Source organism: Pirellulales bacterium, assembly GCA_019636345.1.
In the GTDB taxonomy this organism is placed as follows: domain Bacteria; phylum Planctomycetota; class Planctomycetia; order Pirellulales; family Lacipirellulaceae.
This window is the reverse complement of sequence record JAHBXQ010000006.1, coordinates 57,672-288,357: the sequence shown is the minus strand read 5'-3', so window position 1 is coordinate 288,357 and position 230,686 is coordinate 57,672. Positions and strand designations below refer to the sequence as shown.

Below are 230,686 nucleotides of genomic sequence, written 5' to 3'. Positions count from 1 at the left end.
GGTTCCAATGAGTGCGCGGGCCAGAAAAGTGCTGCTGGCTCAATCGAGGTGCTCCCGATGGGCGTTTCCAAGGCCGGCCTTGGAAAACTCACGTTCCACGACTGACCAAATCTCGCCCCGGCGACTGCTGGCTTGCGTGAAGCGAGTGGTCAAGCGGCTGGGCCTGTCCGGCCACCTTCACACGTTTCGCCATGCCTTTATTTCGAACGCGGCGATCGCAGGGGTGGCGCCCGACGTTTTACGGAAGTGGGTCGGGCATGTCGATCAGGCGACGTTCGACCTTTACTTCCATCTTGCGAGCGACGCGTCGCAACGGGCGATGTCCCGTCTCGACGAGGCGAAAATGAGCCCGCTGTCGAAACGGAGTTCAACACATTTTCAACACACGGAGGTGACAGATGAAAACTAGCGCGTCACAAGCGGTTGTGGCTCAGGAAGTTACGACGCAGCCGTTAACGTCGAGCGGAGGGCACGGGACTCGAACCCGCAACCGGTAAACCGGCACCTGAATTCCAATCAGGCTGCTAGCCAATTCGCTTACCCTCCGAACGAGACTTGTTATTCTAGGTTTCGCCGGCCCCGGCACAAGGATGCTGGCTCGTTCGACGCCGGGCGTTTCGCGGGCGATCTCGCTTGTTCGCCATTTCCAATCGAGGCGCCGGGCCCCGGGATCGGTCATTGGCGCTGGGGGCGACCGTCAGCGGACTCGGTTGTTCGCTTGTGGCGGTACATGTCCCGGTCAGCCGCTTCCAGAAGTTCTTCGGCGGCCATCCCGATACGATCGGCGTATGCGACGCCGACACACGCGGACAGGCGATACGGCTTCCCGGCTACGAGAAGTTCGCGACGAGTCTCGGCGACCAGTCGATCGGCGATCTGGCGCGCCTGCTTGATGGAGTCGATATTCCGCAACAGGACGACAAATTCATCCCCTCCGAATCGCGTCACCAAGTCGTCGGACCGAAACAGCGATTGCCAGCGCTGCGCCAGCTCGCGAAGAACCTCGTCGCCGGCGAGATGACCGTCCCGGTCGTTGATCTGTTTGAACTCGTCGAGATCCAGAAACAACACCGCTAATCGAGGCGCAACGTCTGTGACAAGCGCAGCGTCGAGCGTCGAGGCAAGTTGACGCCGATCGGCGAGCCCGGTCAGCGGGTCCGTGGTCGCTGCGGCGACGGCTCCAACTTGTCCGACCAGCAGGAGAAGGCTTTTGACGTCGGCTGTGGTCAGGGGGACGACCTCGACGGCGACGACTTGCGGCGCTCCATCCGAGCCGTTGCTGGCGGGTTTTAGCGCCAGCTCGCAGCGAATCGGCGCCTGCTTGGCGATTGCGGCGGCGGCGGCGGCTTTCGTCGGGGGTGCGGCGACCACGATTTCGGCAATGTCTCGGGCATCGACGCGCGGGGTTCCGGCATCGACGCCCGGATGGTGCATGAGCCATCCCCAGGCCAAGGGCGTCACATTTTCGGCTGTCGCGAGGATCGCCAATGCGAACGGCGTGGGGACTGTCAGGTCTACGATTTCTCTGGTCTGCACTCAACACCTCTGTGACTGGCCCGACAAGCGGAGCGACCTGGCCTCGATTCTAACCAGCCAGATGGAATGTGAACGTAAAACCCTATTCAGACAAGGGTTAAGTACGAAAGAGGGCTTGACTGTTTTCACTTCACGGACCGCTCTTTCATGTCCCGAGTCTGGCCAAAGTCTGGCCATCAGTCGTCCTAATTCACAAGCCAAATCTCGCGGGCTCCGCCCGGTTCGCGATTCCATGAATTGCTGTGGAATCTGTTCGACACGTGATTTTGCGTCATTATAATCGACGACTGTGCATCCTTCCGCCAAGGGAGGTCGCACTCCCGCCCCCTGCCGTTTGGATGAGTGCACGGGACATCCAAATTGCCCCCGCCTGCGGCCTTCGCAAACCGCGAGCTCGCCGCCACCGTGTCGCTCCCGCGGCCGTCCGTAACCCGCGCCGTTGGTTCGTTTCGCGAATCGCAGGCTGTTGAGACCCTTGCCGCAGGTGCGCGTCGGAGGAGACTTCGCTGCACACCTGCTGATTTCGAGGAGACCGAGCCTTAGGAGACATCACCCGCCGCCGTCTGTCCGCTCCCCGCTCTCACGGTTTCGCTAGGCGAGACGTTAGAGGAGTGGCGATCGGAACGACGGCGCCTCGGCACGCGCCGCACATTGCCCAGCCGAGTTCGATTGACACCGCTGATTGCCAGGACACATGACGCAACAATCCGCTCCCCGCCCCTTTCACGCCTCGTTATTGCCTCGCCGCCGAGCTTCCCTGATGAGCCGTCGACGGCAAATACGCTTCGATTACTTCTTGTCGGACGCCGACTTTCGCTTTGCCGCCCAATGCGAACGGATGCGGGTCGACCGCAACGGGTCGATCCTCTCGCTACTGATTATTCGCCTGCCGCGCGATCGCGCCGCGGCTCCGGACATCGAGTTCTTGGGCCGCGTGCTCGAAGGTCGGCTGCGCATCACCGATACGCCGGGAATGCTGCGCAACGGCGACGTCGCGGTGCTGCTGCCTGACACCAACGCCGAAGGCGCCTGGAAGGTGGCTGAGGACGTGAGCGAGGTCTACCCTCCCGGCCCCGAGCGCCCGGAGTGCGAGGTCTTCAGTTATCCGGGCCGCCGGCGCCGGCGACACGCCGAGACGGAGGAAGACGCCGCCGTGGTGTCGGGTGAGGATGCCGAACTTGACCCGGGCGAGTTTTTCTTCGCACGGCCGATGCCGCTATGGAAGCGGTGCGTCGATGTGGCGGGGTCGCTTGCCGGTCTCGCCGTCGCCGCCCCAGTTGTTGGCGTCGCCGCCGCCGCCGTCAAGCTCACCTCGCCGGGGCCGGCGTTCTTTCTGCAGGAGCGCGAAGGTCTCGGCGGCAAACGATTCAAGATCTACAAGCTGCGCACAATGTCGGTCGACGCGGAGCATCGCAAACGTGAGCTTCGCGCCAGCAGCGAGCAGGACGGTCCCGCGTTCAAGATGCGACGCGATCCCCGTACGACTCGGTTCGGACGTTTCCTTCGTTGGTCGAGCATCGACGAATTGCCGCAACTGCTGAACGTGCTGCGCGGCGACATGTCGCTGGTGGGTCCACGACCGTTGCCGACCGACGAGTCTCAAGCTTGCCAGGGGTGGCAACGCCGTCGTCTCGACGTGACCCCCGGCATGACCTGCACGTGGCAGGTCACGGGCCGCGGCAAAGTTCGGTTCGACGATTGGGTCCGCATGGATCTCCGTTACGCCGACCGGCGGAGCCTGTGGCACGACCTGAAGTTGGTGCTTGCAACCGTGCCGTCGCTGATCGTGCAGCGCGGCATGCGGTGACTTGGCCCGAATAGACAACCGTATTGCCGTCGTCCTTCTGCCGATGGCTTCATTCCGTTTCGCTCAACCTCGACGCTTGCAACAGTCGCCGAACCTGATTCCTCACACCCCTCCTGCGATGCGGCGTCGTCTGCTGCTCATTGCGTATCGGTTCGACCCCGATTTCTCGATGGAATCGCGGCTCGCCTGGCGCCGCGCCGAGACCGCCGCGACGGAATTCGACGTCACGGTCCTGTGCGCGCTGTCCGGCGATCCCGCAGTGCTGCAGGTTCCTGCGGGTTGCGAAGTGTTGCAGGTTCCGCATGATCGGCGAGAGCAGGCGCTCGCCGCTCTGCCGACGGGGGGCCAATGGGCGAACGCGCGCTGGCAACGTCGTGCGTATGCCGTGGCGGCCGAGGCGGATCGCACGCGGCCGTTCGATCTCGTCCACCATGTGAGCTACTGCGGCTATCGACAGCCGAGCGAGTGTTGGCGATTGGGAAAACCGTACCTGTGGGGTCCGGTCGGGGGCGTTCACAATTTCCCCTGGCGATTTCTGACGGCGATTGAGCCCCTAGGGGCCGTCCGCGAGATCAGCCGCAATCTGCTCAACGCCCTGCAACTGAGACACTCGCGCCGTGTCAGCCGCGCGTCTTCCGCAGCGACGATGACCCTGGCGGCCAACCGTCAAGCGGCCAAAGAGCTGCGCCGCGCGGGACGTCCGATCGCGGGCGTGATGCTGGAAACGGGAATCGACGCAGTTCGACCGACGCCGCGCGTACCGCGCGATCCAGACAAACCGCTGCGCATCTTATGGGCTGGGCGAGCCTGCTCCTGGAAAGGACTGCCGCTGCTGTTGAGAGCGCTGGCCGCCGCGCGCACCGAGGCGTCCTTCACCCTGCGCGTCATGTCGGCCGGACCGCAGCTTGCTCAATGGCGTCGTCTGACGCAGCGACTTGGACTTGACGACTGCGTCGAGTGGGTCGGCTGGCCCGGCTACGAGGGGCGCCAACCCCATTACGACTGGGCCGACGTCTTCGCGTTCACCAGTCTTCGCGATACGTCCGGCACAGGATTGCTCGAGTCGCTTGCTGCAGGAGCGCCGATTATCGGGTTCGATCACCAGGGGGCCGCCGACGTGCTCGCCGAAGACTGTGCATTGCGAATCCCCGTCGCTACGCCTCGCAAGGCGGTGGCCAATTTTCGGGAGGGCGTGATCGCGTTGGCCCGAGACGCAGAGCGACTCGCCCGACTCAGCCGCGGGGCCCTCGAGCGAGCCCGCGACTTTCTCTGGTCCGACCAGGGAGCTCGGTTGCGAATGGCCTACGCCGCGTGTCTCGACGACGGAGCGAACTCCACGGCCGCACAACCGTTACATCCTCCGTATCCTGCGAAATTCCGAGCGACATCCTCCCCGGCCGCCAGCGCGGCAGGGTGAAATCCCCGGTGCGCATGATGACAATAGACGCTGTTGCAACATTCCGCCCGGCCAGCGCAACGCAAACGACGCGTTCGGCCGAAGCGTCCCCGAATCTCCGTGGTCATAGGTCCACGCGCCATGTCCGACTCGCCCCCCTCCGCTAGCCTCGCTTCGTTCGGTCTTCGCGAACTGGCGATGATCCTCTTCCGGCACAAGAAAAAGGTGCTGTCGTGCTCGCTGGGCATGCTTGCGCTGGGGACGTTAGTGCTGCTTTTTGCGCCGCGCAAGTATCGGTCCGAGGCGCAATTATTCCTGCAAGTCGGGCGTGAGAGCGTGCGACTCGACCCCACCGCAACGACCGGCGCCATGATCGGGTTGCAGCAAAGCGGCCGCGACTACGAGATCACCTCGGCGATCGAAGTGCTCAAGAGCCGCGAGATCCTAAAAAAGACCGTCGAGCGGCTCACCCCGGAGGTCGTCCTGGGCCAAGTCGGCGACGGCGCGGCTCCGCCGAATCAACTTGCCGAAGCGGTCTTGGCGCCCCTGCGGTTCGTCGTAGGCGCGGTCAAAGACCTTGATCCGATCAGCCCGACCGAGGACGCGATCATCACCCTGGAACGAAACTTGGCCGTCGACGCCGAGCATCAGTCCACGGTGATCGTGGTCGCCTACGACGCCGAATCCCCGAAACTCGCCCAGCAGGTGCTGGCCGAACTGATCGACGTCTACCGTGAAGAGCACCTGCGTCTGCATCGCACGACCGGCTCGAAGGACTTCTTCGCCGAGCAGCGGCGTCGCCTGCAGGCGACGGTCGACAGCGCCGTCGCCGCGATCCGCGACGCGAAGAACGAGATGGGGGTCGCTTCGATCGACTCCCGTCGCGGCACGCTCGAAAACCGGTTGGCGAGCATCCAGCTCAGCCGGGTCGAGGTCGACCAGCAGCTAATCTCCTCGCAGGCCGAGATCGATCGGCTTGAGGACCAGATCGCCTCAATGCCTGAGTGGCTGCCGGCCAGCAAGTCGGTGGGCCCGAATACGGGCGCCGATACGTTGCGGTCGCAGCTTTACACGCTGCAGGTGCAACTGATGAATCTCGAGGCGAAGTACAACGGCGACCACCCGCTTGTCCAGTCGACCCGCAGCCAAGTCGAGGAGGCGACCCGCCTCCTCAAGGACGAACGAGACGAGCGCGAGACGACGATCGACGCCGTGAACCCCAACCGGCGAGAGCTTGTGCTGAAACTCGCTCAAATCGAGAGCTCCAAGGCCGGCCTCGACGCCCGCAAACAGGAGATCCAGCTCCAATCGGCCCAAGTCATGGCCGAGTTGCAGCAGCTCAACGACTACGAACTGCGGCTTGATACGCTCGGTCGCGACAAACAGATTGCCGAGGCGAATCTGCTGCGATACGAGCAGAATTTCGAGCAAGCTCGGATCGACGAGGAACTGGACCGCCAACGAATCACCAACATCAACGTCGCCCAGGATCCCACCTTCGCGGAGAAGCCGGTGAGCCCCTCGAAACTCATCGTCGGCGGATTGTCGCTCATGTTGGCGAGCGTGGGAGCCCTCGCGTTAGGACTCGGGGCGGAGAAGATCGACACGCGAATCTGGTCTGACGAGCAGGTTGAAAAGACGCTCGGGCTGCCGCTGGTGGCTGTGGTTCCCGAAGGGCGAGCTTACGCCGGCATCCCCCGCAGAACCTGAAGCGTCCCGAGCCGATCCGTGACAAACCGAATTGCCTGAGCTACTTGTTCTGCCTCCTCCCGCGGCCATGCGGAGTCTTGCGATGAATCAACCTGACGTTCCCCGTTCAACCGACGCCGGCGTCGACGCCGCTGCGGCGATCCGTCATGTCGCCCAAGGCGATCCGACAGATCGCCCGACGGCAATTCGCCAGCGCCGCAGCAGCCCGGTTTACGACCACCTGCTGTGGCGGCTTCAGTCGGTGCTCGGCGACGACGCCGGGACAGCGTACGCGCTCGGTTTGGTCGGCTGCGAGGCCAAGACCGGCGTCACCACGATCGCCGCCAACTTGGCCCTCCGCGCCGCCGAGCAGAATTGGGGTTCGGTGCTGCTGGTGGAAACTGACTGGTACGCCCCGCGGCTGGCAAATCTCTGGCACGTGCCCGGTCAGCCGGGCGCTGCGCAACTTTTCGCCGGAGCCGCGCCGCTAGTCGAGTGCGTCCAACCGGGGCCGGTCGCCGGACTCCATGTCGTTCCCGCAGGGATCGTCTCGCATCGCGAGCAACCGTTGGTCGACTCCAACGCGGTTCGCGAGTTTATGGCAGAGGCCCGCGTCGACTACCGGCTGATCATCGTCGATCTCCCCTGTCCCGATCGTTTGCGGCAGGAACTGATCCTGGCGCGATTGCTCGATCAGGCATTACTGGTCGTTCGCGCCGAAACGACCCGCCAAGGCGAAGCCAAACGGGCCGTTCGTCAGTTGCAGCAGGACGGCGTCCCCCTGGCCGGAGCAATTTTGAATCGCCAGCGCAGCTACCTTCCCGCTTGGCTTCGCCGCCGGATGTAGGTGAGACCTTTGTCAGCACCTTAGAGCTAGGAAGTCTCCCCCCTGGAATTCGCCAGGAACCGCGTCATCGACTGACTAATCTCACTGCAAAATTCGAAGCCATCGCGTTCTTATGTCGAATCCCGCCTCGCACCGTCTCGACGTCGCCGCCAACTGGCCGGTGCGGTTCGTGATTGCGCTGGGGCTGGCGTTCGTCTTCACGCTGGTCGCCCACAGCTGGCGCGCCAGTTCGAGTCTCGTCGAGTACTCCGGCAAGGGCGCCCATGAGCGCGAGAATCGATTCGCCCAGCAGCAGGCCACGACCACCTCGAGCTCGGCCATTGGGTTCTTTTTGCTGGGGGGCATGGGGCTCGCCTTCGCCGCCGTTGCGCCGACTCTGCGATTGCGCTGGCTGCATCCCGTGGCGATCCTGTTCGTTGCGTATCTCGGTTGGTGTCTTGCCAGCGTCGCCTGGACCGATAGCAGGTTTCTTACCAGCCGCAAGCTGGCCATTCTGTTGCTGATCGTTACGGCCGCTTACGGCACGGCGACGAAGGCGTCGCTGCAAGATCTGCTGTGGGGGACCGCCCTCTACTTTTTGGGAACCATCATCGCGGGGGGGCTCGCCGAACTGTCACTGGGAACATTTCGGCCGTGGCGCAGCGACTACCGCTTCGCCGGGACGACCGATCCCAACGGGTTGGGGCTCGAATCCGCCGCGCTGACTCTCATCTCGGGATTTCTGCAGTTCCCGCGCCGCGACCGACCGCAGCTGCGCTACGGCCTGACGGCAATCGGGCTGGCCGCGCTGGCGCTGACCAAATCGCGCACCGCGCTCGCGGCGCTCGTCGTCGCGACGCTGGTGGGGTTGGTGCTCCGCGTCCGCGGGCAGCAACGATTCTTGGTCGTCTCGGGGCTGATCGCCGCCGGGTGCGTGGCCGGGTTGCTCGCCAGCTTCGTGTCGGTGGCTGCGATCAAGGAATCGGCCAACGTCGCCTCAATGGGCCGGCAGGAGCACGTCTCGTCTCTCACCGGCCGAACTCCGCTCTGGCGGGCCGTCATTCAAGAAGCCGAACGCAAACCCGTGAGCGGGCATGGTTACGGAGCGTTCTGGACCGACGCGCGGATCTACAAGTACTCTGAGATGTTCCGCTGGCAGATTCCTCATGCCCACAACACGTACATCGACCTCGTCTTGGCGACCGGCGTCGTTGGATTGGGACTGTACGTGCTGTGGGCGCTCGCGCTGGCGCTTGCCGGAGTCTGGCGATATCAAACGGTCGGATCTCCCGGCGATTTGCTCGTGACTTGTTTCGTCGTGTTCACCTTGGTTCATGGATGCGCCGAATCGAAAATCCCGTCGGCCGGGGCGACGACCTTTCTGCTGTTCGCGTTGGGGGCGGCGACGGCGCTGAAACCCGCGACGGGACCGTCCGTCGCCTTGTCCCTGCAATCGCCCCGGCCTCGTGCGCCTGATCTGTCCTGGCGACCGTCGCGCCGCTCGCCGGCTTGACGGCTTGACGACACCGCCGCGGTCTTCATCCTGACAGCCGTTCGCTCCGAATAACCAGCCGAACAATGAGCATCTCTGCCGAACCCGTGCCTGCCGACGTCCCTTGCGACCGCGACGTGCAGACAATCGCCGTGCTGTTGACCTGCTTCAACCGCCGCGAGACGACGCTGCGGTGTCTGCGCGCCTTGGCCGAGCAAGCCGTCCCCGCGGGGCATGAGCTGCGGATCTACCTGACCGACGACGGCAGCACCGATGGCACGGGCGACGCGGTGCGGAACGAGTTCCCCGCGGCGACCGTTTTGCAGGGAGACGGCAACTTGTACTGGTGCGGCGGCACGCGGTTGGCGTGGGACGCGGCTTGTCCGTCAGACTACTATCTCTGGCTCAATGACGACGTCGAACTTCAGCCCGGCGCCATTGAGACGCTCGTCCAGGTCCAACGCGATTCGGGCGATCCTCGCACGATCGTCGTCGGAGCCACGCGCGATCCCGACACGAAGGCGACCGTCACCGGCGGCATGCGGCGGCAAAGCTGGCACAATGTCCGCGTGATTTCCCCTGCCGGATTGCCGCAGATGTGCGACAGCATCAACGGCAACATCGTGCTCGTGCCCCACGCGGCCGACGAAATCATCGGCGGACTCGATCCGGCGTACACCCATTTCTTCGCCGACGGAGATTACGGCCTCCGCGCCCGAAAAGCGGGCCTGCCGGTGCTGCTCGCGCCGCAGCACCTGGGCGAGTGCAAGCTCAACCCGGTCGCGAACACCTCGTTCGACGCCAACCTCTCCTTCCGTCGCCGTTGGCAGAAGCTTTTAGGGCCCAAGGGGTATCGCCCGCCGCGGCAGTGGTGGGCGTTCGTCCGGGCCCACGCCCCCCGGCCGAAAGTCCTGTATTGGGCGACCCCCTACGCCTTGTTTCTGGTCGAAAGCCTGTTCGGCGGACGCGTTCGCCTGCGGCGGCACGTCCGGCGGCCGAACGACGCCTTCGTCCCCAAGAATTAGCGTATTCACCCCGCACATTCTCCTGAATCCTTGTTATAATGGTCAGCCTCCAAAGACCGCTGCAGCTCGTCCGCAATCGGCTTCAAGCTGAGGCTTGCAGCCGGCGGATTGCGCGCGATCGAGGAGACCGGCAATGAAAGTGTTGCTCTGTCATACCCGCTACTTGCAGCGGGGGGGCGAGGATTGCTCCTTCGAGGAGGAACGCGACTTGCTCCGCGCCGGCGGGCACGACGTGCTGGAGTACCTTCGCACCAACGAAGACATGCAAGCGATGGGTTCCCTGCGAGCAGCCACGACGACCGTTTGGAACCGCCGCGCGGCGCGCGACGTGGCCGCGCTCGTCCAGCGCGAGCGACCCGCCGTGGTCCACGTCACCAACTCGTTTCCGCTGTTGTCGCCGGCCGTCTGTCGAGTCGCACGGCGCCACGGCGCCGCCGTAGTGCAAGCGTTGCGAAACTACCGCCTGTTGTGCGCCGGGTCGTACCTTATGCGCGACGGACGCCCGTGCGAGGATTGCGTCGGCCGCGCGATCCCTTGGCCGGCCGTTCGTCACGGCTGCTATCGCGACAGCAAGGCGGCTACGGCCGCAGTCGCGGCGATGCAAGTCACTCACCGGCTGCTGGGAACCTGGCGTCGGCATGTCGACGCGTTTTTTACGCTCACCGAGTTCGCCCGCAGTCGATTCCTTGCCGCGGGTTTCCCCGCCGAGCGCGTCCATGTGAAATACAACTGCGTCTCGCCCGATCCTGGGCCAGGGCAGGGGGGCGCCGGCGTCGTGTTCGTCGGTCGGCTCTCGCCGGAGAAGGGAATTCGGACCATGCTCGCGGCATGGCGCCAGTTCGCGTCGCTGCCCGCGCTGACGGTCATCGGCGCCGGTCCGCTGGCCGGCGAGGTCGCCTCGGCCGCCGCTGAGGACCCTCGGATCGAGTGGCTCGGCGAACTCCCGTCCGCCGAGGTCCACCGTCGCATCGGCGCGGCCCGCGCGCTGCTAATCGCTTCCGAATGGTACGAAACCTTCGGCCGAACGATCGCCGAGGCGTTCGCTGCGGGGACGCCGGTCGTCGCCTCGGCGCTGGGCGCGATGCAAGAACTGGTCGCCGACCGCTCCATCGGCTGGCAGTTCGCCCCGGGCGCCGCGGTGGACCTAGCCCGCGCCGTCGCCCAGGCCGCCGACTGCCCCCCTGCCGAGTACGCCGCCATGCGGCTGGCCGCCCGACGGGAGTACGAGGCCAAGTACACCCCGCAACGCAACTATCGGCGACTGCTCGAGATCTACGACGTCGCCTCTCAGCGCCGAGCAGCACAATTCGCCGACGAGAAATCGTCCGCCGGCGTCGCGATTCCGCGGTCCCCTGTCCCAACCGCTTGTGGTTCCGTTTCAAAGCCGCACTTGGCGCGGTCGCCCCAGTGAGTTTCTTGGATACGCCTCTGTGATGAGCACTTCCAATCCGTCCTTGTCGTGGGAATCGAACGCCGCCGACATCGTGATTGAGCAGGCGGCCCCTTTGCGCGCCGCTCCGCCGCTCGAAATGGCCGACCTGTTCGGCGTCAAGGTCAGCCTCGCCGGCCCCGACGAGGTGGTCGGCGCCATCATGCATCTGGCCGAACGCCGCGCGAGCGCCATCGTCGACTTCATGGGAGTCCACGGCCTCACGACCGCTCAGAGCGACGCGCAGTTCCGCTCCGCGCTCAACCAGTTCGACATCGTCGCCTGCGACGGGCAGCCCGTCCGCTGGGCGCTCAACTGGTACTTCGGGGCGGGAATCAATCGCCGCGTGTACGGCCCCGATACGACTCTCCGTGTCTGCGAGGAAGCGGCTCGCCGCGGTTTGGGCGTCTACTTGTATGGCGGCAAGCCGGAAGTGCTCGCCGCGCTCGAACGCAATCTTGCGGCTCGCATTCCTGAACTCAACGTCGTCGGGGCCGAGTCTCCCCCGTTCCGGCCGCTTACCGACGAGGAGCATGCCGCCGTCGACTGCCGCGTCGCGGACAGCGGTGCGGCAATCGTGCTCATCGGCCTCGGCTGTCCCAAGCAGGAACTGTTCGCCGCCGCTCACCGGGACGGGATGCCGGCCGTGCAACTCTGCGTCGGCGCCGCGTTCGATTTTCACGCCGGCGTACTCAAGATGGCTCCCGCGTGGATGCAGCACGCCGGGCTCGAGTGGTTCTTCCGACTCTGTTGCGAGCCGCGCCGGTTGTGGAAGCGCTACCTCGTCGGCAACACGAAATTCATCGCCATGTGCCTCCGCCGCACGCTGTTGGGGGGGTAGCCGTTCAGGACCTCGCTCGACTGACTCCGTCTGCTTATCCGTTCTCGCGTTTATTTTTATCCGCCTCTCTTTGGCCATGTCCGACACGCTCGCCAACCCGGCCCTCGACTCGGTCGATCGACCGACGACTTCCCGTACGCCCGTGCTGGCGACGACGGGGCTGTCGGTGATCGTGCCGCTGTTCAACGAAGAGGAATGCGCGAGTTTGGTCGTCGAATCCCTGAGCCGTCTCGAACAGTCGCTCGCCGGGAAGCGGCAACTCGAGTTCCTGCTGGTCGACGACGGCAGCGCGGACGACACGGTTTCGCTCCTGGAGCAAGCGATCGGCGAGCGCTCCAACTTCGTCATCCTCCGCCACGTCCAGAACCGCGGCATTGCCGCCGCCATCTGCACCGGACTGGCCGCGGCCAGCTACGAAGTCGTCGCGTCAATCGATTGCGACGGCTCATACGACGTCGGCGAGTTGGAGGAGATGACGGAAATGCTCGTCCCGGGCGTCGATCTAGTGACTGCTTCCCCCTATCACCCGCAAGGCTCGGTGGACAACGTTCCCGAGTGGCGTCTGCGGCTGTCGCGGCTCGCTTCCAGGCTGTACGCCACGGCGATCGGACGTCCGCTGACATGCTATACCTGCTGTTTTCGGGTCTATCGCCGCAGCGCAGTCGTCAATTTGCCGCTGGCGAATCCTGGCTTCGTGGGCGTCGCTGAATTATTGTGTCGGTTGCTGCAGGAGGGCGGCTCGGTCGTCGAGCACCCGGCCCGCCTTCAGGCTCGCGTCGCCGGGCACTCGAAGATGCGCGTTGCTCGCGCCGCGCTGGGCCACTTGCGGCTGATCCGCCAACTCGCGTTTCGACGCTTCCTCCGCCGCGCTCCTCCCGCGATCGATTAGACTGCGAGACGATCCATTACGCGGTCGGACGCCTCCCGCAACCTGCCGCTCGACGCATCCGATCATTTGCATTTCCCATCTTCGACTTCGACAGAAAGATCCACTCGTGTCCGCCGAATCCGCACTTTCGCTTGATCGCCTGCAACTTCCCTCGGACCAGGACGCCACCGGCCGCGAGCTGGGCGACGACGAGATGCTCAATCTCGCCGCCGCAATCGAGTCCGGCACGCTCACCAGCACCAAGGGCGAATTCGTCAAGACGCTCGAACAACGGTTTGCCGAGCACCTGGGCGTGAACCACGTCTACGCGTGCTCGCACGGCACTGCTGCGCTTCACACGGCGATCGCCGCGGTCGACCCCGAACCGGGCGACGAGATTGTCACCACCTCGATCACCGACATGGGCGCGCTGACCCCGATCATTTATCAGGCCGCGATCCCGGTGTTCGCCGACGTCGATCCGCTCACCTACAACCTCACGGCCGAGTCGATCGAAGCGGTCCTCAGCCCGCGGACCAAGGCGATCATGGTGACCCATCTGTTCGGCAATCCCTGCCGGATGGGACCGATTATGGAGCTCGCTCGCAGTCGAGGCATCGCCGTCATCGAGGACTGCGCCCAAGCGTTCGGCGCCGAAATCCACGGCCAGAAGGTCGGCACGTTCGGCGACGTCGGGTGTTTCAGCCTGCAACAAGGCAAGCACATTACGACCGGCGAGGGGGGCCTCGTGGCGTCGAACAACCCGGATCTCGCCCGCAGAATGTACCTGTTCATCAACAAGGCCTGGGGCTACGGCGACAAGAATCCGGATCATTACTTCCTCGCCCTCAACTACCGCATGAACGAGTTGACCGGCGCCGTCGGCGCGGCCCAACTTGCCAAGCTCGACGACTTCGTCGCGCGCCGCACGCGCATGGCTGCGATGTTGACCGAGGGGTTGCAAGGACTGCCCGGAGTGTCGCCCCCGGCGGTCGACCCAGGCTTTACGCACACGTACTGGAAATACTGTCTCCACGTCGACGGCAGCCGGCTGGAAGGGGGGCTCGACGCGCTTGCCGGACGGCTCCGCGATCGTGGCGTGTTTTGCGCCCCGCGCTACATTCAGAAGCCCGCCTTCGAGTGCCAGGTGCTCCGCGATCAGCGCACGTTCGGCGACAGCCGCTTTCCCTTCACGCTGGCTCGGCCCGAAGCGGTCGATTACAGCCGCGAGCGGTTCCCCGGCACCTATGCCGCGCTCGCTTCGGTGTTGGTGCTGCCGCTGAACGAGCGCTACACCGACGAGCACGTTCGCCAAGTCGTCGAAGTCATTCGCACCGCGGTCACCGACATCGCCAAGGACTAACAACGCATGAGCAGCTCCTCACAAACAAAACGACCTCTGAGATTCGGCCTCGTCGGCGCCGGCGCCATCGCCCAGGCGTACGTCGAGGCGTTCAAACGCTCGGAACGCGCCGAACTGGCCGCGATCGCCGACTGCCGGCTCGCCGCGGCCGAGGCGCTGGCTGAAGCGGCCGAGTGCGCAGCGTTCGGCAACGTCGCGTCGATGCTGGCCGAGATGCAACTTGACGCGGCCCTGGTCTGCACCCCCCCCGCGACTCATCCCGAGGTGTGTGCAGAACTGGTCGACGCCGGCTTGCACGTGCTATGCGAGAAGCCGCTGGCGATCTCCGTCGCCGCGGCCGAGGAGATGATCGCCCGCGCCGACGAACGGGGCGTGTTGTTCACCATGGCCTCGAAGTTCCGCTACGTCCCCGACGTCGCCCAGGCCAAGTCGATCATCACCTCCGGCGTGCTTGGCGAGCTGGTGCTGTTTGAAAACGTCTTCACCGGTCGCGTCGACATGACGCACCGCTGGAACTCCGCGCCCGAAATCTCCGGCGGCGGAGTCCTGATCGACAACGGCACGCACTCGGTCGACGTCGCTCGGTTCTTCCTCGGCGAGATTGCCGAGGTCCAAGCGATGGAGGGTCGTCGCATTCAATCGCTCCCCGTCGAAGACACGGCCAAGATGTTTCTTCACAGCGAGGGAGGCGTGCTGGGAAGCATCGATCTCTCCTGGAGCGTCAGCAAGGAACTTCCCTACTACATCGCCGCCTACGGCAGCGCGGGGACGCTGCTCGTCGGATGGCGCGACTCGCGTTATCGCCGAAGCGGCGACGCCGAGTGGACGATTTTCGGCTCAGGGTACGACAAGCACGTCGCATTCACCAGGCAAGTCGACAACTTCGCCGGCGCAGTACGCGGCGAGGAACCGCTTCTGGTTGCGCCCGAGGACGCGCTTGCCTCGGTCCGCGTGATCGAAGCCGCCTACCGCTCGCTCGAGCGGGGCGTCTGGGAATCCGCTAATCCGCTCGCCTCGATGTAGCGTCTGCAATTCCTGTCCGGCGAGCGGCGGGGGGCGTTTCCCCGCTCGCCGGCGCCATCTCGTGTCGCTGCAGCAAGTCGTCAATCGATCATGCTTTCCCCTCCGCGCATCCATCCGACTGCGATTATCGAGCCCGACGTCGTCATCGGCCCTGGTTCGAGCGTGTGGGACAACGTCCACATTCGTCATGGCGCCCGCATCGGACAGCAGTGCGTCGTCGGCGAGAAGAGCTATGTCGCCTACGACGTGCTGATTGGCGACCGGGTGAAGATCAACGCCATGGTCTACATCTGCTTCGGCGTGACGATTGAGGACGGCGTTATGATCAGCGCCGGCACAGTGTTCACGAACGACACGTTTCCTCGGGCGACCACTCCGGATTTATTGTCGTTGCGCTCCTCCGATCCCGACGAGGAGACCCGCAGCACCCTGGTGGCCGCGGGAGCGACTATCGGCGCCGGGTGCACCGTCGGCAGCAATCTGCGGATCGGCCGATTCGCCATGGTCGGCATGGGGAGCGTCGTCACCCGCGACGTGCCCGACTTTCATTTGGTCGTCGGCAGCCCGGCCCGGTCGATCGGCGCCGTCTGTCGCTGCGGCCATCCTGTCGCGCGCTGGCTGAAGGGCGAAACGCCGACCATCGCCCGTTGCGCCTGCGAACGCTGCGGCTCCGGCTATTCCGTAAGCGACGGCCTCGTGCGCGAACTTGCCGCCGCGCCTGCCGAAAACGGCGTCGGCACGGGGGCCTCATGACCGCCGCGATCGATTCAACGCAGTCGTGGGGCGTCGTCGGCGGGGGCATGCTCGGGCTGACGCTCGCCCATCGACTGGCCAAGCGCGGCTGTCGAGTGACGCTGTTCGAGGCGGCCCCCGGTATCGGCGGCTTGGCCGCCGCATGGCAGGTGGGCGACCTCGCTTGGGACGTTCACTACCACGTCACGCTGCTATCCGACCTGCGGTTGCGAGCGCTGTTGGACGACCTGGGGCTCGCCGACGAGCTTCAGTGGGTCGAGACGAAGACCGGGTTCTATACCGACGGCCGGTTCTACTCGATGTCGAACTCATGGGAATTCCTCCGCTTCCCGCCGTTGGGGTTTCTCGACAAGATCCGGCTCGGCGCCACGATTATGACCGCCTCGCGCCGCCGCCAGTGGCGCCCGCTCGAGCAAGTCCGCGTCGCTGATTGGCTCCGAAAATGGTCCGGACGTCGCACCTTTGAGAAGATTTGGCAGCCGCTGCTGCTGGCGAAGCTCGGCCCGTCGTACGAGCGAACTTCGGCCGTGTTTATCTGGGCGACAATCGCTCGGATGTACGGCGCCCGGCAGGCGGGGCTCAAGAAGGAGATGTTCGGCTACGTCCGCGGCGGTTACGCCCGCGTACTGCAGCGGTTCGCCGAGCGACTGGCCGAATTGGGCGTCGATGTCCGCACCGACTCGCCCGTGACCGATGCTGCAGGCGACGATAGCGGCGTCTCGATCACGACGCCCGGCGGGACCGAACGGTTCGATCGCGTCGTGTTGACCACTCCCGCGCCGCACGTGCTGCGCGCCTGCCCGCAACTGTCGGGCGACGAGCGCCGCAAGCATCAAGGGATCGAATATCTCGGCGTGCTGTGCGCTTCGGTCGTTCTTAAGCGACCGCTCGCCGGCTACTACGTGACGAACATTACTGACCCCGGCTTTCCATTCACTGCGGTGATTGAGATGACCGCGCTCGTCGACCCGGCCGAACTGGCGGGGCGCCATTTGGCCTACCTCCCCCGTTACGCCGCGGCCGACGACGAGGCATGGGGCTGGTCGGACGAGGAAATTCAGACCCGCTTCCTCGCCGGGCTGCGCCGCATGTACCCCGATCTGACGGACGACGACGTGGTCGCGTTCCGCGTCTCTCGGGCGCCGCACGTCATGGCTTTGCCGACGCTCGGCTACTCGACCCGCTTGCCGCAGTTCGCCACGGGCGTGCCGCACGTGTACGCCGTCAACTCGTCGCACATCGTCAAGGGGACCCTCAACGTCAACGAAATCATCACTCTTGCCGATTCGGCGCTCGCAACAATCGAGATGCAAGGACAATTGCCCGCCGAGAACCCGAACGAACTCGCCTACGCACATTGATCGCAAGTCGGACGCTTTCTGCTGAGGCGCAGCGACTTGCCCCGGCGTCTGGCGAAACTGCTGAGCCCCTTTCACTCGTCGACTCTCTGCGCCTTCACATCGTCGATCCCGACCATGCCTAAGCCCCTCGCCAGCCTGTCGCTCGACCTCGACAATCGCTGGTCCTACATGAAAACCCACGGCGACGAGGGCTGGGAGTCTCATCCCAGCTACCTCGACGTCGTCGTGCCGCGCGTGCTTGAGATGCTGCGCGCGCGTGAGCTGTCGATCACCTTCTTCGTCGTGGGGCAGGACGCCGTGCTGCCGGAGAACCAGCCCGTGCTCCGCTCGATCGCCGCCGCCGGCCACGAACTCGGCAATCACTCGTTCCATCACGAGCCTTGGCTTCACCTGTACACGCCTGAACAAGTCGCCGAAGAACTCCGCTCCGCCGAGGAGGCGATCCTGTTGGCGACTGGCGAGCGGCCCGTCGGGTTCCGCGGGCCGGGCTTCAGCTTTTCCGACGACGTGTTGCGAACGCTCGTCGCTCGCGGTTACGTGTACGACGCCTCGACGTTTCCTACGTTTCTCGGACCGCTGGCGCGGCTCTACTACTTTCTTACGGCCCGGCTCTCGCACGACCAGCAGCAAGAGCGAAAGGAACTGTTCGGCAAATTCCGCGAAGGTTTTCGCCCCTTGCGGCCGTACCTATGGTCCGGCCCCGGCAAGGGCCTCGTCGAAATCCCCGTGACGACGATGCCGGTGCTCAAGCTGCCGATTCACGCCAGCTATATCCTGTATCTGGCTCGCTTCTCGCGATTGGCGGCGCGGGCTTACTTCTCGTTTGCGCTGGGATTGTGCCGCGCATTTCGCGTGCAGCCGTCGATCCTGCTCCACCCGCTCGATTTTCTCGGCCGCGACGACGGCGTCGGGCTCGAGTTCTTCCCCGCGATGGATCGCGACTCCGCCTGGAAGTGCGAGTTGATGGCGTGGATCATCGATCGTCTCGCCGCTCAGTACTCGATCGTCACGATGCGCGAGCATGCAGCCGCCGTGCTCGGGATGAAGCAACTTAAGGCTGCCGGCGAGTCGCGCCCCGATAGCGACGCCGCCTGCATCGTCGGCGTCCACGCCGACGACTGACCCAGCGATCGCTTTTCGTTTCTTGCTCTGCTCTGTTTTGCTTTGTTCTCCCTTGCCGTCGATCTATGCGTCGCTTGCTTCATAAATACGTTCCCGCGCACTTCCGCAATCCGGTCCGGCTGGCGGCGCGGCTGGCGGCAACACGCGACCCGGCGGCCTTGTTCGCCATGGGCGCCGCGGTCGCGGGAATGGTTGCGACTCCGCTCGATCTGGCGATGACCCCCTGGGAGCGACGGCAGTATGCCAAGGCGCCCGCGACCACCGGGCCGTTGTTGTTCATTTGCGGCGCCCCGCGCTCGGGAACGACGCTGGTCTACCAAACGCTCGTGAACGCCCTGCCGGTCGCCCCGTTCACAAACGTCGTGCAGATCTTCCCTCGCTCCCCGCTCGTGGCGACGAAGATGTTGCAACGCTGGGGGATGAAGCCGTCGGCCACGTACCGCAATTTCTACGGCCGAACTGCCGGATTGTCCGGGCTCAACGATGCCCTGCCGCTGTGGGACCGATTCCTCGGCGACGACCGCAGCCGCGATCCGGAACCGATCACCCCGCAGGTCGCCGCGCGGATGAGGCGGTTCTTTGCCGCGTGGAGTGTCGCGTTCGGGCTTCCCGTCGCGTCGAAATGCAACCGCGTCGTCGTCGCCGCCGCAGACCTCGCTCAGGCGTTGCCTGAAGCGATCTTCATCTGCCTCGAGCGCGAACCGCTGCCGCACGCTTTTTCGCTGCTCGAGGCGCGGCGGATGATCCACGGCGACGAACGCGTCCCGTACGGCCAAGCCCCCGAGCGGTCGTGGAACGCCGAGCATCCGGCCGCCAGCGTCGCCTGTCAGGTGCAATACTACCAGGAGCTCGTCCGCCGCCAACTTGCACTGGTCGGCCCCGAGCGGTTCTGGGTCCAGTCGTACGAGGAGTTCTGTCGGAATCCCGACGCGCTGGTGCGCCAGGCCGCTACGGCGCTGTTTCCCGCCGGGCGGGCGACCGACCTGCCGCCTGTTTTGCCGCACGAACCTCGCCGCGGCTCTCGCCCAAACTCCGCTCTTGCGGCTAGAATGGAGAGAGAACTGGCGGCCCTCGGCCTGCTCGACTCGCGCGGGGAGAGCATTTCCAAGCAATCCCATGCGTGCGCGTAGCGGGACGCCGATTCCCATTCGTTCCTGCCTCCCCCCGCCCGCGGTTTGCCATACAGCCGCTTGGCGTCCGGTAGCGTGACTACGCCGTCACTGCAGTGCCATGTCCGCTTTCTCCTCTGATTCGTCTCTAGGCTGCGACCAAGCCGAGAGACCGACGGGGTCGATTAAGTCCCCCGGCTTGGAAGCCTCTGAAATGCCGACCGGCCAAGTCGTCTGCCCGCTGTGTCATGCCGCGGGATCGGCCGTGCAGTGGGCCGAAGTGCACGGCCTTGCCGTCTGGGACTGCAAAGAGTGCAGCCATCGCTTCGCCGTCGCCCCTTGTCCTGCCGAACACGTAGCGGCGATTTACGACGACGCCTACTTCTTCGGCGGCGGTGCGGGGTACGCCGACTATTTGCAGAGCGCCGCCGTGCTGCGGAGGCGGGGCGCCTATTACGCCCGCTGCATGGCCCGCCACGCAAAGTCGGGGCGAATCCTCGACGTCGGCGCGGCTGCCGGCTACACGCTGCAGGCGTTCGTCGAGGCCGGCTGGACCGGCTTCGGCGTTGAACCAAACGCGACGATGGCCGCTCACGCTCGCCGCGAGTCGGGAGTTGAGTCTCTCTACGGCCGCTTGCAGGAGATCCCCGCCGGCGTCGAGTTCGACCTTGTCGCCATGCTGCAGATCGTAGCCCACTTCGCCGATTTGCAGGCGGAGATCCGCCGCGCCGCTGCAGCCGTCGCCCCGAGCGGGTTCCTTCTCGTCGAAACGTGGAATCACGCCAGTTTCCTCGCCCGCATGCAGGGACGTCACTGGCACGAATACAATCCCCCCAGCGTGCTGCATTGGTTCACTCCCGCGAGCCTCGATCGTCTGATGGATTCCGTCGACTTTGAGCCGATCGACGGCGGTCGCCCCCGCCGGCAAATCACCGGGGCGCATGCGAAGTCGCTGCTGGCTCACGTCGGCCGATCCTCGCTGCTGTTCCGCGGCGCTGCGCTGGGCTGCCGTGTCATTCCCGACGCATGGGCGATCCCGTATCCCAGTTGGGACCTGTTCTGGCGTCTCTATCGCCGCCGCCAGACGCAGCCGTACGCTTCGACTCCCGCCTTCGACCGCACAGCAGACAACGCCGGATGACCAGCGCCGACTCGCTCTCTGATTCTCGTCGCCGCGCAATCGCGATGGCGATCCTGGTCTTTGCGTTCGCGCTGCGAGCGTGGCGACTGCATGCCGTCGGCTTTACGGCCGACGAAGTCTCAGAACTCCAATCGGCCCGCAAGTCGATCGTTTCGATGCTGCTGGACGAGGACGACGACCTGTTTCCGCCGCTGTACCGTCCGACGGCCGCGATGTGGAACCGACTCTGGGGGACCGAATTGGCGACCCGGTGGCTCAACGTAGCGTACGGCGTCGCCGCGACCTGGTTCGTGTGGCTGGCAGCGGTCGAGCTCCTTGGCGACCGCCGCGCCGTCTGGCCTGCCTTATTGTTCGCGACCGCACCGTTTCACGTCCACTACTGTCGCGAAGGGCGAGCGTACGCGCTCTACGTACTCTTCGCGGCGATCGCCTTCTGGGCGGCGCTGGCCGTGTGGCGTCGGGGCGAGCCGCGGCACTGGATTGCCCTGACGGTCGCCTCCGCAGCGGCAGTATGGACCCACTACTTCGCGGGGCCGCTGGTGGTCGTCGTCTGGGCGTGGCTCGCGGTCGCAACGTTGCGGACCAGCGACTGGAAGCCGTTCGTCGCCGCGGCCGGGGTTCTCGCGATCCTCCTGGCGCCGACGCCGTTGGTGCTCCGCCGCGCGATGGCCGACCACCCCGACGAGCATCTCACCGCGTCATTCGACAAAGAAACGTACGCTTACGCCTACCTAGTTCAATCGACCGGCTACACGCTCGGCCCCTCGATGCTCGAACTGCGCTCGATTGACGCCCGCGAGGGGGCGCGCCAAATGCTCCCTTGGGCGATCGTGATCGGCCTGGCCTGGGCGGTGCTCGTCGCCAGCGGCGTGACGCTGCTCGCCGGCGAGGCGAGCCTCTGGCTGTTGCTGACGACCTTCTTCGTGCTCGTGCCCCTCCTCGGATTCGGGGGAAACCTCGTCGGAGTCGGCTTCTTCTACCGCTACGCCGCGTGGTTGCCGATTCCCTACGCCCTGCTGCTCGGCGCGGGCGCCTCACGCAACCCGCGTCCGTGGATCGTCGCCTGCGCCACGGCGACATTGCTGTTGGTGCACGGAGTCGCGTACTACAACCGGCTGTTTGACGCTCGGTACGCCGAAGAAGACTTCCGCGCCGTCGCCGCACGACTGGACGAACTCGCGTTCCCCGATGATCCGGTGATCGTCGCCTCTCCCTACATGGCAGCGGCGCTGAACTACTACAGGCCGGCCGACCGCGCCGCGGCGAGCTTCCCCATCTTCTCGCAGGCCGCCGAAAGGCGCGAGCGCGACGTCGCCGCATTTCTGGCCGGAGTTCAACCGGGCCAGCGCTACTGGATCGTCTCGCAATGGTTGCCTCGAACCGACGTCCGGCGGGAGACGCGCGACGCGACGCTCCGAGACCTCGGCGCCCGCTTTCGGGCCGAGCTCAATCAAACGGAAATCTACGTGGCGACGAGGGAGTGAGCCGAGGCCTGATGACGATGCGGCCGGCAGATGAGAAAGCGACTCAATCGCCTGTCACGACTTCTCCTCGTCGCAGCCGGCCGCAACGCGCTCGTCAGGCGAGCCGGTGCAATCTGGCGACGGATTCGTGCATCCCTCGCACATCGGCCGGCCGTGCTCGTCGCGCAGATTGGCCATTCCTCCGCAGCTCCCTTTGATGCGACGATCGCTCAAAATGACGCCGATCGCCATCCCCGTCAGAGCCAGGATGAACACGCCCACGGTGATAAGAATTGTAAGCCACATGGCGCCCCTCAAGGGTTGATGTCGGCGGATTCGCGATTCGCCGCCTGCACGGGACCGCCGAGCAGGCGCTCGTACGCCGCGGTTGCGCGGCGAAGGGGCGGTCCTTCCTCGCGGCGCGTCTGGAACAACGCCGCCACGTCGTGCTCGTCGCACCAATCGTACGCGCGCGCGTCGCCCAAGACCACCAGCGCCGTAGCCAGTCCGTCGGCTTCCATGCAGGTCGGCGCGAGAACCGTCACGCTGATCCCGCGGAACGGCAGCGCTTCGCCGGTACGCGGATCGATGATGTGAGCGACCTGTCTTCCGTCGGCTTGCCGGTAATTCCGGTAATCCCCGGAGGTGGCCATCGCGACGTCGTGCATCGGAACCGTCTCGGCGAGAGCGCGACGATCGACTTCGGGACTCTCGACGCCAATTCGCCACGGTCCGCCGCTCGGCCGTTCGCCGGCGGCACGGACTTCGCCTCCGATCTCGACCATCACGTGTTCAAATCCCAACTCGCCAAGTCGGCCTGCGACGGCGTCGACGCCGTACCCCTTGGCAATCGAGGAAAGATCGATCTCGACCCCCGGGATCGACTTGCGGAGGCCCGGCGGTTCGCGGCGAACTTCGATCTTGTCGACCCCGACGACGCGCCGCACCCTCTTCAGATCCGCGACGGCCGGCGCCTGGGCGTCGCCGATGGAATCGTCCGTCCCTGCGCCGAAGCGCCACAGCCTCAGCACCGGTGCGATCGTAACGTCGAGCGCCCCTTCGGTCCGATCGTGAATCTCGATCGCCGCGGCGACCACCTCGGCCGTCGCCGCGGAGACCGGGAACCACTCGCCGGGCCCCGCGCGGTTGAAGCGGCTCAACTCCGACTCGGGGTCGTAGGTCGACATTTGTCGATTGACCTCGGCCAGCACGAGATCCGCCTCGGCTTGCACCTGGTCGCAGTCGGCAAGCAGCGGAGGGTCGGCCGACCAGCACTTCACGCTGTAGCTGGTGCCCATCGTGAGGCCGCCGAACTCGAGCACGACGCGCTGTGCGTCGGCGCCTTTCGCGGCCGGCGGCGCCTCGCACCCGACCGGCGTAGCGGCGCACAGCGCGAGCAGGACCCATCCGCTGCCGGCGACGCGTCGTCTTCGTAATGCTCTGCGTCGAGCTCGCACGGCGTCGCCTCCGCGGTCGTCAGCCGCCGAAATCGTCGTAGGCGATGTTATCCTTCTCGACGCCCAGATCGTCCAGCATTTTGAACACGGCCGCGTTCATCATCGGCGGGCCGCAGATGTAGTACTCGATGTCCTCGGGCGCGGGGTGCTTGGCAAGATAGTGATCGTGCAGCACTTGGTGGATGAAACCGACGTATCCGGTCCAGTTGTCCTCGGGCAGCGGTTCGGACAGGGCGATATTGAACTTGAAGTTGGGAAAGTCGCGTTCAATCTCGCGAAACTCCTCCTCATAGAACAACTCGCGTTTGCTGCGCCCGCCGTACCAATACGAGACCTTGCGATTCGTTTTGCGCTCCTTGAAGAGCTCGAAGATGTGGCTGCGGAGCGGTGCCATGCCGGCGCCGCCGCCGATGTACACCATTTCGGCGTCGGTCTCTTTGATGAAGAACTCGCCGTACGGTCCGGAAATCGTCACCTTGTCGCCGGGCTTGCGGCTGAAGATGTAGGACGACGCCTTGCCGGGGGGCGTCCCGTCGGGCGCCCGCGGCGGGGGGCTCGCGATCCGCACGTTGAGCATGATGATCCCCTTCTCGCCGGGGTAGTTCGCCATCGAATACGCCCGAACCACCGGCTGCTCGACCTTCGACACGTACCGCCAAACGTTGTACTTGTCCCAGTCGCCGTGAAAGCGGTCCTCGATGGCGAAGTCTTTGTACGCCACTTCGTGCGGGGGGATGTCGATCTGAATGTATCCCCCCGGCTTGAAGCCGACCTGCTCGCCCTCGGGCAACTTGAGCTTGAATTCCTTGATGAAGGTGGCGACGTTGTGATTCGAGATCACCTCGCATTCCCACTTCTTCGTCTCGAAGGCCTCTTCAGGGACTTCGATCTTCATGTCCTGCTTGACGGCCACTTGGCACGAGAGGCGGCACCCTTCGCGCTCCATCCGTTTGTTGATGTGGGATTTCTCCGTCGGCAGAATGTCCCCCCCGCCGGAGAAGACCTTCACCTTGCATTGGGCGCAGGTGCCGCCGCCGCCGCAAGCCGAGGAGACGAAGATCCCCGCGTCGGCCAGGGCCCCCAGCAGCTTTCCCCCCGCGGGGACCTTGATCGTCTTCTGCTCGTTGACTTCGATCGTCACGTCGCCGGCAGAGACGAGCTTGGACCGGGCGGCAAGGATCATCACCACCAGCGCCACGACGACGCCGGTGAACATGGCCACGGCCAACAAGACTTGCAGAAAGGCGGACATGAGAAATGCTCGCTGCTTCTTCTGTGTCAAAGCGACAAGCGCCAAGTGGGCTGCCGTATCTTTCAGCAGAGCGGGAACCGATCCCGACTCTGAAACGATGAACTGAGGTTTTGACGATCGTGAATTGCGAGCCGTTCGACGGCGTCAAGCCATTCGTCTCCCGCAGCGCCTTGGCGCTCGCGGCGCCCCGGGCGGTTCCGCTCTCAGGCTCACATGCCGCCGAACGACATGAAGGCAAGCGCCATAAGTCCCGAGATCATGAAGACGCTCCCCAGACCGCGAAGGCCCAGGGGAATGTCGCTGTATTTCAGTTTCTCGCGAATGCCCGCCATGCAGGCGATCGCCAACGCCCAGCCGACCCCGCCGCCGAATCCGTAAACGCAGCTCTCCGCGAACGTATAGTCGCGCTCTTGCATGAACAACGAACCGCCGAGGATCGCGCAGTTGACCGTAATCAGCGGCAGGAAGATGCCGAGCTCGTTGTACAGGCGCGGAAAGAACTTATCGAGCGTCATCTCCAATATCTGCACGATCGCGGCGATCGTGCCGATGAACGTGATCAACGACAGAAACGTCAGGTCGACCTTGGCGAATCCTGTGCCCGCCCAGGTCAACGCACCTGATTTCAGCAGGTAGTTGAGCAACAGATTATTGAGCGGGATCGTGATCGTCATCACGGCGATGACCGCCCCCCCCAGCCCGAGGGCCGTCTTCACCGACTTCGACACGCCGAGGAACGTGCACATGCCGAGGAAGAAGGCAAGCGCGAGATTCTCGACGAACACCGCCTTCATGAAGATTGTCAGGTAGTGTTGCATGGCGTTTAACCCTCCCGCTCGACTTGAGCCGGTTTCCAAGTCCGAATCGCCCAAATGATCAGCCCGATCAGAAAGAACGCGCTGGGGGGCAACAACAGCAGGCCGTTGGGAACGTACCAACCGCCGTCGGCCGCCTTGGGCAGCAGAGTGACTCCCCACAACGAGCCGCTGCCGAACAGTTCGCGAACCACCCCGACGATTAGCAGAATCAGGCTGTAGCCGAGCCCGTTGCCGATGCCGTCCCAGAAGCTCATGTTGGGAGGATTCTTCATGGCGTACCCCTCGGCCCGACCCATGACGATGCAATTGGTGATGATCAGTCCGACGAACACCGACAACTGCTTGCTGATGTTGAAGGCGTAGGCCTTGAGGATTTGGTCGACGACGATCACCAACGAAGCGATGACCGTCATCTGAACGATAATGCGAATGCTGCTGGGAATGAACTTGCGGATCGCGCTCACTGCCGCGCTCGACAGACCGGTGACCAGCGTCACCGACACCGCCATGACGAACGCCGTTTGCAACTGGCTCGTCACGGCCAGGGCCGAGCAGATGCCAAGCACTTGCAGAGCGATCGGGTTCTTGTCGAACACCGGCTCGACGAGGACGTCACGGGCCGATTGTTTAGCCATCGGAATTGCTCCCTGAACCCCCGGCAAGGCTTTGCAGATACGGTCCGAACCCTTGCGGCCCGAGCCAGTACTGAATCATGTTCGAGACGCCGCGCGAGGTGATCGTGGCGCCGGAGAGCCCGTCGACCTCGTGCTTGGCCGCGTCGCCCGTCGTGGCCGCGGCGCCTTTGGCGACCGCCAGTTTGACGTCGTCGCCGACGTAGATCGTCTTATCGACCCACAGGGCCTGCCACTTGGGGTTTTCGACCTCGCCCCCCAGGCCTGGGGTTTCGCCGTGCTTATAGAAGGTGATGCCGCTGACGGTCGTGCCGTCGGACTTCACTGCCAGAAAACCGTACACCGTCGACCACAGACCCTTGCCGTAGATCGGCAGCACGATCTGCTGCAACTGGCCCGCGTCGTTCTTCACTTTGTAGACCCAGGCGTACTTGGCCCGACGCTTGATCCCGGCCACGTCGTCCGCGGCGGGGATCGTCTCGCCGAGCTTGGAGTCGTTCGCCGCGGCGGCCGGGTCGAAGTCGTCGCCGACCCCGGCCTGCTCGGGCGTCGTCGCCTTGCCGGTCGTGAGATCGATCAACTCACGCTCGACTTGTCCCTCGAACGTCTCCTTGATCTTTGCGGCAGTCGCGTCCTTAGCCGACACCAAGTGCGCGGCCAAGAGGACGTTCTTCTGGCGATCAAGTTCGCTGTTCGCCTCCTGAATCGGGCGCAGCATGACCGCCGACCCGGCGACGAACACCGAACAAACGGCGCACAGCGCAGCCGCCATGAGAAGCGTGTATTGGGCGCTATCCCGCTGCATAGCGAGCCGTCCTCCGCTTGATGTTCGCTTGAATGACCGCGTAATCGATCAGCGGCGCCACGACGTTGCCCAGCAAAATGGCCAGCATGATTCCCTCGGGAAACGCGGGGTTGATCACGCGGATGAGCACGGTCATCACCCCCACCAGAATGCCGTACCACCATCGCCCCGCATCGGTCATCGCCGCCGAGACGGGGTCGGTCGCCATAAAGACCGTGCCGAAGGCGAACCCGCCGACGACGAGATGCCACCAGGGCGCCATGCACATCATCGGCGAGTCGCTGCCAGAACTGGCGAGCCACAAGGCCGCCGACATGCCGACGGCGCCAAGCACGCAGCCGGCCATGATTTTCCACGAGCCGACCCCCGTCGCGACCAGCACCACGGCGCCCAGCAGGCAGGCGAGCGTCGACGTCTCGCCCATGGATCCCTGGATGTAGCCGACGAAGCACTCCCACCAACTGTAGCCGGTGACGACGTCGACCCCCGCGCGAGCGGTCTCGATCGGCGCCGACGCCATCGCCCCCAGCGCGGTCGCCCCGCTGACGCCGTCGGCCGCGACCCACACGCCGTACCCGCTGTTCGGGGCGGGGTGATTGGTCCCCGACATGAAGCCCGGATAAGCGAAATACAGAAACGCCCGAGCCGTCAGCGCGGGATTGAGAAAGTTCTTCCCCGTGCCGCCGAAGATCTCCTTGCCGATCACCACGCCGAACGTGATTCCCAGGGCGACTTGCCAGAGCGGCGTCGTCGCCGGCAAAGTCAGCGGAAACAGCGCGCTGGTGACGAGAAACCCCTCGTTGATCTCATGCTTGCGAACCGTGGCGAACAACCCTTCCCAGGCTCCGCCGACGGCGATCGTCACGACGTAAATCGGCAGAAAGAACAGGGCGCCCAGCGCGAAATTGTCGACGAAGCTCGTCGCGTCGTGCCCCAGGCCCAGCGACTGCAGCGCCGATTCGCGCCAATCCTCGATCGGCTTGACGCTCCCGCCGGAATCGGCGATCGCGAGGTTCGCCTGATAACCGGTGTTGTGCATCGCCATGAAGAAGCACGGCCCCAGCGCCACGACCACCAGCGACATCATCCGCTTGAGATCCATCCCGTCGCGGACATGGGCCGTAGTCGAAGTCACCGACGGCGGCGTGTACAGAAACGTGTCGATCGCCTCGTACAGGGGGTACAGCGTCTGCAGCTTGCCGCCCGGAGCGAACGTCGGATGCAATTTATCGAGAACTTTGCGAAGCACGTGAGTTCCCTGGGAGGGGGGCGTCAATCCGCAAGGAGCGGAGCGCTGGTCTTCAAATTCAATAACCGAAGGACGAAGACAAAATTTGCCGCTTCTTCCTTGCGAGCTTCGTGTTTGTTGCAAAAGTCGGGGTGTTGGATCTCGTATCGATCTGCCTTGCCGCAACAGCGGCGAGTTATCCTTCAAGCTCAATGCGATTCAAATTGCGCCGCAGCATCGGTCCGAATTCGTGCTTGCCCGGGTCGACGAACGTGCAAAGGGCAAGATCCTCTTCGTCGAGTTCCAGCACGCCAAGTTGCTGAGCGGACTCCAAGTCGTCCGTGATCAGCGACTTGAGCAGCGGCGTGGCCACGATGTCCAGCGGCATCACCTGCTCGAACATCCCCAGCGGGATGATCGCCCGGGCGCTGCCGTTGGTGGTCGTCGTGAAGTTGAATTTGCGGCCCGCGCCGCCGGTCCAGGCTGACGAAAAAATCTTCCGTACGGAAAACTTCTCGGCCCCCGGGGCGAGCCAGCCGAGAAATTCACGCTGCGTCCCCTCCGCCAAGAGCGACACTTGGTTGTGGAACCGCCCCAGGTAGTCGATTGGCGGCTTGACGGTCCGCCCGCCGAAAACCGACCCCGAGATGGTCCGCATCGCTTGGTTCGCGCTCAGCGAAGCTTCGCCGGTCGTCAGGTCGGCGAGCGAAGCTCCCAGTTGCGTGCGGACCAGCCGCGGCTGCTTGGCCGCGGGGCCGGCGACGGAGACGATCCGCTCGTTGTTCAATCGCCCGGTGAGAAACAAATGCCCGATCGCGGCGACGTCCTGATACCCGACGTGCCACACGATGCGATTCCGGCTGGCCGGGGCCAGCAAGTGAATATGCGTGCCGGGGAGCCCCGCGGGGTGGGGACCGTCGAAGGCGTGATACGCCGCCGGCGTTTTCCCCTCGCCGGGAATCTCCGAACCCGCGCGACGGCATACATACGTCGTGCCGTCGGTCAGCGTCGACAGGACCTGCACTCCCGCGATGAAGTCGGCTTGCCGTTCGGCGAGCACGACCGCCGGATCGGCCGCAAGCGGGTGCGTGTCGATTGCCGTCACGAAGATTGCGTGCGGAATCGAATCGATCGCCGGAGTGCGGCTGAACGGTCGTGTACGCAGCGCAGTCCACAATCCGGACCGTACGAGTTGTTCGACGACCGCTCCGCGGTCGAGTTGCGACAGGTTGTGATCGCCGTACGCGGTGAACGATTCCGACGCTTCGCCGTCGACCTCGACGACGACCGACAGAAATCGTCGCTTTTCGGCCCGATTGACCTCGACCACCTTGCCGGCCGCGGGCGAGGTGAACAGGACGCCGGGAGTCTTCTTGTCCTCGAACAGCGTTTGTCCGAGTCGGACGGCGTCCCCCTCGGCGACGGTCATGGTCGGCTTCATGCCGTGGTAATCGGCCGCGACGACGCCGACGCGCCGGACGACAGGCCCGGCGGCAATCTTCTGCTCGGGGGCGCCGAGGATCGGGAGATCGAGCCCGCGGGAGATCTGAGTGACGCTCGTCATGGCGGCAAAGGTGGGAGTGGGGGGCGCGCCGGGAGAGGGCGGGGCGAACTCGCTAGCAACGATTCGCTCGGTCCGTGCCCGCAAATACCAGCGGCGTCTTGCGGCGACCGTCGCGAGAAGCGGCCCTCTCAAAACGGTGTTTGTGAATTTTTTCACAATCTTGACGGCATGTCAATAACACACTGTGAGCCAACAAGTTCGGCAGCCGCATCCGGCTCTTCGGCCCGTTGACCCCCGAGGGTGGCGCGGTAGACTCCCGATCTTGCGCCCGACAGCGAAGGCTCCTTCATCGGGCGATGGACTCCACGGTCGGACCCCAGGGCTGCCGCCCCCAGCGGCGATTGCTCCGATGAAAATTCACGAATATCAGGCAAAACAGCTCCTGCGCGACGCCGGGATCGCGGTCCCCAAGAGCATTGTCGCCAAAACTCCCGAGGAGGCCGCAACGGCTTTCAAGTCCTTGGGGGGGCCGATTGCGGTGGTCAAGGCCCAAATCCACGCCGGGGGGCGCGGCAAGGGGACGATCAAGACCAACCCCGCTCAACGGGGCGTGCAACTCGTGAAGTCGGCTGAGGAGACCGCCGAGGTCGCCCGCAATCTGCTTGGCGGGGAACTGGTCACCATCCAAACCGGTCCTGCGGGAAAGAAGGTCCAGCAGGTGCTCGTCGAGGCGGGCTGCGATATTGCTCGCGAACTGTACCTCGGAATCGTGGTCGATCGAGCCAGCGGCATGCCGGTGCTCATGGTCTCCAGCGAAGGGGGCGTGAACATCGAGGAAGTCGCCGCGAACACCCCGGAGCTGATCTTCAAGGAACCGTTTCACCCCGACGCCGGGCTGCAAGGCTATCAGGTCCGCAAACTCTGCTACCGCCTGGGGCTCACGGGAGACACGGTCCGAAGCGCCGAAAAATTCATGCGCGGGCTGTGCCGACTGTTCGTCAGCCTCGACGCCAGCCTCGCCGAGATCAACCCGCTGGTCGTCACCAAACAGGGCGACGTCATCGCGCTCGACGCGAAGATCACGTTCGACGACAACGCGATGTTCCGGCACGCTCCGCTCGCTGAATTGCGGGATCTCTCCGAAGAGGAACCGGCCGAAGTCCGCGCCGGCAACGCGGGGTTGAGCTTCGTGCAACTGGAAGGCAACATCGGCTGCTTGGTCAACGGCGCCGGCTTGGCGATGAGCACCATGGACCTCATCAAGCTCCACGGCGGCGAGCCGGCCAATTTTCTCGACGTCGGCGGCGGCGCCCAGGTCGATCAGGTCACCGAGGCGTTTCGCATCCTGCTGGCCGACAAGAACGTCAAGGCCGTGCTGGTCAACATCTTCGGCGGCATCATGCGGTGCACGACCATCGCCGGCGCCATCCTGGAAGCGTACAAGCAAGTCGGCTTCAACGTCCCCTTGGTCGTGCGACTGGAAGGGACCGAGGTCGAAGAAGGCCGCCGAATGCTGGCCGAAAGCGGCGTCGACATCATCGGCGCCGAGGGGCTGACCGACGCGGCGAAGAAGGTCGTCGCCGCAGCCGGGGCTGCGTAGTCGGCTTTATTTCACTACCGAGAACGCAGAGATCGCCGAGTCGCTCGGCGCCGCCTGGAATCGAATCCGTGTCATCCGTGCTCTCTGCGGTTAATCGATTGGATTGAATCTGATGGCCATCCTGATCAACAAGAACACCCGCGTCATCTGCCAGGGCATCACCGGCAAGGCGGGCGAGTTTCACTCCAAGAACTGCCTCGACTACGGCACCAAGATGGTCGCCGGGGTCACGCCGGGCAAAGGGGGGCAGACCTCCCTCGGGCTGCCGGTGTACGACACCGTCGTCGAGGCGGTCGAGAAGCACGGCGCCGAGGCGTCGATGATCTTCGTCCCCCCCGCGTTCACCGCAGACGCGATCTTGGAAGCGGCCGACGCGGGGATCAAGGTCATCGCCGCGATCACCGAAGGAGTCCCCGTCCTTGACATGGTGCGGGTGTACGATCGGATCAAGGACATGAACGTCCAACTCATTGGGCCGAATTGCCCGGGGCTCATCACGGCCGACGAATGCAAGATCGGCATCATGCCGGGTTACATCCACAAACGCGGCAAGGTGGGAGTGATGAGCCGCAGCGGCACGCTCACCTACGAGGCGGTGTGGCAGTTGACGACCCTGGGCTTGGGGCAAACGACTTGCGTCGGCCTTGGCGGGGACCCGATCGTGGGAACCTCGTTCATCGACTGCTTGACGATGTTCCAGGAGGACCCCGAGACCGAGGCCATCATCATGATGGGCGAGATCGGCGGCACGGCCGAGGAGGAGGCCGCCCGGTTCGCCAAGGAAAACGTCACCAAACCGGTCGCCGCGTTCATTGCCGGGCGGACGGCCCCGCCTGGGAAGCGCATGGGCCACGCCGGCGCGATCATCAGCGGCGGCAAGGGGACCGCGGACGAAAAAATCGCGGCCCTCGAAGACGCGCGGATCGAAGTCGCCCAAAGCCCCGCCGACATGGGCGAAGCGGTCGTTCGAGCGATCAAGCGCGGGCGATGACTCGCTCGTCGGGAATCGGCGATCGCAGCGACGACGCCGACGATTGCTGCGGCGCTGCGAACGCCGTCCTACGCCCGCTGCACGCGGCGACTGATGCCGACGTCGGTGCGATCGTTGACGATCTGCTCGTGCGGGTAGTAATACGCCGTGATTGCCACAGTGTCTCGCAACAGGTCGATCCGACCCAACTCGATCCGCGTCAGCTTCAAACCAGTGCGGTCCTGCAAGTCGGCCACGAGTTCGTCGTGCCGATCCGGGCGAATCAAATCGATTCGCTCGTAGAGGATCTCCTCCCCCAGTTCCTGCCTCAACAGCGGCAGCGATTCCAGCAGCGCGGGCATGGCCGTGAACATCGCGTTGACGAACAACAGCTCGGACCAGCTCACTTTGAGATTGGCCAGCGCGTTGATCACGGCGATGCCGATGATCGTGAACAGATACGACATTTCGCGCACCGGCATGGTGGTCGTCCGGTAGCGCAAGACCCCGAAGATCGCGAACAGCCCCATCGCCATGCCGAGCTGCAGCTCCAGCTTCTTCAGCGTGAAGCAGATGAAGAACACGACGACGCTGAGCATGTAGTACGTAAACAAGTAATCCTTGCTCAAGGATCGCTTGTAATACACGAACCGGACGAGGGCCGTCACGACGACCAAGTTGATGGCAAAGCGACCGACCATCTTGATCAGGTCGTCGTCGTAGAGCGGCACGTCGAAGATTTCCATCGGCACAGGGCTTTCAGCTTAAAACGGCGCGGAGCGCCAAGAGTTTTCTCTTGAATTGATTCTGCTTCAGGGTCGGGTCGAGCAACGCGCGGCCGATGCAGTATTTGCTGACGCGCATCGGGGTCACGCGCATCTCGCGCAGCCGTCGGCGAATGGCCGAGTTCCGCGAGTCGCGTTGCTGTTTGATCTCTGCAATCGCTGCGCCGGGAATCCCGACCCGGCGGTCGCCGGCGCTGAACTGCAACCGCAGATCGAGCGTCACCCGTTCCGTGAAGTCGGTCGCAACCAAGGTGATTCGCAGAAATCGCGTCCACATCGTCGGATCGAGCGGCGTCGCCGCCCGCACCGCCGCGGCCAGCGATGTCGACGCGTCGTCCAGCGCTTCCGTAATCTCGTGGAGTTCCGTCCGCTGTTTGACGGTGCGCCCCTTGTTCGTGCGTTCCTTCACTTCGAAGAACGTCGCGCCGGACGAATCGTACCGCCGGGAGCGATACTTGACGCGGGCTCCCTTGCCGTTGTGATGAGCCAAATAGCAGGCGTCGTCGGGCGTGTCGAAATACAGCGTCGAGTAGGGCGAACACCTCAATCCGGCGACTTCCAAAACGCGGTACGACTCGCGGAGGCCGTCGAGCAATTCAGGAAGCGAATCCTCGCGGAGCACGTACTTTGTATCGACCCGATTCATCAACGCCACGGCGTCGATCTCGGCCAACGAGACGGGGCAAAGCGAATCGAGCGAATGTTGAACGGCGTCAGGAGGAATCATATAAGAGATGCAACCAGCGCCGTAAAACCTTAGCGAGATCCGTAACCGTCGACGATCTCTCCCCCGTCGCGCGAGCAAAGCGATCGCAACAAGGACGCTTCTGTGTCATTCGTCAGAAAATGAACCGAAGCGTCCGCGGCTAAGGCGTTGGCGCCGCCGGAGTGTTCGGAGAACACCCGTTCGTCCTCCCACGCCGCGGGGGGGACTTCCTCGTTGACGCCCATTTTGACGTGACTGATGTTCCCCCCCGAGGCCCAGGCCCCGTTCAGGCTTTTCACTTCGCCTTGCTTGTTGACGTCGGCCCCGCGGCCGGTGCATTCGACGACCATTACCGTGTTCGACAAGCCGTCGGTGATTGAAGCCGGCGTGATCGCCGGCGGTTCGATCAACTCGTCCTCTTTCGGCAAGCCCTTCGTGCCGATCAAGACGCCGCGCTGAGGACCGTAAGGAGATCCCGTGGCAGGATTGTTCTTGTCCTTGTTCGGGCCCGAGACCCCCAGATAGTCGATGCAGCCGAAGCCTTCCCCCGGGTGTCCGTTCAAGCCGAACAACCGGCCGTCTTCGCCCCGATGTTCCTCCAGTTGCGTCGCACTCGGACACAGGAAAATCGGGATGACGGCGCCGGCGACGACGGCGTTGGCCGGGGAGGTGATCGGCTGCTTCAGGTCGAGCTGGCTGCGCAGCGCCTGCTGCTCAAGGTGCGGCAAGATCAAGACCGTCCAGGCGTAAGATTCCGTCGCCGGATTCGAGCGCGGTCCCGAGTATTTTTTGCCCGGCGGGTACTTGCGCGTGGCGCTCTGGTGGTTCAAGACGGACAGGCCGATCTGCCTCAGGTTGTTTTGACACTGAGAGCGGCGACTGGCTTCCCGCGCCGCCTGGACGGCCGGCAACAGCAGGGCGAGCAGCACGCCGACGATCGCGATCACGACCAAGAGTTCAACGAGCGTAAACGCCCGGTCCTGGGCGTCTGCGTCAAAACGGATCGTGCGGGGGGAACGAGACATTTCAGCTCGGAGGAGACAAGACGTCGCTCGCGTGTGCGTTGCAGCGAATCTTCATTATGTCTTCATACTTATCGCCGCAGCAACTGCGTTTGTTGCGGGTTTCAGGCAACATTCCGCGAAAATAGGCGGTAAATGCCGCAAAGCGGCCGTCCCTGGACAAGCCGACGAGCGGATTTGATCACGTTTGCCCCGATTCAGTATTCGCCGCCAGACCAACGCGGACGAAAAGCGAACGTGAATCGGGATTCCATTTCAGTTGCGTCCAAACGACGCAAATCCCGGACCGCTCAAATAACAGGGGCCGGGCGCCTGGAGCCTTCGAAGTACCATACCAGTCAAGTCCCCGGGGTTAGTCTCCCCAGCGGCAAAACAGAAGACGGATGGTCGCTCAGTGCCGGGAATGCGGAGTTCGGCGGCAGACTTGCGAAGACCGCACAGCAACCGCAGGGGGCCAAACTCCGTGACCATGTCGAGAGACAGGCGACATCGCTCGCCAGTCGTGCCTGAGCGTGACCTGCCTGAGCCCGCAGGGGGGCGTCTCGGAAGCGATTCTGCCTCACTTCTGCAGAATCAGGCGATTGTTGCGAGTGACGAGGAGACGGTAAGTCTCCTCGCCATGGCGAATGACGACGAGTCGGGCCTCGCCGAAGAGCTCCTCGCTGGTGATTTCCCGAGGTTCTGGGGCGGATTTTGTTTCCGCAGGAGTGTCGGCGGCAGACATGATCGCGTGTAGAGACGGGGTGAGGCGGCTGGGGGATCGCAACATCTCTTGAGTCAGAAAGTCTGAGTTTTTTTCACAAGCCGGGTTGCGAGAAATCGCAAGGCCGGTATCCTAGTGCTACTGAGACTCGCTATCAAGAGTCTTTGTCGCAAGCCAGCTCCTTTTCTTGGGAAAGCCAGCCAGCGTGAAAGTCGCCGTTGCGGACGTACCGCGACGGGGCGCTGGTTTTCCCTGTCTTTACGAGGAGCTGTGCTCATGTTCGGGATTAAGAAGTTGGCGTTGGCCAGCCGCACGCTTGGCTGGCCATGCGCCCTGGCGGGTTTATCCGCAGTGATGGGAGTCGTGGCGACGGGCGCCGGCGAAGCTGCGGCGATCACGACGTCGCAAGGTCAAACCTGGGACTACGTCCCCGACGCGTGGACCCGCGGCAACGATGCCGACACGTCGTACTTTGGCTGGGACGTGCTCGACGCCAATGGACCCACGCTCGGCTTCGGCCGCGTGTTGGACGATTCGACGCCTGACTTGGGGGGCGGCACGACCGCGGTTGGAACCCGGTGGTTCCAGGGAACGGACGGCATCGCCAACCCTGCTCCGACCGCCTATGGCCATCGGAGCGGCAGCGCGAACTACTACTCCGGCCTCGGCGACGCGGACCTCGCCGACGATCGGATCGTCGCCACGGCGCCGGCGAGCGGGACAGGAGGATTCACCACTGTGGTCCTGCAAGCGATCGCCGGGGCGCCCGGCGGCAACGGGCCGCAGGCGCTGGCGGGGATGAGCTTCGAAATGGAAACCCCTGGGTGGACTCTTGCGAAATCGCTGTACGGCGTGCTCGACACCGGCACCGGCGTGTACTGGATCGAGTGGAGCGCCCCGGGGGCGAATTTGCCGTTCTCGATTCACATGACCTCGGATTCGGCCCATCGCGCGATCGACGCGCTGCAGGTCGACACGCGCTGGGACGCGTTGGCTCCGGCGCTCAACGCCCGAAGCGTGATTGGCGTTCCCGAACCGGCCGCCGGCATTCTCGCGCTCGGCGGGCTTGCCGGTCTGGCTGCGTCGCGTCGGTTCTTCCGCGGGGTTTGTTGAGCAAAGGAATCTTGCCATGCAGCGGATGCAAGCTGTCGGCGCGGCGGCGAGTCCCTCTCGCCGCCGCGCTTGGCCGATCCTGCTGATCGCGGCGATTGCCTGGAGCGGAGGGTCGCCGGCGCGATTGGCGCCGGCGACCGCCGCCACGGCCGCCTGGACCAGCCCGGCCTTGGATACGTGGAGTTACGTCAACTCCTTCGGCTCCGGAGGGCGCGCGACGTCGCCGACGTTCTCCGGAGGGTTCGCTATTGACGACGAAACGGGGCAGTTCTTGCCGCACGGCAGCTCGAGTCCCATTCGCTACGGAACGACGATCGTGGCGTTCAACACGTCCGAGCAAATCCCGCTCGGCTTGCCGGCGAATCGCTACGCGATTCAGTCGGCGACGTTGACCGTGTCGCTCGAACCAAGCGGCAACGGACCCCTGCTGTACACGGACCAACCGAAGTCCGCGGCTCAACTGTTGGCGGACGTCGCGCAGGGGACATTGACGACGGCATTGCCGTTCGAACTGTTCGGGGTCGGGTTCCGCAACGGCTACGCCGGGTTTGGTCTGAGCGCCGGGGGAGCGAGCCCTCCGCTGTTTCGCGAGTCGACTTCGCCGTACACGAGCGGCGCATACAACCTGTACCCCGTCGTGGGCGACGAGGAGCTGGCCGGGGCCTTTGTCGACGTCTCGAACAACGTCACCGGGGGTTTTAGCGCCACGGCGCCCGGAGGAACGACGCCGGCGTTTGAAGCGACGCCGTGGGCGATCGGCACGGCGCCGTTGGCGCCGGGTTCGGCAATTGCCGGGACCACGACGATCACCTTCGCTGTCGATCTGGAGCAGCCGGGCGTGTTGGGGTATATGCAGCAGGCGCTGTCGACCGGAGCGCTCGGCTTCGCGGTGTCGTCGCTCCATGCGACCGAGCAAGAGGGCGCCGGGGCGGCGTATCCGAACTGGTTCATGAAGGAATCGGTCGGCGTGTTGGGAGGGATCGCCCCGACGTTGTCGATCGAGTACGACGTCGGTGTGCCGTTGGCGGGCGATTTTGACGGCGACCAAAGCGTGACCGGCGGGGACTTTCTGCTCTGGCAGCGGCAGTTCGGAATGCCCGCGAATCCGGCAGGCTCCGGGGCCGACGGCGATGGCGACGGGACCGTCGACGGCGTCGATCTGGCGATCTGGAGCGGAGCGTACGGAATTCCGCTCGCCTCGGCGACCGTCGGGGCCGTGCCGGAGCCGAGCGCGGCGGCCCTGGCAAGCGTCGGCGCAGCCGCGCTGGCCGGGCTGTGGCGACGCGGACGACGACGAACGGCGCCGAGCGCGCGCCGCGCCCGGTGCGGGTTCACGTTGGTCGAGCTGCTGGTGTCGATCGCAATTATCGGCACGCTGGCGGCAATGCTGCTCCCCGCAGTGCAAGCGGCGCGCGAGGCGGCGCGGCGGAACTCGTGCAAGAACAACCTGCGGCAAATCGGACTGGCAGTGCAAAACTATCAGTCGGCGCGGGGGCATCTCCCTCCGCCTAAGTTAGGAACCTCGACCTACAACAACCTTGGCGGCACGCTGGTGACGTTGTTGCCGTTTCTGGAGCAGGGGGCGCTCTACGCCGCGTATGACGAGACCAAGTCGGTGACGGACGCCGACAATCTCAGGATTACGGGGGAATCGATCGGGGGATACTTGTGCCCGTCGATGGGATTGCCGCGCGACGTCCCCGACCGGGCGTGCGGCGAGCAATTGGCGCCCGGCAGTTACGTCATTTCCTCGCGGACCGACTACAAGAACCAGGGGGCGCTCGACGGCGCGTTCGACAACCCCGCTGCAGACGGCGCGTACCGGCTCGATTGGCGGCATTTCACCGACGGCGTGTCGAACACGCTGCTGGTGGGCGAGATCAACTACGGCCACGCCGATTACCTGTGGGCCGACTGCGACGGGAAGATCGAGTCGCGGTGGGGCGACGTCGCCTGGGCCGAGGGCTACTGGGCGTTGGCGTGGGGACACATGTCCGCCAGGGCGCCGCAGCTGTACAACAATTCGACGAACTGGGTTGCGCCCAACAGCCGGCTGGCGTTCCGCAGCGATCACCCCGGCGGGGTCCAGTTCGTGATGTGCGATGCGTCGGTTCAGTTCCTGGCCGACGGCGCGGACCCTGACGTGCGGGCGGCGCTGGTGACCCGTGCGGGGGAGGAAGTCGTCACGGCCTGGGATTGAGCGAGCGAAGCCGGGCGAACGCGTCGCCGTTCGGCGGAACGCACGCCGGCAATAAAGTTTCACGTTGTCACGAAAACCATTACGCGCATTCGCGTCACTCGCGAGCCGCATGGATCACGACACTTTCTGACTCGTTTTCTGGATTTGATCAAGCAAGGACTATCGATGCGTACTATGCAGAGCGGGATGATCGGCGCCGTGCTGTTGGCGTGGCTGGCGGGGGGACGGGCCCAAGCGCATTTCCCGTGGCTCGCCGCCGACGATGCGGGCCGAGCGCTGCTTTTTTTCTCCGAGCATCCGTCGGAGCGAGATTATCGCGTGCCGGATTGCCTCAAGGAGGCGACCGTCAGCGTGACCGCTGACGGCAGCGGACCGCAGGCCCTGGAATTGACGATCGTCGAGTCGGACGAGTTCACGGGCCGGCAATCGGCCGAGGGAAGGGCCGCCGCGGGCGTGCTGGCGTGCCCGGTGGCGTACGGCAATTACAACGGAATGCTGCTCACCTATCACGCGAAGGGGTGCCTGGGCAGCGACCCCGCCAAGTGGGCGTCCTGCTCGGAGTTGAAGCTCGACGCAACGCCGCAGATCGCCGCGGGCAAGCTGCTCGTCACGGCCGTCTGGGAAGGCAAGCCGCTCGCCGGCGCCAAGGCGACGCTGCTCCCGGCCAGCGGCGAGTCGACCTCCGCGACGACCGACGACCGCGGGATCGCTGAGTTCTCCGTCCCCGCGTCAGGGCTGACCGGCTGCATCGTCGAACGGCTCGACAAGAACGCCAAAGGCCGTGCGAACGACGCCCCCTACAGTACGGCGGTCGACTACGCGACCGTGTCGTTCGAGATTCCCGCCGGAGTGCAGCCGAACTTGAAGGTGACGCCGCTCCCCAACCCGGTGGCTAGCTTCGGCGGAGCCGTAAGCGGCGGCCGGCTGTACGTCTACAGCGGGCACACGGGCGAAGAGCACGCCCACTCGCGCGACAATCTGAGCGGCAAGTTCCTGCGGATCAAGTTGTCCTCGGACGGCGACTCGCCATGGGAAGACCTGCCGATGGGGACCCCGCTGCAAGGATTGCCGCTGGTGGCGCATCGGGGCAAGCTGTATCGGGTCGGCGGTCTCTCGTTCCGCAACGCGGCGGAGGAAGAGGAGGACATGCACTCGGTCGACGAGTTCGCCGCGTTCGACCCGCGAGCCAAAAGTTGGACCGAACTGCCGCCGCTCCCGGAGGCGCGTTCGTCGCACGACGCAGCGGTCGTGGGAGACACGCTGTACGTGGTCGGCGGGTGGACGCTGAGCGGCTCCTCGCCCGGCAATTGGCTGCCGACCGCCTGGGCGTACCATCTGACTCGCGCCGGCGCTGCTTGGGAGGCGCTCCCGAGCCCGCCGTTCAAGCGGCGCGCCCTCGCCGCGGCGGCGTGGGACGGAAAGCTGGCGGCGATCGGCGGCATGGACGACGCCGGCAAGGTCTCGCGACGGTGCGATCTGTTCGACCCGATCAGCGGCCAATGGACGCGGCTCCCCGACTTGCCCGGCAGCGGCATGGACGGCTTCGGCGTCTCGGCCTGGGCCATCGAGGACCAATTGTTCGCGTCAAGCGCCGACGGGGTGCTGTACTGCTTGTCCCCTGGCGCAAACGAGTGGGTAAAAGCCGGCGAATTGGAGACGCCGCGGTTTTTCCACCGGTTGTTGCCGACCGGCGACGGCGGGTTGCTGGCGGTCGCCGGGGCCTCGCCCGAGGAGGGGCACGTGGCGACGGTGGAAGCGATTCGGCCGTAGGACCTCTCGAGCCGAAAACCGCTGAACCGTCGCGGCACGCCGAGGAGCGCAGCCGAGGCTTGGATTCGCCGTCCGTATGGCAACGGATCCAAGCCTCGGTTTTCTTGCTCCGCGCCCCGTCCTGACGGAGAATCCGCGCTGCTCTGCGGTCCCTCCGTCAGGGCGAAATCGTGAGCGCCGCGGCGCGACCGCTTCGCGCATCGACGTTCCTCGGGGAAGATGGACGCCATGGAAAAAACCCTCGACGTCAAACTGGCCCGGCTTGCCGCGGATTCCTCCTGTCGCGACTTCATCCTGGCCGACGCCAAAGACGCCGATATGGGATTCGGGGCGTCGGGCCTGGGGCGCGCCCCGGGAAGCGATCGGCCCCGCACGCTCGACGAATTCCGCGCGTGCATTCGCGAAATCGCCGACCAACGGCTGGTCGACATCATGCTGATGAGCGTCAGCACCAGCGACCAGCTCACGGTCCGCGAGCAGTTGTTCGTCGACAGCCCCGTGACGCCCGCGGTGCGGGCGAACGACACGACCGACATCTGGCTGGCCGGGACGCCGGCGGCGTACGGCACGCAGCCCGCAATGCCGTTCCGCACGGCGAGCCTCCCCCATGCCATGTACGGGCGCGCCGATTACGACGGCGAGGACCCCGTATGCGGCGCCGACTTGGGGCTGTTCTCGATCACGCTCAACCACGACGCCCCGCGCGACGTCGCGATGCTCGAGGCGTACGCCGATTTCCGGGTCGAGGCCGAGGCGTACGGGTTCCGGCACTTTCTGGAGGTCTTTCCGCCCAACGCCTGCGACTCGTTGACGCCGGCGCAGATCCCCGCGTTCGTCAACGACAGCATCGCCCGGTTGCTGGCCGGGGTGGCGCGGAGCGAGCGACCCGCGTTTCTCAAGATCCCCTACTTCGGCCCGCGCGCGATGGAATCGCTCGCCTCGTACGACAGCTCGCTCGTGGTCGGAATCCTGGGGGGCTCGGCCGGGACGACGTTCGACGCCTTCCGCATGGTCGCCGAGGCGAAGCGATACGGCGCCCGGGCCGCGCTGTTCGGGCGAAAGATCAACAACGCCGAACATCAGCCGAGCTTCGTCCGGCTGTTGCGCGCGATCGCCGACGAGCAGGTGGAAGCCGCCGAGGGGGTCCGTGCCTATCATGGCGAATTGGCGAAGCTCGGCATCGCGTCGCGACGATCCTTGGCCGACGACCTGGCCGCCACGGAATCGACCGCCGCGTACGACGCGAAGTAGGCGGCGCCTCGCACGGGCCGCCGCTTAAAAACCGCGCGTTCGTCAACTGGTTTCCAGGTCCACGATCGGGTCGCAGCCGGTTTGCAGCTCGGCGATGCGGCGCTCCGCGGCGGCGATGGCCGCAGGGTCGCTGAGCAGGTCGAGCTTCAACTCGGCCTGCCACCGCTCGCCGGGATGCAGCGTGAGAACCCGCCCCGCCTTCTCCTCGACCGAGCGCGGGTTGGGAAAGCTGGTTCCCGGCTCGAGCCCCGTAACGTAGCCGTCCGCCTCGGCGACCGAATTTTTCCATTGCGTAAAGCACGGAAGCTGCCGCACGTTGTAGTCGAGCCGCACCGCATGCGAACCGGTCGAGCTCGTCAGCAGCACGAGCGTGTCCCCCGCGTCGTCTCCCTGCAGGGTGTCGTAGAACACCTGCTGCGCGTACCGCGGAGTGGGGGCTTCGTACGTGGCCCAGTTCCGAGCCGCCTCCCCGGCGGAGGCGCAACTGCCGGGCCGCACGCGCTTGACCGGCGCCGACAGTTGCGACCCTGCTCCCAACAGCGGCAGTCCGACGTTCACGTGATACATCATCTGCATCTTGGTCGGCGTTCCGCCGTAGTTCTCGACCTCGTCGCGCCAGGCGATCTCCGTCGCGTCGAACCGCAAGGTATACGTAACGCTCAATCTCAGCTTGTGGTGATGAAACCGCGTCTCCTCGACGATCCCCGTGACGGCGAGCGTCCCCGCCTCGGCGTCGACGGCAAGCTCGACTCGATGGGCCGGCCGGTTGGCGATCCGACCGTGGAGGCCGAAGCGCAGCTGGCCCTGCTCGTCGTGGTCGGGGGCGCCCAGGCTCTCCAACCCGCACCGGCACATGAGCTCGTCGAATCCGTCGAGCCAGCCCCAACCGCTCGTCTCGCTCAGCGGGACGAACGCCGGATGGACGGGCCCGCGCACGGGGGACTGCCAGCCGAGTTCGAACTCGTCGAACCAGGCTCGCCACAAGCCCATCCCGCGCGTCGGGACGATCACGACGCGCACCTGGCCCGTATCGACCTCGACGACGTCGACCCCCTGAGACAACCCCGCCTGCAGCCGGCGTTTCTCGACATGCCACCCCGGCGGCGTGCCGGGATAGTGCTCCGCCGAGACGCGAATCGTCTCGCGACAGGGGTGATCGTCCGCGATGAGAACCGTGTTGGGAAAAGACATAGGAGGTCGCTTGTCCGGAGTCGACGAGCAGGCAAACCGTCAGCACGAAAGCCGCGATCTGCTCGGCATTGTCGCGTCGGCACTCGTCATGCCGCAATGACCTTTCGCCAAGTACGACAAGTTACCGGTTCGTCGGGAACGCACAGGACGTTCCGCGGCGATCGTCGTCCACTCCTTGTCCCCCTCGACCGGAAATTCCGTTTCACGCTGAACCAGGACACAACCAAGATGCGCGCTCCAAGGCGCGCCGAGCCGGGGGCGCCGCAGGGGGCATTGGCTCCCAGGGCTTCGATCTGGACAAGTGCAGACGTTCGACGAGCGCCAATTCGACGACGGAAGATCGCCATTTTGCTCGCTCGGTCGGAGTATTGCGAGCAAAACTCGGCGGCGGCACGCGGCGAGCGCACGCCTAAGTCGCTGACATGTCGGCGGTTAGGGCCACGATCGGCAGCGCCGCCGGCGGGGTTTTGCACAAAGGACGCGTGTGTTTTTGCTCGACGGAACCGCCGCATAGCGCCAACCCAACAGCCTTCCCGATTCGCATCATGGGACGCGGCATTAGCGCAAAACGAAATGAGCCCCCCGGTGAAGCGCGATTAAGGCCTTGGCGGCGAGTCACCGGCGGCTAGCGCCGTCCGCTCATGGTCTGGGGATACCGCCTCGTAGCGGCTGAACCAATCCGGGCGTCCTGTTCGCGGGCCCGTCCAACCTGCATCCGTCACGCGCAGCCTACGACCCGAAAGCGATAGCGACCGGCCGTTGCGCGGAAGTTGGCGTAGTCGTCTTCGCGCTCCGCTTCGACGAGTCCCGGAGACGCGGCGGCGGGGAGGTCGCCCTCGAAGATCGTCGCCGCGCGAGACGCCGGAACGCTGATCGTCGCCGTCGTATTGGCAGGAACCACGGCCTCGAGCAGCAACTCGCCGGAGTCGGTCCGCTCCCACCGCACGGCAATCTCGCCATGCGGCCCGTCGTATCGGGCTGCGGCATGAGCGAGCCCGGCGCCGAGGTACGGCCGAATCACGAAATCCTTGAAAGCATTGACCGTCGGCGCCAGTTCGATTCCCGCGACATGCCGGTAGAGCCACTCGCCGACCGATCCCAGCGAGTAGTGATTGAACGAGTTCATCTGCGGGTTGAAGAACCCGTCCTCGGCGGTCCAACCGTTCCAGCGTTCCCAGATCGTCGTGGCGCCGTGCAAGACCGGGTAGAGCCACGACGGATACTCGCGGCTGAGCAGCAGCCGATACGCAACGTCGGCTCTGCCGGCAAGCGTGAGCCGGGGATTGAGTCGACCCACGCCGATGAACCCGGTGCTGAGCCGCCAGTCAAGCTGGGCAATGTTCTCCACCAAATGCTCGACCGCCCGCGGACGGACCTGCTCGGGCAGCAGGTCGAACTCCAGGGCAAGCAAATACGCGGTCTGCGTGTCGACCGTTAGCCGGCCATCGTCGCCGAGCCACTCGCGTCGGAATGCATCGCGAACGCGGCGGAACATTGCGTCGAACCGATCGGCCTCGGCGGGTTTGTCGAGCGCGCGGGCGAGTTGCGCCAATTTCGCCGCGTCGTCGGCCCAATACGCCGTGGCGAGCAACGTCTTCATCGGCGAATGGGTGCGGAAGGTCGTGTCGCTGGGGATGCAGAGCCAGTCGCCGTAGTTGTTTCCCAGCCGGCGGGAGCGAATTCCGTCGGGATTGGTGCATTCCAGCCATTCGATCCAGGCGACCATCGCCTTCCAATGCCGCTCGGCCAGGCGCAAGTCGTCGTAAACTCGCCACAGGGTCCAGGGGACGATCACCCCCGCGTCGGCCCACCCCGCCGCGCCAGCCAGACCGTCGAGGCCGACGAAATTCGCGCCTTCGGAGATTCGCGGGGCCACGTCGGGGAACACGCCGTCGGCGTCCTGGGAATCACAAACGTCCGTCATCCACTTGGTGAAGAACGCCGCCACGTCGGACTGGCAGGTCGCCGTGCGGAGGAACACCTGGGCGTCCCCCATCCAGCCGAGTCGCTCGTCGCGCTGCGGGCAGTCGGTGGGAACGCTGAGGAAGTTGCCGCGCTGGCCCCAGGCGATGTTTTCGGCGAGTCGATTCACAAGCCGGTCGGAACACTCGAAGCGGCCCGCCTCGGGCGTGGCCGACATGAGCACGCAGGCCGTCACCGCGTCGACCGGCAGCGGCTCGGGGAGACCCGTCGCCTCGACGTACTGGAACCCGTGAAAGGCGAACCGCGGACGCCAGACCTCCGGGGCGTCGGGCGTGCTGCCGCGCAGCACGTAGACGTCGGTCGCGGTCGCGCGGCGGAGATTCTCGGTGTAGAGCGTGCCATCGGGATTGAGCCGCTCGCCGTGGCGGAGTTGGACGCGGGTCCCCGGGGGACCGCTGACGCGCAGCTCGACGCAGCCGGCGATATTCTGCCCCAGGTCGTAGACGGCGACGCCGGGCGCCGGCTCGTCGAAGGACACGGGGGTCATCCGCTGAACCGTACGGACCGGCTCGCTGCGCTGGGCCGCAAGCAGCAGCGGCTCTCCTGCGAGTATCTGGGGGCGCAGCAAAACGGAGCCCCCAGACCTGGCTTCCAGAACGGTCACGGGGGGATCGCTGCACTCGCCCCCTGCGACCCAGGCCTTCGTCTCAGGCACTTCCTTAGGCATGAGATCATCATGAGGCGCTACATAGTGCGGGTTTTGCGTCGTGGGGGGCGCAACTTCGATCGCCGGCAGCCAGCGAGCATCGTCGAACCCCCGGCGATCCCAGCCCGGCTGCTCGCGCCGGGCGTCGTAGGTCTCGCCCAGCATGAAGTCGCCTGCCAGGATCGGCCCCGCGTCGCAGGTCCAAGTGCGATCGCTCGTCACGACGACCGTCTCGCCGGCGTCGGTCTCGATCTCCAGTTGCACGAGCAGACTGTTCTCAAGCGTTCCGTACTGGCCGCGGCGCTCCTGCCAGCCGATGAAGCCGCTCCACCAGCCGTCGCCGAGCATGGCGCCAAGGGCGTTCGGCCCGGGCTCGACGAGCGCGGCGACGTCGAACGTGCGGTAATGGAGCCGGCGGTGGTAGTCGGTCCATTCGGGGACGAACTCGTCGGCCGTGACGCGGCGGCCGTTGAGCGACAGGTCGACGAGCCCCCGAGCCGAGGCGTACAGGGCGGCCCGTTTCACGGGGCCGGGGACGCGGAACGACTTGCGGAACAAGGGGACCGTCCCCGGCTCGGTCGCGGTCGGCGATCTGGCGGCGGGGTCGCGGCGGACGACCTCGGGGTCGTGCGTAATCCAATGTGCCTGCCAATCGGCCGCGTGCAGGAGTCCCATCGACCACGAAGCGACGGGACTGACGAGCGTCGCGCCTGTTTCATCCTCGACCAGCACGCGCCACCAGCAGCGTTGCCGCGATAGCAGTGCGGGACCGGCGTACTCGACGTGGAGCGACTGATCCGACGCGACGCGACCGCTCGTCCAAACGTCGGGGCGGCCGGCGGCGAGGATCTCCGGCGCACTGGCGACTTGCACCTCGAACGCCGCCTGCCGGGCGCCGCGGCGATCGCTGCGCATGACCCAGGAAAACCGCGGACAGAGCTCGTCGATCCCGAGCGGGTCGACGAGATACTCGCAACGCAGGCGGTCGATTGTTGCGGAGCGGCTCATGGCATGGTCTCGGTCCGCAGTGGATTGGCGGTCAGGAGCCACAGTTGACGCGGACCGGGCCCAGGGCGAATTGACTGCAATCCGGCACAAAGAGTCGCACGAGAAATTCCGCTCAATCCGTCCCGAACGACGCGCCCTCGGGACCGCTTCTCGTTCGATGACTCCGCGATCTCCGCCTCGTGCCGTCTGGGCATTCTTGCGGCGATTCAGCGACTCACGGTGTCGGCGACGCCGGCGTGCTCGGCAGTCGAATGTAGCCCTGCGACGGCGGCTCGTCATCCCTCGAAAAGCGAACCGCAACGGCTGATGTTCGCAGAATCTGCCGCCGCGGGGGCGTCGCGTTGCTGGGGGGTTCCACGGGGCGTATTCTACAGGTTCGGTTCTCTCCAATCGGGCTTCCAGGTCAGCGAGACGACGACGTGAACAGGCGGGGTCGACAAGCGTTGCGAGCGGCGTCAGGGTTCGTCGCCCTCCTGGCAGGCCTCGGCGCTGCGGGGGCTGAATCCCTGGACGTGCCGAGCGTGGGGCGATACCGCGTGTTCGAGGCGGCCGTGACGAACCCCAAGCCGTACGCGAACAAGTTCGCCGACGTGCGGCTGACGTGCACCTACACGGCCCCGAGCGGCAGAGCGATCGATTTTTCGGGGTTCTTCGACGGCGACGGTTGCGGCGGCGGGGACGCGACGACCGGCGACGTCTGGAAGCTGCGTTTCCTGCCCGACGAACTCGGCGAGTGGAGCTACGAATATCGCTGGAGCGACGGTACGCAGGGCGGAGCGGGGCGATTTCGCTGCGTCGCCGACGGCGCCGGCAAGGGCGTGCTGCGTCCCTATGCGAAGAACCCCCGGTGGCTCGCGTACAACGGCGACGAACCGGTGCTCGTGAAATCGTACTACGAAACGGGGCACGGCTCGATCGCTCAGCCGTTTGACTGGGTCAGCGAGAACGTCTACCAACCGCTTCTCGACCGGGGGTACAACCACCTGCAAGTCAACTGGCTGCTGTCGCTCTGCTGCTTCGGCCAGTACTACGAAGACGGACCGCCGCCGGAGACGCTCGAACTGGCGCTGTACGACGAGGGAGAACCGACCTCGATGCGGCTGGAGGTGTGGCGGCTCATGGAGCGACGGCTCGGGTGGCTCAACGATCGCAACGTCGGCGTTCACATGTTCCTGGGCTTTCAGGGCGGCAAGAACGACGGCCCCGAGTGGGGCGCCATGAGCGAAAACGAAAAGGACCTGTTCGTCGAGTACGTCGTCGCCCGACTGGCGCCGTACGCGAACATCGCGGGATGGAACTTCGTGTGGGAGGACCCAGGCCATCGCGAGAGCCACGAACTGGGACTCGCGCGGCGGCTGGCCAAGTACGACGCGTTCGACCACCTGCGGACCTACCAGGACGAGCACCCTCGCGACAACGAATACCAACGGCCGGAGTACAACTTCGCGGCGATCGAGAACCACCGGATCGCCGCGCCGGAAAAGCCGATCGACCGCAACTATCACCAGACCGCCTGGACCCATCACATGGCGTGCCTCGTGGCCTACGTGCCGGGCAAGCCGGTGTACATGTCCGAGGGGAACGCCCTGTGGCGGCGATACTGGGCCGAACGAACCGGCGCCACGCAGGACGACCTGCGGCAAGCGGCTTGGGGATGCGTCACCGCGGGGGCGTCGTTCTGCTGGAACGGCCACGCCAAAGAGTACGGCATGACCGTGTTCGGCCCCGAGGGGATGCCGTTCCACGGCGACGACAACCCGTACGTTCTCGTCGCCAAGCAGATCGACGTCCTGTTCGAGGTGATGGAGCGCGAGGTCGTGTTCTATCGCATGGAACCGAGCGATCATTGGCTCGCAGAGCACGATCCCTACCGCACGTGGTGCCTGGCGGAGCCTGGGAAGCAGGCCCTGGCGTTCACAGCGCAGGGGGAGCCCTTCACGCTGCACGCCCTGCCGGGGACGTACGTTGCCAAGTGGCTCGACGCGAAAACAGGCGCGGCGACGCCTGCGGGCGAGGTCGAGTATGCGGCCGAAGACGTCCGCTTGACCGAGCCGGACGAACGCCGCAACGGGACGGGAGCGAAACGGTTCGCGCCGCCGGATCGCGAGACCGATTGGGTGTTGGTGCTGAAGCGGCGGAATTAGAGTCCCCGATTCGGCCGACGCCAATCTGACACGGTCTCTATTTACGACGAGGTGCAATCGAAATCTCCCGGGCAACTGAGATTGCCCCCGCTTACAACACGTCACGCTCGAGACTGCTATCGAAACGGAGTTGCGACAATGCAGACATGCCAGAAGTGCAAGAGCGACGTCCGAGACGGGGCCCGCATCTGCCGCGTCTGCGGGGCGATCGTCGACGATCCGATCGATTCGGCGCCGACTGCGGCAACTGAAATCGACTTCCCGACGCCGGAAGGGGACGCACTCGATCCTGCGGCTACGAAACTCGACCGCTGGGTTTGCGCTACGTGTCGCGAGGAAGTCGAGCCGTCGTTTGATCTCTGCTGGAACTGCGGCACACATCGTGACGGAACGCCGGATCCCGATTTCCGCCGTGTTGACGACATAGCGACCGACGGTCTCTCCGGAACGCAAAGAGGAGTCGACGTCGCCGGAGAATCAACACCAGACCCGGCTCTTTCGCCGTCGAAGTCGTGTCCCGACTGCCAGGGAGAACTCCGGACGATCCGCTTGATCGACCACAGCGGCCAGAATCATTCGCACCAAGAACTCACGTACGCTCAAGGAGATGCCGAGCGCGGTTGGTTCTTCGGACGCTTTGAAGAAGCGGGCAAGGTCGTCGCACTCATGTGCTGTTCTTGCGGTCGCATCCTCTTGTATGGTGAGCCACACTGACGATCGAAATGCAATTCCCCGTCTCGGCGGAGCCTCGTTATCCCTTGACCTACAGCAGCACCCGCCGGACCGCTTGTTGCCAGCCGGCGTAGAGGCGGTCGGCTTCCGCCGCGGGCAGTTGGGGACGATAGGTCGCGCCGCCTTGCGATTCAGCGGCGAGATCGGCCAGCGTGCGTCGTCCCAGGCCGATCCAACCGGCCTGCGCAGCGCCGCAGGCGGAGGATTCGGGGACGTCGGCGACCTGCAGGTCGACCCGCGTCACGTCGGCGACCAGTTGCATGAGAAAGGCGTTCCGCGTCGGGCCGCCGTCGACGGACAACACGCGCGGGGCGACGCCGCTTTCGGCACGCAAGGCGTCGAGCACGTCACGGAGTTGGTACGCAATCGACTCTAGCGCGGCGCGAACGACGTGAGCTTTGTTCGTGTGGCCCGACATGCCGACGATCGCGGCGCGGGCGTCGGGGCTCCAATGGGGAGCGCTTAGCCCGGCGAACGCGGGGACGAAGTACACGCCGCCGTTGTCGTCGACCGTCTGGGCGAGCCGTTCCGACTCGGCCGCATCGGCGATGAGCCCCAGTTGATCGCGGATCCAGGCAATCGTGGCGGCCGAGCAGTTGATCAGCCCTTCGTAGGCATAGGTCGGTCGAGCGTCGAGCACCCAGGCGAGTGCGAGCACGGCGCTGGCCGTCGCGGGACGCGGCTCGTGGCCGATGTTCAGCAGGACGCTGGTCCCCGTACCGAACGTGGCCTTGCCTTCGCCCGGCTGGAAGCGGCGCTGGGCGAAGAGCGAGGCTTGCGAATCGCCCATGACGCCGCAAATCGGCGCCGCTCGCGGCAGCGCTCCGCCAACGTCCGTGACGCCGAACATGGCGGCGCTTTCGCGAATCTCGGGGAGCGCCGCTTGCGGCACGCCGAACAGATCGCAGAGCTGTTGGTCCCAGGAGAGCCGGCGGACGTCGTACAACAGCGTGCGGCTGGCGTTCGTATGGTCGGTGGCGAAGACGGCGCCGCCGGTCAGGCGGTGGACGAGGTAGGCGTCGATCGTCCCCACGACCGCGTCCCCCGCATTGAGTCGCGAGGCGAGGTCGGGGCGCTCGCGCATCAAGTGCACGAGCTTGGCGGCGGGGAAGTAGGTGTCGAGTTTCAGCCCCGTGCGATCCTGTACAAACGGCTCATGCCCGGCCTCGGCCAGTTCCTGACAGATCGGCGCCCCGCGGCGGCACTGCCACACGATCGCGTTGTGAAGCGGCGCACCCGTAGCGCGATCGAACACAACGACCGTCTCGCGTTGGTTGGCGACGCACAACCCGGCCAACTCGGCCATCGCGTCGGGACGGCGATCGGCCAATTCCCGCACGACGGCCTGCACGTTCTGCCAAATCTCCTCCGCATCATGCTCGACCCGCCCCGGCTGCGGGTAGAGCTGCCGATGATCGCAAGACGCGCGGTCGACGACCCGCCCGTCGAGATCGACGAGCACCGCCTTGGTGGCCGAGGTGCTTTGATCGAGGGCGAGAAGCTTCATCGCAGGTTTCTTCAAGATAAGCAGGACGACCGGATTTGCAGACGATCGATCCTGCTGGCCTGTCACGCCGTAAGCGCACCATCGAGCAGTCGTGACGCCGTTTCGGCGAGACCTTCCATTGTGAGACCGTAATGGCGAAAGATGTCGGCCTGGGAGCCCGTGACGGTGTCTTCGTCGGGGATGCCGCGAATCGAAAGCTTCGAGTGCACGCCGGCCTGCATCAGGACCGCGGCAACCGCTTCGCCAAGACCGCCGTGCACTGAGTGTTCCTCGGCCGTAACGATGGCGCCGCACTCACGGCCCGCGGCGAGGACCGCATCGACGTCGAGCGGCTTCACGGCGTGCATGCTCACGACGCGGGCTTGCACGCCGTTCTCGGCGAGCTTGGCGGCGGCGAGCAGGCAGTGAATCACCGTCTCTCCCGTGGCGATGAACGCCATGTCGTTGCCGGGACGCAACACGCGCGCACGGCCCAGTTCGAATGCGCCCGTCACGGGCAAGTCGTACATCGCCGCTTTGCCGAACCGCAAGTAGACGGGCCGATCGCTCGCAGCGGCGGCGCGCACCGCTGCGCGGGCCTCGGCGTTGTCCGCCGGGGCGACGACCGAGATGTTGTGAATCGCTCGCAAAGCGGCGAAATCGTGAAGCGAATGGTGAGTGCTCCCCAGGGCGCCGTAGCTGACCCCCGCGCTGATCCCCACGACGGTCGCAGGGACGTTCGAGTAGCACACGTCGTTCTTGATCTGCTCAAGCGCTCGGATCGTCAAGAAGCAGGCAGGCGAGACGCCGAACGCCCGCTTGCCGCACGCGGCCAAGCCGGCAGTCACGCCCACAAGATTCTGCTCGGCGATCCCTACCTCGACGATCTGGCGGGGGAATCTCTGGCCGAACGGGCCGAGCTTCCCTGATCCGCGCGAGTCGCTGGTGACCACGACGACGTCGCGATCGGCGGCGGCGAGTTCTTCGAGCGTCGCGGCGAACTCCTCCAGATTCGCACGGCCTTTGCGGAGGCCGAGCTGCTGAATCAGCTCAGTCGCGGCGGGGGTGAACATCGACGGGGCGGGGGCGCTCATCGGGTTGCGGCCTCCAAAGCGGCCTCGGCCGAATCGAACTCGGCGAGCGCCGCAGCCAGTTCCTCCTCGCTGGGAACGCCGTGGTGCCACTTGAGGACCCGCTCCATGTAGCTCACCCCCCGGCCCTTGATCGTGTCGGCAATGACAAAGTGGGGCCGGTCCGCATCGGGCCCGACTCCGGCGGATTGAAACACGTCGGTCAGGGCGTCGAAATCGTGGCCGTCGACGACGCTCACCCGCCAGCCGAATGCACGAAACTTGTCGCCGACCGGCTCGCTGCCGCACACCTCGCGGGTCGGACCGGTGATCTGCAGCGTGTTGCGGTCGAGGATCGCCGTGAGATTGTCGAGCCGGTAATGTGCGGCGCACATCGCGGCCTCCCAATTGGAGCCCTCGGCCAACTCGCCGTCCCCCAACAAGGTGAAGACGCGGTAGGGGGCGTCGTCGAGCTTGCCGGCGATCGCCATCCCGACGCAGATCGGCAGGCCGTGCCCGAGTGCGCCGGTGTTCATCTCGATGCCAGGGATCTTGCGCGTGGGATGCCCGACGAACGGGGAGCGGTACTGGCACAGCGTCGCCAATTCCGCCTCGGGAAAGAATCCCCGGTCGGCAAGCACGGCGTAGAGCGCCTCGACCGAGTGCCCCTTGCTCTGCACGTAGCGGTCGCGAAGCGGATCGCCGGCGGTCGCCGGCGAAACGTTAAGCACGCGGTTGTAGAGGACGCTGAGGATATCGACGCACGAGAGGCTTCCCCCCGTGTGCCCGGCGCCGGCGCCGGCGATCGCCGTCAGGAGCGAACGCCGCAGGCGGATTGCCTTGCGCTGCATGTCGAGGGTGGAAAGCGGGGCGGACATGGGGAAAGGGCGGGCGAGGGGGCGAGAACGATTCGGATTCCAGCTTGACTCACGAATGCGAGTACGTCTCCCAGCCGAGGTAGTTGGAAAACGCCTCGGCCAGGGCGGCGGCGCTAGTCGAGCCGGTCATCACGACGTGGTGCTCGAACCCCTCGCGGCAAACGTAACGCAACAACCGCTGTAGGTCGGACACCTTGGCGACCGCACGGGTGCCGAACGTGTTGAGTTCGTCGGCGGTCAGTTCGCCCTGGCCGACGTAGGCGCGGATTCGTCCCTCGGCGTCGGCCGTAGTGACGCGGCCGTAAGTCAACGGGCCGGCGGGAGTGCGACCCTCGAGGGCGCCGTAGGTGTTCTCCACGCCGAGGGTGCTCCCCAAGATCGGGGCGTTGGCGATCTTGATGTCGGGGAGGAAGCTCTTCGCCCAGTTGCCGCAATGAAACAGCGTGCACTTGTCGGGATCGTCGCCGTAGTTGTTGTTCCAATCCACCAACGCGGCCGGAGACCCCGCAGCGAGTTGCATCGCGTACATCGTCAGCACGCCGGTGACGTCGACCTCGCAGGCGCTCGGCATGAACCGCTCGCTCATCATGCTCATCAGCGTGCAGACGTTGCAACCAAGGTTTTGCTGAACGCTGGTCCAACACTGGATCGCGGTCGCATCGAGCGCGTTGGCCTCCATCCAGCGACCGAGCACGACGCCCAGCTTGGCCATTTGCACGAGTTTTTCCGGCGGCACGCCGGGAGCGGGGGCGTAGCCGCGGATGTCGTCGAGCTTCGCCGCAACCGCCGGATCGTCGGCGACAAGCTTGTCGACCTGGGCGATGAACTCCGACAGATCAACCGTGGTGACGCTCACGCCGTGGCGTTCGAGGAGTTTCTCGCTGTAGCGGACGGTGTTGAAAGCCCCGGGCCGGGCGCCGACGGCTCCCAGCCGCACGCCGCGCACCCCATTGACGACCCGGCACACGCGCAGGAACTGATCGAGCTCGCGGCGAAAGTCGTCGGCAAGCGGCGCCACGACGTGCCGCTCGGTGAGCGTGAACTTGATTCCCGCCTGCACCAAGTTGTTGCAGACAGAGATCTTGCCGCAGAACCCGTCGCGACGACGCGAGACCCCGAGTTGGTTGAGATCGTCGGGGTACGCCTGCACCAGGACGGGGACGTCGAGCCCGGCGAGCTTCAGGACGTCGGCCACGCCTTTCTCGTCGCCGAAATTGGGGAGCACGACGAGTACCCCGTCGATGTCGTCCCGGCGGCGGCGGAACAGGTCGGCGCACCTGCGGGCGTCGGCGTGGGTCTCGATGCCGCCGAGCTTGGTCTCGTCGACGCCGACCCAGACGGGCGTGATCCCCGTCTCGCCGAAGAGCCGCTCAATGTCGGAGCGGGCCTCGGTGACAAGTTGATCGGGGAAGAAGTCGCGATTGCCGACGATGACGCCGAGCGTCGGAGGATGAGCAGTGCGTGAGGGCATGATGCGTTCGGGAAAGTGTCGTTGGACTTAATTACGATGTCATCGACCACGGCGACGCTGAGGGCGTGGAGTGCGCAGTTCCTGCTCCCTCCCCCGCCGTGGCGCCCCGTGGTTAGTCAGTTCCCGTGGGCGCCGGAACCGCGCCGCGCAGCGTAATTTTCAGCGTCACGGCATATTCCGACGGGGCAGGCAGGGGAATCTTTGCGGCGAGGCCCGCGGGAGTGTGCTCCCAGTCGACCGGGCCGTCGGCGCCCAGCAGTTCGACGTTCTCGATGTGCGGCGTTGCATCCTCTGCCGATCCGTCGCCGTATCCCGCCAGCGACGTCACCAACAGCTTGCCGTCGGCGGGCGCCGCCAGTGCGATCGCGTACAGCACGTTCCCCTTGGTCGTGAAGCGGACGTCGCGACTGGTAAAGGGGTCGCGCTTCGTGTCGGCAAACGAACCGGCGACCGCTTCGGTCGGGCCCTCGCCGAATCGCGTCCAGGGACGCGAACCATAGATCGCCTCCCCGTTGATCGCCAGCCAGGCGCCGATGTCGCGGAGCATTGCGGCTTCCTCCGCGGGGATCGTCCCGTCGGCCTGGGGGCCGATGTTCAGCAGCATCGTGCCGTTTTTGCTGACGACGTCGATCAGGTCGTCGACGATCTCGCCGGCCTGCTTGTACTCGTGGTTCGTCACGTAGCCCCACGACGACTTGGAGACCGACGTGCAGGTTTGCCAGAAGTCGGCGCGAATCGCCGGGGCGGAGCCCCGTTCGATGTCAAACACCCCCGTGCCGTCGGGAAAACTGCGCCCCTCCCAGTCCTTGAAGTTGATCGCCCCCGGTTGGCCCCACTCGGCACACCGGTTGTAGTAGTAGGCGCCGAACCGCTTCAAGTACGGTTGGAACACTGGCTGGCAGATCCACCAGTCGAAGTACATGACCTGGGGGCGGTACTTGTCGACGATCTCACAACTTCGCAGCAGCCAGTCGTCCAGGAACTGCTCGTCGGGGGGCTCGGACTGGTTTTCGGCGACCCGTTTGTTGACGGCCGGTCCGTAGAGGTCCGCGTTCGCCGGATCGAGAACGTCGGAATCGATCCGCAGGCCGGGATCGAAGTAGAACCAATGCTCGGCACGGTGGGACGAAGCGCCGACGACGAGCCCCTTCTCGCGCAAGGCGGCGGCCAGCTCGCCAAGAACGTCGCGGCCCGGACCGCGCTTCGCGGCCGACCAGTCGGTATAATCGCTGGCGTACATTGGGAAGCCGTCGTGATGCTCGGCCACGGGAACGACGTACTTGGCCCCCGCGGCGGCGAACAACTCGGCCCACGCGGACGGGTCGAACTTCTCCGCCTTGAACTGCGGGATGAAGTCCTTGTACCCGAACCGGGCGTGCGGGCCGTAGGTCTTCAGATGATGCGCGAATTCGGGCGTTCCCGACGTGTACATCGTGCGGGGATACCACTCGCTCCCGAACGCGGGGACGGCGTAGGGCCCCCAGTGGATGAAGATGCCGAACTTGGCGTCTTGATACCACGCGGGGGTTTGAAACTCGCGGAGCGAATCCCAGTCGGGACGATACGGTCCGCGGGCGACGACGTTGTCGATTTCTGCAAGTCGCGATTGGAGTTCCTCGACGGGAAGCGCCGGATCGACGGGCAGACGCGTCTGGGGAACTTGCTCGCTCCCGACGCGAATCAGATACGCCAGTTCCTTGCGAGTGACCTGACAGATCGTGCCGTGCGTATGTCCACGGGGAACCGAAACCTGCGAACTGACGTCCTCGAATGTGCGAAAGTCGCGCGTGCGGAGGGCGCCGTAGGACTTGTCGCCGTAGCTGTCATAGTAGATCAGCCAGTCGTCGCCGGTCCGGAGCACCGTCGGCCCCTCGGTGAGATGGGCCGTCAGCGGCGTCGAGCGGTCCTCCCACGGGCCAAGCGGATCGTCGGCGAACGCGACGCTGATGTTCCGCTCAGGTCGAGTGTTGTCCTTGAGAACGAGGACAAAGCGCTCGTCGTGGGCGACAATGACGCAGTCGATGACGCTGAACCCGGGGTCGAGATAGAGTTTCGTCGGAGCGAAGTCGACAAAGTCTTTGGTCGTCGTGCAGTACATCCGGTGGTTGTTCGTCGATTCCTCCTGACCGTCGGGGAACCGCCCTGGGATCGTCGACGCCCACAGAATGACGTACTGCTCGCGCTTGGCGTCGTAGAACAGCTCAGGCGCCCAGACGTTCACGGTGGTCGGCTCGTGCATCATCGCGGAGACGAACTTCTGCTCGCTCCAGTGAACGAGGTCGGCGCTCGACGAGTAGCCGAAGCCTTGGTCCTCCTTCCAGGCGGTCGTCCACACGAGGCGATACCGTCCGTCGGGGCCCCGCAGCAGACTCGGGTCGCGCATCAACCCGCTGCCGACCCTCGGCTTGAGGAACGTTCCCGGGACGTTCGCCCAGCGGTAGCCGTCGAAGCTGTAGGCGAACCGCAGGCCGTCTTCGCCGTTGCCGTGAAAGGTCGTGAAGAGATAGACGGGGTCGTCGTCCGCGGCGCGAGCGAGCGGTGCGCACGATCCTGCCGTCAGAGCGAGAATGCACAGGCTGCGAAGCTTATTCATGTCAAATCGGCGGCGGCGGTTCGGCGTTCGTATGCGGCGGTCAAGGGGCCCGCCAAGGACGTGAAAGGGCGCAAATCGCTCTCAGACCAGCCGAGTCGCTTGCGGCAACGTTCGACCAAAGGGAATCAGTATGCCGGGGATGCCATTGCGTGTCTCGGCCTTTCCGAGCGGATTGCGGCAACGGCGATTCGCCGTCATTCGCGGGCTCCATAAGGCTCGTGGTTGCGTTGCGCCTCGAAGATTCGAACGCGGCTCAACGTCCGGCCGCAAGTTCGTTGAGGTACTTCTCCAGATTGGTGTATCCGTCTTCCTCGGGATCGGCGTTGGCGTCTGAAAAATCGCCGTCCGGCGAACGGGGAACGAGCCCGCGGGCTAATTCCCAGGCGTCGGGCAGGCCGTCGCCGTCGGAGTCCCAGTCGGCCGGGCGACGAATCTCAGGATAGTCCTCCCAACCGCCGACGTCCTCCTGCGAGTCGGGAAGCCCCGGCAGCCCGCTCTTGCTTCCTTTGTACTTGGCCGTGCCGCGACGGACCTCGGCGACGACTCGTTTGTCATGGTCGTCGAGGCTCGGCCGATTGCAGCCAACATCGGCGAGGACGTCGGCATACGCCTTCTTAGCCGACGTCGTGGTCACGAACGACTCGAAAAACGGACGCTCGACGACGTACTCGCTCATCGGCTTGTTCGGCGACTCCTGCACGCCGGCGTAGCGCTGGTTGGCGCCGTATCGTCCTTCCATGACGTTCCCCAGCACAAAGTACTCCTGCGGTCCGAAGGGGAGTTGGTGTTCCGGTTTGAGAACGTGGAACACCCGCGACGCCGGCCCCGGCTTGTAGTAGTTGTTGACGAAGTTCACCTCTTTCGCGCCGCCGTCGGTGGTGCGATGGCTCCAGTTGTATACGACGTTGTTGCGAATATCGAGTCGCCCGGCGTGGACCCCGGCCTGATCGACCCCGCCGGCAAGGCTCCAATTGCGACCCGCGCAGTGGGCGAGCAGGTTGTGGTGAAAGCTGCCGACGTCGCCGCCGATGCTCGCCGCGTAACCATGCTGCGTTCCCGGCTTGTACTTGGCGTGCCCGGCGACATTGAGGGCCTCGGAGATCAGCGTTCGCTGCAGCGTAATGTTCTTCGCGCCGCGGGAACTGAACGCCTCGTCCTGACTCCAACTGATGGAACAGTGATCGATGATGGCATGATCGGCGCTGGCCATGCCCATGCCGTCGAGCGTGACCCCCGCGGTGTCGCCGGGGCGGACCCGTATATAGCGGACAATGCAGTCGCGAGCCCCCAACATTCCCAGATTGTAGTTCGAGATGCAGATCCCTTTGCCCGGGGCCGTCTGCCCGGCAATCGTGAGAAACGGATTGCGGATGACAAGCTTGTCGTTGAGGACGATCCGCCCGCTCACGTCGAACACGACCGTACGGGGTCCTTCGGCCTCGACCGCCGCGCGAAGGCTGCCGGGGCCGCTGTCGTCCAGGTTGGTGACGTGCACGACTCGCCCGCCGCGTCCCCCGACGGCGAACCGGCCGTACCCCTCCGCTCCTGGAAAGGCGAGTTGCCGGACGCGAAAACTCCACACGTCGCCGCGCACGACTTGGCCCTCGGCCTCGATCGCATCAACCCGCCAGCGGTAGTGGAGATGCGAGCTCGCGTTGCCGTTGAGCGGCAACAGGTGCGTCGCCTGAGCGGCGTCGAGTTCCGCGACCGCGACGGCGGAGGTCGAATCCTCCAGCAGGGCCTCGGCCTCTTCGGGCGTCTTCGCTGCGACGACCAGCAGCCGCTGCTTGGTCGCTTTGGGAGCCGGCTCCCAAACGAGCGCAACCGATCCGGCATCGCCGTCGGCGTGCCAATCTCGGTCGGCCGGACGTGGTCGACGGGCACGGAGTTCCGGGGCCGCGACGTCGATCTCAAGACCGTTGAGCACAACCGCGGCCGCGTCATCGGCGCCGGTCGACTCGATCCGCAACACGACCGGCTGGTCGTCGGCGACGTCGAACTCCAAGTGAGCGTGAGCGGCTCCCTCGTTGTCCGAAGCGCGAACCGAGGGAGTCACGACCAAGCTACCGGCCGGCTCTCGTTTGTCGAGCTGAACTCGAACGGGCGGCAGCGGCTCCTTGCCGAACGAGTTGTGGTAGGTTGTCGCCGAATGGCGCCCCGGAGCAAGCCCCGAGATTCTCACCAGCAGCGTCCGCGGCGACGGGCCGTCGACCGCAAGTACGCCGTCGGTCGCCATGTTGGCGCCGGTGACGAGCCCCGCCTTGAACCAATCGCCCTTGAGCGTACTCTCCGCTCCCGAGGCAAGCTCGACTCGTACGCCGCCAAACTCGCGCACGGCCGCGGGACCGTTGGGGACTTGCCACTCCTCCCAACCAGGGGCGGCATGGTCTCGTCGGCCAGTGGCCGGGCTGAAGTCAATCCGCACCTGCTCGGCCGCAGCGAGCGGGCAGAACAGGGCAGTCGCAAAGAGAGCGAGGAATTGCAGAGCGCCGCGCATGAAGTCTCTGGGGGTGAAAGGTCCAGCGTGCTCGCCGCGGCTGAACGACGACTCGGGACAAGCTGTCGACAATTCTGGTTGCTGCGTTCCGCGCAATGAGCGGAGCCGAGCGAATTGTCGGTTCAATGAGTTGAGGAGCGCTGCCTCGGCGAGGCCCGACAGACTGCGGCCTGCTTTATCGACTGTACGCGACCTCGTGAACTGCAAACAGCGAGCGTATTTTGCAAAAGACGGCCGCTTGCACGCAAGCGGCCCAAACGCGAAGGTGGTTGCAGGCGCCAGCCGCCCCGCCTGCGGCGTCGCGGCCGCTGCTTTTCCCGCATTCTGCGAGTCGATGGTCATGGATACTCGTTTTGTGAAGCCGTCTCGAGTGCAACGGTCTTGCAAGATTCAGCGGTCTGCAGTCGCGGCCATGACAACCTGGGCCCTCGTCGCAGGCGGCGAAAATCAGCGAGCGGCAGCATCCGACGCACCTCCGGCAAGTGCAGCCCCCAGCGGCGACGCAAGGCTGAAACCGCTGAAGACGCTCCGCGAGAGCTATTTCCCGTTCACCCCGCCGGCGACCCGCGCTGCCTGGGAAGTGCGCTCCCGCGAGGTCCGCACGCAGATCCTCGTCGCAGCCGGATTGTGGCCCGAGCCGGAACGTCCCAAACCCCGCGCAGTCGTCTATGGACGTGTCGATCGCGACGAGTATACGGTTGAGAAAGTCATTCTGGAGAGTTACCCGGGGCATTTCGTAACCGGCAATCTGTACCGCCCCAAGGCCCCTGCGCCTGCAGGAGAGAGACGTCCGGCAGTGCTTAGCCCCTACGGCCACTGGCCTGGCGGGCGGTTCGGCGACTTGGGCGCCGAGACGGTCGAAGCGCAAATCGCCATGGGGGCCGAGACGTTTCCGACCGGCGGGCGCCATCCCCTGCAAGCCCGCTGCGTGCAGTTGGCGCGCATGGGCTGCATCGCGTTCATCTACGACCTGGAAGGTTACGCCGACAGCCGGCAATTGCCCGAGAGCGTATCGCATCGACTCGCCTCTTCTCGCCCCGAATTCGAGGGGCCCGAGCATTGGGGATTCTTCAGCACGCAAGCTGAATTGCGGATGCAAAGCGTGTTCGGGGTGCAAGTTTATAACGGGCTCTGTGCGCTTGATTGGCTGGCGTCGCTGCCTGACGTTGACCCGGCGCGAATCGGGGTCACCGGCGGAAGCGGCGGCGCCACCCAGACGATGATGATCTGCGGAGTCGACGACCGCCCTGCCGCGGCCTTCGAGGCGGTCATGGTCTCGACCGCAATGCAGGGTGGCTGCCCGTGCGAGAACGCTTGTTGCCTGCGCGTCGACTCGGGCAATGTGGAGATCGCCGCCCTGATGGCGCCCAAACCGTTGGGGCTGGCCAGCGCGAACGATTGGACGGCCCAGTTCCACGAGTTGGGGTATCCCGAGTTGCAGCAGCTCTACCGGCTCGTCGGTGCGGCGGATCGAGTGAAGCTGGCCAAGCTGACGCAGTTTCCGCACAACTACAACGCCGTGACGCGGGAGGCGATGTACGAGTGGTTCAACGAGCACCTGCAGTTGGGTCTCGAAGGCCCGGTCGTCGAGCGGGATTACGTGCCGCTGAGCATTGCGGAGATGTCAGTGTGGGACGCATCGCACCCGGCGCCGCCGAGCGGGGACGAGCACGAGCGAGCCTTGGTGCGGGAGCTGACCGCCCGCGACGAGCGGCAGCTCGCCAAGCTGACGCCGACCGACGCGGCGTCGCTGGAGCAGTTCCGCGAAGTAATGCGCGCGGCGCTGCGTGTGCTCGTCGGGCCTCCGCCTGAGGCAGGGGACGCCGTGTTTGCATCAATGGCCCGGGAAACCGGTTCCGACGGGGAGACTCGCGAGCATGGGGTGGTGCGCGAGCGCCGACGCGGGGCGGTGCTGCCGGTGACGATCCTTCGGCCTTCGCAAGAGCCGACCGGATGGGTCCTGTGGACCGATCCCCGCGGCAAGGCCGGTTTGGCCGAGACAAGCGGCGACTTGCGGGGGGAAGTCCGGCGGCTGTTGGACGCGGGCTACGCAGTCGTCGGCGTCGACGTGCTGGGGCAGGGGGACTGCACGCTGGACGGTCGTCCGATTGACGCGAACCGCACGGTGGAAGGCGATCGCGATCTGGCCGCTTACACCTACGGCTACAATCGGACCCTCGTGTCCCAACGGGCCGCTGATCTGGTTTCAACGGCTCAGGCCCTCGCTTTGGCTTTTCCGACTGGCGACAAGCCGGCCCTTGTTGCGCCAGCGGACGCTGCGCCGTGGAGTGCGACCGCGATTGCCCTGGCGCCCTCGGCGTTCTCGCGAGCCGCGATCGACGTCGCCGGTTTCCGGTTCGCAAGCCTTGGCGATTGGCGCGACGGAGCCTTTCTGCCCGGGATCGTGAAGTACGGCGACTTGCCCGGTTTGCTCTCGCTGGCCGCTCCGCTGCCGATCGTCGTCAAAGGCGTTCGCGAGGGCGATCTTGAGTTGGCAAAAGCGGCCTATGCGGCGGCAAATGCGGAGGAGCAATTGCTGACGGTTGGCGACAGGCTTGAACTCTCGAAAGCTATGCTGGAGAGCGGCGCGCGCCAGTAGTCGTTTGACGTGCACAGCCCACTGACGAGGAGGTGCCAGAATCCGCCGCGTAGGCGCCGCTTGCGCTCGACGGAGGCCGCATCCCCAATTCGGAACAACTCCCCACGAGAATCGGCATGCCATTACGCTTGAGCGCATCCTTGACGCTCGTCCTGCTGGCGATCGGCGCCGTAGTTCGCGCCGACGAGGCGATCCCGACTCGCGACCAAACTGGCCCCGCGGCGATGCCTCGCGACGTGGCGCCGATCGTGGCGCCGTTTGAAATGCCGACGCCACGGCGGCCCAAGTTCCCGCCGCGAACCGTGTCGATCGTCGACTGCGGGGCAATCGCAGATCGCGGCAAGCTCGCGACCACGGCAATCCAACAGGCGATCGACCGGGTCGCGGCGGCGGGAGGGGGCACGGCGCTGGTCCCGGCCGGCCGGTGGCAGACCGGACGGATCGTGCTCCGCTCGCGCGTAAATTTGCATCTGGCCGCCGGGGCCGTGCTCGAATTCAGCGACAGGATCGAAGATTACCTCCCCCCGGTCTTCACGCGGTACGAGGGGATTGAGCTGATGAGCGCCGGCGGGCTGATCTACGCCCGCGGGGCCGAAGGGTGCGCCGTCACCGGCTCCGGCGAATTGCTGGGGCCCAAGTCAGGACCGCTCCGCGAAGCGCGCCCGGGGCTCTCCGACGAGCTGGTCGATCCGCAATCGCCGGTCGAAGATCGCGTGTTCGACGGCCGGCAGGGGCGGCATTACTTTCGCCCCTATTTCATCACGCTGGTGGAATGCCGCGACGTGCTCGTCGAGGGCGTCGCCCTCCGCCGCGGCCCGATGTGGAACATCGTTCCCATCGCCTGCGACGGCGTGCTGGTGCGCGGCGTCACGATCGACAGTCGCGGCGTGGTCAACGGCGACGGAATCGACGTCGAGTCGAGTCGCAACGTGCTCGTCGAGTACTGTTCGGTCGACACGGGGGACGACTGCTACGTCCTCAAAGCGGGCCGCAACGCCGACGGACTGCGGACCGCTCGTCCGGTCGAGAACGTCGTGTTCCGCCGCAACTACGCCGCGGGAGGCATCGGCGGTGTCACCTGCGGCAGCGAGACCGCGGGGGGGATCCGGCGCGTTCACGTTCACGATTGCGTGTTCGAAGGGGTCAAGCACGCGATCTATCTGAAAACGCGTCGCCCGCGCGGCGGCGGGGGCGAGCAGCTCTCCTTCGAGCGAATTCGCTTCACGACTCAGGACCACGCCGTGTTCTGCGACATGCTGGGAGCCCCGATGTTCGTGGGCGAATTGGCCGAACGCCTCCCTCCTCGCCCCCTGACGCCGTCGACGCCGTACTACCGCGACGTCACGATCCGCGGGCTCGCCGGTTCGTGCCAGGGCGAATTCGTGAAGGTGAAGGGAATCCCCGAGAGCCCGCTGACGCGGTTCACGGTGGAAGACGCGACCGTTGCGAGTCGGGGGTTGCTGAACCTCACGGACGTCCGGCAGTTTGCCATCCGCCGCTCGCGGATCGTCTCGCGCGACCCGACGATCACGTTGAACGCCGTTCGAGGATTTGCAGGCGAGGAGGTCGCCGTGGAAGCGACGGCACGACCGCGGCTGGTCAAAGACGAGGACGAGATAGCCGGCGCTGCTGAGATCGAATGGATAGGCAGTACCCCGCCGCTGGATGCTTGGCAGAGCGACTAACCCGACTGGAACACGCCCCGCCGCGATCACGTAGCCAATGAGGCGGAGAAGAGAAGCGAGCCTGCAAATCTCGGCGCTGGTCCGAGTATCGGCCGCAGCGCAAGCTTGGACCTTCAATCTCGACGCAGTAACTCCCGACCGCTCCACAAGATCTCTACTACGGCAAGTCGACAGTCTGTCCGTCATCGCGAATGGCAATGTTATTCCAGGTCACGGGGTCGATATCATATGCAAAGGCGTGAACCGACCCGTCGCACATGGCGCCGTTGATGGCCGAAGCGTGCGGTCCGCCCATAGCCATGACAACTTCCGTTCCCAATTGGTCGCGAATCGGCGGGCGGGACTCTGCCGGCCAACGGACGGTGTCTTGGTCGTACCCTTGCCAAGCGGAACTGTTGTCGCCGGGGTTGTCGTTCCCTTCCATCGAGAGATCACGCTCGGTGACATTGGAGTAGAAGCGTTGATCCATGCTCTTTTCGCCGAGCATCAACGTGTTCGAGGTCCCGTCGCTAACCTGCCGAATCTTGGCGCCTGTGCGAGACGTCACGATCCCGCGGAACAGATTGGCGATTTGCACGTCCGAGGGGGCTCTGCCCGAAGCCCAATCGCAGTTGGGAAAGCTTCCGAGACAATCGCTCAACGTTGTGAAGTTGGGAGCCGGTCCGCCTCCGATCGACAACGAGTTGTTGCCGCCGTTCGCCGCGTAATCCGTCTTTCCCTCCGTTGCCGGAATATCGGCATTGTGCGTCGTTTCTACTCCCTGCATGCCGACCGGCGCTCGCCGAGACGGGCAATAAAATGTTCCCACGACCGTAGCGCGCTGTTCAGCCAGCGCCGCTTTTTTCGCAGTGCCCGTGAGTCCTTTGCCGACGAATGTGACATTGCCCTGCTCGAGCATCGGAGCGACCTGGAACGTCCATCCCCCCGGCTGTCCCGGGCCGACGCCCCGGTCGGGGTCGCCCATCCATCGAAAACCCCAACCGCCCGACGGAAACGACTTGTGGGTGCTTTCGAAGTTCAGCATCGCCAGCGCGATCTGCCGCAGATTGTTCTTGCACTGGGCGTTGCGGGCTGCTTCACGCGCTGCTTGAATCGCAGGGAGCAACAGCGCGACCAAAACCCCGATGATGGCGATCACCACCAATAGTTCTACGAGCGTGAAGGCCCGGCGGCTCCGTGCACAACGAGTCTGCAGAATCGCATTCATCCGAGATGCCTCCTCGAATTCAAGTCGTTCGCGATGTCACGCGCGTCAAGCCGACTTCGGCAGCCGACGCGGGCGAGGATTCGCGAACACGAAAAGATTGAGTGAATACCTGATCGGGAAAAGCGTGGGCGTCGCCACCCGCAGCGGGAGCCGACGATGCCCGTCACTCCCTCCAATTTACGCCGAGAGTCATTTGCAACCCAGTGCCGGTTCTTGCAATAATTCACCTGTAGGCTGCAAAGTATCGCCGGCGACTTCTCGGACCCGTTGGGCCACAATGTGACCGCCGGGCACGACCCAATGCCGACTGCGGAGATTGGTTGGTCGCTGCTTGCCGTGGTCGAGCGTTTCCCCGCCTCTTCCCGCTCATCCTGCAATCGAATGAACAAATCTCGCGTGATCGCCCTGGCCTTTCCCCGCGGCGGGCACCTCGAAGTGCTGATCGAAGGGGTCCTGAGTTACGCCGGCGAGAAAGGGCGCGACTGGAGTTACGTCGCGGCCCTCGAGACGCCTGTCCTCTCGGTGGTCGACTTGGTCGACTGGCCGGGAGACGGCATCTTGTCGGCGATCAACACCAAGGAAGAGGCCGCCTGCGCCGCGGCGATGAAGACGCCGATCGTCAATGTCTCCAGCGCACTGCCCGTCTCTCCCGTGCCGGCCTGCATCATCGACAACGCCGCCATGGGGCGACTGGCAGGCGAGCACCTGATCGGGCGGGGATTTCGGTCGTTCGGTTACTACGGCGTGCGGGACGTCACGTACTCCGACGAGCGGCAACAGGGCTTCGAGCAGACGCTCGCCCAGGCGGGATATTCCTCCACGGCGTTCTTGGCGTATCCCACCTACCACCAGCGCGGCAACTGGCTGCAACAAAGCACCGCGCTGTCCGATTGGCTGCAGGGGCTCCCCAAGCCGGCGGGCGTGTTCGCCGTCTCGGACTATCGGGCGCGGTCGGCCCTGGAAGCCTGCCGAGAGTTGGGGCTCAAGGTTCCTGAGGACGTTGCAATCGTCGGCACGGGGAACGAGGACCTGGTCTGCTCGCACGTGCGGCCGACCCTCAGCAGCGTGGCCCGCAACAACCGGTTGCAAGGCTATCGGGCCGCGGAATTGCTTGACCTGTTGATGCGAGGTGAGCAGGTGGACACCATCCAGCCGCCGATTCCGCCGTTGGAGGTCGTCGAGCGCGAGTCGACGCAGACGTTCGCCGTGACGGACCCGAGATTGCGCTCGGCCATGCAGTTCCTGCACGACCACTTGCACGAGCCTTTGTTCACGATCGACGACGTCGCCCGGCATGCAACGGTCTCGCGGCGGTGGCTGGAATATGCGTTTCGCGAGGCGCTCGAGGAGACTCCGTACCAGTACCTGCGTCGGCAGCGGCTGGCCCGGGCTCGACGACTGCTCATGGACGAGCCGAACGAAAAGATCCACCGCATCGCTCGGATCAGCGGCTTCTCGTCGGCCAAGCAGTTGGCGATTCTGTTTCAGCAGGAGTTGGGGATGAGCCCCCGGGAATACCGCCGGAAGGTGTTGTCCTGACGCGGCATGTTCGAATGCGGAGTTCGACTGCCAACGGGAGTCGATACCGTGAGAATCGGCGAAATTTTTCTGCAAGGATTGGGAACGTCCTGGGCCGCTTGTTTGCTCGAGAGCGGAACCGGATCGAAGCCCCCGAACGGATGATCCCGATACGAAAGAGCCTAGTTCTCCGGGCGGATTTGGCACCTGGATCAGCCTGACCCGGCAGAGACCGGAAAGGCCCCTGCAATCATCCTGGCGATGTTTCGCTTTCCCGGACGATTATTGCAAAGAGGGCTCGTTTACGGATATTCGCCTGCGACTAGGATGAATCTGTCGGATGCAAGGGTTGCAGGCGTGCTTGCGGGCGCTTCGTCCGTTCGGGCGACCCAGCTTGTCAAATTCTCGTCACTAACGGGCCATGAATCGAGGCGCGTGGCCGGCGCCAACGATGGTTTCAGCCGGGCGCCAACGCGTCTGGACCTGGAACAGCTAGCCCCAGTGTCGGGGGATCTCGTCACGGCACAACGTCCTCGACAGGACAGTCCGCGGTCTGTCTTCACACCATTTGTTTGGGAGCTGTCTCATGAAGTTGCAACGACTGTCAATTCACCTCACCATCGCCGCGGCGATGGCCGGCTTGGGCGTCGCCCAGGCGAGCCAGATCGTCCGGCCGACGAACTTCGGCCTCGGGGCCGACGCGGAAATCCGGGAGGAAACCCCCACGGCAAATCGGGGGGCGAGCAACGAGTTGGCCAGCAACGTCCGGAATCTCGTGACCCCGCCGACGTTTGACTACACCGACCCGGCCGACCTGGGCGACCGCAATCGCATCATGTACTTGCAGTTCGACCTGAGCGGGATCACCGCCGCCGACGTCACCGACTCGGTCCTACGGTTGACGGTGCGGAACAATAATCAACTGACCATCGGCCGGATTCAGGATACCGACACCTTCGACCCCGACCTCGGCATGAACGGGCTCGTTTACTGGGGTATTCCGAACTCTTCGTTTGACGAATCAAAGATTGCCTACACGACCGCGTTCATTCCCGGCGTCATTGACGTCGTCGGCGCCCCGGGTCTGACCCCGGACGGAAACGTCGGAACTCGCGACTTCAATTCGTCCGCCGTGCCGCTAGGCGATCGCGACTTCCCCGCTTTGGGCACCCAAAACGGCTTGGCCGTCGGCTCTCCGATCGACTTCCGCAGCAGCGCCCTCGACGCGTTCTTGCTGGGCGAAATCCAGGCCGGCAACCCGGTCGCCGTGTTTGCCGTCCACGTTCGCAACGAGGCCAACGCGATCGCAACGGCAATGACCCCCGGTGATCCCGGCAACTGGGTCAACTTTAACTATCTGTTCAATCCCAAGGAAATGACGACCCTGAACACTAATCCGACGTATGACGCCGACACGACGGACCCGAACAACCCGACGGGAGGTCCGTTCTCGGGGGCCAGCAACGCCAACGGCGAGTTCTCGCCGCAACTGCGTCTGAACTTCCCGGTGCCCGAGCCGACCTCGATTGCGTTGTCGGTCCTGGCTGGGCTCGGTCTGCTGGCAGTTCGTCGCCGGTAAACTCGACGCTCAGAGCAATTCGAACGGGCGTGCCCGCGGACGGGTGGTTCGCGGGCACGCTTTGGTTATTCTCTTTGATGTTTCATCCTCACACGATTCAACCGGGGCCGGCGGCGTTCAGGACCGAACGTCGACCGGCGTGGGCTGCCGCTCATTCGCGAAGCAGCCGCGCCGTCGCCCCGATTCGTCCGTTCCCGATTGACCGAAACAGAGGTGGTTCGCGCCATGCGTAAAGCAGCAGGAGTCGCAGGCTGGTCGTCGTTCGCGATCGCATTGGGGGCATTGCTCCCGACGGCGTCGGCGCAACTTACGGAATTCACCTACAGCGGCGGAACGGGCGCCCAAGCGTGGCAGTCAGCCGCAAATTGGGGAGGCTCAGGATTCCCGAACGATCCGAACCATGTCGCCAATTTGTCAACGGCGCTGGGAGGCAGCCTGTCGATCGACGTCGGCTCGACCGGCAACGACGTGACCGTTGCGGGGATCAAAATCGGCGGCACGTCGGGCGCGGTGACGACCAACATCACGAGCAGCGGGGCGATGCTCCGGATTCAGAACGACTTCGTGCAGGCGCTCGCCAATGCCGACTTCAGCAACAACGGCATCGTCGACGGGGCCGATTTTCTGATCTGGCAGCGCAACCTCGGCGCCACGAATCAAGAGAATTCTTTCGGCGGCGACGCCGACCTTAACACGGTCGTCGAAGCAGCCGATCTGGTGATCTGGAAGGACAACTACGGGCTCAGCGCCAACGGCCTCAACAGCGGTCGCGGGCAGATTATTACGAGCAATGTCGCGGGGTCGATCAATCAAATCAGCGCCCCTGTTCGGCTTGTCAACGAACTGGTCGACGTCTTGGGGCAATCGAACCTAACCATCTCCGGGGCCATCTCTTTTCAGAACGTCAATCCGCAGACCAACGTCCTTGACTCGTCGATCAGCAACACTTCCGCCGGGATTACGACGACCCTGTCGGGCCCGATCAATCTCCGCAATCAGGACATGAACACGGCGGGACTGCTCGGCCTGAACACGTCTGGCGCCGCGACCGGAACCTTGATCGTGGACGGCGTCATGAGCGACGAGGGCGCCGGGAGCGGCATCCAGATCGGCATCCCCGGCAACGGGGTTCCGCTGCCGCTTAACACCGTGATTATCAACCAAGCGAACACTTTGTCCGGCAGCGTGCGATTCAGCCGATCCAACATCGTTTTGAACAATGGCGCTGCACTCGGCACAGGCACAATCCGGCAGGTCGGCCCGGCCAACCAATTCGGTTACAACCTCGTCGCCGGCGGCGGAGGTCTGAACGAGCAGGGACAGTTGGTCATTGCCAACAATATGGTCATCGCCCAGTTTCAGACGTTCAAGGGCGAGCACTCCGTCAAGATGACCGGTACGATCACCCAGACGAACAATCGCGGCATCGTCAATCTTATCGCTCCCGACAAGTCGCTTGAATTCTCCGGGACAGTGAATATTTGGGAGGACCCGTTTGACGCATTAGATCGTCGATTGGTGTTTGACGGGACAGGCACGACCGTCATCTCGGGAACGATTCAGGACGCCGATCCGAGTCTAGGAACGGGCGAGCCTCGCTCGATTGTCAAGACGGGGACCGGGACGCTACGATTCAACACGGCCGCTAACGGCGTGAATCATGGCGGAGCCATGGTTGTCAACATGGGTCAGGTCCACTACGCGACCAATGACTCGCTGAACGTCGGGGGCGGTCTCATCCGGTCCACTGGCGGCGCCGTCGGCGTCGACACCGGGGTGGCCAACAACTCGGCACTAAACGCCAAGATTGCCCCGACGAGTACGGGCGGCCTGATGTTGGCTCCGAGCGACGCCGCGGCAACGATCGACTTCACGACCACGCTCAATAACGCCGGCAAGATGACCGCCGCAGCGCCTGCCGCCGGAATGACCTTTACGGGCACGATCGTTCCGGCCAATTCGACGTACGGCTTGGGCGGCGGGACCGGCAAGCTGACGTTGCCGAACGCCCAGCTCAGCGGCAACAACGCCGTCGAGATTCGTAACGGCGGAACCGTCGAACTCTTGGGCGACAACACCTACACCGGGGCCACCCGGATCATGACGAAGTACGCCTCGACGAATCAGGATCGTGCCGCCGCGGACAACGCGGGCAACATCAGTTCGCTGTATTACAAGCAGGTCGCTCCGACGCTGGTGGTCGACGATCTGGCCAACGGCGGCGCGGCAAGCAGCATCGGCGCCGCCAGCAGCGATGCGGCCAACCTGTACATCCAGGGGGGGACGCTCAAATACGTCGGTACGGGCGACACGACGAATCGCCTATTTACGATCGGCACCGGGGGCGGAACGATCGATTCCTCCGGGACCGGGGCCGTCGTGTTCTCAAACACGGGTCTGGTCGGCGCCGCCGATGCGGCCAGCCGCTATGGGCTGTTGAACGATCTCCAGCAGAACCCGAACGTCATTTACGACGTCGCCGACACGACCGACATCATTATCGGCATGCCAGTAAGCGATCCGGGCCCGCCGACCAGCGCCGGCTTGACCACTGGCTGCGGTCCCGGCGGCACGAACTGCATCGTGGCCGGGACGACCGTTACCGGGATCGACGGGACCCAGGTGGGACTCAGCCAGAATACCGTCCTGGGGATCTACAAACCCGCCACGATCGTCTATGGCGCCGTCCCACGCACGTTCACGTTGTCTGGCACGAACACGGCCGACAACACGATCGCCTCGGCGATCGGCAACTCGGCGGCCGGCAGCGTCGTGACAGTCGAGAAGACCGGCTCGGGCAAGTGGGTCCTCTCTGGCGCCAACACCTACACCGGCCGGACGATCGTGCGGGAAGGGATCCTGAGCGTCACCAACCCGGTTCTCACGGATTCGTCGGTCGTGGAGCTTCTGACCGGCGGGGTGCTCAACCTCAACTTCGCCGGGACCGACATCGTCGGCGGCCTGATCATCAACGGCACGACGATGCAAACCGGCATCTGGGGGGCGCCCGGGTCGGGGGCGGCGTTCACCACGCCGCTGTTGTCGGGCACGGGTCTTTTGAACGTCGGCGGGATGGCCCTCGAAGCCATCGCCGCGGTGCCGGAGCCGGCTGCCTTGGGCCTCGCCGCCCTAGCGGTCTTGGGCCTCCTCCAATCGCGGCGGCGGCGTGCGAACGGCTGAGTTCGACACGTACGATTCCAACCTTGCGAAGCTCGCAGGTCGCTGGGCGACCTGCGAGCTTTTTTGTTGCGCGTTCCATGGGAGCGGTCGTATTCCAACTCAATATGCGCGCAAAGGCGCTACGGCGTAATGGAATCCTCGCGCATGTTCCAATCCTAACGCGAAGCGGGAACTGGTCGTGGCGCCCTTCGAAACGGGTGTCTGCTCACGCACAATCGCAGCACCGCACGAAAGCTCGACATGCGGTCATCGCGCGCCGCAAGCGCAGAGAGCTGACGGATGCCCTCCGCTCCTGCGCACCGTTAGACAAGCATTGAATTGGAGGACGACGCGAACCGCACGTGCAAGGGATGTTCGCGTTCAGTTCCCCGCCCAGTCGCTTGTGAACTCGTACGTCCCGGATTCGATCTCCACGATCAAGCGATCGCCGTCGGCCTTCCCGGCGGAAACTCCCTCGACATCGGCCAGCGGCCGGCCCCCTTCGCGGACGGAACCGGGATCGTCGGTCGGCAGGCGTACGATCGCCGTCGAATTGGCGGGAATCGCGACCCGCAGCGTGAACTTTCGTTCGGCATGCGTCCAACGAACGCAAATGCGACCGTGGGGACCATCGTACGCTCCCTCGGCCCAGGCGAGTTCGCCGACCGGTGCGGGGGCGACGATCGCCCGCTTGAATCCGGGCGCCGCGGGATCGGGACGGATCCCAAGCAGGTCGCCGTAGAACCACTCGGTGACGTGCCCCAACATGAAGTGGTTGTGCGACGAGTGATGGTTGGCGTCCCACGCCTCGGTGAGGCTGGTCGCCCCCTGCTTGAGTTGGTAGCCGTAGCCGGGCCGCTCGTCCTGGTTGACCATCCGGTCGACGAGGTCCGATCGTCCGCCGCGGGCGAGGGCCTGCAGCAAGTATCGGTGCCCCACGTCGCCGGCGGTTGGGGCGAAACCGTGCGATTCAAGATCCGCGACCAGGGCCGCCAGGACCCGTTCGCGGTCGGCGGGTTCCACGAGCCCCAGTTCCAGGGCCAATGCGTTGCTGCACTGCGAATTCGTGGCGTAAACTCCCTCCTCGCTGCGAAACGCGCGGAGCCACGCGGCGCGAATCGCGTCGGCCTGAGCGGCATAGCGAGCCGCATCGTCGGCTCGGCCCACGAGCTCGGCGATCCGGGTCATCAGCTGGGCGTCGTGAAAGTAGAACGCCGTCGCGGTAACCGACGGCGGAGTGAGCTGGGCGTGACCAGGGCGATCCGCGGGGCCGATGTCGTACCAGTCCCCTAGCCCCTCGCTCACGACGCCGTCCTCGGCGATTGAGTCGAGGTATCCCATGTATCGCTTCATCTGCGGGTAATAGTTCACGAGCAACGTCGGATCGCCGGTGAACAGGTACTGCTGCCAGGGGACGAGGATCACGGCCGAACCCCACTCTGCCGCGGCGCGGAACGTCCCCGGAAAAACCGTGTATTCGGGAGCGATGTTCGGCACCAGTCCGCTGGGAAGTTGCGAGTCGGCCATGTCCCGCATCCCCTTTGCGAAGATGTTCGCCACGTCGAATTCGTACCGGATCGAAGGTCCGTTGAGGTGGTACTGCTCGAGCCACCCCAGCTTTTCGCGGTGGGGACAGTCGGTGAGGACCGACACCATGTTCGATCGTTGGGCCCAGCGCACGAGCGTGCGAATGCGATTGAGCAACTCGCTGGAACAGGCAAACTCGCCCGTTGGGGCGGCAGTCGAGTGGACGACGACCCCCGCGCAGCGGTCGAGCCGAGGCCGTCGACCGCCCGGCGTCGCCGGCAATCGATCGACCTGCAGATACCGGCACCCCGCGTAAAAAAATTGCGGGAACCACGTCTCCGGTTCGTCGGATCGCTTCGTGTATTGCCAATATGCGGGGCCGCGGTTGCCTCCGCAGGTGCCTCGGTCGATGCGTCCCTCGGGGTCGAGCACCTCGGCGTGGGTCAACCGCACCGTGCTCCCCGCGGGACCCGACACCGTAATCCGCGGCATGAACGAGGCGTTCTGGCCGAGGTCGACGACCTCGGATTCTCCGACCGTGATCGTCGTGACGGGCGCGATCGTCTCGATGGCTCCCAGCGGCGGGGCGCTGGCCGACAGGCCGCGGAGGTCCTTCTGCCCGCGCACCAACTCGACCGCCTCGGTCCAATGGGCGTCGTCGAACCCGGGGGCGTTCCAGCCGGGCTCTTCCAGTCGGGCGTCGTAGTCCTCGCCGCCGTAGACGTCGTTGTAGGTCACTGGTCCGCGGGCGACGCGCCAGTCCGTGGCCGTGGCGACGACTTCGCGCAAACCGTCCTCGTACTCAAGCTCGATTTGCCCGAACGCCCGCAGCGGGCCGAAGCTCCCCTGGAACTTGCTGAACCGGTTGCGACGTTCCGAATGATACATCCCGTCGCCCAGGGCCATGCCGATGGCGTTGGCGCCGGGCTGCAGCAGGTTGGTCACGTCGTGGGTCTCGTAGAGACACGTGCGGTCGTATTTGGTCCAACCAGGGGAGAGCAGGTTGGCCGATCCCCGGCGGCCGTTGAGGAAGAACTCGAAATGCCCCAGCCCGGTCAGGTGGGCGGTCGCCCGCCGCAGCCCCGGGCGGACGAGAAACTCCTTCCGAACCAGCAGCGCCTCCGACGACCAGGGCGCCACGATCCATACGGCCCGCCAGTCGGCCGGGTCGACAATCCCCATGGTCCAGGCGGCGGGTTGGCTCCACGCGGACGCTTGGCCTCGGGCATCCCATGATTGGACCTTCCAGTGGACGCGTTGCGACGAGGAGAGTTCGGCGCCGGCGTAGCGGACGACCGTCGTCGCGTCAGACTCGACCCGTCCGGAATCCCACAGGTCGCCCCGCTCGGCGGCGAGCTGTTCCGGGGACGACGCAACGAGGACCCGATAGGCAGTTTGCCGCTGACCCCGTTCGTCGCTGGCAACCTGCCAGGAGAGCCGCGGCTGGGGGACGTCGACCCCGAGCGGGTCGGCGGAGTCTTCGCAGCGAAGCCGGGCGACCTCGTAAGCGGCGGCCGGAACGGCGGCGACTGCGAGCGACAGGGCGAGCCCCAAGCGGCAGACGCCGCTGAGCAGTGAGTGAGTCATGCGATTGCCTGAGAGTGAAGCTAGGGACCAACGGCCAAGGAGAGCGGCGCGATGCGGCTACGCCAAGATCTCACGAACGACCCGCGCCGGTTCCACCCCGGTGAGGCGTTGGGCGAGGCCCTGGTGCTTGACGCTCAATCGGGCGTGGTCGAAGCCGAGCAGATGGAGGATTGTCGCATGCAGGTCGCGGAGATGGACCGGATCGCGAGCGACGTTGAATCCCAGGTCGTCGGTTTCGCCGTGTACGGTCCCGGCCCGGACGCCGCCGCCGGCGAGCCACATGGTAAAGGCGTTGGGGTGATGGTCGCGGCCGTCGAACCCGCCCCCCTCGACCATGGGGGTGCGGCCGAACTCGCCCCCCCAAATCACCAGCGTGTCGTCCAGCAGCCCGCGCTGCTTGAGATCGGCCACGAGCGCGGCGCTCGCTCGATCGGTGTCGAGACAATTCTTCTGAATGTCCTTCACGAGGCTGCCGTGCTGGTCCCACGCCTCGTGAAAGATTTCGACGAAGCGGACCCCCTGCTCAACCATTCGTCGAGCCAACAGGCAGCAGTTGGCAAACGACCGCTCGCCCGGCTTGGCGCCGTACATCTCGAGCACGTGCTGCGGCTCCTGCGAAAGGTCCATCACCTCGGGGGCGCTGGCTTGCATCTCGAACGCCATCTCGTAGGAGCGGATGCGGGCGGCGATCTCCGGGTCGCCGAGCACGGCAAGCTGCCGCTCGTTGAGAGCGTTGATCGCGTCGATCGACTCGCGCTGGAGCCGTCGATCGACTCCTGGCGGGTTCGACAGATACAGCACGGGGTCCCCCACGGAGCGGAACTGGGCCCCTTGGTACACGGGAGGGAGAAAACCGCTGCCCCAGTTCGCGTTGCCGGCGCTGGGGCCCTTCTGGCCGGTGCTGAAAACGACGAATCCGGGCAGGTTGTCGCACTCCGACCCCAGTCCGTACAGGGCCCACGACCCGAGACTCGGCTTGCCGAACTGCATCGAGCCGGTGCTCATCAGCAATTGGGCCGGGGCGTGGTTGAAGGCGTCGGTCGTCATCGATTTGACGATGGTCGTCTCGTCGACGATCTTCGCGAACTCGGGAAGCAACTCGGAAACCTCGGTCCCGCTGGCGCCGTGTTTGGCGAATTGGAACCGCGGGCCCATGAGCTTCGAGTTGGGGTTAATGAACGCGGCACGATATCCCTTGAGCAGCTCCGCGGGAGGGAGCTCGCCATGATGCTTCGCCAGCAGCGGCTTGTAGTCGAACAATTCAAGCTGGCTGGGGGCGCCCGCCATGAACAGAAAGATGACCCGCTTGGCCCGCGGGGCGAACGGCGGCAGCTTCGGGGCGAGCGGATCGGCCGCGGCGACGGCGCCCTGGGCAGCCAGTCGGCTGAGCGCCACGGCCCCCAGACCGACGCCGCACTCGCGTAAGAACCAACGGCGCGAGACCTGTCGGGCGACGGAAGTTCTGTCGTGTTCGGGAGGCAAGTTCATGACGGCGACTCAGTTCTTCGAGATCGTTTCGTCGAGATTGAGCAGCACTCGGGCGAGTGCGAACCAAGCCGCGCGCTCCGCGGGGGGAACGGCGCCCGGGGAGTCGGATCCGACGATTGCCGCGGGGTCGGCGTCCCCTGACGCAAACCGCTGTCGCTGGCGATCCAGGAACTCGACCAGCACGGCCGATTCCTCGGCTCCGGGCGAGCGAGACGTGCAGCGGCGAAACGCCGCGTCGATTCGCCGCAGATCATCGCCCGGTACGGCCAGGGCGTGATCGGCCAGCGATTGCGCGCACTCGGCGAGCAGCGTCTCGTTGAGCAGCGTCAGGGCCTGCATCGGCGTGTTTGAACTGGACCGCCGCACGCAGGCCACGTTGCCGGCCGGGGCGTCGAAGTTCTCCAGCACGGGGAACGGCGCCGAGCGGAACCGGAACACATACAGGGCCCGGCGATAGCGGTCGGGCGCGGGGCTCTCGGCCCAGATCTTCGGTTCGTAACTGGCGGGGACCTCGAACAGGAACTGCGGGGCCGGCGGATGCACGGCAGGGCCGCCGCGCTGCGGGTTGAGCAACCCACTGGCCGCGAGCGCGAGATCTTGCACCCCTTCGGCCGGCAGACGGCCGCGCGGTCCGCGTGCGAGCAACCGGTTCTGCGGATCGCGGGCGAGCAGTTCCGGCGTCCCCCGCGACTCTTGTCGGTACGCGGCGGACGTCACAATCAACCGGTGAAGATGCTTCAAGCTCCAATGATGCTCCATGAACTCGACCGCCAGCCAATCGAGCAACTCAGGATGAGAAGGGGGCTCCCCCTGCAACCCGAAATCGTCGGACGTGGCGACCAGCCCTGTGCCGAAGTATCCCTGCCAGACGCGGTTGACGATCGCCCGGGCGGCGGTCGGCGAGTTGCGATCGACCAACCAGCGGGCGAGCGCCAGACGATCGGGGCGTTCCGACTCGAAGAGGTGGAGAAACGCCGGCGTGCCGGGCGGGGTCTCCTCGGCCGGAGCGAGGAAGTCGCCGCGGTCGAGCCGGCAGGTCCGGCGGGGCGTGGTCCGCTCCTCGACGACCAGTTGCGTAGCCCCCCGCGGATGCGCGGCCCAGAGAGCGTCGATCGCGGAATTGGTCGCCTGCCACTCGGGACGAGTGGTCCGCCACGCGGTGAACAACTCGGCGAGCTGCGCCGGCGTACGGCTGGCGGCAGGAGTCGCCAGCGCTTCGGCGACACGAGCGGGCGCCATGGCCGAGCCGTCGTACGAAGCGGCGGTCGCCGACAGGCGGAATCGGCCGAAAATGTCAGTCATCAGCGAGAAGAGCGATCGTCCGCCATGCAATTGAGCCAAGGTCACCGTAACCCGCGTCGGCTTGGCGCATGCCAGCGGCTTGTCGAGCACGAAGACCGCTTGTCGGGGGACGTTGCTCCGCCCGGGGCCGATGTCGATCGACCAAGCCGTGAGATCGTCCCCGTCGACGGCCAGCTTGACCGGTCCGACGAGGCGATCCGGTTTCTCGCCGTCTTCGTCCGTGCGGGGAAGCGTTGCTGGCGGCGGGTTGACGTCGGCGTACGCGGCGGCAAGCTTCAACTCGGTCTTCTGGTCCGGGGCGTCGACCGGGGCTGCGAAGACGCGAATCTCCGACAGATAGCACAACCCGCGGCGGCCCCGGCCCGGCCCCCCCAGCGGCAGGTTGGGATCGTTGAGCAGTTCGACGCGAATCGCCGAGATCGACGGCAACTCGACCACCGCCTCGAACGTCGACGTCACCTGCGGCGGGGCGTACCCCTGGGCGAGAATCGAGCCGTCCTCCTGCAGGTATTGCTTCTGCCCGCCGCTGCCGTCCAACTCGGGGCGGAGCACGGCCCACTCGGGCTGACTGGCGGCCAAATCGTCGGCCCATGCGGAGACCTGGGACTCCCACGCGGGAGCGGTCCGCTTCAACTCATCCTCGAGTACCGCCGTCTGGCGACGGATCTGTTCGATTTGCGCGAGTTCCGCCGGCGAGTACGTGGCCATTTCCGCTTCGTGGAAATGATTCAAAAACGCGAACAGCCGGTAGTACTCCGTGTGCGACAGCGGGTCGTACTTGTGCGAGTGGCACTGGGCGCACTGCAGCGTGAGCCCGAGGATTGACTTGCCGATCGCGTCCATCCGGTCGAACATCGCCTCCATGCGGAACTGCTCGGGGTCGATTCCTCCTTCCTTGTTGACCATCGAATTCCGCAAGAACCCCGTTGCCACGCGATCGGCCTGGGTCGCGTCGGGGAGCAGGTCCCCGGCGATCTGGCGAACGACGAACTCGTCGTAGGGCATGTCACGGTCCAGGGCGTCGACGACCCAGTCGCGGTACATCCACACGCTGCGCGGATGGTCCTTCTCGTAGCCGTCGGAGTCGGCATAGCGGGCCGCATCGAGCCAAGCCCGGGCCCAGTGTTCGGCATGGCGAGGAGAGACGAGCAACCGATCAACGAGCGCGCGGTACGCGTCGTCCTCCGCCCGGCGAGCAAAGTCGTCGATCTCCTCAAGCGTCGGCGGCAACCCGGTCAGGTCGAGGCTTACCCGGCGGAGCAGCGTCCCGGGCGTCGCAGGGGGCGAGGGGCGGAGCCCCTCCGCCTCGAGCCGCGCGAGCACGAAGGCGTCAATCGGATTCCGCACCCAATCGGTCTGCTTGACCTGGGGAAGCGCCGGCCGCTCGGGCGCCGTGAAGGCCCAGTGTTGCTCGTAGCGGCCTCCCTGACGCACCCACTCGACCAGGGTCGCCGTCTCGGCCAGGCTCAGCGACTTGTCCGAGTCGGCCGGGGGCATCCGCAAATCGGGGTCGCGGCTCGTGATCCGAGCAACGAGCTCGCTCGCATCCGGCTCCCCCGGCGTGACGACTGATTCGGCGGTCAAGGCGTCGTCAGGGGAGGCGTCCCACAGGTCGAGCCGCAGATCGGCCTCGCGGGTCGACGGATCGGGCCCGTGGCAGTGGAAGCAATTCTCGGCCAGGATCGGGCGGACTTGGTGCGAGAAGCTGATCGGCCGGTCCTCAGCGATGGCGGTTCGCACCGCCGTTCCCAGCATCGCCGCGATTGCCGCAACGGCGGTGATCGTCGGCAACCGTCCGATGCGTGATTGGTTTGCGAGGTTCATGCCACGACGCGCCCGACGCGGGGGCAGGACAAGAGGTGCAGGAGGGGGCGACGCCCAACCGTCCGGATCGGCTCAGCAGCGGCGGACAATCGGGGAGTTGCTGACCTTGATTCTAACCGATGAGTCCCGTGGAGACTGGGCTTGGAGCCGAAGCCGCCAGCGGAGTTCGTTGGATCAGTTGCTCTACGATCACGCCGACTGCCTTCGCTTCCTCGGCACTTGCCGGCGCGAGCGGCGGGGCCGTCGTTGGGCCGCACAAGCCGCGAGCAGCGAGGGCCGCCTTGGTGCGTGCGATGATCGCGGGGATCGTCACGGGGCCGACGCGGTAGATGGCGCCGAGCCGCTGGACCCGCTCCTCGGCCGCTGCGACCTGGGCCGCGTCGCCGCAGAAATGGGCGTCGTACAACTCGGTGAAGAACTCGGGGAACACGTTCGCCCCGCCGCTTACCCCGCCGTCGCCCCCAGCCCGCAGCGACTCGGCAAGCAGGTGCTCTGGCCCCACAAACAGCGGGAAATCGACCCTCCGCCGCGTGGCGATCCGGACCGCCTGGAAGTAGTCTCGGTCCCCCGAGCTGTCTTTGAGCCCGACGATCGCCGGCTCGTCGACGAGGCATTCGACCGTCTCGGGGGCGATCGACAATCCCGTCACCGCCGGCATGTTGTACAGCACCGTCGGCAGCGGTGCCGAGCGGGCGAGCGTTTGGAAGTAGCCGAGCAGCGCCGGTTGGTCCACGGGAAAGTAATACGGCGGGGCCGCCACGATCGCGTCGCAACCGGCGGCGGCCGCAGCCTCGGCCAGGGCGAGCGACTCGGCCAGCGACGGATCGGTGACCCCGACCAGCACGGGGATGCGGCGGTCGACGTGTTTTGCCGTCGCGTCGATCACCTGCCGGCGAAGCGCAACGCTGAGCGAGGGACCTTCGCCCGTCGTGCCGAGGATGAAGACCCCATGCACCCCGCCGCCGATGACATGCTCAATGAGCCGTGCCAAACCAGCTTCGTCCAACTCGCCCTGCGGCGTGAGCGGGGTCGCCAGCGGGGGGATAATGCCTCGCATGGGTTGGGCCATGTCGTGCGTCATATTGCAGCTAGAGCGGAGTGAGTGGTTGGCGCGGCCGCCGGTACAACCGGCGCCTCGGGGTCAGTTTTCGGCTGGCGGCGCGTCCGCGACCGGTTCGGCGGGCAGCGGTTTGGCGACGAGCAGCGCGGGGTCGACGACCGCGTGCTTGATCCGCGTCCGATGCCAGGTGTAGACGATGTGAACGTGCCCGTCGTTGGCCTGGATGATCGCCGGGTAGGAGAACTCCTGCCCCGGTTCGTCCTCAAGCACGAGCACCGACTCCCACGCCATCCCGTCGCGCGAGACGGCGAGGTTCAACGGCGTGCGGACCTTATAGACGCCGCTATGGTTGTAGACGAGCAAATGCCGGCCATCGGCCAGCGTGACTGCGTCGGTTCCCGCACTGGGGTTGGGGAGCGGCAAGGTGGTCAACTCGCCCCAAGTGCGGCCCTGGTCGCTCGACCAGACCTGAAAAATTCCGTGCGAGCGGGTCCGTCCCAGAGCCTGCAAGCGGCCATCGGCGTGGCGAAGAATGCTGGGTTGAATGGCGCCGATCGCTTTGCCATCGTTGACCGGGCCGGTCGAAGTCCAGGTCTGGCCGCCGTCGGTCGAGCGTTCGAAATGGACCCGCCAGCCTTGGTCCTCGCTGCTGGAAGGAGAGAGGATCGTGCCATCGGGCAGTTCGATCGGCTTGTTCTTGATTGGGCCGAGAATCCCCTCTGGCAGTCGTCGGGGCTCCGACCAACTGGCGCCGTGATCGGCGGAGGACATGACCATGCCCCACCAATTCTGCGGCGTCGGGCCAACCTTGTAATACAGCATCAGGGGGCCGCGAGTCGGCTGGAAGAGCACGGGGTTCCAGGTCGGGTAACGCTGCTTGTCGTCCGGAACGAGCCCGTTGGCAACTTCGACCGGCGTCGACCACCGCCGACCGTCGTGGCGGGAGACCCAGATTCCCACGTCGGGATGGCGTTCGTGCGTGCCGCCGAACCAAGCGGCGACCAGCCCCGCAGGGGTGTCGACGATCGTCGCGGCATGGCACGACGGAAATGGCGCCTCGTCGTAGATGAACTCGCTGCTAAGGAGCCCTGGCTGGGCGAGCAATTCGGCCTCGTCGGCCGTCGCGGCGACGGCTGTCGCGAACGTCGCGAGGGCAAGCAGCAGGACTCGCAGGACGGTGGGCATGTCGCAAATTCGCACGGGAGATTCCAGGGGGAGGAGACGGCTCCCAAGGCGAAATGCCGAGGCCGAACGCCAGGAAAAGGGCTCCCCTTTATCCTACCCGCGCCAGGAAGCGAGTGCAGGGCAGGGGGTTGCAGCCTACGCCCCGGATCCCGCAACTCATTGCAATCCGGGGGCTTGCCCCTAGAGGCCTGTGCGGCTCCCGGGGAGATTGAGGTTGGTTTGAACCACGGACGCCCCCAAGCGCTCATTCGGCGAGAATCGTCGCTTCGGCCTGGAGGAGCCCCGGAGCGGAGGCCCGCAGGCGGATCGTCCCCGGGGTCCCGTTCGCGCGCAGGATGACTTGGCCCCGCCCCTGGTAGACTTTGCGGGGATTCGCCAGATAGGACTCGGTCGTCGCAAGGTCCGCGCTGCCGACCGCCGCGATTGTCGCCGGGCCAGTGACGGCGAACTCGACCCTATGATCAGCATGGGGGCAGACCTCGCCCGCAGCGTCGACCACCTCGACCGTGACGAAGGCGATCGACTGTCGACGCGCGGGGACGGCGGGCGACTCGGCGACAAGTCGCACGGCCACGGGCTCTCCGGCGGCGGCAAGTTCGCACCGTTCGGTCTCGCGACCCCCTTCGAGGCCAACGACCGTCAGTCGGCCCGGCTCGTACGGGACTTCGACCACGGCGCGAAACTCGGTCTCTTCGCTCATGGATTGCTCGGCGACGAGCGAATCATTGAGCAGGACGAGGATAGTCTCGCAGCGGCTGAAGACTTCGACCTGGAGCGGCCGGCCCTCAAGCCCCGGCCAGGTCCAGTGGTCGGCAAGCATTGGCGGAGACCACAGCGTCGGTTGCCAGCGGCCTCCGTCAGGCTCCGGGACCTGAACGGCCGCGAACAACCGTTCCCCGCGGTTCCAGACAATGTTGCGGTAGTGCGAGTGGGGCCGACGGCGTCCGAGGAGGTCGAGATCGCCGCAATCCGCGCCGTGGCTGGGGAAGTGATTCCCCACCCAGTGCGGTCGCGCCTCCTCGCCGGGAGGAAAGACTCGCCCGATCCCCGCTTCGCCCAGGTAATCGACCGCACTCCATACAAAAGCGCCGAAGACGTAGTGATGTTGCTGGACAGCGTGCCAGTCGGCGAAGACGTCGCGAGGATAGGTTTCGGAGCCGTAGATCAGCCGGCCCGGAACGCGGCGGCGGTCTTCCTCGGCCCGGTGGAGCTCGTAGTTGTATCCCGTCGCGTCGACCAGGGCGAACAGCGGGTCGAGTTCGGCCCATTCTTGGTTCGGCCCCAATCCGTTGAGTCCGATTGTCGCCGGACGCGAGGGATCGATCTCGCGGACTCGTTGATCAAGCTCACGCGCGAGCTCCACGCCCCGCTGCTTGCCCCGTTCGTAGACCTCGTTGCCGATGCTCCACATGACGATCGACGGATGGCGCCGATCGCGGCGGACCATCCGTTCGATCTCGTCTGGGCCGCGCTCGGCGAACTGAGGGCCGTCGTCATGCTTGGTCTTCGAGGCTTCCCAGTGGTCGAACCCTTCTGCGACGACCAACATGCCTAGCCGGTCGCATGCGGCCAGAAACGCCGGGGCCTGCGGATTGTGAGAGGTGCGAATTGCATTGAACCCCGCGGCCTTGAGGAGCCGCACGCGGCGCTCCTCGGCCATGTTGAACGACGCAGCGCCGAGGGGGCCGTGGTCGTGGTGCAGATTTCCGCCGACGAGCTTGAGCGGCTGCCCGTTGAGGAGGAATCCGCGCTCGCTCGAAAGAGCCACGGTGCGAATGCCGACGTTGTCGCGAAGGTCGTCGACGAGCCGCCCGTCGACGTATGTCCGGACAACGGCGTCGTAGAGGTGCGGATGATCGAGAGACCACAGCTGCGGCGCGGGAACTCGCACCAACGTCGTGAAATCTGCGGCTTCCCCCGCGGCGACGGTGCTCGGTTCCGACTTCGCCGCCGCGTAACGGCCGGCAGGATCGACCAGCGCGAACTCGACGTGCACCATGGCGGACGCCGGCGACTCGTTCCGGATTTGCGCAGCACATTGGATTACTGCCGCATCGGGATCGGTCTTGAGAGTCGTCACGCTCCAAGAAGCAGGATCAGCGAACACGGGATTCCTCGCGGCAAGCCGGACGTGTCGATAGATCCCCGAGCCGGTGTACCACCGTGAGTTGGGGAGGTCGTCGTTCTCGACGCGGACCGCCAGGACGTTGTCGCCCTCGGGTTTAAGATGCGGCGTCAGGTCGAAGCGAAACGGCAGGTACCCATTCGTGTTATTTCCAAGCAGTCGCCCGTTGCACCACACCTCGGTGCGACGGTACGCGCCCTCGAACTCAACGGCGATCCGCTTCGACTTCCAACTGGCGGGAATGCGAAACGTGCGGCGATACCAACCGACGCCCCCCGGGAAGTATCCGCCATGCCCCTCGGCAGGGGCGGCGGCGAGGCGCTCCCCGCGGATGCTCCAATCATGGGGCAGGTCGATCGACGACCAGTCGGCAGCGTCGACGTCGGCGGCCGCCCAAGTTGCGTCGTCCCCCTGGCAGAAACGCCAACCAGCGTCAAGGAGCAACTGTTCGCCCGCACAAGCCGAGCAGGCCCAGAAGGCAGAGATTGCAAGGGCGGAGAGTGCCTTTGCAGGCATGGGGCAAAGCATGGTTCGTATCCTGGCATTGCTAGTCAGTCGCTCTGCCGACCAGCTATAACAGACAGTCGGGGCGGAGTCCAATGTTGGCCCATCGACGCGGCGACTTGCCGTTCCGACAGGCAATCCTACACAAGCTCCGCTGGCACATCACTTGTCTTGGCTCGGTCGGCTGTGCGAAATGTCGTTTGCCTGTCTCATGCGGCGCAGGATCGTAGTGTGGGGCGCCTGTGCGATCCTTGCGATCAACGGCGTCAGGGGTCTCCGCACTGCGCGAGCGAACGAGTTTCTCGCGGCATTCGAGAACCCTCCAGCCGAGGCCAAGCCATGGGCGTTTTGGTACTGGATGCACGGCTGCGTGTCGCGCGAGGGGATCGACGCGGACTTGCACGCGATGCAGCAGGCCGGGCTCGGCGGGGCGTACCTGATGCCGATCAAGGGCCCGCTGGCCGAATCCCCCTGGCCGACGCCGGTCGTGCAGCTGTCGCCTGAGTGGCGCGACTATGTTCGGCACGCTGTCTCAGGTGCAGAACGTCGCGGGCTGAAACTGGCCCTGCACGTGTGCGACGGGTTCGCCACAGCAGGGGGGCCGTGGATTACTCCTGAGCTGTCGATGCAGCAATTGACGTGGTCGGAAGCGATCGTCGGCGACGAAACCGAACGCTCCAGTGCCGGTCCGCTCGCCTTGGATCAACCGCCTGCAAAGGAAGGGCATTACCGCGACGTCGCGGTGCTGGCGTTTCCGGCGGGTCCAAGCGCCGGGATCACGTCGCGCACCGTGCGACCGAGCGTGACGACAAGTCGGGAAGACGTCGACGCGACATTTCTGGCAGGGAACGCCGACCGCTCGGAACAGCCCCGGTTGCGCCTCGAGGACCGCGGATGGGTGTTGTACGAATTCGCTGAGCCGTTCACCTGCCGTTCAATCACAATCACTCCCGATGGCGCCAACTCGCAGGCCCACCGGTTCGTCGTCGAGGCGAGTCCTGACGGCCGTTCGTTCGTCCCCGTGACGCAACTTGCCCCGCCGCGTCACGGTTGGCACAACGGCGACAAGACCGTCACGCACGCGATCCCCGCGACGGCCGCCAGGCGGTTTCGCTTCACCTGGAACAAGGTTGGGACCGAGCCAGGCGCCGAGGATCTCGACTCGGCCAAATGGTCGCCGGTGCTCAAGGTGCGCACCCTCGAACTCTCGGCGGAACCGCGAATCCACCAATGGGAAGGGAAGAACGGTTCGTCATGGAGCGTGAGTCCGTGGTCGACCGACAAACAGTGCCCGACCGACTTGGCGATTCAGCCGAAGGCGGTGCTTGATCTCACCGACAAGCTCGGCGCGGACGGCACGCTCGACTGGAATCCCCCCGCGGGGCGGTGGCGCGTGCTGCGGCTTGGCCACACCTCAACTGGCGCCCACAACGATACGGCCGGCGGGGGCAAGGGGCTCGAGTGCGACAAGCTCAACCCGGTCGCGGTTCGACTTCAGTTCGAACGATGGTTCGCGGAAGTGCTCAAGGACGTCGGCCCCGCGGCGAGTCGTACGCTGACCACGCTGCACGTCGACAGTTGGGAATGCGGCAGCCAGAACTGGACGCCGGGGATGTTGGAAGAGTTTCGCCGCCGCCGCGGATACGAGCCGCTGCCGTATCTGCCGACGCTTGCGGGGCGTCCCGTCGGCGACGCCAACTCCTCGGAGCAGTTTCTGCACGACTGGCGCGTGACGCTCAACGAACTGTTGCAGGAGCGATTCTTCGGCACGCTCGCCGAGTTAGCCGACAAACACCGCTGCCAGTTCTCGGCCGAGTGCGTGGCGCCGACGATGTCGGCCCGGGGAATGGAGCACTTTCGCGCCGTCGACGTGCCGATGGGCGAGTTCTGGCTGCGAAGCCCGACGCACGACAAGCCCAACGACATGCTGGATGCGATCTCGGCGGCGCACGTCTACGGCAAGCCGATCGTGCAGGCCGAGGCCTTCACTCAATTGCGGATGGAGTGGGACGAACACCCGGCGTTGCTTAAGCCGCTGGCCGATCGCCAGTTTGCGGCCGGAGCGAATCGGCTGGTGTTTCACGTGTTCGCGCACAATCCGTGGCTCGAGCGACGGCCAGGGATGACGCTCGACAACGTCGGACTGCTGTTCCAGCGCGGCCAAACGTGGTGGCCGGCAGTAGGGGGATGGATCGACTACGTCAGGCGGTGCCAGGGGGTGTTGCAATGCGGCGCCCCGGTCGTCGACGTGGCGGTATTCACGGGGGAGGAAATCCCCAGCCGGGCGGTACTCCCCGAACGACTCCCGTTCTTGCCGGGGTTGTCGGATCTGGGACGACAGCGAGCGGAGCAACTGCGGCGAATGAATCGCGACACGCCAGTGGCCGAGGGCCCGCCCGGGGTGCGACACGCGGCGAACATCGTCGATCCAGCCGCGTGGGTCGATCCGCTGAACGGGTTCGCCTTTGACTCGCTGGGGCCGGACGCCTTGCTGCAGTTGTGCCGCGTCGAGGGGGGGCGGATCGTGCTCCCCGGCGGGGCGAGCTATCGGTTGCTCGTCGTGCCAGGGCGGCATCCGCTGCAACCCGACGGAGCGCGGATGTCGCCGGCCGTCGCGGCCAAGTTGCTCGAGTTAATCCGCGGGGGGGGGACGGTGGTCCTGTGCGAGCGGCCGCTGCCGATGGCGAGAGTCGGGGCGTCCGACTCCGACATGCGACGAGCTTACGAGGCACGATTGGAGGAGCTTTGGCCGACTGAACTCCCCTCCCGCAACGCGAGAGGAGAGATTCGCCGGCTCGGGGACGGCGTGGTCGTTTGCGGGACGAAGGGCCTTAATCTTCGCGCGGAGTTGGGACTCGTCCCGGACGCCGAGTTCGATGGCCAGCCCGGCGAGCTTGCATGGACCCACCGCCGCACCGCGGACGCCGACGCGTACTTCATCGCGAACCAGGGCGCGCGCACGACGGGGGTGCGCGGAACCTTCCGCGTCGCGGCCGCGACGGCGGAACTGTGGGACCCGGCGACAGGCGCGCGGATCGCCTTTCCCGGACGGCGCGTGGAGCTCACCGACGATCTGCGGACGACGACGACGTTCCGCTTGGGGCCTCACGAAAGCCGCTTCCTCGTGTTCCCGCAAAAGCCGTCGAACTTGCCGCAACGGCAGAATCGCAGCTTGGCGAGGACGCTCGCCGGGCCGTGGCAAGTGCGATTCGATCCGTCGCTGGGGGGCCCTGTCGAAGCGGTCGAGTTCACGGAGTTGATCGATTGGACGACCCACGCCGACCCGGGAGTGAGGCATTACTCGGGCAACGCCGCATATTCGAAGTCGTTCCGCGCTGACGGGGAGGTCATTGGCTCGGGGCGAACGTGGATTGAACTGGGCCGGGTCGAGAACCTGGCGCGGGTGACGCTCAACGGCGCCGATTGCGGCGTCGCATGGAAGTCGCCCTTCCTTGTCGAGGCAACCGGGAAGCTGCGCGGCGGGGAGAACGAGCTTGTCGTCGAAGTCTACAATACCTGGGCCAACCGGCTCGTCGGCGACGCGAACGGGGTCGGCCCCGCGCGAGCGTGGATGACAGCTCGCCGGCCGGCCGCAGATGCCCGACTGCTGCCGGCGGGCCTGCTGGGGCCCGTCACCGTGTGGAGAGAAATCGAGGAGGAGTCTCGGAATGAATAGGTTCACCCCCGCGAGGTCGGCGCCCGTTCAACGATCTCGCCGATGGCTGTGTGCGGTTGCAATCGGAATGACGCTGACGATCGACTCCGCCCCGACCGCAGCCCGCGAGCCAGGACATGTCGACCCGCTTAACGCCGTGCCCGACGAGCATCGCGTTGACGCGGAAAGCATGCAAGCCGTGTACGAGGAAGCGAAGACGCCCTTCAAGGTCGGTATTGTGCTGCAACCGGGCGCGGGCCAGCTCATCGACTGCCCGAATGTTTTTCGCGGCACGGATGCCTGGTACATGGTCTACGTAGCGATCGCCGACAAGATCGGCTACCAGACCTTTCTCGCCAAGAGCGCCGACCTCGTAAGATGGGAGCCGCTCGGAACAATCTTGGAGTTCCGAACAGGAACTTGGGACGCGTGGCAAGCGGACGGCAGCATTGCGCTGGTGGACCATCGCTGGGAGGGGACCCATGCCCTGCAGCCGTTCGACGACAAGTACTGGCTGACGTACTTCGGCGGGAACAAGCAGGGGTACGAGCCGGACCCGTTGTCCCTTGGGGTCGCGTGGACGAACGCACCGCAGGAAGCAAAGCCCTGGCGACGATACGAAGGCAACCCGGTGCTCGGCCCCGGGGACGACGACGCGCGGCCGTTCGAACAGGCCACGCTCTACAAGAGCCACGTGGTGTGGGACAAGGACGAGTCGCTCGGGGCGCCGTTCGTCATGTTCTACAACGGCAAGCAACAAGGCGAGGGGATCGAGCGGATCGGCATGGCGGTTTCCGACGACATGCTCCGTTGGCGGAGATACGGCGACGGGCCTGTTGTCGACAACGGTCGCGGGATCTCCGGCGATCCGCAAATCGTACGAATCGGCGACCTGTGGGTCATGTTCTACTTCGGGCTGCAATGGGGTCCGGGGGCCTTTGATTCGTTCGCCGTGTCGCGGGACCTCGTCCACTGGACCCAGTGGGACGGCCCGGCGCTGATCCGGCCGACCGAACCGTGGGACAAGACGTTCGCCCACAAGCCGTGGGTGCTTAAGCACGACGGGATCGTGTACCACTTCTACTGCGCGGTGGGATCCGAAGGGCGGGCGATCGCGTTGGCGACGTCGCGGCCGCTTCGCGATTGAGTACGCACTTCCAGGGGGGCCACAGCCCGCGAATCACGCAAATGAAATCTCTTGGTTGACTTGCGCAGCATCTCGCAAAAGAGACCGCAGAGGATCGCGGACAACTCGCGACAGAGTTTCGGACGCAAGCAGGCTGCCTCCTCCGCAAGTCAAGTTCCGGCCTGTTCCCCAACTACAACTTGCAGCACATCTGCGTTCTTACGCGTTCATCTTCCGCTCCTACACGGTGCGACGCGGCATAGGTAAACTGGGGCAGGAACTGAAACCAGTTTGAGTTGCAGCGATTGAGCGGAAGCCAACTCGTCGGCGACGCTGAGACGCTTCCTCGCCGAGCCGCGGAAGGGCCAGGCAACACGTTTCGCGCTGATCCGCAAGATTCGCGGGCGATTTGTCTCTCACCACGTTGAAGCCATGAATCGATTGCTCAGAAACTGCTGCGCGGCGTTGTTCTTGCTCGAGATCGCGTGCAGCGGATCGACGGTCCGGGGAACAGATGCCGACGAGACGATCTGGTTTGCAGCCCCGGCGACGCATTTCACCGAGTCGACCCCGCTGGGGAACGGCCGACTGGGAGCGATGGTTTTCGGCGGGCCTGCCGAAGAACGGATCGTGCTCAGCGAAAGCGGCATGTGGTCGGGCTCTCCGCAGGAGGCCGATCGAGCCGACGCGGCCGAGGCGCTCCCCGAGATTCGGCGGCTGCTGTTCTCCGGCGACGTACTCGCAGCGGAGCGCCTCATCAATCGACGCTTCACCTGCGCCGGGGCCGGATCGGGGAGCGGACGAAGCGCAAATCTTCCCTACGGCAGCTTCCAGACGCTCGGCGTCCTGCGGCTCGAATTCTTGCACGAACAGGCCGACGATCCCCCGGCGGACTACCGTCGTGAGCTCGATCTCGGCGACGCGGTCGCGACTATCCGCTATCGGCAAGGCGGAGTCCTGCACGAGCGGACGGCGCTGGTCAGCGAACCCGACCAGGCGCTCGTCTACCGGTTGGTCGCCGATCGCCCCGGGGGCTTGTCGTTCGCCGCGACCCTCGAGCGCCCCGAGCGGGCGACGGTTCGCATGGAACCGGACGACGTGCTGCACATGTTCGGGCAACTCAATGACGGCCGAGACGGCGACGCGGGGGTCAAATACAGCGCGCAGGTGAGGATTCTGGTCGACGGCGACGAGGCGATCAGCCGTGACGGGACCTTCGAAGTGCATGATGCCACGGCAGCGACGATCCTGCTGACGGCCGCGACCGAGATCGACTCGTTCGCGGGCCGCAAGGACTCGGCGACGGCAGCGGCGCGAGCCGAGTTGGACTCCGCGGCAAAACGGCCGTTCGTCGAACTGCATCGCCGGCATGTGGCCGATTACCGCGCACATTACCAACGGGCCCGGTTGCGGCTCGCGCCGCCGCGCGGAGGCGTCGCCAGCGCAGCGTTGCCGACGCCCGAGCGGCTGGCCGCGGCTTGGCAGGGCGCCGAGGACCCTGGACTCGCCTCGTTGTACTTCAACTTTGGGCGATATCTGCTGATTAGCTCGTCGCGGCCCGGCGGATTCCCGGCAAACCTGCAGGGCATTTGGACCGAGACCTTGCAGACCCCGTGGAACGGCGACTGGCATCTCAATGTGAATGTGCAGATGAACTACTGGCCTGCCGAGCCGTGCAATTTGTCGGCGCTGCACGAGCCGCTGTTCGCGCTGATCGAGTCGCTGGTCGAACCGGGCGGCAAGACGGCGCGGGCGTACTACGACGCCGACGGGTGGTGCGCCCACGTGCTGGCCAACCCGTGGGGATTCGCCTCGCCGGGGGAGTCAGCCGGCTGGGGCGCCACGTCGACCGGCGGGGCGTGGCTCTGCCACCACCTGCGGCAGCACTACGAATTCACGCAGGATCGCGAGTTCCTGCGGCGGGCTTACCCGACGCTCCGCGGGGCGGCCGAGTTCGCTCTCGACACGCTGGTCGAGGACCCGCGGACCGGCAAACTCGTGACCGCCCCGTCAAATTCCCCCGAGAACAGCTACTTCGTCGGCAATGCGAAGGCCCACATCTGCGTCGGCTCGACCATGGACATGCAGGTCCTCCGGGCTCTGCTCAAGGCGACAGCCGACGCGGCGGAGATCCTGGAAAAGGACGAACCGTTCCGCGACCAGTGTCGGGCGGCGGTCGAGCGGTTGCTGCCGACGCGAATCGCCTCCGATGGTCGGATCATGGAGTGGAGCGAGGAGGTGCGCGAAGCCGAACCGCAACATCGACATGTGTCGCACCTGTGGGGGTTGTATCCTGGGGACGAGATCGACGTTCGGGCAACGCCGAAGCTGGCCGAGGCGGCGCGCAAGTCGCTCGACGGCCGGGGTGACGACGGCACCGGATGGAGTTTGGCGTACAAGATTGCCATGTGGGCCCGGCTGGGGGACGGCGAACGGGCTCACAAACTCCTGCGGCGACACTTCATGCCGATTTCGATCGGCGCGAATGACATCGCGCTCAAAGGAGGCTCATATCCGAACCTGTTCGACGCCCATCCGCCGTTTCAAATCGACGGCAACTTCGGCGGGACCGCGGCAATCGCCGAGATGCTGCTGCAGAGCCGGCTGAGCGGTCCCCCTGCGGCGCCGCGGGCGGAGATTGACCTGTTGCCCGCACTCCCCCCTGCCTGGCGGGCCGGGGAGTTCGCCAATTTCTGCGGCCGCGGGGGGATCGAGGTCTCGGCGACGTGGCGCGACGGCGCCCTGACTCAGGCCCGGCTGCGCTCAAACACCCGCCAGACCGTCCTCGTCCGCAACGGCCAGCGGCGGGTCGAGTTGAATCTCGCGCCGCGCGAGACCGTGACGATCGACGGCGAATTGCAGCTCGACGGTCAGGTGCGCGAGGCGCGAACTGGGGCGGGGTCATGATCGAAGCGGAGGGCGAGATTCCTCGGCGTATTGCCAGAGTCCTGGCGGGATGGATCTTCGCAGCGGCGATGGTTTGTACGCCGGTCGCCGCCGCCGATCCGCCCGATTGGGAGAACGAGCAAGTCCTCCACCGCAATCGCTTGCCGGCTCGGGCCACGTTCTTTCCGTTTGCGACCATCGAGCAGGCACAGCGCGGCCGGTGCGAGGAGTCTCCCTATTTTCGCTCGCTGAACGGCGAGTGGCGTTTCAGCTGGAGCCCTGCCCCGGCCTCGGCGCCGACGGATTTCTTCGCCAAGAGGTTTGACGACTCGCAATGGGACACGGTCCCCGTCCCCTCGAATTGGGAACTGCACGGCTACGGGACGCCGATTTACGTGAGCGCGGGCTATCCGTTTCGGATCGACCCGCCGCGAGTGACCAGCACGCCCCCCGAAGAGTATACGGCGTTCCGCGAGAGGAATCCGACGGGTTGCTACCGCCGCACGTTTACGGTCCCCGCTGCGTGGAGCGAGCGGCGGACGATCCTGCACTTCGCCGGGGTCGAGAGCGCGTTCTATGTGTGGGTAGGCGGCCGACTGGTCGGTTACAGCCAGGGAAGCCGCTGCCCCGCAGAATTCGACGTAACCGAGTTCGTCGAGCCTGGCGAAAACGAGCTTGCCGTTCAAGTGTTCCGGTGGTGCGACGGCAGCTACCTGGAAGATCAGGACATGTGGCGGCTGAGCGGAATCGCCCGCGACGTGGTCTGCTACAGCCCCGGACGGGTGCGGATCGCCGATTTCGCGGTGCGCACCGAGTTGGACGGCGCGTATCGCGATGCCGAGCTTGTCGTCGAGCCGGAGTTCGAGGCCGACGCAGAAATTGACCTAGCCGGCTGGCGGATTACCGCGCGACTCTTCGACGCCGCGGGGCGCGAGGCGCTCGCCGTGCCGCCGGCGGCCGACGTGGCGCCGATCCTCAACCGCGACTCCCAAGCAAGTCTTCTCGTCGACCGAACGCCTCAACGTGGGCTGCCGAGGTTCGGCTGGCTACGCGGGATCGTGTTGAATCCGCTCAAGTGGACGGCCGAGACCCCGAATCTCTATCGTCTGGTGCTGGCCCTCTCGAATCCCGCCGGCCAGGTCGTCGAGACGGTCGGCTGCGATGTCGGCTTCCGAAGGATTGAAATCCGCGGGAGCGAGATGCTGGTCAACGGGCGGCCGGTCAAACTCCGCGGCGTAAACCGGCATGAGCACGACCCCGAACAAGGCCACGCCCTTTCGGAAGCAAGGATGATCCAAGACGTGCGTCTCATGAAGCAGGCGAATGTCAACGCCGTGCGTACGGCCCACTATCCTCACCATCCTCGATGGTACGAACTGTGCGACGAATACGGCTTGTACGTCATGGACGAAGCCGACCTGGAAACGCATGGCCTGCGCGGCCGGCTGGCGAGCGATCCGCGATGGAGTGCAGCCTTCCTGGATCGCATCGTCCGGCTCGCCGAACGCGACAAGAACCATCCGTCGGTCGTCATGTGGTCGCTGGGAAACGAGTCGGGGTACGGCCCCAACTTCGCGGCCGCGGCGGGGTGGCTCAAGGCGTTCGACCCGACGCGGCCGATCCATTACGAGGGCGCCCAGGATCACCCCCGCGATCCGGCGACGGTCGACGTCAGGGGGCGATTCTATCCGCGGGTCGCCGGCAAATATCTCAACCCGCCGCGGTTGGGAGAAATGGCTGCCAGCGACTCGGCCCCTGCGACCGAACGTCCTGAGAACGCCCGCTGGGAGCGGCTGGTCGATCTGGCAACCAACCCGGCGGACGATCGCCCCGTCATTGCCAGCGAATACGCTCATGCCATGGGCAACGCTATGGGCAACCTTGGCGAGTATTGGACTGAGATCTACGCACATCCCCGATTGCTGGGAGGGTTCATCTGGGATTGGTGCGATCAGGGGCTGTTCAAAGACATCCCGAACGACGACGCCGGACGACGATTCACGGCGTACGGGGGCGACTTCGGCGATCGGCCAAACCTGCGGGCGTTCTGTCTCAACGGCATCATGCTGTCCGACCGAACGCTGACTCCGAAATACCGCGAAGTGCAGGCAGCGTATTCCCCAGTCGCGATCACGATCGATGCGAGCGATCCGCTGCGGCCAAGGGTGACGCTGACGAACCGGCATGCGCATCTCGACTTGTCGCAATACCAGCTGCGGACACTCTTGCGTCGGGACGGGGAAGACGTGGTCAGCGAGACCGTGACTGACTCCCCGACTATCCCGCCAGGGTCGACTGGGATCGTCTTGCCGACGTTGTCTCTCGACCGACGACGAATGCCGCTCCCCCGCGGAGAATACGCCATGGAGGTGCGGCTGGTCACGGCGAGCGAGTCGCCGTGGGCCGCTGACAACCATTGCATCGCGTCGGCGACGATCCCTGTGCAATTGCCCGAGGAGGTGTTGTCGCCTGCGAGACCTGTTGCTCCGGCGACGGCGCTGCCGAGGTTAGCGGTTGAAGAATCCGCAGACGCAATCGTTCTCCGCAGCGAACGCCTGCAGGCGAGATTCGAGCGCGTTTCGGCGGCCCTTGCGGAACTGACCCTCGACGGAGTGAAGGTTCTCGCCGAGTCCCGCCCCGGAGATCCTGCAGGGCCGGTTGTGCAGGCTTATCGCGCCCCTGTCGACAACGATCGCGGTTTCGGCGGCTGGTTGGCTGACAGTTGGCGAGAGGCCGGGCTGGACAAGCTCGCGCGCGCCGCTCAGTCGTGCCAAGCCGAGCGGATCGGACCCGGCGTTTGTCGCATCACTGTTCGCACCACGGCGCAAGCGTCCGCTGGCGAGTTCCGCGAGCGGGCCGTGTGGACGATCCGCAGCGACGGGCTTGTGCGGCTCCAGTGGAGCGTCGAACCGCATGGCGAACTGCCCCCGCTGCCGCGGATTGGCGTGCGCTTGCGGGCGCCGCGCGAGTTGAACGTCATCCGCTGGTTCGGCCACGGTCCCGACGAGACTTATCCCGACCGGCTGCTCGCCAATCCGCTGGGGATCTATTCGGGCAACGTGGCCGACCAAGTGCTTCCGTATCCACGGCCTCAGGAGTCAGGCAACAAAGAAAGAGTGCGCTGGATTGCGCTTTGCGACTCGGAGCGATCCGGCGGAGTGGTCGTCAAGAGCGAAGGAGCGCCGATCTCCGCGTCGGCGCTCCCCTGCTCGGCACAGGCCCTGGCGAGCGCGAATCATGACTTCGAACTCGATCGCAGCGGCGAGACGTATCTGTCGCTCGACGCTCGGATGTGCGGCCTGGGGAACAGCAGTTGCGGCCCCGGGGTGCTGGCCAAGTACGCCGTCCCGGTTCAACCATACGAACTTGACCTGAGTTTTCGTCCCCTGCCGCCAAGCGGCGACCCAGCCGAGGTCGCACGGCAGCCTGTCGTCTGGTAATGCACCATGCCGTTACGAGAATCGTTCGCCTCCGTCGATCGACGATTGTTTCTTCGTCGCACTTTGGGCGCTGTTGCCGCAGGGATCTTGACGTCGCAGACTGGCGCCTTGGCCGAGGCGGCCAAGCCTGGGGATGAGAAAGGCCGACGCCCCATTGGCGTGTGCGACTGGATGATCCTTAAACGCCAGAAACTGGGGGCGTTCGGCCGCGCGCAGGAAATTGGCGCCGACGGGATCGAGCTCGACATGGGCTCGCTCGGGGCGCGGGAGACGTTCGAGAACGCTCTGGCCGACCCCGACGTGCAGCGACAGTTTCTCGACGAGTCGCAGACGACCGGCGTGCAAATCTGCAGCGTCGCGATGTCGGGGTTCTACGCACAGTCGTTCGCCGAGCGGCCGACTTACCAGCGAATGGTCGGCGATTGTCTCGCCACGATGACGGCCCTGGGGGTCCGCATCGCATTCTTGCCGCTGGGGGTCCAGGGAGACTTGCAAAAGCGTCCCGAGTTGCGGCCCGTAATCGTCGAGCGGCTGCAGAAGGTCGGCGCCCGCGCCGCTGAGGCGGGGGTGATTGTGGGGATCGAAACGGCGTTAGACGCGGCGGAGGAACGCCGGCTGCTCGAGGAGATCGACTCGCCGACGATCCGCAGTTATTTCAACTTCGCAAACGCCCTGCAAGCGGGCCGCGACGTGTGCCAGGAACTTCGGACGCTCGGCCGCGAATACGTATGCCAGATCCACTGCACCGACGAGGACGGCGTGCTGTTGGAGCACAACCGGCGGCTCGACCTGCACGCCGTCAAGGCGACGCTCGACGAACTGCAATGGTACGGCTGGCTCGTCATGGAACGGTCGCGCGACGCGACGCGGACTCGCGACGTCGTCGGCAATTTCGGGGCGAACGCGCGCTATTTGAAGGCCGTGTTTGGGGAGGGGGGGACGGAATAGGGGCGGCCAGAAAACTGGGGGACGATCGGGCCTTGGGACAGGGGGATCATGTCTTAATCGGCTCGCGTGCGATCGTACTATCGCCCCATGCCCCATGCCCCATGGCCCAGCCGTTACCGCCAATCGGCAAGATCCGCCGACTCGCCGGGGGCGAGTTCGACGGAATGACTCAGGTCCTCGAACTCGACGAAGGCCGCGCCGCCGCGGGGGTTGCTCACGCGGACCGCGTCGAGTCGGGAGTCGCTCCATGAGAACTCCAGTTCAAATCCGCCGCGGGTCCGCAGGCCGCGGACGCTGCCGGTGCTCCAGGCGGCGGGAAGTGCCGGGAGGAGTTCGATCCGCGGGCGACCGTCGGTCGTCGTGCGATGCGACTGGACGAGCATCTCGCAGATGCCGCTGACGGCGCCGAAGTTGCCGTCGATTTGAAACGGCGGATGAGAGTCGAACAGGTTCGGATAGACGCCTCCTCCCGTGTACTCGACCAGGGGCGAGTCGGTCAGTTGCAGCAGATCGTGCAGCACGCGATGGGCGCGATCGCCGTCGCGGAAGCGGGCCCACAGGTTCACCTTCCACGCCCGCGACCAGCCTGTCCCGCCGTCGCCGCGGTGGTCGAGCGAGACCTGCGCCGCGCGGAACAACTCCGGCTCGTCAGGCGTGATCTCGTCGCCTGGGTAAACGCCCCACAGGTGCGACACGTGCCGGTGTTGGTTGCTCGGATTGTCGACGTCTTCCAGCCATTCCTGAAGTTGCCCATGACGGCCGATGCGATGGGGGGCGATCCGAGTTCGCAATTCGGCCAGCCGATCGCGAAATTCGCGATCAACTCCCAACTCGTCGGCAGCGGCGATCGTATTGGCGAACAAGCTGCGGATGATCTGGTGATCCATCGTCGGCCCCATCACCAATCCCCCCTGTTCGGGCGAGTTGCTCGGCCCGCTCACAAGGAACCGCTCCGGCTCGCGCGGGTCCTCGACGAGTTGGTCGGCGTGAAACTCCGCGGAGCCTTTCATTAGCGGGTAGGCGGTCGTTTGCAGAAACTCACGATCGCCGCCGTACAGCCACCGCTGCCACAGGTGCTCGCACAACCACGCCCCGCCGGTCGGCCAGATGCCGTGGTCCGAGGCGTTGATCGGCGCCGTGCCCCGCCACAGGTCGAAGTTGTGGTGGAGGACCCACCCTGGGGCGTCGTAGTAGACGCGGGCCGTTTGGGAGCCGGATCGAGCGATCTCGCCGAGGGCTGTGAACAACGGCTCGACGCACTCGGTGAGATGAGCCGGTTCAATCGGCCAGTAATTCATCTCGGCGTTGATGTTCGTGGTGTACTTGCTTCCCCACGGCGGGTTGAGTTGGTCGTTCCAAATTCCTTGCAGGTTCGCCGGCTGGCTGCCAGGGCGACTTGAAGCGAGCATCAAATACCGGCCGTATTGAAAGAACAGAGCGGCCAGCGAGGGATCGGGCACGTCGCGCGAGCGGACCAAGCGGCGATCGGTCGGCAAAGCCTCCGCCGGTTGCGAATCGGTCGACTTCGGCCCGAGCGAGATTGAAACCGTGCCGAACCGCGGCTGGTAGTCGGCCAAGTGCTCGGCGAGCGCCGCGGCGAACGTCGTGCCGCGAAGCGTGGCGATCCGCTGGTTCGCTTGGTCAAGGCGTGCATCGTCCAGTTCGTCGGGACTCTTGAAGTTGGTCGCCCCGGTCAGAGCGAGCGTGGCCCGCGTGGCGCCCGCGACGCGGAGGCCTCCCGGAGAAACTTCGACCGCGCCGTCGGTTTCCAGGACGCGCACCTGGGCTGCGAACCGCATGCGATCCTCCAGCCGCTCGGGGGAGCCCGGGGAACCGTCGCCGACGCGGCCGACGAGTTCCAAGCCGTTCTCTCCCGCGGGTCGACTCTCGGCAAGCTTGTGCGGGCTGGTTATGCGGAGAACGAACTCCAAACCCTGCGGGCGATCGCTCGTCAATTCGACGAAGATCGCCCCGGCGGGGAAACTTGACAGGACGCGACGGGTGCAACGTGAATCGCCCAAGCGGAACGAGGTCGTCGCCACCGCCGTTTTCAGGTCGAGACTACGGCGAAAGTCGGCGACCTCAGCGACGTCGGCTCCGGGAATCTCGATCCACAAATCGCCGCATGGCTGGTACGCCGATTGTCCCAGCGGGATCGACATGAACCGCTCGCCGGCGAGTTGCTCGGCTTCACGCTGCTGGCCGGCAAACAACAGCGCGCGGAGTTCGGGAAGCGCCTTGGCGGCGCCGGGGTGGGCGTAATCGTGCGGGCTCCCCTTCCAAAGGGTGTCGAGATTGAACTGCAGTCGATCGCGAATCGCCCCGCCGTAGACCATCGCCCCCAGCGATCCGTTGCCGACCGGCAGGGCCTCCGTCCACCGCTCGGCCGACGTTTCGTACCACAACTCCAGCGACGAAGCCCCTGCGGCGCGAACCGCTGCAGGACTTGCGAGGGCGGCAGCCAGTGCGAGGGACAATTGACAAAGAGCGATTCGTCGTCGAGCAGGCATATTGACTTCGTTCCTATGAAAAGTGCGTAAGCGAGGGCCGCTTGCGCCTAGCAGGGTCAGTCTCAGTGAGAAGCAACAGCTTAGCGAATGCGGGTCAAGTCGATCTCCAGACGTGACAGCCTCGGCGCGCGGGCCGCCTCGCGACCGTCGACCAGCACGGACAACCCTGCGCCTCGATCAAACCGCCGGCCGTCCCTATCCCACACGATCGTCACCAGCCGGCCGTGGTAGGGAACGCCATCGAGACAAAACCAGTCCCAACCATCCTCCGGCAACAGCGGATCGACGACCAACACGTCGTCCGCCCGCGGTACGATTCCCGTCAGCCCGCGGATCACAAGGTCGGCGAAGGTCGAGTGATTGTAGTATCGGCTCCGCCGTTCCTTGGGCCCGGTGATGAGCCACTTGCCGGTCGTCTCGTCGTAGTACTCGCCGAGATAGGCGACGCCGTCCCGCTGATGAGCTTCCGCATAGACGAGCAATTGCTCGAAGAAGTCCCGCTTCGAGACCGGCCGAGATGCTTTCGGCACATCGTCGCTGCGAAGGAAGTTCTGCAGCGCGTCGAGCGTCTGACTGGAGGCGAACGGCCAGACGGCGCCGTCCCACTCGCAGGTCCCCGTGCCGTGGGTGCGAAATTGGGGATGGCGGCGTTCGGCGGTCGTGAGCCCGCGCGGAGCGCGAAACCCGTCCGAGTCGGTCAACTGCTTCCAGGCCGGCGCATACTCGGCGGGCGCCAGACCGAATCGCCAGGGGAGAAAGCCGATCGCTTCGCGGGCATCGGAAAATGCACCGTTAGGGCGACGAACTTTGTAGAACTGGGCCTGCACGTCCCACAAGCGAGCGTTGAGCAGTTCACGCAATCGGTTCGCTTTGGCGGCGAACTCCTCGGCCAGATCGGATCGTCCCGCCGCGTCGGCAATGTCAGCAATGGCGCTGGCGTTGGCCGCCATGTAACTGTTGATCGTGGGGCGGAGGTTCCGCTCGCGGCGGCCGCCGCTGATCGACTCCTCCATCCCGTCGCGGACGTCGAATTGCCAGAACAGGCCGCCGCGCACTTGCCGCTCGGATTCCCACGCGCGGTAGTCGTCGACCATGTCGTCAAGCAGGTCGCGCACGAGCAGGTCGTCGCCAACGGCCAGTCGTCGTTCCCACAGCGCCACGGTGAGCCAACTGCTGAAGTTGCGGAAGTGCGGCGCCGGCCCTCCCGACGGACCGCCGCGGAACCAATACCGGGCGTAGTCGTCAAGAAACTCCTGCTCGCGCAGCCAACGACCCTCGGCCACGTGGTGCCCCGCGGCGCAGGAGATCGTGTTGTACGGCCCCCCGTGGCTGACGGGCGTGAGGAACTCAGTCAACAGAACGCCCTGAGGAGTCTGCTTGAGATGTTTGCGGTAGCTCCACCAGCGAAAGTAGTAGGTTTCCTCGAACCGCGCGGACGGACACGCGAACAACGGCGCCCCGGCTTCCATCCACTCCCAGGCCGTGGCGTTCGGGACGAGGTTGACGACGCTTTCGTCGTCGCTGGCGGCGAACCGCTCGGTATAATGGCGGTAGTCGTCCGGTTGCAGGACGGCAAAATCGCCCGCCGCGACGGGGCCGGCGGCGACGAGGAACAACGGCGCGAGCGCCGTGCCAAGCGCCGGACGAAGTCGTCGCTTGCGTAGATTCCGCCACATGGTTTCGCTCGCCGAGACTTGTCCTGCAACCAACGCCCGTCATGCTAGTCGCAGCGGCGGTCGGCGGCAAAGGGCCGCTTGAACTATGCCTTGTCACGGTCTCGGTCTCAACAGCCATTTTATGTATTTTACCAGTGCGTCGTCGCAAATCCTCGCCCCGGCGTCGATCGCCGCCGGACTGCCTTCGCGGCGCTGTCCGAGCGATTCCGAGTTGCGTTCTGTCCATGACGTTCGCGCAGAGACGCTCAGGCGCAAATCTGACTGGAGCACCGAACGAAGTTCGATGAGGCATCGCGGCTCGTCGGCGCTGATTTCACGCTGTGAACCGCTAGGTCCAGGACGCGCTAGCGTATTGATGGCAATTCCAAGGCACTTGCTGTTTGTCCCAGCAAGACCCCCTAGTAAGGGGCGCCTGCCGCGACGCTTTGCGCCTTCGCGCACGTGCACGGGACTTCTTTTTGGACTTGTGAAGAGAAGCGGCGTACTTCTGCTCCTCGCGCTGGCGGTTGCAGCTCGTTCCGCCAGTGCTTCGGAGACGACTTCCGCGTACGGACCCTATGCGGTGCTGCGGCCGATTGATTTTCGCAGCGTTGCGTGGACCGACGGATTTCTCGCGGAGCGAGTCGCGGTGTGTCGCGAAGCGTCAATCCCTGCAATGGGGCGCCTCATGGAGCAGGGGACCTACAAGCCGTTTCTGGAACACTTCGAAATCGCCGCCGGGATGAAGCGGGGCGCGTATCACGGCGCCCAGTGGAATGACGGCGACTTCTACAAGTGGCTGGAAGCGGCGCTGGCAAGCCACGCGATGAAGCCCGATCCGGCGCTCGGGCGCCTCATAGACCGATCGATCGCGGCGATCGCGGCTGCACAACGGGAGGACGGCTATCTCCACACGCCGATCCTTATCCGCCAACGAAACGGCGATCGATCGGCCCAGCCGTTCGGCGATCGGTTCGCGTTTGAGATGTACAACATGGGCCATCTCATGACGACCGCCTGCCTCGATCACCGGACGACGGGGAGGACCGAACTGCTGACGGTCGCCGAGAAGGCCGCGGAATTCCTCAACGTCGCGTTCCAGAACCCGACTCCGGAACTGGCCCGCAATTCGGTCTGCCCGGCTCACTACATCGGGCTGGTCGACCTCGCTCGCGAAACGGGCGATCCGGCCCACCTGGAACTGGCGGAGCGGCTGTTCGCGATGCGCGACCTCGTTTCAGCCGGAGGAGACGACAATCAGGATCGCGTCCCTTGGAATCGCCAAGACGAAGTTGTCGGCCATGCCGTGCGGGCCAATTATCTCTATTGCGGAGCCGCGGACCTGTTCGCGGCCACCGGGCGAGAATCCATGTTTGCGCCGCTGCCGACGTTGTGGCACAGTCTGGCGACGAAGAAGCAGTACGTGACCGGGGGATGCGGGGCGCTCTACGACGGCGCCTCGCCCGACGGGGCGGCGGCCCAGGAGCAAATCACGCGCATCCATCAGGCCTACGGTCGCAATTATCAATTGCCGCAGACGACGGCCCACAACGAAACCTGCGCCAATATCGCCGGCATGATGTGGAGTTGGCGAATGATGCTGCTGACCGGCGAAGCGAAGTACGCCGACGCCGTCGAGACCGCCCTCTACAACAGCGTTCTGGCCGGAGTCGACCTCGCGGGAACGAACTACTTCTACTCGAACCCGCTGCGGGTCGTCGATCCGCTGCCGACCGAGTTACGGTTCCCGCGCACTCGGCAGCCCTTCTTCACGTCGTTCTGTTGTCCGCCGAATCTGCTGCGAATCATCGCCCAGGTCGGCGGGTATGCACTTGCCGCAAGCGAGGACGCGATCACGGTGAACCTTTACGGCAGTCATCGGTTGACGACCACGCTGCGGAGCCAGCCGCTGCGGTGGACCATGACGACCGGGTATCCCTGGGACGGCGCGATCCGGATTTCCGTCGACGAATGCACCGCCGAGCCGTTCGCGGTGCGGCTGCGGATCCCGGCTTGGGCCGACGAGGCGGCGATCACGATCAACAGCGAACCGGCGGCGATGGCGGCCGCGGCTGGTTCCTACGCCGAGTTGCGCCGCCGCTGGAGCCCCGGCGACGTCGTCGGACTGAACTTGCCGCTGCGCGCCAGGCTGATCGAAGCTCACCCCCTTGTCGAGGAAGCGACCGGGCAGGTCGCCGTGGTGCGCGGACCAATCGTGTACTGTCTGGAATCGGCCGATTTGCCTGCGGGGACGAAGATGGACGAGATTGTGCTGGCATCGGATGCAACGTTCGTAGCCCAGCGTTCGCCGGACCTCCTTGCAGGGGCGGCGACGCTGCAAACGACGGCGACATTCCGCAAAACGATCCCCTGGGGCGATCGTCTCTACCGCGAGTTGACTCGTGACGCTGGCGAGCCGGTCGGAGTGCTGCTTGTCCCCTATTTCGCGTGGAACAATCGCGGCCCAGGAGAGATGAGCGTGTGGCTGCGAGTCGAGTAGCAAACGCTTCGCGGGCAAAGCATTGACGAGGGCGCCTTCGTCGTCGACGACTGCCGTGATTACGGGCCGAGCAATTCTAGCCGGCAAACGCGACCCCGCCTCGGCAGCGTCAACGTTCCGGAGGGCGAGACGAGCAGGTCATCCGAGCGCGTCGCGGCGCCTGTTCGTTCGTCGATCCAGGTCGCTCGGTATCGTCCCCGGGACCGCAAACCACGGATGCTTGTTTGCTTGCCGGCGGGGTCGAGGCAAATGAGCCAGCAGTTTTTGTCGTCGGCTAGCGCCCACCCCCCGTCGACGGCCCCTGGCGCCGGGCGCATGGCGACGACCGCTGCGGCGAGGTCAGGCGACAGCGGCACGTCGGCCAGCGACCCGCCTCCGACCAGCACGGCCCAACCGTCTTCGCCGGTGCGGCAGTTCTCGCCGGCGAAGAACGTGACCGCCTTGTCAGGGTGCTGCGTGCGCGTCTCAGAGACCGCCTTGACGATCGCCGCAAACGAGCCGGCCTCGGGCTGCAACTGCCGCAGATGCTGCCTCGGCGCCAAGTTGACGCCCCCCGGCGGGGCGTACAAGTTAAGGTTCTTGTCGTAGCACCAGTAACGAACGTCGATCACGTCGACGATCTCTCGTCTCGCATTATCAGCCAGGATCGCGTCCTGCACGTCCTTGGTGCAGGCGAGCCCGACCAGTGCATCACGCTCGTTGTCTTGCTGCCACGCCGCGATTTCATCGAGCCAGAACTCGACGAACTCCCGCGGGCCGGTGTACTCGGCGCCAATCGAGTGAACCACGTTTGTGCGATCGGCAAACGCGTCGAGACACTGGCGAACGTATCCGCGGTGGAGCCGCCGCAGCGACTCGTTCGCGGGATCGTAGAATTCATGAGCCACAAAGATCCGCTTGTCGCCGATGTACGGCGGCGGCTCGGGGAGGCCGGCGTCATTGACGTTGTTCGCGGGACGCCAGGGGGAGTCGACCCAGTGAGCTCCCGCTTCGAGAATATTGTGTTGAAAATAGTGCTGGTGAATGAGCAGCGTTCCGCGCGCGTCGCACTCGCCGGCCAATTGGCGCAGCCGATTCCAATACCACGGATTGAATCGCGTGAGATCGTACTTGCTCAGGCCGTCCCAGGCCGCGTCTCGGCCAGTGCGAGCGAAGGGCTGTTCGTAGAACGGGGGAGCCGCGGCGCCGTCGGCGCGACGGACCATCAGGTGGTCGTCACGACGACGATCGTACCACAGGCCGTAATGATGGTCGTACGCCGCGTACCCCGCCGCGGCGAGTTGGGCGGCGACGGTCGGCACGTCGTCCGTGAGACCGGGGCCGCTGCGGCCCGGGGCGAATCGCGTGACCGAAGGGCCGAACTCGCGGGCGCCATCGGCGCGCATCGTACCGCGCCACCACGGAGGGGAGTACCGCTTGCCGACGAGCACGCCGTCGCCGATCACCAGCCAGCCGTTCGCGAGTCGGATCGGCCGAGCGGCTGCCTCCGCGTCGATCGTCTTCGGTGCGCGGAGATCCGACCGCTCGGCGAGAATCTGAGGCAGCGAGCGAGAGCCCTTCGCGGTGCGACTCGATCTCTCGTTGCTCGCCGTAGCGAGGTTCTCTTCGATCACGTCCCGCAGTTGACGAGCCGGGACGCTCGATTGGGCGACGAATCGCTCGGCTTCGGCGTACGTGGGGTTCGTGGCCCCGATTGGCTTGCCCAGGAACGGTTCCAGGGCCTCGGCGGCGTCACGCCCGACGCGCTCGGCAAGTTGCGTCTGAAACAGACTCTGCGGCTTCACAAAGTCGCTGGGAGATTCGACGACCCCGTCGCCGGCGAAGACGGCCCAATTGCCGACTGACCAGTTTTGGGCGCCCGGGGGCCGGAAGCAGCGGACCGTCGCCGCCCGACATTGCCACAGCAGGCAGTTGGCAGCCGACCAGCCGGTCCCTGGCGGCGCCGCCCAGTTGTTCTGAAGGCACAGATCATGGCCGTCGATCCGCACATTGTCGTACAGGGCGCCTGACGCCCAGCTTTCAATCGGCCCGCTGAAGTCGAGGGCTTTGTAAGCGAAACAGTTGACGAACGCGTTCGGTCCCGCGGCACAGTGCCCGATCGCAAAATCGTGCCGTCCCTGTTCGGACCAGCACCGCACAAAAAGCCCCTGTTGCCCGAGCGTGAAGAATGTATGACGACGATACCCGGCATGCTCAGAGACGGGCTCCTGCGAAACACAGTCGGCGACTGTGATGCGAACAGTCTCCGTCCCCAAATGCACCGCTCCTCCAGCCAGCTTGCGAAACCGCACGCGACGGACCCAGCAGTTCTCGGCACGATCGATCTCAACCCCGTACCACGCGTGATCTTCGTCGCACGGATTGTCGGAGTCGACGACCGCTTCGATCGTCAGATCTTCGACTCCGACGTCGGCGATCCGCTTGCTCCACTGAAACGGCTGGACGTAACCTCCGCTCCGACGGGGATCGAGCGCCGTCGTCACCGGCGCGTCGAGCTCGATCGCGACGTCGTCGACCGCAATCACTGTGCGTTCCCAACGAAGATCGCGCGAGCCAGGGCGCCAGCCGACTCCAAACGCGTCGGCGCCGATCTCGGCAATCCACTCGGCAGTCGAAGGGCGAACGACCTGCACGCGGTCGCCGACGGCCAAGGCAGCGGACGCCGCAAGGGGGAGTCGCGTCGCACCGACCGGCACGTATTCGTCGCGAACGGCGACGGGATCGCCCGCCAGTTCCGGCTCGCCGCGGCCGAGGACTGCGACGACCGCCCGGCGATCGGCTCCCGTCGCCCGTAACACCGTCCCCCCCGGGCCGGCGCCCGAACCGCGCAGAACGGTTCCCGCGGGGATGCGCAATTGTCCGGCGATCTCAAAGTCGCCCGGGAGCAACAGTACGGCACGCGGCCCCTTGGTCGTGTCCGAAGGGCTCCCCGCGAAGTCGAGCGCGGCTTGGATTCGCGGACCGTCGTCACCTTCCGCCGGAGCGACCGTGAGGACGACCGGCGCCTCGGGAATCGGGCGTTCGCTGCGGGCGTAACCGCAGGACGAGAAATCGGGCACGCGATTGCCGAGCTCATCGACGCGATAGACGAGCTTGCCGTCGGGCCCCATGCCGACGAGCGGTTCCGCCGCCAAGCTTGACCGCCAGGAAGCGACGACCAGCAGGGGCGCCGCCGCGGCGGTCGCGAGGGCGAGTCGGATTGAACTACGGGAGGAGACGAGCATCGGCGTGATCGACCAGGTCAGACGCTGTCAGGAGGGACGGGCGCCGCGGGCAACGGGAGAGCGGAGTCGCTCGCAGCGTCGCCGGCGGCGGCGCGAGCTTCACTCCGCCGTCGCCGCAGATGGTTGGCCCACAATGACCCCGACACGTTCATCCACGGGCTAAACACGGCCGCGGCCAAGCCGAGCGTCGACAACTTTCCCATGGCGCTGGCGAGCCCCGCAGCCATGCCGCCGTTCTGCATGCCAACCTCGAATCCGACCGTCAGCGCCGACTCGCGATCGAGTCCCGCAATGCGACTGAATCCATACCCGGCGGCGTATCCGACTAGATTATGCAGCACGGCAGCCGCGCACAATGCCAGCCCGGCGACGAGCAAGTTGTCGCGTCCTGCGGCGGTCGTGACCGCGGTGAAGTAAATGATCCCCGCCATGGAAACGAGATGGATGCGGCGATCAATCCCCGGAGCCATGGCAGCGAGAAAGTGATAGGCGACCCCCGCGACCGGCGCCGCGAGCAAATACGACGCCAGCGTCGTCGGCATGGGAAAGGGCGCGGAAGGGTCGGCGAGATTGGCCGCCGCAACGGTGCGAACTAGCACGAAGGCGACCGCCGCGATGGCCGCCGCCAGCAGGGTCCGTCGCCAAGCCGCAGGACTCGCCGTGGTCAGATAGTTGTGGATCATTGCAGCGCCGATCGGCACGATCGTCATCTTGACGATGTCGACCATCATTTCGAGAAAGCTTCGCTCGACGACCGCCCCGGCCAAGATGCGCATCCAGAACGGGGTCATCACCGGAGCTAACAAGGTCGCCAGTGCGGTCAGGGTGATCGATAACGGCAGGTTCGCCCCCGCCAGATAGCACATCACGTTCGACGCCAATCCGCTGGAGCAGGAACCGATCAGGACGACGCCGGCGGCGATCTCCGGCTCGAATCCGAACGCCGTGGCCAACGCGAATCCAGTGAGCGGCATCACGCTGAACTGCAAAGCGAGGCCGATGAGAACCGGCCGGGGCATCTTCGCCACGCCGGCGAAGTCTTGGAGACTCATCTTGGTCCCCATGCCGAACATGACCAGTTGCACGATGCCCTGCAGCAGCGCGGGAGCGCGCAGGTCGACGCCGGGAATCTCAACCCCCAGAACGTTCAAGGGGCCGACGGACAAGAACCACGCGGGCCGCAGCATTGCCGCGCCGACCACGGCGACGATCGACAGCGTGAACTGATATCCGACGAGAGCGGGAACGGCTCCGAGGCCCCCTGCCGCGGCCAGCGCCGCAATAGCCGCCGCGGCTGACCACGTTTCGTTGCCGCGGGCCGAGAGCGCCGTCGCCAGGATCGCGGCCGATCCCGCGACCAGCAGACAAGCTTTGCGGAAGAGGAGCATGACCGGCAAGCCTACATGATGCTTGCCAGATGTTCCATCGCCAGGGTCGGACTCGACAGGACCGGAACCTTCAGCTCGCCGACCGGCATCGACTCGGCGACCCGGGCCATCGACGCCTGAGCAAGGACGACCACGTCGACGCGCTGAGCCAGGCTGCGCAGCGCTGCGACGACCGCCTGGTCGTGATCGGCCAAGCGCCCTTGACGGAAGGCGTCGAACGCCCCGTCGCAGACCTGGGCCTCGATCTCGATTTCCTTGCCGATCGCCTGAGCGCGCCGGCGGATCAGTTCGCAGGTCGGGTCGAGCGTCGTCCGCAGCGTTGCCAGGACGCCGATCCGTCGTCCCAGCAGCACCGCCCGATCGGCCATCGGTTGATCGACGCGCATCACCGGAACGCGAATCCCGGCCTGCGCTTGGTCGACCGCCGTGCCGATTGACGAGCACGTGACCATGATGTAATCGGCGGCCGCCTGCTCGGCGGCGGCGATATGCCGGCAGACGCGGTCGGAGGTCTCGGCCGAGAGATTTCCCTGGGCGATCACGTCGCTGATCATCGAGTCGTCGATAATGTGCACGATGTCGAAGTCGAGTTCCTTCTCGCGGCGGATCCGCTCGAACACCGGTTCGAGCGTCGACGAGGTGTGGATCATCGCCACGACTTTTCGCTTCGCGCTGCCGTTGGTCTTGTGCTCGGCGCTGTCGGCCATGTCAGCGTCCTCCTCCGGCGAGTTGGCCAAAGAACGGCTCGGCGCCGACCTGACCTCCCTTGAACGTGAATTCGACGCGATCGGCGGCACGACCTGGGGCCGAGACCCGGCAGACGGGCGCCCCGGGCGATAAGGGACGGGCCATCTCAAGGGCTTCAATCCCCAGTTCGCGGGCGGCGAAGCTCGACGTGTCTCCGCCGGCAAGACAGACCCGCGTCCGGGGAGAATGCTCGAGGCAGCGGTCGATCAACTGACCGATAGCGCGCCCCAGCGCTTCGGCGGATCGCGCTCCGGCAGCGTCCCCTAACGCGGCTCGCGTAGCGCGGATCCGGCCGTCTGCGGGGCCCTTGGCTGCGTGGACCACCACGTTGCGTCCCGCTGCCAAGTGCTCCGAAGCGGCCGCACAGGCTCGGTCGAGGGCGCCCGACGTCGACGCGGCGGAGACAAGGGCAGGGGCGTCGAGAGCGACCTCGGCGAAACCGGACCGGACCGCCCAATCGATCTGGGTGGCTGTCACGGGCGAGCAGCTCCCCGAGCCGACCAGCACTTGCTGCAGAGTCGCTTCGTCCCAGGCGGCGCTTGCGGGGATCAGCCCGGCGCGCGACCAACGCCGGCAAAGGGCGGTCTCGACGCCGGACGAGCCGACGACAAACGCCGGTGCGGCGGAACTCGCAGAATCTTCAATCAAGGCTGCAAAGCAATCAAGGTGCGAGTCCTCGAGAACGTCGAACAACACGGCGGCGGAGCCGGACTGGAGCCGCGCGAGCAAGGCCCGCTGCTCGTCAGTCGAGCGACGATACTGCAGCACGTCGAACAACTCGATGCGGAGATTCGTTTGCTCGCCCAACACCCGGCGGAGATCGCTCTCAGTCATTGGGGTCGCGGGGTGAACGCTTGCCGTGGGATGGCGATCGAGCCGATAGGCCGATCCGTCGACTGCTACGGCGCCGGCGGCGAATAAGTTGCCGAAGACGCAGTAGCGATTCAACAACGGACTCCCTCCGAGCACCGCGACCAGCGCGGGACGGCACACCTCGCGGCCGAGTTCGAGTGCGCGGCCGATGTTGCCGCGACGGGGCGAGGAATCGAACGTCGAACAGACTTTGTAGTGACACACGGGGGCGCGAAACTCGGCAAGCGCGGCCAGGGCAGGGCGAATCTCCTGGTCGAGCGCCTCGCCCCCCAAGGATCGAGCCGTGCCGGCGACTCCGATGGCTTGCACGCCGGGAAATCGGGCGAGCGTCGTCGCGTCAGGCGCAGTGAAGAACAGGACGGTGCGCACCCCGGCCCCGGTCAGTTGCTCGAGCACGTCGGTCGCGCCGGTAAGGTCGTCCGCCAAATAGGTGATCAGCAACTCGCTCATGACAGGGCGGCCTCCGTCACGGACGAATTGCGGGAGGCGACGGCAAGCCTGCCGAACTTCTCGGCCGAGGCACGGAGCGCCGGGAACTCGCGGACGGCTTGGTGCAGATCGAGCCCCGCGGCCGCGGCTTGCCACGCTTGCTGCAGTGCAGCGACCCCTTGGGCCGGACCGCCGGGATGGGCCAGCACCCCGCCGCCGGCAAGATAGAGCAAGTCCAAGGTCTTCGTCCGGCGATAAGTCTCGAACGCCTGTCCGCCCCATTGCCCCGACGAGACGACCGGCAAGATTTCCATCCCTCCCAGGAGCGGCTCGCGGCAGGCGGAGATCGACGCAACGACTGAGTCGTCCGGTTCCCAGAATTTGTTGGCGATGCCGTTGACGTGAATCTGATCGATCCCGGCCAACCGCCACAGTTTTTGATAGGCGCGGAAGTCCATTCCCAACGACGGGCATCGCGTCAGCATCCCCCAGCCGTTGCGGTGACCGTGGACGGCCAATTCGCCGCGGTCGCACATCTTCTTGACCGCCGCGAGGCCGACGCTGTTCAGGCTGACCATGGCGCACGAGCCGCCGTGAGCGAGAATCGCGTCGTAATGCGCCTGCATGCGATCGAGTTCGTCGCTGATGTTGAAGGCGACCATGACCTGCTTGCCGGTGCGGTCGCGATGGTCGTTGACGACCTGCATCACCGCCCGGACCCGCTCGTCGAACGGCGCGTGCGGCGGGTCGGCCATCAGTTCGTCGTCCTTGATGAAGTCAACGCCTGCGGCGACCAGCATCCGCACCATGTCGGCCGTGTCTGAGGGAGCGAGCCCGACGCTCGGCTTGATGATCGTGCCGATAAGCGGCTGGTCGTCGACGCCGCACAACCGGCGGGTCCCGGCGACGCCGAACCGAGGGCCGACGAAGCTGTCGGCAAACGACGCCGGGAAATCGAGATCCAGCAACCGCAGCCCGGTGAAGTGGGGCAGCTCGTACAAATTTCCCTGCACGGTCGAGACGATCGCCGGCAGATTGGTCCCGAAATTCTCGACCGGCCAAGAGACCCGCACGATCGCCTGGGCGTATTCTCCGCGGGGATTCTCGCGCCCTCCCGGCAGACTGGGGGCGTCGACGACGCCGAGTTCCTCGATCGACTCGACCCGAGCGGCGAATCGCGCCTTGAGCGACTCCGTCTCCCCCGGCACGGCCACGAACGTCCCCGACGACTGCTCGCCCGCGAGCGCGGCGGCAGCGGTCTCCGGCGCGATCGGCGTTTCGATCAGGTACGTGGCGATGAGTCGTGACATGGGGAGAGAGGTCGGGGGTCGGGATCCAGTTGAGCTACAGGTGGGTGCAAAGCCGAGCCTTGGCAATGCGCTGGGAGCTACGGCTTCAAAAGTTCCAAAACACGTCCTGATAGGTTCGCGGTGCGCTCCAGGGGACGTAGAGAGCGTTGGGGTCCAGTCCGTAGAGGAAATCCTCGATGTGCGTATAGCCGTCGCCGTTCTTGTCGCCGGCTGCGTCAGCGGGATCGTCGGGGTTCAGGCCGTTGGCAAGTTCCCAGTCGTCGGGCATGCCATCGGAGTCGCGGTCAGAGTACGGCTCGCCCGCGTACTCGGGGTATCCGCCTACTTGTTCGACGTCGGTGATGATTCCTTGCCCCTCGGGGTGAGAGACCTCGCCTGTCCGCACGGCCGCGATGATCCGCTCGTCGACAGGATCGCGGCGCGGTCGGGTGGCGCCGGCGTTGGCCAGCACGTACTCGTACGCCACCGCGGCCGACGTCACCGTGAGATACGCATGGGGATACGGCGCGTCGGCTCGCACCTCGGCCAGCACCCGTTGGCGGAGCGTCTCGGCCCGGGCTCGACGCTCCTCAGGGGTCGGCGGGGCCTTCTGCGAACGAGCCTCCTTGGTCGTCATTTGATCAGGGCTTGCGAACAGTTCGCCGTCCTCGATCTGCACCCCTCCGTTCCAGTTATCGGCCGTGACGGCAGGATTTCCTTCAACGACGTTACCGACGACGTACGCTTTGCCGAAGTCGAGGTTGAAACCCGGGCTGCGTCGCTTCTCCGGCTTGAGCACCCGCCAACCGATCGGCCGGTCGCGCGGCGTCGCCGGTCCCGGCTTGAAATAGTTGTTGAGAATCGTGTAGTAACTGCGGTGATCGCCCCCGTCGACCGTGCGATGCCGCCAGTTGAACAGCACGTTGTTGACCATCGTGAAGTCGTAGATCATCCCCACGCTAGGATTGCGCCCGGTGTTGCACGCCCACAGATTTCGGTGGAACGTGCTGTTGTATCCGCCGATCGTGCTGCCGAAGGCGTGGTTGTACGTGTCGAGGGCTTCGCTGAAAATCGAGTTCTGAATCGTGATGTTCACCGTAGGGAGCTTCTGCTCCGGCGAGCCGTCGCCGGGGTCGTACATATGGCGGTACATCGACATGTTTTCGTCGAGCCCCCAACTCGCCGAAACGTGGTCGACCATGATGTTGCCAATCGGGTTGCCGCCGATCGAGTCGTTGCGATCGCCGACCCAGGTCGCGCCGCGACGGAATCGCATGTGGCGGATGACGACGTCGTGGGTCTCCAATTCGACCGTATCGCCCGCGATGCAAACGCCGTCGCCAGGGGCGCTGCCGCCGTCGATGGTCAAATAGGGGGCGCGGACGACGATCCGCTCTTTAAGCTGAATGATCCCGGCCACGTTGAATACGACGAACCGCGGGCCCCCCGCTTCAAGGGCTTCGCGAAATGTGCCGGGGCCGCGGTCTTCCAGACTCGTGACGACGTACACCTTCCCCCCGCGCCCGCCGAAACTGTACATGCCCCCCCCTTGGGCCCCGGGGAACGCGGGGATCTCCGCCTGAGGGAGGTCGGACGGCTTCTTCGCCCAAGGGATGTAGGGTTTGCCTCGGGATTCTCCCTGGTCGACAAGCGGCTTGGCCTTGGCCCACGCTTCGTCAGATCGACGCCGCATCGCCTCGTAGCGCCGCGCCGACTCGGCCGCAACGTCGGGGGTGATCGTCGGATACTGCGCAGCCGCGAACCCCGCGAGCGATCCCCAGATCGTCAGCGTCATTCCGGCACGTCTGCGGAGGGTATATCGCTTCATCAAGCAGCGTCGCAATGCTGGCGCCGTGCAGCGCCGGGAGGTTCGTCGGGGAGCAGCCTGAAACAGAGGTTCATTTCAGGCTCGTTATTGTCAGCGATTCTTGGCCAATCGTTCGCGCTCTTCGGCCGCTTGCAGATCGAAACCGCGTTGGGACAGGTAGTTGTTGATCCGCCCTTTGTACTTGCGGAACCATTCGTGCTTTTCGTCGCTTGAGCCGGCGTCCATGGCGTACTCGCGGGCTTCGAGGAGCCACGATTTGATTTGACGCCGATCGTCGTCGGTAAGTTCCGGCAGCAGCGCCGCGTACCGCTCGTACGTACCGCGGACGACGCCGTACGTCATGCCGTCGCGGACCCCGTCAATTTGAGCGGGGGTGAGTTCAACGCCCAGCCGCGCGACGAACGACCGATGGAGTTTGAAAAGTTCCAATTCAACGGCTTGCTTGGCGGCGGAGTCGGTGGCTTCGTCACGTCGGGCGTGGAGCTTGCTCAAACTGCGATACTGGTCGGTCACGATCCCGGCGACTCGCTTGGCGCACGCCGCGTCGTCGAGCCCAAGTTGGGCGACAATCTTCTCGGAGCGGTCGGCGATGACCCGTTCGTAGGCGGGGTCTCGTCCCTGGTCGGGTGGTGAGTCCGCCACGGCCTGGGCGGCTCCGCACGATATTGCCAGAACCAGCAGAAAACGCCTCATGGACAGCCCCGTCAGGCCGAGGGGTCGGCCCGGGTTATTCGGAAGGTGGAGGAGTACGACAAGCCAGCATCCCTGCAACGATCTGCGGCATATCTCCGCAAAATTCAGGATAGGCTGCTTGGCTTCTGGGCGGCAAGGAATTGCAGTTGCAATAGAAGTCCGCAATGCCGCATCAACGCCCCGGCTGCCTGCAACGCCGGCAAGCCCCCTTCTCCCGGGATACCCCCGCCGCGGGGGCTCGCTGACCGCACCTCGGCGGCCTTCGACCTATCCTGCAAGCCAATCGTTTGGCGGCTAGCCGACCCAGCTATCGCTTCCAGATTGCCCGAGATTTGGGCGGAACCTAAACCACGAGATCCAAGACCACATGCCCGTGGACGTCGGTTAACCGGAACCGACGACCTTGATATTTATGGGCGAGCCTCGTGTGATCGACCCCCAACAGGCGAAGAATTGTCGCCTGCAAATCGTGGACATGAACCGCCCCTGGGGTGAAACCTTCTTTAGCGGGGGAGATCGGCTTTCCCGACGCGTCGGCGATGTTGTAGCCGAACTCGTCCGTCTGGCCGTAGCTGATCCCCGGCCGCACGCCGCCGCCGGCCAGCCAAACCGTGAAGCACCGCGGATGGTGATCGCGTCCGAATCCCTCGGGGGTAAGCTTGCCTTGCGAGTAACTCGTGCGGCCGAACTCGCCCCCCCACACGACCAGGGTGTCGTCGAGCATCCCGCGCTGCTTCAGATCGAGCACAAGCGCCGCAGAGGCTTGATCGGTTTCTTCGCACTGATTGCGGATCCCCTTGGGAAGGCCGTCGTGCTGGTCCCAGCCCTGGTGGTAGAGCTGGATGAATCGGACTCCCCGTTCGGCAAGCCGGCGGGCCAACAGGCAGTTCGCGGCATACGTGCCGGGTTTGCGGCTGTCGGGGCCGTAAAGCTCGAACACGTGGTCCGGTTCGCTCGACAGGTCGGTGGCCTCGGGGACGCTCGTCTGCATGCGAAATGCCATTTCGTATTGGGCGATCCGCGACTCGATTTCGGGATCGAGTTCCGCCTCGAACTGCACGCGGTTCAATTCGCTGAGCTTGTTCAGCATCGCCCGCCGGCCCGAGCGGCAGACCCCGTCGGGGTTGCTCAGGTAGAGCACCGGGTCCTTGCCGGCACGGAACTGCACCCCCTGATAACGCGAGTCGAGGAACCCAGAGCCCCATAGCCGGGCGTAGAGCGGTTGATCCCCCTGTCCGGCGGTGACCAGGACGATAAACGCCGGCAGGTTCTCGTTGGTCGATCCCAGGCCGTACGACAACCACGCCCCCATGGAGGGACGTCCGGCGATTTGCGACCCGGTTTGGAAGAATGTGATCGCGGGATCGTGATTGATCGCCTCGGTGTACATCGACTTGACGATGCACAAATCGTCGACGATCCGCCGATGATGGGGCAGAAGGTCGCTCAGCCAAGCCCCCGACTCGCCGTACCGGGCGAACTTGAACGGGGATCCGGCCAGCGGGATCGACGATTGGTTGGCCGACATCCCCGTGAGTCGCTGGCCGGCGCGGACGGACGGGGGAAGTTGCTCGCCGTGCCGCTCGTTCAAGAGCGGCTTGTAATCGAACAGATCCACCTGGGACGGACCGCCCGATTGAAACAGGGAGATGATCCGCTTGGCCTTGGGAACCCCGGGGAGCAGGAAGTCGGGCGTTCCCGGCGAGTCTCCGGCTGCGATCGCCCGCGGCGCCCCGGCGAGCAACGACCCCAGCGCGGCCCCGCCAAGCAACCCGGCGCCGGCGCCGAAAAAATGCCGCCGCGTCACGCGGAGCGACCAATCATTCGGCAGGTGCGATGGCGACAGGCTCATAGATAGATTGATCGCTGTGGAATTTCGTTTGAGCAGCCGCAGCAGACTCAGGAGTCACGAGGGATAACAACAAGCGATAAGGGCGCGGTCTCTGCCGACATGCGATTCGACTCAGCAACTTCTTCCGACGAAATCCGCATTGCCCCGCGGTTTCTGTCTGGCCCAATTATTCGGAAAAGCATTCGTCACCGCCGCATAATCGTCGCGTCGAGATTAAGGATCGCCTGACAGGCGACGGTCATCGCCGCCAGAGCGGGGGAGGGAGGGACGTCCGGGGCGAACTCGCCCAGTTTTAACAAGCCCGCGACGTCCTCCGCGGGCGCCGCCGTAAAGATCGCCAGTTGCTCGTCGTATAACTCTCGCAGTAGCGTCAACTCTCGTTCCTCCGGCGGCCGGCCGGTCGTCAGAAGAAACGCCTTTGCCAAGCGCCTCTCCGCCGCTGCATCGTCGGTGGCGGTTCCCGTGCCCTGCCGCATAACGCGAACCGCCAACGCCCGGGCGGCCTCGACGAATTGGACGTCGTTCAGCAGCACCAGCGCCTGCAGCGGCGTGTTCGTCCGCGAACGACTCATAGTGCACACTTCACGAGTCGTCGCGTCGAAGGCGATCATATTGGGAAGCGGCGCCGTCCGTTTCCACACCGAGTACAGCGAACGGCGATAGAGCGCCTGGCCGACCGATTGCTGATAAGGCGGCGACATGGCGTTCGCCTCGCGCCACAAGTCTTCGCCCGGTTGATAGGGCGAGACTGGGGCCCCCCCCAAGTCGCGAACCAACAACCCCGACGCCGCAAGCGCCTGGTCGCGAAGCTGCTCGCCCGACAAGCGAAAGCCAGGGCCTCGCGCCAGCAGCAGATTCTCCGGATCGCGCTGGCGCAGAGCGGCGTCTGCCCGCGAGTCCTGTCGATAGGTCGCCGAAAGGACGATCTGCCGGCAGAGTCGCTTGACGTCCCAGCCATGGTCGACGAAGTCGCGAGCGAGCCAGTCGAGCAGTTCGGGGTGCGTCGGCGCGGCGCCCTGGCTGCCGAAGTTCTCCGGCGTCGCGACCAGGCCCCGGCCGAAGAAGTTCGCCCACAGCCGGTTCACGAACACGCGCGCCGTCAGGGGATGATCGGGGTCGGCAATCCAGTCGGCCAGGTCGGCGCGGGTCCGAGATTCGCCCAGTCGCGGCGCCGGCATCGGAGGCAGAATCTGTTGAAAACCGTCCGGATCGACTTGATTCGCAGCGGTCTTGGGAGCGTCGTAGGCGCCACGCTGCAGGACGTGAGTCGTTCGGGGGACGCGTCGTTGGCGGGTTTGCGGATCGATGAACTCGGCCATGACGGCAACTTCCTGCAAGTTCTCCTCGAACTCGGCCTGAGCGCGGCGTGCGGAGCGCAGTTCCTCGCGGGCGGTTCGCAACGGCTCGTCGACGGCGGCGACGTAGTACTCGCGGAGTTGCTTATCGTGCGCGCCGCTGGCGATCGCCGCAACGATGGAGCCGGGGTCGTGCAACTCGGCGATCTCCAAGGGAGCGAGCGCCCGGCGAAAGACCGTCAGGTCGTCGATCCTCCCTCCCCGAAATCCGCGGTCTCGAAATCGAGCGCCGAGGGCGAAGTGGCCCGCGCCGTGGGCCTTGGTCGCCGCCGATTTGACGATGCGACGGTCGCGCAACACATCGACGTCGACCGGGCGACCGGCGACGTAGATCTTGATTCCCTCGGCGCCGCAAGAGCCGTCGTAGGTGACCGCCAGATGCTGCCACTGGTCGCGCAGCAGCGGCAACTTCGTCTGTACGCCGAATCCGTTCCCCGGCCATACCCGGTAGATCCGCACCGCCACGCGGCCCCCTTCGAGCATCACGTCCATGCCGTTGTAACCCACGTCGGTTCCGAACGTGCGGTGGGCGAGCACGACCGGGCGCTCGTCTTGCACCGCGTCGCGAAGCCAAAGGTCGAGCGTCCAGGGGTCCCAGTGATCGACGGCGAGCAACCCGGGGAACTCTATTCCGGAATCACCGTCAAACTCGATCCCTTGCCCGCAACGACCTTCGCAGGGAGCGACGCCGGTCGCTTCGATCGCCGCTTGGGCTGGGTCCGCCAGATTACGGAGCTTCTGCAGGTCGCCCTCGAACTCGAACCGCCCCGCACAATCGCGAAGATCCTCGGCGGGAGCTTTAATGGCTGATTCCCGTGTCGAGCGCCACGCCTGGTAATGCTCGTCTCGCGGAGAGCGAGTCGCGAGCGCCGCCGCCTCTGACTCGGCGGCTTCGCGAGCGGCGACGAGCTTGTCGTACTCGACTTGTTGCTCGTCGTCCAACAGCAGGAGCGAAGGCGCGGGGACTTTGGAGGCGTGGTCGTAGAGCCCGTTTTCGTCGATCGCATTGAAGAACGCCAAGATCGAGAAGTAGTCGCGCTGCGTGATCGGATCGTACTTGTGATCATGACAACGGGCGCATTCCAGCGTGAGCCCGAGCACCGCCGTGCCGAACACGTTCGTTCGATCTGCGGCATTCTCCAGCAACCACTCCTCGGGGATCGAGCCCCCTTCGTTGGTCATGCGGTGAAGGCGGTTCAAAGCGGTCGCGAGTTGGTTGTCCTGCGCCTCGCGCCGGTCGGCCGTGGCGACGAGGTCGCCGGCCAGTTGCAGTGTGAGAAACCGGTCGTATGGCATGTTGGCGTTCAGCGCCCGGACGACCCAGTCCCGCCACGGCCATTGCGAGTTGAGCTGGTCGGACTGGTAGCCGTACGAGTCGGCGTACCGAGCCGCGTCGAGCCAGCCGATCGCCATGTGTTCGCCGTAGGCCGTCGAGGCGAGGAACCGGTCGACTGCCGCTGAATAGGCAGCCTCGGCGCCTTGCCGAGCCAGTTCAGTCTCGAACCGCTCAATATCGCGCGCCTCGGGGGGGAGCCCGGTGAGATCGAACGACGACCGCCGCAACCAGCGGAGCGGGTCCGCCGCGGGCGACGGTTGCAGTCCTTCGCTCGCCAATCGGGCTGCGACGAAACGGTCGATTCCGCGCTTGGCCCACGCGGCCAGAGTTGGATCCGCGAGTTCCGGCAGCGGCGTCTGGCGCGGCAAGTTCTCGAATGCCCAGTGTGCTGTCATCGTGGCGCCCGCAAGCACCCACTGCCGCAAGCGTTCCCTTTCGTCCGCGGAAAGCGAGAGCCCGGTCTCGGGCGGGGGCATGCGTTCGTCTTCGTCCTCGCTGAAAATCCGGCGAATGAGTTCGCTCTCTTCGGGCGCCCCTGGCAAGACGACGCTTTCAAGCAGCCCCTGCGGCGTGTCGAGCCGCAAGTCGGCCTCGCGCGTCTCCGCGTCGGGGCCGTGGCAGTGAAAACACTTGTCCGAGAGGATCGGGCGAATCTGCCGATCAAACTCCACTGGCTCTGCAGCGACCGCAGTCGTCGGCCCTAGCGCCGCAATCCCCCACCCGGTCGCGAACAGGAGTTGGCGAAGGAATAAACGCATCGGCGCAAGCCAGCAGTACGAGGAAGGCAAACGGACAAGTACGGAGCAGAAGGACGCAAATTCGTCGAATGGGGCCGACGCGTCGCCTCTCTCGATTCTAAAGAGCCAGAGAACGGGGAGAAGCAGGTTCCCCCGCTGCTTTGCAGAAAACGGTCGGCCGTCTGCAACCGTCACGGGTTAGCTTGGCGAATAGCCCGGAGAACCTGCACTTGCAGGGCGCTTCAGCGTATTAACAGGTCGGCTTCGCGCAGGCATAATCGGGGCTTCCGAGGCAATCCATTCGGCGGATTGCCAGCTGCCTGGGATTGCCTGCTGCTTGTCCGTGATCCGTCCTTCTCTCCCCATGTCAGCGAGCCATGACATACGAACTTCCCGCGGCTGCTGAGCCGGCGGCCTTGCCGCCCCGTCACGTCTACCTGATGGCCAACGGCGACCTGCGTCTGTCGGCCAATCAAAACTGCTGGGCCGCTCAGCACGCCATGGAGCAGGCGATCGCCGAGGCGGTCGCCGCGGCTGGATGGACCGTCGTGCGGGCGCACCCTTACAAGGAGGCTGAGCGGCACGGGTTCATCGGCTCGCAAAAAGAGGGGCTCGCCGTGTTCCGGCAACTCGACCCCGCGGCGCCGCTGATCGTCGCTGAAGCGGTGTGGCAGTACTCGCATCACCTGCTAGGGGGACTGATCACGCACCGCGGGCCGATCCTGACGCTCGCCAACTGGTCGGGGACGTGGCCGGGGCTGGTGGGAATGCTCAATTTGAACGGCTCGCTGACCAAGGCGGGGGTCCCGTACGCAACGCTGTGGGCCGACGACTTCGCCGAAGCTGGGTTCCGGCAGAAGCTCGCCGACTGGCTCGAGGGGCGCGGAGTCGAGCACGATCTCTCGCACGTGCGGCCGCTGTCGGCCGTCAGCGTCGGCGACGCCGAGCGGCAACTGGCTCAATCGCTGGCCGCCGACCTGCGCAGGAACAAGGCGATCATGGGCGTATTCGACGAAGGCTGCATGGGGATGTTCAACGCGATCATCCCCGATCACCTGCTCAACCCCACTGGCGTGTTCAAGGAGCGGCTGAGCCAATCGGCTCTGTACTACGAAACGACCCAGGTCGGCGACGCCGAAGCCGACGCGGTGCGGATGTGGATGGAAGACGCCGGAATGCGATTCCAAACAGGCCCCAATCACGCCGAGCACCTGACCGACGAGCAGATTCGCCTGCAGTGCAAGATGTACGTCGCCGCAGTGCGGATCGCCGACGATTTTGGTTGCGACTGCATTGGCATTCAGTACCAACAGGGGCTCAAAGACCTGCTTCCCGCGAGCGACTTGGTTGAGGGGACGCTCAATAATTCGGCCCGGCCGCCCGTGCGGAGCCGCGACGGGAAGCGCGTACTGTACGAAAACCAGCCGCTGCCGCACTTCAACGAGGTCGATGAATGCGCGGGGCTCGACGGGCTGTTGACGTACCGCCTCCATCGCGCCATGGGGCAGCCCGTGGAGAACACGCTGCACGACCTGCGGTGGGGCGATCGGGACCGGTCAGGGACAACCGACGAGTACGTCTGGGTGTTTGAAATCAGCGGCAGCGTCCCCCCCGAACACTTCGCCGGAGGTTGGAAAGGGGCGACCAGCGAGCGCCAACCCGCGATGTACTTCCCCAACGGCGGCGGAACGATCAAGGGGATCTCCAAGCCGGGAGAGATCGTCTGGTCGCGAATTTACGTTGAAGAGAGCCGGTTGAAGATGGACCTCGGCCGCGGCAAGGCCATTGAACTTCCGCTGGAAGAGACCGAGCGCCGCTGGCGTGATACGACCTCTCAATGGCCGATCATGCACGCGGTGACGTACGGCGTTACTCGCGACCAGATGATGGCCCGCCACAAGAGCAATCACATCCAGGTTGCCTACGCCACGGACGCCGATGCGGCCGACCGCGCGATGCTCGCCAAGGCGTCCCTGGCAGCGGAGTTGGGGTTGGAGGTGAGCATCTGCGGAACCCTGGCGAGTTAGAGATCCCTTCGGCGTGAGAGACCATAAGGGCACGAAGGACTCGACGCAGAGCGAGCCCGAATCAACGGCGGCACTTGCGCCTTTGGGGTTGCCTTTCCTGCTCATCCGACCATGAGAGCGTGACGTGAACGACCCCCGCAACGGCAGCGTCGCAATGATCGGGCTGGGCCTGTTGGGCACGGCACTGGCTGAACGGTTGTTGGGGGCGGGGTTCGAAGTGGTCGTTTACAACCGAACCCGCGAGAAAGCCGAACCCTTGGTGGCGCGCGGGGCCCGCTGGTCCGATCGCCCGCTGGCCGAGTGCAGTCGAGCGGTCGTCTGCCTGTACCGCACGGAACATGTCGTCGAGCTGCTCGCACAGATGGAGACGGACCTCCGCCGCGGGCAGGCAATCATTGACACGACGACCGGCGAGCCAAATGAAACCGCGGCGCTCGGCGCCCGACTCGCCGAGCAGGGGATATCGTATCTCGAAACGCCGATCGCCGCTTCGAGCGAACAGACCCGCCGCGGCGAAGCGCTGGCGATCCTGGGCGGCGAACGCTCGGCGATCGATGCGAACGCCGACCTGTTGGACGCGATCGCGCCGCGGCGATTTCACGTCGGGCCCTGGGGCGCGGCGGCGCGGATGAAACTGGTCAACAACCTCATCCTGGGACTCAACCGCGTCGCGCTGGCCGAGGGACTGCTGCTGGCCGAGGGGGCGGGTCTCGATCCGTCCGCGGCGCTGGAGGTGCTTAAGAACAGCAACAGTCGCTCGGCGGTCATGGACGTGAAGGGCCGCAAGATGGTCGAGCGGGATTTCGCCGTCGAGGCCCGTTTGGCTCAGCACCGCAAGGACGTCGACTTGATCTTGGCCGAAGGTCGTCGCGCCGGGCTGGATCTGCCGGTCAGCTCGCTCCATCGCGAGTTGCTTGTCGCCGGCGAGGAGCAAGGGCTGAGCGACGCCGACAACTCGGCGATCATCGCGGCGATCGAGGCTGTGGCGAGACGCCGCTCGGCGAGATCGCAACAAGGATCCGCATCATGACCACGCCCGACCGCCGCACCGTGCTGAAGTCCCTGGCGACGACCGCCTCGCTGGCTGCGATCCCGCGCATCGCGCGGAGCGCCGCCCCGCTGCGCGACGAGCCGAGGCTGGCGCTCATCGGCTGCGGGGTCCGCGCCCGGGCGTTCACGGGGCGAGTCGCTTATGTGTGCGATCCCGACGCGGCGCGGCTCGCCGCCGCGGCCAAGGCCAACAATGTCCCGGCGGAGAGGGCCGTCGCCGATTTGCGACGGCTGCTCGACGATCCTGCCGTCGACGGCGTGATCGTCGCCGCCCCCGACCACTGGCACGCCCCGGCCGCCATTCTCGCCGCGAACGCGGGGAAGCACGTCTATTTGGAGAAACCGTGCTGTCACAACCTCCGCGAAGGGGAGTTGCTGCTCGAGACCGCCCGTCGCACGGGGGTCGTCATTCAACACGGCACGCAGCAGCGGAGTCGCCCGTTCACGCGCGATGCAATCCAGCAGTTGCACGAAGGGGTCATCGGCGAGGTCCTCGTCGCGCGGGCCTGGAACGTCCAGCGTCGCGATGACATCGGCCGCAAGAGCCCCGCGATTCCGCCGCCGGGCGTCGATTACGACCTGTGGGTCGGGCCCGCGGAGTTCATGCCGTTTCAGGAGAATCGATTTCACACGCATTGGCATTGGTGGCATAACTTCGGCACCGGCGACGTCGGCAACGACGGGGCGCACGAGCTGGACTACGCCCAGTGGGGTCTTGGAGTCGCGGGGCCCCCGACGCGGGTCGCGGCCCTGGGGGGGAAGTACCGCTTCAACGACGATCAACAGTTTCCCGATACGGCGACCTGTACGTTCGAGTACGCTGGCGCCCAAACAACCGGGCAGCCGAAGCAGTTGGTCTTCGAGATGCGGCTCTGGTCGAAGAACTACCCCCTGAATTGCGACAGCGGCGTCGAATTTTACGGCACGCAGGGGCAGATGTTCCTCAGCAAACGGGGCAAGCTGCGGATCACCGACGACGACAACAAACTCGTGCAAGAAATCCGTCCCGAGGGGGAAGCGGGGTTCCCGCATCTCGACAACTTCATCGAGGCGATCCGCAACGGAAAGTCGCTCAATGCGCCGATCCCGGTCGGCGTCGCCAGCGTGGCGCCGGTTCACTACGCGAACATCGCTCTGCGAGTCGGACGGACGCTGGCAATCGATCCGTCGACCGGCGCCATCCTGGAAGACGCCGAGGCAAACGCACTGGCCCGCCGTCAGTATCGGGCCGAGGGTCACTGGGCGATTCCCGAAGGGGCGGCCACTTGAACGCGATTCGCTATGTCGCCCGGCGCCCGGGGCTGCTCGCAGTTGTTCTCCTCGCCGAGACAATCGCCCAGGCGGCCGCGCCGGCAGGAGAACAGGTTTCGTTGTCGGACGATGGCGCCGGAACGGTCGCCGTGTCGGTCGACGGACGACAGATCGCCGAGTATTCCTACCGCGACGATGAAATCACCCGCCCTTTCTTCGCTCGGCTTCGCACCCCTGCGGGGGTCGAGGTGACGCGCCGGCTCCCCCCCGATCCCCAACACGATCTGGCCGACCACCCGACGTTTCACCCCGGGTTGTGGTTGGCGTTCGGCGACGTGAGCGGGTCGGATTCCTGGCGGAACAAGGCCGCGGTCGAACTGATCGTCGGATCCATGCGGACCGCGGGAGGCGCGGGTCGCGGCGAATTGTCCGCGAAGTTCCGTTACGCCGACCAGAACTCTCCCGAGCAGACCGTCTGCGCGGAGGAGTTTCGCGCGACGATCCTCGTGCGACCGTCGGGTTGGCTGCTGCTGTGGGACTCGCTGTTCACTGCCGACAAGCCATGCATCTTCGGCGACCAAGAGGAGATGGGGCTGGGCGTGCGCGTCGCCACCGAAATGCGGTCCGAGCGGCAGCGTCGGGGCGCCATCCCCGCGGGAAACGGGCGCATTCTCGACGCCGCGGGGCGGGCGGGGGGCGCCGAGGTGTGGGGGAAAGCTTCTCCCTGGTGCGACTTCAGCGGCGACGTCGCCGGAGCGCCCGCGGGGATCGCGATCTTCTGCCATCCTGACAACGTTCGCCCAAGCTGGTTCCACGCCCGCGACTACGGGCTGCTGGTGGCGAACCCGTTCGGGCGCCAAGCGTTCAAGCAGGGCGAGCCGAGCCGCATCGAAGCGAGCGCTGCTCATCCGCTGCGGCTGCGATTCGGCGTGCTGGTGCACGACGGTCGCAGCGACGCGTCCGAACTCGCCGCCGCTTACCAGGAGTATCTCGCAGAAGAAGCGGCAGAAACAGAGCGATCCAACCAGCCGGACGGAGCCCCCCGGCCATGAGCGAGCTGCATCTGCTCGACAAGCTGTTGATCGCACTGTACCTGGTAGGCATCACCGTGCTGGGAGCGTGGACTGCACGGCGGGTGAAGACGTCGGGCGACTTCTTCATGCCCCGGTCGTTCGGCAAGGGGATGATGATCTTCAACGCCTTCGGCACGGGCACCGCCGCCGATCAGGCTGTGACCGTCGCCTCGACGACGTTTCAGCACGGCCTGTCCGGCATCTGGTGGCAGTGGCTGTGGCTTCCCGCGACCCCGTTCTACTGGCTCATCGCCCCGGTGATGCGCCGCCTGCGGGCCACCACGACCGCCGACGCCTACACGCTGCGGTTCGATCGCAGCGTCGGGGCGTTGTTCGCCGTCGTGGGAATCGTCGGGCTGTCAGTGAAGATCGGCCTGATGCTCAAGGGCGCCGGGGCCCTCATCGAGGCCTCCACGGGGGGCGCCTACCCGGCGGACAAGGCGATCTGGACCGTCACCGTGCTGTTCGTCGCCTATGGCGCCGCGGGGGGGTTGGCGGCGGCGATCATCACTGACTACGTGCAAGGGATTCTCACCTTGGCGTTTTCGTTCATGCTGCTGCCGTTCGTTCTGAGCGAGGTCGGCGGACTGGCGGGCGCCAAGGAGACGATCTCCAATCCCGATCTGCTGCGGTTGGTCGTTCCGGGGGAGATCAGCGCGTTTTTCGTCGCGGCCTACGCCCTCCAGGCGCTGATCGGAATCGTCGCTCAGCCGTTCATCATGGGTGTTTGCGCCGCGGGTCGCACGGAAATGGACGGTCGTGTCGGATTCATGGTCGGCAATCTCGTGAAGCGACTTTGCACGATGGCGTGGTGCATCACGGCGCTGGCCGCGGTGGCGTGGTATATGAACCGCGGAGTCCCGCTGGACGAAGTCAAACCCGATCACGTCTACGGAGATCTTGCCAACTGGTTTCTGCCGCGACTGGCGCCGGGGTTGTTGGGATTGTTCATCGCGTCGCTCTTGGCGTCCGCGATGAGCTCCTGCGACGCGTTCATGATCTCCTCGGCGGGGTTGTTCACGACGAACGTGTACAAGCCGCTGGCCCTCGGACGCAGTGAAGGGCACTATCTCACTGTCGGCCGCGTGACCTCGCTGGCGGTGGTCGCCGGGGGACTGGCGTTCGCGTTCTGGGTCCCGGGGGTGAAGGAGGCGCTCGACATTTGGCTGAGGATCGCCCCGATGATGGGGATCGCGTTCTGGCTGGGGCTGTTCTGGCGGCGAACGACCGTGGCGGGGGCGTGGGCGGCGACGCTCGCCGGGTTCGCCGCGTGGTGGCTGGCGACTCGACCGCAACTGGCCGCGCATGTCGCCGTATGGAGCGTCGCTGAACCGTGGGGCCTGCTCGCCACGGGGAAAGAAGGCGCCTCGCTCGCAATCAGCGAGCCGTGGGTCGTCATGTTCTACACAGCAGCCGCGACCGTCGCCGGGATCGTCGTCAGCCTGCTCACCAAGCCGGTCGCCGCCGAGAAGCTGACTCAGTTCTACGAGTTGATCCGCACCCCCGTGGCGCCCGACGAACCGCCGGCGCACAATTGCCGACTTCCCGCAAGCGTGACGCCGGCCCCGCGCCGCGTGTTGATCGACGCGTGGGGACTCGAGATCCTGCGACCGTCCCGGCTGTCGGTCGCGGGGTTCCTGGCCGGCTGGGTCGCCGTGGCGGTCTTGGTCGGGGCGTTTTATACAATCGTCCGCTGAACTGGGTAGGTCTGGTTCTTGACCACGGATGACAAGGATCTATTCAATGTGATTCGAAAAGAACTGAGCCGACAGGAAAGAGGCGAACTCCCCCTGCAGAACTAACAAGTTCGACGCCATGTTAAAGACCGGAATCTTGAATCCCCACGTCCTCCACTTGCTCGCCCGCGTGCGACACACGAACACGCTGGTCATCGCCGATCGGGGGTTCCCGTCGTTCCCGGGGGTCGAGACGGTCGACCTGTCGCTCGTGGACGACGTCCCCCGCGTTCGGCAGGTGCTGGCGGCGTTGCGCGGGAACTTCGTGATCGGCGCGGCCTGGATGGCGCAAGAATTCATGGGCGAGAACGACGCGACCGTACTTGAGGAGTACTCAGACCTGTTGGCCCCCGTGCCCATCGCGTTTGAACCGCACCTCGACTTCAAACGCCGCGTTCCGGCGGCGACGGGGCTGATCCGCACCGGCGACACCACCCAATACGGCAACATCATTTTGCAGTCGGCATGAATCGCTCTGACACGAAACTGACCGACGCGATCGGCGACGTCCCGTATCGGCTGGCCCTGGCCGGCGGGTGGATCGACCAGCCGTTCGTGTCGCGCGCGAATCCCTCCCCCCCCGGTTCGATGGTCGTCGTCGGCGTGCGCCCCACGATGCCGTTCATCGAGCGAGCCGGAATCGCCACCGGGACGCGCAAACAGGCCCGGGCGCTGTGGGGGAACAAGCTCCCCGACGGGGACCCGGCCCAGTTGGTCCGCGAACTCTATGTTGCGGAGAACGCGGGGAAGGACGAACCCTCCGGCTCGCAGGACATGATCGGGCTGGTTTACCCCGGCGTAAACCGGCTCGATTACGATGCGGAGCACGAGGGGGGGATCTTTCCCTGCCGCATCGAGTCGCACTGCGATCCCGAAACGTGCGCGTGGCTCGAGCAAGTGGTCAACGTGATCGCCGTCGCGCCGCGGCCGCCGGGGTACAACCCGCTCGAGGAGAAATCCATCGACCCGGCATGGGTCGAGCGGCTCGGCCGCTCGGGACGCGACTGTTACGACGCAATCCTCGCCCGCGACGTCGGGGCGCTGGGCGCCGCAGCGAACGAGTGCATGCGGGCGTGGGGGGCGCTGCTCCCCGGCACGGTGCGGCACCGAACGATCACGCTCGATCTTCTGGGAATCCTCGCCCACTATCAGTCCCGCTACCCGGGCGCCATGTACTCTGGTTGCGGCGGCGGATATCTGTTCGTACTCAGCGAAGACCCCGTCCCGGGGGCGTTTCACGTCGATGTGCGCTGTTGATGGTCCTCGCCGTAGCGCCACGGAGGCCAGATCGATTCCAAGTGCCAAGTCCACCGCTTGCGGAACTGACTCGCAACTTCGTTCTGGCATGGATTGAGGCGGAGGCTCCCATGTTCATTCTCGCTGGTCGCTCGGCGCCTCCGTGGCGAAACCTTTCCCAGTATCTTGGATCGTTCTCGCTATGAAACCGGTCTACGTCTCGGCCAGCTTCGACGACCTCCGATCGCGTCACATCCGTTTGCTGCAGGAAGCGGCCCGAACGGGGCCGGTCTGCGTGCAATTGTGGGACGACGACGTTGTTCGGGCCGCGACGGGCGCCGAGCCGAAGTTTCCTCTGCCCGAGCGACGCTACTTCGTCGAATCGGTGCGGTTCGTCGCGCAGGTCCAGCCGCTCGCGGCGGCTGATCGCGGTCGTGAAGCGGAACTGGCCGTTAATCAGAGCGTCCCCGGAGCCGCGTGGTTCGTCGACGAGCGTACCGCCAATGCCGTCGACGAGCGGCTAGTGCGCGCCTCGGGGGGCGAGTACCGCGTATTGAGCGACGCGGAACTCGCCGGCTTTCCCGAGCCGACGGACGTCGACGGCCCGCAGGACGCTCCCCCGCGGTCGAAGGTGATCGTCACCGGCTGTTACGACTGGCTCCACACGGGACACGTGCGGTTTTTCGAGGAGGTCGCCGAGTTGGGCGAGTTGCACGTCGTCGTCGGGCACGACGCGAACGTGCGGCAGCTTAAGGGCCCGCACCACCCGCTGTTTCCCGAACAGGAACGGAGGTACATGGCCGGGGCAATTCGCTTCGTACGCCGGGCCTACGTCTCCAGCGGCGACGGCTGGCTCGACGCCGAGCCGGAGATCGCCCTGATTCGCCCCGACGTTTACGCGGTGAACGAAGACGGCGATCGGCCCGAGAAGCGGACCTTTTGCGAGCGGCACGGCATCAAGTACCATGTCCTTACTCGTCGCCCCAAACCAGGTCTCGAAGGCCGCAGCAGCACGGCCCTCCGCGGGTTCTGACCGCGGGGCTGGAGCGCCGCGGCCGGCTGATCGATCTTACGGTTCATTTGCACCTGTCGTCTGCTTGTCGTACTCGCCACTCCCTCATCGCCCGAGCCGCCATGTCCGCCTCCCAATCCCCCGCCGCCGGCGTCACGTCGCCGGTCGTCCCGCGGCCGTATCTGTACGCCTTCATTCTCGTCACGAGCCTGTTTGCGTTGTGGGGATTCGCGAACGACATCACCAATCCCATGGTGAAGGCGTTCAAAGACATATTCCTTCTGAGCAACTTCCAGAGCAGTCTGGTGCAGTTCGCATTTTATGGCGGTTACGCCACGATGGCGCTGCCGGCCGCGCTGATCATTCGCAAGTATTCGTTCAAGACGGGCATTGTCGTCGGCCTCGCGTTGTACGCCGTCGGGGCGCTGTTATTCATCCCCGCCAGCATGGCGAAGGAATTCAATCTGTTCCTGATCGCCTACTACATACTCACCTTCGGTTTGGCGTTCTTGGAGACCAGCGCGAACCCTTATATCCTCTCGCTGGGACCGATCGAAACGGCGACCCGTCGCTTGAATCTCGCCCAGTCGTTCAACCCCATGGGCTCGCTGGTCGGCATGTGGGTGGCCAGCCAATTGATCTTGCCGGCGCTCGACGTCAACGAGTTTCGCGCGAAGCAGGCGGAGCTGCACCCCGAGTACAAGACGATGGCGCCCGCCCAGGTGGACAAAGCGATCACCGGCGCACTGGTCGAGTTCCACGAGTCGGAGCCCGAAGCCTACTCCCAGTTGCAAGAAAACGATCTCGCGACGATCCGCGTTCCTTACATCGTCCTCGGCTTGGTCGTATTGGGAGTGATGGCGTTGTTCATAGTTTCTCGCCTGCCCGCCACGGGCCATCCCGAGGAGGACATCCATCCGCTGCAAGTGCTGAAGAACCTGATGCATTTCCGCTACGTCGGGGGGGTCGTCGCCCAGACGGCGTACGTCGGCGCCCAAATCATGTGCTGGACGTTCATCATCCACTACGGCATGACGCTGTTGGGACTCAGCGCCTCGGAGGCGCAAGGCTACAACATAGCGGCCATGGTCATCTTCGTGACTAGTCGGTTCATTTGCACGTTTTTTCTGCGATACGTCAGCCCGGGGCTGTTGCTCGGAACGCTCGCGCTGGGCGGCATGGCGTTGTCGCTGGGAACCGTTTTTTTGCAGGGTTTCCCCGGGTTGTATTGCCTCGTCGGAATCTCCGCCTGCATGTCGCTCATGTTCCCGACGATCTACGGGATCGCCCTCGACGGCTTGTCGATCGACGACGCCAAGCTCGGCTCCGCGGGGCTGATCTTCGCGATCGTCGGCGGGGCGCTCATGCCGCCGCTGCAGGGACGAATCATCGACATGGGCGACTTCCAGTTCGCCGGCCGGACGCTGGAATCGGTCCGCGTCTCATTCCTGCTCCCCTTGCTCTGCTTCGCCGTCGTGGCGGCCTACGGGTTTCTGACCGCTCGCAAAGCGAAGCTCGCGTAGCTGCGGCGAGTTAACGATCAACGCGGAGGGGAGCGGTGCAGGCCTGACGCGTTCGGCTCGCCGGGGCTCGTCAGGCCTGGAGCAACGCCGTCCTAGACTCGGCTCTCCCGCCCGTTCCCGTTCGCAGGCGACAACTCGCGAGCATTGCTCTGCGTCCTTGGCGCCCTCGGCGGCGACATGGACCGCTTGGCTGCGGCCGCTTACGCCAGAAGCTCCGAAACGACCCGTGCCGGCAGGACGCCGGTGAGGCGCTGGTCGAGGCCTTGGTGCTTCACCGCGAATCGCTCGTGGTCGAAGCCCAGTTGGTGAAGCACTGTGGCGTGCAGGTCGCGAACCGGCACAGGGTCCTGGACGACGTTGTAGGAGAAGTCGTCGGTCTCGCCATGGATGTGCCCGGCCCGGACGCCGCCGCCGGCCATCCACATCGTGAAGCAGCGGGGATGGTGGTCGCGGCCGTAGTTCTCGTGCGTCAGCCCCCCCTGCGAGTAAATTGTCCGGCCGAACTCGCCGCCCCAAATCACCAGCGTATCGTCCAACAGGCCCCGCTGCTTGAGGTCCTGCACGAGCCCGAAGCAAGCTTGGTCGACGTCGCGGCACTGATCGGGGAGCCGACCGGCGACGTTCGCATGCGTGTCCCAGTTGTTGTGATAGATCTGGACGAATCGCACGCCCCGCTCGACCATCCGCCGGGCCAACAAGGCCGTGTTGGCGAAGGTCCCCGGCTCGCGAGCCGCTTCGCCGTACAGATCGAATGTCGAGCCGGGCTCGTTCTTGAAATCGACCAACTCAGGCACGCTGGCCTGCATGCGGAACGCCAGCTCGTACTGCTGGATGCGCGTTTGGGTTTGCGGATCGCCGAGCCGGCGGTAGTTGAGTTCGTTGAGCGCGCGAATGCCGTCGAGAGTGGCCCGGCGAACGTCGCGAGGGACCCCGGCCGGGTCGTTGAGATACAGAATCGGATCGCCGGCGGTGCGAAAGCCGACCCCCGCGTGTTCGCCGGGAAGGAACCCGCTCGACCACAACCGCCCGGAGATCGCTTGGACTTGCTCGGTGTTCGTCGAGCGGGCGACCATGACGACGAACGTCGGCAGATCTTCGTTGAGCGAGCCCAGGCCATACGACGCCCACGAACCCAGGCAAGGCCGACCTTGAACCTGGTTGCCGGTCTGCATGAAGGTGATGGCCGGCTCGTGGTTGATGGCGTCGGTCTGCATGCTGCGGACGAACAGCACGTCGTCGACCATCTTCTTCATCCAGGGCATGAGCTCGCAGACCCACATCCCCGACTCGCCGCACCGCTCGAACGTGTACTTGCTCGGGGCGATGGGAAACCGCGCCTGACCGCTGGTCATCGTCGTAAGCCGCTGGCCCATACGGACCGACTCGGGGAGGTCCTTGTCATACCATTGGCCCATGACCGGCTTGTAGTCGTACATGTCCATCTGCGGCGGTCCGCCGACCATGTGCAGATAGATGACGTGCCGAGCCCGGGGAGCGAAATGAAGCCGCGAGCCGCCGCTCGCCGCCTGAGCCAACGATGCCGCGGCGCCCCCGCCCAAAGCGGCCAGCGCAGCGGTCCCCAGGAGGTGTCCCCCGTCGAGCAAGAAGTGGCGCCGGCTGACGGCGGTGCGAAGTTCTCTGAGTATCGACATAGGGCGAATGACCGTGGGGGTCTCGGAACCTCTGGCGGCGAGAGATTACTTGTTCAACGCTTCGTCGAGATTGAACAACTGATTGACGACCATCGTCCAGGATGCCAACTCGGCGGGCGGAATCGTCGCGTCGACCGGCGATTCCCCGACCGTGATCAGCGCCTGGGCGTCGGCCGCGTCGACTGCGTAGTGAGACACCAGCGCCTCGAACGTGCTGCGGACGATCTTTCGCTCCTCGGGGAGGAGCGGTCGGCAGAGCACCCGCTGGGCGAGGAACTCGGCTCGGCCGTTGAATTCGCCCCCCGCCTCGTGAATCGCCCGCTGAGCGAGCCGCCGGGCCGCCTCGACGAACTGCGGGTCGTTGAGCGTCACCAAGGCCTGCAGCGGCGTGTTGGTGCGTTCGCGGACCACGGTGCAGTTCTCCCGCGACGGGGCGTTGAACGTCTCCAGGGACGCGGGGGGCGCCGACCGTTTCCAGAACGTGTACAAGCTGCGACGATAGAGCGACTCGCCGGAATCCTGCTTGTAATCGCGGGTGTTCGAGCCGATCATCGCGACCGCCTCCCACACGCCCGGGGGCTGGTACGGTTTGACGCTCGGCCCGCCGATCTTGGGCGACAGCGTGCCGCTGGCCGCCAGGGCATAGTCGCGAATCATCTCGCCGTCCATCCGAAACCGCGGTCCCCGCGACAGCAGACGGTTGTCAGGGTCGCGCTCCCGGGCCTCCGGCGAAACGAGGGCGCTCTGACGATACGCGCTGCTCGTGACCAGCAGGCGGAACATGTGTTTGACGTCCCAACCCGACTCGCGAAACTCGATCGCCAGCCAGTCGAGCAATTCGGGGTGCGAGGGGAGCTCGCCCGACATGCCGAAATCGCCGGCCGTGCGGACCAAGCCTTGGCCGAACGCCTCCTGCCAGTACCGATTGACCGTCACCCGAGCGGTCAGCGGGTTCTCCTCGCAGAGCAGCCATTGTGCGAGCCCCAGCCGGTTGCGCGGCAAGTCGGCGGGCATGGGGGGGAGAAATGCGGGGGTCGCGGGGGTCACTTCGTCCCGGCGCTGGTCGTATTCGCCCCGGTTGAGGACGTACGCCTTGGGGGGATCGGGGCGCTCCTGCATGACATGGGCCAACGTGCCGCGCGATTCGATGGCGGTCAACTCGCTGCGAAAGGCCCGCTGCTTGAGGAACAGCTCCCGCCCCCGTTCGTCGACGATCCGCGACCACCAAGCGTAGAGGGCCTCGAGCTCCGCAGCCGGGCGCTCGGCCGGCGGCACGGTCGTCGCCGAGGCGATCGCGGCCGTTGTGGCCAGCGTCAGCACCTCGTCCTCGTCGAGCGCCCGCGAGTAGACGCGCACGTCTTCGACCTGCGATCCGGTCAAGGGCGACGAGTTGCGGCGCTGGCCGAGCTTCAGCGGCGTCTCGGTGCGAATCGTCTTGGAGAGCGAATTGGCGAGGATCTCGGTCGGCTGCACGACGCCGTTGACGTAGATGCGCACTGACGTCGCGTCGCGACGGCCGTCGTAAACGACGGCCGCATGGACCCATTCGTTGGCGGAGACCGGCTCGCGGGTGACGACCTTCAGGGCGTTCTTGGGCCAACTGTTGATCAGATGCGTGCCGACGCGCCGCCCTTCGATCCACAGATCCCAGCCGCGGTGGTTCGCCTCCTCGTCCATGCGGGCAAGGACCGCGGCGCTCCCTCCTTTGGCGGGAATCTTGATCCACGCCGCAACGGCGAAAGGCTGATCGTTCTCGAAGTCCCCCGCCTCGGCCGCGGCAAGCACGGCGCCACCGGAGAGATAGGCCCCCTGCGAGCCGAGCCGCCCCGGGCGCCATTCGACCGACGCGGGCTTGTCGACGCGGCGACTTTCGCCCTGCAAGCGGTATTCGATCGAATCGTCGCCGTCGTCCAGCGGGGCGTGCAATTGCAGCCCTTCCAGCGGCAGCCATTTGGCAAACTCTTCGGGAGCGATCGACGCCAGCCATCGCTCGAACGAACCCCGAGCGCTCTCCCGTCGCTCGGCCAATTCGCGATCAAAGGTCGGGATCGCTTCGACCAATTCGCTCCACCGCGCGCGATCCTCGACGAGCGGCACGCGCACGATCGGCGGCGTGTCCTTCACGTTGCCGTCCTTGGCCTCTTGCGTCGTATTGTTGAAAAAGGCCGACAGCTCGTAGAATTCGCGCTGCGAGAGGGGATCGAACTTGTGATCGTGGCACACTGCGCATCCGGCCGTCAGGCCCAGCCAGACGTGGCTGGTCGTTTCGGTCCGATCACGGGCGTAGAGGACGACGTACTCCTCGTCGATAATCCCCCCCTCGTTCGTGGTAATGTTGCACCGGTTGAACCCCGAGCCGATCTTCTGTTCGAGCGTTGCCGCCGGCAGCAGATCGCCGGCGAGATTCTCGATCGTAAATTGATCGAAGGGCATGTTCTGATTGAACGCCCGAATGACCCAATCCCGGTACGACCACATCTCGCGATAGTTGTCGAAGTGGATGCCGTGCGTGTCGGCGTACCGAGCCGCGTCGAGCCAATAGCGGGCTCGGTGCTCGCCCCAGCGGGGCGAAGCGAGCAGTCGCTCGACGTACCGCTCGTAGGCGTCGGGGGCGTCGTCGGCAAGAAACTCGGCGAGTTGCTCGACCGTCGGCGGCAAACCGACAAGATCGAGAGACGCGCGACGCGCAAGCGTGCGGCGATCCGCCTCCTCGACCGGCGCCAGCCCGTTTTCGGCAAGCTTTGCCAGGATGAATCGGTCGATTCCGTTGCGAGGCCAGTCGGCGTCGGCAACGTCAGGTTCGGCGGGGCGCCGGGGAGGGATATGAGACCAGAGCGGTTCGTACGCCGCGCCTTCGGCGATCCACCGCACAAGAATCTCCTTCTGCTCGGCGGTGAGCGTCTTCTTGAGCTCCGGCGGCGGCATCCGCTCGTCGGGATCGTCCGAGAGAATCCGACGCAGCATCTCGCTCGATTCAGGATCTCCCGGAACGATTGCTCCCATGTCGACCGCTTGCTCACGAACGTCGAGCCGCAGGTCGGCCTCGCGCGATGCGCTGTCAGGTCCGTGGCACGACACGCAGGCGTCGAACAAGATCGGCCGGACGTCCCTGTTGTAATGCACGGCGTCCTCCGCTCGGCTGGGGACGACCACCAGCGCAGCGACCGCCAGGCTCGCAGCGAGAATTGGCAAGCGGCAGTTCACGACAAGAACCGGCTGGGGTGAGAAGAGCGGCCAACAGCGCCTCGGTCGCGTCGTCCCCTCAAGGGCGAATCGCAAGCGACCCTCCCAGTATACAAGAGGCCGCCCGAGCCTTCCAACCGTCGCCGTTTGAAGCTTGCTTCGTTGATTCCGCGAACAAGCTGGGGGGCCGGGGCGGTAGCGCAGCAAAGTCCCCAGGAAATCGACCCGGGGTTCGCTTCGACCGATCCCGGCCGCCTCGCCTTTGCGGGGAATCTTCGCAGGCGATCGTACAATCCCACGACGCTAGAGAACTGCGTCGAGATCGCCCTTCCAACGGACGAATCCCTCAATGGCCTCGTACTCAGCCAAGCCCAGCGCATCATACAACTCGGCGGTCGTGCGATTCCGCTGCTCGGCCCGTTGCCAAAACTCCCGCGGATCGGGACCGGGAAACAGGGCTTTGTCTTTTTGCGATTCGTGCTTGAAGATCGCCATTCGCTTGCGCAGCAATTCCTGCGGGCTCAGCGGCACGGCCATTTCGATCTGATGCGGCCCCCACTCCTGCCACGCGCCGCGGTACAGCCACACGACGCATTGCTGATACCATTCGTCGTCCGCGACGACCTGACACGCCTGCAGAATGGCCGACAAACAAGTCCGGTGCGTGCCGTGCGGATCGGACAAATCGCCCGCCGCGTAGACTTGATGCGGCTGCACTTTGCGAAGCAGTTCGACAGTGAGGCGGATGTCGTCCTCGCCCAACGGCTTCTTGCGCACCCGCCCCGTTTCGTAGAACGGCATGTCCATGAAGTGAAGCTGGCTCTCGGGGACTCCCGAACAACGGGTCGCGGCGCGAGCCTCGGTGCGGCGGATGAGCCCCTTGATCAGTTGCACCTCGGGGCTGTCGACCTGTCCCGGCTGCTTGTTCTTGACGAACGCCTCGATGTGGGCCTCAAGCTCCGCGGTCCGCGCCGGGTCGATGCCGAAGTGGCGATTGAATTCAGCGACGAAATCCATGAAGCAAATCGCGTCGTCGTCGAACACCGCGATATTGCCCGAAGTCTGGTAGGCGACATGAACCTCATGCCCCTGATCGACCAGCCGGATCAGCGTCCCCCCCATCGAAATGACGTCGTCATCCGGGTGAGGCGAGAAGATCAGGACGCGTTTAGGGAACGTCCGGTGATCGACGCATGGCCCGTCGTCGGCGCGACGACGATTCTCCGGCTTGCCTCCCGGCCAACCGGTAATTGTCCGCTGAAGCTCGCGAAACACCTCGACGTTGATGTCGTAGGCGCGTCCGTGACTGGCGAGCAATTCCTGGAGGCCTTCTTCGTTGTAGTCCTCCTCGGTGAGCTTGAGGATCGGTTTCTTCAGCCGCGAAGCGAGCCAGATGACCGCCTTGCGGATCGACGCGGCGTCCCATGCCGCCGGGCCGGCAAGCCACGGGGACGATCGACGGACCAGCCCTTCGGCGGCCGCTGCGTCGAGCACGAACTCGGCTTGCGGGTGCTCCTGCAAGTAGCTCGCGGCGACGATCGAAGAGATCTCTCCCTCCACCGCCTTTGCGACGACGTTCGCCTTTCCTTCGCCGAAGGCCATCAGCACGACCTTGCGGGCTTCGAGGATCGAACCGACCCCCATCGTGATCGCCCGACGGGGGACGTGATCCTCGCCGTAAAAGTCGCTCGCCGCGTCGCGGCGCGTCACCCGATCGAGCGTAATCATGCGGGTGCGACTGTCGCGTCCCGAGCCCGGTTCGTTGAATCCGATATGCCCCGTGCGGCCGATCCCCAGCAATTGAATGTCGATGCCCCCCGCGGCGCGAATCGCTTCCTCGTAGGCGCGGCAGTGGTCCTCGACTTGGTCCTCCGGTAACGTGCCGTCGGGGATGTGGACGTTGTCGCGCTCGACGTCGATGTGGTCGAACAGGTGCTCCCACATGAACCGCACGTAGCTTTGCAGTTCGTCGGGCTGCATGGGGAAGTACTCGTCGAGATTGAACGTCACGACATGCTTGAACGACAAACCTTCCTCTCGGTGCAGCCGCACGAGTTCTCCGTAAACGCCGACAGGCGTGCTGCCGGTGGCGAGTCCCAGCACGCAGGAGCGCCCCTCTTCGGCGCGGCGACGCACCAGTGCGGCGATCTCCGCCGCGACGGCTCGACTCGCTTCGCCCGCATGCGCGTAGACGCGAACCGGAATCTTTTCGAACTTGGCAAAACGGCGCTCCTCGGCGGAGTTGCCGGTTGCGACGGGGGCGGCGGACCGTGCGTCAGGCGCGGACATCGTGCTCATAGCGGAGAATGGTATCGATCGCGGGAGGTTGGAATCGAGTGACAAGTCCGTCGCATTGCGGCCGACGAACGACTCGGGGCGTCGTCAATCATTCTAAACGCTTGTCGCAGCGCGACGAGGCGCCGACGCGACGCTTTCGGCCTGCAAATGGCACAATTCGACGGCGTCCTCCGCCAAAGCGGCGTTGAGCACGTCGCTTTCTCGGTTTTCGCGCACGCAGTCCGCGACGGTGCGCAACTCCGCGGCGAACGCGTTCATGGGGTCGCCGTCTCCAAGGTCGACTCGCTCTGCGCCTCCGTCGGCGTGCAGCACCATCGGCGGGCAGAGGTATCGTCCCGCGTCCCCCAACACGGCGAACTCGAACTGCAGCGTCGCCAAGTCGAAGTGAATCTCGAACCCGTGATTGAACGATCGTCCCGGTTGATCGATCGTGCCGCTCGTGGCCTCGACGATTTGACCGCCGTCAGCGAACGAAAACAGCGAGTGCCAGAACTCGGGCAGGCCCGCACGGGTTCGCCCGCGGCTGACGACCTCGTCGGGACGCCCGAACAGCAACCGAATGAAGTGCGCATCATGGACGTGAAGATCCAACAGCGGCCCTCCCACCTTGTCCGCGACCCAGTAATTGGCAAGCCACGCCGGGTTCGAAATGACTCGCCGAAAGGCCCCGCCGCGCAAGGCGCCGTAGCGCCCGCTCCGCGCCGCGTCGAGCGCCCAGGCGTACTCGGGAAAGAACGGCAAGACGTGCCCGATGAACAATCGCCGATTCGCCGTCGCCGCAGCGGTCGACATGGCGCGACATTCGTTCAGGTCCAGCGCCATCGGCTTTTCGCAGAACACGTGCCGTCCCGCGGCAAGCGCCTTGCAGGTCGCCTCGGCGTGCATCGCGGGAGGGAGCGTCACGTCGACCAGATCGAGCGCGGTCGTCGCGAGCATTTCGTCGAACGACGTGAACGTAGCGACGTCGCTCAAGTCCGTCTGCGCGCCGGCAGGGCCGAAATTGCCCTTAATGTCGGTCCAATCGCCGGCGAGACGCCGCTCGTCGACCTCGCAGATCGCGGCGACGCGAACGCCCGGGATCTTCTTGTAGCTCAGGTAATGGATCATCCCCATGAACCCGAGCCCGACGATGCCGACGTTGATCATGCTGGTATTCCTCGGCGGACCGCGAATCTCGCGAATGCTCGCAAAATAATGCTCAGCGAACGCCCAGACGCCAGGCTCAATTCGCCTGCGCTGGTTCTTATGTTCCTCCGCGACCTTGCGCGTCATTCGCGGGCGGATGTTATTCCCACAATTCCGCACGCAACCGCGTCAGCAGTTCGACCGCTGCGGCGATTTCGGCTTTTTGGCGTGCCGGCTCCTGGGGGATTTCCCGTTCGATCGTCAGCGGTCCCGTGTAGCCGATGTCTTTCAGGGTCCGCAAATACGCAGGGAAATCGACGGCCCCCGCACCCAACGGAACCTCTTGCCCCCACGTCTGGCCAGGGCGGTCCGACCACGTGGCGTCCTTGCAATGGACGCTGCGGACGTACTCGCCCAACGTGCGGAGCGCCGGCAGCGGTTCGCCGACGCCGTAGAGGATCATGTTCGCGGGATCGAAATTGACGAACAAGTTGCCGCGCTCGACGTCCTTGAGGAACCCCAGCAGCACGTCGGCCGGCTCTTGCCCCGTCTCGAGATGGAGCGCCTGCCCGTTGCCCGCCAGATGGTCGCACACGCGACGCATTACGGCGACGATCGCTCGATAGTCCTCGCTGGCGGCGTCGTGCGGCACAAAACCGACATGCACGCCGACCACGTCGACTCCCAGCAGGCGGGCGAAATCGGCGATCCCCAACAATTCGCTCGTCCGTCCTTCGCGACTCGCCGAAGGGACGAGTCCCACGGTGCGGGCGACGGTCGGAATGTCGGCGTAACTCTCCCCGTCGAATCCCGCGAAGACGCACGAGATGCGGATGTTCGCCGCATCAAGCTCGGCCAGGAAGCGAGCCGCCCGTTCGGCAGTCCGCGACGCGGCGTGCGGCGTGTGGAGATGGACGGTCGGCACATGCAACTCGCGCACGACATCGAGACGCACGCCTAACCCCGCATCGATACTGGCGAACACGCCCAGGGGCCACGGGTCCATAGCGAATCCTTCACATGACGAATCGGCGGCCGGCGGCCGTTGGCAAACAGGTTCGAACAGCAAGCCTGCGGGAAGCGAACCCGCGGTTGGGTCATCCTATCGTACCTCGCGCAGCATCGGCAACCGACGCTGCAGTTGGAAGTCCGAGTGAATTCCCTGCTCTACCCGTGAATGCAATCTCAGCACGGCAGCAGGACAGGAAGGAGCCGTAGCGCCGGCGTCCCGTACAAACTGCGCGCACTTGCCGCGGCGTCGTCGACCAACTGCGCCCGGCGGCGCAGATTTCCCGTACTCTCTTCACAGCAACAGCAAGCGGGAGGAAATCCTTACCTCGTTTTTTCGCAAAGAGTTCTCGAAAATCCGACGAATCTCGCATCTCCCTTCAGGCGAATCCGCTCCGATCCTGAAAGCCTTCCATGTCTGGCGAGGGATGAGGAGTTCTCCTGCTCTTGGGCAGAATTGGCTCGCGCGGTCGCGCAGAGATTCCAAGAAGAGAGCAGGTCACGTCGTCTTCGCACTAACCGCCGGAAGCAGTGAATATTCTCGCTCGTAGGAATATTAGTCGAGGCGAATCTTGTCACCGGCGAAAGGACCGTGCGCAGCGCGGTTCCCCTCGACGTCCCTTGCGCCGCCGGGCCGCCTCCCTCGAGTACCCACGGATGGCGCATGCCTCTCAGTTCCCCAAAAGACAAGCTTGATTGTCTCGATTTGGCACTGTACAAACGATTCCTGCCGCTTCGCAACGACTGTTGCGGAATTCATCCAGCTCCTTGGCGTTGGCGAACGCCGCTAGCGGAGACCATCTTGCCATGGCCGGGGTGCGATTGTTGGTCGGGACGCGCAAGGGCGCCTTCGTGTTGACCTCCGACGGGGCCCGTCGCCAGTGGTCCGTCGCGGGACCTCATTTCGGAGGTTGGGAGATTTACCACGTTAAAGGATCGCCTGCCGATCCCAACCGCATCTACGCCTCGCAAACGAGCAGTTGGTTCGGCCAAGTCGTCCAGCGCTCCGACGACGGCGGAATCACTTGGAACGCGGTCGGCAATCAGTTCGCCTACGACGGCGACCCCGGCGCCCACCAGTGGTACGACGGCACGCCACATCCGTGGGAGTTCAAGCGGGTATGGCATTTCGAGCCCGCGGCGGACGACCCCGACGTCGTCTATGCAGGGATTGAAGATGCGGCGCTGTTCCGCACGACCGACGGCGGCCACGCGTGGCACGAGTTGCCCGCGCTGCGGGCCTGCCAAGGTCCCGCATGGGCGCCGGGGGCGGGGGGGATGTGCCTCCACACGATCAAGATCGACCCGAGCGACGCGCGGCGGATGTACGTCGCCATCTCCGCTGCCGGGGCGTTCCGCACCGACGACGGGGGCGGCTCCTGGAGGCCGATCAATCGCGGGCTGCACAGCCAGTACATTCCCGATCCGACGGCCGAGGTGGGGCACTGCGTCCACCGAATCGATATGCACCCGGCGCGCCCCAACGTGTTGTTCATGCAAAAGCACTGGGACGTGATGCGAAGCGACGACTACGGCGACAATTGGCACGAGATCAGCGGCAATTTGCCCACGGACTTCGGGTTCCCGATCCAGGTGCACGCTCATGAACCGGACACCGTGTACGTGGTCCCCATCAAGAGCGACGCCGAGCACTACGTTCCCGAGGGCAAGCTGCGGGTCTATCGCAGCCGGACCGGCGGGAACGAGTGGGAGCCGCTGACCGACGGCTTGCCGCAGCAGGACTGCTACGTGAACATCCTCCGCGACGCAATGACCGCCGACGAACTCGACCCGTGCGGAATCTATTTCGGTACGACGGGGGGCCAAGTCTACGGCTCGGCCGACGGGGGAGACCACTGGCGGCCAATCGTTCGCGACTTGCCGGCAGTACTCTCGGTCGAGGTGCAAACCCTGCCATGATCCGAGTCATGCTGCCGTCGCCGCTCCGCGCGTTGGCGAAGATTGAAGGGGAACTCGCCCTGTCGATCGACGGGCCGGTGACGATGAACGCCGTGATCGACGCCGTCGAGGTCCAGTTTCCCGCGCTGCGCGGGACGATCCGCGACCCTGCGACCGGCCGGCGGCGCCCCTATCTGCGGTACTTCGTCTGCAACGAGGATTGGTCGGACGAATCGCTCGATGCCCCGCTGCCGGGGCCGATCGTCGCCGGCGCCGAACCGCTGCTGGTCGTCGGCGCGGTCTCGGGGGGGTAGACTGCGAGTTTCACAACGCCTGTTCTCGGTTTCGCTTCGCGCATGCACAGCCTCGATCGCCGTCTCGCCGAACTCCACCGCCGCCGCGTCCGCACGCCCGACTGGGTGAAGCACGCGGTGTTCTATCAGATCTTTCCCGACCGCTTCGCCCGCAGCGATCGGACCGTCCACCCGCCAGGAACGCGGTTCGCGCCGTGGGGAACCGCACCCGAGGTCGACGCTTTCCAAGGAGGCGACCTCCGCGGAATCGTCGACAAGCTCGACTATCTCAGCGAGCTGGGGGTGAACGCGCTCTACTTGAACCCGATCTTCGCCTCGGCGTCGACGCATCGCTATCACACGTTCGACTACCTGCGGGTCGATCCCCTGCTGGGCGGGAACGAAGCGCTGCGCGAGCTGCTCGATGCCGCCCACAGCCGCGAGATGCACGTCGTGCTCGACGGCGTGTTCAACCACGCCAGCCGGGGTTTTTGGGCGTTTCACCATATCTTGGAGACCGGGGGGAACTCGCCGTATCTCGGCTGGTTCCACGTCCACGGCTGGCCGTTGAAACCGTATCCGAATGAAAAGGGAGAGACCCCCAACTACTCCTGCTGGTGGGATCTGCCGGCGCTTCCCAAGTTCAACACCAAGAACCCCGCGGTCCGGCAATACCTCTTCGACGTGGCGCGACATTGGATCGACTTCGGCATCGACGGCTGGCGACTCGACGTGCCGGCCGAGATCGACGACGACGACTTCTGGCGCACCTTTCGCCAAGTCGTCAAAGCGGGAAACCCGGAGGCGTACATCTGCGGCGAGATTTGGCACGAGGCGCGCCGCTGGTTGCAAGGAGACCAATTCGACGGGGTGATGAACTACGTGATCACCGGCCCGCTGGTCAGCTTCTGCGCCGGCAAGACGTTCCGCAACGACAACGTTCATCCTCATCTGCACTTCGCCCCGATCGATGCACCGCAGTTCGCCGCGCTTCTCGATCGCATGTACGGCTACTACGACTGGGAAGTGAACTTCGCCCAGATGAACATGCTCGACAGCCACGACATGGCCCGGCTGGCGTGGATCGTCCAAGACCCGACCGCGCAGCGGCTCTGCGTGCTGCTGCAGATGACGCTGCCCGGGGCGCCCTGCGTGTATTACGGCGACGAAGTCGGCCTCGCCGGCGCCAACGACCCCCACTGTCGCGAGGCGTTCCCCTGGCATCATCCCGAGTCGTGGGACGGAAGCCTGCTGCAGTTCTACCGCGAAGCGATCGGACTGCGGCGCGACCACGAAGCCTTGCGAATCGGATCGCTCAGAAACCTCCACGCCGTCGGAGGTTCGTACGTAATGGCTCGCACAGCAGAACGCCAATCAATCGTCGTTGCAGTGAATGCTGACGAAGTCGCAGTCAGCGCAGAAGTGAAGCTTCCCCCGGAACTGCAAGGAATGTATCGCCAGATTTGGCCCCGCATGGGGGCCGCCCAACTTGACGGCTCGCTCGGAGTTCTCGCGCTGGAGCTTCCTTCTCGCACCGGGACTGCCTGGGAGTTGACAAGGTGAGAGCTTGTTATTGCGCGAAGTGAACAGTTGACTCGCGGTCCCGAACAGGCCCCCGGCCGCAAGCTGCAGTCTGCGGACGAGTTGGCGCCGCTCGCTTCAATTCTGTATGTTGAATGCGTTGACGCCGTGCAACGAATGCTGTCTCTTCGGGGACGAACGTGGTCGAGTCGCAGTTCCTTGTCTGCCGTACGCCTAAAACTGCGTGGTGCGCCATCGTCCTGCTGGCGACGGTCGTCCGTGGCGCCGCCGCTCAAGGCGACGACAGGTTGCCGACTCTTCAGGCGTCTGGCCCTGTGCAACTCGACTGGGCCTTCCCGCTGATCGGCCGATCTCCTGTCGAGACGCCGGAAGCGTTGCTCAAGGCGACGGTTGGACGAAATCCGACTTACGAGTTTTACGGTCCGCAGCAAGGCGATGCAGAATTACGGCCCTTGGTCGTCTTCGTTTCACCCGACGACCGCGCCGTCGGCTGGGAATTCTGCAAGCCGTTTTGCCTCGAGCGCGAAGCCATCTACGCAGGACTTCTGGAGCAAGGGAACGGACGACCAATTCCGCGTCGGGTGCAGGCAACGCTTGCCGTACTCGAAGATCTGCGATCCCGATACCGCATCGATCCCGACAGGACTTATCTTGCTGGTTTCTCCGGAGGCGCTCACGTAGCCTGCCTGATCGCGTTCGCGCTGCCCGAATACTTCGGCGGGGTCGTATGCTTGGGAAACGCCGCAACCCCTCCCGTATCCCCGGCTCAACGAACTCGCGTCGCCCGCCGCTTGAGCATTGCCGTCGTCTGCGGCGCCCGCGATCCTCAGGCGCCGGCCATTGAAGACCTCTATGCGCCTCTCTGGGAAGTCACCGGAGTTCGAACGGAGTCGACGCTCGTCAGAGGGCTGGCTCATCGAATGCCGCCGCCGGATGTCGTAAGCGACGCGCTGAGTTGGCTCGATGACGACGCCGGTCGTCGACGCGAGACCGCTGCCAATTCTCTCTCGCTTCGCATTGCCGACGCGCCCTCACGCGATGAATGGGCCGCGAGGCGACTCGACGATGCAAAGCGGCTGATTGCAGATTCCGCCCCCGCATCGATCGACGCAGCAACGCTGGAACTCCGCGCCATCGTCGAGCGCTGGCCCGACGTTCCGGCGGCGACGACTGCCGAGATAATCCTTTCCGAACTGGCGAGTCGCGCCGACCGCCCTTGGGAAGCAATACGGCAGGCCGAAGAGGCCAAATGGCTGAAGCATCAAGCCGAGGGGTACGACCGGCTTGCGTTCGACGGGCGTCCCGCTGCTCGTCGAACGCAAGCCCGCTCGGCCCAGCACGCGATTCGTCTATGGAACGAGTACCGGCGCCAAGCGGTTGATCCTCAGGCGATTGCTCACGCCCGAGGCCGGATCGCCGAATTGAGTAACCGCCTGACGGCAGTGCCCCCAGAGTCGCAAGCGATCCCATTGAAGCAATTTCGCTTGGCCATGGAGGGAGACGTCACGCTTGGACAAGCGATCGACTGCCTCCGACAAGCTCTTGTCGCCGTTGGCTATGAGTTGCAAGTCGACGAATCGGAGTTGCGCGCGGGCGGCGCCGATTTTGACTCTGTCTTCCGTCCTCGCATCAAGGCCGGAACGCTCGACGACATTGACCGACGATTTTTCCGTCGCGCCGGCGTCCGCTTGCAACGAGTCGGAACCGTCGTCAAGCTGATACCGCTCGCAACGCCCAAAGCGGAACAACCGGCCAAGTAATCGACGAGGACAAGTCGTTATCCCAGCTTCATCGTCACCGTCTTCGACTCGGTGTACGCCCGCAGGCCTTCTTCGCCCAACTCGCGACCGATGCCGCTGTGCTTGAAGCCTCCGAACGGGGCCGCCGAGTCGAACACGTTGTAGCAGTTGACCCACACGGTGCCGGCCCGCAGATGGCTGGCCAATCGGTGGGCCTTCGACACGTCGCGCGTCCAAACGGCCGCGGCGAGGCCGAAGTCGCTGTCGTTCGCTCGGCGGGCGATCTCCTGGACGTCGTCGAATTTCAGCACGCTGAGCACGGGGCCGAAGATCTCCTCGCGTGCAATCCGCATCTCGTCGGTCACCCCGGCGAACAGGGTCGGCTCGACGAAGTATCCTTCGTTGCCGGACCGCTTGCCGCCGGTGACCAGTTTGGCGCCGTCCTGTTTGCCGAACTCAACGTACTTCAGGATCTTGTCGAACTGGGCCTGATCGACCTGCGGGCCCTGCTCGGTTGCGGGGTCGAACGGGTCGCCGACTTTGCGGCTCTTGTTGAGCGAAGCGAGCCGATCGCACACCTCGTCATAGGCCTTGGCCTGGACGTACAGCCGGCTGCCGGCGCAACAGCATTGCCCTTGGTTGAAATAGAGGCCGAAGTGCGACCCGTCGATCGCTTGGTCAAGATCGGCGTCCGCGAAGATGATATTGGGGCTCTTGCCCCCCAGTTCGAAGGTGAGCCGCTTGACCGTATCGGCGGCGGCCCGTTGGATGATCTTGGCGGTCGTCCCCTCGCCGGTGAAGGCGATCTTGTCGACCCCCGGGTGCTCGACCAGCGCGGCCCCAGCCGTGGGACCGAAGCCCGGCACGACGTTGATGACTCCGTCGGGGATGCCCGCCTTCTGGGCGAGCCGAGCCAGCCGCAGGCAGGTCAGCGGCGTCTGCTCGGCCGGCTTCATGACGATCGTGCAACCCGCGGCCAGCGCCGGGCCCCACTTCCACGCGACCATCAGCGCGGGGAAATTCCATGGAATGATCTGCCCGACGACCCCCACCGGCTCGCGCTTCGTGTAGACGAACAGGTCGTTGTCCACGGGGATCGTGGCGCCGTGGATCTTGTCTGCCCAACCTGCGTAGTAGCGCAAGCACTGGATGACCAGCGGAATGTCGGCGGCGCGGGAGTCGCGAATCGGCTTGCCGTTGTCGAACGTCTCGAGCGCGGCCAGTTCTTCGGCCTCTTGCTCGACGAGGTCGGCCAGCTTGTACATCAGATGCGCCCGGTCATGGGCCGGCATCTTCGACCATTCTCCCCCGTCGAACTGGGCGCGGGCCGCGTCGACCGCGGCGTCGATGTCGGCCTTGTCCCCCTCGGCCACCTGGGCGATGACCTCTTCGGTCGCCGGGTGGATCGTCTCGAACGTCTTGCCGCTGGCCGCGGGGACCCACTTGCCGCCGATGAAGCACTGGGTCTGACGAATCTGCGGACGGGGCACCTTGGCGGACTTCTTAGGTTCGGCGACCGTGGCCATGGCAATTCCTCCTGCCGGCGAGAGAAAGGGGCAATGCGAGAATGGGCGACGAGCGCGCGACGCCGGCAAGCTTGCCCGGGCGTCGCGCGAGACTGACGCAAAAGCTAGCCCGTAATTGTAGCAGAAATCGCAGCCAATAGGTCAATCAGCATGCCGGCAAAGTCTTCGTGCGCGAGATGCTGCTCGAGGTGGCTCCGTAGCGGCTGCCGATCTCGGCGCCTCTCAGCCGTCTCATAAGGTCTCGTTTGTGCCGCGTCTTCGCCGGAAAATGCCGCCGACATGACTCATTCCGACAAGACCTGCGACGCCGGCCGCCATGAGATAGGCTCGAGCTTCCGGGATCGCGACGACCGAAAACGAGATCTCGTATCCGATGAGATCGAGCGCCCGAGCGTCGTTGGCGGAGATGCCGACGATCTGACCGGGCGCCAGCGAGGGACCCAGCAACCCAAGCCCGAGATTGTCTTTCCAATGGCTCGCTTGCCGCCCGTCGCCTTGGGTCAGCCCGGTCGCCATCGGGATCTCGGCGAGCGCGCCGTCGGCGCCGAGGATTTGATCAAACACGGCGCTGACGCCCGGGACGAGCGATCGGGGATTCGACGAGAACTCGGCGACCGTCTCGGGGTCGTCGGAACCGCCGTCGGCGAACCGAAACATGTCGACCGTCGTCGGCCGCACTTCCGAGGACGTGCCGCCGAGACTCATCACGACGTCGATGAAGTCGACGTCGGAGAAGAAGCCCAAGATATGTCCGATTTCGTGCGCGGCGACCGACTCGAAATCAAAAAACCCCGGGGCGACGCCGTCGCTGTTGTCGTAGTCAAAGCTAAAATCGAGGTTGAACTCGATCGACCCGTCTGAAACGCCAAAGGTCTGGTCCAACCCGACAAAGTTGAGGGCTTTGGCGTTCGCCTTCGTGAGCTGCAGATTGCCGTCGGTCGCGAATCCGTCCGGCAACGTAAAGCTCGGCGTCGTCGGCAATGCCGCGACGACGGCGTCGTCCGGTTCATCGGCGGCGTCGGCGACCATCGCATTGCGAATCGTGGCGAACGGGGCGAACAATCGCACGGCGCTGGCAGATCCCAGCACGCCGGCTCCAAGCGATCCGAGATCCGCATCGATCGTCACGACGATCGGATCTGAGATCAACGCCTCCCAGCGCGCCGCAGCCCGCTGGAAAGCCTGCAGGGCCGGGAGATTCTCCGCCAGCGTCGCCCCGGCATTGATGACGATTTGAAACGCGCCGAGTTGACTGGGCTCGCGGGGGGAGAAATCCAGCGCCAATTCGGCGGACGCACGCCCCTGAATCGCCGCTAAGCACAAAGCCCCGGCCGACGCCAACCGTCTCCACAGCCGCCAATCAATATGCCAAGGAGTCATCGATGCCGCACAAGAACTGGGGCGAACACAACCGCGCTCAGGAATGGGAACCGGCGAGGGAGGCGAGAGTGCTCCCTCATCGGAATAGGATAATTCCCCGCACGGCCCCTTGCCACTGCGGGAAATCGCGGGGCGAATCGGCATGCCGCGCCTCAAACACGCCGACGCAACTCAATGATGAACGCCGTTTGCCGCCGGTCCGCCTTGCCGAAACACCGCCCCTTCATCGACGCAAGTGAAGCCCAAGGCGTCGTAGAAGGCCAAGGCCGCTTCATTCGTGGCCATCGTCTGGGCCTCGACGATCGCCACGCCGCGGCGGCGCAGCACGCGCAAAGCCTCGCTCAGCAGGTACGTGGCCGCTCCCTGACGTCGGTGGGTCGGTTCGACGTACAGTTCGAACAACCCCGCCGTGCACATTCCCCAGCCGGCCGACATCGGCTGCACGTCCCAGAACGTGGCGGTCGCGATCGGCGTGTGCCGATACCGATCGATGAGTTGGAACCGGTCGCGCTGCAGGCAGCCCCACACGCAGGCCTCCCACCAGTTGCGCGCGCGGGGGTCAAGCACCTCGATGAACTCGGTCGTCCTCTTGAGAGCCCGCAACTCGCGCGAGACAGGAGGCCGGAAGCGCACAAGATCGCACTGCAAGATGCGGACTTGGCCTGCCTCGCGATAGCCTCTCGCGAGCGCGGCGCGCTGCAGCATCGCGTCGCTGCGCAGCACGCCGGGAATTTCGCTGCCGCCGTACAGTCCCAGATAGAACGAATTCAGGGGCTGAATGCCCCCCGCGTACAGCACCGTCGCCCCGCGACCGCGGAGATACTCTTCGCTGGCGCTGAGCAACGCGCCGGCGAGCGCATCGTCCTGCGACCCGCCGTGGAGCATGAGCATATGCGTCGTGCCGAGACTCGTATCGAGCGCCGTCCCCGACTCGTTGGGCCCGAAGCCGGCGTGCACGAATCCGCGCGGCCGACCGTCCTGCGTGGCGACGATCAGGCCGTTGCGATCGAAGTGCATCTTCGAGAAGACGCCGAACTCCAGGATCGGCGCCGACACCTGCTGCAAAATTCCCCGCTGCGGCGGTTGGCTGCGCCAAATCTCCGCGAGGTGCGGCGGGTCGGTATTGCGAAAGGGTCGGAGTTGAAACACAACCGTGGCCTAGACAGCGTGCGCAGCGACTTCAAGAGTCGCCTCTGATTCTATCCTATCGGCGGGACTCCGCGCGGCAACGCGCGAAGCGTCTCTGGGCCGGCTCGGCCCGGCGTGAACCCGCGATTATCGCATACAATTGCAGCGCGTGGCAAGCGAGACGCGCAGTCAGGCTGCGACCGGCTCTGCCTGACGCCGGCGTCTTGCAGGCGGAGTCCCTTTCCACCGTCGATGTACCCACCAGTACTGGTCGGGAGCGCGGCGGATCAGCCGCTCCAACCCAGCCGAGTACCACCTGAGCATCTCGGGCACGCCGCGGTGCGAGAACGCCGGGGCGGCAGGATCGACCAAGTCGGCGACCGCCAGCTCGAAGCACAACGGGCGCCCCGTGCGGAGCGCCGCACAGACGGCCGTGGGAGCCTCGCTCCCCAGGGTGAACAGGGCCACAGCCTTGTGGGTCGAGGCCGGGCGGCCGAAGAATTCGACCCACGAAGCCCCGTCGCCGGCGTGTTGATCCCCCAACAGCGCGAGCGTTTCCCCGGCGGTCAGCAACTCGGCGATCCGCTGGCCGCTGCCGGCTTTTTGCAACATGTACTGTCCCGTGGCCCCGCGGAAGCTGTTGATCCAGCGGTCGACGAAGGGGTTGTCGATCGGCCGAGCGATTGTGTGGGTCGGAAACCCGTGGAGGCCGAGCAGATAGCCCCCCATCTCGAAATTGCCCAAGTGCCCGGAGAGAATCACCAGCGGCCGGCGGTCGAGCATCCGGCGGGCCATGATCGCCAGATCGGGGATTCGCGAGTAGTCGCGCCAATTCGTGCGGTGAAGCTTGCGGGGGGCATGGGCGATCTCGGCGAGCATCACCAACAGATGCTCCCACATTCCCAGCGCAATGGCCGTCCGCTGGACGGAATTCGCTGCGGGGAAGGCGATCGCAAGGTTCTCCTCGACGACGGTACGTCGCAGCCGCATGACGTGCCACAGCAGCCATGCCCCGTGGCGGGCCAGCCGCTGGCAGGCCTCGATCGGCACGGCCTGCAGCACGCACACCGCGCTGCGCACCGCCAGATACGCGGCGTAATCGAGAACCGTTTTCCCCAGCGACACAGTCCGCAACTCCCAGCGGCCCACGGATTCGAGCGACCGGGATTGTCGCGAAAATCGCCGCGTCGGGGAAAGGCCGGTTTCCGCGGCGATTCCCGCCGGGCGGCTGCGGCTCAGGCGAGCTTGGGGTCGCTCGTCAGCGGCAGATTGACCGCCTTGCCCGAGCGAGCCGACTTGTAGATCGCCAGGATCAACTCGACCGGAATTCGCCCGGCCGCGCCCCCGACGGCCGGTTCCGTCCCCTTACGAATCGCGTCGACGAAGTTCTGCATCTGCATCGCGTGAGCGTGGTGGCCGATCGCCGCCGGGTCGGCCGCCCCGCCGCCGGTGCTCTTGCGGCTCGCCATTTGGGCGTGAACGGCGTCGTCGCCCCGGGTCTTCTTGGCAAAGTCCCACCGCACGACATCCTCCTCTTCCAGCACAGCGGTCCCTTGGTCGCCGTGAATCTCGATCCGTTTGAGATAGCCCGGGTAGGTCGCCGTCGAGGCCTCGATCACTCCGAGGGCGCCGTTGGCGAACCGCACGACGGCGGTCGCGGTGTCCTCGACTTCGATCCGCTCGTGGGCGAGCGTGGCCGTGTAAGCCTGCACCTCGATCGCGGGTCCCATCAGCCACAGCAAAAGATCGACTGTGTGAACCGCCTGGTTCATCAGCGCCCCGCCGCCGTCCAGCTTCCACGTGCCCCGCCAAGCGCCGCTGTCGTAATACTGTTGCGTACGGAACCACTTGACGTAGGCGTCGCCCAGGGTGACGCGACCGAATCGCTTGCCGTCGATCGCCTTTTTCAGCAGCTTAGCCGAGTCGTGAAACCGCGACGGGAAGATCGTCGCCAACTTGACTCCGGCCTCATCGCACGCTTTGACGATGGCGTCGCATCGCTTCAGCGTGATTTCGAGCGGCTTCTCCACGAGCACGTGCTTGCCCGCCCTGGCCGCGGCGACGGCTGGTTCCATGTGGGCGCCGCTGGGCGTGGCGATCGTCACGGCGTCGACCTTCGGGTCGGCCAGCATCGCCTCCAGCGAGTCGTACGGAGCGCACCCGACCTCTTTCGCGAAATCGGCTGCGCGTTCGCCGTTCTTGTCAAAGCAGGCCGCCAGTTTGGCCCCGCGGACGTCGGCCAGCGCTCGCGCGTGAAACCGGCTGATCATTCCCGTGCCGATGATTGCAAATCCAAGAGGCATGATCGATGTTAAAGCTCGAACCAAGGAAAAAAGCGGACAAGGGTCGGCGACTCGCGCCCAGGGGCGAGCCGCCCATTATGCGCTACGCCCCCGCGACCGTCAGGACTCTGCCGAGGAAAACCGCGTGAACAACGAGCAAGTCGCCGATCGCGGCCAATACTCGCCACGGTGGCATGTGGTCCTGTACCAGCCGGAAATTCCCTACAACACCGGCAGCGTCGGCCGTACGTGCGTCGCCGTGGGAGCGAAGCTGTGGTTGGTCCGGCCGCTGGGATTTCGGGTCGACGACTACTACCTCCGCCGGGCCGGGCTCGACTACTGGCAGTTTCTCGAATGGGAGGTCGTCGACGATTGGCCGACCCTTGTCGCCCGGCTGCCGATCTCCCGTCACTGGTATTTCACGAAACACGGCGAGCGGCCCCTCGCCGAGGCTCGGATCGCAGAGGGGGACGTGCTGGTCTTCGGCCGCGAGTCGACCGGCCTGCCGGAGGAGATCCGCAGCGGGGCGCCTGAGCGTTGTCTGCGGATCCCGATCCGGTCGGCGGTCCGTAGCCTGAATCTCTCGAACACCGCAGCAGTCGCGCTGTTCGAGGCGGTCCGCCAGCGCGGGGGCGAGGTGACGTAACGCCGCCCACGGCGGCACGCTCTTGTCTTTCGGGGCGAAAGCGCTCCGTCTCCGGATCGAACGGCTTTGCGACCGCTGAACAAAACTTGAGAAAAATCTCGGGGCATCCGGCGTGCCGCGGGAGCCCCCGGAGTTCCGGATCGCTACGAACCTCACGACAGCGAACCCGCTCACGTCGCCGGGGTCCCGCCGACGACAATGCCGACAGCGCCCGCAGCCCGCCCGAATCCCGTCGATTGCGGGGGACTGGGGAATTTGGGTCCTGCCGAATTGACGCTTCGCGAGGAAACAGTCACGATAAGTGCCGCTTCTCATCGAGGGGATAGTGCCGCAATGACGTTGGTGAGCGGATTTGAAAAGATCGTTCGGAAGCAGGTCCCCCTGGCTGACCGCACATGGTTGGGCGTCGGAGGCCCTGCCGAGTTCTACGCCGAGCCCAACACGCTCGACGAGCTCGCTGCGCTCGTGCGCCGTTGTCGCAGCGAGGACGTCCCGATCCGCTTGCTGGGCGGGGGGTCGAACCTGCTCATCCGCGACGAAGGAGTCGCGGGGATGGTCGTGTCACTGACCGCCGCCGAGTTCTGCAGCATCCGCATCACCGGCAGTCGGCTGACCGCCGGCGGCGGCGCCAAGCTGGCCCACGCCATCAGCGAGACGGTCCGGGCCGGCCTCGGCGGGCTTGAGCCCCTGGTGGGGATCCCCGGCACCATCGGCGGGGCCCTCCATGGCAACAGCGGCACGCGGGGGGGCGACATCGGTCAATGGTCCTGTCAGGCCCGCGTTCTCACCCGCGCCGGCGAAATCCACGTCCGCGAGCGCGAGGATCTCGTGTTCGCTTACCGTCAAAGCAGCCTCGACGAGTTGGTGATCCTGACCGCCGATTTTCAGTTGGAGCCGGACGACCCGGTCCAGCTCACCAAGCGGATGCAAAAGCAGTGGATCATCAAGAAAGCGTCTCAGCCCCTCTCGCATCAGGCGATGGCTTGCGTCTTTAAGAACCCCCGCGGCATGAGCGCCGGAATGCTCATCGACCAGGCGGGGCTCAAGGGGACGCGCGTCGGCGGCGTTGAAGTCAGCAGCCGCCACGCGAATTTCATCGTGGCCGACCCCGGCTCGTCGAGTCAGGACGTCCTGCGATTGATCGACCTGATCCGCAGCCGCGTCGCCGAACGTCTGGGCGTCGAGCTCGAGACGGAACTGGAGATCTGGTAAGCGAAGATTAGCGCCTCACACTGGCAACGCACGGAGGCGTTGACATGGCCACCATCGTCACCCGCGACAAGCCGCGCCCCGCCGCGAGCAAGAAGTCGACGTCCGCCGCGCCGGCGACCGCCGCCGGCCTCAGGCCGCGGCTCTCGAACCGCGCCCGCGCCGCGATCGTCATGGCCGTCGGCGCCGCGCTGATGGCCGGGTCCTCGGCCCTGTGGAACCGCGTCGCCCCGAGCGTCGTCCACCGCGACCGCTACTTGCTGCCCGCCGAGCGAATCACGCTCTCCCCCGGCCCCGATTGGTTGGTCGGCGACGTCCGGACCGAAGTCATCCGCAATGCCGGGCTTGATCGCCGGCTGTCGGTCGCCGACGACCATTTCCTCCGCACGATTCGCGACGCCTTCGCCCTTAGCCCCTGGATCGCCAAGATCGACTCGGTCGAAAAGTCCTACCCGCCGGCAGTTCATCTGACCGTCGAGTATCGTGAACCGGTCGCGGTGATCGAGTTCGCGGCTCCCGCCGGGGTGCGGTTCTTGCCGATCGATCGCAACGGCATCCACTTGCCGATGCACGACGTCGCCGAAATTCGCCTCCGCTACTTGCCGCGACTGAGCGGCATCGTCGGGCAGCCCCCCGTCGGCCAGCGGTGGGACGACCCGCGCGTCGCCGGCGGACTGAAGCTGGCGTTGATGCTCGCCGGCGACTGGGAGCGACTCTGCCTGATGGAGATTGTCCCCTCGGTTCGTCCCGAAACCCGCGGCAACCACAGCGCGTTTCTGTACCGGCTGGTCACGCGCGGCGGCACACGCGTCAATTGGGGAACCGCTCCCGGCGCCCCCCTGGACGGCGAGCCCGACTTTGCCGCCAAGCTGGCTCGACTGGAAAAGTGCATCGCCGAGATCGGGCCGCTCGATTCGGTTCGCGGCCCCGACATTGTCGACGTACGCTACGAACTGGTCGTCACCCCGCGGGCAGTTCACAAGGACGACCAAGCGTTCGTCAAGTAAACGCTCTGGCCTGCTATGGCTGCGGTCGGGTCAAGGCTGCGAGTCGGTTAGCCGCTGCTCGTCGGCAAGCCGCTGCTCGTCGGAAAGCCGGAGTTCCTCGGCCAGCTCCTCGCGCATGATGGGCGTTTCCGGCGACGCTTCGATCCCCAAGCGCACGCCTGCCGCGGTGATTTTGAGCACCGTGACGGAGACCGAATCGCCGATGACGAGTCCTTCGCCAACTTTTCGGGTGACAACCAGCACGGCGGCAACTCCCTGGTCGCGGCAAAGCTGAGAAACCCGGCGGCCGGACGCCCGGCGCCGATCTCCGTTGGTCGTCACGGTAGTGCGGCCGAGTCGTTCATGCAAGCAGGTCAAAGCACGGGGTCGCCGAGATGCGTCGCCCTGGTAGGATAGAGAACTTGGCAGCACGCCGTGTTCGCCCCACGGCTCCCGCCCGCCGCCACTCGCCCCAAACATCACACGTCCGATGGAACGCGAATTCGTCGAGTGGCTTGTCGCAAACCTGCCGCCGAGTCCGCTGCTGCGGATCGGCCCCGGGGACGATGCGGCCGTTTTGGCTTGGCCGCCGGAAGGCGATCTCGTGGCGACCACCGACGCAATCACCGATCAAGTCGACTTTTTGCTCGAGGAAGTCGACCCCGTAAGGGTGGGTCGCAAGGCCCTGGGGGTCAATCTCAGCGATCTCGCCGCGATGGCCGCCGAGCCGGTGGCGGCGCTCGTGTCGCTGGTCTTGCCGCGCCGCGGGGCAGGGGGACGGTCGACGCGGGAATTGGCCGAGGCGATCTACCGCGGAATGTTGCCGTTGGCCGAGCAGCACGCATGCGTCATCGCCGGCGGCGACACGAACACGTGGGACGGACCGCTGGCGATTAGCGTCACGGCCCTCGGACGCGTCGGCCCGGGCGGAGCCTTGCTCCGCAGCGGGGCCCGACCCGGGGATCAGGTGCTCGTCACCGGGGCCCTGGGGGGGAGCCTCCTCGGCCGGCATCTCGACGTGGAACCACGCGTTCGCGAAGCGCTCCTGCTGCGCGAGCGTTTCGAACTGACCGCCGGCATGGACGTCAGCGACGGATTGGCGCTCGACGCGTCGCGACTGGCCGCGGCCAGCGGTTGCGGCCTCGTGATCGACCCCGCCGCCGTACCGATCGCCCCGGCCGCGCATGAGCTCGCGTCCCGATCCGGTCGAATGCCGCTGGACCATGCGCTGGGGGACGGCGAAGATTTTGAATTGCTGGTGACCGCCCCTGCCGTCGAGGCCGAGCGATTGCTCCGCGAGCAACCGCTCGGGATCCCCGTGACCCGCGTCGGCTGGTGCATCGCAGCACCGGGTCTCTGGCAACCCGCTGGCGGCGAAGCGTTGCAACCGCTTGCCCCGACCGGCTACCTGCACGCTGACGAACCGCCGCCCGCAACCTAACAGCCCCGACAATCGTCGTCCCGCAACTCGCATTAGTCTCCTATGAATCAGTTCCTCTTCGAATCCGTCGGCGAAGCCGAGACTGATCGGCTCGGAGCGGCCTTGGCCGCGGCGCTCCCGCCGGGAACGGTCGTCGCGCTGATTGGCGCCCTTGGCGCCGGCAAGACGCGGCTGGTCCAAGGGATCGCAACCGCGCTGGGGGTTCCCGCCGAGGACGTGACCAGCCCGACGTTCGTGCTGGTCAACGAATACCCGGGCCGAATGCCGGCGTACCACTTCGACGCCTACCGACTGCGCGACGAGGACGAGTTTCTCGAGCTCGGACCCGAGGAGTACTTCGAGGGGGTCGGGCTGACGTTCGTGGAATGGGCCGACCGCGTCGAATCGTGCCTCCCGCGCGAGCGGGTCGAAATCCGCTGCGAACCCACGGGGGAATCGTCGCGCCGGTTTCTCGTCACGGCCGTCGGCGAACAATACGCGGGGTGCGTGGCGAAAACAGCGGCAGAGATGGCAATACGGTAGGACGGTAGGACGGCAATTCATGGAAGCGGCGGCGTCACGCCGCGGGATACGCCTTGCCCTCGTCTCTCTGACCTCCGACCTCTCCCCCCCTCACAAGATATACCGGCTGAGGTCCTCGTCCTGCACGACCTTGTCGAGCCGCTGCTTGACGTACGCGGCGTTCACCTCGACGCGGCCGGTCTTCATGTCGGCGGCTTCGAAGCTTAGCTCCTCCAGCAATCGCTCCAAGATCGTGTGGAGTCGGCGGGCGCCGATGTTCTGCGTCGTCTGATTCACCTGGAATGCGTAGTCGGCCAGCGACGCGATCGCCTCGGGGGCAAAGACCGTTTCAACTCCCTCGGTCTGCATGAGGGCCGCGTATTGTCGGGTCAGCGAGTTGTGCGGCTCGCTGAGGATCCGGACGAAATCGTCTTTGGTCAGGTCCGCCAGTTCGACGCGAATGGGGAACCGCCCCTGCAGCTCCGGCATCAGATCGGACGGCTTGGTCGAGTGAAACGCCCCCGCGGCGATGAACAGCACGTGATCGGTCTTCACGTAACCGTACCGGGTCTGCACAGTGGTCCCTTCGACGATCGGCAGCAGGTCGCGTTGCACCCCCTGCCGCGAAACGTCGGCGCCGCGGCCCCCTTCGCTGGCGACCACTTTGTCGATTTCGTCGACGAAGATGATCCCCGTGCTCTCGGCCAATTCGACCGCCTTGCCGTTCACCTTCTCCTGATTGATCAGGGCCTCGCACTCTTGGTCGAACAGCACGCGACGGGCCTCGGCGACGGTCGCCTCGCGGCGCGAGACGTTCTTGGGCAGGATCTTCTCGAGCACCCCCTGGAAATCGAAGTCCATCTGATCCCCCCCGGGGTTCATGCCGGGCAGGATCATCGCTTGGGTCTTCTGCTCGACGGCGATCTCGACCGTGCGCTGCTCCAACTCGCCTGCCGCGAGCATGGCCCGCATTTTCTCGCGGGTTCGCTCGTACCGATCAGGGGACTCGTGCGAGTCGACCCCGACGTCAAACGACGCCGGCGCCGGGGCGAGCAGGTCGACCAGGCGTTCCTCGACCCGCTTCTTCGCCTCCTCTTCGACCTGAGACAGTTCCTGCTCGCGGACGATCCCGATCGCGTTCTCAACCAGTTCGCGAATCATGCTCTCGACGTCGCGGCCGTAGTAGCCGACTTCGGTGTATTTGGTCGCCTCGACCTTGATGAACGGCGCCCCGGTCAACTTGGCAAGTCGGCGGGCGATCTCGGTCTTGCCGACGCCGGTGGGACCGATCATCAGGATATTCTTCGGCGCAACTTCCTTGCGCAGCTCCTCGTCGAGCTGTCGCCGGCGCCAGCGATTGCGCACGGCGATCGCCACGGCTCGCTTGGCGTCGTTCTGGCCGACAATGTGCCGATCGAGCTCGGCGACAATTTCCCGCGGGGTCAGATTCTTCACGGCAGTTGTTCTTCAAGCGGTGTCGGAGTGCAAAGTTCGAGACAGGTCAAATCAGTTCTTCAATCGCCACGTTGCGATTCGAGTAGACGCAGATGTCGCCCGCGATGTCCAGCGAAGCGCGAACGATCTCGGCTGCGGAAAGCTTACTGTGCTGAACAAGTGCCCGGGCCGCGGCCATGGCGTAGTTTCCTCCGCTGCCGATCCCGAGAATGCCGTCGCTCGGCTGGATGACGTCCCCCGTGCCGGAGACCAGCAGCGTGTTCTTGGCGTCGACGACCGCCACCAGCGCCTCGAGCCGACGCAACGCTCGATCCATGCGCCACTCCTTGGCCAGTTCGGTCGCCGCGCGGGGGAGGTTCTGGGGATAGTCTTTCAGCTTCGCTTCCAAGCGCTCCATGAGGGCGAACGCGTCGGCCGCAGCGCCCGCGAAACCGACCAGCACGTTCCCCTCAGCGAGCTTGCGGATCTTCACCGCGTCGCTCTTCACGACGGTCTGCCCCATGGTCACCTGACCGTCGCCTCCCAGGGCGACGCGTCCGTCGCGACGGACGGTCAAAATCGTGGTCGAGCGAAACTTCATGGCGGCAAGGGGCGTGAAGGGGCGACAATGAGGGGCGAACCAAAGCGAGACGATCGCGCATTGTCTCCCACTTCGCCCCACGTGGCCAGTGGGGCGTGCAGGGGCCGAGATTCCAGGGTATGTTGAAGCCCATGAACGCTCCGACCGACAGCGCGGCCTCCGGCCTGCCCCGCAGTCCCGAACTGGCGACCCCCGCCGCGTCGCTCTTGCTGGTCGTCGACGTTCAGGAGCGGCTTCTCGCTGTCCAACCGCGAGCGCGCGAGATCGTGTGGAACGCTCGACGACTCCTCGACGGGGCGGCGGTCCTCGGGGTGCGCATTGCTGCGACGGAACAATACCCGCAGAAGCTGGGGACGACGGCTCCGCTGTTGGCCGAGCGGTTGCCGAACCCCGCGGTCGAAAAGCTGGCGTTCAGTGCGGCCGCATGCGGCGAGTTGTGGGCCCCGCTCCCCGGCGCGGGAATCGACCGCGTCGTCCTGTGCGGCATCGAAACGCATGTTTGCGTCCAACAAACAGCGCTCGACCTGCTGGCCGCGGGCTACCGCGTGCTGGTCGCCGTCGACGCGGTCGGCGCCCGATTCGACCTCGATCACGCAACCGGCTTGCGCCGCATGGAAGCAAGCGGCGCCACGCTGACGACGACCGAGTCAATCCTGTTCGAATGGTGCGAGCGGGCCGGAACCCCCGAGTTCAAACAGGTCAGCTCCTTGGCGAAAGAGACGATGAAGTAGCCTGCGCTCCGATATAGTCGCCCCCGGGAGCCCCGGAAGAAGCCACTCTCCCTGCCGTCCGCGTCAATCTGAATCCATCTGCACTCCCGATCGTTGTTCCCCTTGGCGGATCCGATAGGGAACCATGCGAGTCGGATCGGACATTGCGATTCTCTTGCTCAAATCGTATTCGCGAGCTTTGGTGCACGGCGCAGGCCGTTCCACAGCCGGCAAACAGCCTGTCGATATTCCGAAGGTGATCGGATATCCTTTCTTAATCGTCTCCAGCGCCGTCGCAACGGCGCCCTTTCGAACAACCGACCTGGGAGTCATTGGCCGATGTTCCGCTTCTCTTCGCTCGCTCTGGTCGTCGCGGCAGCTTGGTCCTTCGCTCAGCCCGCGGACGGCCACGTCCATGCCTACAAGTTCGGCGAGACCCCCGACGGAGAACTTGTGAAGGTCTACACGCTTCACAGCAACAACGGCGCCGACTTCGAGATCCTCACCCTCGGCGCCACGCTGCGCAAGGCGTCGGTTCCCGACAAGAACGGCGACATGGCCGACGTCGTGTTCGGGTTCGACAACGTCGCCGACTACCTGGGCGAGAACAATCAGTATTTCGGCTGCGTGGTGGGCCGATACGGCAATCGCATCGCCAAGGGAAAGTTCGCCCTCGACGGCCAGGAATATCAACTGGCCACGAACAACGATCCCAACCACCTGCACGGCGGCGGCGAGCGGGCCCTCTCGAAGGTCGTCTGGAAGGCGAAGCGGTTTGAAAGCGAACATTCTCGCGGCGTGAAGTTGTGGTACACGAGCCCCGACGGCGAGGAGGGCTACCCGGGCGAACTGACGATCGCCGTCACCTACACGCTCGACGACGACAACGTCCTGCGGATCGACTACGAGGCGACGACCGACAAGCCGACTGTGCTCAACCTGACCAATCACGCCTACTTCAATCTCTCGGGCGCGGGTTCGCCGACAATCAACGATCACGAGATCATGATCAACGCCGATCGCTACACGCCGGTCGACGACACGCTGATCACCACGGGCGAGTTGGCGCCGGTCGAAGGGACGCCGCTCGATTTCCGCAAGCCATCGAGGATCGGCGCCCGCGTCGACGAGCTCGGCTCCGGCGAAGGGGCCGGGTACGACCATAACTTCGTCCTCAACCGCGACGGGGTCGCCGACGGCGAGTTGGTCGTCGCCGCAGTCCTGCGCGACCCCGCTTCGGGACGCACGCTGACCGTAAGGACCGACCAACCCGGCGTGCAGTTCTACGGCGGCAACTTCCTCAAGGGCCAAACCGGCAAGGACGGCCAGACCTACGCCCACCGCAGCGGGCTGTGCCTCGAGACGCAGCACTACCCCGACTCGCCGAACAAGGAGGGGCTGGAAGGCTGGCCGAGCGTCGTCCTCCGCCCGGGCGAGACCTATCGCCACGTCCAGATCTACGAGTTCGGGGTCGAGAAGTAGGCCTGTCTTCGCATCGTGCAAGAAGGCGGGGCTTGTCAATCCTGCAGTGCTTTGCGGAGCGAGCTCAGCGAGTGAAGGAAAACACAGCGGCCCGCTGGAAGATCAACCCAGCCTGGGTCTTCGCGAGACTGGAATCGCAGCTGAATCCTTGCTCGGCCGCCCGTCGCCTAGCCCGAACAGTCGTCAGAACTGCGATCCTGCGGGAATTGCAAGCTCGCAACCGCAAGGAAGGGCTATCGACGGATCGGCGAAAAGGAAGAACGCGGGCGGAGTCGACGTCGCCAACGGCGCTGGACTGCGACGCACATGAAGGCGAGAGTCGTCGCGCTGGGTTCGGGAATGCGGGCGATGAATGGTTCACCCCGGCCCGATGGGCTGGTTGCGACACCGACGAACGTGCGACCGTCGTTGCTCACCCCGCTGATGCCATTGATGGTGTAGCCTCCTAGGTCGATGCCGTACGCGGTCAACAGATCGTCGGCCAGCACGACGCCTCGCGCCTCCGTCCACACGAACCCGAGAAGCTTTCCATTGAGCAGGCCTGCGCCGACTGCGACACCGCCGTCGGCGGAGAGGTCGGTGACGCGGCTCTGCGTCAGGCCGATATCGGCCGCGCCGATAAGCTGCATTCCATGCGCCTGGGTCCAAATGTAAGCGTCGGAGCTGCCAGGAAACGACACCTGCCCTCCCATGACGTTTCCGTCTGCGGAAAGGGCGTAGCCTTCGCTGGCTATAGCGTTCGGCGCCTGGCTGATCAGTTCGCCGACTCCGTTGACCCAGCGGGCGGCCCGATGAACGCGCGGAGTCAGTTGCGCGACTTGCGTGCCGACAATGACGCTGGCGTCATCGGAGAGTTCATAGGCGAAACCGCCCAGCGTTCCCTCGACGCGAGGGATCAATTGGAGTTGGGGCTGGCCCACGGTCCAGGTGAAAATCTCGTTGCCCATAAAGGGGTGGTAACCGTAGCCGAGCACCGTCTGCCCGTCGGCCGAAACGGCAGAGAGACGTTCGGGGGGAAAGCCTTGCGGGCCGAAAGGGACAGCTTGAAACCCGACGCCGAGAATCCATCGATAGTCCGGAGAGCTGCCGGACACGACGCCGACGATGACCGTACCGTCGGCGGACACGGCGCGGGCCGCTCCGACGGAATTGCTGATCCGCTGGAACCCGTCCATGGGCGTCCACCGGAATCCCCATTGTCCCTCGCCGCCGACGACCGTATTGCCGTCGGCCGAGACGTCAATCGCGGTGCCGTGGTTTGCGTCGGGGGAGACGCCAAGGCTGTAAAAGAACTTGCCGCTGAGCAGGGCGGCGTCGACTGAACTTGGCATGGCGGCCGCGAGAATCAGCGGCGCGAGAGAGGCAGCACAGCGAGCGACGGGCTGGGCAGCGCACTTTAGAAGCCGGTGCGGAGTCAAAATCATGAGCAGCTACTCCAAGAAGAGGCCGGGCTATCCGCATGGATCATCCGGAAACCGCTTCCGACCAGTGTATCCGTCAAATACGCTCTCCTCAACTTGCGATCGTCGCGTCCGCAGTGCCGCCAGGCACGCCTGAAGCGTGACTTCCGGGCCCGAGAGCGGCCGGCAGGAGCAACAGCAGACACGCCGAAAACGGAAGGAATCGGAGACTTCGGGCTGAGGTCATGATCCCTCCGGCCAAGTTGGAGGATAGAACAAGAGCAGGTCCGCCCGCGACGAAGTTTCCTTGTCCCCCGGCCGAGAGTACCGCTGTCGGCCCCCCGCGATCCGTTCTGAATTTGCAGTTCTCGTGGGTTCCCGATGCGCATCTTGCAAAAAACCGCCCCCCCTGTATCGTGGACAGCTTCGGAATTGCCGCCCCGGAGCCGGCTCGGCTTCGCGGGCCGTCGTGCGGCGCCTGCGCCGCGACACTCAGGACGCACTACCTCGCCATGGCTAAGAAAGCTGCCGCCGCCGTTGCGGCGAAACGGATACTGCTGGTCGACGACGACGCCGAGATCATCGAATCGTTACGGCTGGCGCTCGAAGCGGAAAAGTTCGAGGTGCTCATCGCCCGCGACGGCAACCAGGGCTTGGCCCTGATCGAGCGCGAGTCGCCGGACCTCGTGATCCTCGACATGATGATGCCGAAGCGAAGCGGCTTCTTGGTCCTCGAACGTCTCAAGCGGCTGGGCGAGAAGAAGCAGCGGATCATCATGATCACCGCCAACGAGGGGAACCGCCACAAGGCGTACGCCGAAATGCTGGGCGTCGACGATTACGTCCGCAAACCCTTCCCGATGGACCGGCTGATCCAGAGCGTGAAGCGGCTGTTGGGAGAGTGACGAGGCTTGAGGCCGGCAGGCATGAGGCGACATCGGCGGGCTACCAGCCGATTTCTCGTTCGTCTTGCGGCGATTGAGAATCAACCCGTGACGACGAGGACACGCCGCCTCGAACCTCAATCCATCGAAATCGTCCGCGCCAGCGGCTCCAGCACGGCTTCAACGACGTAGTTGTCGACCACGTCCCGGCAGACTTTCCACAGGCGGTCGAGCGTGCTCAGAAACGTCTGATCGGCGGCAAGGCTGCCGTACTGCCGGGCGGTGACGTAGACGCTGAGCTGTTCTTCCTGGAACTCCCCCGTGCGGATCTGGTAGGCGTTCGTGCGGGCTTCCATGCTCACGCGGCACTGCACGCGGCATTCGTCGTCAAGGGCGAACGTAAACGACGGTTCGTGATTGATCACCGTAGCGCCCGGGGTCGACGCCAGCCGCTCGAACGCCGGGCATACCCCCAGGGCCTCGGTGATCAGGCTGTTGTGATTGCCGCGATAGGTGAAGTCGAACCCCATCAAGAGGTCGAGCGCTTCGCAGTCGAGCGGGCTGACCGAGAGCGCGTACGGCGCCAGTTCGAGCGCCAGCCGGTGCTGCTCGACGGCGTCTTCGATCCGAGGCGGATTGACCTGCCCCGAGCAAATCCGTCGCGGCTCGATCGAGCACCAGCGGTAATCGCCCCGATCTTTGTCCTCCTCGAGGATGAAGTCGTTCTTGTCACGAGAGTAGAAGTTCCGCATTTGCGGGTACTTCTTCTGAATCTGCTCGAAATAGTGGAGCACCGTCTCGCGACTGCCGGGGAGTTCCATCTCGGTGCTGAGATTCATGTTGAGATAGTGATCGTCAGCATGCGAGCTGTAGGGATTCATCGCGGCGGCGCCCTCACGCGGAGTTGTCACGGGGGACGCCGGCGGCGGCCCCAGCAGGAAGTATAGGGCCCCGGGGAAAAGCGTGTCAAAAGGGACGAATCCCCAGGGTCGAATACGCTCGTCGCCGCGCAACCGAAGTGGTACATTACCTAGCGGCGCTCGACCCCAATCCAACATCTCCAACAGTCGGAGCAACGGGACGATGGCGACGAACACCTCCGCGAATCAGGCAATCGAGATCGTCTCCGCGCCCAGCGAGTTGGGTTACATTGCCGTCGCTGTGCGCAACGGGCGACTCTGCGGGGTGAGTTTCGGCGAAGCCACAGCCGCGGCGGCTGAGCGCTGCGTGCGGCGATGCGCCGAGGAAATCACGTTCGCGCGCGGCGTCAGTCATCACGGGGCCGACGACGCCGACCCGGCGAAGATCGTCGGTCGCCTCGTCCGGTACGCATCGGGCGTCCAGGTCCCGTTGGACGATCTGCCGCTCGGTCTGGCGCCGATGACCGGGTTCCAGCGGCGCGTCGTCGCGGCCTGTCGGGCCATCCCTTACGGTCAGACGCGAACCTACGGCCAAGTGGCGGCCGCCGCCGGGAGCCCCGGCGCCGCGCGAGCCGTGGGGCAGGTCATGGCGTCGAATCGCGTGCCGCTTGTCGTTCCATGCCACCGCGTCGTCGCCGCGAGCGGCGGGCTCGGGGGATTTTCCGCCCCGCAGGGGACCGCCATGAAGCGCCGCCTGCTGGCCCTGGAATCGGCCGGCGCCGCCTCCTGCGCGGCGCAGTAGGGCGCGACCGAACCCCGCACTGCGAGGGACGGCGGAGGCCGCATCCCGCAAGTTCTTCCGTTTCTCCGGCCTCGATCCGTGGATTTGCCGCCAGGGAGTCCGCGGTTTTTTGTCTGGACGTTTCGCAATTGTCCGGAGCAATGATACCCTGGAGGTCTGGCGAGGCACGACCGAATCTGCGGTCCTGCTGTCGCTTCTCGGGTGGGAGCACGAAGCAATGCGGCGGCTGGCAACGCTTGGGCTGGTGATCTTGACGGCAACCTGCGGCGCGATGCCGACGCCGGCCCGTGCGCTGACGATCACGGTCGACTACACATACGATTCGTACTTCAGCACGAACCTGACGGCCCGCTACGCCCTGGAAGCGGCCGCCGCCGATTTGAGCGCCGCGGTCACCACCTCGCTGACGCCGTTGACGACCGACGTTTTTGTCGGCAATTCCGGCGCGACGACGGCCACGTTCGACGCCAGCGTCGGATTCAACATTCCCTCGACCGGCGTCGCGACGACTTGGGAAACGCTCCGCACGAACGCCGACGAGGTGAAGCTATTCGTCGGCTGGCGCCCATTGCCCGGCGTCACGGTCGGCGTCGGCGGCCCGGCGGGGGCCGGCGCGGCGATCGGCGTGTCAGGCAACCCCGCTCAGTTCGCCGCGGCGGTCGGCAATGCGGCCGCCAACACCCAAACGGCGCTCATGCGCGGGGGCGGCCCGCAGATCGGGACGTTCGACGGATACGTCGGCGACACTTACTTCTCGGTCAACTACGGCGTGTCGTACGGCGCGCTCGCCTTCGACAACGACACCAACAACGACAGCGCGATCGACTCGGCAGCTCAGTTGAACGCTTTCTGGCACTTCGATCACACGACCTCGGTCGTCGCGGGAAAGACCGATCTCTACTCGGTCGCGCTCCACGAAATGCTGCACGCCATCGGACTGGGAGGCTCCGCGTCGTGGGACGCCTACGTCTCCGGGACGACGTGGACGGGACCTCACGTGATTGCGCTGGTCGGCAGCGGCGTCGGACTGCTCGCCCCCGACGGCGATCACATCGCCTCGAGCACGATGAGCACCCGCATCTCCGACGGCGGCGTGCAGGAAGCGGTCATGGATCCCTCGCTCACCACAGGAACGCGCAAGTATCTCACGGCGCTCGACCTGGCCTTCTTGCGCGACATCGGCCACACGACGATCACGCCGACGATCCCCGGCGACTTCAACAACAACGGCGTCGTCAACGGCGCCGACCTGACCGTGTGGAAGACGTGGTTCGGGGTCAACGCCAACGCCGACGCCAACAACGACGGCAAGTCCGACGGCGCCGACTTCCTCATCTGGCAGCGGAACCGCTCGGCAGCCGCGACGGCGACGATCGCCGCCGTGCCGGAGCCGACCGGCGTGCTGCTCGTGCTGACCGCGGGCGTACTTGTCGCCGTCCGAGCCGCAGGGGCGGGCGCGATTCGTCCCGCGTCCGGGAGCCGCGAGCGCTAAACCTCCCGCGTTTGGCAGCTTGAGCATCCGTCTTTGGACGCCCGCGGCACGTGCTTGGAGTTGAGCTCCCCTGGGGCAGCTATTCGTTCTGGACCCGCGAGACCAACTTGCCCGGCAATTCCGGCGTTGCGCCGGGGCGGGCGGCGACGTAGGCCCCCATGGCGTTGCCGAGTTCCAGAGTTCGCCGCCAAGGCCAGCCCAGCAGCATGCCGACGACGATCCCCGCACTGCAGGCGTCCCCCGCGCCGACGCTATCCGCGCCCGGTTGCGGATCGAACGGGGCGCCTGGGAGCGAGATCGCCTCCTCGCCGGTCACGGCCATCGCCCCCGCGGCGCCGCGGGTGACGATCACCGCATCGAGCGCAAACGCCTCGAGCAACTCGCCGGCCGCTTCTTCCAACTCGGCTCGCGCCGGCAGCTCGAGGAGCTCCGCCGCGATCGGCAACTCCGACTCGTTGAGTTTCAGCACGGTCGCCGCGGTCAAGCTCGTCCGAACGGCCTGCTCGTCGTAGTGGGGCGCCCGCAGGTTCAAATCGCACAGCCGTACGGCGCCCTCGGCTGCGGCCAAGAAGGCGGCAATCGCGGCCCGGCTCGCCGGCGAGCGCTGGGCAAGCGTGCCGAAGCATACCGCATCGCAGTCCGCGGCCAGGTGCGCCCACGCGGCGTCAAACTCGCACCGGTCCCAGGCGGCGTCGCGGCGGATGTCGTACGACGGACTTCCCGCGGCGTCGATCGTCACCGCGACCACGCCAGTCGGGGCCTCTGCGTCGCGTTGCAGCCCGGCGAGCGACAGGCCGCGGCGGCGGAGCTCGTCGACCACGCGGTCTCCCAACTCGTCGGCGCCGATTCGGGTCGCCACAGCGGCCCCCCCGCCGACGCTCTCGAGCAGCCGCTGGGCATGCACGGCGAAGTTGAGCGGGGCCCCGCCCAAGAGCCGTCGATCCGGCGAAAAGCAATCGAACAACGATTCGCCCAGCCCGACGGCCAAGAGCGGGGCAGGGACTTTGGCGGACGGAGGCATCGGGGTCCTTGTCTCCGGGCAGGCACGTCGCAAACGGACCCATTATCGCCGACACGCGCTCGATCGCCTACCCGACAACCGCATTCGAAAGCACAACCTCGCCAGAGTGCGCACGAAGCCACGATTCCTGCCGCAGGGGACCGCCCCGCGCATCCCCGGGGGGGCTCAAGGCGTTGCCGCCATCCTGGCGATTTTTCGAGAACCGTCGTGCCGGTTAGGCAAACTGTGAGGCTGGCGCCGGGGCCGGGTGGGGCGGTGGAAGCGAATAATCCGATGACACCGGTGGTTCCGACTTTGCGGAACCGACCCGTACGTCCGCCCGATTCCCGCCTCCGACCCGCGAGCGAGACCCATGGCCCGCAATCACGCTCAGTTCCGCCGTTCGTTGACCCGTCTGGCCCTCGTCGCCGGCGCTGCGACGCTAGCGTTTTCGGCCGGGGAGGCCCTCGCCCAGCGCAAATCGGCCAGCGCGTTCGTCCCCGGATCCGGCAAACTCATCGATTACGTCAGCGACGATTTCGAGGACGAGTCGTGGACCTTCATTCACAACCATCCCAAGAGTTCGCGCGAGCAGGACCAAGCCGTCCGCTATCCGCGGGGCGAATCGTCCAACGGCCGCTGGGTCGAAGGACCCGAGCGCGGTCAGCCCGACCAAGTCGAGTTGATCCCCACTCCTCGGGGCGGTCTCGCCGGCAGCCGGCAGGCGCTGTTGCTGCGGACTCTCAATTCGGGGGTCCCGGGGTACAACTCGAACGACGTCCAACAGGACGATCTCGTGGCCAACGTGATTCCGCGGCTGGGGACGGGCATCCCCGTGGGCGAACGGCCCAGCTTCACGCTGCGGGTCTACTTGCCGCCTTACGAACAATGGGAAAACCGCTCGGGACCGCACTTCGGCATCCGCGCCAGCACGTCGACCAACGTCACCGAGAAGAAGGGGGGCTTCTTCTCGACGACCACCACGACCAACGAGCCGTACTGGCCTGGGATGTGGATCCATCATCGCACCGGCGGCACGAAGACCGTCAACGGGAAGAAGCAGGACGCCAGCCCGTCGGCCTACATCGCCATCCGCGCCAACAGCCGTGGGCAAGACTACCGCGCCATGGACATCAACCAACTTGGCTGGTGGACGTTCGGCATGTCGTTCTCGCCGGACGGGATGGTTCACTACTACGCCCGCCCCGGCGTCGAAGATCTCACGGCGGCCGATCATATTGCCTCGGAAACGCCGTATAGCTACGCGGCTAAGTCGTTCCGCACCTACTTCGTCAACGTCTGCAACCACAACAACGGCCGCAGTTGGTCGACGCCGTTCGTCATCGACGACCCGAAGGTGTACGTCGTCAACTCGCAACGCGTCGAAAACATCGTCGCCCGAAAGGTGCAAATGGACGAACGTCGCGCCGCATCCCAAGCCGAGGCGGCCCGCCGTCGGGCAGAGGCACAGGCCAAATCCGAGGAGCGTCGCCTGCAGCAGCAGACCCAACAGCAATCGCAACGGACCTCCGGCCAGCAACCGGGACGAACCGCCTCGCGACAACGGTCGTCGCGGTAATGCGGCGACGCCGATTGGCGTCCCAAGCAATCGCGGATGACACGGATTTCTTGGAATTCGCCCCCCTCCGCAAGGGGCTGTTGGCGCTCGGATTTCGGCTATGCGCCGGAGGCAAATGACTCGGCTGTTCGCAGGCGACTGACAGCCCGTCTGGTCAGGGGCTCAGCGTTCGCGCAAGGGTCAATCGTCGCTGATCAATTCGTCGAGCCCGCACCAGACCTCGTGGGAAGCCCCTAACTCGGGCGGTCCTGCGAGGTCTTTTTTTGCTCACACAGCGAAAACCTGTTTGCGAGCATTCGGGGGAGCGCGTATCGTACAAGCTAAGCGACCGAACGGGTTCGGCGCACTCGCATCGGCATATTGCCGGGACAACAATGCCGATCGCCGTGGTCTGCCCTGGATGCCAGAAACCGCTGCGGGCGCCGGAGGCGCTCGCCGGCAAGCGGGTGAAGTGCCCGGCGTGCGGCACAGCGACGACCGTGCCGGCGGCCGCGAGTTCTCCCTCGTCGCCCGGAGGCTCTGCCGGCGCTTCGAACGCAAACGCTCCGGCCGCGGCGAAATCGGCATCCTCGTCGGGCGGGACGATTGCCGCGACCTGCCCCCATTGCGCTCGCGGGCTCAAGGTCCCGGCGGCGTTCGCGGGACAGCAGATCCCTTGCCCGGCGTGCAAGACGCCGTTTCGCGTCGCGCCCCTCCCGTCGCATGCGACGCCTTCGCAACCCTCGTCAGAGTCCGGCGTCGCCCTCGGAGTCCTGGGCGATCCGCTCTCGGAATTGGCGCTCAGCCTGTCGGGGACGACCGCCCCGGCCCGGGACATCTGGGACGAACTCGATCAGCCGGTCGAGCACGGCGGGCGCAGGCCGGGTCCGGGGTCGCCGACGCCGCGGCGCACTCCCGCGGTTGCCAATTCGCCCGCGCCGGCGCGGGCGCTCGGTCGCCGTTCGCGTCGACCGCGGTTCCTGTACGTCGCGTTCGTGCTGACGCTCGTTCCGCTGGCCGTGCAAATGACGACCTCGCGCGAAGACGTCCCGCGACGACTCGCCCAAATGATCGAGAACGATCCGGCGTTTGCCGCAAAGTACGCCGAACTTGCCGCTCAGTCCGGAGAGAACTTCGACGAGGACGCGCTGTTCCGCGCGATGCCCGGAGGTCGGATCTTGGGCGCCCATCTGGCTCACGATACGTGGGTCCATTGGATCTACGCCCTGGCGGCCGCGGCGCTGTTCATCGTGGCGATCATGACGCTGTTCGACCCCGGCGGCGCGTCGCTCGGGAAACTGCTGGCGGCGCTGGCGATCACCGCGTCGGTCGGCATCGCGATCCTGCTGCTGTTCCAATTCATGGCCGCGTTCTCGCAAGGGGTCTGGGTTCGCGGACGCGGGTTGTTGGTGCTGCTGTTCTACATCGTGAAGTTCATCGGCTTCTCGTACGAATCTGCGCTCGATCCGAGAAACGGATTTGCCCTCAGCTTCCTCGGCTTCACGTTCGGCGTCGGCTTGTGCGAGGAGCTGACGAAGCTGATCCCCGCCGTCGGGCTCATGAAATCGGGTCGGGGGGACTGGCGCGGCGCTTGCGCACTGGGCCTCGCCAGCGGAGCGGGCTTCGGCGTCGCCGAGGGGATCATGTACTCGGCCAGCTACTACAACGGCGCGTGGGGCGGCGACGTGTATCTCACTCGGTTCGTCTCGTGCGTGGGCCTGCACGCCGTCTGGGCCGCCTCGGCCGCCGTGCTGGCGGCCCCGATTAGGGACAAGTCGATCGACGGCTCGGACATGATCGTCGCGGCGCTCAAGGCGATCGCCGTTCCGGCGGTGCTGCACGGGCTGTACGACACGCTTCTCAAACGCGACATGGAACTGTGGGCGCTCGTCGTCGCTGCGGCGAGCTTCGCCTGGCTGATCGCAGTAGCGGAACGGACGCGGAGCGCTGAGGGACGCCTGGAACCGTCCGTCGCCTGAACGTGCACGACGTCAATACTTCAGCCCCACCCTGGCAAACAGCGTGTCGTCGAGCGCGACGTCGGGCGCCGGGGCGTTGAATTCCAACTCGCGGGCGAATACGTACCCGAATTCAAACTGCCGGCTGAGTCCGCCGATCAGCTTGCGTTCGTAGCCCGCAAGCACCCGCAAGTCGCGGTAGTTGAGAAAGTCGAGCGTCCCCGTCGACGGGCGCGTGATCGACCACGCGCCGCCGCCGAGCTCGCCGCCGAGGTAGACCCACCGCTCGTCTTCCAGCACGCTGCCGGCCAGTCGCCAAGCGATCTTCGGACGAGGAAAAATCAGGTCGAGCCGGAAGTCGTCGTGCGGCGCGTAGATCACCCCGGCGGCCGGCAGCACCGACGCCCCGGCGCGATTCAGATAGACGACCCCCAGCACCCACTTCGCCGCCGGGGACGACTCGTACACGGCGAACGCGCGGCCCGTGACGCGGGTCGCCTTGCCGTCGGACTGCTCGAAATCGCTGTAGTAGCCGACCGTCACGCCGGCGTTCATCGCCCACGGACCGTCGCCGAATTTGCGAAGGTGCGTGAAATCGACCGACGCCTCGTACACCTGCTCGGGCAGATCGAGCGCCGCGGCGTTCTCCAGCAGATGCACGCCAAAGTTGGGCGTCACCAACAACGGCGTGTCGGGCCGGAGCAGCGGAAAGCCCAGGACCAATCCGGTCTCAAGGTCGCCGAACCCCAGCGCGTCGGGTTCGCTGCTCAGCGCGGGCAACCATGCCGCGTTGAAGTAAATCTTCTGGAAGACTCCGTTGCGCGTCCCCGGGGGGAGCCCCGACGGCGTCGGCGGGGGAACCGCGGCGGCGACGTCTTCGCCTTGCGGCACCGTTCGCGTCACCAACCCCGCGACGCGCACCGACTCGTCCGGCGGCAGCGGCAGCTCGTCCAGAAACACCGGGGCGACCGCGGCGGACGCGATCGGCCACACGCTGGGGAGGGGGCTGATCGGCTGCCCCCACGCGTCGGTTTGCGGCCCGCCCGCCTGCTGCGCGCCGGCCCGGACGGCGAGGCTCGCCGCGAGCAACAGCGCGAAGACATGGCGAACGTGCATGGCGACCCGTCGGTTGTGCGGCGTTCGGGCTGGTCAAAAATCGAAACCGACCCGCACCATCACCGTATCGTCGAGCGTCAGAAACGGCGGAGTGAGCGATCGGGCGTACACCAGCTCGCGGTGGAAGACGTAACCCGCTTCGACGTAGCCGCGGGCCTGCGTTTGCGTCTCCCACTCCAACCCGCCGATGACGCGGATGTCGTTGTAATCGAAATCGTCGGGGCTGCCGTCGTCCCGTTCAATGGTCCAGCGCCCGCCGCCGTATTCGCCGGCGACGTACCACCACCATTGGCTCGAGCTGATGTTGACCATCCGCTTGCGAATCCGCGGATTGGGGAACACGAGATACATGTCCCATTCCTGGTTGGGACGCCAGTGAACGCCTCCCGCGGGAAACAACTTGATCACGTTGCGATCCAGATACCAGACCCCCGCCAGCACGTCCATCCGCGGCGACAGCGAGAAGACCCCGAGCGCGCGGCCGAGGATGCGGATCGAATCGGAGTTCACCTCCTTGAAGTCGGTCCACACGCCGGTCCGCAGGCCCAGGTCGGCCGACAGACGCTCGCCGAACCGGGGCGCCCACGAGGCGTCGAGATAGGCGTCGTACACCCGCGGGGGAAGATCGGCGACCGGGTCCGAGGGACCGGCCAGCCAATTGAACGCGAACCCCGGGGTGATCAGCAGCGGGGTGTCGGGGTTGTAGAACAACGGCACGCCGAAGGTGGCGGTCAGCTCGGTGCGATTGATTTCGAGTTCCCCCGCCGAAGCAGGCTCGCCGGCCAGCCAGGTGTGCTCCACGCTGATCTCCTGCAGGAACCGCTGCAGCCGCGCGGTCGTCCCGTCGGGATTCTGATAGACGTACTGCCCCGGTTCCCAACCGACGCCGCTGGACCAAGGGGAGGCGGCCGGGGTCGCGGGGGCCAAGCCGGGTTGCGTCGCGTACGGCGTCACCGACGGGGGGGCCGCAAACGGCGAGGCGTATTGGCCAGGAGCGGCGCCAGAGGGAGCGCCGTAAGGCGCCATGTCGATCGGGGGGGGAATCGTCCCGGGGGCGGCGTAGGGGTCGAACATCGGCAGCGACGGCGCCGGGGTCGTCGGATAGGCCGTCGCGGGAACTGCGCCGGGCACGGGCGAGGGAAACTCGACCCGTTGGGCGACGCAGCGCATCGTCAGCAGCGACGCCAGGGCGACGAGCGCCGACCAACCGGCTCGACGATGCGGGAAGAGGCTCGACACGGCGCTCGCCGGGGAGGCGGACTAAGGGGGCGCAGCAACTTGCGATCCGTCCGCAAGTCGGAGACTGACGCGCGTGGCAAGGGAAATACCAACCGCTGGCGCGGGGGTCAACGCCGAACGGCCCGCGGCGCCGTCGCCGGGGCCCACAGATAGTGGCTCCCCGGCGCCCCCACACCATCCGTGCGGCGCAGGCGCCGGCGGCGCCGGCGCCTGGGGCAGACGGCTCGCAACGGCGGGCTTACGACTCGCCCTCGATCCGGGGCCGCGGCGGGGCAGGGTGAGCGGCATCGGTGCGGCGACGCGACGTCCGGCCCGGCGCCCGCTGGACGCGCCGCTGCCCCCGGCTGCGCAGGGCGACCACGCACACCTCCTGCCGATTGAACGCCAATTGCCGCACCCGCACGTCGCGGTAGCCCCACGCTTGGATCCGCCCCAGGTACGTCGGCAGCTCCTCGACGAGCTGCCACTCGGGCAGTTTGAGCGTCAGAATCATCCCCCGGACGATCATGCCGGGATGCGTGACGACCGACTCGACCGCGTCGAGCGTGTAGGCCGGCGCCACGTTCATGTCGGCGGCCAACCAGCGGGCCTTCTTCAGCAGGCTGCGCGGCGTTTCGCTGACCCGCCGGCGGATGTGCGTGAACCGCGGATGCTCGACCAGCGCGGAAGCGATTTCGGCCGGATCGACGCCGATCACGTCCAACCCGGCGTCAAGCAGCGCCTGCGAGGCGCCGCCGGGGGCGCAGCCCAGTTCGACCACCTGCTCGCCCCGCGACGCGGGCAGAGCCGACCACCACAGCGCTTCGCTCATTTTGAGGTAGGCCCGCGAGACGGCGTGCGGGGGCGCTTCGATCGGGGGAACGCCTCCGGGCCAGCAGGCGGCGCGACTGCCCGAAAAGTGCACGCCCACTTGCCAGCGATCAGGATCCACCACGATCACGTCGAGCACCCAGCGGTTGCGCGGCGAGGTCCGCGTCGGCGCGTCGGGCCGGGCGAGCGCCCCGGGGGGCGCCACGGCCCGCAGCGCGACGTCGGCCGCCTCGGACCACTCGGTCGGGCCGGGCTCGAAGTCGTGCTCGCCCGGCTCGGCGCGGTCGCGCTGCCAGACGTGGAGTTCGACGGCCTGATGATTCGCCGCAAACTCGGCGACCGCCGGGGCAGCCCAAACTTGACTCGCCAAGTCCTCGGCACTACTGCCGGCGACAGTGCCCAACGACACCCCCGCCGTCCGGGCAAAGGGCGAGGCGAGTTGGAAATGTTCGGGCCGGTCGATCGGTTTGTCGACCTTGAAGGTGACGAACCCGGGGCGCGAGAACGCCGGGCGCCACGCGGGGTGGAGTCGGGCGACGTCGGCCTTGAGCACCCCTTCCGCCCCGTGCTGACACGCGGCAAACACAAACGACGCCGGGTCGGAGGGGGACATCGAACGGGGCCGCATCTTGGGCAGGAGGGGAGGACAGGCAGGACCCCCCAGGATAGTCGCCCGGCCATCGGCACGCCAGCAAGCGCCGGGGGCGGTGATCGTGATGCCATTTGCGCCTTTGGAAGGGCGGCTGGGGTCGCAGCGCAGCGGAGCCCCCAGGGGATCCAAATTCATGGGCGGCGGGGGGGCGGAGAACGTGTTGTCATTGTGCCGGCGAGCAAAACTCAATCACTCTCTCGTGCAAAACTCCGGGCTGCGGGGCGGGGAAGATAACGCCGTACGTGTTGGGGGCCAACGTGTTGCGCGCCGGGACGCCGATCGCGGGCTGACTGGTTTTGCCAGCAAAACTCGCGGCGGGCGAGCAAAACTCGCGACCCGTCGCGGCTCGCGACCGCGGGCGCGATTGCGTCGCAAGCGCGCGGCTGGCAGCATCTGTTCTACGCGATGCGGCGGCCCATTTTCTACCAGAATCCCGCGGGGAATTGAGCGGACGATTCCGGCCTTGTCGCGGCCCCCCAGGGTAGTACCGGTTGTCCCCAAGGGTGTGCGCAAGCAAGAAGCATTTCTCCCACCATCGCCCCAAACTGGAGCGCCGCGCGACAGTGGGATGCCTCTTGCGGCTGCGCCACCCAGGTTGGGGACAACCTGGGCTACCCATCTGCGCTTGCCGTCGCATAGTCTCGCACTAACGCGGCTTCCTGACGGGGGCTATTTCAGAACAGTGAGTCCGCGAACAACGAGCCTCCGGCGCCAGGACACTGGCTGAGTTTTGCGGGACAGACGGCGTGGAGACCGCAGGCCTTTACGTCCGAAACAGGGCCTTTCTCGACGCCTCGACTTCCGGCGAGCCATAGCGTTGCTATTCGTCATGGTGGAAACTATTCTACAGCAGCGTCCTGAGCGCGAGGTCGCTGGCATCGTGACGAGTCGCGCCAAGTCTCTTCACATCTCTTCACAGAGATGCAAGCCGGGAATGGCTATGCTCCACAGGCACCAACGATTGCTAGGCGACTTGGTTGTTGCCATGGCGGCGATCGGCTGGCCTCAGTTCGCCTCAAGCCAGACGACGAGCACTTGGACGGGAGCCGGTGCGACGAGCGACTGGTTCATGCCCGCCAACTGGTCGACTGCTGTTCCTGACGCCGCCGGAGACAAGGCGATCATCTCTGGAAATCCGCCTCGGCACCCGGAAGCGGGCAATGGGAGCGTTGTCCGATTGGGAGAGCTGGAACTCGTCGGCATTGGCTCTCTGGAGGTTGCGGGAGCTGGGACGCTGTTGTTCGAGGAACCCGGGGACGCTCTGGCGAGGCTTCGTGGCGTTAGCATCGGAAGCCGTGCCGTCTCGTTTACGGTTTCACCGGCGGTGAACATTGCTGCCGGAGAAACGCTGGAAGTCGACGTGGGGACCAGTGCGACGTTGACGCTAGCGCGAGGCTTCACTTCGGCGGCTGGCGACGTTCAGAAGACGGGTCAGGGAATGCTGATTCTTAATAGCGGCAGTCCAAGTTGGGACGGCAGCCTTGCTGTCGACCAGGGCAGCGTGCTAGTGAACTCGTCCAACGCCTTGGGAACTGCCGCGGCAGGGACGACTGTCAACGGGGGGACGTTGATCCTTAACTCCTCCACGAGCGAATCGATTCTGCTGCGGTCGGGCTCGATTGACTCATACAGCAGTGACCGCATCTCGCCCAGTTTCTCTTTGAGCGGCCCGCTCGTCGTCGGGACCAACAACACGGCGTCGTTGCGTGGACGGCTTCAACTCACGGGAGGAGTGACAGGACCTGGCGACCTGGGGATTGCCTCAGCCGGTCGTTCCGCGGACGTCATCGCAAACGGCCCTTTGAACCAGGCTGGAGCCTTGAGGGTTCTTGGCAGCAGCCAGTACCCCGCATCAGTCTCCCTGTTCGCCGACAATGGTTACCAAGGGCCGACGGAAATCGAATATGCGACGGCGATTGTTCACACCGCCATGGGATTGGGGAGCTCCGCTGCGCCCACCGCGATTTCCAACGGGACGCTTCGTCTGCATGCCGAGTCGCCGGAATCGGTCACGGCTCGCAACAGCACGATCGAGCTGTGGAGCGCAGAAACGACGACGGATCAGATGACGCCCGGCGGCGTCATCACGCTGGACAACAGCACGCTGACGAATTACGCCCAGTTCCGCTTTGCCGCTGAGTATTCGATTGCCCAGCCGCTGCAGTTGACCGGAAGCGTCAATTCGATCAAGACGTCGCGCGGGGCGATTACCTTGTCAGGCGGCGCTGCAGGCAGCGGCAAGCTGATTCTGAATCCCGGGCAATTCCCGATCAATATCGTCAAGACGATAGATGCCGGCATCAATCTCGAACTGCAAGGCGGAGCCACGCGATTTCTCGTCCCGATGGCTTACGAGGGAGACATCGAAATAAGAAGCAACGGCCATTTCATCGTCGAAACCGATCAGCGCGTCCGGAGCATTCGCTCCGGCGGAGGCGTACCCGCTGAGCCAATCAACATTCAGGTGGCGCCGGGCGCAACGCTCGTAGCCGAGAGGATTGATATTCAGTCCGGATTGGTGCAGGGAAATGTTCAGACGCCGAACGGGTTGCGGTTCAGTGGATTCGTCCAGGGACGGGTCATCAGCCACGTGGACTCGGGGATCCCGATCCAAGTTCTTGCAGGCGAGTTGACGATCAACGACTCAGTCGCGGGGCGTAACGCCACCAACGGCCAAATCACGCTTGGCCGTTCCCGCGGAGCGTCACTGATGGTGCAACCTGGGTCGACGACGGAAGCAGACCTCCATCTGAACAACGGATCGGGCTTTGCGAACGGCGGCGCGCTCCTTGTTGTTCCCGCGGCGAACAGCGTCTCGAACGAGGCGGTGCTCAAAGGAGCCTTGGAACTGGGCGATCACGGAGCCTATATCGGCGGAAACGGGGCAATACGTCTGGAGGGGCGCCTTCGCGGAGGCGATCTCACGATTGGTCGGCAGCCCGTCTTCCCGGCAGTGTCCTTGGGACTGGTATCCTCGCGGCCCGTTTTGAAGCTCGTGGGCTATCCGGCCGAGCACGTTGGCGCCACGCGCGTGTACGGCGGCGAATTGGTCGTCGCCGAAGCGGGGCGACTTCCGGAGGGCGGGCGCCTCGACATCTTCAATACTGGCGCGGCCTATATCGATCTCGCGAGGTCAGACGGTCCGCTTGCGGATCGCATTCCAGACGACGTCTCGGTGCGAATGCATGGCGGAATCTTAAGCGTTTGGCCGTCAGTAGCGCCGAGCACCTCGCGCGAGCACATCAGCCGCGTCGAACTGGTACGTGGGCTGTCCGTCGTTCAGGGGCTGAAATACCTTGGAGGCCAGCAAAGTCAGGGCGATCTGGTGGTCGACGAAATCGTCCGCCAGCCGGGAGCCGTCATGAGCGTCGCTGCCGAGATCAACCGCGCCAGTTCTCCGTTCAATAGCTCGGCATCGAGCTCGATGTTCCAGTCGCTCGTGTTAATGAACTCGCCGGGCTCGGTTAACGGCATCCTCCCAGCGTGGATTCACGCCGGGGGGTTCGCCCAGATTAGCGCCGAAGGGCGCGTCAGCGATTATACCGGACCCTATGTTCCGCTTGAGCAGGCGACGGAGACCCACATCGCCAGCGCCCCGCCTAGTCAGGGGGCAGGCGTCCTGAGCGGAGATCGTACCGTCTATGGTCTGGTGGGTGGAGCTGGAACCGGCATGTTTCATCTGGGCGGCCATACCATGACCATCGATGGCGGCGGCCTCTTGGCGGCAAAGATCGACGACGGCGTCGTCCAGCCGGGAAAATTCGCCGACGGCGAGCTTGTCGTGTTCGGCAGCTTCGAAGGCGAGATTAACGCCGGCATCGTCGACAACGGACGCCCGACCTCCGTGACCTACGCAGCGAGCACGAAGGTCGGCGGAAACAATACATATACCGGGAAGACATATATCGCCGGCTCGCGAACTGACGTCACCGTCACGAACGTTGCGGCGCTGCCTGTCGGCGGGGACATCGAAATTAGCGGCGGCGAGCTGATCCTTAGAGACCCGTCGCCCGATGCACGTTATTCTCTCGGAAATGTCGCGGTGAGGGACAACGGCTCGTTGGCTCTCTCTTGCTGCGGTCTCAACCCGAGCGCAACCGTCGAAAGCCTTCTGCTAGAGTCGGGGCTTGTCGAACTTCCGTTGACCGGCAATAGCCCAATTACGAAACGGACCGACGGAATCGTACAGTTTGGCGGCGTCTCGAATCCAGACTATTCGGGCGACGTCCATATTGAGGAAGGTTCCCTCCACCTTTACGCAACTTCCGGTCGAGGCGGCTATCTCGCACTGGGGTCTGCAACAGTTGCCATCGACCCTGAGGGGACGCTCGTATTGGATCGAATTACTCCGCCGGTGCAGAGCGCCGCGCCGACGCCCACGGTGATGCTCAGAGGAGGCATGCTGGCGGGGAGGCAAGGAAATGCCCAAGCGACCACAAATCTCAAAGGCGATCTCTTCGTTAGCGGGGACTCGACGCTTTCTTTGCTCGACGGCTTGTCGACTCGTCCGCTCGCGGCCGATTTTTCGCTCGACGGATCGATTCGACTTGCAGCGGGAGCGTCGCTGACCCTCCTGGGCACAGGGGGCAATAGCGGAGTTCTCAAGACACAGGGTTTTGACTTCGAGCCAGGTTCCGTCCTGGCGGGAACGGGATTGCTTTCCGGCAATATCGTTTTTGGGGAAGACGCGACCATTGCGCCAGGCCTGTTGGATTCCCAGCAGCCGATCGGCATGCTCGGTTCCGCCACTGGCGCAATCATGGAGCTGCGCGGCGGGGGCCGATATCGGTGGGAGATCAACCACGCCGATGGCGTTGCCGGCGGCGCGTTCGGCCTCGGCGGTGATTTGCTGCTCGTCGGCGATCGCATGGTTGTGAACGCGACGCCGGAGAATCCCTTTGTCTTCGAGCCTGTTCCCTTGAATTCTTCCGGAGTCCTCGGTCACGTCGACGAGTTGCAGCTCAACCATCATTACCGTTGGATGATCGTCGGAAACCGGCAACTCAATTCGTTTATCGCCAAGATCGAAGGTTTCGATCCACGATCGTTCGAAATCGACCTCTCGTCTTGGAAGCGAGTTTATGCAGATACTCGCGCCGATCGCTTTTGGCTTGATCAAGACGAATACGGCATTTACCTCAATGCCATACATGTACCTGAGCCGGCGTCGGTCGCGCTTCTACAACTGATCATCGTCATCGGTATTGCAGCATCGCTGACACGACGCCGAACCGCGGCGGCGATAGCCCGGCAGGCTCGTTACAAAGCCGGGTAGCACCGGTTGTTCTCAAAGGGAGTGCGTAAGCAAGAAGCATTCCTCCCACCGTGGCTCCCAACTGGAGCGCTGCGCCCGAAGAAACGCCTCCCGCGCGCAGGCAGCCCCGGCCTCCGGCCGGGGGTCGCGCACCGAAGGCGCAACGCTTGCCCCAATGGAGATCTACCCCCCGGCAGAGCCGGGGGCTGATGGCGCCATTGGCAATGTCGCGCGTCGCCCCCACCTGGAGTGCCGCGTCGCAACGGAATGCTTCTTGCGGCTGCGCCGTGCGAGGTTGGGGACGACCTGGGCTACCCGTTTGCGCTGCGGCTGAACTTCGGGACCCTTCCCAGGCCCCGTGCGGGGCCGATTTCCTGCCGCCCCTGCCGGATCTAAAGGCGGGGCGCAGGGGGCTGTGGGCGAGGATGAAGCGGCGTTCGCCGGCTGTGGCGAATTGGACCGTCGCCCGGCGGTTCTTGCCGCTTCCCGAGAGGGCGGTGATTTTGCCCGGGCCGTGTTCGGGGTGGAGCACCGTCATCCCCTGGGCGAAGTCCTCGGGCGAGCAGCGCGGGGGGGCGGACTCCGCGGCGCCGGCGAGCCGGGCGGCCGTGGTCACCTGGGCGGCGGCGACGCGCAACCCGGTTCGTGCCACCGAATCCGCCGCAGCCGAATCCGTCCGTCGGCTGTCAGCACGATCCAGCACGCAACGCTGTTCATCCCAAGATCCTCCAGGGAAAAGCGACAGCCCCCCGGATTGTGCCACTTGCCTGGCAAGCGCTCGAGATCGTCGTCCGACACGATCTTCGCCGAAGTTCAAGAGCCGCTCGACCGCCGAGGTCTTCGCCGCATCAGCGTCGCGAGGGCCAGCAGGAGCCAGCCGGCGGGTTCGGGGACGGCTGCGGCGGCAGCGGGGCCTAGCGACGGGGACAGTTGCAGGCCGAGTTGCCGCTGCCAGGCGAGCAGGGCGTTCCCGTCGACGTCGCCGAGTCCGAACCCGTCCTGCCAGACGGCCAAGTCGGCGTCATCGACCCGTCCGTCGCCGTTGAAGTCGGCCGACAGGGCCGTGACGAGGGCGTGGTCGGTCTGGCCTTTGTCGAGCGTGAGTGCGTAGCGCCGACCGTCGACGGTAATCTCGTAGTCGCCGTAGAAGCCGGTGAAGTCGATCGTCCCGTCGGGGCCGACCGGGAGGGAGAGACTGGTCGTCCAGCCGTTGGCGGGGTCGCCGTCCCAATCCTGGATGCCGAGCATGTCCTGGTACATCTTGCCGATGTCGGTGAGCGACCAGTCGGCGTTGGCGAGGATCGAGGCGCCCTGAGCCGCTTGGCTGTTGCCTCCGGCCCAGAAGCCCCAGTACATGAAGGTGGTCATGTCGGGATGGCCGAAGGACATGCGCATGACCTGATTGACGAACTGCCTGGCAAGTTCGGGATCCTCGACGGAATCGGAGACGCCGAATTCGGTGATCGACATCGGCAGGCCCAGGACGCTGAGGTTCTGCATCGACTGCATGGCGCGGACGGGCTGGAAGGCGCCGCCGCCTGTGCCGAGGTAGACCTGGATGCCGATGCCGCCGACGGGGGCGGTGTGCGGATCGCCGTCGGCGTATTGGATGTCCTCGATGTGCTGGCGGTACCAGTTGGCGTACTGGTCGTTCCAGTTGAAGACGTTGTACTCGTTGACGTACATCTTGGCTTGGGAGCCGGCGTTGGCGGCCGCCTGGGCGGCCTCGGCGTAGATGTCGGCGACGCCCGCAGCCCCGTAGCGGTTCCAGTAATTGGCGTCCGTGGAGGCGTTGACGCCGGTGTGCCGGCTTTCGTTGTAGATGTCGACCTCGTCGTACCGCAACGAGAGCTCGGGAAAGCCGCCGGGGCCGTCGCCGACGTAGTAGCCGATGCGGTTGCTGATCGCGTCGCGGAGGGCGTCGAGGTTCGATTTGCCGGTGAGCGGGTCGATCGCTTCAGGGTTGTTGAGCATATTGCGGACCCAACTCGGCTGCTCGGCGCCGTCGGAGTTGGCCCAGATCAGGTTGTGCAGGCGGGCCCGCATGTTGTTGGCCTCGGCGAAGTTGAGCATCGTGTTGAGGTAGCCGTTGCCGGTGACGCTGGTGACGACGTTGCGCGTCGATTCGTTGTTGTTCCACTTGCCGGCCCGCGAGGGGACGATCATGTTGAAGTGCGTCTTGAAGAAGTCGGTGTACTGGGCGTTGTTGAAGAGGGCCGTACTCGTGCCGTGGGCGTTGGCGCCCCAGTTGAACGCGTGCCGCTTGAGCTGGACGTCGACGGTCGAACCCGGCTCGGCGCCGACCAGGGCGAGCCGGGCGTCGCCGCGGCGACCGTACTGGATGTACGTGTCCGAGGCGGCCAGGGCGTTGGACACGTCGTTGACGTTGGAGACCGTCGCGCCGGTGACGCTCAGGCTCCGCACGGTGAGACTCCGCGAGCTGGCGGACGCCGAGGCGCCGACGAAATCGTTCGGATACTCGGTGCGCACAAAGTGCGTGCCGGCCGGCAGCGAGAACGTGTGCACGTAGGGGTTGAGCGTGCCGCCGACGTCGAAGCCGGCCCGCCAGTCGCCGACGACGACGTTCATCTTCGGCGCGGGGCCGCCGCCCGCCTGGCCCGAGGCCTGCACGCTGATGGTCACGTCGCCGGGCTCGGCCAGCGTGACGTACGTCCCGACGAAACCGTTCTGGTCGAGATTCCAGCTCAGACCGCTGGAGGCGCCGTTGGAGCGCATGGCAAGCGTGTTGCCGTTGACGGTCGTCGTTTGGGCGACGGCGGAGAGTTCGGCCCCGAGCGGCCCGAGAGCAACCGCCGCGGCGAGCATGGCGCGGAGCGTCGCCAGCGTCGTGCGGGATTTCGAAAACCGCGGCGTGCGAATCCGACGATAGAGCGTCCCCATTCCGCCTCTTGCCGTGCGATGCGCCATCGTCATTCTTCTCCCGTTCCGAGTCCCCCTTCACGGTAACCGATCGGTCGCGAGCGGCGCATCTGTTATTGCGAAAACAAATGTGACAATTGCGGCGCGTCCGTGGGCGCGGGCCGTCTTCCCCGCAGCGGCTGGCTGAAGGCCAAGCTGCAGTGGCGGGCGAGCGAGCCCGGGGATTTCGCCACAGTGGCACGGAGTGCACGGGGCGGCAATGAGCTGCGGATCGCCTCGGGGCGGGCGCGGCGCCAGGCGCCGGGGCGGCGCGATTCGCAATCGGTCTCGCCGGCCAGCAGGCGGTCGAGGATGTTGTGGAAACCGGCCCAGACGTCGAGGTTGTTGCGAACGGCGCTGGCGAGGAGCGTGAAGAAGTCGGCGGTCCGCACGTCGGCGATGCGGCGGCCTATCGCCCCGCGGGGCGCAAGGGGCTGTGGGCGAGGATGAAACGGCGTTCGCCGGCTTTGGCGCCCCGCGATACGCCGCTGACTGCCCATCGCCATGAGCTGCGCCAGCGTTCACGGCCTGGGCAGGTTTACGGGCCTTTCAGATCGCTCAGGGCGGTTCGACATGGGCGCGCAACAACTCTTGCGTCTCGCGCCTTTGCCGCGTGCCAAAAAGCATCGATATGCGGTACGAGTTGAGAGCCTTATGAGTCTATGACATTGCCGCGCGTCGACCTGAGCCCATTGAGAATAATCCCGAAAGGAGCAGGGCGACGGTCGCAGGTTCAGGCACAAATACGCCGTCGTTGAGGGCGGTAAGCATGAATCCGCTTGCGCTCGGAGTGATTTCGTAGATGAATCCCGGTGCAAGATTGTGAATCTCGAAAGAGGCGCCGCTCAGATCGGCGTTCCCGCCGACATTGAGGAACTCGAACTGCTGCCCCTGTTGCGGGGCGAAGCCGTCGAGAAACTTCAGCACTATCGTGCCGTCAATCGTCACGTCGCCGCCCACGATCAGTTGGTCGTGCTCCGTATCCGGCGCAAGTCCGGCGATCTCGACAATCCACCGGCCCCCGGGTTCGACAACAAGATCAGCGTTGATCGTGCCGGCGCCGGGAGAGCTGCCGGTCTCCAAATCACAACCGGAGAGGCAAACGACGGAGCCGCGCCGGTGAACGATTCCGTTGGCGACGTTGATCGTGCCCGCGACGGCGAGACGGCCGCCGTCGAGCACGTAAACGTGGTCTCTCACATCGGTCCCGCGGAGGATCTCCTCGAGTATACGTTCACTGGGACCCACGAAGATTCCGCCGCCGTCGAGCACGTCCACGATCCCGTTCTCGCCGACCACTAATTCTTGATGGATTTCGAGCCGACCTGGAGTCTCGAAGCCCAAGGCAGGAAGCCCCAGAACCGTGAGCTGGCCAGAGGCTTTCTCCGGGGCCCTGCCCGGCGCGGCCGGCAGATGCGGCCCCACAATCACGGCGGTTGTCGCGGCAACTGCTCCGTCCGAAACGACCATTAGTGCAATGTCGCTGCCGAGGACGTGCCGATCGCCCACCTGAATTTCCAACGCGGCGTTCTCGGGAACCCAAATGGCAGAAGGAAATCCACCCAGCGCAGGTTCGAGGTTGGCCAGGGAAAGTGAGCCATCGGGATGAATTGTCCACTTGGCTCCTTCGTTCGGATCAACGGTCAGCACGCCGCCGTTGGTGACGAGGACGTCCGCCTCGCCGAGTTTTCCAATGTTCCAATTGGAAGTCGTGAGCGTCGAGCGACTTTCATTGGCGGCTGGGTTTCCCGAGTACCCGTCGACAACGATGCGAGCATTGGAGCCGAGATTGTCGGCCATCGCGATCTTATTGGCCGTTAATTTCCCGCCCAACAGGATTTCGATCGTACCGTCGCCGCCATCGCCGACCAACACGTCATCCAAGGTCGCCCGGCCGTCGTTGGTGATCACCAGCGTGCCACTTCCGCCACTTAGCAAGAAGTTTTGGTCATCACCGAGAGTGAGTCGATTTGCGTCGAGATGGCCTTCGTACGACACCGTGAATCGTGCTGTTTCGCCGTCGCCGATCACCATCGCATCCGCGAAGAGGGTGGCCTGGCCCGTCACTTCGCCCGTACCTTCGATCCAAACGTAGTGGCTGAATTGGATATCTGCCGAGTTGTCGATTCTGAATTCGCTACCGTGGGGGACGATCACAGGAAAGCCGGGAAACACCGCGCTATTGGCGCTGCCAGTGCTGTGCTGCGGCTGAAATTGTGGATCCGCGTCCTCTGGAACCGATGCACTCGCGACGCTAACGGAGATATCCTCGCCTCCCGAAATCGTAAATTTGACTGGACTTCCGGGCTGACCGATCGTCAGTTTGCCGCCATTGAAGGCGGCACCGTTGAGGTCGAGCGTCATGTCGCCAGTTAGGACGCGCGTCTCACCCACCGTCGTGTCGGCGTCGAGCGTGACGGTGTACATGCCGGATTGGTCAAACGTCGCCGTATCGGCCGTGTTCGGCACGACGCCTGCCGCCCATTTCGTTCCATCCGCGAAAACGCCGTCCACAGCATTGGCCCAGCGGAATACGGGGTCGAGTCGATAGTGCATCGACGTTCCACCTTCGAAGAAGATCTGGGCGGCGATTTGGCCGCTGTTGTTGAGCGACTCTGTGCTCAAGCGGATGTTAGAGATCACATTTCCGTCAAGAACCGTGCCGGCCGACAGGATCGCGTCCGGCGTCGTTCCGCTTGAGCCCAAGTACAGCCGCCGCGTTCCTCCAGCATCATCGCCCACGAACGCCACACGACCGTGGTCATTTAGCGACAGCTCCGATTCTAGATTGATACCCAGTGACGAGCTGAGCACAGTGCCGAGGCCGCCTGCCGACTTGAGAAGAATCTCTTCAGGCAGCCGAGCAATTGACGGGCTGTAAGCAATTTGCCCGGCGTTGTTTAGCGAGAACCGACCGGGGCCTTCGGAAAGCTCTGTAACGGAGCCATTTTCGGCCAGGAAAATCCCTGAAGCAGTAGGGTTAATGGGGTCGCCCGTCCGATAGTTGGAAAAAAACAGGACCCGGCCCGCGTCATCCAGCATTGGTGACGAAGGAAAAAAAAAGGAATATGTCGGGTGACTCTCATCGACCACCGTTGTCAACGGTCCGCCGCTCCCAACATTAAGTCCTGTTCTAGGAACGCCTTGATCGTCGCGATAGGCATTACTGTAGGCCACCAATCCGGCATTGTTGATCGACACACGCGTGTTGGTAGTCGGCGTCGTCCCATCCTCTTGAGTTTGCGCGATCGTAGTTAGCGGCCCGCCGCTGCCGGCGACCACGAGGAGATCCGCGGTGAGTCGAGCGGGCATCGCTACGATCCCCGCATCGTTGATGGATACGGTCGGTCCGAAAGTGACGTAAGGAGATGAGTTGGTGTCGGAAATCGTGGTGACCGCGCTTCCATCAGAGCGGAACACAGCCCAACGATTACCTAGGGTAGACATCGCAAACGCGACGTCCCCCGACGCGTTGATAGCCGGCGGCTGGGAAGTACTCCAGCCAAGCTCATTCCCCGCGTCGGGCAGAAGCGACGAATCATCGAGACGAATGAAATCGTACGACTGCGCATGCGCCAGCGAGGCCACAAGAATCGAGAGATAGACGACGGCAATGATTCTTCGTAAGTTCACAATTTCACTCATGCAAACCCGCCCGGTTCGGGATCAAGGTTGGCGTGCCGCCGAAGGCCAGCCAACTCAAGGCGACCGCCGCTGCAACCGCCCGTCACGACAACAGCGACAACGCAGCAACCATGCAGGCGTCAAGCCGGCAAGCGTATTTCCAGCGGTGTGGAACGTCATGAACTTTCCCTTCAAAATGCGGGACAGCACCTGAAATTATTGATTCCGTCGCTGCTTTTGCGATACTCGTAAATGCGAGGGGTGTCCCCAAGCCGGCACGTTCTTCTCTTCTCCCGCGGCTATTTTCCATGAGCGAAACGGCCCACCTGCGAGCCAGCGACTACCGGTCCATGTTCCGGTTGATCGGCGAGTGTCGCGACCTGGGGGCCGATCCGCACGCTTGGCGGCTCCATCTACTCACGCAGCTCTGCGCACGATTGGGCGCGCGCGTGGGCGCTGGCGGCGAAGCGACCGGCATGGCGCGCCAGCAATTCATTCCCCTATCCACCGTCGACATGGGCTGGGAAAACGACGCCCAGCGTCAAGCCATGTTCGAGTGGATGGAGTTTCAATCCCAACAGAATTCGCCCGCGGCGCTGTTGCCGTTCCCTGGGCCGATTGCCCGATCGCTTGTCGTAGGCCGCGACGACGTGTTCACGGATGACCAGTGGTACAACTCGGTCCAATTTTGCGATTACGTCCGTCGCTCGGAACTCGATCACATCCTGCTTTCACTACAACGAATTGCCCTCGGCCCGGACCACTTCTGCGGCCTGATGATCATGCGTTCTCTGGGCGAACGCAGGTTCGCCGGTCGGGATAAGCTGTTTTTGGCGACGCTGCACGGGGAATTGGCGCCGATGGTGGGACGCCAGTTGGCCGCCGCCCATGAGCCGTCGGCGATGCAGCTCTCGCCGCGGCTCCGACAAGTCCTCGAGGGCCTCCTCGAAGGCAACGCCGAAAAGCAGATTGCTCAGCGGCTTAACCTCAAGACGCAAACCGTCAACCAGTACGTCAAAGCGATTTATCGCCATTTTCGCGTCAATAGCCGCGCGCAGCTCATGGCACGTTGGATTCGGTTCGACCGCGGCCGGCCGGTCAACAGTCATGGTTCGACTCGATTTGAGTAAGGACCGGTCTCGCCGTACGTATCGCCCTGGCAGTGCTCATCTGCGAATGAGAAGCCCACGCACTACGCCTGCGGAAATGCCACAACGGAGCAGTTTCTTGCCCAAACCAAGCTGCAAGGAGGGCGTGTCCTGCGTCACTTCGGCACTGGCCGAAACTGCGTCGGACCGCCACGCCTGCGTGGCGAGCAGTTTCCTGTGCGGCCTGCCCTCGAAGCGGAGTCGAGCCACGTTAGGTGATGCCGTTCACCCCGTGCTGTGCGAGGCGGCGGCCTATCGCCCCGCGGGGCGCAAGGGGCTGTGGGCGAGGATGAAACGGCGTTCGCCGGCTTTGGCGAATTGGACCGTGGCGCGGCGGTTCTTGCCGCTGCCCGAGAGGGCGGTGATTTTGCCCGGGCCGTGGTCGGGGTGGATCACCGTCATCCCCTGGGCGAAGTCCTCGGGCGAGCAGCGCGGGGGGGCGGACTCCGCGGCGCCGGCGAGCCGGGCGGCCGTGGTCACCTGGGCGGCGGCGACGCGCAATCCGGCGGACCCCGCGGCGGGCGCAACCGGCGGCGCGCCGGACGCGAACTGCTCGACGTCGAACGAGACGTCGCCGTGGTCGTCGGCATGGTCCCAGGCGTCGCCGTGGGCGCCGAACTCGTCGTGATCCAGGCCGACGTCGTCGATGAAGTTGGGCATCTCCATCTCGTCGCGGGGCATCTCGAGCAGGAATTCGCTGGGGACGGTCCGGCGGCGCTGGCCGCGGAAGTCGCGGTGGACGGCGTAGCTGAGCTGCAGTTCCTCGCGGGCGCGGGTGATGCCGACGAAGGCGAGGCGGCGTTCCTCCTCAAGCTGCTCGGGTTGATTCGTGCTGCGTTCGTGGGGCAGCAGCCCCTGCTCGACGGCGATCATGAACACGACGGGGAATTCGAGTCCCTTGGCGGCGTGGAGCGTCATCAGGGTGACCGCGTCGCGCTGGTCGTCCCAGGCGTCGGTTTCGTTGACCAGCCAGGCGTTTTCGAGGTACTGCTCGAGTTGCCCGCCGCCGGGCTGGGCTTCGTCGAACTGGCGGGCGTCGGTCAGCAGTTCTTCGATGTTCGCCAGCCGGTTGAGATCCTCTTCCGATTCGCTGTCGCGGTACTGGGCGCGGTAGTCGGTCTCGGCCAGGATCGTGCCGAGGATCTCCTCGACGTCGGCCGCGGCGAGCGATCCGAGCTTGTCGGCGAGTTTGACGAAGGCGAGGACGCTCTTGGCCCCGCGGGGGGCGAGCCCCTCGATCTGCGCCGCCTCGCGAGCCGCGTCCAAGAGCGGAATCCCGTGGACGTACGCGTGCTCGCTCACGAGCTGTATTGTCTTGCGGCCGATGCCGCGCGGGGGGGAGTTGATCACCCGCAGGACGGCCTGATCGTCGCGGGGGTTGTTGACGAGCTGGCAGTAGGCCAGCACGTCCTTGATCTCCTTGCGCTGGTAGAACTCGAGCCCGCGGATCATGTGATAGGGGACGTTCGCCAAGCGCAAGGCCCGTTCGAGGGAGCGGGACAACGCGTTGATGCGGTAAAAAATCGCGAAGTCGCGGGCCCGGCGCCCGGCGGCGATCTGGCGGGCGATGGTCACGGCGATGCCCGCCGCTTCGTCGTCCTGATGGGCGTAGCGGGCGAGGCGCACCGGGCGCCCTTCGTCGTTCTCGGTGAACAGCCGCTTGGGTTTGCGTTTGACGTTGCGGCGGATGAGCTCGTCGGCGACCCGCAGCACGGCCTTCGTGCTGCGATAATTCTGTTCGAGCCGCACGACTTTCACTTGCGAGTAGTCGCGTTCGAATTGCAGGATGTTGTTGATGTCGGCGCCGCGCCAGCCGTAGATCGACTGATCGGGGTCGCCCGTGACCGCCAGATTGGGGTAGTCCATCGACAACGCCCGCAGCATGACGTACTGGGCGCGGTTCGTGTCTTGGTACTCGTCGACCAGCACGTAGCGGTAGCGCTCGTCGAGGACGGCGCGGACGTCGGCGTTCTCGTAGAGCAGCGTCGCGACGTGGAGGAGCAGGTCGTCGAAATCGACTGCCGCGCTCGCCAGCAGCCGCTTTTGGTAGGCGGGGTACGCCTCGGCGACGACGTGAGAGATGGCGCTCCCCACGCGCGGCTCGTATTTGTCGGCCGTGATCAGTTGATTCTTTGCGGCGCTGATCGCCCCGGCGATTCGATCGGGGGTGTAGTGCGCGATGCGAATCTTCGCCGCCTCGATGACCCGCTTGAGGGTCGCGCGGGCGTCGTCCGTGTCGTAGATCGTGAAGTTGGGGGCCAGCCCCACGTAATCGCCGTATTGCCGCAGCAGCCGGGCGCCGAAGCGGTGAAAGGTGCTGACCCACACTCGCTGCCCCGGGGCGAGTCGCTCGACCCGCTGGTGCATCTCCTCGGCCGCCTTGTTGGTGAACGTGAGGGCGAGGATTTGGGAGGCGGGCACTCCGGAGCGGAGGAGGTGGGCGATGCGGTGGGTGACGACCCGCGTCTTGCCGCTGCCCGGCCCGGCGAGGACGAGCATCGGCCCGTCGACATGGGTCACGGCCTCGCGCTGGGCGTCGTTCAGGGGAGCGAGAAGCGGATCCATGCGAGGGGGGCCAAGGGGGAAGGGAGAGGGCGAGAGCGGAGTCCTGCATCCTATGCCTTCGCGGCGGGGAGCGCCAATGCTGGCAAGCGACGGATAGGGACACCCATTTGCGTCCTTGGGAGGGCGCCTGGGGGCGCAGCGCAGCGGAACCCCCAAGGGATTCGCTGGGGGCTCACTTCGTTCGACCCCAGGCGCCCATCAATTTGGCAAACTGGCATCACATTCGAACGACGACGCCGTGCCTCCGCGGCGTCCTTTGCGGCGAGGCCCGCACGCCCGACAGGGGGCTCGCAAGCGGAAAATTCTGCCCCGCTTTCGGGAAATTGTTTGCTTCTCCCCGCCCCCTGTTTGGTATATTTCGCCGCAATTGACGCCGTCGCTGGGATTGCGACTTCTGGAGCGTAGCGGGACGCTGGCCAAGAAGTCGCCGCTTGTGCGATCGGGGTCGCGCCGCGTTGATTGCTCCATTCTTCACCACCGGGGAGGGATTCCCACATGTCGCGGATTCCGCTGAACAAGATTGAATTGGCGAATCAGGGTCTCAAGGATCGCCTGGAAATGAGCACCGCCGAAATCGGCTTGGCGGTCAGAACGACCAACTGCCTCGAAGAGCGAGGCATCTTCACCGTCAACGACCTGCTGCATTGCACTCGGCAGGACCTGTTGAGCATCTCGAACTTCGGCGAGAAGACGCTCGAAGAAGTTTACAAGGCGCTCGAAGCGATCGGTTTCCCCCGGCCGCAGCGCAAGAACCGCTCGCCGCGCTGATCGGGAGTCGCGCCGAGGCGCCTATTCTTTTCGCGTCGCCTCGCAGGACGGCGCTCTGCGCACGTACGCATGAAACCGCGACGGCACGACGAGCAGCAGCCTCTCGTGCCGTCGCGGTCGACTTTGTCCGGGGTGCGCGCTGCGCCGACTGTCCGGCGCCAGCAACGGCGAATTCTTGCTCGCCGCTTGCGCAGCGAACGAACGGGTTGGTCGTTCCGTTCGTATCTCTCATGCCGGGCGGATCCGCAACGCCCGGCGCGACCTTGCCTGCGTTGCGGGCGGTGCGCGTGGCGATTTCGCAACACGCCCCGTCCCCGGCGTGGAATCGCGGCAACACGGCTCCCGGTCGCGGATCGTGGGCTAAATTTGCCCAGAGGTCGTGACGGTCGGGGCCGCGACGACGGATCGTTTCCGCGACGCCGGCGCCGACAGCAGCGACCGCTCCCCTTTTCCCAGGACGCAAAGTCGTCCCAGGGCAAATTCATCGCCAAATGCCGCGCCGCGCGGGGGAAACAGTTGCCTCGCCGGGCCCCGGCAGTGTAAATGTGAACTGTACGGCGACCGAACGCTCGGCGCCGGCCGACCCCTTATCGAACGAAAGACCCTGACGATGAACCGACTGTTGGTCCGCTCGCTGCGTGCGGCCGTCGCCGCTTTGACGCTGGCCTTGGGCGCGATCCCTGCCCAGGCCCAGTGCGATACGTGCGCGACGCCGGTCGCCGTCGCCCCCGTGACCGTCGGCTACGCTCCGACCGTCACGTACGAGCCGTACACCGGCTGGTATCCGGGCAAGCTGTTCGACCAGATGCGAGTGCGACGTTGGACTCGCAACGCGACGCCGACCTATACCGCGGCTTACGCCCCGGCAGCGTACACGTCGAGCTACACGCCGTACGTGGCGTCCTACGCCCCGACGAGCTACACGGCCGCCTACGCCCCCGCGGCAACGGCGTACACGCCGTACACCGCCAGCTACGCCTACACGGCTGCGTACGCTCCGTACGTCACCGCGTACGCTCCGCTGCAGCGGACGTCGTACTACGCCCCGGCGATGCTGCGGCCCGTCGTGGCGATGGCGCCGGTCGTGGCCGACGGCGGCTGTTCAGCCTGCTCGGCGTGCGGCAGCACGTGCGACGCATGTTCGGGGGGCGTGACGCAGGCCGTTTACGCCGACCAATACGCGGCCCCGTCCGGCGGGTGCGCCTCGTGCGCGGCGGGAAGCGGCACGCCGTACTACGGCGGCGGCAACGTCAGCAGCGGACCGTACGTCGGCGAGCAAACTCCGCAACCGCGGATCGAGCCGACCCCGGCCAGTCCGCAGTACGACGTGAACCGCCCGCAAACGCCGCCGGCCGATCCGGCGCCGGTCGAAGAAGAGGACGCCGCGGCGAGCCACTATCCGTCGCTGCTGAAACCGGCGAACGACCGCACGGCAAGCCGGCCGAGCGTCGACGTGTGGAACGCGGTCTATCAGCGGCCCGCACGCCAGGACCAAGTGAGCACGTCGGCCGCTGCGACCGAAGTGCAATCGCGCGAGCGGACCTCGGCCGAGCTGAATTCAGACCTCTGGCATTAAGCCTGATTAGCGGCAACCGCCGGCAACTTTCCGACACGACCCAGAGCCCTGGCCGCCCCGCGCGGCCGGGGCTTTTTTTTGCCTTGGTGAGAAGGAATGGGTGACGCGGAGAACCCGGTCGGACCTCGACAGTTTACGAGCGTCGCCCTTCGGCCTTCGTCCTTCCCCGCTCCGCCGACCTTGCTAAACTCGCGGTTATGACCAATCGCGAGATCGCCGTCGTATTTGATCAAGTGGCCGACCTGCTCGAGTTCCAGGGAGCCAACCCGTTTCGCGTCCGGGCCTATCGCACCGCGGCCCGCAAGGTCGGCGACCACGCCGAGCCGCTCGCGGAGATCGCCGAGGACCCCGTGCGGTCGCTCACCGACATCGACGGCATCGGCAAGGATCTCGCTGAGAAAATTGAAACGTTGCTGGCGACCGGCAGCCTGCCGATGCTTGCCGAACTGCAGGCCGCGATTCCCGCCGGGGTGATGGCCCTGCTGCGCGTGCCGGGGCTGGGTCCCAAGAAGGCGGCGGCTCTGCACGAACAGCTTGGCATCGCTTCGCTGGAAATGCTTCGCGCCGCGTGCGAAGCGGATCAGGTGAGCCAGCTCAAAGGGTTCGGCGAAAAGACCCAAACGACGATCCTCAAAGGGATCGACTTGGCCGCGACCGCCGACCAGCGCACTCGCTGGGCCGACGCCGACGCGATTGTCGCCGACCTGCGGTCCCACTTGGAGGTCGTCCCGGGGGTGCGGCAGCTCGAAGCGGCCGGCAGCTACCGTCGCGGCAAGGAGACGGTGGGAGATCTCGACTTCCTCGTCGACGCCGACGACGCGGCCCCCGTGATGGACCGGCTGGGCGAGTATCCCAGCGTCGCCGAGGCGATCGCCCGCGGCGACACGAAGATGTCGGTCCGGTTGGCCAGCGGCCTGCAGGTCGACCTGCGGGTCGTTCCCGCGCGGTCGTTCGGCGCCGCGTTGCAGTACTTCACGGGATCGAAGGACCACAACGTCGAGCTCCGCGGACGGGCCAAGGCCCGCGGGCTGAGGGTCAACGAGTGGGGCGTTTTTCGAGTCGATCCTGACGCCGACCCCGACGCGAAAGACGCCGGACCGCAGAGCGGCGAGTACGTCGCCGGGCGAACCGAGGCGGAGGTTTACGCCGCGCTCGATCTCCCCTGTTTTCCGCCGGAGCTGCGCGAGGCGCGGCAAGAGTTTCGCTGGGCCGAGGCAGGCGAACTGCCCGCACTCGTCGAGCTTGCCGACCTGCGAGGCGATCTGCACCTTCACACGACGGCGACCGACGGCGCGGCCACGCTCGACGAGATGATCGCCGAGGCCCGCCGGCGGGGTCTGGAGTACATCGCCGTCACCGACCACTCGAAGCGGGTGACGATGGCCCGCGGCCTCGACGCCGACCGGCTGCGGCGCCAATGGGCCGAGATCGATCGGATCAACGCCGATCTGGACGACTTCACCGTCCTCAAAGGGATCGAGTGCGACATCCTCGAGAAGGGGGGCATGGACCTTCCCGACGACGTGCTGGCCGAGGCCGACTGGGTCGTCGCCAGCGTCCACTACGGCCAGAACCAACCGCGTGCGCAGATCACCGAGCGGATCCTCGGTGCGCTCGCCCATCCGCACGTCGACGTCATCGCCCATCCGACCGGCCGGCTCATCAACCGTCGCGAGGCGTATGCGGTCGACGTCGAAGCGATGATCGCCGCGGCGGCGCAGCACGGCAAGTTTCTGGAGCTCAACGCGAATCCCGCCCGGCTCGATCTCGACGACGTCCACGCGGCCGCCGCCAAGCGGCGCGGCGTGTCGATCGTCATCTCCAGCGACGCCCACAGCACCGAGGGGTTCGACGTGCTGCGCTACGGCGTCCTCCAAGCTCGCCGAGCCGGCCTCGCCGCCGCCGACGTCGCCAACACGCGACCGTGGGAGGAACTGAAGCGACTTATCGACCGATGACGCCAGGGATGCTGTTCGGGGCGGAGAATCGACGCAAGCGGCGGCGGTCGCTCCACCCATAGCTCAAGCTGTAACAGACCGGGATGACCACCAGCGTCAGAACGGTCGCGAAGGCCAGGCCGAAGACGATCGCGGCGGTGAGAGGCTGCCAGAATTCGGCCCCGCCGGAGATGTTCAACAGCAGCGGCAGGAGCCCGCCGATCGTCGTCACGGTGGTCAACAGCACGGGGCGCAGGCGGTTGATCCCCGCTTCCAAGAGCGCTTCGCGCGTCGGCAGCCCGCGCCGACGGGCCTGATTCGTGAAGTCGACCAGCACGATCGCGTCGTTGACCACGATGCCGGTGAGGCTCACCAGCCCGATGAACGTGGCCAGACTGAACGGGTATCCCAGCGCCCACATCCCCAGCACGACGCCGATAAAGCTCAGCGGCACTGCCGCCATGACGATCGCGCTTTGCCGGAAGCTGTTGAACTGGGCCACGAGGATCCCGAAGATCAGTGCGGCGCCGATCGCCATGCTGTAGGTGAGGATGCGGAAGTTCTTGTCGCGTTCCTCGTTCTCGCCGGTGAATTCGGCGAGGATCCCTTCGCTGGGCGTGGTCGGCGTGCCGTAAAACGCCGCGGGGTCGGACTCGCTGGAGCGGAATCCCAACTGCGGCAGCACTTCCTCGCGCAGCACCTTGAACACGTCGTCGGGAAGCGTCGGCTCGACGACGTCGCACTTGGCCGTCACGGCCCGATTGCGATCGTAACGGTTGATGCTGAACAGCCCGGCGCCGCGCTCGAACGACACCAACTCGCCGAGGGTGGTCCGCTTGCCGTCGGGACCGGTCAGCATGAGCCCTTCGAGGGCCTTGAGGTCGGATTGATACTTCGGATCGAGTTGCAGTCGCAGCGTCACGTCCTCGTCGTCCAGGGGAAGCTCAATCTGCGAGTCGCCGGCGATCGCCATCTGCACGGCCCGGGCCACCTGGGCGCCGTTGACGCCGTACAGTCCCAGGATCTCGGACTTGGGCTTGACGACGATCTCGGGGTTGTCGTCGCGATAGTCGGTCGTCGCATCGACCGTGCCCCGGACCTTGGCGATTCGGGCCGCGACGAATTTCCCGATCCGGCCCAGTTGGTCGAGATCTTTGCCTGTGAAGCGGACCGCGACGTCGGCGCCCCCGGGAGGGCCGTCCTCAATCTCCTTGATCGACAGCTTCATCCCGGGCCAGGGCTCGATGCTGCGGCGCAGGTCGGCGATGACCTCCTGCTCGTGCACCATGCGGTCGAGCGGCGAAAGCAGATCGACCATAATCTCGCCGAACTCGGGGCCGGTGGCCGCGTCGTCGTCGACGCGCATCGACAGGCCTCCCGACGAGCCGACCGCGGTGACGTACTGCCGCAGCACGCCGCGGCGTTCCCATTTGCGAAGGGGCTCGGCGACGACCTCGGCTGCGGCGAGGGTCTGCTCGATGCTGTACCCCAGGGGCAGTTCGTACTTGATGATGAACTGCCCGCGATCGCTGGGGGGAAAGAACACGAACCCCAGCCTGCCGAACAGCGCCCCGGCGCCCACCAGGGCCAGCAGCGACATCATGACGACCGCCGCCCGATTGTCGAGCGACCACCGCAGCACGACCGCGTAGAAACGAGTGCCGGGGCCGAGGTTCGGCCGCACGCGCGCCGCCACGGGGTCGGCTGTTCCGGCGGCTACGGCGGCGAACACGGCCGACTCGTCGGCATGCGGCTTCCGCTGCTTGTACCATTTGGCGGCCAACGCGGGGATCACGAAGTGGTCGACGAGCACAGACCCCAACAGCGCCACGCTGACCACCTTGGGCATGACGCCCATGAAGTCGCCCATAATCCCCGGCACGATCAGCATCGGCAGGAACGCCGCGACGGTGGTCAGGTCGGCCGCCAGGACCGGCAAGCCGACCTCCTCGATGCCCGTCTTCGCCGCCGTGACCGGGTCTTCGCCCCGCTCGATATGCCGATGGATGTTCTCCGCGACGATTATCGCCCCGTCGACGACCATCCCCAACACGAGGATGAAGCTGAACACGACCATGTTGGACACGGGAATCCCGGCAAAGTACAAAAACACCAGCCCCACCGCCGAGCTGAAGGGGATGGCGATGAGCACCAAGAGCGAGATCCGCAAGCCCATCGACCACGCCAGGATCACCAACACCAACAGGGCCCCGAACAGCGCACTCGACCCAAGCACGCGGAACATGATCCAGATCTCTTCGGAGGCGTCGCGCGAGGTCGAGAACTCGATGTCGGGATACTGCCGCCGCAGGTCCTCGACGAGGGCCTTTGTCGCCCGGGCGGCGCCCAGCGTGTTGATGTCCGATTCCTTGTAGACGATGATCGTCGCGCAGGTCCGGCCGTTGAGTTGCGAGTAGTTCTTGGCGCGTCGGTCGGCGTCGAGGACGGTCGCGACGTCGCGGACGCGGATCGCCTTGCCGTCGATGCTGGCGACGATCGCCTCGCGGACGTCGTCGAGCCCGCGGAATTTCGCCTCGTTGCGCAGCGTGGCGTCGTAGGTCCCCGTGTCGAGCGCCCCCGCGGGGATCTTGGCGTTGAAGTCCTGCAGCGCCTGGCGAACCTGATCGAACGTGAGCCCGTACTCGGCCAGCAGATAGGGGTTCACGTTGACGTGCAGCTCGCGCTCCTTGCCGCCGAAGAGCTGCGTGCTCGCCACGCCGTCGACCTGCGAGGCGATCTGCTCCTCGACTTCTTCGGCGATCTGCTTGAGCGCCCGCTCGTCGAATCCCGGCGGCCCCTGCAGCGTGACCAGCATCAGCGGGGCGTTCTCGAAATCGATCTTCGTCACCTCGGGCTGCACCTCGCGCCCGAGCGGCAACTGGTTGCGGATCTTGTCAACGAGGTCTTTCACCTCGCGCTTGGCGTGGTCGGGGTCGACCCCGTCGAGAAAGATCACCTGGGTGACCGACGCCCCCCGCATGCTCGTCGAGGCGATGAAGTCGACGCTCTGCAGCGACTCGAGCGCTTCCTCGATCTTGCGAGCGACCTCGTTCTCCGATTCGGTCGGCTGAGCGTCGGGGTAGGGGACCGCCACCAGCACGACCGCTTTGGTGATCGCCGGCGTCCGTTGCACCGGGGTGAACGAAGCCGCGTAGAGCGCAAGCAGCATCACCAAGATCGTGGCGATCGTCACGACCCGAGGGTGATCGACAGCAGCGGAGCTGATCTTCATGGCAGAGAAACGGCGTGGGAGAAGCGAACGGCGACGGCGGAAAAACGTCGATGCCGGAGATTCCTTGACGCCCGCTCCCTCTGCCGAGAGGGGTTCCCGAGGCCGATGCGACGAATCACAACGTCCGGCCCCCTGCGGCCTGCGTGCTTCGAACTTCGACGGAGCTCTCGGCGACCCCTTCCTCCAAGGGAGGCAGCTCGTTGGCGATTCGCACCGCTTGGCCGTCCGACAGACGAAACTGGCCGCGGGTGATCACGTTGGACAGCGACGTCGACTCGGTCGGCGCCACGACGACCGAACCTTGATCCGACCAATGCGGCAGCTCGACGCGACGGGCAAAATGGACCGGAGTCGTTCCCAGCGACCAGTACAACATTTCCAGCGGGGCGTTTTGAGACTCGACCGCAAACACGAATGCGCGATTTTGGCGGTACAGGATCGCGCTCGACGGGATCTCATATCCCTGAATACGATCCACCACGATCCGGGCCGTGCCGACCATGCCGGGCCTCAGCAACCGATCCTCGTTCGGCAAGCGGACCTCCACGGCGAACAGCGTCGTTTGCGGATCGGACGCTTCGGCGATGCGATAGACCTCGCCGTCGATCTGCGGCCAGGGGCGCCCGAACTGGTCTCGCCCTTCGAGTCGCACATGGGCCCGAAACACCGCGTCCTCGTTGCGAGCGTCCGCGGCTCGCCCGGTCGCAGACGCCGCCGTCAGCGCCGCGGCGCGACGGTTCTTCTCGACCGCCACCTGCCGCTGCTGCAGTTCGCGAATGCGGGACTCGGGGACGCTCACGACGAGCAGCATTTCCTCGTTTTGGAGCAGCTCGAAAACGATCTGATTCGGGGAGACCGACTCGCCCGGGTTGACCAATCGGCGCGAGATGGTCGCGACGACGGGACTGCGCAGCGTCGCGTCCTCAAGATTCTTGGTCGCCATCTCGAGCTGCGCTTCGGCAAGCGTGCGATCGGTGACGGCGGTTTGCAGGACCGTCTCGCTCACGGCGCCAGGATTGCGACGGCGAGCGTCCTGCAGTCGTTCGAGCTCGGTCGTCGCCAACTCGATGCGGGCCATCGCCTCGGCCCGTTGGGCCCGGAGGACACGGTCATCGAGAACGGCAAGGGCCTGCCCCGCTTCGACGCGGTCCCCTTCGTCGAGCGGAGCGCCGCCAGCGTCGGTTCCGAGCGTCAGCACGCGGCCCCCGACTTCGAACCCCACCGAGAACCTCTCCCACGGGCGCACGACGCCGGCGAAGGTCTCGGTCACCTCGCACATGCGGGGCGTCATGGGCAGGACGGTCACCAGCGCCTTGGGGGTCGCCGACGCCGCCAGCGGGCGAATCGGCAACTTGCCCGCCCCCGCTTGCTCTTGGCCCCGGGCGCTGAGCTTCCACATGACCCAGCCCGACACGATCGTCAGCACCACGAGCACGCCGTAGTGAACGAGCTTCTCGGTCAGGGCTTTCATGAGGAGGGAGCCAGGGCGGGCGACGGAGGGGAGCAAGCGGCGGGACGACGCGGGGCGTCGCTCTCATCATAGGCGAGCGAAAAACGGCCGGCAATCGCGACTGTCGGGCGATCGGGGCGCCTGAGGCCCGGTCTGAACATTGTTGCGACACGGCGCAAGAGGGGGCTCACGCGCCTCGCTCGCAGAGAAACGCCCCTGCGCTCGAAATCGCACAGGGCGGGCCGGACGCTATCGGCCGTCGCCCGTCAATTCGCCGATGCGGTTCCTGCAGATTTCCAGCGTGGCGCCGCGCAGCAGGACCCGTTTCTGCGAGCTTGTCGCTCCGGCGAGGATTTCGACGTCCCCCTTGGCGAGCCCGAACGCCTTCGCCAGCACGGCGACGACCGATTTGTTCGCCTTGCCCCCTTCGGGCGGGGCGTGGACATGCACCCGCAGGGCGCCGTCGTGGACTCCGGCCAACCCTTCGCGACTCGAGCCGGGCCTTACGCGCACCGGCACGACGACCCCCTCGGCGACGGCTTGCAGGGCGACGCTCACGACAATCCTTGAAACAGCCGCGAACCGACGCGAACCAGCGTCGCCCCTTCGGCGATCGCGGCGGGGAAGTCGTCGCTCATCCCCATCGACAGTTCCGCGAGCGAAATCCCCGCCGGCAAGCAAGCTTGCTCGCGATCGCGCAGCTCGCGCAGCGCCGCGAAGTTCCGCCGGGCCGTGACGAGGTTGCCGTCGTGAGCGGCCATGGTCATGAGCCCGCGAATGTCGACGTGCGCCAAGGTCGCCGCAAACTCAAGCGCCCGCGACAGCTCCTCGGGCGCGAATCCGCTCTTGGCGGCCTCGCCCGAGCAATTGACTTGCAGCAAGGCTTGCGCCGTGATCCCCTGTGCGGCCGCTTCCTCTTCGAGCGCCGCCAGCAAGCGCTCGCTGTCCACGCCGTGAAGCAGCGCCCCGAGCGCGAGCGTGCGGCGCAGCTTGTTCCGCTGCAAATGCCCCACAAGATGCCACCTCGCGCCGGCCAGCGCGGGGTCGGCAGCCTTGTCCCACAGTTGTTGCGGACGGCTCTCGCCGAGGTCCGCGCACCCGGCCGCCAGAACCAGCGCCGTCGTCGCTGCATCGACGTACTTGCTGACTGCCACGAGTCGCACGTCGCCCGGCTTGCGGCCCGCATCCGTCGCCGCCTGGGCGATCTCGTCGCGAAGCTGCGCGATGTTGTCGGCGATGATCGCTCGCGGGTCGCACGTCATGTCAGGCGAGGGCGCGCCTAGCCCTCGATCTCCACCAACTCGTCGAGCAAGCCGGACTCCGGGCAGAAACGGCCGGCGACGAACTCCGACGAGGTGTTCTGTCCCATGAAGGTGCGATTGCCGCGCGGGCCGTTCGAGCGGTAGAACAGCCACTGGTCTTTGCCGCTTTGGGCGCGGAAGGCGACGGCGTCGTCGGGCGACTTGATCTCCAGAAGCTCGGCCACCGTGAGCTGTCGCCAAGTGCACGGCTTCAGCGACCGAGCCGGGTGAAGATCGATCACCAGGGGCGCCGTCGCGGTCGTGCCTGTTCGCGTCGCGGACCAACGCAACGTCTCCGCGTCGCCCGTCAGTTCGCCGCCGCGGGGATCGGTGCGCCACTCGGCCAGCGCCACCGGCAGCACGCGATACTTCGCGTCGCTGCTGCCAAGCAGGCCGTCGCGGGTTTCGCGCTCGGGTTCCCACCGCACGTTCGGCCCGAGCGACAGGCTGCCGGCGTAACGCAGTTCGCCGGCGGGGGCGACGAAGTAATCAGCCAGCCACAGGAACCGCTGCTCGCGTGCGAGCATGATCTGGCGGTCGATCCGCCGCCCTTGCCCCAGTTCCAGCGACAGTTCCAGGAAATCGACGTCGGCGTCGCTGAACCAACACGTTTCCTCCCACGTGCCGGTCACGGGGATCGACTGGCCATCGACGGCCAACTCGACCCGCCACTGGCCGCAGAACACCTGCTGCTTGCCGACGATCGCTTCGAGCCGCAAGTGGGCGCCCGAAGAATCGACGGCCACGCTGGCGTCTTTCGAGGACCAGCCGGTCCGCAACAGCGACAGCTGGGACCACTCGCAACTGTCGCTGGGATCGGGCGTTTCGTGCGTCTTGCCGGCGCCGGCGAGCTTGCCGACCCAGCCCCGGCCCCAGGTCTCTTCGGCCGCGGCCGCGTCGCCCCGGTCTCCCCCCAGCCGCAGCGCGGCCTGCAGGAAATCGGCCGACCACCCGCTCGTCGCGGGATCGCTCAGCAGCGACCGGCCGCCGGGCGTCGACCATCGCACCGCCTGCCGCACGAGCCAACCATATTGATTTGCGGCCCGTTTGGTCCAGGGGGATTTCTTCATCGCCGACCCCGTCGCGGCCAATCGGGTCCAGCAGGCGACCAGCGGAAGCAATCCGCCGATGGTCGCGGCATGCGGCAGGCCTTCGCCGTTGAGCAGTTCTTCGGTCGCCTCGGCCAGCCGGTCGGCAGCACGTCGGCGCAAGTCGGTCGCGACGGCGATTTCGGGGAACAAGTAGGCGAGCGTCACCGGGAGTTCAATCGCCAGCAACTGCTGCGCGAGCATGGACGCCGCGGCGGTCGTCGCCAGCGGCTCGTCCCCGGCTGACGCCGCCTGCCGCGCCAGCGCATCGAGACAGCTCCACCACTGGGCCGGCGGCGTCGCCGCCGCCGCGAGCGGAAGCAAATGAGCCGCGGCGAGCGACGCGACGGCGAACCCGAGATCGCCCCGTGCTGCAGCTTCGCCCGACCAATCGAGCCAGGTCGCCAACGCATCGGCCAGCCGTCGCTGCGTCTTGGGCTTGAGCGATCCCTTGCCGGCGGGGCCGACGTTCAGTCCAGCCAGGGCGATCAGTTCCTGCGTCGCCGCAGGGAACTCGACGACCGCAAGTCCCCACGCCAGCGGCGTGTCCGCCGCTCGGCACAGCGTCGCCACGGACACGGGCCGCTTGCGTCCCGCAAGATAGGCCAGAAACGCAGCGGCGTCTCCGTTGCGAACCTTGCTCGGCGCGTCAGCAGTCCAGAACGCGGTGCGGGTCGCTTGTTCCGCCAGGGGAGCATCCGCACTGATCGCAGCTTTCTTAGCTTTCTTGTTCGTTTCGAGGGTCGCGGCCATAGTCCGTCCAGGTGCAGTGAGAACGCGGAGTCCGCTCCGCGCGAAGGCAAGCCCAACGGGCGAACGCGGCGCGAGGATCGCCCCAAGCAGCGATCCTCGCACGCGTTTTGCGGGGGCATTGTACGGCGCCGACCGCCCCCCGCGACAGGGGCCGATGGGCGCCGCGTCCGCCGCCGGCGACTTGCCTGACTCCCGGAGGGTCGTGATCCCATTTGCCAAACTTATGGGTGGCTGGGGTCGCAGCGCAGCGAAGCCCCCAGAGAATCCGCTGGGGGCTCACTTCGTTCGACCCCAGACACCCATCAACAGGCACCCATCAATTTGGCAAATGGTATCACGCCCCCCCGGAGACGGCGGTTGCACCGACGTGCGAATCGCGCGAGAATTGACGCCGCTGGGCCTCTTACTCCCGAGCGATCGACTTCTTCTCCACTGGGTCACCTCCACGGGATCGTCTCCACTGGCACGAGGCTTATTCTGATGAATCTTCGCTCCCTGGCCGCCGTCGTGATGCTGGCGGGCCTGTCGTCGGTCGTCCCGGTCGCTTTCGCTGCGGAGAAAGCGATCTCGCCCGACAAGTCCCGCTCGCTGTTCAACGGTCGCGATTTGACCGGGTGGAGCATCGATTGCCCTGAACTCGACAAGAATCCCGCCGCTCGCAAACCGTTTGCGGTGAGAGACGGCTTGCTGGTCAGCCTCGGCACTCCGGGGGGCCACCTCGTCACCGACAAGACGTACCGAGATTACCGGCTGGTCGTCGAGTACCGCTTCACCGGCAAGGGGGGCAATTGCGGGGTGCTGGTGCACGCCTCGAAGCCGAGAGCGCTGTACGACATGTTCCCGCAGTCGATCGAAGTGCAGATGCAGTCCGGCGAGGCCGGCGATTTCTGGTGCATTTGCGAGGACATCGTCGTGCCGAACATGGTCGAACGGCGCGGTCCGCGCGAGACCTGGGGGGTCGACGGGGACAAGAGCCGACGCATCCGCAATCTGACCGACGACTCCGAAAAGCCGCTCGGCGAGTGGAACCAGATGGTCGTCGAGTGCCTCGACGACGCGATTCGGGTGTGGATCAACGGCGATCTGGTGAACGACGGCGCCGAGTGCACCGCAACCCAGGGCCGCCTCGCGCTGCAGGCCGAGGGGACCGAGGTCGAGTTCCGCAAGATCGAGATCGGGCCCCTGGAGGACGAGGCCGACGGCGCGGCCCCCCCGGAGCGGAACGTTCCGAAGTTCGCCCCCCCGGTCGGCGCCAAGAAGCTCCCGCAGCCGGACGAAGTGTGGGTCGACTCGAAGCAGAAGCTCGTCTACGTCGATGGATACGTCTCGCTCCGCGAAGGGTATCTGGAGATGTTCGCGTGTCTCAAGGGGACCAAGGAGCACGAGGCGGTCGTCGCGGTCAAGTCGAGCGCGGCGACGGTCCACGCGGCGCTGGTGAGCATCGGCGCCAAGCAGGGCAAACCGGTCGTCTGGCAGCCGAAGTTCCAACCCCCGACCGGCGACACGATCGAGATCCGCATCCAATGGCTCGACCAGCAGGGCCAGGTCCAGGAAGCTCGGGCCCAGGACTGGATCCGCGACACGAAGACGAAACAACCGCTCAACTACGACTGGGTCTTCGCCGGCAGCAGCTTCTACACCGATCCGGAAACGGGCAAGAAGTACTACACCGCCGAGGGGGGGGACTTCATCTGCGTCTCGAATTTCTCGACCGCCACCCTCGACTTGCCGATTGAAAGCAGCCAAAGCACCGAGGGGCTGCTGTTCGAGGCGAACCCCGACAGTGTCCCGGAGCTCGGGACTCCCGTACGGCTGATCCTGAGCGTGAAGAAACCGGCGCAAAAGAAGCCGTAGCCCGGCGCTCACTCCCCCCCAGTCGTCGGCGGCGCATTTGCCGCCGACGATAGTTGAGCTTCGCCGCGGGTGTTACGGCTTGCGCGCGACTTCGCCGATCTCGCCAAGCCCCGGATTGTACGGCCGCATCAGGAACGAGTAACTTCGCCGCACGGGGGGGAGCGTGTACTGGGGATGGGGCAGGGCGCCCCAGGAGTTGTCCCCCGCCACGCCCATCTGCCCCGCGTCGATGTTGATCGTGATGACGTCGCGCTCGGGCAACTCGTTCACATGCCGCGCCTTCTCGAGATCGGCCATCGAGTAGGGCCAGACGCTCACGCTGAGCGGCGCCCCGTCGGCGATGACGATTGCTCCCTGGCCGGCGTCGTTGGTGAAAGCGATCCACCGAACGTCGCACCGATTGCCGTTTTCTTGCGGGCGCGTGTAGACGTGCGTCATGTCGGCGACAGTCGACTCGTACCGCGAGACGAACGCCGAGGCCAGCCGATCGACGTAATTCTCGTGCGGCCCGCGGCCGAAGTAGGTCACGTTGCTCAGCCGAGCCGTTCCCGTCATTTGCACGCCGAACCGCGGCAACTCGGGCAGCACGCCATGCGGCACGAACTCCGCCTCGACGCGAATCGTGCCGTCCCCCGCGGGGGTCAGGCTGTAGCGGAGCGAGACCTCGGCCTTTCCTCCCAGCAACGTATGGACCGCCTTCACCCCCTCGCCGTCCGGAGCGACGACCACGGGATGGGGATCGCTGACGGCGTTCTTCCACGCCCCCAGCCGCCGAGGCATCTGGTTGCCGTTGTCGTTGTCGATCGGCGCCCGCCAGAAATTCGGGGCGAACGTGCCGGACCACATCGGCCGTCCGTTCTGCGTGTAGAACTTCATCCCGCCGTCGGTCTTGCCGATGCCGACGACCGTCGCGCCCTGTTGCAGTTCGATCACGTCGCCGCTGTCCTTGACGACCACGGGGACGGTCTGCGCGGAGGGCATCGGCGCCCCTCCGGCCGACGGCAAAGCCAGTTGCTCGGCCGCGATCACGTGGCCCGTTCCGGCCCACGGCTGGTCGGATTTCAGCCGGGCTTCGACGATCAGAAACCGCTCGCCTGCGCCGGCCGGAGCCTCGCCCAACTCCAACGCAAACCGCTTCGTGTCTCCCGGAAGGACGTTCACCCCGGCGAGCTTTCCTGCGGCGCCCGACTTGCCGTCGGTCTCGACGCGCCAGCGGAATTCGACGAACCGCTCGTCGAGCGTCTGGAACCCGTAGCGGTTCTCGATCTCGATCAGCCCCTTGGCCAGATCGCCTGCCCGCACCGCGATCGGCTGGTAGCAGTACTTGGCCTCGAGCAGCGAGGGGTTCGGCGACCGATCGGGCTTCACCATGCCGTTGCAGCAGAAGTTGCCGTCGTTCGGCTTGTCGCCGTAATCGCCGCCGTACTTCCAGAACGGCCGGCCCTGGTCGTCATGCTCCAGGAGCCCCTGGTCGACCCAGTCCCAGACGCATCCCCCCTGCAGGTGAGGCCAAGCGTCGATCGCGTCCCAATAGTCCTTGAAGTTGCCGCAACTGTTGCCCATCGCGTGCTCGTACTCGCACTGAATGAGCGGCCGATCAGGATTGCGGCGGGCGAAGTCGATCATGTGCCCGATCGAGTCGTACATCGGGCAGCGGATGTCGGTGTTCCAATCGTGGAAGCCGGCCTGCTCGTACTGCACCGGGCGGGAGGGATCGCGTTCCTTCGTCCACTTGTAGGTCTCGTAGAAATTCACCCCGTTGCCCGCCTCGTTCCCCAGCGACCAGACGATCACCGAGGGGTGATTCTTGTCGCGCTCGACGACCGCGACCATCCGCGCCAGGTGGGCCTTGCCCCACGAGGGGTCCTTGGCCAGCGACTCGCGGCCGTATCCCATGCCGTGCGATTCGATGTTCGCTTCGTCGACGACGTACAGTCCGTACTCGTCGCACAGCTCGTACCACCGCGGATCGTTGGGATAGTGGCTGCAGCGAACCGTGTTGATGTTGCTGAGCTTCATCAGCTTGACGTCCTCGATCATCGACTCGAGCGAGATCGTGTGGCCTGTCACGGGATCGTGCTCGTGCCGGTTCACGCCGGTCACCCGCAGCGGACGGCCGTTGACGCACAATTGACCGCTCTTGATCTCGACTTTGCGGAAACCGACGTTCGCGGGAACCGTCTCGACCGCCTTGCCCGCGGCGTCGTTCACGGCGAGCAGCAACCGGTACAGGTTCGGCGTTTCGGCCGTCCACTTGGCCGGATTCGGGACCGCGACGCTGAGCTTGGCGCCCCCCTTCTCGCCGGCCGCCAGTTCAACGGCCTGCGCCGCCAACTCCGCGACCTGGTTCCCTTGGGCGTCGAGCAACACGCCGCTGACGCTCAGCTTGGTCGGCTTGTCGCCCGAGTTCTCCAGCGTCGTCAGCACCGTGAGCTCGGCGTCGACGTAGTTCTCGTCCAAGTCGGTCTGCACCTCGAAGTCGTACAGCCCGGCGCGCGGGACCGATTTCAGAAACACGTCGCGGAAAATTCCGCTCAACCGCCAGAAGTCCTGGTCTTCGAGATACGACCCGTCGCACCAGCGAAACACCTGGACCGCCAGCACGTTTTCGCCCTCTTTCACATGGTCGGTTACGTCGAACGCCGCCGGGGTGCGGCTGTCTTGCGAGTAGCCGATCTCCACGCCGTTGACCCAGACGTAGCACGCGCTCTCGACCCCCTCGAAGTGGAGCAGCACCCGCCGCCCCTTCCATGCGTCGGGAACCGTAAACGTGGTCCGATACGAGCCGACGGGATTGCCGTTGTCCCCCGCAATGAACGGGGGATTCTTGTGGAACGGATAGTTGACGTTCGTGTAGATCGGCTGGCCGAACCCTTGCCGTTCCCAGTTCGCGGGGACCGCAATGTCGTCCCACCCCGCCGCGTCGAATTCGGTCTTGAAGAAATCCCGGGGCCGTTCGTCCGGCGTCCCGACGTATTTGAACTTCCACGTGCCGTTAAGCAGCTTGACGTACGGGGAATCGTCGCGCGAGCCCGCACGGGCCGCCGCCGCGTCGTCAAAGCGGAACAGCGTGGCGGTCACGTCGAGCTTGTTGCGACCGATGACCTGATGGTCCTCCCAGTCGTTGCCGGCGTCGGCCAGCCCTCCGCTCACGAGGAACGCCGCCGCGGCCGCAGCCGAAGTTGCAGCCGCCCGAACCCATGCCCGCGATTGAACGTCTTGAATCACAACGCCACCTTCTTGCAGACGCGAAACCCAATAAAAATAATTCGACGACCCCCTCATTGAGGGCGCAAGCCGCCGCCGCGTGCTTTGTCAGCTCGACTCTTGTGGGCTGCGTCAAAGCACGAGGAGGCAGCACGCCGAGTTTACCAGCGAGGGCCTGCGCTGTCGCGGCGCCCCGGACTCCTCCGTCCAGGCCAAGCGTGATCCCTCCAACCATGTCGCCGCAATCGGCGGAGGATTTGCGAGGAAAACCGTAAACAATCCCCGATCACCCGATTTCGTCCCCCGCAGAACCCCGGAAAAAGCGGCACTTCCGGCCCTGGGCCGCAGATGGTATCCTGTGTGGCTCGCACGGCCCGCCAAGCCGGCCGGTGCGACGCGAGCACCCCTAGCTCAACTGGATAGAGCATCGGACTACGAATCCGAAGGTTGCAGGTTCGACTCCTGCGGGGTGTACTGATTTTCTAGGGCCTTTCGGGCCTCGGCTGGGTTCTCCCCCGAATTGCTGCCGGCAATGTTGCCAGCCCCCCCCTCAGTTCAGGGGGCGTGTCGTTCTTGAGCGGGGCCAGCGACGTGCGACGGAGCGCGCTGAAGTTCTTGCCGGCTCGGCCGTGACGAATGCGGGCTGGTCGTCGAACGACACGTCGATCTGCCAGGGAAGTCGGTTCTCGATGTGCCCTTGGAAGGGCGCTTGGGGGGCGGAGAACGTGTGTCGTCATTTTGCCGGCGAGCAAAACGAAGTCATTTTTTCGTGCAAAACTCGCGGGGGAGTTGCAAAACCTGGGCCCGCCGCTGCCCCTGTCGTCGCCACGGGCCGCGCTGCCGCCGGGCGACATCGATTCGCGGCGTAGACGCTTCGTTCTACACGACGCGCTGGCCCACTTTCTACAAGAAAGCGGGAACTTTGCCGAACTCGTTGGGCGGGCACTCGGAACGACGACTCTTCGCGGTATTGGCGGTATTACCCCATGTTTTGCAGCAGTGAGACCGGCGTTAGGGGCAATCAGGGACTCGGCCGCATCTCGCCCATACTCGACACGCTCTACGTTGCGACGGCGACTTCGCTAAAAAGATTGCGGGGGCGTCTAGTCGGCGATAGGATGCCTAGTCTATTCCGGTTTGCGCCGATGGCCAACGGCGGGCACATGGCGTAGCGCCCGCCTGTCAGGTGCTCTACGGCGCTGCGCCGTAGGGAGGGACAGGGGGACAGGTCCAGATTAACACAGCGAACAAGCGTCGGCGGCTTTTCGAACATTCCCCCGCCCCGCACAGGCCGAGAAGTGGAAGATGGAGTGGAGGAAATGGACCTGTCCCCTTTTCCACCCCCGGTTCAAGGATCACGATGCTCTGATTACATCCCATGGCGCACTAATATGGACGTTGATAAGGATGTAACCACAGGGAAGTGGAAGCACCGCACAGGAGGGGACAATGAAATAGAAGAAGGACATGAAGATATTGGCGCAGGTCCGCAAGGGCTGAATCTCATGTCAGAATGACAACTAAAGCTTGCGTGTCCTGTACCGCAAAGCACTGCCTTGCTTTTCCAACACCCAGGAGTTTATTCACATGTTTATAAAACACAGGTATTGTGTTTTGGGGTTGGCGATCTTATCCCTTGTATTCGGTAGTGTTGCGAGCATTGCCGAAGACTCCAGCGTGAGCGATGCCCGCCTAAATAAAATCGACGGTTTGTTAACCAACGCCAGGGAATTGGCGCTCCAGCGGAACGAAATGTGTGGAGTTTTGATTGCACAGTTAAGAGACGTAAATTTGTCGGCGCCAGCAAGAATTAGATGTGCTGAGGCTCTTGCAAGCCTCAATTGCAACGAAGCAATCGCTGTGCTCATCGAGTTTATTGAGCTCACCGATCCGTCAGCAGTGCGACCCGAGAGATCAATCGAGAATGTCTACCCATGTATTCCGATCTTGGCACAATACGGCGACGCGGCGATGCCGCAGTTGGTAAAGGCATGGGTGGCCACCGGCGACTCAAGGAAGCGTACAATGATCCTAATGTCTTTACGTCATAGCACAATTTGCTCGAACGCTGTTGCCTTTGCTAAAGGCATGGCTATTCATTCAGTTGATAAAGGAACGACGGCGAGCCTCAACGAACTTGCGGATGCGATTGAAGCCAAATGACCCCTGAATGGCATGCGCGAGAGGGAACAGGGGACAGGTCCAGATTAACACAGCGGACAGGCGTCGGTGGCTTTTCGAACATTCCCCCGCCCCGCACGGGCTGAGGAAGTGGAAGATGGAGTGGAGGAAATGGACCTGTCCCCTTTTCTTCCCCTCGATAGCGACGCCCTACGGGGGTGTCCGTCCCGCGGTGTCCGCTCCGCGAACTGCAGTTACGCGGTCACTTTCCGAGCGGATTGCGGATTTCCAGGCGAATCCGCAGAACTGGCAGCGGGTGTCAGCCAGTGCTGAGCAAGCATCGGCACGGGCCGCTCGGGGCGGGGTGAGCATCGAGAGCGTCTATCGCAATCCCGCGACGGGCGAGACACTTCATGTCCACGATGTCTTCAAGGCTTCGGGAAGCCAGCTTCCGAAGCACCCGTCATTCCGCGATTATGGGAAGGGGCTGTAGTATGAGCATCAGTATTACTTACGCAGACGTTGTTACGAAGCAGGCCGTTGAGAACTGGGCGGATGAGCGAGGGCTGGTTGCTGAGGATCAACTTACCTTGCACCTGGAAGAACGATTCGGCGCGCATCAAGTCCACGTGACGAGCGTCGACGACCAAGGGGACTTCTTGGTTCTTCACTTAACCACGGACCAGTGGGCAGAGCCGAGAGAGTTTGCGTTACTGTCAGATGGCGCCCTTAGCTGGTAGCCATCGGTTCCGCCACGTCCTCGCGTTTCCAGACGTCGGGGAGGAACTGATCCATCTCTGCGGCCGGCGTCTGGCCGATCTTGGCTAGGACGCTAGTAAGGTACGCTTGCGGATCGACGCCGTGGCGTTCGCAACTGGCGAGTAAGCGCCCACCACAACCACGCTTGACGCCCCTGCTAGCCTACCGGGATGGAATCCCCGAGAGTTCAGCAGGAGGTAGCGATGGCGCGGAGCAGTGATCCGGAGCGAGCGGAGTTGTGGCGTGAGCGTTTGGCGCGTCACGGCCGTTCGGAGCAGAGCGCGGCTGATTTCTGCGCGGCGGAGGGGGTGTCGGTCGCTTCGTACTATGCGTGGCGTCGGAAGCTGGCGACGCCACGGCCTGCGAAGCACGCCAAGGTCGCCTTCCAGCAGCTGGTGTTTAGCCAATCGTCGGCGGCCGTGTCGGTGAGGCTCCCCGGCGGCGTCCTGGTCGAGGTCGCGGCTGGGCAGGAAGCGGCGCTGCGGGTCGTGGTGGCGGAGTTGGTTCGAGCCAGTTGTGGGACCGGTTGCGGGGCGCCCTCGTGCTGACGGTCCCCTCAAGTGTCCGCATCTACCTGCACACCGGCCCGACCGACATGCGGAAGGGGATCGACGGGCTGTCGGGGATCGTGCGCGGCGAGTTTGGCGATGATCCGCTCAGCGGTTCCCTCTACTTGTTCGTCAACCGGCGTGCGAACCGGCTGAAGATCCTGCACTGGGACGGGACGGGGTTCTGGGTCTACTACCGCGTGCTCGAACGGGGGACGTTCGAGGTCCCGCGGAGCGACGACGCGCGGGTGCAGATCGACGCGACGCAGCTCGCGATGATCTTGGGGGGCGTGTCGCTGGCCGGCGTGACGCGCCGCAAGCGGTATGCGCACGCGTCGTAGTCCGCTTTGTTGCAGCCGCCCTGGGAACGTCACGGCGACTCGGTAAAATGTCGCCCATGAGCGACGGACCCTCATCTGCTGTGATCCCCGACGACCTCGCGGCGTGCCAGGCGCTGCTCAGAGAGCACGGCTTCGTCGTCGCTTCGCTCACGCAGTCGATCGCCGAGCTGCAGCAGAAGAACCAGCGGCTGGAAGAACGCGAGAAGGAATACCAACTCACGATCAACGAGCTGCTGCAGCGGGCGTTCGCCCGCCGCAGCGAGCGGTACCTGAGCGACCCGCGGCAGCTGGCGCTCGACTTCAAGGACGCCGCCGGGGCGACCGACGCCGCGGCGGGTCTTGCCGAAGCGGTCGAAGAGGCCGGCCTGGTGGTGAAGCGGCACGTCCGCCACAAGCGTCCTCGCAAGCCGCGTCGCGAGCGACTTCCCGAACACCTGCCGCGTCACGAAGTGATTATCGAGGCGCCGGCCGACCTGCAGAGTTGCCCCGAGCACGGCGAGCGGAAGATAATTGGTTACGACGAGACCGAGACGCTGGTGATCAAGCGTCCCGAGATCTACGTGCTGCTGACGAAGTCCCCGAAGCTGGCCTGCGAAGGGGCGCCGCAGTGCGGCGTCGCGTTTCCCGAGCGCCCGACCGGGCTGGTCGAGGGGAATCGTTACGACACGAGCGTCGCGGCCGAAGTGCTGACCAACAAGTACGGCTTCCACTTGCCGATCTACCGCCAGCAGGACATGTTCGCCGGCAGCGGCTGGACCCCGTCCCGCTCGACGCTGCTGAACCTGGCCGCGGGGGCGCACTTCGCCTTGCGTCCGCTGGTCGAGCATCTCCGCAGCGTCGTGCTGGCCGACGACCTGCTGGGGACGGACGACACGACCCTGACGCTGCTGGTCCCCAAGACGCTCCCCGAGGTCGTCGCGGGGGACCCGCGCAGCGAGCGGACGCACGAGCTGCTCTGCGAAGCGAAGGCCGCGGCCACCGCGATTGATTCCTTGTGGACGTCCAAACCGACAAACGCATTGACCGCTTCCATGGCACTTCTCCTGAAAGAACGTGAGGAACGTCGCCCCGATAAGGGCGACGATACCAGCCACTCGGAGAAGGTCATACCATCTGGATTTTTGTCGGGAGCGTTGGCGCCGGCGAGCGGACCGCCGACTTCTTCACGCTCGTCGCCAGCGCCGTGCGCAACGACCTGGACGTGTGGGCCTACCTCAAAGACGTGCTCGACCGGCTGCTGGCCGGCGAGACCGACTACCACCACCTCCGCCCCGACGTCTGGCGCGATCAGCACCCCGAAGCCATCCGCCAGTACCGCATCGAAGAACGCCGCGACAAGGCCGATCGCAAGCAGGCTTGGCACAAGCTGCGGGCGAGGTGAGGCGCCGCGGGGAGTGGGGGAGCGGATGGTGCTGGTGGGCGCTTACCGTTTGAGCACATGCGGATGAGCAAGCGAAGAGACAAGGAGTCCGCCCAGACTGTCCCATCGGGACCCTCCACGGCAGGGCTCCGAACCAAAATAGCATTCACCCTCTGGACATTACAGGAAGGCAACAAAGACGCCGAACTGAAATTCGGTGAATCTGTCCGAGGATCGCGTTAAAATGGAGTTATCTGCCGGCAGTCGGAGGGGCGATTTCATATCTCCTCCGGACTCGCGAAGGGGGGCGTTCGTTCCTCAATGCTGATAAATCGATCCGACCGAAAGCCAATTGCGCATTCAAACAGCGTTGGATCCGAGTTCCGCTCTCACGCGCCGGACGTCTCTGAGGGAGCGGTGCGTCGGACGCGAGCTACGTCCGCACCTTGTCGTCGGCATACGGCTGAGCTTCCTGCTCGCTCCACCAGCAGCGACGATGCGCGCCAAGTTCGAACCGAACTTCGGGACGCAACTCGTTCGCGACGGCTTCGCCCGCGCTCGGCCGAAGGCTTTTCTGCTGAGTTTCCACTTTTTGAGTCGAGAGGCGTGACCATGAACATGTTACGTATTCTTCTGCTGACGTTGGGATTAGGGCTCGCATCGGCCGGAGGCGTACGGGGCGACGACCCGGTCGCGAAACCTGATCCTGTCGAGGCTATCCGTGCGCGGATCGAACAGTACGTCGCCGCCTACAACTCTCAGGACGCCAAGGCATTGGCCGGGTGCTGGTCGGAAGAGGCGGTCTATCTTGACCCCGCGTCGGGAGAGGAGGTTAAAGGTCGCGAAGCGATCGGCGCCAAGTTCGCAGGGTTGTTCGCCGACGCTCCCGGCAGTTTGACCGTGGACGTCGACGCGATTCGTCTGGTCACGCCGGACGTAGCGATCGAAGACGGCACGGCCGTACTCGACGCGGGCGGCGAGGAGCCGGAAGTCAGTTCCTACGTCGCGGTCCATGTGCTCAAAGAAGGGCAGTGGTATCTCGATAGCGTCCGAGAGACTCAATTGCCCGGTTCGCCGCCGCCGGAAGCGGGGGAACTGGCCGAGCTTGCTTGGCTGGTCGGCGAGTGGCTCGACGAGGACGAGCAGGCGTCGATCCACACGCGCTGCCGCTGGGCCAAGAACCATCGCTTCCTGCTGAGCGACTTCGCCGTCCTCGCCGAGGATCGTCTCGAGCTGGCGGGAACGCAGATCATCGGCTGGGACCCAGGCGCCAAGGCGATTCGTTCCTGGATCTTCGACTCGGAAGGGGGGATCGGCCAGGGACGATGGCGGCGCGTCGGCAATCAATGGATCGTCGACGTCAAATCGACCCTGAGCGACGGGACGAAGGCCTCGGCTGTGAACGTCTACACGCTCCGGGACGACGACTCCTTCACCTGGAAGTCGACCGATCGCGTCGTCGCCGGGCAGCAGGAGCCCGACGTCGACGAAGTGCTTGTCGTTCGAAAATAACTGCTCTTCACCGCATCGGGCGAGAAGCCCGCACGCGCCTTCAGGAGGGGGTCATCATGTCTCTGAATACATTGTTTCGGGCGACGGCGTGTCTGCTCGTCGTGCTGTTGGCAACGGGCGAAGCGACGGCCCGCGGGGGGCGCGGAGGAGGAGGGGGCGGCGCTCGCATGGGCGGCGGCGGTGGCGGCGGCGCTCGGATGGGCGGCGGGTCAATGGGCGGCGGCTACCGCGGCCCCTCGCCCTCGATGCCAAGTCGCGCTCCCCGTCCCGCAAGTCCGTCCGTGAATCGCAGTCCGTCGATGAGTCGCCCCGCCTCGGCCGCGCGCGGCCCCTCTCCCGTCCGCAGCGCCCAGCCGGGCGGGCTTGGCGGATCTGCCGGGCGTGGTTCCGTGGCCGGCGCCGGATCGCGCGGTCCGGCCGTTTCGGGCCGAGTCTCCAGCCCCGGCGCGGGACAAGCGGCGCTCCGTTCTCCCTCGTCGTTCAATCGGCCGTCGACGAACGACCTGAACAGCTTCCTCGGCATCGCCGGCGGAGCGGCGGCGGGAGCCGCGATGGGATCGAATCGCGCAGCGGCTTCGGCGCGCGGCGCTGAACAGCTCGGAGGAGGCGACGGCGGGTCGCGAACCTTCACCACGGAACGAGGCGGCACAATTACGGTCGGCGGTCGGGGCGGCTCGACCGAGGTCGGAGGCGGAACAGTCGGCGCCGGCGTCGGAGGAATTAAAGTTGAAACGGCCGGCGGCGCGACCATCGGCAAGGTCGGCGGGGCCGCCGGCGCGTCGGGAAGCTCCGGCGCCGCGATTCGGGGCGGCAGCGTCTCCGGGGCCACAGGCAGTCGCGGCTCGATCGCCAACGTCAGTCGCGGATACGCCGATACGGCCGGCAATCGCGCCGGCGGCAGCGTCACGGCCGCCAAGAACCGGGCTGGTTACACCGGGGTGAACGTTCGCGGCGGCTACGCCTCGGGGGGCGTCGGCCAAATCGGCTCAATCTCGGCCGTGCGCGGTCCCGGGGGGAACGTCATCTCCGCCGGCCGCGGGGCTTCGTTCGTCAACGGGCAATTCGTCGGAGGACGCAGTTGGGCCGCCGTCAACGGCGCCTACACGCGCTGGAATTGCTTCACGCCTGGTTGGCGAGGCGCATACCCAGGCGCTTGGTGGCCCGGCAAGTGGGCCGTGAGGACGACCGCCTGGGCGGCGCTCACTTGGCCTTACGCCTCGGCGTACTATGGCGCCACGGGAGAACCGATGTACTACGACTACGGCAACAACGTCGCCTATGAAGACGGCACAGTCTACGTCGACGACCAACCGGCGGCAACCGCGGAAGAATACTATCAGCAGGCCGACGAGATCGCCGACTCGGGCGCCAACACGACGAATGAAGACTGGCTTCCGATCGGCGTCTTCGCTGTTATCGCGGACGAGAACCAAGCCGAGACCGACAAGGTCGTCCAACTGGCGATCAACCGTGACGGGATCATCCGCGGCAACTATCAGGACCTGCTTACAGACAAGGTGACGCCGATCAACGGCGCCGTCGACAAGGAAACGCAGCGCGTCTCGTTGAAGCTGGAGGGGAACGACAAGCTGATTATCGAAACGGGGCTTTACAACCTCACGAACGACGAGGCTCCGGTCCTCGTCCATTTCGGTCCGGATCGACAGGAAGGCCGAGTCTTCATACGGCTCAAGCAGCCCGAAGACCAGGCCGCCGCGGACTCGGCGACGCAGCCTTGAGGCAGGTCGTCGGCGTTGACTGCACATTGCGACGAATCGGTGCGAACGTACGCTCGGGTTCGGCTGGCCCTGCAACACGGCGGTCCTGGCAAACCTCGGATCATTTGCGCAAACAGTTCACCATTCCCGCGAGGGTCGCTACAGCCACGCATGCTTGCGGAGCGTTCGTACAAAGACAGACAATCGTTTTCAAGCTCGAACCGCCGCTGTTTTGGTGTTCGACAGATTCCTTTCTCAACCATTCGTTCTTGAGGGGCTCCTCATGAGACGGACTCGAATTGTTCGCAGAGTCAGCATCTTTTTGGCGATGTTCGCCGTCCTGCTGATCGCGGCAGGTTCTCCCGTGCTTGCCCAGGTTGCCGCTCAAACGGTCGCGACAGACGCTGCGGCCGTCGCGACGGAGTCGCCGGCGTGGGACGTGTTCACGGTGCTCGGGGTCGACGTCCAACCGGGTACGAAACACAAGCTGACAAGCATGGAACTCAACGATTTCGTCGGCATGCGGATGGCGGTGCCGGTGTGGATTGCCCGGGGTGCGCGGCCGGGCAAGACGCTGGCCGTCACGGCCGGCATTCACGGCGACGAGATCAACGGCGTCGAGATCGCCCGAAGGTTGTTCGTGGAAACAGACCCCGACCAATTGTCAGGAACCTTGGTCGTTCTCCCCTTGTTGAACAGGCACGGATTCCTGGCCGGCAGCCGCTACATGAGCGACCGCCGCGATCTGAACCGCGCCTTCCCAGGCGATCCCGTCGGCAGCTCTGCCGGGATCACGGCGCACTCGGTGTTCGCTCCCGTGATCCTTCGCTCCGACGCGTTGATCGATCTGCACACGGCTTCCGACACGCGCGTCAACTTGCCGCAAATTCGCACCAAGCTCGCGAGTCAACCGGCGTTGGAATTGGCCCGGGCTTTCGGCGCCGGAGTCGTGCTCAATGGCGCCGGTCCCGCGGGGAGCCTCAGGCGCAGCGCTCTCGACGCCGGGATTCCTGCGATTATCTACGAGGCCGGCGGAGTCCTGGTGCTGGAGCTTGACGAGATCGAGCGGGGCCTGACCGGCATTCGCAACATCATGCGTCATCTCGGCATGCTTGCCGCCGCCGGCGACGAACCCGAGACGGCCACGGTATACGACAAAACCCTGTGGCTCCGCGTCCCTCCCGGCGCCGCGGGGATGTTTCTCACGAAGCGCCGGCCAGGCGACGAAGTCCGCCGGGGCGACGTGCTGGGGGTGGTCGTCGATCCGCTAAGCGATCAGGAGGCGTCGATTGTTTCGCCCGCCGACGGCCTGATTATCGGCATGGAGAAACCGAACGTCGTCTATACGGGCGACGCGTTGTTTCATCTGGGTCTCGAAAAGCTCGCGAAGTAGCCGAGGACCGTTGGATCGGCGTCGCGCGATCTTGCCGCTCGCCCCCTGGTCGCCGGTCCGTCATTCCGGGGCCCGCTCCGCGGCGACCGACTGTCCGGCGAGGCCGCGACGCTCCAAATTCTCGATCCGATCGACGTACTCCTTGAAGGAATCGGAATCGAACGGGGCGTAGTTGAGATTGCGGACGAGACCCGTGAGCTCCGTAAAGAAGTCTCGCGCTTGCTGCTTGTCGGCGAACAGAAACTTTCGCTCCAAGAGGCGTTTGATGAGCAACAACATCATTTTCTGACGCTCCGTCGGAGTCGAGACGTCGACGGGGTCGAACGCGTCTTGCTGCAAGTAGACCATGTCCAGAAACGTCGCCTGCTGCCAGGTGACGAAGTCTTCCAGCGAAACGCCTTCCTCGCCCGTGACCTGCATCATCTGGTGAATGGCGCTGCCGCGGTGGAGCAGTTGCACAAGCCCGCGCACGGCGTCGGTCCATCCCGGGGCAAGAAGTTCGTCCAGTCGCGGCTTGAGTTGATCGAGATACCGAGACCAAGAAATCAAGGGGTCGATCGCCGGGTAGAAACGCTTGTATGCCCGATCGTACGAAAGCCCGAGAAAGCACTTCACCGCGCTGAGCGTCGCCTGGGTGACCGGTTCTTCAAAGTTGCCCCCGGCGGGAGAGACGGTGCCGATCATCGTGAGACTGCCGACTGAGCCGTCGTTGGTGCGCACCAGTCCGGCCCGCTCGTAGACCCCTTTGACGGCCGAGTCGAGGTAAGCGGGGTAAGCCTCTTCACCAGGGATTTCTTCGAGCCGCCCGGACGTTTCGCGCATCGCCTGGGCCCAGCGCGACGTGGAATCGGCGATCAACAGGACGTCGAGCCCCATCTGGCGATAGTACTCGCCGAGGGTGATTCCGGTGAAGATCGACGCTTCGCGGGCCGCCACGGGCATCGAGGAGGTGTTGCAAATGATGATCGTGCGATCGATCAGCTTTCCGCCGGAACGGGGGTCTTCCATGTGCGAGAACTCGGTGAGCGTTTCGAGCACTTCGCCGGCCCGCTCTCCGCAGGCGACGACGACGACGACGTCGACAGCCGAATACCGGGCGATGAGCCCCTGGAGCACCGTCTTGCCGGCGCCGAACGGCCCGGGAATGCATGCTGTTCCCCCGCGGGCGATCGGGAAGAACGTGTCGATGAGTCGGATGGTCGTCGCAAGGGGCTCCAAAGAGAACTGCCGCTCCGACAGCTTGCGGCGCATGAGCGCCGCAGGCACGGGTCGCCGGACAGGCCACGACTGGGCGAGCGTCACGCGGTGCTCGATCCCCCCCGTGTCGCGGACCAAGGCGATCGGCTCGTCGACGGTGAAGTCGCCCGACTCGATCGAGACCAACTCGACTTCACGCGGCAAGCCGAAGGGGAGCATGATTTTGTGATCGATTCGGCGTTCGCGGACGGTTCCCACGACGTCGCCGGCGTCGAGTTTGTCCCCCGGCTTGCACGACGGCTTGAACGCCCAGCGCACCTCCGGGTTGAGCGCCGGAGCGCCCCGACCGCGTTGCAGGAAGAACCCGTCGCGGACGGCGAGTTCGTTGAGCGGGTTCTGCAGCCCGTCGAACACGGTCCCCAGCAGCCCTGGGCCGAGTCGCACCGAGAGCATTTCGCGCGTCAGTTCCACTTTGTCGCCGGTCCGCACCCCCTCGGTATCCTCGAAGACCTGCAGATCCGCTTCCTGGCCGTAGACGCGCAGCACCTCGGCCTTGAGCCGCCGATCGCCGACGCGGACATAGGCGACCTCGTTCTTCATGAGGGACCCGACGGCGGCCTCGATCGAGACGATGTTGCCGGTGACGCTGACGACGGATGCTTCAGTTGTCGAAATGGACATAGTCTTGCACGAGGGTGGCGACGGATTGATCGAATCGTTCTTGCCCGGCGACCGCGTTCTGGCAGGCCCAGCGATTGACGACCGACCAGCGGGCGACGTACAGGAGGACCGCCCCGAAGGTGAAACGAGCGTCGGCCGCGGCGCGCGACCAGATCGACCAACTCGTGGTCAGGATCAGCTTTTCGGCGGCGAGCATCTGGCCGGCGGCGAGCAAGCGGTCGAGCTCCTCGATCCAGGGGTAACGGGCCTGGAGGCCGAACTGCGGTTCGTTCCAGCGTCGTCGAATGTGATCGACCCACCGCCCCGCGCCCGGCGGGGGGCCCCATCCCAACCGGCGTCGGCGAAGCCCGCTGATAATCGTCCGCATGTCGATCCGCACGTCGACAATCTCGCGGACGACCGAATGCGTCGTCTCCTCCATGAGCTCGCGGTAGCGCGCGTCGAACTCTTCGTCGGTCCGCTCAGACGGCTGGCGGTCCCAAGCCAAGAAATCGACGAGCCGAGCCAGCGCCGCCGCATCCTCGTCTTCGAGCATCTTCAAACGCTCTTCCAGACGCCGCCAAGTGATGGGACTGCGATCTGGGGGAAACTGCGCAGGGAGCGCCGGGAGGCTTGCGATCAACGTGTAGTAGGTGCGCTCAGGCATCGGCGGTCGGCTCAATGGGCAGGTCTGTTCATCAGCGCGCGGAATCGCGGGCCCAGATGATCCATCAGCAGGGCCGTCACGGCTTCGTCGGTGAGATCGATCTCGATGTCGTCGTCTTGGAGCTTCACGCGCAACCCCGGGCGCTCGTCCTCGCCCGGGGCGAAGGACAGCCCTTCGCGGAGAATCTCCGACGAGAGATCAAGAACGAACCGCGCAAGCGCATCGTCGGCGAGACTTGCGGGCGAGGCTTGCAGTTCTTCTTGCGTGACGAGATCGGCCGGCAGTTGCACTTCCACCGCCAAGGCGTCTTCGGGAACGGCCTGGCTCGCGATGGTCAGGATCAGGCGTTCAAGAAACGAGCGGTCCTCGAGCGTGTGCGACACCAGTCGTCGGAGCTTAGTCGCAAAGTCGGTCGTCAGGGCTTCGCGAAGCGCGATCACGGCGTCGCGGGCCGCCAGGCGCAGCGCGTCCTCAGCGTTCGCGCGAAGGCGATCCGCGGCGGCGCGGGCCGCGGCCTCGACCTCGGCGGCCTCGCGCTTGGCGTCGTCCAGCAGCCGCGTCGCTTCGGCCCGCGCCGCGACGACAAGCGCCTCGGCCTCGTCCTTGCCCTTAGCGATTCCGTCGGCGCGGAGGCGATCAATCAGTTCCTGAACCCCGGCGGTTCGCGGCTCGTCGGCGGGTCGTTTTGGATCAGCCGTACTCATTCGACAAGCTCCTTACTTCGCAGGGATGCCGGCGCTGAGAACCAGGGCAAAGACGAACGCGAACACGGCGAATCCCTCGACGATCGCGGCCGGAGCGGCCGAGAGGCCGAAGATTTCCGGTTTGCTCTTGCTGGCGTTGATCGCCGAGGCGCAGCAGGCGCCTTGATAGACGGCGCTGAGCATCAGCGCCAGTCCGGTGAGGGCCCCGATGGCGAACAGCCCCGGCGCGGCGACGACCGTCACCTCGCGATTGAGCGAGAACATGACGACGATGCCGTAAATCATTTGCGACGACGGCAAAGCCGACAGGCCGACGAACCTGCCGTAACCTCCCTCGACGTCGAGCATGGCCCCGCAGGCGGCCTGCCCGGCCCGGGCGCACCCGATGATGCTGCCGACGGCCCCCAGCGCGGTCGGCGCGAAGACCCCGATCCAACCCAACGTGATGAGGATGTTGTCCATTATTGCCTGACCTTTTTCTGATAGGGCTCGAAAGGACGCCCTTCTTCCGTGAGGCTCCAATTGAAAAACTCGATGCAATTGAGCCGCAAACCGTGGACGACGCCGCCCATGAGTCCCAACGCCAAATTGATGCCGTGGCCGGCGATGAGAATCACGCTGGCCAGCAGCAGGCCGAGCCCCCGCTTCTCGGCCATGTGGGAGGCAAGCTCGTTGAACGTGACTGCGAGTTGCCCGCTGGCCAGCCCCAAGGCGAACAGTCGCAGGTAGCTGAGCACGTCGCCGAACAGCTTCGTGATTCCGGTGAGGGCGCTGAGACCGTCGACGACTCGGCCCAGCCAGTCGCGGACTCTCGCTGCCTTGAGCGGTCGATCGCTGCTGAAGAGCAACACCGCCGCAACCCCGAGGACCACGAGTCGCTTCCCCCACGGAGCGACCGTCGCCCCCCAGGGGGTCGTCAACAACTCGGCCGCCGCCATAAGGGCCCCGATCATCAGCAGCACCCAGCCGATCGATCCGAGGGCTCGTAAACTGTGCCGCGCCCGCCAGGCCGTGACGAGATTCGCCAGCGAGAGATGGCCGACGCCGATCAGGATCGACAGCCCCATCATCTGCCCGCGGGCGGCGAAATCGAGAACGCGGAGCCGACCCAGCGTCGAATCGGGCCGCGGAGCAAGGCCGAAGTAGCTGCCCGTCATCGAGCCGAAGACGATCGTCGCCCCGACGATCGTCGTGAGCAGGGTGCGGAACTGCGCTCCCTTGCGCGTCGCCCCGAGTCGGCGCCAAAACAGCCCCAGCGCCGCGGCAAGCACCAGCCCGTAGCCCGCGTCGGCGAGGATCATGCCGAAAAACAGGCTGAACGAGACGAACATGACCGGCGTCGGATCCCAGGCGCGGTAGGCGGGCGTGATGTAAAAGGTGACCGCTCCCTCGGCCCCGGCGACCCGATCAGGGTTGTCCAGCAACGTCGGCGGTTCGTCGGCGGGATCGGGAGGAGCCAGCTTCAACGCCAGGCCGAGCCCTCGCGTCACCTCCTCCAACTCGTCGCGGGCCGCCTGCGGGACCCACGCTTGAATCGCGAACAACTCGGGTTCGCTCAACGCGAGCCGCTCGGCCCACGCACGCGCGGCCGCGTCGTCGGCCGCGTCGAGACTCCGTTTGAGCCGGGGGATCCAGCGCGTCAAAGCGACCCGCTCCCAGTGGAGATCCTCCAGCGCGTCGTCAATCTCCTCGCGCCGCGCCGCAAGTTCCGAGAGGGGGCGGCGATCGAGTTCGACCCGTTCGCCGGGGCGCGGGGTCGGCTCCTCGGCTGCGACGACGACGCAATACAACGCCGTGGGATCGACGGCGACGATCTGGCAGGGGACCCCCGACTGTCGCACTCGATCCGCGTCGCGTCGGGGAACGACGTAGAACCACAATCGGGCGGACCCGAATTCGCCTTCCTTCGGCTGACGAAACTCGCCCCAGGGGGTCGCGTTCTCGATCGCCTTGGCGACTTCGTCCCGTTCATCGACGAGCGCCTCATGTTGACGTTTGTTCTTGAGCGCCTTGGCGACGACGCGGCGAAAATCGAAATTTCGGCAACGCTGCGGAGCCCGTCGCCGCAGGGGACAACTCTGCAGGTGCTTCAGCGCCGTTCGTGCGTCGGCCGATTTCAACGAGTCCCCCCGCTTCGGCGTCGTCGCGTCATTCAGATTGATCAGGTGGAGCCGACCAAAACGTTGCAGCGCATCAAGAGCGGCGTCCCGCTGGGCCAACGGGCCGCAAATCGTCGCTTTGTCGAGGGGAACAATGCTCATGGTCCGCGTCGAACGTTGCCGGCTACGGCTTGGCTTTGGCGATCTTGGAACGGACGACCGCCGACCGCTCCTGGTCGGCCAGAAAGATCTGGATTCGCTTGATGTCCGCGAGCGCCTGGGGGATCAGCACCTTCTCGAACAGATTGACCCGCTGCGTCACGCGCCGACTCGCGGCCTGAAGCAGTTCGACGTGACGCGCCAGCGCCGCGTGTCGTATCCGCGCTTCGGCGGCTCGCTGCAGGATCGCGACAAACTGATCGAGCCAAAACGGGGTCGCGAGCGTCGAGTAAGGGGCCTTCTCGAATCGGACCTCGACGACGCGCGGCACGCGCACCCCGGCCAGATTCTCCGTCTCGACGCGAACCTCGGCGACATGCACCAGTTGCGAGAGATCCCGCGACGCCAACGCCGGGCCGCCGAGCAGCGGGGCGAGCTCCTCGACCGATCGGTCGATGTCGCGGAGTTCGGCGTCCGCCTCGGCAAGCCGGCCTTGAGCCTCCTTCAAGGCCGCCATCAATTGCTGACGTTTCAAGTCCAGCGACGGCAGAAACTTGCGGTAGAGATCCAATTGGTCTCGCTGCTGTTTCAGCGAACTCTTGTTGAGCGCAAGGGTCATGGTCTTTCCCCCTGCCTGTCGGCCGCGGCGGTCGCCTTCGCGGGATAGTACTTTTCGACGAGGGCGTCCTTCATCAGCAGCTCCTGCGGCGCGAAACACTCGGCCAGAGTCCGCCAGCACAAATCGAGCGCGTCGTTCAGCCCCAGCGAGACGTCGACGTCCATAAACCGCTTGCGGAACAAGACGCCGAATTGCAGCAGTTGTTCATCGAACGGCGACAGGTCGAACGCCATCGCTTGCTTCTTTTGGGCCTCGCGGGCGCCGGAATAGAAGCGGATCATCGCGTTCATCACTTGACCATGGTCCTCGCGAGTCACCTTGCCGATCACCTGCTGCTTGAGCCGCGAAAGCGAACCGAACGGATCGATGCAGCCGTCGTGCAGGTAGAACTGTCCTTCGGTGATGTAGCCCGTATTGTCGGGCACGGGATGAGTGACGTCGTTGCCCGGCATGGTCGTCACGGTGAGGATCGTCACGGAACCGGCGCCGCGGTAGTCGCACGCCCGCTCGTAACGCATGGCGAGTTGACTGTAGAGATCGCCCATATAGCCGCGATTCGACGGGACGCGATCCATCGAGATGCCGATCTCCTTGAGCGCGTCGGCGTACGCAGTCATGTCCGTCATCAGCACGAGGACCCGACGCCCCTCGTCGACGGCGAACCGCTCGGCCACTTTGAGGGCCATGTCGGGAGCGAGGACTCGCTCGACGATCGGGTCGGACGCCTGATTGACGAACATGACGGTCCGCGGGAAGACCCCCTCGTCCTCAAACCGCGTGCGAAAGAAATAGAAGTCGTCGAAGATCAGACCCAGCCCGGCGAAGACGATCACCTCGGCGTCGGCCTGAATCCCGACCCGCGCGAGGAGTTGATTGTAAGGTTCGCCGGCGATCGAAAAGATCGGGATCTTCTGGCTTTCCACGAGGCAGTTGAAGACGTCGATCATCGGGACTTTGGTCTCGATCATTTTCTGCGGCAGCGAGCGCGTCGTGGGATTGACCGACGGCCCGCCGATGTCCAGCCGCGGGTCGGCAGTCAACCGCGGGCCGGAGTCGATCGGCTCGCCGGCGCCGTTGAAGATCCGCCCCAACACGTTGGGAGAGTAGGCGACCTGCATTGGATGCCCAAGGAAGCGGACCTTCGCGGTGGTCGAGATCCCTTTGCCTCCGGCGAAGACCTGCAACGACGCTTGGTCGCGGCGCACCTGCACGGTTTGAGCGAGCGACTGTTCGCCGTCCCAGTTTTCGACGACGGCGACGTCGCCGAGCCCGACGTTCTTCGCCCGGACCGTGAGGATGTCGCCGACGATTGACGTGATGCGCGTGTAGCGGTAGAGCTGGTTCGTGAGCGAAGCGGGGCAGGTCATCGCGTCGCCTCCGCGGGGGAACTGTCCGGGACTTCGACCCGGAAGAAGCAGGCGTACAACACCGGGACGCCGATCATGGTCAGCACCGAGCCAAGCGCCAGCCCGAACATGATCGCCACCGCCATCGCCACCCAAAACACGTCCTGCAGCAACGGAATGACGCCCAACACCGTCGTGCCCGCAGCGAGTCCGACCGGCCGCAATCGCGACAGGGCCGCGATGATGACGGCTTGATAGTCCGTCTTGCCATGCGACTTCTGGGCGTCAATCTCGTCGAGCAGCACGATGGCGTTCTTGATCATCATCCCCGAGAGGCTCATCACCCCCAGCAAGGCCACGAACCCCAGCGGCTGGCCCATCGCCAACAGACCGATCGTGACGCCAATGATCGCAAACGGGACGATCGCCACGATAATCAGCGGGGGACGAAAGGCGTTGAACAGCGTCACCAGCACCATGGCCATGATCAATCCGGCCGGAACCATGCCCGGGATCAGCGCCATCTGGGAATCGCGCGAGTCTTCGAACTCGCCTCCCCAATCGACGCGATAGCCGGAGGGGAGTGCCGCGGCAAACTGCTCGATCTGAGGCAGAACATCCGCTCGCATTCGCGAGGCCGGCACGCCGTCAGGCGTTCGCGCTTGGACGGTGATCGTGCGACGGCGGTTGAAGCGACAGAGCTGCGCTTCCTCCCAATCGACGCGGATCTCGTCGGCAACCTGCGCCAGAGGGACGCTCTGCCCCGTTGACCACTGTTCAACTTGCAAGAGATCGATCTGCCCGGGGAACTGACGCCGCTCCTCTTCCACGTGACGGGCAAGGATGGGATAGAGCTTGTCCTTCTCTCGGTACTGCCCCACCGGCAGACCGTCGTAGGCTCGGAGTCCGGCCGCCGCGATGTCGCTCCGCGAAATGCCGCTCCACCGCGCCCGTTCCTGCGAGTATTCGGCAACGACTTTCTTCGTCCGCTGCCGCCAGTTCGTCCGGACGATGGCGGCGCTGGGACTGGACTGAAAGATCTTCGCCGCTCGATCGGCGACAGCCCGCAGTTCGTCGGTTTCGACGTCGCCGGGGCCGGCGACGCGAAGCTCGACCGTCCACGTGTTGCTGGGCCCCAAACCGTAGCGGCGTATGACAGGCTCGGCCTGCGGCACGTTCTCCCGCAGCCACGGGTTGAGATCCGCGACAAGCCGATTCAAATCGGCGAGCGAGGTGACGTTGACGATGAACTGCCCGTAGGCCGAATTCGTCGCTTCCGGATCGACCGGCAAGTAGAATCGCGGCGGGCCGGCCCCGATGAACGAGGAGACGGACTCGACTCCCTCGTCGGCCAGCAAGTGAGATTCGATCGACTCCATGTCGCGCGACACCGTCTCCAGGTTCGTCCCTTCGGGAGCCCAGTAGTCGATCATGAGCTGGAGCCGCGCCGAATCGGGGAAGAACGACTTATCGATGAACGGAAACAGCGACAGCGCTCCGCACAGCGCGGCGACGAGGATCACGACGACGGCCCAGCGACGACGCAGCGCGAGGTCCAGGACGCGCTGAAAGGCGCCGAACATGGCGCCGCCGTATTGTTCCTGTTGCGCCGAACTGGGTTGCGGCAGCATCCAAATGCAGAGCAACGGCGTCGCGGTGACAGAAAGAAACCAACTGAGCATCAATGAGATGGCCACCACTTGGAACAAGGACGCGCAGTATTCCCCGGACCCCTCTTCCGAGGCGTAAATGGGATAGAACGCTATGACGGCGATGATCGTGGCTCCTAGCAGCGGCCAGGCCGGTTGCGTCGCCGCCTCGATCGCGGCCCGCCGGCGGTCCATGCCTTGTTGCAGTCGCACGAGCACGCCGTCGGCCACGACGATGGCGTTGTCGACCATCATCCCCATGGCGATCACCAAAGCGCCCAGCGACATCCGTTGCAGGTCGATCCCCCACAGGCTCATGCATAGAAACGTCCCGATGATCGTCAGCAGCAACCCGGAGAGCCCGACCACCGAAGCGGTCCAAAACCCCATGAAGATCCACAGCACCCCCACGACGATCACGATCGACTCGATCAGGCTGATGACGAAGACGTCGATCGACTCGTCGACCTGATCCGCCTGCCAGGAGATCCGATGCACCTCGATCCCCACGGGGAGCGTTGAAAGGAGTTTTGCCAGTGCCGCATCCAGGTTCTTGCCGAGCGTGACGACGTTCTCGCCCGATTGGTTGGAGACGGCCACTCCGATTGCGGGCATGGAACGATCGCCGGACTGCCGATTCTTGTAGCGCAATCGATTGGTCGGAGGCTCGACGAACCCGCGGCGCACCACGGCGACGTCGCGAATCCTCAACAATTCCCCCGCAGACCCCGCTTCCGGCAGATCCCGGCCCCGGACGACGAGGTCGGCGATGTCCTCGGGAGACGTAAAGGCGCCGGTCTGGGCGATCCGCAGTCGCTCGGAATTCAGGTCGAACGAACCGGAGTTGACCACCAAGTTCTGCTCGGCGAGCGTCCGCTGGATGTTCTCCATCGTGAGCCCCAACTGCGACAGCCGCGCCTGCGAAACTTCAATAAATATGCACCGCGTCGCCACCCCCCACAATTCGACCCGCGCGACGCCGTCGACGAGGCTCAGCTCTTTCTTGACGTCATCGACGTAGTTCTCCAACTCGTCGAGCGAAAACCCGTCGCCCGTCACCGCCAGCAGGAACCCGTAGACGTCGCCGAAGTCGTCGCCCACGTCCGGCGTGCCGACGCCGGGCGGGAGTTTCGGCGTGACGTCGTGGACCTTTCGCCGCAGTTCGTCCCAGATCTGCGGCAATTGTTCGGCCGGATACTTCGACAGAATCTCGACCTTGACGATCGACAGGCCCGGGCGGGAGATCGACTCGAGCTTTTCGATCTGCGGCATCTCCTGCAGCGCGATTTCGATGCGATCGGTGACCTCAAGCTCGACCTCGGCGGCGCTGGCGCCGGGATACGCCGTGACGACCGTCGCGTTCTTGATCGTGAATTCCGGGTCCTCGAGTTGTCCCAGCGAGGTGAACGCCGCCAACCCGGCGACCGTCAGCAGGACCATCGCGAACCCGACGACGGTGCTTTTGTCGATGCTGCCCGACGCAATGCTCATGGCGCCGCTTCCTTCGTTGCTGGCCCCAGGAGCCGGACTTGCTGGCCCTCCGTCAGATAGTGCGCCCCGGCGGTGACGACCCAGTCGCCAATCTCGACGCCTGTCACGTTGACGCCGAACGGCGTCGTTCCCAGGATCGTCACGTCCCGTTCTCGCACGACCTTGGCCGCAGGATCGAACACCCAGACGCTGCGTCGGGAGTCTCGGTCGAGCACCGCCGAAACCGGAACAACATGGCCCGTCGTTTCGTCGGCGACTGCCGTCGTGCGGCGCCCGCTGACCGTGCCGGTCATGCCAGGTCGCACGTCGATCCCCGGCGGGGCCGTGAACCGCAGTTTCACAGGATACGTGCGGGTCGTCGCTGAAGCTTCGGTCCCGATCTCGGCGATCCGCGCGGGAAGCGCCTGGTCAGGATAGGCCTGAATTGTGACGAACGTTTCGTCGACCAAGGGCACCAAGGCGATGAGTTGCTCCGGGACGTCGATGCGGATCTCCAATTCCGCCGTGTTCACGAGCCGCAGGACGGGCTGCTTGGTTCGAACGACTTGAAAGTTGTCGACGTAGACCGCCGCAACCGACCCGCCGAACGGCGCCGTCAGCCGGGTGTAGGACAGTTCGTCCTGCGCGCTGTCGAGCGTCGCCTGCAACGAATCGATCTGCGACTGCTTGGCGGCGATGTCTTCCGGGCGGGCTCCCTCTTGACCGATTCGCAAGGACTCTGTCGCCTGCACGAGTTCGGCGTCGGCCAGCTTCGCGCGAGCCCCGGACAGCTCCGTTTCGGAAATCGAAACGGCATTCGACTGACGTAAAATCAGGTTCCGGTTGTGTTCGGCCCGGGCATATTCCGCCGCAGCCGCCGCACGATCGACTTCGGCCTGAAGTTTGACGATATCCTCCGGTCGGGCCTTGCGCATCGCGTCCATCTCGGACGTCGCTTTGGCAAGGGCCGCCCGTGCGTCGCGAACCCGAACCTCATAGTCGCGGGGGTCGATCTGCGCGAGCAGGTCCCCTGGCGCGACCTGTTTGCCGAGTTCATTGGCCGGGAATGCGATCAGCGGACCGCTGACGCGAAACGACAACTCGACGGCGTCGACCGCCTCGGCCGTGCCGGGAAACGTGCGGCTGGTCAAGGCGGGGGCGTCCGCGATCTGGATCGCGCGAACCGGCCGCGGCGGGAGTGGCTCGACGATCTCCTCGCGACAGCCCGACGCAAACCCGCACACGCCGAGGATGGTCGCGAGGACGCGACAGCGAGCGACGACGCAAGGCAGCCGAAGCAAAGTCATGGCGCACTCCGGAGCGCCACGCCCCGCTGGACGGCGTCCAGCAGGGCGTGGTCTTCAAACGGCTTGTGAAGAAACGCGATCGTCTCGGGAGAAGCGGCGTTGGCGACTGGCAACGCCTCGTCGTGCGCCGTGATGAACACGATCGGCACATGGAGCGATTCCGCCCAAAGTCGCTCCTGGAGCTGCGGTCCCGTCATGCCCGGCATACGCACGTCCAAAATCAGGCAATCGGGGGGAGCCGTCATCGTCGCCAACAACTCGCCAGAGCCGGCGAACGTCCGGACCGACATCCCGGCCGAGCGCAGCAGACGGTCGAGCGCCTGGCGAACCGAGGCGTCGTCGTCCACGATGAAGACCTTCGCAACAGGCACGGGGAATCCGCTCGCCTGACCTGACGCCGGGCTTCGCCCCGACGCCGAGAGGCGGCGCGGCAGCCCGTGACGGCAAGCCTAGACGGTCTCGCGGGACCAAAGGAATTGGCCTTTGGTCCAATTGAGAAGGGGATCAGCCGAGCCGTCGCCCCCTACGGGACGTCCGGCGAGCGCTCGCACGGGCCCTCGATCCCCAGTTTCTGCGCCATTCGCACCAGCTCGGCCAGCGAACCGGCGCCCATTTTGCGCATCACTTGTCCCCGATGAACCTTGATCGTCTTCTCGGTCACTTTCAGGCGATGGGCGATTTGCTTGTTGAGCAGCCCCCCGACGACGTGCGCCAGCACGTCTTGTTCGCGCGGCGAGAGCGTCGCAAACCGTTGTCGCAGGGCGGGGACGTCGCCCCGAGCCGCTTGGCGTCGCGTCTCCTGCTCCAAGGCCTGCCGGACAGCGGCCAGCAAAACCTCGTCCTCAAACGGCTTGGTGAGAAAATCGACGGCGCCCGCCTTCATGGCACGGACGCTGGTGGGCACGTCGCCGTACCCCGTAATGAAAATTATCGGCAGCGCGACGCCCTCCTCCTCGAGCATCCGCTGCAGCTCTGTCCCAGCGACGTCGGGCATCCGCTCGTCCAGCACCAAGCAACACGGGACATCGGGTCGGGAGAACGCCCTAAACTCGTGCGACGAGGCAAAGCACCTCACCTGCAGGTCGGCGGCGCGGAACAGTCGCTCCAACGACTTGCGGACCGAGGGATCGTCGTCAAGGACGAACACCCACGAAACCGGGGCCGTCATGGGGAAGCCTCCGCGGCGGGGATCGTCAACACAAATCGGGCCCCGCGCGAAGCGTTCGCTTCCAGCCAAAGCCGACCGCCGTGGGCCTCGACGATCGTCCGACAGATCGCAAGCCCCATCCCCAGCCCCCCCGATTTGGTCGTGTAGAACGGATCGAAGATCTGACCGAGGTCCGTGCCCGCCACGCCGGGGCCCGAGTCCTGAATCGCGATGCGGACGCCCCCTTCCGGAAGCGGCGCCGCGCTGATCTCCAACTCCTTGGCGTCCGGTTTGTGGTCCTGCATCGCCTCGACGGCGTTGAGGGCCAAATTCAACAAGACCTGCTGCAACTGAACCCGATCGCCGTATGCGTGGGGCAACTGCGGATCGAGCGCCAGCGCCAAGTCGATGTCGTGGCGCCGAAGCCGATCTCGCAACAGCTCGACCACCTCGCACACTGCCTGAGGGAAGTCGAAAGCCGTCCGCTGAAGTGGGCGGCTTTGCAGCATGTTGCGAATCCGTTTGACAATCTCGTTGGCCCGCCGGCTGTCGGCGGCGATGTCGCCCAGAGCGGCGCGAATCTCCGCGAGGTCCGGCGGATCTTTGGCGATCATCCGCAACCCGGCCTGCGCATTGCTGACGATCGCGCAGAGCGGCTGGGTGATTTCGTGCGCGATCGACGCGGCGAGCTCGCCCAGCAACTTCGCCCGGCCGAGTCGCGTCAGTTGCTCGTGCAGTTGCAGCAAACGCTGATCCGCGTTGCGGCGCTGCAGCGCGCCGGCGAACACGTCGCCGATCAACCGCAGCCGTTCCACCAACTCGTCAGGCCAGTCGCGATAGGCGCCGAAGGTCGAGAACGTGACGACGCAACGCAACGAACCGTTGACGCTCAACGGGATGGCCAGATTTGACTTGAGACCGTTTTGCACGCAGTAGTCGCGTTCCGCCGTCGCCTCCGGCGGGAGTTCGTCCGGCAGCCGCTGGAATCGCAGCACGCGACCGGCGCGGATCTGGCGAGCGTACCAGGGGAGGCGCTCTTCGACGATCACCAGAGGAAACGGCTCGACCCCCGGCGCCACGTAGCAGTGCGTGACGACCATATCCAGCTTGTCGGGGGAAAACTCGGCGAAACTGCTGCGGCCCACGCCCAGAAACTCGCCCAGCCGCCGCAATGCCGTCTCGATTTGATCGTCGATCTCGTGCGACGGCAGGTTGATGAAGGTCGCCGTAAGCTCAATCAGCAATTGCTCGAAGCGTGCACGCTCGTCAAGCGAATCGCCGATCTCGCCGGCAATCGCTCGGGGAGGTCCCGCCGTCGAAGCGGAAACAGAATCGCCGTCGACGGAATCAAGGGGGCGCATCATCGTGTGCGGATTCTGGACCGGCGAGTCGATACGCGCTGCCTCGGGCGCGTCGCCCCAACCTCTCGCAAAGACTCCAGGCGAAGCAAGCGCTGCGCAAACGACAAGTTCGAGCGTAAGCGGCGGGGAGTCGCAGCGGCAAGTGCATCGGTAACGCGCCGCCGCTCCGCGCCAACAGCCCCCTGCTTGCCCAGTTTATGCCCCAGGCGCAAAGATTCCTAGAACTCCCGCGCGTCGAGACGGAATTTCCGCAAATCGAAGGGAACTAAAACTCCAGTCCCGCAATCGCGATCCGCCTGCGACTCGCACTGCTGCGAGACCGGCCTCCCGGCTCGCGCGGCGATCACCGCTGTTCGCTCGTCAATTGGTCGCGGGCCTGCTTCAGCGCAGCGCGCTGCTCGGCGCTCAGCTCGGGGAACCGCAGCTCCAGCCCGCGGATGGCTGTCGTAAGCACGTCCGCCACGACGACCCGGGTAATCCATTTCTGGTCGCCCGGGACAACGTACCAAGGGGCCCAGTCCGTGCTGGTGGCGCTGAGCGCGTCCTCATA

At 65.3% G+C, this 230,686-nt stretch carries 155 protein-coding genes, 2 tRNA genes and 2 pseudogenes (2 of these 159 only partly in view); 76 read left to right on the top strand and 83 right to left on the bottom strand.

Annotated features, from left to right (window positions below; all coding sequences use genetic code 11):
- Positions 1-409, top strand: the 3' portion of a protein-coding gene (locus tag KF688_15635; protein MBX3427108.1) for a site-specific integrase. Its footprint begins 599 nt before the window's first position; the window shows 409 of its 1,008 coding nt (coding positions 600-1,008); its start codon lies beyond the left edge, outside the window; the stop codon is at positions 407-409.
- Positions 410-463: 54 nt separating this feature from the next.
- Here KF688_15635 and KF688_15630 read toward each other — a convergent pair.
- Positions 464-546, bottom strand: a tRNA-Ser gene (locus tag KF688_15630).
- Between the two features lie 129 nt (positions 547-675).
- Positions 676-1,461: a GGDEF domain-containing protein gene (locus tag KF688_15625; GenBank protein MBX3427107.1), complete on the bottom strand. Its 786-nt coding sequence runs from the start codon at positions 1,459-1,461 to the stop codon at positions 676-678.
- A gap of 769 nt (positions 1,462-2,230) precedes the next feature.
- On the opposite strand from KF688_15625, the gene KF688_15620 reads away from it, so the two are divergent.
- The 17 genes and pseudogenes from KF688_15620 to KF688_15540 all read left to right on the top strand — a co-directional run bounded on the left by KF688_15620 (position 2,231) and on the right by KF688_15540 (position 22,265).
- Complete coding sequence (locus KF688_15620) at positions 2,231-3,343, top strand: sugar transferase (protein ID MBX3427106.1); 1,113 nt, start codon at positions 2,231-2,233, stop codon at positions 3,341-3,343.
- Positions 3,344-3,461: 118 nt separating this feature from the next.
- Positions 3,462-4,760, top strand: coding sequence for a glycosyltransferase family 4 protein (locus KF688_15615; protein MBX3427105.1), 1,299 nt, complete (start codon positions 3,462-3,464; stop codon positions 4,758-4,760).
- 120 nt (positions 4,761-4,880) lie between these two features.
- Entirely contained in the window at positions 4,881-6,449 is a 1,569-nt protein-coding gene (locus KF688_15610; GenBank protein MBX3427104.1) for a hypothetical protein, read from the top strand.
- An 82-nt stretch (positions 6,450-6,531) separates the two neighbouring features.
- Entirely contained in the window at positions 6,532-7,275 is a 744-nt protein-coding gene (locus KF688_15605; protein MBX3427103.1) for a CpsD/CapB family tyrosine-protein kinase, read from the top strand.
- Between the two features lie 112 nt (positions 7,276-7,387).
- Positions 7,388-8,767: an O-antigen ligase family protein gene (locus KF688_15600; protein ID MBX3427102.1), complete on the top strand. Its 1,380-nt coding sequence runs from the start codon at positions 7,388-7,390 to the stop codon at positions 8,765-8,767.
- 65 nt (positions 8,768-8,832) lie between these two features.
- The gene (locus KF688_15595; protein MBX3427101.1) at positions 8,833-9,771 is read left to right on the top strand and encodes a glycosyltransferase family 2 protein; all 939 of its coding nucleotides are present in this window, start codon (positions 8,833-8,835) and stop codon (positions 9,769-9,771) included.
- Positions 9,772-9,904: 133 nt separating this feature from the next.
- The gene (locus tag KF688_15590) at positions 9,905-11,182 is read left to right on the top strand and encodes a glycosyltransferase (GenBank protein MBX3427100.1); all 1,278 of its coding nucleotides are present in this window, start codon (positions 9,905-9,907) and stop codon (positions 11,180-11,182) included.
- A gap of 22 nt (positions 11,183-11,204) precedes the next feature.
- On the top strand, positions 11,205-12,041 hold the full coding sequence (locus KF688_15585) for a WecB/TagA/CpsF family glycosyltransferase (protein ID MBX3427099.1): 837 nt from the start codon (positions 11,205-11,207) through the stop codon (positions 12,039-12,041).
- Positions 12,042-12,117: 76 nt separating this feature from the next.
- Positions 12,118-12,930, top strand: coding sequence for a glycosyltransferase family 2 protein (locus tag KF688_15580; protein ID MBX3427098.1), 813 nt, complete (start codon positions 12,118-12,120; stop codon positions 12,928-12,930).
- Positions 12,931-13,123: 193 nt separating this feature from the next.
- Positions 13,124-14,272: a DegT/DnrJ/EryC1/StrS family aminotransferase gene (locus KF688_15575; protein MBX3427097.1), complete on the top strand. Its 1,149-nt coding sequence runs from the start codon at positions 13,124-13,126 to the stop codon at positions 14,270-14,272.
- 6 nt (positions 14,273-14,278) lie between these two features.
- Positions 14,279-15,295, top strand: a complete 1,017-nt coding sequence (locus KF688_15570) for a Gfo/Idh/MocA family oxidoreductase (GenBank protein MBX3427096.1) — start codon at positions 14,279-14,281, stop codon at positions 15,293-15,295.
- Positions 15,296-15,385: 90 nt separating this feature from the next.
- Positions 15,386-15,913, top strand: a pseudogene (locus KF688_15565) (N-acetyltransferase).
- Between the two features lie 182 nt (positions 15,914-16,095).
- Positions 16,096-17,409 (top strand): NAD(P)/FAD-dependent oxidoreductase, encoded by a 1,314-nt coding sequence (locus tag KF688_15560; GenBank protein ID MBX3427095.1) that lies wholly within the window; start codon positions 16,096-16,098, stop codon positions 17,407-17,409.
- Between the two features lie 114 nt (positions 17,410-17,523).
- Complete coding sequence (locus tag KF688_15555) at positions 17,524-18,531, top strand: polysaccharide deacetylase family protein (protein MBX3427094.1); 1,008 nt, start codon at positions 17,524-17,526, stop codon at positions 18,529-18,531.
- A 65-nt stretch (positions 18,532-18,596) separates the two neighbouring features.
- Positions 18,597-19,661, top strand: a complete 1,065-nt coding sequence (locus KF688_15550; GenBank protein ID MBX3427093.1) for a sulfotransferase — start codon at positions 18,597-18,599, stop codon at positions 19,659-19,661.
- Positions 19,662-19,854: 193 nt separating this feature from the next.
- Positions 19,855-20,781 carry a class I SAM-dependent methyltransferase gene (locus KF688_15545; GenBank protein ID MBX3427092.1) on the top strand — a complete coding sequence of 309 codons (927 nt, stop codon included), beginning with the start codon at positions 19,855-19,857 and terminating at the stop codon, positions 20,779-20,781.
- A gap of 44 nt (positions 20,782-20,825) precedes the next feature.
- Positions 20,826-22,265: a glycosyltransferase family 39 protein gene (locus tag KF688_15540; GenBank protein ID MBX3427091.1), complete on the top strand. Its 1,440-nt coding sequence runs from the start codon at positions 20,826-20,828 to the stop codon at positions 22,263-22,265.
- Positions 22,266-22,319: 54 nt separating this feature from the next.
- On the opposite strand, the gene nqrM is transcribed toward KF688_15540, so the two are convergent.
- The 8 genes from nqrM to KF688_15500 form a co-directional block, all read right to left on the bottom strand.
- A complete protein-coding gene (gene nqrM, locus KF688_15535; protein MBX3427090.1) occupies positions 22,320-22,550 on the bottom strand; it encodes a (Na+)-NQR maturation NqrM in 231 nt (76 codons plus the stop codon).
- 8 nt (positions 22,551-22,558) lie between these two features.
- Positions 22,559-23,701: an FAD:protein FMN transferase gene (locus KF688_15530; protein MBX3427089.1), complete on the bottom strand. Its 1,143-nt coding sequence runs from the start codon at positions 23,699-23,701 to the stop codon at positions 22,559-22,561.
- Positions 23,702-23,720: 19 nt separating this feature from the next.
- Positions 23,721-24,953 carry an NADH:ubiquinone reductase (Na(+)-transporting) subunit F gene (nqrF, locus tag KF688_15525; GenBank protein ID MBX3427088.1) on the bottom strand — a complete coding sequence of 411 codons (1,233 nt, stop codon included), beginning with the start codon at positions 24,951-24,953 and terminating at the stop codon, positions 23,721-23,723.
- Between the two features lie 209 nt (positions 24,954-25,162).
- Positions 25,163-25,771, bottom strand: coding sequence for an NADH:ubiquinone reductase (Na(+)-transporting) subunit E (gene nqrE, locus KF688_15520; protein MBX3427087.1), 609 nt, complete (start codon positions 25,769-25,771; stop codon positions 25,163-25,165).
- 5 nt (positions 25,772-25,776) lie between these two features.
- Entirely contained in the window at positions 25,777-26,406 is a 630-nt protein-coding gene (locus tag KF688_15515) for an NADH:ubiquinone reductase (Na(+)-transporting) subunit D (protein MBX3427086.1), read from the bottom strand.
- Entirely contained in the window at positions 26,399-27,208 is an 810-nt protein-coding gene (locus tag KF688_15510; GenBank protein MBX3427085.1) for a Na(+)-translocating NADH-quinone reductase subunit C, read from the bottom strand. Before KF688_15510 ends, KF688_15515 begins: the two co-directional genes overlap by 8 nt.
- On the bottom strand, positions 27,195-28,457 hold the full coding sequence (locus KF688_15505; protein MBX3427084.1) for an NADH:ubiquinone reductase (Na(+)-transporting) subunit B: 1,263 nt from the start codon (positions 28,455-28,457) through the stop codon (positions 27,195-27,197). The genes KF688_15510 and KF688_15505 overlap by 14 nt, the downstream gene beginning before the upstream one ends.
- 175 nt (positions 28,458-28,632) lie before the next feature.
- On the bottom strand, positions 28,633-30,000 hold the full coding sequence (locus KF688_15500) for a Na(+)-translocating NADH-quinone reductase subunit A (GenBank protein MBX3427083.1): 1,368 nt from the start codon (positions 29,998-30,000) through the stop codon (positions 28,633-28,635).
- Between the two features lie 349 nt (positions 30,001-30,349).
- On the opposite strand from KF688_15500, the gene sucC reads away from it, so the two are divergent.
- Both sucC and sucD read left to right on the top strand, forming a co-directional pair.
- The gene (gene sucC, locus KF688_15495) at positions 30,350-31,540 is read left to right on the top strand and encodes an ADP-forming succinate--CoA ligase subunit beta (protein ID MBX3427082.1); all 1,191 of its coding nucleotides are present in this window, start codon (positions 30,350-30,352) and stop codon (positions 31,538-31,540) included.
- A gap of 112 nt (positions 31,541-31,652) precedes the next feature.
- Entirely contained in the window at positions 31,653-32,531 is an 879-nt protein-coding gene (sucD, locus tag KF688_15490) for a succinate--CoA ligase subunit alpha (protein ID MBX3427081.1), read from the top strand.
- Between the two features lie 68 nt (positions 32,532-32,599).
- Here sucD and KF688_15485 read toward each other — a convergent pair whose 3' ends face one another.
- The 4 genes from KF688_15485 to KF688_15470 form a co-directional block, all read right to left on the bottom strand.
- A complete protein-coding gene (locus KF688_15485) occupies positions 32,600-33,256 on the bottom strand; it encodes a DUF4956 domain-containing protein (GenBank protein ID MBX3427080.1) in 657 nt (218 codons plus the stop codon).
- Positions 33,257-33,269: 13 nt separating this feature from the next.
- Positions 33,270-34,022 (bottom strand): polyphosphate polymerase domain-containing protein, encoded by a 753-nt coding sequence (locus KF688_15480; GenBank protein MBX3427079.1) that lies wholly within the window; start codon positions 34,020-34,022, stop codon positions 33,270-33,272.
- A 29-nt stretch (positions 34,023-34,051) separates the two neighbouring features.
- Positions 34,052-35,026: a DUF1559 domain-containing protein gene (locus KF688_15475; protein ID MBX3427078.1), complete on the bottom strand. Its 975-nt coding sequence runs from the start codon at positions 35,024-35,026 to the stop codon at positions 34,052-34,054.
- A 556-nt stretch (positions 35,027-35,582) separates the two neighbouring features.
- Positions 35,583-35,747: a hemin uptake protein HemP gene (locus tag KF688_15470; GenBank protein ID MBX3427077.1), complete on the bottom strand. Its 165-nt coding sequence runs from the start codon at positions 35,745-35,747 to the stop codon at positions 35,583-35,585.
- Positions 35,748-36,002: 255 nt separating this feature from the next.
- On the opposite strand from KF688_15470, the gene KF688_15465 reads away from it, so the two are divergent.
- The 4 genes from KF688_15465 to KF688_15450 all read left to right on the top strand — a co-directional run bounded on the left by KF688_15465 (position 36,003) and on the right by KF688_15450 (position 42,060).
- A complete protein-coding gene (locus KF688_15465; protein ID MBX3427076.1) occupies positions 36,003-36,839 on the top strand; it encodes a hypothetical protein in 837 nt (278 codons plus the stop codon).
- A gap of 16 nt (positions 36,840-36,855) precedes the next feature.
- Complete coding sequence (locus KF688_15460) at positions 36,856-39,039, top strand: DUF1559 domain-containing protein (protein ID MBX3427075.1); 2,184 nt, start codon at positions 36,856-36,858, stop codon at positions 39,037-39,039.
- Between the two features lie 165 nt (positions 39,040-39,204).
- Positions 39,205-40,809: a hypothetical protein gene (locus tag KF688_15455; GenBank protein ID MBX3427074.1), complete on the top strand. Its 1,605-nt coding sequence runs from the start codon at positions 39,205-39,207 to the stop codon at positions 40,807-40,809.
- 228 nt (positions 40,810-41,037) lie between these two features.
- Complete coding sequence (locus KF688_15450) at positions 41,038-42,060, top strand: hypothetical protein (protein ID MBX3427073.1); 1,023 nt, start codon at positions 41,038-41,040, stop codon at positions 42,058-42,060.
- Positions 42,061-42,102: 42 nt separating this feature from the next.
- On the opposite strand, the gene KF688_15445 is transcribed toward KF688_15450, so the two are convergent.
- Both KF688_15445 and KF688_15440 read right to left on the bottom strand, forming a co-directional pair.
- Complete coding sequence (locus KF688_15445) at positions 42,103-43,251, bottom strand: DUF4432 family protein (GenBank protein MBX3427072.1); 1,149 nt, start codon at positions 43,249-43,251, stop codon at positions 42,103-42,105.
- Positions 43,252-43,969: 718 nt separating this feature from the next.
- Positions 43,970-46,888 (bottom strand): family 78 glycoside hydrolase catalytic domain, encoded by a 2,919-nt coding sequence (locus KF688_15440; GenBank protein MBX3427071.1) that lies wholly within the window; start codon positions 46,886-46,888, stop codon positions 43,970-43,972.
- A gap of 389 nt (positions 46,889-47,277) precedes the next feature.
- Here KF688_15440 and KF688_15435 point away from each other — a divergent pair, with 389 nt between their 5' ends.
- Together KF688_15435 and KF688_15430 are read left to right on the top strand one after the other, a co-directional pair.
- Positions 47,278-49,032, top strand: coding sequence for a DUF5060 domain-containing protein (locus KF688_15435; GenBank protein ID MBX3427070.1), 1,755 nt, complete (start codon positions 47,278-47,280; stop codon positions 49,030-49,032).
- Positions 49,033-49,170: 138 nt separating this feature from the next.
- Entirely contained in the window at positions 49,171-49,746 is a 576-nt protein-coding gene (locus KF688_15430; protein MBX3427069.1) for a zinc ribbon domain-containing protein, read from the top strand.
- Between the two features lie 49 nt (positions 49,747-49,795).
- Here the strand turns inward: KF688_15430 and glpK are convergent, their stop codons facing one another.
- From glpK to KF688_15400, 6 genes are all read right to left on the bottom strand, one after another.
- Positions 49,796-51,271 carry a glycerol kinase GlpK gene (gene glpK, locus KF688_15425; protein ID MBX3427068.1) on the bottom strand — a complete coding sequence of 492 codons (1,476 nt, stop codon included), beginning with the start codon at positions 51,269-51,271 and terminating at the stop codon, positions 49,796-49,798.
- A 62-nt stretch (positions 51,272-51,333) separates the two neighbouring features.
- Positions 51,334-52,344, bottom strand: a complete 1,011-nt coding sequence (locus KF688_15420) for a hypothetical protein (protein MBX3427067.1) — start codon at positions 52,342-52,344, stop codon at positions 51,334-51,336.
- The gene (locus KF688_15415; protein ID MBX3427066.1) at positions 52,341-53,198 is read right to left on the bottom strand and encodes a transketolase; all 858 of its coding nucleotides are present in this window, start codon (positions 53,196-53,198) and stop codon (positions 52,341-52,343) included. The genes KF688_15420 and KF688_15415 overlap by 4 nt, the downstream gene beginning before the upstream one ends.
- Before the next feature lie 49 nt (positions 53,199-53,247).
- Positions 53,248-54,669, bottom strand: a complete 1,422-nt coding sequence (locus KF688_15410; protein MBX3427065.1) for an L-fucose/L-arabinose isomerase family protein — start codon at positions 54,667-54,669, stop codon at positions 53,248-53,250.
- 112 nt (positions 54,670-54,781) lie between these two features.
- On the bottom strand, positions 54,782-57,262 hold the full coding sequence (locus tag KF688_15405) for an alpha-L-fucosidase (protein ID MBX3427064.1): 2,481 nt from the start codon (positions 57,260-57,262) through the stop codon (positions 54,782-54,784).
- A gap of 253 nt (positions 57,263-57,515) precedes the next feature.
- Positions 57,516-59,759 carry a hypothetical protein gene (locus tag KF688_15400; protein MBX3427063.1) on the bottom strand — a complete coding sequence of 748 codons (2,244 nt, stop codon included), beginning with the start codon at positions 59,757-59,759 and terminating at the stop codon, positions 57,516-57,518.
- A gap of 412 nt (positions 59,760-60,171) precedes the next feature.
- On the opposite strand from KF688_15400, the gene KF688_15395 reads away from it, so the two are divergent.
- A complete protein-coding gene (locus tag KF688_15395; GenBank protein MBX3427062.1) occupies positions 60,172-62,358 on the top strand; it encodes an acetylxylan esterase in 2,187 nt (728 codons plus the stop codon).
- Between the two features lie 116 nt (positions 62,359-62,474).
- Complete coding sequence (locus KF688_15390; protein ID MBX3427061.1) at positions 62,475-64,043, top strand: glycoside hydrolase family 28 protein; 1,569 nt, start codon at positions 62,475-62,477, stop codon at positions 64,041-64,043.
- 157 nt (positions 64,044-64,200) lie between these two features.
- Here KF688_15390 and KF688_15385 read toward each other — a convergent pair whose 3' ends face one another.
- The gene (locus tag KF688_15385) at positions 64,201-65,250 is read right to left on the bottom strand and encodes a DUF1559 domain-containing protein (protein ID MBX3427060.1); all 1,050 of its coding nucleotides are present in this window, start codon (positions 65,248-65,250) and stop codon (positions 64,201-64,203) included.
- Between the two features lie 381 nt (positions 65,251-65,631).
- Between KF688_15385 and KF688_15380 the strand changes: the two genes are divergently transcribed.
- The 3 genes from KF688_15380 (at position 65,632) to KF688_15370 (ending at position 71,527) form a co-directional block, all read left to right on the top strand.
- The gene (locus tag KF688_15380; protein MBX3427059.1) at positions 65,632-66,789 is read left to right on the top strand and encodes a DNA-binding transcriptional regulator; all 1,158 of its coding nucleotides are present in this window, start codon (positions 65,632-65,634) and stop codon (positions 66,787-66,789) included.
- Between the two features lie 565 nt (positions 66,790-67,354).
- Positions 67,355-68,347 carry a PEP-CTERM sorting domain-containing protein gene (locus KF688_15375; protein MBX3427058.1) on the top strand — a complete coding sequence of 331 codons (993 nt, stop codon included), beginning with the start codon at positions 67,355-67,357 and terminating at the stop codon, positions 68,345-68,347.
- Positions 68,348-68,572: 225 nt separating this feature from the next.
- Positions 68,573-71,527, top strand: coding sequence for an autotransporter-associated beta strand repeat-containing protein (locus tag KF688_15370; GenBank protein ID MBX3427057.1), 2,955 nt, complete (start codon positions 68,573-68,575; stop codon positions 71,525-71,527).
- 360 nt (positions 71,528-71,887) lie between these two features.
- Here the strand turns inward: KF688_15370 and KF688_15365 are convergent, their stop codons facing one another.
- The 6 genes from KF688_15365 to KF688_15340 form a co-directional block, all read right to left on the bottom strand.
- Entirely contained in the window at positions 71,888-74,620 is a 2,733-nt protein-coding gene (locus tag KF688_15365) for a family 78 glycoside hydrolase catalytic domain (GenBank protein MBX3427056.1), read from the bottom strand.
- A gap of 57 nt (positions 74,621-74,677) precedes the next feature.
- A complete protein-coding gene (locus KF688_15360; GenBank protein MBX3427055.1) occupies positions 74,678-76,108 on the bottom strand; it encodes a DUF1501 domain-containing protein in 1,431 nt (476 codons plus the stop codon).
- Positions 76,109-76,117: 9 nt separating this feature from the next.
- Positions 76,118-79,234 (bottom strand): PSD1 domain-containing protein, encoded by a 3,117-nt coding sequence (locus KF688_15355; GenBank protein MBX3427054.1) that lies wholly within the window; start codon positions 79,232-79,234, stop codon positions 76,118-76,120.
- A 112-nt stretch (positions 79,235-79,346) separates the two neighbouring features.
- Entirely contained in the window at positions 79,347-80,291 is a 945-nt protein-coding gene (locus tag KF688_15350; GenBank protein MBX3427053.1) for a dihydrodipicolinate synthase family protein, read from the bottom strand.
- A gap of 84 nt (positions 80,292-80,375) precedes the next feature.
- The gene (locus tag KF688_15345) at positions 80,376-81,479 is read right to left on the bottom strand and encodes an exo-alpha-sialidase (protein MBX3427052.1); all 1,104 of its coding nucleotides are present in this window, start codon (positions 81,477-81,479) and stop codon (positions 80,376-80,378) included.
- 244 nt (positions 81,480-81,723) lie between these two features.
- Entirely contained in the window at positions 81,724-84,120 is a 2,397-nt protein-coding gene (locus KF688_15340; protein MBX3427051.1) for a DUF4982 domain-containing protein, read from the bottom strand.
- Between the two features lie 181 nt (positions 84,121-84,301).
- Between KF688_15340 and KF688_15335 the strand changes: the two genes are divergently transcribed.
- From KF688_15335 to KF688_15315, 5 genes are all read left to right on the top strand, one after another.
- On the top strand, positions 84,302-87,784 hold the full coding sequence (locus KF688_15335) for a hypothetical protein (GenBank protein MBX3427050.1): 3,483 nt from the start codon (positions 84,302-84,304) through the stop codon (positions 87,782-87,784).
- A gap of 67 nt (positions 87,785-87,851) precedes the next feature.
- A complete protein-coding gene (locus KF688_15330; GenBank protein ID MBX3427049.1) occupies positions 87,852-88,910 on the top strand; it encodes a hypothetical protein in 1,059 nt (352 codons plus the stop codon).
- Positions 88,911-89,321: 411 nt separating this feature from the next.
- A complete protein-coding gene (locus tag KF688_15325) occupies positions 89,322-91,796 on the top strand; it encodes a glycoside hydrolase family 95 protein (protein MBX3427048.1) in 2,475 nt (824 codons plus the stop codon).
- Entirely contained in the window at positions 91,793-95,215 is a 3,423-nt protein-coding gene (locus tag KF688_15320) for a DUF4981 domain-containing protein (protein ID MBX3427047.1), read from the top strand. Before KF688_15325 ends, KF688_15320 begins: the two co-directional genes overlap by 4 nt.
- A gap of 87 nt (positions 95,216-95,302) precedes the next feature.
- Positions 95,303-96,163 (top strand): sugar phosphate isomerase/epimerase, encoded by an 861-nt coding sequence (locus tag KF688_15315; protein MBX3427046.1) that lies wholly within the window; start codon positions 95,303-95,305, stop codon positions 96,161-96,163.
- Positions 96,164-96,276: 113 nt separating this feature from the next.
- On the opposite strand, the gene KF688_15310 is transcribed toward KF688_15315, so the two are convergent.
- Together KF688_15310 and KF688_15305 are read right to left on the bottom strand one after the other, a co-directional pair.
- Positions 96,277-98,673 (bottom strand): glycoside hydrolase family 95 protein, encoded by a 2,397-nt coding sequence (locus KF688_15310; protein ID MBX3427045.1) that lies wholly within the window; start codon positions 98,671-98,673, stop codon positions 96,277-96,279.
- Positions 98,674-98,753: 80 nt separating this feature from the next.
- Positions 98,754-100,349 (bottom strand): hypothetical protein, encoded by a 1,596-nt coding sequence (locus KF688_15305; protein ID MBX3427044.1) that lies wholly within the window; start codon positions 100,347-100,349, stop codon positions 98,754-98,756.
- Between the two features lie 562 nt (positions 100,350-100,911).
- On the opposite strand from KF688_15305, the gene KF688_15300 reads away from it, so the two are divergent.
- A complete protein-coding gene (locus KF688_15300; GenBank protein ID MBX3427043.1) occupies positions 100,912-102,828 on the top strand; it encodes a glycoside hydrolase family 127 protein in 1,917 nt (638 codons plus the stop codon).
- Between the two features lie 59 nt (positions 102,829-102,887).
- Here the strand turns inward: KF688_15300 and KF688_15295 are convergent, their stop codons facing one another.
- The 9 genes from KF688_15295 to KF688_15255 form a co-directional block, all read right to left on the bottom strand.
- On the bottom strand, positions 102,888-106,052 hold the full coding sequence (locus KF688_15295; protein MBX3427042.1) for a hypothetical protein: 3,165 nt from the start codon (positions 106,050-106,052) through the stop codon (positions 102,888-102,890).
- A 17-nt stretch (positions 106,053-106,069) separates the two neighbouring features.
- A complete protein-coding gene (locus KF688_15290; protein ID MBX3427041.1) occupies positions 106,070-107,440 on the bottom strand; it encodes a bile acid:sodium symporter family protein in 1,371 nt (456 codons plus the stop codon).
- An 11-nt stretch (positions 107,441-107,451) separates the two neighbouring features.
- Positions 107,452-108,147 (bottom strand): hypothetical protein, encoded by a 696-nt coding sequence (locus tag KF688_15285; protein ID MBX3427040.1) that lies wholly within the window; start codon positions 108,145-108,147, stop codon positions 107,452-107,454.
- Position 108,148: 1 nt separating this feature from the next.
- Entirely contained in the window at positions 108,149-109,510 is a 1,362-nt protein-coding gene (locus KF688_15280; protein ID MBX3427039.1) for a four-carbon acid sugar kinase family protein, read from the bottom strand.
- Complete coding sequence (locus KF688_15275) at positions 109,507-110,799, bottom strand: ribulose-bisphosphate carboxylase large subunit family protein (protein MBX3427038.1); 1,293 nt, start codon at positions 110,797-110,799, stop codon at positions 109,507-109,509. The genes KF688_15280 and KF688_15275 overlap by 4 nt, the downstream gene beginning before the upstream one ends.
- Before the next feature lie 85 nt (positions 110,800-110,884).
- Entirely contained in the window at positions 110,885-112,573 is a 1,689-nt protein-coding gene (locus KF688_15270; protein MBX3427037.1) for a hypothetical protein, read from the bottom strand.
- A gap of 123 nt (positions 112,574-112,696) precedes the next feature.
- A complete protein-coding gene (locus KF688_15265) occupies positions 112,697-113,299 on the bottom strand; it encodes a DUF3826 domain-containing protein (protein ID MBX3427036.1) in 603 nt (200 codons plus the stop codon).
- 343 nt (positions 113,300-113,642) lie between these two features.
- Positions 113,643-115,151, bottom strand: a complete 1,509-nt coding sequence (locus tag KF688_15260; GenBank protein ID MBX3427035.1) for a DUF1501 domain-containing protein — start codon at positions 115,149-115,151, stop codon at positions 113,643-113,645.
- A 185-nt stretch (positions 115,152-115,336) separates the two neighbouring features.
- The gene (locus KF688_15255) at positions 115,337-118,600 is read right to left on the bottom strand and encodes a DUF1553 domain-containing protein (protein MBX3427034.1); all 3,264 of its coding nucleotides are present in this window, start codon (positions 118,598-118,600) and stop codon (positions 115,337-115,339) included.
- Positions 118,601-118,956: 356 nt separating this feature from the next.
- Here KF688_15255 and KF688_15250 point away from each other — a divergent pair, with 356 nt between their 5' ends.
- From KF688_15250 to fucP, 9 genes are all read left to right on the top strand, one after another.
- On the top strand, positions 118,957-120,606 hold the full coding sequence (locus tag KF688_15250; GenBank protein MBX3427033.1) for a fucose isomerase: 1,650 nt from the start codon (positions 118,957-118,959) through the stop codon (positions 120,604-120,606).
- A 124-nt stretch (positions 120,607-120,730) separates the two neighbouring features.
- Positions 120,731-121,636 (top strand): NAD(P)-dependent oxidoreductase, encoded by a 906-nt coding sequence (locus KF688_15245; GenBank protein ID MBX3427032.1) that lies wholly within the window; start codon positions 120,731-120,733, stop codon positions 121,634-121,636.
- A complete protein-coding gene (locus tag KF688_15240) occupies positions 121,633-122,925 on the top strand; it encodes a Gfo/Idh/MocA family oxidoreductase (GenBank protein ID MBX3427031.1) in 1,293 nt (430 codons plus the stop codon). Before KF688_15245 ends, KF688_15240 begins: the two co-directional genes overlap by 4 nt.
- Positions 122,922-123,959: a PmoA family protein gene (locus KF688_15235; GenBank protein MBX3427030.1), complete on the top strand. Its 1,038-nt coding sequence runs from the start codon at positions 122,922-122,924 to the stop codon at positions 123,957-123,959. The genes KF688_15240 and KF688_15235 overlap by 4 nt, the downstream gene beginning before the upstream one ends.
- The gene (locus KF688_15230) at positions 123,956-125,677 is read left to right on the top strand and encodes a hypothetical protein (GenBank protein MBX3427029.1); all 1,722 of its coding nucleotides are present in this window, start codon (positions 123,956-123,958) and stop codon (positions 125,675-125,677) included. Before KF688_15235 ends, KF688_15230 begins: the two co-directional genes overlap by 4 nt.
- 118 nt (positions 125,678-125,795) lie before the next feature.
- Positions 125,796-126,185, top strand: a complete 390-nt coding sequence (locus KF688_15225) for an RbsD/FucU family protein (protein ID MBX3427028.1) — start codon at positions 125,796-125,798, stop codon at positions 126,183-126,185.
- Positions 126,182-126,973 carry a hypothetical protein gene (locus KF688_15220; GenBank protein ID MBX3427027.1) on the top strand — a complete coding sequence of 264 codons (792 nt, stop codon included), beginning with the start codon at positions 126,182-126,184 and terminating at the stop codon, positions 126,971-126,973. Before KF688_15225 ends, KF688_15220 begins: the two co-directional genes overlap by 4 nt.
- Before the next feature lie 181 nt (positions 126,974-127,154).
- Entirely contained in the window at positions 127,155-127,985 is an 831-nt protein-coding gene (locus KF688_15215; protein MBX3427026.1) for an adenylyltransferase/cytidyltransferase family protein, read from the top strand.
- Positions 127,986-128,086: 101 nt separating this feature from the next.
- Positions 128,087-129,487: an L-fucose:H+ symporter permease gene (fucP, locus tag KF688_15210; GenBank protein ID MBX3427025.1), complete on the top strand. Its 1,401-nt coding sequence runs from the start codon at positions 128,087-128,089 to the stop codon at positions 129,485-129,487.
- 200 nt (positions 129,488-129,687) lie between these two features.
- Here the strand turns inward: fucP and KF688_15205 are convergent, their stop codons facing one another.
- The 5 genes from KF688_15205 to KF688_15185 all read right to left on the bottom strand — a co-directional run bounded on the left by KF688_15205 (position 129,688) and on the right by KF688_15185 (position 138,751).
- Entirely contained in the window at positions 129,688-131,139 is a 1,452-nt protein-coding gene (locus KF688_15205) for a DUF1501 domain-containing protein (GenBank protein MBX3427024.1), read from the bottom strand.
- Positions 131,140-131,184: 45 nt separating this feature from the next.
- Positions 131,185-134,343, bottom strand: coding sequence for a DUF1553 domain-containing protein (locus KF688_15200; GenBank protein ID MBX3427023.1), 3,159 nt, complete (start codon positions 134,341-134,343; stop codon positions 131,185-131,187).
- A gap of 282 nt (positions 134,344-134,625) precedes the next feature.
- The gene (gene nagB, locus KF688_15195) at positions 134,626-136,611 is read right to left on the bottom strand and encodes a glucosamine-6-phosphate deaminase (GenBank protein MBX3427022.1); all 1,986 of its coding nucleotides are present in this window, start codon (positions 136,609-136,611) and stop codon (positions 134,626-134,628) included.
- A 102-nt stretch (positions 136,612-136,713) separates the two neighbouring features.
- Positions 136,714-137,766: a Gfo/Idh/MocA family oxidoreductase gene (locus KF688_15190; protein ID MBX3427021.1), complete on the bottom strand. Its 1,053-nt coding sequence runs from the start codon at positions 137,764-137,766 to the stop codon at positions 136,714-136,716.
- A 139-nt stretch (positions 137,767-137,905) separates the two neighbouring features.
- A complete protein-coding gene (locus KF688_15185) occupies positions 137,906-138,751 on the bottom strand; it encodes a sugar phosphate isomerase/epimerase (GenBank protein ID MBX3427020.1) in 846 nt (281 codons plus the stop codon).
- Between the two features lie 809 nt (positions 138,752-139,560).
- Here KF688_15185 and KF688_15180 point away from each other — a divergent pair.
- From KF688_15180 to KF688_15165, 4 genes are all read left to right on the top strand, one after another.
- Complete coding sequence (locus tag KF688_15180) at positions 139,561-140,673, top strand: exo-alpha-sialidase (GenBank protein ID MBX3427019.1); 1,113 nt, start codon at positions 139,561-139,563, stop codon at positions 140,671-140,673.
- Entirely contained in the window at positions 140,670-140,966 is a 297-nt protein-coding gene (locus KF688_15175) for a MoaD/ThiS family protein (GenBank protein MBX3427018.1), read from the top strand. Before KF688_15180 ends, KF688_15175 begins: the two co-directional genes overlap by 4 nt.
- Positions 140,967-141,008: 42 nt before the next feature.
- On the top strand, positions 141,009-142,508 hold the full coding sequence (locus tag KF688_15170; GenBank protein MBX3427017.1) for a glycoside hydrolase family 13 protein: 1,500 nt from the start codon (positions 141,009-141,011) through the stop codon (positions 142,506-142,508).
- A 293-nt stretch (positions 142,509-142,801) separates the two neighbouring features.
- Positions 142,802-144,247 (top strand): hypothetical protein, encoded by a 1,446-nt coding sequence (locus tag KF688_15165; GenBank protein ID MBX3427016.1) that lies wholly within the window; start codon positions 142,802-142,804, stop codon positions 144,245-144,247.
- 17 nt (positions 144,248-144,264) lie between these two features.
- Here KF688_15165 and KF688_15160 read toward each other — a convergent pair whose 3' ends face one another.
- From KF688_15160 to KF688_15140, 5 genes are all read right to left on the bottom strand, one after another.
- The gene (locus KF688_15160; GenBank protein MBX3427015.1) at positions 144,265-145,752 is read right to left on the bottom strand and encodes an aldehyde dehydrogenase family protein; all 1,488 of its coding nucleotides are present in this window, start codon (positions 145,750-145,752) and stop codon (positions 144,265-144,267) included.
- Between the two features lie 231 nt (positions 145,753-145,983).
- Entirely contained in the window at positions 145,984-147,132 is a 1,149-nt protein-coding gene (locus tag KF688_15155; GenBank protein ID MBX3427014.1) for an NF038122 family metalloprotease, read from the bottom strand.
- A gap of 171 nt (positions 147,133-147,303) precedes the next feature.
- Positions 147,304-148,281 (bottom strand): GNAT family N-acetyltransferase, encoded by a 978-nt coding sequence (locus KF688_15150; GenBank protein ID MBX3427013.1) that lies wholly within the window; start codon positions 148,279-148,281, stop codon positions 147,304-147,306.
- A 168-nt stretch (positions 148,282-148,449) separates the two neighbouring features.
- On the bottom strand, positions 148,450-149,385 hold the full coding sequence (locus tag KF688_15145) for a lysophospholipid acyltransferase family protein (GenBank protein MBX3427012.1): 936 nt from the start codon (positions 149,383-149,385) through the stop codon (positions 148,450-148,452).
- Positions 149,386-149,495: 110 nt separating this feature from the next.
- Complete coding sequence (locus KF688_15140) at positions 149,496-150,563, bottom strand: Gfo/Idh/MocA family oxidoreductase (protein MBX3427011.1); 1,068 nt, start codon at positions 150,561-150,563, stop codon at positions 149,496-149,498.
- Here KF688_15140 and KF688_15135 point away from each other — a divergent pair.
- The 3 genes from KF688_15135 (at position 150,562) to KF688_15125 (ending at position 153,404) form a co-directional block, all read left to right on the top strand.
- Positions 150,562-151,188 carry a tRNA (cytidine(34)-2'-O)-methyltransferase gene (locus KF688_15135; GenBank protein MBX3427010.1) on the top strand — a complete coding sequence of 209 codons (627 nt, stop codon included), beginning with the start codon at positions 150,562-150,564 and terminating at the stop codon, positions 151,186-151,188. The two genes, KF688_15140 and KF688_15135, sit on opposite strands and share 2 nt — an antisense overlap.
- 333 nt (positions 151,189-151,521) lie before the next feature.
- The gene (gene murB, locus KF688_15130; protein ID MBX3427009.1) at positions 151,522-152,400 is read left to right on the top strand and encodes a UDP-N-acetylmuramate dehydrogenase; all 879 of its coding nucleotides are present in this window, start codon (positions 151,522-151,524) and stop codon (positions 152,398-152,400) included.
- A gap of 44 nt (positions 152,401-152,444) precedes the next feature.
- Positions 152,445-153,404, top strand: a complete 960-nt coding sequence (locus KF688_15125; protein MBX3427008.1) for a hypothetical protein — start codon at positions 152,445-152,447, stop codon at positions 153,402-153,404.
- Positions 153,405-153,434: 30 nt separating this feature from the next.
- Here KF688_15125 and KF688_15120 read toward each other — a convergent pair whose 3' ends face one another.
- Entirely contained in the window at positions 153,435-153,647 is a 213-nt protein-coding gene (locus tag KF688_15120; protein MBX3427007.1) for a carbon storage regulator, read from the bottom strand.
- A 226-nt stretch (positions 153,648-153,873) separates the two neighbouring features.
- Here KF688_15120 and KF688_15115 point away from each other — a divergent pair, with 226 nt between their 5' ends.
- Together KF688_15115 and tsaE are read left to right on the top strand one after the other, a co-directional pair.
- Positions 153,874-154,824: a thiamine-monophosphate kinase gene (locus KF688_15115; protein MBX3427006.1), complete on the top strand. Its 951-nt coding sequence runs from the start codon at positions 153,874-153,876 to the stop codon at positions 154,822-154,824.
- A gap of 42 nt (positions 154,825-154,866) precedes the next feature.
- A complete protein-coding gene (tsaE, locus tag KF688_15110) occupies positions 154,867-155,346 on the top strand; it encodes a tRNA (adenosine(37)-N6)-threonylcarbamoyltransferase complex ATPase subunit type 1 TsaE (GenBank protein MBX3427005.1) in 480 nt (159 codons plus the stop codon).
- A 90-nt stretch (positions 155,347-155,436) separates the two neighbouring features.
- Here the strand turns inward: tsaE and hslU are convergent, their stop codons facing one another.
- Together hslU and hslV are read right to left on the bottom strand one after the other, a co-directional pair.
- Positions 155,437-156,771 (bottom strand): ATP-dependent protease ATPase subunit HslU, encoded by a 1,335-nt coding sequence (gene hslU / locus KF688_15105; GenBank protein MBX3427004.1) that lies wholly within the window; start codon positions 156,769-156,771, stop codon positions 155,437-155,439.
- 55 nt (positions 156,772-156,826) lie between these two features.
- Positions 156,827-157,360: an ATP-dependent protease subunit HslV gene (gene hslV / locus KF688_15100; GenBank protein MBX3427003.1), complete on the bottom strand. Its 534-nt coding sequence runs from the start codon at positions 157,358-157,360 to the stop codon at positions 156,827-156,829.
- A gap of 131 nt (positions 157,361-157,491) precedes the next feature.
- Between hslV and KF688_15095 the strand changes: the two genes are divergently transcribed.
- Positions 157,492-158,091 (top strand): isochorismatase family protein, encoded by a 600-nt coding sequence (locus KF688_15095; GenBank protein MBX3427002.1) that lies wholly within the window; start codon positions 157,492-157,494, stop codon positions 158,089-158,091.
- A gap of 318 nt (positions 158,092-158,409) precedes the next feature.
- Positions 158,410-159,552 (top strand): galactose mutarotase, encoded by a 1,143-nt coding sequence (locus KF688_15090; protein ID MBX3427001.1) that lies wholly within the window; start codon positions 158,410-158,412, stop codon positions 159,550-159,552.
- A gap of 233 nt (positions 159,553-159,785) precedes the next feature.
- Here KF688_15090 and KF688_15085 read toward each other — a convergent pair whose 3' ends face one another.
- Positions 159,786-160,883 (bottom strand): hypothetical protein, encoded by a 1,098-nt coding sequence (locus KF688_15085; protein MBX3427000.1) that lies wholly within the window; start codon positions 160,881-160,883, stop codon positions 159,786-159,788.
- 581 nt (positions 160,884-161,464) lie between these two features.
- Between KF688_15085 and KF688_15080 the strand changes: the two genes are divergently transcribed.
- On the top strand, positions 161,465-161,857 hold the full coding sequence (locus KF688_15080; protein ID MBX3426999.1) for a response regulator: 393 nt from the start codon (positions 161,465-161,467) through the stop codon (positions 161,855-161,857).
- A 116-nt stretch (positions 161,858-161,973) separates the two neighbouring features.
- Here KF688_15080 and KF688_15075 read toward each other — a convergent pair whose 3' ends face one another.
- Positions 161,974-162,717, bottom strand: coding sequence for a hypothetical protein (locus KF688_15075; protein MBX3426998.1), 744 nt, complete (start codon positions 162,715-162,717; stop codon positions 161,974-161,976).
- Between the two features lie 202 nt (positions 162,718-162,919).
- Here KF688_15075 and KF688_15070 point away from each other — a divergent pair, with 202 nt between their 5' ends.
- Both KF688_15070 and KF688_15065 read left to right on the top strand, forming a co-directional pair.
- On the top strand, positions 162,920-163,498 hold the full coding sequence (locus tag KF688_15070; protein MBX3426997.1) for a methylated-DNA--[protein]-cysteine S-methyltransferase: 579 nt from the start codon (positions 162,920-162,922) through the stop codon (positions 163,496-163,498).
- Positions 163,499-163,715: 217 nt separating this feature from the next.
- Positions 163,716-164,990 carry a hypothetical protein gene (locus tag KF688_15065; GenBank protein MBX3426996.1) on the top strand — a complete coding sequence of 425 codons (1,275 nt, stop codon included), beginning with the start codon at positions 163,716-163,718 and terminating at the stop codon, positions 164,988-164,990.
- 79 nt (positions 164,991-165,069) lie between these two features.
- On the opposite strand, the gene KF688_15060 is transcribed toward KF688_15065, so the two are convergent.
- Positions 165,070-166,011 carry a hypothetical protein gene (locus tag KF688_15060; GenBank protein ID MBX3426995.1) on the bottom strand — a complete coding sequence of 314 codons (942 nt, stop codon included), beginning with the start codon at positions 166,009-166,011 and terminating at the stop codon, positions 165,070-165,072.
- Positions 166,012-166,363: 352 nt separating this feature from the next.
- Here KF688_15060 and KF688_15055 point away from each other — a divergent pair, with 352 nt between their 5' ends.
- Both KF688_15055 and KF688_15050 read left to right on the top strand, forming a co-directional pair.
- Complete coding sequence (locus KF688_15055) at positions 166,364-167,569, top strand: hypothetical protein (GenBank protein ID MBX3426994.1); 1,206 nt, start codon at positions 166,364-166,366, stop codon at positions 167,567-167,569.
- A 386-nt stretch (positions 167,570-167,955) separates the two neighbouring features.
- Complete coding sequence (locus KF688_15050) at positions 167,956-169,527, top strand: PrsW family intramembrane metalloprotease (GenBank protein MBX3426993.1); 1,572 nt, start codon at positions 167,956-167,958, stop codon at positions 169,525-169,527.
- 12 nt (positions 169,528-169,539) lie between these two features.
- Here the strand turns inward: KF688_15050 and KF688_15045 are convergent, their stop codons facing one another.
- The 3 genes from KF688_15045 to KF688_15035 all read right to left on the bottom strand — a co-directional run bounded on the left by KF688_15045 (position 169,540) and on the right by KF688_15035 (position 173,284).
- Entirely contained in the window at positions 169,540-170,622 is a 1,083-nt protein-coding gene (locus KF688_15045; GenBank protein ID MBX3426992.1) for a hypothetical protein, read from the bottom strand.
- A 33-nt stretch (positions 170,623-170,655) separates the two neighbouring features.
- Positions 170,656-171,861: a hypothetical protein gene (locus KF688_15040; protein MBX3426991.1), complete on the bottom strand. Its 1,206-nt coding sequence runs from the start codon at positions 171,859-171,861 to the stop codon at positions 170,656-170,658.
- 238 nt (positions 171,862-172,099) lie between these two features.
- Positions 172,100-173,284: a hypothetical protein gene (locus KF688_15035; protein MBX3426990.1), complete on the bottom strand. Its 1,185-nt coding sequence runs from the start codon at positions 173,282-173,284 to the stop codon at positions 172,100-172,102.
- A 1,012-nt stretch (positions 173,285-174,296) separates the two neighbouring features.
- Here KF688_15035 and KF688_15030 point away from each other — a divergent pair.
- Positions 174,297-178,598 carry a hypothetical protein gene (locus tag KF688_15030; GenBank protein MBX3426989.1) on the top strand — a complete coding sequence of 1,434 codons (4,302 nt, stop codon included), beginning with the start codon at positions 174,297-174,299 and terminating at the stop codon, positions 178,596-178,598.
- Positions 178,599-179,390: 792 nt separating this feature from the next.
- Here the strand turns inward: KF688_15030 and KF688_15025 are convergent.
- The 3 genes from KF688_15025 to KF688_15015 all read right to left on the bottom strand — a co-directional run bounded on the left by KF688_15025 (position 179,391) and on the right by KF688_15015 (position 185,141).
- Positions 179,391-181,505: an endo-1,4-beta-xylanase gene (locus tag KF688_15025; protein ID MBX3426988.1), complete on the bottom strand. Its 2,115-nt coding sequence runs from the start codon at positions 181,503-181,505 to the stop codon at positions 179,391-179,393.
- A gap of 65 nt (positions 181,506-181,570) precedes the next feature.
- Positions 181,571-181,888, bottom strand: a complete 318-nt coding sequence (locus tag KF688_15020; GenBank protein MBX3426987.1) for a hypothetical protein — start codon at positions 181,886-181,888, stop codon at positions 181,571-181,573.
- A 268-nt stretch (positions 181,889-182,156) separates the two neighbouring features.
- Positions 182,157-185,141 (bottom strand): PEP-CTERM sorting domain-containing protein, encoded by a 2,985-nt coding sequence (locus KF688_15015; GenBank protein ID MBX3426986.1) that lies wholly within the window; start codon positions 185,139-185,141, stop codon positions 182,157-182,159.
- 287 nt (positions 185,142-185,428) lie between these two features.
- Here KF688_15015 and KF688_15010 point away from each other — a divergent pair, with 287 nt between their 5' ends.
- The gene (locus tag KF688_15010; GenBank protein ID MBX3426985.1) at positions 185,429-186,250 is read left to right on the top strand and encodes a hypothetical protein; all 822 of its coding nucleotides are present in this window, start codon (positions 185,429-185,431) and stop codon (positions 186,248-186,250) included.
- 270 nt (positions 186,251-186,520) lie between these two features.
- Here the strand turns inward: KF688_15010 and KF688_15005 are convergent, their stop codons facing one another.
- Positions 186,521-188,833 (bottom strand): UvrD-helicase domain-containing protein, encoded by a 2,313-nt coding sequence (locus KF688_15005; GenBank protein ID MBX3426984.1) that lies wholly within the window; start codon positions 188,831-188,833, stop codon positions 186,521-186,523.
- A 495-nt stretch (positions 188,834-189,328) separates the two neighbouring features.
- Between KF688_15005 and KF688_15000 the strand changes: the two genes are divergently transcribed.
- From KF688_15000 to polX, 3 genes are all read left to right on the top strand, one after another.
- Positions 189,329-189,601, top strand: coding sequence for a DNA-directed RNA polymerase subunit alpha (locus tag KF688_15000; protein ID MBX3426983.1), 273 nt, complete (start codon positions 189,329-189,331; stop codon positions 189,599-189,601).
- 610 nt (positions 189,602-190,211) lie between these two features.
- Positions 190,212-191,177: a hypothetical protein gene (locus KF688_14995; protein MBX3426982.1), complete on the top strand. Its 966-nt coding sequence runs from the start codon at positions 190,212-190,214 to the stop codon at positions 191,175-191,177.
- 197 nt (positions 191,178-191,374) lie between these two features.
- Positions 191,375-193,135 (top strand): DNA polymerase/3'-5' exonuclease PolX, encoded by a 1,761-nt coding sequence (polX, locus tag KF688_14990; GenBank protein MBX3426981.1) that lies wholly within the window; start codon positions 191,375-191,377, stop codon positions 193,133-193,135.
- Here polX and KF688_14985 read toward each other — a convergent pair.
- From KF688_14985 to KF688_14965, 5 genes are all read right to left on the bottom strand, one after another.
- Complete coding sequence (locus KF688_14985) at positions 193,122-196,346, bottom strand: efflux RND transporter permease subunit (GenBank protein MBX3426980.1); 3,225 nt, start codon at positions 196,344-196,346, stop codon at positions 193,122-193,124. The two genes, polX and KF688_14985, sit on opposite strands and share 14 nt — an antisense overlap.
- A gap of 115 nt (positions 196,347-196,461) precedes the next feature.
- The gene (locus KF688_14980) at positions 196,462-197,817 is read right to left on the bottom strand and encodes an efflux RND transporter periplasmic adaptor subunit (GenBank protein ID MBX3426979.1); all 1,356 of its coding nucleotides are present in this window, start codon (positions 197,815-197,817) and stop codon (positions 196,462-196,464) included.
- A 228-nt stretch (positions 197,818-198,045) separates the two neighbouring features.
- Positions 198,046-198,342, bottom strand: coding sequence for a YggU family protein (locus tag KF688_14975; GenBank protein MBX3426978.1), 297 nt, complete (start codon positions 198,340-198,342; stop codon positions 198,046-198,048).
- Between the two features lie 8 nt (positions 198,343-198,350).
- Positions 198,351-199,058 (bottom strand): YggS family pyridoxal phosphate-dependent enzyme, encoded by a 708-nt coding sequence (locus KF688_14970; GenBank protein ID MBX3426977.1) that lies wholly within the window; start codon positions 199,056-199,058, stop codon positions 198,351-198,353.
- A 17-nt stretch (positions 199,059-199,075) separates the two neighbouring features.
- Entirely contained in the window at positions 199,076-200,938 is a 1,863-nt protein-coding gene (locus tag KF688_14965; protein ID MBX3426976.1) for a hypothetical protein, read from the bottom strand.
- Positions 200,939-201,418: 480 nt separating this feature from the next.
- Here KF688_14965 and KF688_14960 point away from each other — a divergent pair, with 480 nt between their 5' ends.
- Positions 201,419-202,792, top strand: coding sequence for a DUF1080 domain-containing protein (locus KF688_14960; GenBank protein ID MBX3426975.1), 1,374 nt, complete (start codon positions 201,419-201,421; stop codon positions 202,790-202,792).
- Between the two features lie 72 nt (positions 202,793-202,864).
- On the opposite strand, the gene KF688_14955 is transcribed toward KF688_14960, so the two are convergent.
- Positions 202,865-206,020, bottom strand: coding sequence for a DUF4981 domain-containing protein (locus KF688_14955; protein MBX3426974.1), 3,156 nt, complete (start codon positions 206,018-206,020; stop codon positions 202,865-202,867).
- 379 nt (positions 206,021-206,399) lie between these two features.
- Between KF688_14955 and KF688_14950 the strand changes: the two genes are divergently transcribed.
- Together KF688_14950 and KF688_14945 are read left to right on the top strand one after the other, a co-directional pair.
- A tRNA-Arg gene (locus tag KF688_14950) sits at positions 206,400-206,473 on the top strand.
- A gap of 1,113 nt (positions 206,474-207,586) precedes the next feature.
- Positions 207,587-208,162: a hypothetical protein gene (locus KF688_14945; protein ID MBX3426973.1), complete on the top strand. Its 576-nt coding sequence runs from the start codon at positions 207,587-207,589 to the stop codon at positions 208,160-208,162.
- 687 nt (positions 208,163-208,849) lie between these two features.
- Here KF688_14945 and KF688_14940 read toward each other — a convergent pair.
- Positions 208,850-209,005 (bottom strand): annotated as a pseudogene (locus KF688_14940) (transposase domain-containing protein).
- Positions 209,006-209,082: 77 nt separating this feature from the next.
- On the opposite strand from KF688_14940, the gene KF688_14935 reads away from it, so the two are divergent.
- The 6 genes from KF688_14935 (at position 209,083) to KF688_14910 (ending at position 215,751) form a co-directional block, all read left to right on the top strand.
- Complete coding sequence (locus tag KF688_14935; protein MBX3426972.1) at positions 209,083-209,427, top strand: hypothetical protein; 345 nt, start codon at positions 209,083-209,085, stop codon at positions 209,425-209,427.
- Positions 209,421-209,768: an IS66 family insertion sequence element accessory protein TnpB gene (gene tnpB / locus KF688_14930; GenBank protein ID MBX3426971.1), complete on the top strand. Its 348-nt coding sequence runs from the start codon at positions 209,421-209,423 to the stop codon at positions 209,766-209,768. Before KF688_14935 ends, tnpB begins: the two co-directional genes overlap by 7 nt.
- Positions 209,769-209,824: 56 nt before the next feature.
- Positions 209,825-211,216 carry a transposase gene (locus KF688_14925; protein ID MBX3426970.1) on the top strand — a complete coding sequence of 464 codons (1,392 nt, stop codon included), beginning with the start codon at positions 209,825-209,827 and terminating at the stop codon, positions 211,214-211,216.
- Positions 211,217-211,746: 530 nt separating this feature from the next.
- Complete coding sequence (locus KF688_14920) at positions 211,747-212,640, top strand: SgcJ/EcaC family oxidoreductase (protein ID MBX3426969.1); 894 nt, start codon at positions 211,747-211,749, stop codon at positions 212,638-212,640.
- 56 nt (positions 212,641-212,696) lie between these two features.
- Positions 212,697-214,379: a hypothetical protein gene (locus tag KF688_14915; GenBank protein ID MBX3426968.1), complete on the top strand. Its 1,683-nt coding sequence runs from the start codon at positions 212,697-212,699 to the stop codon at positions 214,377-214,379.
- A gap of 307 nt (positions 214,380-214,686) precedes the next feature.
- Positions 214,687-215,751 (top strand): succinylglutamate desuccinylase/aspartoacylase family protein, encoded by a 1,065-nt coding sequence (locus KF688_14910; protein ID MBX3426967.1) that lies wholly within the window; start codon positions 214,687-214,689, stop codon positions 215,749-215,751.
- 60 nt (positions 215,752-215,811) lie between these two features.
- Here the strand turns inward: KF688_14910 and KF688_14905 are convergent, their stop codons facing one another.
- The 13 genes from KF688_14905 to KF688_14845 form a co-directional block, all read right to left on the bottom strand.
- Positions 215,812-217,629 carry a V-type ATP synthase subunit A gene (locus KF688_14905; GenBank protein ID MBX3426966.1) on the bottom strand — a complete coding sequence of 606 codons (1,818 nt, stop codon included), beginning with the start codon at positions 217,627-217,629 and terminating at the stop codon, positions 215,812-215,814.
- Entirely contained in the window at positions 217,610-218,275 is a 666-nt protein-coding gene (locus tag KF688_14900; protein ID MBX3426965.1) for a DUF2764 family protein, read from the bottom strand. Before KF688_14900 ends, KF688_14905 begins: the two co-directional genes overlap by 20 nt.
- Positions 218,276-218,286: 11 nt before the next feature.
- Entirely contained in the window at positions 218,287-218,979 is a 693-nt protein-coding gene (locus KF688_14895) for a hypothetical protein (GenBank protein MBX3426964.1), read from the bottom strand.
- 12 nt (positions 218,980-218,991) lie between these two features.
- Positions 218,992-219,441, bottom strand: a complete 450-nt coding sequence (locus tag KF688_14890) for an ATP synthase subunit C (GenBank protein MBX3426963.1) — start codon at positions 219,439-219,441, stop codon at positions 218,992-218,994.
- Positions 219,441-221,240, bottom strand: coding sequence for a V-type ATP synthase subunit I (locus KF688_14885; GenBank protein MBX3426962.1), 1,800 nt, complete (start codon positions 221,238-221,240; stop codon positions 219,441-219,443). The genes KF688_14890 and KF688_14885 overlap by 1 nt, the downstream gene beginning before the upstream one ends.
- Before the next feature lie 22 nt (positions 221,241-221,262).
- Entirely contained in the window at positions 221,263-221,856 is a 594-nt protein-coding gene (locus KF688_14880) for a V-type ATP synthase subunit D (protein MBX3426961.1), read from the bottom strand.
- Positions 221,853-223,223 carry a V-type ATP synthase subunit B gene (locus KF688_14875; GenBank protein ID MBX3426960.1) on the bottom strand — a complete coding sequence of 457 codons (1,371 nt, stop codon included), beginning with the start codon at positions 223,221-223,223 and terminating at the stop codon, positions 221,853-221,855. The genes KF688_14880 and KF688_14875 overlap by 4 nt, the downstream gene beginning before the upstream one ends.
- Complete coding sequence (locus KF688_14870) at positions 223,220-226,342, bottom strand: efflux RND transporter permease subunit (protein MBX3426959.1); 3,123 nt, start codon at positions 226,340-226,342, stop codon at positions 223,220-223,222. The genes KF688_14875 and KF688_14870 overlap by 4 nt, the downstream gene beginning before the upstream one ends.
- Positions 226,339-227,628, bottom strand: coding sequence for an efflux RND transporter periplasmic adaptor subunit (locus KF688_14865; protein ID MBX3426958.1), 1,290 nt, complete (start codon positions 227,626-227,628; stop codon positions 226,339-226,341). Before KF688_14865 ends, KF688_14870 begins: the two co-directional genes overlap by 4 nt.
- A complete protein-coding gene (locus KF688_14860; protein MBX3426957.1) occupies positions 227,625-227,999 on the bottom strand; it encodes a response regulator in 375 nt (124 codons plus the stop codon). The genes KF688_14865 and KF688_14860 overlap by 4 nt, the downstream gene beginning before the upstream one ends.
- Positions 228,000-228,151: 152 nt before the next feature.
- Entirely contained in the window at positions 228,152-228,796 is a 645-nt protein-coding gene (locus KF688_14855) for a response regulator transcription factor (GenBank protein MBX3426956.1), read from the bottom strand.
- On the bottom strand, positions 228,793-230,139 hold the full coding sequence (locus tag KF688_14850; protein MBX3426955.1) for a hypothetical protein: 1,347 nt from the start codon (positions 230,137-230,139) through the stop codon (positions 228,793-228,795). Before KF688_14850 ends, KF688_14855 begins: the two co-directional genes overlap by 4 nt.
- 340 nt (positions 230,140-230,479) lie before the next feature.
- Positions 230,480-230,686, bottom strand: partial view of a polyphosphate kinase 2 family protein gene (locus KF688_14845; protein ID MBX3426954.1) — the end only. It continues 705 nt past the right edge of the window; the window shows 207 of its 912 coding nt (coding positions 706-912); its start codon lies off the right edge, out of view; the stop codon is at positions 230,480-230,482.

Coding starts and splice junctions, on each gene's coding strand:
- KF688_15595 (MBX3427101.1), top strand. CDS start 8,833: ATGAGCATCTCTGCCGAACCCGTGCCTGCCGACGTCCCTTGCGACCGC.
- sucC (MBX3427082.1), top strand. CDS start 30,350: ATGAAAATTCACGAATATCAGGCAAAACAGCTCCTGCGCGACGCCGGG.
- KF688_14935 (MBX3426972.1), top strand. CDS start 209,083: ATGGCGCGGAGCAGTGATCCGGAGCGAGCGGAGTTGTGGCGTGAGCGT.
- KF688_15285 (MBX3427040.1), bottom strand. CDS start 108,147: ATGGCCGACAGCGCCGAGCACAAGACCAACGGCAGCGCGAAGCGAAAA.
- KF688_15410 (MBX3427065.1), bottom strand. CDS start 54,669: ATGCCCTCACGCACTGCTCATCCTCCGACGCTCGGCGTCATCGTCGGC.
- KF688_15515 (MBX3427086.1), bottom strand. CDS start 26,406: ATGGCTAAACAATCGGCCCGTGACGTCCTCGTCGAGCCGGTGTTCGAC.
- KF688_14855 (MBX3426956.1), bottom strand. CDS start 228,796: ATGACGGCCCCGGTTTCGTGGGTGTTCGTCCTTGACGACGATCCCTCG.
- KF688_14875 (MBX3426960.1), bottom strand. CDS start 223,223: ATGACCTGCCCCGCTTCGCTCACGAACCAGCTCTACCGCTACACGCGC.
- KF688_15160 (MBX3427015.1), bottom strand. CDS start 145,752: ATGGCCACGGTCGCCGAACCTAAGAAGTCCGCCAAGGTGCCCCGTCCG.
- KF688_15450 (MBX3427073.1), top strand. CDS start 41,038: ATGGAAAAAACCCTCGACGTCAAACTGGCCCGGCTTGCCGCGGATTCC.
- KF688_15460 (MBX3427075.1), top strand. CDS start 36,856: ATGCAGCGGATGCAAGCTGTCGGCGCGGCGGCGAGTCCCTCTCGCCGC.
- KF688_15000 (MBX3426983.1), top strand. CDS start 189,329: ATGTCGCGGATTCCGCTGAACAAGATTGAATTGGCGAATCAGGGTCTC.
- polX (MBX3426981.1), top strand. CDS start 191,375: ATGACCAATCGCGAGATCGCCGTCGTATTTGATCAAGTGGCCGACCTG.
- KF688_15060 (MBX3426995.1), bottom strand. CDS start 166,011: ATGCCTCCGTCCGCCAAAGTCCCTGCCCCGCTCTTGGCCGTCGGGCTG.
- KF688_15290 (MBX3427041.1), bottom strand. CDS start 107,440: ATGCTCCTCTTCCGCAAAGCTTGTCTGCTGGTCGCGGGATCGGCCGCG.
- KF688_15445 (MBX3427072.1), bottom strand. CDS start 43,251: ATGTCTTTTCCCAACACGGTTCTCATCGCGGACGATCACCCCTGTCGC.
- KF688_15240 (MBX3427031.1), top strand. CDS start 121,633: ATGACCACGCCCGACCGCCGCACCGTGCTGAAGTCCCTGGCGACGACC.
- KF688_15620 (MBX3427106.1), top strand. CDS start 2,231: ATGACGCAACAATCCGCTCCCCGCCCCTTTCACGCCTCGTTATTGCCT.
- KF688_15295 (MBX3427042.1), bottom strand. CDS start 106,052: ATGCTCGTCTCCTCCCGTAGTTCAATCCGACTCGCCCTCGCGACCGCC.
- sucD (MBX3427081.1), top strand. CDS start 31,653: ATGGCCATCCTGATCAACAAGAACACCCGCGTCATCTGCCAGGGCATC.
- KF688_15010 (MBX3426985.1), top strand. CDS start 185,429: ATGAGCGAAACGGCCCACCTGCGAGCCAGCGACTACCGGTCCATGTTC.
- KF688_15510 (MBX3427085.1), bottom strand. CDS start 27,208: ATGCAGCGGGATAGCGCCCAATACACGCTTCTCATGGCGGCTGCGCTG.
- KF688_15370 (MBX3427057.1), top strand. CDS start 68,573: ATGCGTAAAGCAGCAGGAGTCGCAGGCTGGTCGTCGTTCGCGATCGCA.
- KF688_15035 (MBX3426990.1), bottom strand. CDS start 173,284: ATGTCCCCCTCCGACCCGGCGTCGTTTGTGTTTGCCGCGTGTCAGCAC.
- KF688_15365 (MBX3427056.1), bottom strand. CDS start 74,620: ATGACTCACTCACTGCTCAGCGGCGTCTGCCGCTTGGGGCTCGCCCTG.
- KF688_15560 (MBX3427095.1), top strand. CDS start 16,096: ATGCTCGGGCTGACGCTCGCCCATCGACTGGCCAAGCGCGGCTGTCGA.
- KF688_15055 (MBX3426994.1), top strand. CDS start 166,364: ATGGCCCGCAATCACGCTCAGTTCCGCCGTTCGTTGACCCGTCTGGCC.
- KF688_15400 (MBX3427063.1), bottom strand. CDS start 59,759: ATGCGCGGCGCTCTGCAATTCCTCGCTCTCTTTGCGACTGCCCTGTTC.
- KF688_15610 (MBX3427104.1), top strand. CDS start 4,881: ATGTCCGACTCGCCCCCCTCCGCTAGCCTCGCTTCGTTCGGTCTTCGC.
- KF688_15385 (MBX3427060.1), bottom strand. CDS start 65,250: ATGAATGCGATTCTGCAGACTCGTTGTGCACGGAGCCGCCGGGCCTTC.
- KF688_14960 (MBX3426975.1), top strand. CDS start 201,419: ATGAATCTTCGCTCCCTGGCCGCCGTCGTGATGCTGGCGGGCCTGTCG.
- KF688_15570 (MBX3427096.1), top strand. CDS start 14,279: ATGAGCAGCTCCTCACAAACAAAACGACCTCTGAGATTCGGCCTCGTC.
- KF688_15605 (MBX3427103.1), top strand. CDS start 6,532: ATGAATCAACCTGACGTTCCCCGTTCAACCGACGCCGGCGTCGACGCC.
- KF688_15590 (MBX3427100.1), top strand. CDS start 9,905: ATGAAAGTGTTGCTCTGTCATACCCGCTACTTGCAGCGGGGGGGCGAG.
- KF688_14870 (MBX3426959.1), bottom strand. CDS start 226,342: ATGAGCATTGCGTCGGGCAGCATCGACAAAAGCACCGTCGTCGGGTTC.
- KF688_15065 (MBX3426996.1), top strand. CDS start 163,716: ATGCGGCGGCTGGCAACGCTTGGGCTGGTGATCTTGACGGCAACCTGC.
- KF688_15170 (MBX3427017.1), top strand. CDS start 141,009: ATGCACAGCCTCGATCGCCGTCTCGCCGAACTCCACCGCCGCCGCGTC.
- KF688_15005 (MBX3426984.1), bottom strand. CDS start 188,833: ATGGATCCGCTTCTCGCTCCCCTGAACGACGCCCAGCGCGAGGCCGTG.
- KF688_15475 (MBX3427078.1), bottom strand. CDS start 35,026: ATGTCTCGTTCCCCCCGCACGATCCGTTTTGACGCAGACGCCCAGGAC.
- KF688_14880 (MBX3426961.1), bottom strand. CDS start 221,856: ATGACCCTTGCGCTCAACAAGAGTTCGCTGAAACAGCAGCGAGACCAA.
- KF688_15380 (MBX3427059.1), top strand. CDS start 65,632: ATGAACAAATCTCGCGTGATCGCCCTGGCCTTTCCCCGCGGCGGGCAC.
- KF688_14910 (MBX3426967.1), top strand. CDS start 214,687: ATGTTCGCCGTCCTGCTGATCGCGGCAGGTTCTCCCGTGCTTGCCCAG.
- KF688_15015 (MBX3426986.1), bottom strand. CDS start 185,141: ATGAGTGAAATTGTGAACTTACGAAGAATCATTGCCGTCGTCTATCTC.
- KF688_15545 (MBX3427092.1), top strand. CDS start 19,855: ATGCCGACCGGCCAAGTCGTCTGCCCGCTGTGTCATGCCGCGGGATCG.
- KF688_15430 (MBX3427069.1), top strand. CDS start 49,171: ATGCAGACATGCCAGAAGTGCAAGAGCGACGTCCGAGACGGGGCCCGC.
- KF688_15345 (MBX3427052.1), bottom strand. CDS start 81,479: ATGCCCACCGTCCTGCGAGTCCTGCTGCTTGCCCTCGCGACGTTCGCG.
- KF688_15225 (MBX3427028.1), top strand. CDS start 125,796: ATGTTAAAGACCGGAATCTTGAATCCCCACGTCCTCCACTTGCTCGCC.
- KF688_15075 (MBX3426998.1), bottom strand. CDS start 162,717: ATGAATCCCTACAGCTCGCATGCTGACGATCACTATCTCAACATGAAT.
- KF688_15470 (MBX3427077.1), bottom strand. CDS start 35,747: ATGTCTGCCGCCGACACTCCTGCGGAAACAAAATCCGCCCCAGAACCT.
- KF688_14920 (MBX3426969.1), top strand. CDS start 211,747: ATGTTACGTATTCTTCTGCTGACGTTGGGATTAGGGCTCGCATCGGCC.
- KF688_15390 (MBX3427061.1), top strand. CDS start 62,475: ATGCCATTACGCTTGAGCGCATCCTTGACGCTCGTCCTGCTGGCGATC.
- KF688_14850 (MBX3426955.1), bottom strand. CDS start 230,139: ATGATGCGCCCCCTTGATTCCGTCGACGGCGATTCTGTTTCCGCTTCG.
- KF688_15135 (MBX3427010.1), top strand. CDS start 150,562: ATGATCGATGTTAAAGCTCGAACCAAGGAAAAAAGCGGACAAGGGTCG.
- KF688_15420 (MBX3427067.1), bottom strand. CDS start 52,344: ATGAGCGCCCCCGCCCCGTCGATGTTCACCCCCGCCGCGACTGAGCTG.
- KF688_15275 (MBX3427038.1), bottom strand. CDS start 110,799: ATGTCACGACTCATCGCCACGTACCTGATCGAAACGCCGATCGCGCCG.
- KF688_15220 (MBX3427027.1), top strand. CDS start 126,182: ATGAATCGCTCTGACACGAAACTGACCGACGCGATCGGCGACGTCCCG.
- nqrE (MBX3427087.1), bottom strand. CDS start 25,771: ATGCAACACTACCTGACAATCTTCATGAAGGCGGTGTTCGTCGAGAAT.
- KF688_15500 (MBX3427083.1), bottom strand. CDS start 30,000: ATGACGAGCGTCACTCAGATCTCCCGCGGGCTCGATCTCCCGATCCTC.
- KF688_15305 (MBX3427044.1), bottom strand. CDS start 100,349: ATGTGGCGGAATCTACGCAAGCGACGACTTCGTCCGGCGCTTGGCACG.
- KF688_14985 (MBX3426980.1), bottom strand. CDS start 196,346: ATGAAGATCAGCTCCGCTGCTGTCGATCACCCTCGGGTCGTGACGATC.
- KF688_15070 (MBX3426997.1), top strand. CDS start 162,920: ATGGCGACGAACACCTCCGCGAATCAGGCAATCGAGATCGTCTCCGCG.
- KF688_15375 (MBX3427058.1), top strand. CDS start 67,355: ATGAAGTTGCAACGACTGTCAATTCACCTCACCATCGCCGCGGCGATG.
- KF688_14905 (MBX3426966.1), bottom strand. CDS start 217,629: ATGTCCATTTCGACAACTGAAGCATCCGTCGTCAGCGTCACCGGCAAC.
- KF688_15330 (MBX3427049.1), top strand. CDS start 87,852: ATGACGCTGACGATCGACTCCGCCCCGACCGCAGCCCGCGAGCCAGGA.
- KF688_15455 (MBX3427074.1), top strand. CDS start 39,205: ATGCGTACTATGCAGAGCGGGATGATCGGCGCCGTGCTGTTGGCGTGG.
- KF688_15580 (MBX3427098.1), top strand. CDS start 12,118: ATGTCCGACACGCTCGCCAACCCGGCCCTCGACTCGGTCGATCGACCG.
- KF688_15250 (MBX3427033.1), top strand. CDS start 118,957: ATGACATACGAACTTCCCGCGGCTGCTGAGCCGGCGGCCTTGCCGCCC.
- KF688_15265 (MBX3427036.1), bottom strand. CDS start 113,299: ATGAGGCGTTTTCTGCTGGTTCTGGCAATATCGTGCGGAGCCGCCCAG.
- glpK (MBX3427068.1), bottom strand. CDS start 51,271: ATGAAGCTTCTCGCCCTCGATCAAAGCACCTCGGCCACCAAGGCGGTG.
- tsaE (MBX3427005.1), top strand. CDS start 154,867: ATGAATCAGTTCCTCTTCGAATCCGTCGGCGAAGCCGAGACTGATCGG.
- KF688_15180 (MBX3427019.1), top strand. CDS start 139,561: ATGGCCGGGGTGCGATTGTTGGTCGGGACGCGCAAGGGCGCCTTCGTG.
- KF688_15260 (MBX3427035.1), bottom strand. CDS start 115,151: ATGAGCCTGTCGCCATCGCACCTGCCGAATGATTGGTCGCTCCGCGTG.
- KF688_15325 (MBX3427048.1), top strand. CDS start 89,322: ATGAATCGATTGCTCAGAAACTGCTGCGCGGCGTTGTTCTTGCTCGAG.
- KF688_14915 (MBX3426968.1), top strand. CDS start 212,697: ATGTCTCTGAATACATTGTTTCGGGCGACGGCGTGTCTGCTCGTCGTG.
- KF688_15185 (MBX3427020.1), bottom strand. CDS start 138,751: ATGGACCCGTGGCCCCTGGGCGTGTTCGCCAGTATCGATGCGGGGTTA.
- KF688_15350 (MBX3427053.1), bottom strand. CDS start 80,291: ATGCGAGGCATTATCCCCCCGCTGGCGACCCCGCTCACGCCGCAGGGC.
- KF688_14965 (MBX3426976.1), bottom strand. CDS start 200,938: ATGGCCGCGACCCTCGAAACGAACAAGAAAGCTAAGAAAGCTGCGATC.
- KF688_15550 (MBX3427093.1), top strand. CDS start 18,597: ATGCGTCGCTTGCTTCATAAATACGTTCCCGCGCACTTCCGCAATCCG.
- KF688_15310 (MBX3427045.1), bottom strand. CDS start 98,673: ATGCCTGCTCGACGACGAATCGCTCTTTGTCAATTGTCCCTCGCACTG.
- KF688_15480 (MBX3427079.1), bottom strand. CDS start 34,022: ATGATTCCTCCTGACGCCGTTCAACATTCGCTCGATTCGCTTTGCCCC.
- KF688_15615 (MBX3427105.1), top strand. CDS start 3,462: ATGCGGCGTCGTCTGCTGCTCATTGCGTATCGGTTCGACCCCGATTTC.
- KF688_15230 (MBX3427029.1), top strand. CDS start 123,956: ATGAGCGAGCTGCATCTGCTCGACAAGCTGTTGATCGCACTGTACCTG.
- KF688_15355 (MBX3427054.1), bottom strand. CDS start 79,234: ATGAACCTCGCAAACCAATCACGCATCGGACGGTTGCCGACGATCACC.
- KF688_14980 (MBX3426979.1), bottom strand. CDS start 197,817: ATGAAAGCCCTGACCGAGAAGCTCGTTCACTACGGCGTGCTCGTGGTG.
- nagB (MBX3427022.1), bottom strand. CDS start 136,611: ATGTCCGCGCCTGACGCACGGTCCGCCGCCCCCGTCGCAACCGGCAAC.
- KF688_15540 (MBX3427091.1), top strand. CDS start 20,826: ATGGCGATCCTGGTCTTTGCGTTCGCGCTGCGAGCGTGGCGACTGCAT.
- KF688_15215 (MBX3427026.1), top strand. CDS start 127,155: ATGAAACCGGTCTACGTCTCGGCCAGCTTCGACGACCTCCGATCGCGT.
- KF688_15335 (MBX3427050.1), top strand. CDS start 84,302: ATGTCGTTTGCCTGTCTCATGCGGCGCAGGATCGTAGTGTGGGGCGCC.
- KF688_15045 (MBX3426992.1), bottom strand. CDS start 170,622: ATGCACGTTCGCCATGTCTTCGCGCTGTTGCTCGCGGCGAGCCTCGCC.
- KF688_14925 (MBX3426970.1), top strand. CDS start 209,825: ATGAGCGACGGACCCTCATCTGCTGTGATCCCCGACGACCTCGCGGCG.
- KF688_15125 (MBX3427008.1), top strand. CDS start 152,445: ATGGCCACCATCGTCACCCGCGACAAGCCGCGCCCCGCCGCGAGCAAG.
- KF688_14890 (MBX3426963.1), bottom strand. CDS start 219,441: ATGGACAACATCCTCATCACGTTGGGTTGGATCGGGGTCTTCGCGCCG.
- KF688_15175 (MBX3427018.1), top strand. CDS start 140,670: ATGATCCGAGTCATGCTGCCGTCGCCGCTCCGCGCGTTGGCGAAGATT.
- KF688_14865 (MBX3426958.1), bottom strand. CDS start 227,628: ATGACTTTGCTTCGGCTGCCTTGCGTCGTCGCTCGCTGTCGCGTCCTC.
- KF688_15320 (MBX3427047.1), top strand. CDS start 91,793: ATGATCGAAGCGGAGGGCGAGATTCCTCGGCGTATTGCCAGAGTCCTG.
- KF688_15115 (MBX3427006.1), top strand. CDS start 153,874: ATGGAACGCGAATTCGTCGAGTGGCTTGTCGCAAACCTGCCGCCGAGT.
- KF688_14895 (MBX3426964.1), bottom strand. CDS start 218,979: ATGAGTACGGCTGATCCAAAACGACCCGCCGACGAGCCGCGAACCGCC.
- KF688_15600 (MBX3427102.1), top strand. CDS start 7,388: ATGTCGAATCCCGCCTCGCACCGTCTCGACGTCGCCGCCAACTGGCCG.
- KF688_15555 (MBX3427094.1), top strand. CDS start 17,524: ATGCCTAAGCCCCTCGCCAGCCTGTCGCTCGACCTCGACAATCGCTGG.
- KF688_15395 (MBX3427062.1), top strand. CDS start 60,172: ATGACAACCTGGGCCCTCGTCGCAGGCGGCGAAAATCAGCGAGCGGCA.
- murB (MBX3427009.1), top strand. CDS start 151,522: ATGACGTTGGTGAGCGGATTTGAAAAGATCGTTCGGAAGCAGGTCCCC.
- KF688_15080 (MBX3426999.1), top strand. CDS start 161,465: ATGGCTAAGAAAGCTGCCGCCGCCGTTGCGGCGAAACGGATACTGCTG.
- KF688_14995 (MBX3426982.1), top strand. CDS start 190,212: ATGAACCGACTGTTGGTCCGCTCGCTGCGTGCGGCCGTCGCCGCTTTG.
- KF688_15360 (MBX3427055.1), bottom strand. CDS start 76,108: ATGAACTTGCCTCCCGAACACGACAGAACTTCCGTCGCCCGACAGGTC.
- nqrM (MBX3427090.1), bottom strand. CDS start 22,550: ATGTGGCTTACAATTCTTATCACCGTGGGCGTGTTCATCCTGGCTCTG.
- KF688_15405 (MBX3427064.1), bottom strand. CDS start 57,262: ATGAATAAGCTTCGCAGCCTGTGCATTCTCGCTCTGACGGCAGGATCG.
- fucP (MBX3427025.1), top strand. CDS start 128,087: ATGTCCGCCTCCCAATCCCCCGCCGCCGGCGTCACGTCGCCGGTCGTC.
- KF688_15190 (MBX3427021.1), bottom strand. CDS start 137,766: ATGATCAACGTCGGCATCGTCGGGCTCGGGTTCATGGGGATGATCCAT.
- KF688_15270 (MBX3427037.1), bottom strand. CDS start 112,573: ATGACGCTGACGATCTGGGGATCGCTCGCGGGGTTCGCGGCTGCGCAG.
- hslV (MBX3427003.1), bottom strand. CDS start 157,360: ATGAAGTTTCGCTCGACCACGATTTTGACCGTCCGTCGCGACGGACGC.
- KF688_15155 (MBX3427014.1), bottom strand. CDS start 147,132: ATGACTCCTTGGCATATTGATTGGCGGCTGTGGAGACGGTTGGCGTCG.
- KF688_15090 (MBX3427001.1), top strand. CDS start 158,410: ATGTTCCGCTTCTCTTCGCTCGCTCTGGTCGTCGCGGCAGCTTGGTCC.
- nqrF (MBX3427088.1), bottom strand. CDS start 24,953: ATGTCCGCCTTTCTGCAAGTCTTGTTGGCCGTGGCCATGTTCACCGGC.
- KF688_15255 (MBX3427034.1), bottom strand. CDS start 118,600: ATGCGTTTATTCCTTCGCCAACTCCTGTTCGCGACCGGGTGGGGGATT.
- KF688_15085 (MBX3427000.1), bottom strand. CDS start 160,883: ATGCCAAGTTCAGTCGACGCCGCCCTGCTCAGCGGCAAGTTCTTTTAC.
- KF688_15575 (MBX3427097.1), top strand. CDS start 13,124: ATGCTCAATCTCGCCGCCGCAATCGAGTCCGGCACGCTCACCAGCACC.
- KF688_14885 (MBX3426962.1), bottom strand. CDS start 221,240: ATGAGCATTGTTCCCCTCGACAAAGCGACGATTTGCGGCCCGTTGGCC.
- KF688_14945 (MBX3426973.1), top strand. CDS start 207,587: ATGTTTATAAAACACAGGTATTGTGTTTTGGGGTTGGCGATCTTATCC.
- KF688_15340 (MBX3427051.1), bottom strand. CDS start 84,120: ATGCCTGCAAAGGCACTCTCCGCCCTTGCAATCTCTGCCTTCTGGGCC.
- KF688_15485 (MBX3427080.1), bottom strand. CDS start 33,256: ATGGAAATCTTCGACGTGCCGCTCTACGACGACGACCTGATCAAGATG.
- KF688_15205 (MBX3427024.1), bottom strand. CDS start 131,139: ATGTCGATACTCAGAGAACTTCGCACCGCCGTCAGCCGGCGCCACTTC.
- KF688_15440 (MBX3427071.1), bottom strand. CDS start 46,888: ATGAGCCGCTCCGCAACAATCGACCGCCTGCGTTGCGAGTATCTCGTC.
- KF688_15025 (MBX3426988.1), bottom strand. CDS start 181,505: ATGGCGCATCGCACGGCAAGAGGCGGAATGGGGACGCTCTATCGTCGG.
- KF688_14900 (MBX3426965.1), bottom strand. CDS start 218,275: ATGCCTGAGCGCACCTACTACACGTTGATCGCAAGCCTCCCGGCGCTC.
- KF688_15095 (MBX3427002.1), top strand. CDS start 157,492: ATGAACGCTCCGACCGACAGCGCGGCCTCCGGCCTGCCCCGCAGTCCC.
- KF688_14970 (MBX3426977.1), bottom strand. CDS start 199,058: ATGACGTGCGACCCGCGAGCGATCATCGCCGACAACATCGCGCAGCTT.
- KF688_15280 (MBX3427039.1), bottom strand. CDS start 109,510: ATGAGCGAGTTGCTGATCACCTATTTGGCGGACGACCTTACCGGCGCG.
- KF688_15585 (MBX3427099.1), top strand. CDS start 11,205: ATGAGCACTTCCAATCCGTCCTTGTCGTGGGAATCGAACGCCGCCGAC.
- KF688_15140 (MBX3427011.1), bottom strand. CDS start 150,563: ATGCCTCTTGGATTTGCAATCATCGGCACGGGAATGATCAGCCGGTTT.
- KF688_15415 (MBX3427066.1), bottom strand. CDS start 53,198: ATGTCCGCCCCGCTTTCCACCCTCGACATGCAGCGCAAGGCAATCCGC.
- KF688_15465 (MBX3427076.1), top strand. CDS start 36,003: ATGTTCGGGATTAAGAAGTTGGCGTTGGCCAGCCGCACGCTTGGCTGG.